General features: G+C 37.5%; 214 protein-coding genes and 1 riboswitch (2 of these 215 only partly in view). Of the genes, 104 read left to right on the top strand and 110 right to left on the bottom strand.

Annotation, left to right across the window (positions count from 1 at the left end; genetic code table 11):
- The 8 genes from G7Y56_RS02060 to G7Y56_RS02025 form a co-directional block, all read right to left on the bottom strand.
- Positions 1 to 1,333 carry the 5' portion of an SUMF1/EgtB/PvdO family nonheme iron enzyme gene (locus tag G7Y56_RS02060; RefSeq protein ID WP_165040617.1) on the bottom strand. The gene continues 92 nt to the left of window position 1, outside the view, so the window shows 1,333 of its 1,425 coding nt (coding positions 1-1,333); the start codon lies at positions 1,331 to 1,333; the stop codon falls past the left edge of the window.
- A gap of 77 nt (positions 1,334 to 1,410) precedes the next feature.
- Entirely contained in the window at positions 1,411 to 2,358 is a 948-nt protein-coding gene (locus tag G7Y56_RS02055; RefSeq protein WP_165020658.1) for a type IX secretion system membrane protein PorP/SprF, read from the bottom strand.
- Between the two features lie 91 nt (positions 2,359 to 2,449).
- Entirely contained in the window at positions 2,450 to 3,010 is a 561-nt protein-coding gene (locus G7Y56_RS02050) for a hypothetical protein (RefSeq protein ID WP_165040615.1), read from the bottom strand.
- Positions 3,011 to 3,026: 16 nt separating this feature from the next.
- Positions 3,027 to 5,075, bottom strand: coding sequence for a WG repeat-containing protein (locus G7Y56_RS02045; protein WP_165040613.1), 2,049 nt, complete (start codon positions 5,073 to 5,075; stop codon positions 3,027 to 3,029).
- A 42-nt stretch (positions 5,076 to 5,117) separates the two neighbouring features.
- Entirely contained in the window at positions 5,118 to 6,323 is a 1,206-nt protein-coding gene (locus tag G7Y56_RS02040) for a DUF763 domain-containing protein (RefSeq protein WP_165040611.1), read from the bottom strand.
- Between the two features lie 67 nt (positions 6,324 to 6,390).
- Complete coding sequence (locus tag G7Y56_RS02035) at positions 6,391 to 6,900, bottom strand: hypothetical protein (protein ID WP_165040609.1); 510 nt, start codon at positions 6,898 to 6,900, stop codon at positions 6,391 to 6,393.
- A gap of 147 nt (positions 6,901 to 7,047) precedes the next feature.
- Positions 7,048 to 7,953, bottom strand: coding sequence for a tRNA (adenosine(37)-N6)-dimethylallyltransferase MiaA (miaA, locus tag G7Y56_RS02030; RefSeq protein WP_165040607.1), 906 nt, complete (start codon positions 7,951 to 7,953; stop codon positions 7,048 to 7,050).
- Positions 7,950 to 8,513 carry a plasmid pRiA4b ORF-3 family protein gene (locus G7Y56_RS02025; RefSeq protein WP_165020876.1) on the bottom strand — a complete coding sequence of 188 codons (564 nt, stop codon included), beginning with the start codon at positions 8,511 to 8,513 and terminating at the stop codon, positions 7,950 to 7,952. Before G7Y56_RS02025 ends, miaA begins: the two co-directional genes overlap by 4 nt.
- A gap of 246 nt (positions 8,514 to 8,759) precedes the next feature.
- On the opposite strand from G7Y56_RS02025, the gene G7Y56_RS02020 reads away from it, so the two are divergent.
- Both G7Y56_RS02020 and pncB read left to right on the top strand, forming a co-directional pair.
- Positions 8,760 to 9,005: a hypothetical protein gene (locus tag G7Y56_RS02020; RefSeq protein WP_165020652.1), complete on the top strand. Its 246-nt coding sequence runs from the start codon at positions 8,760 to 8,762 to the stop codon at positions 9,003 to 9,005.
- 262 nt (positions 9,006 to 9,267) lie between these two features.
- A complete protein-coding gene (gene pncB, locus G7Y56_RS02015; protein WP_165040605.1) occupies positions 9,268 to 10,428 on the top strand; it encodes a nicotinate phosphoribosyltransferase in 1,161 nt (386 codons plus the stop codon).
- 83 nt (positions 10,429 to 10,511) lie between these two features.
- Here the strand turns inward: pncB and tatC are convergent, their stop codons facing one another.
- Complete coding sequence (gene tatC, locus G7Y56_RS02010; RefSeq protein WP_165020650.1) at positions 10,512 to 11,384, bottom strand: twin-arginine translocase subunit TatC; 873 nt, start codon at positions 11,382 to 11,384, stop codon at positions 10,512 to 10,514.
- A gap of 20 nt (positions 11,385 to 11,404) precedes the next feature.
- Positions 11,405 to 11,599 carry a twin-arginine translocase TatA/TatE family subunit gene (locus G7Y56_RS02005; RefSeq protein ID WP_165020649.1) on the bottom strand — a complete coding sequence of 65 codons (195 nt, stop codon included), beginning with the start codon at positions 11,597 to 11,599 and terminating at the stop codon, positions 11,405 to 11,407.
- Positions 11,600 to 12,162: 563 nt separating this feature from the next.
- On the opposite strand from G7Y56_RS02005, the gene G7Y56_RS02000 reads away from it, so the two are divergent.
- The 8 genes from G7Y56_RS02000 (at position 12,163) to G7Y56_RS01965 (ending at position 23,834) form a co-directional block, all read left to right on the top strand.
- Positions 12,163 to 12,651, top strand: coding sequence for a DoxX family membrane protein (locus G7Y56_RS02000; RefSeq protein WP_165040603.1), 489 nt, complete (start codon positions 12,163 to 12,165; stop codon positions 12,649 to 12,651).
- A 24-nt stretch (positions 12,652 to 12,675) separates the two neighbouring features.
- Complete coding sequence (locus tag G7Y56_RS01995; protein WP_165040601.1) at positions 12,676 to 14,385, top strand: Gfo/Idh/MocA family protein; 1,710 nt, start codon at positions 12,676 to 12,678, stop codon at positions 14,383 to 14,385.
- A gap of 68 nt (positions 14,386 to 14,453) precedes the next feature.
- Entirely contained in the window at positions 14,454 to 15,923 is a 1,470-nt protein-coding gene (locus G7Y56_RS01990; protein ID WP_165020646.1) for a Gfo/Idh/MocA family protein, read from the top strand.
- A gap of 35 nt (positions 15,924 to 15,958) precedes the next feature.
- Positions 15,959 to 16,843, top strand: coding sequence for a DUF1080 domain-containing protein (locus tag G7Y56_RS01985; RefSeq protein WP_165040599.1), 885 nt, complete (start codon positions 15,959 to 15,961; stop codon positions 16,841 to 16,843).
- A gap of 103 nt (positions 16,844 to 16,946) precedes the next feature.
- Positions 16,947 to 17,840 carry a sugar phosphate isomerase/epimerase gene (locus tag G7Y56_RS01980; RefSeq protein ID WP_165040597.1) on the top strand — a complete coding sequence of 298 codons (894 nt, stop codon included), beginning with the start codon at positions 16,947 to 16,949 and terminating at the stop codon, positions 17,838 to 17,840.
- A 156-nt stretch (positions 17,841 to 17,996) separates the two neighbouring features.
- A complete protein-coding gene (locus tag G7Y56_RS01975) occupies positions 17,997 to 18,953 on the top strand; it encodes an FAD:protein FMN transferase (protein WP_165040595.1) in 957 nt (318 codons plus the stop codon).
- A gap of 85 nt (positions 18,954 to 19,038) precedes the next feature.
- The gene (locus tag G7Y56_RS01970; RefSeq protein ID WP_165040593.1) at positions 19,039 to 20,295 is read left to right on the top strand and encodes a Gfo/Idh/MocA family oxidoreductase; all 1,257 of its coding nucleotides are present in this window, start codon (positions 19,039 to 19,041) and stop codon (positions 20,293 to 20,295) included.
- Between the two features lie 113 nt (positions 20,296 to 20,408).
- Positions 20,409 to 23,834 carry a DUF1080 domain-containing protein gene (locus G7Y56_RS01965; protein WP_165040591.1) on the top strand — a complete coding sequence of 1,142 codons (3,426 nt, stop codon included), beginning with the start codon at positions 20,409 to 20,411 and terminating at the stop codon, positions 23,832 to 23,834.
- Positions 23,835 to 23,907: 73 nt separating this feature from the next.
- On the opposite strand, the gene G7Y56_RS01960 is transcribed toward G7Y56_RS01965, so the two are convergent.
- From G7Y56_RS01960 to rfbB, 5 genes are read right to left on the bottom strand one after another with little or no spacing between them, the layout of a single operon-like run.
- Positions 23,908 to 24,549: a hypothetical protein gene (locus G7Y56_RS01960; protein WP_165020640.1), complete on the bottom strand. Its 642-nt coding sequence runs from the start codon at positions 24,547 to 24,549 to the stop codon at positions 23,908 to 23,910.
- A gap of 55 nt (positions 24,550 to 24,604) precedes the next feature.
- Complete coding sequence (gene murA, locus G7Y56_RS01955; protein WP_165040589.1) at positions 24,605 to 25,909, bottom strand: UDP-N-acetylglucosamine 1-carboxyvinyltransferase; 1,305 nt, start codon at positions 25,907 to 25,909, stop codon at positions 24,605 to 24,607.
- A gap of 22 nt (positions 25,910 to 25,931) precedes the next feature.
- Positions 25,932 to 26,939 carry a UDP-N-acetylmuramate dehydrogenase gene (gene murB / locus G7Y56_RS01950; protein WP_165020638.1) on the bottom strand — a complete coding sequence of 336 codons (1,008 nt, stop codon included), beginning with the start codon at positions 26,937 to 26,939 and terminating at the stop codon, positions 25,932 to 25,934.
- An 8-nt stretch (positions 26,940 to 26,947) separates the two neighbouring features.
- Positions 26,948 to 27,784 carry a DUF3784 domain-containing protein gene (locus tag G7Y56_RS01945; protein WP_165040587.1) on the bottom strand — a complete coding sequence of 279 codons (837 nt, stop codon included), beginning with the start codon at positions 27,782 to 27,784 and terminating at the stop codon, positions 26,948 to 26,950.
- Between the two features lie 27 nt (positions 27,785 to 27,811).
- Positions 27,812 to 28,948, bottom strand: coding sequence for a dTDP-glucose 4,6-dehydratase (gene rfbB / locus G7Y56_RS01940; protein ID WP_165040585.1), 1,137 nt, complete (start codon positions 28,946 to 28,948; stop codon positions 27,812 to 27,814).
- A gap of 202 nt (positions 28,949 to 29,150) precedes the next feature.
- On the opposite strand from rfbB, the gene G7Y56_RS01935 reads away from it, so the two are divergent.
- Complete coding sequence (locus G7Y56_RS01935) at positions 29,151 to 30,485, top strand: NADP-specific glutamate dehydrogenase (protein ID WP_165020635.1); 1,335 nt, start codon at positions 29,151 to 29,153, stop codon at positions 30,483 to 30,485.
- 53 nt (positions 30,486 to 30,538) lie between these two features.
- On the opposite strand, the gene G7Y56_RS01930 is transcribed toward G7Y56_RS01935, so the two are convergent.
- The 4 genes from G7Y56_RS01930 to G7Y56_RS01915 form a co-directional block, all read right to left on the bottom strand.
- Positions 30,539 to 31,138 carry a YigZ family protein gene (locus tag G7Y56_RS01930; protein ID WP_165040583.1) on the bottom strand — a complete coding sequence of 200 codons (600 nt, stop codon included), beginning with the start codon at positions 31,136 to 31,138 and terminating at the stop codon, positions 30,539 to 30,541.
- 36 nt (positions 31,139 to 31,174) lie between these two features.
- Entirely contained in the window at positions 31,175 to 31,510 is a 336-nt protein-coding gene (locus G7Y56_RS01925) for a YnfA family protein (RefSeq protein WP_165040581.1), read from the bottom strand.
- Between the two features lie 121 nt (positions 31,511 to 31,631).
- On the bottom strand, positions 31,632 to 32,636 hold the full coding sequence (locus tag G7Y56_RS01920) for a hypothetical protein (RefSeq protein WP_165040579.1): 1,005 nt from the start codon (positions 32,634 to 32,636) through the stop codon (positions 31,632 to 31,634).
- 310 nt (positions 32,637 to 32,946) lie between these two features.
- Positions 32,947 to 33,609, bottom strand: a complete 663-nt coding sequence (locus tag G7Y56_RS01915) for a hypothetical protein (protein ID WP_165040577.1) — start codon at positions 33,607 to 33,609, stop codon at positions 32,947 to 32,949.
- 737 nt (positions 33,610 to 34,346) lie between these two features.
- On the opposite strand from G7Y56_RS01915, the gene G7Y56_RS01910 reads away from it, so the two are divergent.
- Positions 34,347 to 36,857: an ATP-dependent Clp protease ATP-binding subunit gene (locus G7Y56_RS01910; RefSeq protein ID WP_165040575.1), complete on the top strand. Its 2,511-nt coding sequence runs from the start codon at positions 34,347 to 34,349 to the stop codon at positions 36,855 to 36,857.
- 147 nt (positions 36,858 to 37,004) lie between these two features.
- Here the strand turns inward: G7Y56_RS01910 and G7Y56_RS01905 are convergent, their stop codons facing one another.
- Entirely contained in the window at positions 37,005 to 37,604 is a 600-nt protein-coding gene (locus tag G7Y56_RS01905; protein WP_165040573.1) for a hypothetical protein, read from the bottom strand.
- Between the two features lie 68 nt (positions 37,605 to 37,672).
- Here G7Y56_RS01905 and G7Y56_RS01900 point away from each other — a divergent pair, with 68 nt between their 5' ends.
- On the top strand, positions 37,673 to 38,425 hold the full coding sequence (locus G7Y56_RS01900; RefSeq protein WP_165040571.1) for a creatininase family protein: 753 nt from the start codon (positions 37,673 to 37,675) through the stop codon (positions 38,423 to 38,425).
- A 167-nt stretch (positions 38,426 to 38,592) separates the two neighbouring features.
- Here the strand turns inward: G7Y56_RS01900 and G7Y56_RS01895 are convergent, their stop codons facing one another.
- The gene (locus G7Y56_RS01895; RefSeq protein ID WP_165040569.1) at positions 38,593 to 39,837 is read right to left on the bottom strand and encodes a DUF1015 domain-containing protein; all 1,245 of its coding nucleotides are present in this window, start codon (positions 39,835 to 39,837) and stop codon (positions 38,593 to 38,595) included.
- Between the two features lie 332 nt (positions 39,838 to 40,169).
- Here G7Y56_RS01895 and serC point away from each other — a divergent pair, with 332 nt between their 5' ends.
- Together serC and G7Y56_RS01885 are read left to right on the top strand one after the other, a co-directional pair.
- The gene (serC, locus tag G7Y56_RS01890) at positions 40,170 to 41,243 is read left to right on the top strand and encodes a 3-phosphoserine/phosphohydroxythreonine transaminase (RefSeq protein WP_165040567.1); all 1,074 of its coding nucleotides are present in this window, start codon (positions 40,170 to 40,172) and stop codon (positions 41,241 to 41,243) included.
- Between the two features lie 62 nt (positions 41,244 to 41,305).
- Positions 41,306 to 42,229, top strand: a complete 924-nt coding sequence (locus G7Y56_RS01885; protein WP_165040565.1) for a 3-phosphoglycerate dehydrogenase — start codon at positions 41,306 to 41,308, stop codon at positions 42,227 to 42,229.
- A gap of 88 nt (positions 42,230 to 42,317) precedes the next feature.
- Here G7Y56_RS01885 and G7Y56_RS01880 read toward each other — a convergent pair whose 3' ends face one another.
- From G7Y56_RS01880 to G7Y56_RS01855, 6 genes are all read right to left on the bottom strand, one after another.
- Positions 42,318 to 43,928, bottom strand: coding sequence for an MFS transporter (locus tag G7Y56_RS01880; protein ID WP_165040563.1), 1,611 nt, complete (start codon positions 43,926 to 43,928; stop codon positions 42,318 to 42,320).
- Positions 43,929 to 43,932: 4 nt separating this feature from the next.
- Positions 43,933 to 45,027: an HlyD family secretion protein gene (locus tag G7Y56_RS01875; RefSeq protein WP_165040561.1), complete on the bottom strand. Its 1,095-nt coding sequence runs from the start codon at positions 45,025 to 45,027 to the stop codon at positions 43,933 to 43,935.
- A 2-nt stretch (positions 45,028 to 45,029) separates the two neighbouring features.
- Positions 45,030 to 46,340 (bottom strand): TolC family protein, encoded by a 1,311-nt coding sequence (locus tag G7Y56_RS01870; protein WP_255498612.1) that lies wholly within the window; start codon positions 46,338 to 46,340, stop codon positions 45,030 to 45,032.
- On the bottom strand, positions 46,341 to 46,766 hold the full coding sequence (locus G7Y56_RS01865; protein WP_165040559.1) for a MarR family winged helix-turn-helix transcriptional regulator: 426 nt from the start codon (positions 46,764 to 46,766) through the stop codon (positions 46,341 to 46,343).
- A gap of 223 nt (positions 46,767 to 46,989) precedes the next feature.
- Complete coding sequence (locus tag G7Y56_RS01860; protein ID WP_165040557.1) at positions 46,990 to 50,352, bottom strand: DEAD/DEAH box helicase; 3,363 nt, start codon at positions 50,350 to 50,352, stop codon at positions 46,990 to 46,992.
- A gap of 10 nt (positions 50,353 to 50,362) precedes the next feature.
- Positions 50,363 to 50,884: a hypothetical protein gene (locus G7Y56_RS01855; RefSeq protein WP_165040555.1), complete on the bottom strand. Its 522-nt coding sequence runs from the start codon at positions 50,882 to 50,884 to the stop codon at positions 50,363 to 50,365.
- A gap of 177 nt (positions 50,885 to 51,061) precedes the next feature.
- Positions 51,062 to 51,159: riboswitch (TPP riboswitch) on the top strand.
- Between the two features lie 113 nt (positions 51,160 to 51,272).
- Between G7Y56_RS01855 and G7Y56_RS01850 the strand changes: the two genes are divergently transcribed.
- The 19 genes from G7Y56_RS01850 (at position 51,273) to G7Y56_RS01760 (ending at position 70,385) form a co-directional block, all read left to right on the top strand.
- On the top strand, positions 51,273 to 53,498 hold the full coding sequence (locus G7Y56_RS01850) for a TonB-dependent receptor (RefSeq protein ID WP_165040554.1): 2,226 nt from the start codon (positions 51,273 to 51,275) through the stop codon (positions 53,496 to 53,498).
- 175 nt (positions 53,499 to 53,673) lie between these two features.
- Positions 53,674 to 54,276 carry a nicotinamide riboside transporter PnuC gene (pnuC, locus tag G7Y56_RS01845; RefSeq protein WP_165040553.1) on the top strand — a complete coding sequence of 201 codons (603 nt, stop codon included), beginning with the start codon at positions 53,674 to 53,676 and terminating at the stop codon, positions 54,274 to 54,276.
- Between the two features lie 97 nt (positions 54,277 to 54,373).
- Positions 54,374 to 55,438 carry a glycosyltransferase gene (locus tag G7Y56_RS01840; RefSeq protein ID WP_165040552.1) on the top strand — a complete coding sequence of 355 codons (1,065 nt, stop codon included), beginning with the start codon at positions 54,374 to 54,376 and terminating at the stop codon, positions 55,436 to 55,438.
- Positions 55,435 to 56,499, top strand: coding sequence for a glycosyltransferase family 2 protein (locus tag G7Y56_RS01835; RefSeq protein ID WP_165040551.1), 1,065 nt, complete (start codon positions 55,435 to 55,437; stop codon positions 56,497 to 56,499). Before G7Y56_RS01840 ends, G7Y56_RS01835 begins: the two co-directional genes overlap by 4 nt.
- Positions 56,500 to 56,506: 7 nt before the next feature.
- Complete coding sequence (locus G7Y56_RS01830; RefSeq protein WP_165040550.1) at positions 56,507 to 57,778, top strand: hypothetical protein; 1,272 nt, start codon at positions 56,507 to 56,509, stop codon at positions 57,776 to 57,778.
- 6 nt (positions 57,779 to 57,784) lie between these two features.
- Complete coding sequence (locus tag G7Y56_RS01825) at positions 57,785 to 58,483, top strand: nucleotidyltransferase family protein (RefSeq protein WP_165040549.1); 699 nt, start codon at positions 57,785 to 57,787, stop codon at positions 58,481 to 58,483.
- Positions 58,484 to 58,492: 9 nt separating this feature from the next.
- Positions 58,493 to 59,317 (top strand): glycosyltransferase family 2 protein, encoded by an 825-nt coding sequence (locus tag G7Y56_RS01820; RefSeq protein ID WP_165040548.1) that lies wholly within the window; start codon positions 58,493 to 58,495, stop codon positions 59,315 to 59,317.
- The gene (locus G7Y56_RS01815) at positions 59,301 to 59,852 is read left to right on the top strand and encodes an HAD-IIIA family hydrolase (protein WP_165040546.1); all 552 of its coding nucleotides are present in this window, start codon (positions 59,301 to 59,303) and stop codon (positions 59,850 to 59,852) included. The genes G7Y56_RS01820 and G7Y56_RS01815 overlap by 17 nt, the downstream gene beginning before the upstream one ends.
- Before the next feature lie 10 nt (positions 59,853 to 59,862).
- The gene (locus G7Y56_RS01810; RefSeq protein ID WP_165040544.1) at positions 59,863 to 60,447 is read left to right on the top strand and encodes an SIS domain-containing protein; all 585 of its coding nucleotides are present in this window, start codon (positions 59,863 to 59,865) and stop codon (positions 60,445 to 60,447) included.
- Between the two features lie 2 nt (positions 60,448 to 60,449).
- Positions 60,450 to 61,478 carry a dehydrogenase gene (locus G7Y56_RS01805; RefSeq protein ID WP_165020606.1) on the top strand — a complete coding sequence of 343 codons (1,029 nt, stop codon included), beginning with the start codon at positions 60,450 to 60,452 and terminating at the stop codon, positions 61,476 to 61,478.
- 5 nt (positions 61,479 to 61,483) lie between these two features.
- Positions 61,484 to 62,323 carry a hypothetical protein gene (locus tag G7Y56_RS01800; RefSeq protein WP_165040542.1) on the top strand — a complete coding sequence of 280 codons (840 nt, stop codon included), beginning with the start codon at positions 61,484 to 61,486 and terminating at the stop codon, positions 62,321 to 62,323.
- Between the two features lie 3 nt (positions 62,324 to 62,326).
- Positions 62,327 to 63,388, top strand: coding sequence for a glycosyltransferase family 1 protein (locus tag G7Y56_RS01795; protein WP_165040540.1), 1,062 nt, complete (start codon positions 62,327 to 62,329; stop codon positions 63,386 to 63,388).
- A gap of 207 nt (positions 63,389 to 63,595) precedes the next feature.
- Entirely contained in the window at positions 63,596 to 64,294 is a 699-nt protein-coding gene (locus G7Y56_RS01790; protein WP_165020603.1) for a succinate dehydrogenase cytochrome b subunit, read from the top strand.
- A gap of 44 nt (positions 64,295 to 64,338) precedes the next feature.
- Positions 64,339 to 66,297, top strand: coding sequence for a fumarate reductase/succinate dehydrogenase flavoprotein subunit (locus G7Y56_RS01785; RefSeq protein ID WP_165040538.1), 1,959 nt, complete (start codon positions 64,339 to 64,341; stop codon positions 66,295 to 66,297).
- Positions 66,298 to 66,378: 81 nt separating this feature from the next.
- Positions 66,379 to 66,744 carry a four helix bundle protein gene (locus tag G7Y56_RS01780; protein ID WP_165020874.1) on the top strand — a complete coding sequence of 122 codons (366 nt, stop codon included), beginning with the start codon at positions 66,379 to 66,381 and terminating at the stop codon, positions 66,742 to 66,744.
- Between the two features lie 75 nt (positions 66,745 to 66,819).
- Positions 66,820 to 67,575 (top strand): succinate dehydrogenase/fumarate reductase iron-sulfur subunit, encoded by a 756-nt coding sequence (locus G7Y56_RS01775; RefSeq protein ID WP_165020601.1) that lies wholly within the window; start codon positions 66,820 to 66,822, stop codon positions 67,573 to 67,575.
- 90 nt (positions 67,576 to 67,665) lie between these two features.
- On the top strand, positions 67,666 to 68,583 hold the full coding sequence (locus G7Y56_RS01770) for a putative 2-dehydropantoate 2-reductase (protein ID WP_165040536.1): 918 nt from the start codon (positions 67,666 to 67,668) through the stop codon (positions 68,581 to 68,583).
- 420 nt (positions 68,584 to 69,003) lie between these two features.
- Positions 69,004 to 69,612: a GNAT family N-acetyltransferase gene (locus G7Y56_RS01765; RefSeq protein WP_165040534.1), complete on the top strand. Its 609-nt coding sequence runs from the start codon at positions 69,004 to 69,006 to the stop codon at positions 69,610 to 69,612.
- A gap of 257 nt (positions 69,613 to 69,869) precedes the next feature.
- Positions 69,870 to 70,385, top strand: coding sequence for a hypothetical protein (locus G7Y56_RS01760; protein ID WP_165020598.1), 516 nt, complete (start codon positions 69,870 to 69,872; stop codon positions 70,383 to 70,385).
- Between the two features lie 119 nt (positions 70,386 to 70,504).
- Here G7Y56_RS01760 and G7Y56_RS01755 read toward each other — a convergent pair whose 3' ends face one another.
- The gene (locus G7Y56_RS01755; protein ID WP_165020597.1) at positions 70,505 to 71,140 is read right to left on the bottom strand and encodes an HAD family phosphatase; all 636 of its coding nucleotides are present in this window, start codon (positions 71,138 to 71,140) and stop codon (positions 70,505 to 70,507) included.
- A gap of 220 nt (positions 71,141 to 71,360) precedes the next feature.
- On the opposite strand from G7Y56_RS01755, the gene G7Y56_RS01750 reads away from it, so the two are divergent.
- Complete coding sequence (locus G7Y56_RS01750) at positions 71,361 to 72,818, top strand: ATP-binding cassette domain-containing protein (RefSeq protein WP_165040531.1); 1,458 nt, start codon at positions 71,361 to 71,363, stop codon at positions 72,816 to 72,818.
- An 83-nt stretch (positions 72,819 to 72,901) separates the two neighbouring features.
- Positions 72,902 to 73,408 (top strand): hypothetical protein, encoded by a 507-nt coding sequence (locus G7Y56_RS01745; protein ID WP_165040529.1) that lies wholly within the window; start codon positions 72,902 to 72,904, stop codon positions 73,406 to 73,408.
- 55 nt (positions 73,409 to 73,463) lie between these two features.
- On the opposite strand, the gene G7Y56_RS01740 is transcribed toward G7Y56_RS01745, so the two are convergent.
- The 9 genes from G7Y56_RS01740 to asnB all read right to left on the bottom strand — a co-directional run bounded on the left by G7Y56_RS01740 (position 73,464) and on the right by asnB (position 88,235).
- Positions 73,464 to 73,943 carry a methylglyoxal synthase gene (locus G7Y56_RS01740; protein ID WP_165020594.1) on the bottom strand — a complete coding sequence of 160 codons (480 nt, stop codon included), beginning with the start codon at positions 73,941 to 73,943 and terminating at the stop codon, positions 73,464 to 73,466.
- A gap of 206 nt (positions 73,944 to 74,149) precedes the next feature.
- The gene (locus G7Y56_RS01735; protein ID WP_165020593.1) at positions 74,150 to 74,914 is read right to left on the bottom strand and encodes a C40 family peptidase; all 765 of its coding nucleotides are present in this window, start codon (positions 74,912 to 74,914) and stop codon (positions 74,150 to 74,152) included.
- 104 nt (positions 74,915 to 75,018) lie between these two features.
- Positions 75,019 to 75,567, bottom strand: a complete 549-nt coding sequence (locus G7Y56_RS01730; protein WP_165040527.1) for a C40 family peptidase — start codon at positions 75,565 to 75,567, stop codon at positions 75,019 to 75,021.
- 96 nt (positions 75,568 to 75,663) lie between these two features.
- Positions 75,664 to 77,088, bottom strand: coding sequence for a glutamate synthase subunit beta (locus G7Y56_RS01725; RefSeq protein ID WP_165020591.1), 1,425 nt, complete (start codon positions 77,086 to 77,088; stop codon positions 75,664 to 75,666).
- 16 nt (positions 77,089 to 77,104) lie between these two features.
- Entirely contained in the window at positions 77,105 to 81,622 is a 4,518-nt protein-coding gene (gene gltB, locus G7Y56_RS01720; RefSeq protein ID WP_165040525.1) for a glutamate synthase large subunit, read from the bottom strand.
- Between the two features lie 273 nt (positions 81,623 to 81,895).
- Positions 81,896 to 84,073 carry a glutamine synthetase III gene (locus G7Y56_RS01715; RefSeq protein WP_165040523.1) on the bottom strand — a complete coding sequence of 726 codons (2,178 nt, stop codon included), beginning with the start codon at positions 84,071 to 84,073 and terminating at the stop codon, positions 81,896 to 81,898.
- 31 nt (positions 84,074 to 84,104) lie between these two features.
- Positions 84,105 to 85,337, bottom strand: coding sequence for an LL-diaminopimelate aminotransferase (locus G7Y56_RS01710; protein WP_165040521.1), 1,233 nt, complete (start codon positions 85,335 to 85,337; stop codon positions 84,105 to 84,107).
- 50 nt (positions 85,338 to 85,387) lie between these two features.
- Complete coding sequence (gene dapF / locus G7Y56_RS01705) at positions 85,388 to 86,227, bottom strand: diaminopimelate epimerase (RefSeq protein WP_165040519.1); 840 nt, start codon at positions 86,225 to 86,227, stop codon at positions 85,388 to 85,390.
- A 337-nt stretch (positions 86,228 to 86,564) separates the two neighbouring features.
- Entirely contained in the window at positions 86,565 to 88,235 is a 1,671-nt protein-coding gene (gene asnB, locus G7Y56_RS01700; RefSeq protein ID WP_165020586.1) for an asparagine synthase B, read from the bottom strand.
- 271 nt (positions 88,236 to 88,506) lie between these two features.
- Between asnB and G7Y56_RS01695 the strand changes: the two genes are divergently transcribed.
- The 6 genes from G7Y56_RS01695 (at position 88,507) to pdxH (ending at position 91,568) form a co-directional block, all read left to right on the top strand.
- Positions 88,507 to 88,986, top strand: a complete 480-nt coding sequence (locus G7Y56_RS01695) for a hypothetical protein (protein WP_165020585.1) — start codon at positions 88,507 to 88,509, stop codon at positions 88,984 to 88,986.
- Between the two features lie 131 nt (positions 88,987 to 89,117).
- Positions 89,118 to 89,432 carry a 50S ribosomal protein L21 gene (rplU, locus tag G7Y56_RS01690; RefSeq protein WP_165020584.1) on the top strand — a complete coding sequence of 105 codons (315 nt, stop codon included), beginning with the start codon at positions 89,118 to 89,120 and terminating at the stop codon, positions 89,430 to 89,432.
- Between the two features lie 20 nt (positions 89,433 to 89,452).
- Entirely contained in the window at positions 89,453 to 89,719 is a 267-nt protein-coding gene (gene rpmA, locus G7Y56_RS01685) for a 50S ribosomal protein L27 (RefSeq protein ID WP_165020583.1), read from the top strand.
- 200 nt (positions 89,720 to 89,919) lie between these two features.
- Positions 89,920 to 90,420, top strand: a complete 501-nt coding sequence (locus tag G7Y56_RS01680) for a flavodoxin (RefSeq protein ID WP_165040517.1) — start codon at positions 89,920 to 89,922, stop codon at positions 90,418 to 90,420.
- Between the two features lie 21 nt (positions 90,421 to 90,441).
- On the top strand, positions 90,442 to 90,795 hold the full coding sequence (locus G7Y56_RS01675) for a DUF2023 family protein (protein WP_165020581.1): 354 nt from the start codon (positions 90,442 to 90,444) through the stop codon (positions 90,793 to 90,795).
- 134 nt (positions 90,796 to 90,929) lie between these two features.
- The gene (pdxH, locus tag G7Y56_RS01670) at positions 90,930 to 91,568 is read left to right on the top strand and encodes a pyridoxamine 5'-phosphate oxidase (protein WP_165040515.1); all 639 of its coding nucleotides are present in this window, start codon (positions 90,930 to 90,932) and stop codon (positions 91,566 to 91,568) included.
- A gap of 40 nt (positions 91,569 to 91,608) precedes the next feature.
- On the opposite strand, the gene G7Y56_RS01665 is transcribed toward pdxH, so the two are convergent.
- Positions 91,609 to 92,598, bottom strand: a complete 990-nt coding sequence (locus tag G7Y56_RS01665) for a DUF4349 domain-containing protein (RefSeq protein ID WP_165040514.1) — start codon at positions 92,596 to 92,598, stop codon at positions 91,609 to 91,611.
- 112 nt (positions 92,599 to 92,710) lie between these two features.
- Here G7Y56_RS01665 and ybaK point away from each other — a divergent pair, with 112 nt between their 5' ends.
- From ybaK to G7Y56_RS01640, 5 genes are all read left to right on the top strand, one after another.
- Positions 92,711 to 93,184 carry a Cys-tRNA(Pro) deacylase gene (gene ybaK / locus G7Y56_RS01660; RefSeq protein ID WP_165040513.1) on the top strand — a complete coding sequence of 158 codons (474 nt, stop codon included), beginning with the start codon at positions 92,711 to 92,713 and terminating at the stop codon, positions 93,182 to 93,184.
- 207 nt (positions 93,185 to 93,391) lie between these two features.
- Positions 93,392 to 93,628, top strand: coding sequence for a 4Fe-4S dicluster domain-containing protein (locus G7Y56_RS01655; protein ID WP_165020577.1), 237 nt, complete (start codon positions 93,392 to 93,394; stop codon positions 93,626 to 93,628).
- A 74-nt stretch (positions 93,629 to 93,702) separates the two neighbouring features.
- Positions 93,703 to 94,785 carry a 3-methyl-2-oxobutanoate dehydrogenase subunit VorB gene (locus tag G7Y56_RS01650; protein WP_165040512.1) on the top strand — a complete coding sequence of 361 codons (1,083 nt, stop codon included), beginning with the start codon at positions 93,703 to 93,705 and terminating at the stop codon, positions 94,783 to 94,785.
- 41 nt (positions 94,786 to 94,826) lie between these two features.
- Positions 94,827 to 95,585 (top strand): thiamine pyrophosphate-dependent enzyme, encoded by a 759-nt coding sequence (locus G7Y56_RS01645; RefSeq protein WP_165040511.1) that lies wholly within the window; start codon positions 94,827 to 94,829, stop codon positions 95,583 to 95,585.
- Between the two features lie 16 nt (positions 95,586 to 95,601).
- The gene (locus tag G7Y56_RS01640) at positions 95,602 to 96,156 is read left to right on the top strand and encodes a 2-oxoacid:acceptor oxidoreductase family protein (protein WP_165040510.1); all 555 of its coding nucleotides are present in this window, start codon (positions 95,602 to 95,604) and stop codon (positions 96,154 to 96,156) included.
- A 71-nt stretch (positions 96,157 to 96,227) separates the two neighbouring features.
- Here the strand turns inward: G7Y56_RS01640 and G7Y56_RS01635 are convergent, their stop codons facing one another.
- The 22 genes from G7Y56_RS01635 to G7Y56_RS01530 all read right to left on the bottom strand — a co-directional run bounded on the left by G7Y56_RS01635 (position 96,228) and on the right by G7Y56_RS01530 (position 123,836).
- On the bottom strand, positions 96,228 to 98,228 hold the full coding sequence (locus G7Y56_RS01635; protein ID WP_165040509.1) for a glycoside hydrolase family 97 protein: 2,001 nt from the start codon (positions 98,226 to 98,228) through the stop codon (positions 96,228 to 96,230).
- 136 nt (positions 98,229 to 98,364) lie between these two features.
- Positions 98,365 to 100,668, bottom strand: a complete 2,304-nt coding sequence (locus G7Y56_RS01630; protein WP_165040508.1) for a GH92 family glycosyl hydrolase — start codon at positions 100,666 to 100,668, stop codon at positions 98,365 to 98,367.
- A 208-nt stretch (positions 100,669 to 100,876) separates the two neighbouring features.
- Positions 100,877 to 101,740 carry a gliding motility protein GldN gene (gene gldN / locus G7Y56_RS01625; RefSeq protein ID WP_165040507.1) on the bottom strand — a complete coding sequence of 288 codons (864 nt, stop codon included), beginning with the start codon at positions 101,738 to 101,740 and terminating at the stop codon, positions 100,877 to 100,879.
- Between the two features lie 29 nt (positions 101,741 to 101,769).
- Positions 101,770 to 103,323, bottom strand: coding sequence for a gliding motility protein GldM (gene gldM / locus G7Y56_RS01620; RefSeq protein ID WP_165040506.1), 1,554 nt, complete (start codon positions 103,321 to 103,323; stop codon positions 101,770 to 101,772).
- Between the two features lie 71 nt (positions 103,324 to 103,394).
- Positions 103,395 to 104,099, bottom strand: coding sequence for a gliding motility protein GldL (gldL, locus tag G7Y56_RS01615; protein ID WP_165040505.1), 705 nt, complete (start codon positions 104,097 to 104,099; stop codon positions 103,395 to 103,397).
- A 39-nt stretch (positions 104,100 to 104,138) separates the two neighbouring features.
- Positions 104,139 to 106,298 (bottom strand): SUMF1/EgtB/PvdO family nonheme iron enzyme, encoded by a 2,160-nt coding sequence (locus G7Y56_RS01610; RefSeq protein WP_165040504.1) that lies wholly within the window; start codon positions 106,296 to 106,298, stop codon positions 104,139 to 104,141.
- 173 nt (positions 106,299 to 106,471) lie between these two features.
- Positions 106,472 to 110,041 carry a pyruvate:ferredoxin (flavodoxin) oxidoreductase gene (gene nifJ, locus G7Y56_RS01605; protein WP_165040503.1) on the bottom strand — a complete coding sequence of 1,190 codons (3,570 nt, stop codon included), beginning with the start codon at positions 110,039 to 110,041 and terminating at the stop codon, positions 106,472 to 106,474.
- 99 nt (positions 110,042 to 110,140) lie between these two features.
- Positions 110,141 to 111,331 carry an AAA family ATPase gene (locus tag G7Y56_RS01600; protein WP_185153968.1) on the bottom strand — a complete coding sequence of 397 codons (1,191 nt, stop codon included), beginning with the start codon at positions 111,329 to 111,331 and terminating at the stop codon, positions 110,141 to 110,143.
- Between the two features lie 229 nt (positions 111,332 to 111,560).
- The gene (locus tag G7Y56_RS01595) at positions 111,561 to 112,382 is read right to left on the bottom strand and encodes a transporter substrate-binding domain-containing protein (protein WP_255498606.1); all 822 of its coding nucleotides are present in this window, start codon (positions 112,380 to 112,382) and stop codon (positions 111,561 to 111,563) included.
- A 10-nt stretch (positions 112,383 to 112,392) separates the two neighbouring features.
- On the bottom strand, positions 112,393 to 114,420 hold the full coding sequence (locus G7Y56_RS01590; RefSeq protein WP_165040502.1) for a putative porin: 2,028 nt from the start codon (positions 114,418 to 114,420) through the stop codon (positions 112,393 to 112,395).
- Positions 114,421 to 114,550: 130 nt separating this feature from the next.
- Positions 114,551 to 115,666 carry a bifunctional histidinol-phosphatase/imidazoleglycerol-phosphate dehydratase HisB gene (gene hisB / locus G7Y56_RS01585; protein WP_165040501.1) on the bottom strand — a complete coding sequence of 372 codons (1,116 nt, stop codon included), beginning with the start codon at positions 115,664 to 115,666 and terminating at the stop codon, positions 114,551 to 114,553.
- A 21-nt stretch (positions 115,667 to 115,687) separates the two neighbouring features.
- Positions 115,688 to 116,716 carry a histidinol-phosphate transaminase gene (gene hisC, locus G7Y56_RS01580; RefSeq protein ID WP_165020564.1) on the bottom strand — a complete coding sequence of 343 codons (1,029 nt, stop codon included), beginning with the start codon at positions 116,714 to 116,716 and terminating at the stop codon, positions 115,688 to 115,690.
- A 12-nt stretch (positions 116,717 to 116,728) separates the two neighbouring features.
- On the bottom strand, positions 116,729 to 117,187 hold the full coding sequence (locus G7Y56_RS01575; protein WP_165020563.1) for a cupin domain-containing protein: 459 nt from the start codon (positions 117,185 to 117,187) through the stop codon (positions 116,729 to 116,731).
- Positions 117,188 to 117,291: 104 nt separating this feature from the next.
- Positions 117,292 to 117,732 carry a GNAT family N-acetyltransferase gene (locus tag G7Y56_RS01570; protein ID WP_165040499.1) on the bottom strand — a complete coding sequence of 147 codons (441 nt, stop codon included), beginning with the start codon at positions 117,730 to 117,732 and terminating at the stop codon, positions 117,292 to 117,294.
- Positions 117,729 to 119,006 (bottom strand): histidinol dehydrogenase, encoded by a 1,278-nt coding sequence (gene hisD / locus G7Y56_RS01565; protein ID WP_165040497.1) that lies wholly within the window; start codon positions 119,004 to 119,006, stop codon positions 117,729 to 117,731. The genes G7Y56_RS01570 and hisD overlap by 4 nt, the downstream gene beginning before the upstream one ends.
- A gap of 24 nt (positions 119,007 to 119,030) precedes the next feature.
- A complete protein-coding gene (locus G7Y56_RS01560) occupies positions 119,031 to 119,687 on the bottom strand; it encodes a hypothetical protein (RefSeq protein WP_165040495.1) in 657 nt (218 codons plus the stop codon).
- Positions 119,687 to 120,214, bottom strand: coding sequence for a GNAT family N-acetyltransferase (locus G7Y56_RS01555; protein ID WP_165040493.1), 528 nt, complete (start codon positions 120,212 to 120,214; stop codon positions 119,687 to 119,689). The genes G7Y56_RS01560 and G7Y56_RS01555 overlap by 1 nt, the downstream gene beginning before the upstream one ends.
- A complete protein-coding gene (gene hisG / locus G7Y56_RS01550) occupies positions 120,211 to 121,065 on the bottom strand; it encodes an ATP phosphoribosyltransferase (RefSeq protein WP_165040491.1) in 855 nt (284 codons plus the stop codon). The genes G7Y56_RS01555 and hisG overlap by 4 nt, the downstream gene beginning before the upstream one ends.
- Before the next feature lie 214 nt (positions 121,066 to 121,279).
- The gene (locus G7Y56_RS01545; protein WP_165020557.1) at positions 121,280 to 121,747 is read right to left on the bottom strand and encodes a hypothetical protein; all 468 of its coding nucleotides are present in this window, start codon (positions 121,745 to 121,747) and stop codon (positions 121,280 to 121,282) included.
- Positions 121,748 to 121,762: 15 nt separating this feature from the next.
- Positions 121,763 to 122,125, bottom strand: coding sequence for a hypothetical protein (locus G7Y56_RS01540; protein WP_165020556.1), 363 nt, complete (start codon positions 122,123 to 122,125; stop codon positions 121,763 to 121,765).
- A gap of 76 nt (positions 122,126 to 122,201) precedes the next feature.
- Positions 122,202 to 122,753: an RNA polymerase sigma factor gene (locus G7Y56_RS01535; RefSeq protein WP_165040489.1), complete on the bottom strand. Its 552-nt coding sequence runs from the start codon at positions 122,751 to 122,753 to the stop codon at positions 122,202 to 122,204.
- A 30-nt stretch (positions 122,754 to 122,783) separates the two neighbouring features.
- Positions 122,784 to 123,836, bottom strand: coding sequence for a tetratricopeptide repeat protein (locus G7Y56_RS01530; RefSeq protein ID WP_165020554.1), 1,053 nt, complete (start codon positions 123,834 to 123,836; stop codon positions 122,784 to 122,786).
- Positions 123,837 to 124,191: 355 nt separating this feature from the next.
- On the opposite strand from G7Y56_RS01530, the gene G7Y56_RS01525 reads away from it, so the two are divergent.
- The 6 genes from G7Y56_RS01525 (at position 124,192) to G7Y56_RS01500 (ending at position 130,079) form a co-directional block, all read left to right on the top strand.
- Entirely contained in the window at positions 124,192 to 126,462 is a 2,271-nt protein-coding gene (locus G7Y56_RS01525) for an aconitate hydratase (RefSeq protein WP_165040487.1), read from the top strand.
- 6 nt (positions 126,463 to 126,468) lie between these two features.
- A complete protein-coding gene (locus G7Y56_RS01520) occupies positions 126,469 to 126,909 on the top strand; it encodes a GNAT family N-acetyltransferase (RefSeq protein ID WP_165040485.1) in 441 nt (146 codons plus the stop codon).
- Positions 126,910 to 126,919: 10 nt separating this feature from the next.
- Positions 126,920 to 127,510 carry a DJ-1/PfpI family protein gene (locus G7Y56_RS01515; RefSeq protein WP_165040483.1) on the top strand — a complete coding sequence of 197 codons (591 nt, stop codon included), beginning with the start codon at positions 126,920 to 126,922 and terminating at the stop codon, positions 127,508 to 127,510.
- 34 nt (positions 127,511 to 127,544) lie between these two features.
- Complete coding sequence (locus G7Y56_RS01510) at positions 127,545 to 128,888, top strand: citrate synthase (RefSeq protein WP_165040481.1); 1,344 nt, start codon at positions 127,545 to 127,547, stop codon at positions 128,886 to 128,888.
- Complete coding sequence (locus G7Y56_RS01505) at positions 128,888 to 129,277, top strand: DUF423 domain-containing protein (protein ID WP_165020549.1); 390 nt, start codon at positions 128,888 to 128,890, stop codon at positions 129,275 to 129,277. Before G7Y56_RS01510 ends, G7Y56_RS01505 begins: the two co-directional genes overlap by 1 nt.
- 79 nt (positions 129,278 to 129,356) lie before the next feature.
- Positions 129,357 to 130,079, top strand: coding sequence for a head GIN domain-containing protein (locus G7Y56_RS01500; RefSeq protein ID WP_255498605.1), 723 nt, complete (start codon positions 129,357 to 129,359; stop codon positions 130,077 to 130,079).
- A gap of 88 nt (positions 130,080 to 130,167) precedes the next feature.
- Here the strand turns inward: G7Y56_RS01500 and G7Y56_RS01495 are convergent, their stop codons facing one another.
- Entirely contained in the window at positions 130,168 to 130,695 is a 528-nt protein-coding gene (locus tag G7Y56_RS01495) for a DJ-1/PfpI family protein (protein WP_165040479.1), read from the bottom strand.
- A gap of 162 nt (positions 130,696 to 130,857) precedes the next feature.
- Between G7Y56_RS01495 and G7Y56_RS01490 the strand changes: the two genes are divergently transcribed.
- Positions 130,858 to 131,223 carry a helix-turn-helix domain-containing protein gene (locus tag G7Y56_RS01490; RefSeq protein WP_165040477.1) on the top strand — a complete coding sequence of 122 codons (366 nt, stop codon included), beginning with the start codon at positions 130,858 to 130,860 and terminating at the stop codon, positions 131,221 to 131,223.
- Positions 131,224 to 131,240: 17 nt separating this feature from the next.
- On the opposite strand, the gene G7Y56_RS01485 is transcribed toward G7Y56_RS01490, so the two are convergent.
- Positions 131,241 to 132,743 carry a helicase HerA-like domain-containing protein gene (locus G7Y56_RS01485; RefSeq protein WP_165040474.1) on the bottom strand — a complete coding sequence of 501 codons (1,503 nt, stop codon included), beginning with the start codon at positions 132,741 to 132,743 and terminating at the stop codon, positions 131,241 to 131,243.
- 152 nt (positions 132,744 to 132,895) lie between these two features.
- Between G7Y56_RS01485 and G7Y56_RS01480 the strand changes: the two genes are divergently transcribed.
- Positions 132,896 to 134,215, top strand: a complete 1,320-nt coding sequence (locus G7Y56_RS01480) for a glycosyltransferase family 39 protein (RefSeq protein ID WP_165040472.1) — start codon at positions 132,896 to 132,898, stop codon at positions 134,213 to 134,215.
- A 22-nt stretch (positions 134,216 to 134,237) separates the two neighbouring features.
- Here G7Y56_RS01480 and dnaA read toward each other — a convergent pair whose 3' ends face one another.
- The 8 genes from dnaA to G7Y56_RS01440 form a co-directional block, all read right to left on the bottom strand.
- Positions 134,238 to 135,638, bottom strand: coding sequence for a chromosomal replication initiator protein DnaA (gene dnaA, locus G7Y56_RS01475; RefSeq protein WP_165020544.1), 1,401 nt, complete (start codon positions 135,636 to 135,638; stop codon positions 134,238 to 134,240).
- A 321-nt stretch (positions 135,639 to 135,959) separates the two neighbouring features.
- On the bottom strand, positions 135,960 to 136,847 hold the full coding sequence (locus G7Y56_RS01470) for an MlaD family protein (RefSeq protein WP_165020543.1): 888 nt from the start codon (positions 136,845 to 136,847) through the stop codon (positions 135,960 to 135,962).
- A gap of 30 nt (positions 136,848 to 136,877) precedes the next feature.
- Positions 136,878 to 138,056 carry an N-acetylmuramoyl-L-alanine amidase gene (locus G7Y56_RS01465; RefSeq protein WP_165040470.1) on the bottom strand — a complete coding sequence of 393 codons (1,179 nt, stop codon included), beginning with the start codon at positions 138,054 to 138,056 and terminating at the stop codon, positions 136,878 to 136,880.
- A gap of 35 nt (positions 138,057 to 138,091) precedes the next feature.
- On the bottom strand, positions 138,092 to 139,096 hold the full coding sequence (locus tag G7Y56_RS01460; RefSeq protein WP_165020541.1) for a 2-hydroxyacid dehydrogenase: 1,005 nt from the start codon (positions 139,094 to 139,096) through the stop codon (positions 138,092 to 138,094).
- Between the two features lie 171 nt (positions 139,097 to 139,267).
- Positions 139,268 to 140,797, bottom strand: a complete 1,530-nt coding sequence (gene rny, locus G7Y56_RS01455; protein ID WP_165020540.1) for a ribonuclease Y — start codon at positions 140,795 to 140,797, stop codon at positions 139,268 to 139,270.
- A gap of 144 nt (positions 140,798 to 140,941) precedes the next feature.
- Entirely contained in the window at positions 140,942 to 141,241 is a 300-nt protein-coding gene (locus tag G7Y56_RS01450) for a cell division protein ZapA (protein WP_165020539.1), read from the bottom strand.
- Positions 141,242 to 141,254: 13 nt separating this feature from the next.
- Complete coding sequence (locus G7Y56_RS01445) at positions 141,255 to 141,551, bottom strand: hypothetical protein (protein ID WP_165040468.1); 297 nt, start codon at positions 141,549 to 141,551, stop codon at positions 141,255 to 141,257.
- Between the two features lie 156 nt (positions 141,552 to 141,707).
- On the bottom strand, positions 141,708 to 141,905 hold the full coding sequence (locus G7Y56_RS01440) for a winged helix-turn-helix domain-containing protein (protein WP_165020537.1): 198 nt from the start codon (positions 141,903 to 141,905) through the stop codon (positions 141,708 to 141,710).
- Positions 141,906 to 142,208: 303 nt separating this feature from the next.
- Here G7Y56_RS01440 and G7Y56_RS01435 point away from each other — a divergent pair, with 303 nt between their 5' ends.
- A complete protein-coding gene (locus G7Y56_RS01435) occupies positions 142,209 to 142,760 on the top strand; it encodes an RNA polymerase sigma factor (RefSeq protein WP_165040730.1) in 552 nt (183 codons plus the stop codon).
- Positions 142,757 to 143,875, top strand: a complete 1,119-nt coding sequence (locus G7Y56_RS01430) for an energy transducer TonB (protein ID WP_165040466.1) — start codon at positions 142,757 to 142,759, stop codon at positions 143,873 to 143,875. The genes G7Y56_RS01435 and G7Y56_RS01430 overlap by 4 nt, the downstream gene beginning before the upstream one ends.
- Before the next feature lie 2 nt (positions 143,876 to 143,877).
- Here the strand turns inward: G7Y56_RS01430 and trmD are convergent, their stop codons facing one another.
- The 4 genes from trmD to G7Y56_RS01410 form a co-directional block, all read right to left on the bottom strand.
- Positions 143,878 to 144,561: a tRNA (guanosine(37)-N1)-methyltransferase TrmD gene (trmD, locus tag G7Y56_RS01425; RefSeq protein WP_165040464.1), complete on the bottom strand. Its 684-nt coding sequence runs from the start codon at positions 144,559 to 144,561 to the stop codon at positions 143,878 to 143,880.
- 335 nt (positions 144,562 to 144,896) lie between these two features.
- A complete protein-coding gene (locus G7Y56_RS01420; RefSeq protein ID WP_165040462.1) occupies positions 144,897 to 145,658 on the bottom strand; it encodes an SDR family oxidoreductase in 762 nt (253 codons plus the stop codon).
- Between the two features lie 88 nt (positions 145,659 to 145,746).
- Positions 145,747 to 146,661: a DUF3078 domain-containing protein gene (locus G7Y56_RS01415; protein ID WP_165040460.1), complete on the bottom strand. Its 915-nt coding sequence runs from the start codon at positions 146,659 to 146,661 to the stop codon at positions 145,747 to 145,749.
- A gap of 26 nt (positions 146,662 to 146,687) precedes the next feature.
- Complete coding sequence (locus G7Y56_RS01410; RefSeq protein ID WP_165020531.1) at positions 146,688 to 147,617, bottom strand: glucosaminidase domain-containing protein; 930 nt, start codon at positions 147,615 to 147,617, stop codon at positions 146,688 to 146,690.
- 113 nt (positions 147,618 to 147,730) lie between these two features.
- Between G7Y56_RS01410 and cdd the strand changes: the two genes are divergently transcribed.
- Positions 147,731 to 148,210 carry a cytidine deaminase gene (cdd, locus tag G7Y56_RS01405; protein ID WP_165020530.1) on the top strand — a complete coding sequence of 160 codons (480 nt, stop codon included), beginning with the start codon at positions 147,731 to 147,733 and terminating at the stop codon, positions 148,208 to 148,210.
- A gap of 4 nt (positions 148,211 to 148,214) precedes the next feature.
- Here cdd and G7Y56_RS01400 read toward each other — a convergent pair whose 3' ends face one another.
- From G7Y56_RS01400 to G7Y56_RS01350, 11 genes are all read right to left on the bottom strand, one after another.
- The gene (locus tag G7Y56_RS01400; protein ID WP_165040458.1) at positions 148,215 to 148,910 is read right to left on the bottom strand and encodes a M48 family metallopeptidase; all 696 of its coding nucleotides are present in this window, start codon (positions 148,908 to 148,910) and stop codon (positions 148,215 to 148,217) included.
- A gap of 65 nt (positions 148,911 to 148,975) precedes the next feature.
- Complete coding sequence (locus tag G7Y56_RS01395; protein WP_165020528.1) at positions 148,976 to 149,734, bottom strand: uroporphyrinogen-III synthase; 759 nt, start codon at positions 149,732 to 149,734, stop codon at positions 148,976 to 148,978.
- Positions 149,719 to 150,639, bottom strand: a complete 921-nt coding sequence (locus tag G7Y56_RS01390; protein WP_255498604.1) for a DUF4271 domain-containing protein — start codon at positions 150,637 to 150,639, stop codon at positions 149,719 to 149,721. Before G7Y56_RS01390 ends, G7Y56_RS01395 begins: the two co-directional genes overlap by 16 nt.
- Before the next feature lie 45 nt (positions 150,640 to 150,684).
- Positions 150,685 to 151,953 carry a methionine adenosyltransferase gene (gene metK / locus G7Y56_RS01385; RefSeq protein WP_165040455.1) on the bottom strand — a complete coding sequence of 423 codons (1,269 nt, stop codon included), beginning with the start codon at positions 151,951 to 151,953 and terminating at the stop codon, positions 150,685 to 150,687.
- 213 nt (positions 151,954 to 152,166) lie between these two features.
- Positions 152,167 to 153,786, bottom strand: coding sequence for a lipopolysaccharide assembly protein LapB (locus G7Y56_RS01380; RefSeq protein ID WP_255498603.1), 1,620 nt, complete (start codon positions 153,784 to 153,786; stop codon positions 152,167 to 152,169).
- Between the two features lie 46 nt (positions 153,787 to 153,832).
- Positions 153,833 to 154,822, bottom strand: a complete 990-nt coding sequence (locus G7Y56_RS01375) for a PstS family phosphate ABC transporter substrate-binding protein (RefSeq protein WP_165020525.1) — start codon at positions 154,820 to 154,822, stop codon at positions 153,833 to 153,835.
- 328 nt (positions 154,823 to 155,150) lie between these two features.
- Complete coding sequence (locus G7Y56_RS01370; protein ID WP_165020524.1) at positions 155,151 to 155,990, bottom strand: energy transducer TonB; 840 nt, start codon at positions 155,988 to 155,990, stop codon at positions 155,151 to 155,153.
- Between the two features lie 24 nt (positions 155,991 to 156,014).
- Positions 156,015 to 156,671: a biopolymer transporter ExbD gene (locus G7Y56_RS01365; protein WP_165020523.1), complete on the bottom strand. Its 657-nt coding sequence runs from the start codon at positions 156,669 to 156,671 to the stop codon at positions 156,015 to 156,017.
- Between the two features lie 25 nt (positions 156,672 to 156,696).
- Entirely contained in the window at positions 156,697 to 157,305 is a 609-nt protein-coding gene (locus tag G7Y56_RS01360) for a biopolymer transporter ExbD (protein ID WP_165020522.1), read from the bottom strand.
- Positions 157,306 to 157,374: 69 nt separating this feature from the next.
- Entirely contained in the window at positions 157,375 to 158,196 is an 822-nt protein-coding gene (locus tag G7Y56_RS01355) for a MotA/TolQ/ExbB proton channel family protein (protein WP_165020521.1), read from the bottom strand.
- 420 nt (positions 158,197 to 158,616) lie between these two features.
- Positions 158,617 to 160,002: an aspartate kinase gene (locus G7Y56_RS01350; protein ID WP_165040451.1), complete on the bottom strand. Its 1,386-nt coding sequence runs from the start codon at positions 160,000 to 160,002 to the stop codon at positions 158,617 to 158,619.
- Positions 160,003 to 160,189: 187 nt separating this feature from the next.
- Between G7Y56_RS01350 and G7Y56_RS01345 the strand changes: the two genes are divergently transcribed.
- The 8 genes from G7Y56_RS01345 to secG all read left to right on the top strand — a co-directional run bounded on the left by G7Y56_RS01345 (position 160,190) and on the right by secG (position 168,182).
- The gene (locus tag G7Y56_RS01345) at positions 160,190 to 162,637 is read left to right on the top strand and encodes a DUF5686 and carboxypeptidase regulatory-like domain-containing protein (RefSeq protein WP_165040448.1); all 2,448 of its coding nucleotides are present in this window, start codon (positions 160,190 to 160,192) and stop codon (positions 162,635 to 162,637) included.
- A gap of 5 nt (positions 162,638 to 162,642) precedes the next feature.
- Complete coding sequence (gene menA, locus G7Y56_RS01340) at positions 162,643 to 163,548, top strand: 1,4-dihydroxy-2-naphthoate octaprenyltransferase (protein ID WP_165040446.1); 906 nt, start codon at positions 162,643 to 162,645, stop codon at positions 163,546 to 163,548.
- 6 nt (positions 163,549 to 163,554) lie between these two features.
- Positions 163,555 to 164,046: a metallophosphoesterase gene (locus tag G7Y56_RS01335; protein ID WP_165040444.1), complete on the top strand. Its 492-nt coding sequence runs from the start codon at positions 163,555 to 163,557 to the stop codon at positions 164,044 to 164,046.
- A gap of 77 nt (positions 164,047 to 164,123) precedes the next feature.
- Positions 164,124 to 164,960, top strand: coding sequence for a lysophospholipid acyltransferase family protein (locus G7Y56_RS01330; RefSeq protein WP_165040442.1), 837 nt, complete (start codon positions 164,124 to 164,126; stop codon positions 164,958 to 164,960).
- A gap of 267 nt (positions 164,961 to 165,227) precedes the next feature.
- Positions 165,228 to 166,496, top strand: coding sequence for a sigma-54-dependent Fis family transcriptional regulator (locus G7Y56_RS01325; RefSeq protein WP_165040440.1), 1,269 nt, complete (start codon positions 165,228 to 165,230; stop codon positions 166,494 to 166,496).
- Complete coding sequence (gene lptE, locus G7Y56_RS01320) at positions 166,493 to 166,999, top strand: LptE family protein (protein WP_165020514.1); 507 nt, start codon at positions 166,493 to 166,495, stop codon at positions 166,997 to 166,999. The genes G7Y56_RS01325 and lptE overlap by 4 nt, the downstream gene beginning before the upstream one ends.
- 23 nt (positions 167,000 to 167,022) lie before the next feature.
- A complete protein-coding gene (locus tag G7Y56_RS01315) occupies positions 167,023 to 167,802 on the top strand; it encodes a hypothetical protein (RefSeq protein WP_165040438.1) in 780 nt (259 codons plus the stop codon).
- Complete coding sequence (secG, locus tag G7Y56_RS01310; RefSeq protein ID WP_165020512.1) at positions 167,799 to 168,182, top strand: preprotein translocase subunit SecG; 384 nt, start codon at positions 167,799 to 167,801, stop codon at positions 168,180 to 168,182. The genes G7Y56_RS01315 and secG overlap by 4 nt, the downstream gene beginning before the upstream one ends.
- Positions 168,183 to 168,464: 282 nt before the next feature.
- On the opposite strand, the gene G7Y56_RS01305 is transcribed toward secG, so the two are convergent.
- Positions 168,465 to 168,914 (bottom strand): type I restriction enzyme HsdR N-terminal domain-containing protein, encoded by a 450-nt coding sequence (locus G7Y56_RS01305; RefSeq protein WP_165020511.1) that lies wholly within the window; start codon positions 168,912 to 168,914, stop codon positions 168,465 to 168,467.
- Between the two features lie 95 nt (positions 168,915 to 169,009).
- Here G7Y56_RS01305 and G7Y56_RS01300 point away from each other — a divergent pair, with 95 nt between their 5' ends.
- From G7Y56_RS01300 to G7Y56_RS01290, 3 genes are read left to right on the top strand one after another with little or no spacing between them, the layout of a single operon-like run.
- Entirely contained in the window at positions 169,010 to 169,780 is a 771-nt protein-coding gene (locus G7Y56_RS01300; protein ID WP_165020510.1) for an AMP nucleosidase, read from the top strand.
- Positions 169,781 to 169,808: 28 nt separating this feature from the next.
- Positions 169,809 to 170,813 carry a DNA polymerase III subunit delta gene (gene holA, locus G7Y56_RS01295; protein WP_165020509.1) on the top strand — a complete coding sequence of 335 codons (1,005 nt, stop codon included), beginning with the start codon at positions 169,809 to 169,811 and terminating at the stop codon, positions 170,811 to 170,813.
- A 2-nt stretch (positions 170,814 to 170,815) separates the two neighbouring features.
- Positions 170,816 to 171,826 carry an alpha/beta hydrolase gene (locus G7Y56_RS01290; RefSeq protein ID WP_165040436.1) on the top strand — a complete coding sequence of 337 codons (1,011 nt, stop codon included), beginning with the start codon at positions 170,816 to 170,818 and terminating at the stop codon, positions 171,824 to 171,826.
- On the opposite strand, the gene G7Y56_RS01285 is transcribed toward G7Y56_RS01290, so the two are convergent.
- Positions 171,821 to 173,233 (bottom strand): ATP-dependent RecD-like DNA helicase, encoded by a 1,413-nt coding sequence (locus tag G7Y56_RS01285; protein ID WP_165040435.1) that lies wholly within the window; start codon positions 173,231 to 173,233, stop codon positions 171,821 to 171,823. The genes G7Y56_RS01290 and G7Y56_RS01285 overlap by 6 nt on opposite strands.
- An 83-nt stretch (positions 173,234 to 173,316) precedes the next feature.
- Here G7Y56_RS01285 and G7Y56_RS01280 point away from each other — a divergent pair, with 83 nt between their 5' ends.
- The 4 genes from G7Y56_RS01280 (at position 173,317) to G7Y56_RS01265 (ending at position 176,031) form a co-directional block, all read left to right on the top strand.
- The gene (locus tag G7Y56_RS01280; RefSeq protein WP_165040433.1) at positions 173,317 to 174,126 is read left to right on the top strand and encodes a DUF3822 family protein; all 810 of its coding nucleotides are present in this window, start codon (positions 173,317 to 173,319) and stop codon (positions 174,124 to 174,126) included.
- Positions 174,123 to 174,668, top strand: coding sequence for an RsmD family RNA methyltransferase (locus G7Y56_RS01275; protein WP_165040431.1), 546 nt, complete (start codon positions 174,123 to 174,125; stop codon positions 174,666 to 174,668). The genes G7Y56_RS01280 and G7Y56_RS01275 overlap by 4 nt, the downstream gene beginning before the upstream one ends.
- 33 nt (positions 174,669 to 174,701) lie before the next feature.
- A complete protein-coding gene (locus G7Y56_RS01270) occupies positions 174,702 to 175,568 on the top strand; it encodes a family 16 glycosylhydrolase (protein WP_255498602.1) in 867 nt (288 codons plus the stop codon).
- Positions 175,569 to 175,662: 94 nt separating this feature from the next.
- Positions 175,663 to 176,031, top strand: a complete 369-nt coding sequence (locus G7Y56_RS01265) for an MmcQ/YjbR family DNA-binding protein (RefSeq protein ID WP_165040429.1) — start codon at positions 175,663 to 175,665, stop codon at positions 176,029 to 176,031.
- A 17-nt stretch (positions 176,032 to 176,048) separates the two neighbouring features.
- Here the strand turns inward: G7Y56_RS01265 and G7Y56_RS01260 are convergent, their stop codons facing one another.
- Positions 176,049 to 176,777: a DUF3667 domain-containing protein gene (locus tag G7Y56_RS01260; RefSeq protein WP_165040427.1), complete on the bottom strand. Its 729-nt coding sequence runs from the start codon at positions 176,775 to 176,777 to the stop codon at positions 176,049 to 176,051.
- Between the two features lie 146 nt (positions 176,778 to 176,923).
- Between G7Y56_RS01260 and G7Y56_RS01255 the strand changes: the two genes are divergently transcribed.
- Complete coding sequence (locus tag G7Y56_RS01255) at positions 176,924 to 177,415, top strand: phBC6A51 family helix-turn-helix protein (RefSeq protein WP_165040425.1); 492 nt, start codon at positions 176,924 to 176,926, stop codon at positions 177,413 to 177,415.
- A 294-nt stretch (positions 177,416 to 177,709) separates the two neighbouring features.
- On the opposite strand, the gene rmuC is transcribed toward G7Y56_RS01255, so the two are convergent.
- Positions 177,710 to 178,969: a DNA recombination protein RmuC gene (gene rmuC / locus G7Y56_RS01250; protein ID WP_165040423.1), complete on the bottom strand. Its 1,260-nt coding sequence runs from the start codon at positions 178,967 to 178,969 to the stop codon at positions 177,710 to 177,712.
- Positions 178,970 to 179,207: 238 nt separating this feature from the next.
- On the opposite strand from rmuC, the gene G7Y56_RS01245 reads away from it, so the two are divergent.
- Both G7Y56_RS01245 and G7Y56_RS01240 read left to right on the top strand, forming a co-directional pair.
- The gene (locus G7Y56_RS01245) at positions 179,208 to 180,044 is read left to right on the top strand and encodes a bifunctional methionine sulfoxide reductase B/A protein (protein ID WP_255498601.1); all 837 of its coding nucleotides are present in this window, start codon (positions 179,208 to 179,210) and stop codon (positions 180,042 to 180,044) included.
- Between the two features lie 158 nt (positions 180,045 to 180,202).
- Positions 180,203 to 180,631: a DUF5606 domain-containing protein gene (locus tag G7Y56_RS01240; RefSeq protein WP_165040419.1), complete on the top strand. Its 429-nt coding sequence runs from the start codon at positions 180,203 to 180,205 to the stop codon at positions 180,629 to 180,631.
- Positions 180,632 to 180,898: 267 nt separating this feature from the next.
- Here the strand turns inward: G7Y56_RS01240 and G7Y56_RS01235 are convergent, their stop codons facing one another.
- The 10 genes from G7Y56_RS01235 to pyrH form a co-directional block, all read right to left on the bottom strand.
- Positions 180,899 to 182,068 carry an OmpA family protein gene (locus tag G7Y56_RS01235; protein WP_165040417.1) on the bottom strand — a complete coding sequence of 390 codons (1,170 nt, stop codon included), beginning with the start codon at positions 182,066 to 182,068 and terminating at the stop codon, positions 180,899 to 180,901.
- Positions 182,069 to 182,107: 39 nt separating this feature from the next.
- On the bottom strand, positions 182,108 to 183,208 hold the full coding sequence (locus G7Y56_RS01230) for a GDP-L-fucose synthase (protein ID WP_304487058.1): 1,101 nt from the start codon (positions 183,206 to 183,208) through the stop codon (positions 182,108 to 182,110).
- A 10-nt stretch (positions 183,209 to 183,218) separates the two neighbouring features.
- Positions 183,219 to 184,370, bottom strand: a complete 1,152-nt coding sequence (gene gmd, locus G7Y56_RS01225; protein WP_165040413.1) for a GDP-mannose 4,6-dehydratase — start codon at positions 184,368 to 184,370, stop codon at positions 183,219 to 183,221.
- A 172-nt stretch (positions 184,371 to 184,542) separates the two neighbouring features.
- Entirely contained in the window at positions 184,543 to 185,709 is a 1,167-nt protein-coding gene (locus tag G7Y56_RS01220) for a thioredoxin family protein (RefSeq protein ID WP_165040411.1), read from the bottom strand.
- Between the two features lie 69 nt (positions 185,710 to 185,778).
- Positions 185,779 to 187,203, bottom strand: a complete 1,425-nt coding sequence (gene cls, locus G7Y56_RS01215; RefSeq protein WP_165040408.1) for a cardiolipin synthase — start codon at positions 187,201 to 187,203, stop codon at positions 185,779 to 185,781.
- 60 nt (positions 187,204 to 187,263) lie between these two features.
- Positions 187,264 to 187,656 (bottom strand): hypothetical protein, encoded by a 393-nt coding sequence (locus G7Y56_RS01210; protein ID WP_165040406.1) that lies wholly within the window; start codon positions 187,654 to 187,656, stop codon positions 187,264 to 187,266.
- Between the two features lie 4 nt (positions 187,657 to 187,660).
- A complete protein-coding gene (locus tag G7Y56_RS01205) occupies positions 187,661 to 188,059 on the bottom strand; it encodes a DUF2809 domain-containing protein (RefSeq protein WP_185153967.1) in 399 nt (132 codons plus the stop codon).
- Positions 188,040 to 188,969: a ribosome small subunit-dependent GTPase A gene (gene rsgA, locus G7Y56_RS01200; protein ID WP_165040404.1), complete on the bottom strand. Its 930-nt coding sequence runs from the start codon at positions 188,967 to 188,969 to the stop codon at positions 188,040 to 188,042. The genes G7Y56_RS01205 and rsgA overlap by 20 nt, the downstream gene beginning before the upstream one ends.
- An 83-nt stretch (positions 188,970 to 189,052) precedes the next feature.
- Positions 189,053 to 189,616 carry a ribosome recycling factor gene (gene frr / locus G7Y56_RS01195; RefSeq protein WP_165040402.1) on the bottom strand — a complete coding sequence of 188 codons (564 nt, stop codon included), beginning with the start codon at positions 189,614 to 189,616 and terminating at the stop codon, positions 189,053 to 189,055.
- Positions 189,617 to 189,676: 60 nt separating this feature from the next.
- Complete coding sequence (gene pyrH, locus G7Y56_RS01190) at positions 189,677 to 190,387, bottom strand: UMP kinase (protein ID WP_165040400.1); 711 nt, start codon at positions 190,385 to 190,387, stop codon at positions 189,677 to 189,679.
- Positions 190,388 to 190,652: 265 nt separating this feature from the next.
- Here pyrH and G7Y56_RS01185 point away from each other — a divergent pair, with 265 nt between their 5' ends.
- From G7Y56_RS01185 to G7Y56_RS01155, 7 genes are all read left to right on the top strand, one after another.
- On the top strand, positions 190,653 to 191,462 hold the full coding sequence (locus tag G7Y56_RS01185; protein ID WP_165040398.1) for a peptidylprolyl isomerase: 810 nt from the start codon (positions 190,653 to 190,655) through the stop codon (positions 191,460 to 191,462).
- Positions 191,463 to 191,477: 15 nt separating this feature from the next.
- Positions 191,478 to 192,293, top strand: a complete 816-nt coding sequence (locus tag G7Y56_RS01180) for a peptidylprolyl isomerase (RefSeq protein WP_370457656.1) — start codon at positions 191,478 to 191,480, stop codon at positions 192,291 to 192,293.
- 18 nt (positions 192,294 to 192,311) lie between these two features.
- On the top strand, positions 192,312 to 193,697 hold the full coding sequence (locus G7Y56_RS01175; protein WP_165040396.1) for an FAD-dependent oxidoreductase: 1,386 nt from the start codon (positions 192,312 to 192,314) through the stop codon (positions 193,695 to 193,697).
- A gap of 47 nt (positions 193,698 to 193,744) precedes the next feature.
- Positions 193,745 to 194,317, top strand: a complete 573-nt coding sequence (locus G7Y56_RS01170) for a pentapeptide repeat-containing protein (RefSeq protein WP_165040394.1) — start codon at positions 193,745 to 193,747, stop codon at positions 194,315 to 194,317.
- 100 nt (positions 194,318 to 194,417) lie between these two features.
- Positions 194,418 to 196,367: an ABC-F family ATP-binding cassette domain-containing protein gene (locus G7Y56_RS01165; protein ID WP_165040392.1), complete on the top strand. Its 1,950-nt coding sequence runs from the start codon at positions 194,418 to 194,420 to the stop codon at positions 196,365 to 196,367.
- An 11-nt stretch (positions 196,368 to 196,378) separates the two neighbouring features.
- Positions 196,379 to 197,050 (top strand): GDSL-type esterase/lipase family protein, encoded by a 672-nt coding sequence (locus tag G7Y56_RS01160; protein ID WP_165040390.1) that lies wholly within the window; start codon positions 196,379 to 196,381, stop codon positions 197,048 to 197,050.
- Positions 197,051 to 197,062: 12 nt separating this feature from the next.
- Complete coding sequence (locus G7Y56_RS01155; protein WP_165040388.1) at positions 197,063 to 199,108, top strand: M13 family metallopeptidase; 2,046 nt, start codon at positions 197,063 to 197,065, stop codon at positions 199,106 to 199,108.
- Between the two features lie 71 nt (positions 199,109 to 199,179).
- Here the strand turns inward: G7Y56_RS01155 and G7Y56_RS01150 are convergent, their stop codons facing one another.
- Both G7Y56_RS01150 and G7Y56_RS01145 read right to left on the bottom strand, forming a co-directional pair.
- The gene (locus G7Y56_RS01150; protein ID WP_165040386.1) at positions 199,180 to 199,917 is read right to left on the bottom strand and encodes a porin family protein; all 738 of its coding nucleotides are present in this window, start codon (positions 199,915 to 199,917) and stop codon (positions 199,180 to 199,182) included.
- Positions 199,918 to 200,095: 178 nt separating this feature from the next.
- Positions 200,096 to 201,427 (bottom strand): PhoH family protein, encoded by a 1,332-nt coding sequence (locus G7Y56_RS01145; protein WP_165020481.1) that lies wholly within the window; start codon positions 201,425 to 201,427, stop codon positions 200,096 to 200,098.
- A gap of 287 nt (positions 201,428 to 201,714) precedes the next feature.
- Here G7Y56_RS01145 and kdsA point away from each other — a divergent pair, with 287 nt between their 5' ends.
- From kdsA to G7Y56_RS01045, 20 genes are all read left to right on the top strand, one after another.
- Complete coding sequence (kdsA, locus tag G7Y56_RS01140; protein ID WP_165040384.1) at positions 201,715 to 202,509, top strand: 3-deoxy-8-phosphooctulonate synthase; 795 nt, start codon at positions 201,715 to 201,717, stop codon at positions 202,507 to 202,509.
- A 1-nt stretch (position 202,510) separates the two neighbouring features.
- Positions 202,511 to 203,227: a 2-phosphosulfolactate phosphatase gene (locus tag G7Y56_RS01135; protein WP_165040381.1), complete on the top strand. Its 717-nt coding sequence runs from the start codon at positions 202,511 to 202,513 to the stop codon at positions 203,225 to 203,227.
- Positions 203,228 to 203,231: 4 nt separating this feature from the next.
- Positions 203,232 to 203,597, top strand: a complete 366-nt coding sequence (locus tag G7Y56_RS01130) for a YraN family protein (protein ID WP_165020478.1) — start codon at positions 203,232 to 203,234, stop codon at positions 203,595 to 203,597.
- A 6-nt stretch (positions 203,598 to 203,603) separates the two neighbouring features.
- Positions 203,604 to 203,966, top strand: coding sequence for an MmcQ/YjbR family DNA-binding protein (locus G7Y56_RS01125; protein ID WP_165020477.1), 363 nt, complete (start codon positions 203,604 to 203,606; stop codon positions 203,964 to 203,966).
- Between the two features lie 11 nt (positions 203,967 to 203,977).
- Positions 203,978 to 204,709, top strand: coding sequence for a biotin--[acetyl-CoA-carboxylase] ligase (locus G7Y56_RS01120; protein WP_165040379.1), 732 nt, complete (start codon positions 203,978 to 203,980; stop codon positions 204,707 to 204,709).
- Positions 204,710 to 204,768: 59 nt separating this feature from the next.
- The gene (locus tag G7Y56_RS01115) at positions 204,769 to 207,075 is read left to right on the top strand and encodes a glycoside hydrolase family 3 N-terminal domain-containing protein (RefSeq protein WP_255498616.1); all 2,307 of its coding nucleotides are present in this window, start codon (positions 204,769 to 204,771) and stop codon (positions 207,073 to 207,075) included.
- 151 nt (positions 207,076 to 207,226) lie between these two features.
- The gene (locus tag G7Y56_RS01110; RefSeq protein ID WP_165040375.1) at positions 207,227 to 207,685 is read left to right on the top strand and encodes an arginine repressor; all 459 of its coding nucleotides are present in this window, start codon (positions 207,227 to 207,229) and stop codon (positions 207,683 to 207,685) included.
- A 52-nt stretch (positions 207,686 to 207,737) separates the two neighbouring features.
- The gene (locus G7Y56_RS01105) at positions 207,738 to 208,334 is read left to right on the top strand and encodes a GNAT family N-acetyltransferase (protein ID WP_165020473.1); all 597 of its coding nucleotides are present in this window, start codon (positions 207,738 to 207,740) and stop codon (positions 208,332 to 208,334) included.
- Positions 208,331 to 209,530 carry an argininosuccinate synthase gene (locus G7Y56_RS01100; RefSeq protein ID WP_165020472.1) on the top strand — a complete coding sequence of 400 codons (1,200 nt, stop codon included), beginning with the start codon at positions 208,331 to 208,333 and terminating at the stop codon, positions 209,528 to 209,530. Before G7Y56_RS01105 ends, G7Y56_RS01100 begins: the two co-directional genes overlap by 4 nt.
- Positions 209,531 to 209,623: 93 nt before the next feature.
- Positions 209,624 to 210,592, top strand: coding sequence for an N-acetyl-gamma-glutamyl-phosphate reductase (gene argC / locus G7Y56_RS01095; RefSeq protein WP_165040372.1), 969 nt, complete (start codon positions 209,624 to 209,626; stop codon positions 210,590 to 210,592).
- A gap of 13 nt (positions 210,593 to 210,605) precedes the next feature.
- Positions 210,606 to 211,277, top strand: a complete 672-nt coding sequence (locus tag G7Y56_RS01090) for a hypothetical protein (protein ID WP_165040370.1) — start codon at positions 210,606 to 210,608, stop codon at positions 211,275 to 211,277.
- Positions 211,278 to 212,627 (top strand): hypothetical protein, encoded by a 1,350-nt coding sequence (locus G7Y56_RS01085; RefSeq protein WP_165040368.1) that lies wholly within the window; start codon positions 211,278 to 211,280, stop codon positions 212,625 to 212,627.
- Entirely contained in the window at positions 212,624 to 213,031 is a 408-nt protein-coding gene (locus G7Y56_RS01080; protein ID WP_165040366.1) for a GNAT family N-acetyltransferase, read from the top strand. Before G7Y56_RS01085 ends, G7Y56_RS01080 begins: the two co-directional genes overlap by 4 nt.
- Before the next feature lie 21 nt (positions 213,032 to 213,052).
- Complete coding sequence (locus tag G7Y56_RS01075) at positions 213,053 to 214,177, top strand: aspartate aminotransferase family protein (protein WP_165040364.1); 1,125 nt, start codon at positions 213,053 to 213,055, stop codon at positions 214,175 to 214,177.
- Between the two features lie 13 nt (positions 214,178 to 214,190).
- Positions 214,191 to 214,949: a GH25 family lysozyme gene (locus G7Y56_RS01070; RefSeq protein ID WP_165040362.1), complete on the top strand. Its 759-nt coding sequence runs from the start codon at positions 214,191 to 214,193 to the stop codon at positions 214,947 to 214,949.
- Between the two features lie 322 nt (positions 214,950 to 215,271).
- Positions 215,272 to 216,114, top strand: coding sequence for a prephenate dehydratase (locus tag G7Y56_RS01065; RefSeq protein WP_165040360.1), 843 nt, complete (start codon positions 215,272 to 215,274; stop codon positions 216,112 to 216,114).
- A gap of 21 nt (positions 216,115 to 216,135) precedes the next feature.
- Positions 216,136 to 217,302: a pyridoxal phosphate-dependent aminotransferase gene (locus G7Y56_RS01060; RefSeq protein ID WP_165040357.1), complete on the top strand. Its 1,167-nt coding sequence runs from the start codon at positions 216,136 to 216,138 to the stop codon at positions 217,300 to 217,302.
- 19 nt (positions 217,303 to 217,321) lie between these two features.
- A complete protein-coding gene (locus G7Y56_RS01055) occupies positions 217,322 to 217,873 on the top strand; it encodes a GNAT family N-acetyltransferase (RefSeq protein WP_165040355.1) in 552 nt (183 codons plus the stop codon).
- 21 nt (positions 217,874 to 217,894) lie between these two features.
- On the top strand, positions 217,895 to 218,956 hold the full coding sequence (locus G7Y56_RS01050) for a bifunctional 3-deoxy-7-phosphoheptulonate synthase/chorismate mutase type II (protein ID WP_165020462.1): 1,062 nt from the start codon (positions 217,895 to 217,897) through the stop codon (positions 218,954 to 218,956).
- 81 nt (positions 218,957 to 219,037) lie between these two features.
- Complete coding sequence (locus G7Y56_RS01045) at positions 219,038 to 219,814, top strand: prephenate dehydrogenase/arogenate dehydrogenase family protein (RefSeq protein WP_165040353.1); 777 nt, start codon at positions 219,038 to 219,040, stop codon at positions 219,812 to 219,814.
- Positions 219,815 to 219,819: 5 nt separating this feature from the next.
- Here G7Y56_RS01045 and G7Y56_RS01040 read toward each other — a convergent pair whose 3' ends face one another.
- The 6 genes from G7Y56_RS01040 to G7Y56_RS01015 all read right to left on the bottom strand — a co-directional run bounded on the left by G7Y56_RS01040 (position 219,820) and on the right by G7Y56_RS01015 (position 227,149).
- A complete protein-coding gene (locus G7Y56_RS01040) occupies positions 219,820 to 220,323 on the bottom strand; it encodes a pyridoxamine 5'-phosphate oxidase family protein (RefSeq protein WP_165040351.1) in 504 nt (167 codons plus the stop codon).
- Between the two features lie 94 nt (positions 220,324 to 220,417).
- Positions 220,418 to 222,967 carry an adenosylcobalamin-dependent ribonucleoside-diphosphate reductase gene (locus tag G7Y56_RS01035; RefSeq protein ID WP_165040349.1) on the bottom strand — a complete coding sequence of 850 codons (2,550 nt, stop codon included), beginning with the start codon at positions 222,965 to 222,967 and terminating at the stop codon, positions 220,418 to 220,420.
- 324 nt (positions 222,968 to 223,291) lie between these two features.
- Positions 223,292 to 224,047 (bottom strand): zinc ribbon domain-containing protein, encoded by a 756-nt coding sequence (locus tag G7Y56_RS01030; RefSeq protein ID WP_165020457.1) that lies wholly within the window; start codon positions 224,045 to 224,047, stop codon positions 223,292 to 223,294.
- Positions 224,048 to 224,155: 108 nt separating this feature from the next.
- Complete coding sequence (locus G7Y56_RS01025) at positions 224,156 to 225,250, bottom strand: Nif3-like dinuclear metal center hexameric protein (RefSeq protein WP_165040346.1); 1,095 nt, start codon at positions 225,248 to 225,250, stop codon at positions 224,156 to 224,158.
- Positions 225,251 to 225,438: 188 nt separating this feature from the next.
- Positions 225,439 to 226,578: a molecular chaperone DnaJ gene (gene dnaJ / locus G7Y56_RS01020; protein WP_165020455.1), complete on the bottom strand. Its 1,140-nt coding sequence runs from the start codon at positions 226,576 to 226,578 to the stop codon at positions 225,439 to 225,441.
- Positions 226,579 to 226,594: 16 nt separating this feature from the next.
- A complete protein-coding gene (locus G7Y56_RS01015; protein ID WP_165020454.1) occupies positions 226,595 to 227,149 on the bottom strand; it encodes a nucleotide exchange factor GrpE in 555 nt (184 codons plus the stop codon).
- A 313-nt stretch (positions 227,150 to 227,462) separates the two neighbouring features.
- On the opposite strand from G7Y56_RS01015, the gene G7Y56_RS01010 reads away from it, so the two are divergent.
- Positions 227,463 to 229,295 carry an SLC13 family permease gene (locus tag G7Y56_RS01010; protein ID WP_165020866.1) on the top strand — a complete coding sequence of 611 codons (1,833 nt, stop codon included), beginning with the start codon at positions 227,463 to 227,465 and terminating at the stop codon, positions 229,293 to 229,295.
- Positions 229,296 to 229,316: 21 nt separating this feature from the next.
- Here the strand turns inward: G7Y56_RS01010 and G7Y56_RS01005 are convergent, their stop codons facing one another.
- The 3 genes in view from G7Y56_RS01005 to G7Y56_RS00995 are tightly spaced (at most 12 nt apart) and all read right to left on the bottom strand, a layout consistent with a single transcriptional unit that may run on beyond the window.
- Entirely contained in the window at positions 229,317 to 229,808 is a 492-nt protein-coding gene (locus tag G7Y56_RS01005) for a GAF domain-containing protein (RefSeq protein ID WP_165040344.1), read from the bottom strand.
- A gap of 12 nt (positions 229,809 to 229,820) precedes the next feature.
- Positions 229,821 to 230,534 carry a WecB/TagA/CpsF family glycosyltransferase gene (locus tag G7Y56_RS01000; protein WP_165040342.1) on the bottom strand — a complete coding sequence of 238 codons (714 nt, stop codon included), beginning with the start codon at positions 230,532 to 230,534 and terminating at the stop codon, positions 229,821 to 229,823.
- A gap of 10 nt (positions 230,535 to 230,544) precedes the next feature.
- Positions 230,545 to 230,686: the end of a glycosyltransferase family 4 protein gene (locus G7Y56_RS00995; RefSeq protein WP_165040340.1), read on the bottom strand. It continues 941 nt past the right edge of the window; 142 of the gene's 1,083 nt are visible here — the last part of the coding sequence; its start codon lies off the right edge, out of view; it ends in the stop codon at positions 230,545 to 230,547.

The raw sequence follows: 230,686 nt of genomic DNA, 5'->3' as shown, positions 1-230,686 counted from the left end.
TATCACCACGAATATTACGACCGATATCTTTCCATGAACCACCCTTTACTACTTTTTTCTTAATAGCATAAGGATCTTCTTTAGCCGCATCGTATCGATACTGAGGGTTTATATCATCCATCATAGCCGGTCCCGATTCGGCATAAGCAGTCGACGTCCACTCGGCAACATTACCAGCCAGATCGTACACACCAAAACGATTGGGAGCGTACGAAGCTACACGCGCCGGAATAAGATTTCCGTCTTTTGTATAATTACCTTCGCCCGGTTTGAAGTTGGCCATAAAACAATCCTTTTCGTTCATAGTACCATCTATATCCCAAGGATATTTATTTTCGGTACGCCCGTTACGAGCTGTAAACTCCCATTCACCTTCGGTTGGCAGACGGTATTGTTCGATAGGACGTGCGTTGTTAGGCTGACCCATGCGATAGAACTTTGTTCTCCATTCGCAGAAAGCCGTTGCTTGTTCCCAAGTAACACCTACCACCGGATAATCGTTGTAACCTGCATGCGAGAAATACATCCGCATGTAAGGTTCGTTATATGCATTATTGAAGTCGTTCACCCAAACCGTAGTATCGGGATATACATTCACAATTTTAGTATGAAGGAAATCGAACAGAGACGTCAACGGACGAACAACCGTTTCATTCACAGGCAAACCATCTTCACTCATATAAGCGGTATCTTTCGATATCATTACAACTTGCGACGGATTTACTGTAATATCGGTATTCAACACCCGATCTTGCGGATTCAGACGGTTACCGCGCTTCGCAGCCTCTGTATAATCGTACCATTCGTAGATAAAGTTTAATTGACTCGGATCGATATGTCTTTCACCTGTTATAGGATGGATAAATGTAACACTGTTTATTGCACGCTCCTCGTCTTCTAATGGTCTTTTAGGAATAGCTTTTCTCCAATTCAAATATGGTTTGATCGGATCGCCATATCTGTCTTCGGTGATTTTGTAAGTCTCATCTCCTCCATAAGCCGGATCAGCTAAGCGTTCGCGAATAATAGAATCGCGCACCCAATATACAAACTGACGATATTTGGAGTTAGTTACCTCTGTTTCATCCATCCAGAAATTATCGACTGACACACCTTTAGGGTTAGCTTTTATATCCCACAGCGAATCACTTTCGGCCGGTCCCATTTCGATGGAACCTCTCGAAACTAATACCATACCGAAGGGTGAAGGCTCTGCCCATGATGAAGATTTCTCTCCAACAACTTCGCCACCTATACTACCTGTTCCTATCGACTTGCCGCAGGATGTTAATAGTACCAAAGATGCTATGATTGCAAATAATAAATGTTTCATAGTTGTTCTTTAATATCTCAAGGTTTAGATATTATATACTAAAACCTTTTATTTCTTTTTTTGTTCAAAAATTCAAATTATAATATTCTCACACTTTTTTGTGCACCCATCGGTTTTTTCTTTTCGAGGGGTATGATATAACGCAAAAATAACTCATGACTTCCATTACTAACCGTCGAAATATCGGAGGTTGTTAAGTCATAAGAATAACCTGCATCTATGTTTCTAATTCTAACACCGAGCAAAAATACAACACCATCGTCTTTTCTCCAAGATATTCCACCATTGAACATCTTATTATATTCTATTTTAGCTGTCACATCTACTTGTGTAACGACTGCATCGGACTTAATAAAAGCAGACGGCTGAAATTCTATCAACGGATTGCGTAGCTTTATATTGTATCCACCCATCAGATAAAAGGCGCGCCCCATATAGGACGAATGATTCTCATCAAGATCAAAAGCCGGCTCCCACAAATGACTAGCCGAAAACCCAATATAATAATTAGGCGTTACCCACGATACCCCGAGAGAAGCATCAATAGTTTTATCACTTCCACCACCCGGTATAGCAGGATCGGCAGGATCATGATAATCGCTCTCAGGAATACGAATCTGACCGGCATCAAAATTGATGTTAGCTAAAGCTCCCTGAATACCAACGTTCAACGATCTGTTTTTTTTAAATTTGAACTTATACGCATATTGTAAAGCGGTTGTTGTATTAGAAAACAATCCTATATCCTCATTTACTACCAAAAATCCAAAGCCATGCTTCTTACCGAAAAATTCGAAAGGCATATTGAACGAAGCCATCGATGTATTTGGCGCCTTGGGCATACCTACCCACTGACGGCGATGTAACAAAACATTCTCGATACTCTCAGTTTCTCCGATGAATGATGGATTATAGTAGTTTTTTATTTTCCAGTACTGACTCACCTGGGCATCCCATTGTCCATATATGGAATTGACACCAACACTTAAAAATATGATGAGTAATACTAATAATCTAATCTTCATTCACAAAACTGCAATATCAGACTGCAAAATAACGACAATTTATTAATAATAAACGATTAAACAGTCGATAAATTGTATTGCAGACTACTTTTCACTTCATTCTTACAAAAAAACAGTACTCCGGAATTCGAAATCGTTGCACACCATATCCATTAGTGGAAGGGAAAGATGAATATAATTCCATTGTATTATTTTCGATATCAATGCTTTTCAAAATACCGCAATGACCCCATGTTGATGTCCAAAATTGAACAAAATCGCCGGGTAATACATCTTCCTTTTTATCAATAGACTCCCCTATTCCTTTTTCTACCAGAGCATAATACACTCCTTTCGGTATAGGTGAATTTCCCTTGAGTAAAGTTTGGATATTCTGATTCGTAATAATCCTTATACGATTCTTATCTATCTTATCCAATTTATGAAACTTGGCTATTATAGGAATAATCAATTCGGTACAAACAGCTTTCTTATATGTCGACGAGATGAAAGGACCATACTTAATTACACTATCTATAATCTGCTGATTACGTTCTGGAATTAATCCCTTTTCGTCCAGCTCCGGAGAACAGTCTTTCTGACCCGGACCTACTCCCAATATAGTCGAAGTTGTCAGGCAAAAATACAATAGTATTATAAACTTAATTCTCATTTAATTCAGGAGTATGTTATTCGATTACAGGATCTGTAAACTCCAATCCTATCCTATCTCCGTTTATATCGTACGATTCCCCATCTACAAGAATATATATGGTGTCTTCTATTGGGTCAGAGTAGTAATCAATATCACTCCATAGCCGCGACGAAAACTCTCTATGAATATTATTATCAGCATCGATAAGCATTACCTTTTCGTCTTTTTCGACATACGCATATCTCCCTCTGAATGGCATAGCATTCTCATAGATCGCAGGAATCACCAGTTGCCCTTTTATATTTACATAGCCATAGATATTTTCATTTTCATCTCCAATATCTTTTTTAGAGACACGTACTAGTTGCCCGAAAAACTCTTCATCTACAAATTCATAACCATCAAGTGCCGGTATTACGATTGTACCTTGCATATTTTCATAATTATAATTTCCCAAATCAAAATCATAGCGTTTGTAAAGGTATCTCGATCTTCCATATTCAGCTTCGTCAAACCATTCGTTCTTTAACTCGCTTCTCGTTTCTCTATCATAAATTGCAAGATGAATCTTGCCTCCCGATGTAGAGACGGCCTCTATTCTATCACCGCTTATTTCGATCATATCATATTTGCCGGGTAAAACTTTCTGTCCTTTGAAATCGTAAAGCTCCATTGTTTGCGAAAGACTATCGATATAATTTACACCAATAAAAAGCGAACCATATTCATAATCTTTTATTTGTGCATATCGCGGTGGTATTACAACGTTGCCATCTGTATCAGCTATACCAAAAAGCTCGTTTTCATTTTGTATACGTAAGAAAGAATCGAATACACGATCGATCAAAAACCCATAAGGGTTTAATTTTTTTCCTATTGAATCTAACTTATATGATGTCTGAAGATATTCCTCTTCAAGAGAACCACTGTAAAATACCCCCGAAACATGAACTAAAGAAGTATATTGCGGCTCTACGATCCAATTTCCCGATTTATCAACAATTCCCCTCTTTTCTTTTTCGGTATCTGTTGCAATAGAAAAATTAACCCGTTCATATGAGTCCAATTGAACATTTCTTATAATGGTTGAATACTTGAACGTATCGTATATGGGAAAATAAAGATTTATTTCATCAATCTTTTTGGGGAAATAATATGACAATGTAATATCTTGCTTTTCTGACTGAACAGAAATATCCTGCGGTACATTTAATTTTACGTATTCTTCCAAATCCTCTATTGTCTGATATTTTCCGGCATCAATATTAGCGATTATTTCATTTATAAAAACCTTAAGTTTTTCGACATAATCAAACATTTCGGGCGAAGGTGCAGAATTATAAGAACTCCTTCTCGTTGCTTCGGTCTTGCCGTCTTTTGTAGTTCCATCTTGTTTACTGATTTTCTTATACAAATCCCTACTACAAACCAATTCGACTTCCTTACCTCCTATCGACTGCAATTGGATAAAACTTTCACCTTCCTCGTATCTCTGATTGCGTTCTGACATAGATATTTTAGTAAAATCAATCGGATAATTAAAACTCAGATCAACCAAAGCACTATCTACAGTCTTCATATTGGGAAGATTAAGCCCTGATATATTATCTTGCGCCAAGATATCGGTTGTCCCATCCTTATAGAACAACTTTCTCAAAACAAAAGACGCTGTATCAGAATCATTCAATTCGAGGCGAATAATATCTTCCAGTGAATATAAACTATAACTCGGATTTATCTTAGACTGAGGATACTTCAATTCCTGATAGAATTCAACAGTATTAAAAAAAGCAGTGAGCTGCTTTTTCAGTTCCTTTTTAGAGAGAAGCTTTGGCTTAATGCTACTCAAATTGACTACATCGTCCTCCTCTTCTTCAGTTTCATCCACATCACCCGGACTAATCTTCAGTCCGGCAATAGCTCTAAGTTCCAGAAAATCGTCTATATGCTGCAACTCTTTTTCCAGCATTTCTCTAGCATCCTGAATGGTTGTTCCCTCCGGTAATTTGTACTCGTTTTGGGATTTTACTGTTAAAAGTGTGAAAAGGAGTAATATATTGACTAGTACGATCTTTTTTTTCATTCTGAGTTTGTAATTATTGTGTTATATAAATATGTCAGGAAATTAATCCCACAACTTCAGTTGTTGCCCTTTATCTTTTGGCTTCTTTGCATTACCAAATACTGTTTTGCCATCGTAAAGATAAGATGTATCACGTTCTTTTTGCACCAAATCATCAAAATAATTGTTCGGAACAAAACCTTTTTCCATCTCCTGCGAGATACGCGAAAGATTTTTTAGGGCATCCGATTTGTCTTTATCCCCCAATTTAGACTGATGGATTGCCTTATCGAATATGTCGATCGTTTCATCATAAATATTTAAAGGTACGGGGAAAGGGTGCCCATCTTTTCCTCCATGAGCAAAAGCAAATCGTGCAGGATCGGAGAATCGTGATGGTGTACCGTGTATCACCTCGCTTACCAATGTCAACGATTGTACTGTGCGAGGACCAACACCTTCGAGTAACAATAACGACTCAAAATCTTTGATATTAGTCTCATGCGCTAGAATAAGAGCAGCACCAAGACGCTTGAGATTAACATCTTTAGCCTCCACTTCGTGATGACGGGGTAAGATTAGCGATACTTCACGCATTAATTTATCGGGTAATTCGTGAGTAAGTTCAAGTATTCCCCCTTTGGTCGGAGCTGCTAGTTTATCAGTAAGATTAAGAATAAGCCCTTGGTTTTTGCCGCAAACCGATGTGTGAGGATTTTCGATGAACGAATCGATGGCCGACGATAGCCAATGATAGCGTCTTGCCATCCGTTCGTTCGGATTCATTCCCTGCTGAATAACAGCCCATTCACCTTCGACCGTTACAATAAACGAATGAAGATAGAGCTGAAAACCATCTTGTACGGCTGTATTATCTACTTTAGCCGATAATTTGCTATTACGAACGAGTTCATCACCGTTCAATCCGGTTTTATTTGCTATCTGAATGAGTTCGGCAGGCGTCTGACGAGACGATTTACCCCGCCCACCACAAACATAAACTCCTAATTCTTCGGAGCGTTTATTGATAGCTTTTTTCAGGGCATTCATTACCGAAGTAGTAATTCCTGACGAATGCCAGTCCATACCTAAAACACACCCTAATGATTGAAACCAAAAAGGATCGCTCAACCGTTGAAGCAAAGCCGTGCGCCCATACTCCAACACTATTGCTTCAACAATAGCACCGCCCAGCAGACTCATCCGCTGAGCCAGCCACGGGGGTACTGTTCCATAATGAAGCGGTAAATCGGCGTGTCCTCTTTTCATATATGCGAAGGTAAATAAAAAAGGCACAATTTAAATTGTGCCTTTTTTATTTTTATATATAAGTTCATTATAATCCGCTATCCCAAATAAGCGCCATTTTAAAATGATAATCCATTAAAAAAGGACTTGTACTGGTCAAATCTGACGTTTGAATATAAAATGTCACAGAACTTGGATTACCCAAATATATATCACTACTTACCTTTTCTGTATATATTGGCAATATATCATCAAAAGTCCGAACAATTGGCAGTTCTGTTTGCACTTCAAACACAGTGGAATTACCATTTGAATCAATAAACTCTTCGTTTATAAAGGCAGTACTTACAATTGTTCCAAACTCATAGAGATCATGATCAATTTCAGGGAAATCAATTGTAACTTCGTACCGTTTAGCATGCGGATTCCATACCCAATCTGCTTTTTCAACATCAAAATTACGTGTAATAACTTTTGATCCAACAATAGAGTTATCGTTAAAAACATCATAATACTCTTTCGTACAACCCGAAGAGCCGCCTAAGACAAGCAATGCTACCAGCGATAATTTAATCAATGAAGAGATTCTTTTTTTCATATATCCTATTTGTGTTTATTTAAATTTTCTACAATTAAATACAAAAATAATAAAAAATATTGGAACCACTTTTACACATTAAAATATAAATAGTTAATGGTAAGTTTATTATCAAAAGCGCCACTCTCCAATCATTAATATCTTAACTTAACAAACAAGATGGCATATTTGTTCCATAGCCTCCTCTTCATTTATCTCCGAAAGATTTATCCAATGTATCTCTTGATCTCGCTTGAACCATGTCATTTGTTTGCGAGAATAAATTCGGGTGCTTTGTTTTATTTTTTCGATTGCAAAGTCCAGTGTCCATTCACCATCCAAATATTTAAAGAGTTCTTTGTATCCTACTGTGTTTAGCGAATTAAGCTGTCGCTGTGGATAAAACCGTTTCGCCTCATCAAGCAATCCCTGTTTCATCATATCATCCACACGGTGGTTGATACGCTCGTAAAGTTGTTCCCGATTGCGCATTAAGCCAATCTTTATAATATTAAACGGGCGGTGTTTTTTTGTTTTAGTTCGAAAGAAAGAATAAGGCTTGCCTGTCATTAAACAAACCTCCAAAGCATGAATTACACGCTTGTAGTTTTTCAAATCCACTTGATCATAAAAAACAGGATCGAGCACTTTCAGTTGAGCAAGAATGGGATTCAACCCCTCTTTTTCAAATAAATCGTAAACCTCGCTACGCAAATTTTCGTCGATAGTGGGCACTTCATCAATACCATTGCATAGGGTATCGATATAGAGCATAGAACCACCCGATGCAATTATTACATCATGTAATTTATGTTGTTCCGATATTATTGAGAGAGCATCATTCTCGAATTCGCTGGCACTATAATAATCTGTAACATCTAAGTTACCAACAAGAAAATGTTCGACTTGCTCTATTTGTTCTGCGGTAGGAGCGGCTGTTCCGATTTCTAATCCACGGTAAAATTGCCGTGAGTCTGCCGAGATAATAGGACTTTTAAAATGCTCTGCTAAACGAAGGCTAAGTGCCGTCTTACCTACTCCGGTAGGTCCCAGCAGAACAATTAATTGTTTCATATAAATTCTTCTTCACTCGGGGCAGCACCATCTGTGCCATCATCCAAACCATCGAAACCTTCGGCATCAAGTTCATCAAGGTCATAACCCTCATCACCATAAAAGTTTTCGCCGGTATCTATTGTAACAGCTTCAGTTTCGAGTGTATCGAAATCTACAAACTGGGCAGGAGGCTCACCTTCTGATCTCGTACAAACAGCTTTTTCGAGAGATTTACCGGTAATGATTTCACGCAGTTCCATGAAAAATGCACGTTCGGTCATATAATCGAACACATACATCATTTTCTGTTTTTCATCTTCTAAGAAATAATCTAAAACAGATGTTTTCATCGTGAAGGAATCTTCGTCGGAACTAGTATTCATTTCTACGAGTGTAATCTCTCTTTCTTTTTCCCAAGTATCACTGCAAATAAAGAAGGAACTCATCTCGCCCTCCTTATAACCTACAGATTTTATAATCGCCTCATGCAAATCATAAAATGTTGCATCTGCATCTATCTGAATTTCACGTCTGAAGTCTTCAACTTCATCTGACAAAAGTAAAAAACGGAATACCATTGCTGTTTGTTCTTTTTTAGTTCTATAAGCCAAAAGTAATATTTTTTTTGAAAAGCAAAAAATGGATATCTCATAAATTAATTATTAAGGTAAATCACTTTATCAAATATTTTGAATTTATCTCTATTAAAATCAGTCAGGATCAGAAAGAATATCTTTGCATTAGATCATCTCTTTGCATTAAAAGATAAGGTAATATTTCATTTTCTGTTATATCTTTGTTTACATATCTACATTTAAACATCTATGAGAAAGTATCTAAGCGATTTCACCTTAACTTTTGCAATCCTTGCCCTTATTCTTTTTATGGTGACAACACCACCCCATTTTTTTCGTAACAGAAGAGGTCGACCAAACTTATCATTAATAACAGAATTATCACCTCTTTGCATGGGTTCGGCCATTACTAGCGGAGTATTATTTTATGTGTCATATAAAATTAAAGGAGGAAGTTTATTTGGTAGAGATGATGAAGATACTGAAGATGAATAAAAAGAGCCAATTAATATTCTAAAATTAAGCGATTTATCTTCAGAATACGATTTATTCCTATACTTAAATCTAGAAAGCACTTTGAAACTCCTTTTACTACGTAACTAAAATAAAAGTCGAGGCAATTTCAAAATTAATAGTGTCACGCTTGTTACTTTTAAACAATTAATTGTCGTGAAAAAGAAAGTCCGATAGGATCTTTTTGACTTTTCTTTTTGTTTAATATGTATATTTGTTATTCTAACAATAAAAACATTCCGATATGATTATAAAACATTTTACAGACAACGATCTCTATAAGTTCTCTGTAATGCATGCCATTCAAAGACTATATCCGTGGTCGTACGTAAAATATAAATTCACCAACAGAGGTAATACTCAATTTCCACTGGGCTTCGCCGAAAAGATGAAAGAAGAAGTGGAAGCAATGGTAAATCTCAAACTCAGTAAAGATGAAAAAAAGTTTATTGAGAAAAGGTGTTACTTTTTCGATCCTGTCTTTATTGATTTTCTCGAAGGATATAAATACAACCCCGAAGAGGTATTAATTGTACAAGATGGTGGCGAATTAGAAATCACCATAGAAGGATTCTGGTATCGTACCGTGCTATGGGAAGTTCCTCTGATGGCTATTATATCAGAACTCTATTTCGACATGACCGGTGTGAAACCACAAGATGTGGAAGAAAAAGCATTAGCTAAGGCTAAAGAGCTAAAAAATATACAAGCCGACTTTTCCGAATTCGGCACACGCCGACGCTTTTCTTTCGATGTACAAGACAAAGTGATAGGAATACTAAAAGAAAATTCGGGAGCATACTTCAAAGGCACAAGCAATGTCTATTTCGCAATGAAATACAATACTATCCCGATTGGCACTATGCCCCATGAATGGTTTATGTATCACGGCGCATTATTTGGCTATCGGGCAGCAAACATAAAAGCCCTCGAAGCGTGGGTAGCAGTATTTCAGGGTAGTCTGGGAATAACATTGACCGATACATATACCACAGACTCATTTTTCAAGTCATTTAGTTTAAAGCAAGCTAAACTGTTCGACGGCGTTCGTTGCGACAGTGGAGACCCTTTGGATTTTGCAGACAAAACAATTCAGTTTTATACTGAAAACCGAATAGACCCTACATCGAAGACCATCGTATTCAGCGATTCTCTTAATGTAGAACGTGTAAGAGAGATAAAGAAATATGTGAACGGGCGATTGCACGACACATACGGCATTGGCACATTCCTAACTAACGACGTAGGTGCCAAAGCTCTAAATATGGTTATAAAACTGACAGATATCAAGGCAACACCTAAGGGAGAATACCTACAAGCGGTAAAACTTTCGGATGCACTACGTAAAAACACCGGTGATCTGAAAGAAATTGAAATATGCAAGTTAACGCTGGGAGTAGAATAAAATAAAAAGTCTAATTGTAACCTACAAAAAGAACGACTGTCTGTTAATGACAGTCGTTCTTTTTATTTAAGTCTAATGATGATTTATTTATCTTTTGAGTCCCCGAACTGAAACAAGTTGATTCCATCCTCGGTATCTTCGTCGCCATCTTCCTTGGGTGGTGCTGGTTTCACAAAGAAGGCGCTCAACTCGAAAAGGAAGTAGAGAGGGAAGAATACTACCGAAAGTGTAAATGGATCGCTCGATGGTGTTATAAAAGCAGCTCCAACCAATAACCCTACTATTGCATGACGGCGGTATTTCTTGAAGAAGGAACGGTTCAACAAGCCAAACTGAGACAACAACCACGATAATAGAGGCAACTCAAATACAATACCCATAATAAAAACGAGCATCAAAAAGTTATCCATATAAGAATCCAGGGATGTCTGATTGATAATATCCTCACTTAACTGGTAAGTGGATAAAAAACGCAGCGTCATCGGAAACACGAGAGAATATCCCACTGTGCAACCCAAGAAAAACATAAGTGTTCCAAATACAAATACCCATCGGATATTCTTCTTCTCATGCGCATACAATGCAGGACGGATAAAACGCCATATTTCAAAAACCAGATAAGGGAAAGCCAGAATAAGAGCTAACCAAAAAGAGGTACTCATGTGCCTGAAGAATTGCGACGCCAACTTATAATTAATAATGGTAACATGGAATGTATCATCACAAAAATCGGGAAGGAAAGATACCGAAGAAGTAATACTACAGAGGTATCTGTACAGAAAAAAGTCAGCTTTTGCCGGTGCCATTATTACATTATCATACAGATAAGGCATAAAAGCAAAACCTACAATTGCAAATATAAATAAAGCTGCTATCGATCTTAAAAGTGTCCACCTGAATGACTCTAAATGATCCCAAAAAGACATGCCGGTTCCTAGTTCTTCTTCCTCTTCCATATTATTATAAGGTGCTATTCTCAGTCTTTATTTGCTACTTTACCATTCACATCTTCTTCAAGGCCATTTATACCCTCCTTAAAACCCTTGATGCCTTTGCCGACACCCTTCATAAGTTCAGGAATTCTTTTTGCCCCGAATAGCAGTATTATAACAATAGCAATAATTATGATCTCACCTGTACCGAGATTCCCTAAGAACAATAATGTATTCATTTAATTTAAATTTAATGGCAACTATTTTTCAGATGCCTGTTAACAATATCATTAAGAACTCACAAATATAGTAAAAAATGATTCGTTATTAAATCCCGAATAAATAAATTTCCCTAAAAAAACAGAAGCTCAAAGATTGGTATTACAGAAATTAATTATTAAATAATTTTAACAATGAAGCTTTTACAAAATGCGTCACGAAAAACATCGAAATGCCATCAAAAAAGCACCAATAAAGAGAAGTAAATATACATAATTATTACAGATTAACTTGTTTTAAGAAATTTACTATAATATTATTCTTTTTATGTTTCAGTAATAATTAAAAAAAAATTACTTTTGAACTCGAAGAACTGTTTCGAGAAATAGTCTTTACAAATACAATAAAGTACGATTCAAAAAGAATTTTCAGAAGATACCATGAAACTAGCGAGTTTCCTTAATTTAAAGCACTAGAATGCAAGCTATTTTAACACTTGGTGATAAACAGAGCTTACATTAAGAATAGAATTAGTATCACTATGTGGTTCTTTTTTAATTAAATATTAATCTTAATATCAATAATGAGTAAACAAACATCTTATACTCGTCCCCAAACTTTCTGGCTGGTAGCTTTAAGAATGCTAATTGGTTGGCATTTTCTTTACGAGGGACTTGTGAAACTTCTCAATTCCAATTGGACTGCTTATCCTTATTTAATGGATTCTAAAGGATTGCTAGCAAGTTATTACCAAGACATTGCGAACAACCCAACGATATTATCAATTAGCAACTGCATTAATGTATACGCATTAATCCTGGTTGGTCTGGGTCTCATTTTAGGCTGCTTATCACGCTACGCTTCTATTGGGGGAGTTATTTTATTAGTTCTCTATTATATATCACACGTACCCTTTATCGGAGCAGAATATATGATGCCCTCAGAAGGTTCTTACTTATGGATAGACAAAAATATTATTGAGATATGTGCTCTGATGGTATTAGTGTTTTTTCCGACATCACAGATTATTGGAATTGACCGATATATCTGTAAAGCTCTTAATAAAAAATAAAAGAATAAAACGATTACATAAATTATGATACCTGAAGATAGAAATACATCTGAAGAAGAATTCATACCCAACGATAATACTTCGCCCGAAAAAAAAGATTCGGTCGAAAAGCAAGAACAAACACCATCTAAAGGCAGACGTGATGCTTTAAAAGCATTAGCTGGCGTACCCATTGTAGGAGCTATGGCCTACGGCTTGTTCAAAAAGAAAGGTCTGGAAGACGATAAAAAGAAACAAATAAGAGATATATTCAATACCAGCGGCGAAAATCCTATTGCTACAGCCACACAAGTAGATGGTCCTCAAATCAGAGTAGGTATAATTGGATTTGGTATTAGAGGTAAGCAATTATTAAGAGCAGCAGGATTTGCACTTCCCGAGCATATAGATAAATTAAAAGAAGGTGCGAAAAAAGATTCTCGCGATACACGTTATAAAGACTATCTCGAACAAGATAACCTGAATATTGTAATCACAGGAGTCTGCGATATTTTCGATACTTACGGCGAAGAGGCTGTTTTGGCCGGAGCTAATATCAATAGAGAAGGCACAAACGGAAAGATGGGAACACCACCAAAACGTTACCTTAATTATAAAGAGTTATTGGCAGCAGACGATATAGATGCAGTAATTATAGCATCGCCCGATCACTGGCATTCCACCATGACCATAGATGCGGCTAAAGCCGGAAAACATGTTTATGTTGAAAAACCTCTATCGTGGACTGTACCTGAAACATACGACGTTGTAACCGCTGTAAAAGAAACCGGAATTGTATTCCAATTGGGACATCAAGGTCGTCAAGTAGACAGTTATCGTAAAGCAAAAGAAATAATAGACAACGGACTATTAGGAAGCATTTCTCTTATAGAAGTATGTACTAATAGAAACGATCCGAATGGAGCCTGGGTATATCCTATCCATGAAAAAGCCAATCCGAAGACTATCGACTGGAAACAATTCGAAGGTCCTCAAAACAGGATTGATGAATATATGTCCTATATGGGCAAAAATGGTCTGATGAAATATGTTGGATCCGAAGACAGAGTACAATTCAGTCTTGAACGCTTCTTCCGCTGGCGTTGTTGGTGGGATTATAGCACAGGATTGAGTGGCGACTTATTAACGCATGAGTACGACGCTGTAAATCAAATATTAGGAACAGGAATACCACATTCGGCAGCATCGTCGGGAGGTGTGTATTTCTTCAAAGACGGACGTACAGTTCCGGATGTTTTACAAACAGTATTCGAATTTCCTGACTTTAACTTTTCAATGCTTTATAGTGCTACACTTGCGAGCAACCGTCCTCGTGGAAAAGTTATAATGGGACATGACGCATGCATGGAGGTTGCCGATACGCTAACAGTGAAAGTAGATCCGGGTTCAACCAGATATAAAGATAAAATAGAATCAGGCCTTATCAAACCTGATGTTCCATTATATACTTACGTTCCGGGAAATAGCAGCGTCGATGCCATCACATCGGCTACAGAACTGTATTTCGCTCAACGTGGACTATTATATTCATATATAGGTGGAAAACGTTACGATACAACATTCCTTCACATCCGTGAATGGTTAGAGTGTATTCGCGACAGAAATAAAAAACCGTCATGCGGTATCAAGGAGGCTTTTGAGGAAGCTATTACTGCACATATGGGTACCAGAGCTTATCTTGAAGGCCGTACCATGTATTGGGATAAAGACAATCAAGAGATAGTAAGGGGTTAAAATTAAAAACTAATCATAATCCTTATAAATCTAAGAAACACATTTATTAATTAAAAAACAGCGAACTTATGTCATCAGAAATTTCAAGAAGAAAGTTTCTCCGCACAGGAGCAAAAGCTGCGTTAGGACTAGCAATAGTGCCTAATACGGTTCTAGGAAAGAATTTTGGACACGTTTCCCCGAGTGACAAACTTAACATTTTAGGTATTGGAGTCGGCGGCCGTGGTAACGGAGTTCTAAAAGGTCTGGAAAGCCAAAATATCATTGGTCTTGCAGACGTAGACTGGAAGTACAGTGCAGGTACATTTAAACATTTCCCTAATGCTAAAACCTTCTACGATTACAGAAAAATGTATGACGAGTTAGGCAAATCGGCAGATGCAGTTATGGTAGCTACAGCTGACCATACTCATGCGCTTATAGCTAGTGAAGCCATCACTATGGGAAAACACGTTTATTGTGAAAAACCACTTACTCACAGTGTATACGAATCTCGTCTATTAACAAAATTGGCTGACAAACACAAGGTTGCTACTCAAATGGGTAACCAAGGGTCGTCAGGCGAAGGTGTTCGTAAAGCTTGCGAATGGATATGGAACGGCGAAATAGGTGAAATAACTAAAGTAGAAGCTTTCACTGACCGTCCAATCTGGCCTCAAGGATTAAATGTTCCTGAAAGAAGTGAAAAACCAGCTAAGACTTTAGACTGGAATCTATTCTTAGGACCTGCTAAATATCGTGAATACAATCCAATCTATACTCCTTGGAACTGGCGTGGATGGTGGGACTTCGGAACAGGTGCACTAGGCGATATGGCTTGTCATATCCTTCACCCTGTATTCAAAGGTCTTAAATTAGGATATCCTACCAAAGTACAAGGTAGCTCAACTCTATTATTGACAGATTGTGCTCCTTCGGCACAAATGGTGAAATTAACTTTCCCTGCTCGCGAAAACATGCCTAAGGTAGCCATGCCTGAAGTAGAAGTTTTCTGGTATGACGGAGGTTTAATGCCAATGCGTCCGGAAGGAATGCCTGCTAACAAAAGCTTAAATGATGATGGTGGTGGCGTTATTTTCCACGGAACAAAAGATACTCTTATCTGCGGATGCTACGGTAAAGACCCTTGGTTATTATCTGGCCGCACTCCTTCAGCTCCTAAAGTATTGAGAGAAGTGAAAGAATCTCATCAAATGGACTGGGTACGTGCTTGTAAGGAAGATGCATCGAGCCGTGTACAAACCGCTTCTCCTTTCAGCGAAGCAGGTCCATTCAACGAAATGGTTGTAATGGGAGTTCTTGCTATCAGACTACAAGGTCTTAACCAAGAATTACATTGGGATGGTCCGAACATGAGGTTTACAAATATTCCTGATAATGCTATGATCAGAACTGTTATTAAAGATGGTTTTGAAATCAAAGACGGTCACCCGACATTTAATAAAACTTGGACTGATCCTGTTAATGCACAAGCATTTGCTCAAGAATTGATTAAGCACACATATCGTGATGGTTGGAAACTTCCTGACATGCCATAATAAATTAAACAGTTAATAATAAATTAAATAAAAAAATGAAGAAAATTGTATATTCTTTGAGCTGTCTGCTAGCTGTAGGTGCTTTATCTAGCTGTAGTGGATCAGCAAATAAAGCTGCAACAGATGCTGCCGCAAGTGATAGTTTAAAAACAGAAAAAATGGGACCTGAATACACAGTTGTTGAAAACGCAACAGTAGACATTTCCGCTTATCCAAAAGACAAAGATGGCTTTATCACTATCTTTGATGGTAAAACATTTAACGGATGGCGTGGTTACGGAAAAGATCATGTGCCTAACAAATGGGCTATAGACAATGGCGCTATCAAGTTTAGCGGTTCAGGCGGTGGAGAAGCTCAAGACAAAGAAGGTGGAGATATTATCTTCGCTCACAAATTCAAAAACTTCGAACTTGAATTAGAGTGGAAAGTATCTAAAGGAGGAAACTCTGGTATCTTCTATCTAGCTCAAGAAATCCAAGCTAAAGATCCTAAAACAGGTGAGTTAAGAATGGAGCCTATTTATATTTCTTCTCCTGAATTCCAAGTATTGGATAATGCAAATCATCCGGATGCTAAACTAGGAAAAGACAATAACAGAATGTCAGCTTCATTATACGACATGATTCCTGCTGTACCTCAAAACCAAAAACCTTTTGGCGAGTGGAACAAAGCTAAGATCATGGTTTATAAAGGAACTGTTGTTCATGGTCAAAATGGCGTGAATGTTGTTGAATACCATTTGTGGACTCCACAATGGACAGAAATGCTTCAAGCTAGCAAATTCAGCGAAGAAAAATGGCCATTGGCATTCGAATTGCTGAATAACTGTGGTGGTCCTGACAGACAAGGATATATCGGATTCCAAGATCATGGTGATGATGTATGGTTCCGTAACATCAAAGTTAAAGTTCTAGACTAAATTTCTCTAACGAGATATATTTAAAATAAAATCAAATCTATGGAGATTCCATAGATTTGATTTTTATAATTACAATGAAGTTTTCATTAAGATCTTCAATATCATGAAAAAAAGTTTATTATACATTGCTGCACTATTACTTATATCGTCAGCATGTTCTTCCAAACAAGATGCATCTGCATCTACTGAGCAAGCTAAAGAAAAAAAGGAAATAGCATTGCAACTTTATTCTTTGCGTGATGACATACAGAAAGATTATGCAGGAACAATAAAAAAAGCCGGCGAAATGGGATTCACTGCTGTAGAAGCAGCAGGATACGGCGACGGCAAGTTCTATGGCAAAACACCTCAAGAATTTAAAGCTGACATAGAAAATGCAGGAATGAAAGTTTTATCTTCTCATACAACAAAGTCATTGACCGAAAAAGAATTAGCGACTAAAGACTTTTCAGAATCGCTAAAATGGTGGGATACTTGTATAGAAGCTCATAAAGCAGCAGGCATGGAATACATTGTAGCTCCATGGATGGAAGTACCTAAAACAATTAAAGATCTACAAACATATTGTGAGTTTTACAATGAAATCGGTAAAAGATGTAAAGCACAGGGTATGAAATTCGGTTATCACAACCACGACCATGAGTTCAAGAAAGTAGAAGACCAAGTTATGTATGATTACATGATTGAGAATACTGATCCTGAGCTTGTATTTTTCGAAATGGATGTATACTGGGTAGTAAGAGGTGCTCAAAGCCCTGTTGACTATTTCAACAAATATCCGGGACGTTTCAAATTACTTCATATAAAAGACAATAAAGAACTTGGCCAAAGTGGAATGGTTGGTTTCGATGCTATCTTCAAAAATACTGATGCTGCAGGCACAGAGTATTTAGTAGTAGAAGTAGAGAAATACAACTTCACTCCGGCAGAAAGTGTAAAACTTAGTTTAGATTATCTACTAAACTGCCCACTTGTAAAAACAAGTTACAGAAAATAAAACTCGCGAAATAGCAAAGATAGCAGATTATATCTGCTTCTTGATTTTTCATTTATCTTTTCAAATCTCCTCTTGTGGTTAACAAGGGGAGATTTTTATTATACCAATTACATTTTTTCTTATCTTGTTATTCTTTTCCAATAAGCTATTCCCATTATGGATCTTATATTATCATATAACGGAAAATTCTATTCTAATATACGTGGCAAAGCCGAAGGCACTAGTTACAATATCATCTATCAAGATGACAGCGAACGCGATTTTCAGCCTGATATAGAAAACTTGCTGAGTGACTTCGAAAAATCATTATCGGTATATGACGAAACATCTATCATATCCTGTGTAAACAGAAATGAGGATATAGAAGTAGACAATTATTTCTCTACCGTTTTTAACAGGGCTAAAGAAATAAGTAAGCTGACAGACGGAACTTTCGACATTTCCGCTGAACCTCTGTTTCGTATATGGGGATTCAGTTTTAAAGAAAGAGCTCCTATCAACACTGACGAACTTATCGATGTGCAACAATATATAGGAATGGATAAAATTCGCATGGAAAATAAACGAATTATAAAGTCACATCCCAATATAGTTTTAAATGCAAACGCAATAGCAAAAGGATATTCAGCAGATATAGTAGCCGACTTTATAGAGGAAAGAGGTGTAAGTAATTATCTTATCGAGATAGGTGGCGAAATACGAGTGAGTGGCCTAAATACCAGTGGTGAAGCCTGGCGCATAGGGGTGGACAAACCATCTGACAATAATCTTATACCCGGCCAAGATTTACAACTAATTCTACAAATTTCGGATAGAGGAATTGCAACATCGGGCAATTACAGACAATTTTATATAGAAAACGGACAGAAAATACCACATACGATTGATCCTCGAACAGGTTATCCGGTGAAACATAACCTATTATCTACAACTGTGGTTGCCTGCGATGCTTTAACAGCAGACGCTTTTGCTACGGCTTTTTTGGTGGTGGGAATTGATGTAGCTAAACAATGGGTAGATACATTCCCTTTCCTTGATGCACTCTTTATCTATGACGAAGATGGAAAGTATAAAGTACACTATACTACAGGCATGGAAAAATACATTTTATAACATTTCAATAAGGGAAAAAATTTATTAATTTAAAATATTTTATTAACTTTACTCCTAACTAGTTAATCATTAAAATATCATACTTATGGAAACTAATCGAAGAGACTTCCTCAAATTAGTTGGAGGAATTGCAGTCTTCAGTATCGTACCACGTCATGTGCTTGGGAAAGGTTTTATAGCACCAAGCGATCAATTAACAAAAGGCATTATCGGCACCGGAGGCATGGGTCGAGGTCATGTAGATTACGCCGGCACTCGCCTAGTTGCAGTTTGCGATGTAGATAAAAAGCATCTGGAATTGGGTAAACAATTGGTGAAAGATAATATTGCCGCCTACCATGATTTTCGTGATCTCATTCTAGATAAAAACGTAGATATTGTTCATATTGCAACTCCGCCACACTGGCACGGAATTATGTCTGTCGAAGCAGCTAAAGCAGGTAAAGATATTTGGTGCGAGAAACCCATGACACGTACTATCGGAGAAGGTAAACGTGTGATGGAAGCTATGAAACAATACGGACGTATATTCCGACTAAATACATGGTTCCGGTTCGAAGATCAGTTTTATGGTCTTGGTACCCCTGTCAAACCATTAAAGAAATTAGTACAAAGTGGCATGCTCGGCTGGCCATTGAAAGTTACCATAAGTAAACATACAGGTTTCGACTGGAAATTCTATTGGGTAGGAAAAGACTATCTTGAGCCTCAACCTGTGCCCGAAGAACTCGACTACAATATGTGGTTAGGACCAGCTCCTTATAAGCCATACAATGCTCACCGTGTACACCAAACATTCCGGGGATATTGGGATTATGATGGAGGTGGCCTAGGTGATATGGGACAACATTACATAGACCCCGTACAATACCTCTTAGGCAAAGATAATACCAGCCCTGTAAAAATAGAAGTAGATGCCCCTCAACAAGATCCCGATGCTGTCGGAACTTGGCGATCCATAACATATACCTATGAAGATGGATGCCAGATAGTACTATGGGGTGGAGATTACGGAGATCCCGATACTCCTTACATTGCAGGACCTGATGGCAATGTCTACAAGAATTTTGTATGTGATATTCCCAATTGGGAGCGAAAACTGGCTGACTTCCCTGAGCCTGATCCGCAAGAAACAGATTTTATAAAATGTGTGCATACCCGCCAACCGTTTGCCCTCAACGAGCAAAATGGATTCCGTTCGTGTACTGTAGTTAATCTGGGAGCAGTAGCTTTACGATTGAATCGGACGCTACATTTCGACCCTGTGAAACTGGAATTTATAAATGACGAAGCCGCTAATCGTTTACTCGATCAACCAATGCGCGCGCCTTGGAGTATTTAAGGTCACAGACCTATTTATTGCCCATCCAAGTATAACTATGATTGGTAGATATTACTTTAATATGAGACAATAAATACATCCTTTTACTTAATATCATACAAAAGAAATACAACATGAAAAAAATATATTCATTTATAGGAACTCTTTTGCTTTGTGGCACTATGGCATTGGCTCAATCGCCGACTAACCGAACATCCAAAACTATTGTTGCAGATGTTTTAGCTCAAATGCCAGCCGAAGAACAAGCAAATTATAACAAATTAATTAAAGACCTTAGTACTACCGGAGAACCGGGAGTATTACAATTAGTCAGCATGATGCATGCTCCCGGAAAAGGCAGTAATGCACAAGTAGAGTATGCCCTCAGCGGTTTGTCCCACTTTGTAATGGCTACAGGAGAAGACAACTCTCGATTAATTGTAGCCAATGCTTATCTAAAAGCCTTGGATCAGGTAAGCGAGCGTAAAACAAAAGCATTTATCATTCGTCAACTAGATGTAGTAGGCAAAGACGAAAGTATAGATAAACTTGCATCTTATCTTAGCGATGAATCGCTAAGTGCTCCTGCGGCTCAAGTTCTTGCTACCATAAACAGCGAGAAATCGAAACAAGCGTTATTCGCGGCTCTGAATACCAGCAATGGAAAACCGCAGATCGATATTGTAAATGCTTTAGGGTTCACCCAATCCACTCAAGCAGAACCAAAATTACTGACATTATTAGGTACAACTGATATTGACCTGAAAAAGGCAGTTTTGTATGCACTGGGCAGAACCGGAACGAAAGTTTCGTTGAAAGCATTAGCTGACGAAGCTTTAAAAGCAGGATATACTATGGATAAAGGCAATGGTAACGATGCCTATATCGCACTTATCAAAAGAGTTCTATCACAAGGTGATGTAAAAGATGCAGAAAAGGCAGCAACTAATCTATTGAAAGATGCAACTAAAGCTGACAAAACCCAAACTCGTGATGCAGCTTTGTACATATTGCTATCTATTCAAAAAGAGAATGGAATAAAATTAGTTTTATCCGCACTGAAAGACCAAGATAAAGCTTATCGCAATGCCGCTCTCATATATACTTCCGATTTTGCAAATCAGTCAACATACAATGAAATTGTAAAAGCAATAGCCAAAGTTAAAAATGATAATAAAATCGATATCATCAATTGGTTAGGACGTGAGAGCAGATGCCCTGTTAAAAATGAAATGATCCGAAAGGCAAATGCAGTAGAGGTACTTCAAGGAGAATTATACAACAGTGATTTTCAAGTACAGGAAGCAGCTGCATGGTCATTAGTTAGAATCGGGAATAAATCATCAATACCCAGCTTGGCGAAACTATTAACAAGTAGCAGTAAAGATGCTGTACTCTTGGGTCAAGGAGCATTAGCAAGTTTCGATGGAGATATAAGTCCTACTGTAGCTAGCGTAATCCCCACAGCACAAGATGCAGGAAAAATTGCAGCATTAGAGTTACTCGCTCTTCGCAACTCAACTCCAAATATGAGTATTGTACTCGAACAAACCAAATCAGAATCACCGGAAGTAAAAGCAGCAGCTTACAGCGCATTGAAATATGTTGTAACTGAAAAAGACCTTACAGGCTTATACACAATGCTTGAATCTGCTGATGCATCGGCTATTGCACCTCTTCAAGAAGCGGTAGTAAGTGCGGTTTCATTCAAGCCTAAATCTCAACAACAAGCAGAAGTCATCCGACAAATGCAAAAAGCAGGGGATAATAAAAAGCATCTTTATTATTCGGTTCTTGCTACTATCGGCGATGACTCTGTGTTAGATATACTTACAACAGGATTTAATAGCGGTAGGGGTGCAGCTAAAGATGCTGCGTTCGAAGCGCTTCTTCTTCGTAAGAATATAGAAACAGCCGATGTATTATATGCTATCTGTAAAGATACTGCATCCTCTGCATATTTCGACCGCGCTCTCGAAGCTTATATCAAACTGGTATCTAATCCTGCATATACAGGAGAGAACCGTTTATTAAGCTTAAAGAAAGCAATGGAAATAGCAAAAACAGATGCACAAAAGAATGCTATCCTTGCACAGGTTGGACGCACCAATACATTTTTAGGTTTGATCTTTGCAGGCGAATATCTAGATCAAAAACCGGTACAACAACGAGCAGCTCATGCTGTAATGAATATTGCATTAGAAAATAAAGACTTCACAGGAAAAAATGTAGAAGCATTATTGAATAAAGTAATTGAAGTTCTTGACAATCCTGATGCACAATATCAAAGAGAAGCTATCCGCAAACATCTGGCAGAAATGTCCAAAGAAGAAGGATATGTATCTTTGTTTAATGGAAAAGATCTGACGGGATGGAAAGGGTTGGTCGAAAATCCGATCGCACGTGCGAAAATGAAACCCGCACAATTAGCCAAAGCACAAGAAAAGGCTGACGAGCAAATGCGTAAAGACTGGAAAGTAGAAAATGGTCTATTGATATTTGACGGAAAAGGATATGACAACATTTGTTCTCAAAAGCAATACGGAGATATTGAAATGTATATAGACTGGATGCTCGACCCTGCTGGACCCGAAGCTGATGCAGGTATCTACCTGCGTGGCACACCTCAAGTACAGATGTGGGATATAGCACGCACAAACGTTGGTGCAGAAGTAGGATCAGGAGGCTTATACAACAACCAAAAGAACCCAAGCAAACCATTGAAGGTGGCAGACAACAAACTGGGTGAATGGAATACATTATACATTAAAATGGTAGGCGATCGTGTAACAGTTAAACTAAATGGAGAACTTGTTACAGATAATATTATCCTCGAAAACTTCTGGGATCGTTCCCAACCGCTTCCTGCCATAGAACAACTTGAACTACAGGCACACGGCAGCAAGGTTTATTACAGAGATATCTATGTGAAGGAATTGGAACGTACCGAACCATTCAAACTATCGGCAGAAGAGCAGAAAGATGGCTATAAGATACTATTCGATGGAACTAATATGCATGAATGGACCGGCAACACAGTAGATTATACAATGGAAGATGGAACTATCTCATTAGACCCAAGTAAAACTTATGGTGGAAATTTATTCACAAAAGATGAATATGGAAACTTTATATTCCGCTTTGAGTTTCAACTAACACCGGGAGCTAATAATGGATTAGGCATCCGAACTCCTATGACAGGAGATGCAGCTTATGTAGGCATGGAATTACAAATACTGGATAATGATGCTCCTATCTACAGTGATCTTGAAGAATATCAATATCATGGTTCCGTATATGGCATTATGCCTGCTAAAAGAGGGTATTTGAAACCTGTTGGAGAATGGAACTATCAGGAAGTGATAGCTAATGGCGATCAAATCAAAATAACATTAAACGGAACGGTAATTCTAGATGGTAATTTGAAAGAAGCAACTAAAAATGGAACAGTCGATAAGAAAGAACATCCGGGTTTATTCAATAAGAAGGGGCACATCGGATTTCTGGGACATGGTTCGCCTGTTAAATTCAAAAATATTCGCATCAAAGAATTGAAATAAAGAAAAATACCAAATAAATAAAAAAGAGGATTTTTAGTAGAAATCCTCTTTTTTATTTGAAATATCTTTAGTTTTAATTGACCATCAAATCTAAAACTCTTTCATATCCCCATTTCTCTTCAACCTCTTCATCAGAAGTAAAGTTATTTTGCCAATTAAAATCTTGTATAGCAATTCTTCGGGAAGCGGCACCATTCCATTCTACATTAAATCCGGCAGCTTTGAAAGCAGCAACGACTTTATTTCCAATGATAATGGCTTCTTTATCATTATTCTCTTTGGCACCATAAAAACCAATATTGAGAATACCTTCTTCTATTACCCGTTCTAGATCTTGTCCATGATAATAGCAATAACCGATTGGCTTAGTACCCGCATCTTCAATATCTTTCCATATATCTTGAGCATCATATACAGCATCAGCCGTATCATAACCTGCATTGTGCAATGCAACTATTTTTTCGCGACAAAGATTGTCGAATACTTCATGTAAACGTTCAGTATCTGTAGGGTGTTGCCACGATTTGCTAGCAACAACATTCTTTTCATACTCACGTTTAACGTTTTCATTCACCCATTCTTCTGAGATCTCACTCCCCCACCCTTCGTCTTCAACGGCTTCGAGTGTTTCAGCAATTATATCTTCCAGGGATAGAAATCCTGATTTTATACTAACTAGGAAATGATCGCGAAGATATTTCTCATTTTCTGTCATAGTCTAAAAATTTGAAAATGTTTATATGTTATAATAAATACAATAATTTTTAATCTTAATCTAAACGCATAATATTAGCACCAAGCTGATTGAGACGAACATCGATATTCTGATATCCTCTGTCTATTTGCTCCACATTATGAATAGTACTCTTACCATCGGCACACATAGCTGCTATAAGCAATGCTATACCGGCACGAATGTCCGGCGATGTCATCATAGTAGCACGCATGGCACGTTTTCCCATACCAATAACTGTTGCACGATGCGGATCGCAAAGAATAATCTGAGCACCCATATCTATCAGTTTATCTACAAAAAACAAGCGACTTTCAAACATCTTCTGATGTATCAGCACACTACCTCTTGCTTGTGTAGCTACTACCAGCAACACACTGATAAGGTCGGGAGTAAGCCCCGGCCATGGAGCATCTGCTATTGTAAGAATAGAGCCATCGATAAATGTATCTATTACGTACTCATCTTGTGCCGGAATGAAGATATCATCGCCACGTCTTTCCAATTGAATACCAAGTCGGCGGAAAGTATCGGGAATAATACCCAATTCGTCGTAAGCAGCATCTTTTATAGTCAGCTCAGAGCCTGTCATTGCAGCCATTCCGATAAAACTACCTATCTCAATCATATCAGGCAGAATACGGTGTTTCGCACCGGATAGTGTTTTTACTCCTTCGATACGCAATAAATTAGAGCCAACACCTGTAATCTTCGCCCCCATTTGATTCAACAACTTACTTAGTTGCTGAATATAGGGTTCACAAGCTGCATTGTAGATCGTAGTTTCACCTTCTGCAAGAACAGAAGCCATCAATATATTTGCAGTACCTGTTACCGAAGCCTCATCAAGAAGCATATAGGTACCGACTAATCTATCAGCTGAAATATTATATATCTGCGTTGCATCGTCATAATCGAAATTTGCTCCAAGCTTTTGGATACCGATAAAGTGAGTATCCAATCGGCGGCGACCTATTTTGTCACCACCCGGCTTAGGAAGCAAAGCACGACCAAACCGAGCTACAAGAGGGCCTATTATCATTACCGAACCACGTAAAGAAGCGCTCTTCTTCATAAACTCAGGACTCTGTAAATAGTCTATATCCACATTTTCTGCTTTGAACGACCAAGCCCCTTCATTTAGCCTTTTTGTTTCCACACCCATGTCGCTTAATAAAGCAATCAGGTTATTAACATCTAATATGTCAGGAATGTTTTCGATCACCACCTCTTCGGGTGTAAGTAAAACGGCACAGATAACCTGTAACGCTTCATTTTTTGCTCCCTGCGGGATTATTTCTCCATTGAGGCGACAACCTCCTTCTATAATAAACGATGCCATAATCTTTTATAAAATTTATTGATTAGAATATTCTTACTTCGGGTTCCAAGTGAATATCAAATGTATCTTTCACTGCACCTTGAACCTCGCGCATAAAACGAAGAATTTCGTTTCCATCCGATGAACCGTAATTAACGATTATCAGTGGTTGATTAGGATATGTACCTATATTACCCACTCGCTTACCTTTATATCCCGACTGATCTATCAAGAATGCGGCAGAAGTTTTTACCGTACCATCTTTCTGCGGAAATGCAGGCAAAGCCGGGTAATCAGCTAATATTTCGTTTGCCTGTTCCGAAGTTATACATGGATTTTTAAAGAAGCTTCCACAATTGGGCAATACTTTTTCATCGGGTAATTTACGTTGGCGAACACGTATTACAGCCTCCCGAACATCTTTAATCGTTGGCTGTTCTATAGCTTCGAGTTCTTTATTCAGATCGAAATATTTCGGTAAATAATTGAATGTACGTTTCAAATGGAATACAACTGAAACAATAATATATTTATTTGTTCTCTTAAAAACACTGTCTCTATAAGCAAATTCACACTCTGCGTTAGAGAAAGAAAGAACCTCCCCTGTGTTAATATCTACTGCAATAACCTCGTGAATACAATCTTTCACTTCTGCACCATAAGCTCCTATATTTTGTACAGGAGATGCCCCCACTGTTCCGGGGATATAGGACAGATTCTCGAGTCCGGCAAAACCGCCATCAACACAATAAGCAACAAAGGTGTCCCAATCTTCGGAGGCCATAACCTCTATAAAAACGTCTTCATCTTCTTCCTCCTCATCAGACACTTCGCGGAGTCCTTTTATATCGAGACATACAGCCAGTCCGTCAAAATCTTTTGTAAAGAAAAGGTTGCAACCTCCTCCTATTATCAATTTTTGCTCGTTAGGATAATCTGATAAACACTGGCGAAGTTCGTCTACACTTTGTGGACGACAAAAAATCTTAGCTACAGCTTCTGTTTTAAACGAATTATAATCTTTCAGCTGGGTTTGCCTATAATATTCCATAATGGGGATTAACTTTTCTTTTTCTTTATAAACCAAACAATCATGGCTATAACAGCCAGTCCACCTATTACAGACAGAATAACCAGCCAATGTTTGAGTATGAATTTTATTACTATAATCAATATAACAACAGCGAGGACTATACCTATTATTTGTATAACCTTACGAATTGTCGCTTTTCTTTTAATCGAAGCGAGTTCCTCTTCACTAAGAGTTGCTATTTCGGGTTCAGCATTTACATTTATGAATGTGGTCGACACCGTTTCGGTTTCAGTCGGCGTTTGGGTTTCTATTATTTCCTCTTCAATCTCGGGGATTTCAGTATTGAACGAATTTTCTTCCGTTTCTTCGTAAGCAACATATCCTTCATTCGTTTCTTCTTCGGGCAGCAATAAAGGTTTAACCTCCTCGTAGTCTACATCCTCAGGCAAATAATTTTCGGGCGCCTTTTCTACAATAACTTCAATTATACGATTTTCGACCTTCGGCAAATCCAATTCCCGATTATCTTCAATTATTGGCTCCTTAGGGGAATCAACAACCGGCTCCGATACTTTTTCTTCTATAGTCTGAATCGGCTCGCTTTTAATATGCTCATTGCCATTATAAGCTAACCGAATTACGGAATCGACCCGTGATGAAGCGACCTTTGTATCAAAATCGCCGTCATTTACCATTTTGATTAGCTCATCCTCTATCAAAGGATATTTGGTCATTAATGTTTGACACGCATTGGCGAAATCACGAAAGCGCTGTATTTTTTCAACTTTTGCTTTTACATCATCACCACTTAGAGATGTAACATCTAATATTTTATCTGCTAGAATAGCCTTTAGTCGTTCCATAAATTTAGAGGAAAGATAATATTTTGGTTATCGGTTTAAATACATTTGTTCGTAATATTTCATATAATCTCCGGACGTAACCTCTTCTACCCATGTCTGATTGTCAAGATACCAATAAATAGTCTTTACAATACCTTTGTCGAAAGTAGTTTCGGGGAGCCATCCTAATTCTTTAGAAATCTTAGCCGGATCGATAGCATAACGGTGATCATGACCTTGACGATCTTTCACAAACGAAATTAAATCATTATTTATCCAACTGATATCAATAGTTCCGTCTGCAGCTATTTCTTTTTTCTTAAGCACCTCTCTGTATTTTGGTTCTTTTTCTAAAATATCGTGTATGGTAGATATAACAAGTTTTACTATATCAATGTTCTTCTTTTCGTTATGCCCACCTATATTATAAACCTCATCGACACGCCCCCGATGGAGAACTGCATCTATCGCTTTACAGTGATCTTCAACATACAGCCAATCTCTGACATTACTGCCATCACCATATACAGGCAGTTGTTTACCTTCCAAAATATTACGAATAATAAGAGGAATCAGTTTTTCCGGAAAATGATACGGCCCGTAGTTATTCGAACAGCGAGTTATATTTATCGGCATCTTGTAAGTTTCGGCATAAGCCTTAACAATCAGATCACCACCTGTTTTTCCTGCACTATAGGGCGAACGCGGATCGAGAGGCGTAGTTTCAGTAAAATAACCCTCATCACCCAACGAACCATAAACCTCATCTGTAGAAACTTGGAGATACTTTACGCCTTCGCGCCAGAGAGGATAGTTATTATCATCTTTACCTACTGTCCAATATTTTTTTGCTGTATCTAACAGATTTTGAGTTCCCAGAACATTTACCTGAAGAAACAATTGCGGGTTTTCGATACTACGATCGACATGACTTTCCGCTGCAAAATTTACAACATAGTCAATCTCGTAATCTGAAAACACCTTCTCGGTAGCTGCTCTATCACAAATGTCACCTTTTACAAAAACGACACGAGGATCTTTAAGTTCTTCGGAAAGTGTACCCAAATTACCCGCATATGTAAGTGAATCAAAAATGATAAGTTTTGCATCAGGATGTGCAGCCAGCATATGCTTAACAAAATTCGAGCCGATAAAACCGGCACCACCCGTTATAAGATAAGTCATGTATTTTAATCTGTTATATTTCTACATTTTAATTAGTAAATACAAAAATAAGAAAAAAACTATATCAAGAGTCCTTTACGATGTATTTATCACGTAAATCTTATTAAAAGTGAAAAATTACAAAAATAGGAGACATCAAACTGACAAAAAGACAAAAAAAACACTATATTTGCATCAAATATAAACCATAACAAGATATTTAATGAAATCAGAAGAAGTATTAGCGCAATTAAAACGCAGATTTCCAAACGAGCCGGAATATCATCAAGCGGTACACGAAGTATTAGAATCTATCGAAGAAGTCTATAACCAACACCCGGAGTTCGAAAAAGCAAACCTTATCGAGAGACTATGTATTCCCGATCGCATGTTTTCTTTCCGTGTTACATGGGTAGACGACAAAGGACAAGTCCACACCAATATGGGTTACAGAGTGCAACACTGCAACGTGATAGGACCATACAAAGGTGGCATCCGTTTTCATGCATCCCTAACTCCTTCTATTCTTAAATTCTTAGCTTTCGAACAAACATTCAAAAATTCACTTACTACTTTGCCTATGGGTGGTGGTAAAGGCGGATCGGACTTTAGCCCTAAAGGCAAATCTTCTGCTGAAATCATGCGATTCTGCCAAGCGTTTGTAACTGAATTATGGAGACACATCGGCCCTGATACCGACGTTCCTGCAGGAGACATAGGCGTGGGTGGTCGCGAAATTGGTTATATGTTCGGTATGTACCGCAAATTAACCCGCGAATTTACAGGAACCTTTACTGGTAAAGGTTTAACATTTGGTGGCTCGTTGATTCGCCCTGAAGCAACCGGCTATGGCAATGTTTACTTCCTTCTTGAAATGCTAAAAACAAGCAATATCGACATTAAAGGTAAAAAATGTCTAGTTTCGGGATCAGGTAATGTTGCTCAATACACTTGTGAAAAATTAATAGAACTAGGAGCAATACCTGTAAGTTTATCAGACTCCGACGGATATATATATGACGAGAATGGTATTACAATGGAAAAATTGGAATACGTAAAAGAGCTGAAAGAACTTTACAGAGGCCGTATCAAAGAATATGCTGATACTTACGGCTGTAAATATGTACCAAATGCTCGTCCTTGGGCAGAAAAAGCAGATATCGCTTTACCTTCGGCCACTCAAAACGAACTGAATGGCGAAGATGCTAAGAAACTAGTCGCTAATGGAGTTATAGCTGTATCGGAAGGTGCAAACATGCCATCTACTCCGGAAGCTATTGAGGTATTCCAAAGTGCAAAAATACTTTATGCACCGGGCAAAGCTGCCAATGCAGGAGGTGTTTCTGTTTCGGGATTAGAAATGACTCAAAACTCTGAAAGAATCAGCTGGTCGACTGAAGAAGTAGACAATAGATTGAAGTCTATCATGAAGAATATCCACGAGAACTGTGTTAAATATGGCACACAACCCGATGGATATGTAAACTACGTGAAAGGTGCAAATATTGCCGGATTTATGAAGGTAGCTAAAGCTATGATGGCTCAGGGTATCGTATAAATTATATTTAGTTAATGAATAAAAAGTTGCTTGTGGTTCACAGGCAACTTTTTTTATTCTTCGATAAATCGCAGACTCTCTACGTTTTCGAGCTTACTTACCAACTCTTTATATTTACCTTTTCGGATAGACAGAATCATTAAGCAATCCATATCATATTCCTGTTTCACTATTGTTGGTTCTAAATCCTTTACGATCTTCATCACATCATTCATAAAAGGATATTCGAAACCAAAAGCGACAGTACAATCGACAGTCTTTTCTATTATTTCAGCCGAAGCAATCGCTTCCGCAGCAGCTTCGCGATAAGCAACAATCAAGCCGCTTGTACCAAGTTTTATACCACCAAAATAGCGTATTACAACAACAAGAATATCTGTCAGATCATTCGAATTGATTTGCCCCAAAATCGGCTTACCAGCAGTACCCGAAGGTTCGCCATCATCGTTCGACCTGAAATTATCACGATCTGCACCAAGCATATACGCCCAACAGACGTGGCGTGAATCATAATATTCTTTCCGATACTTGTCAACAGTCATTTTCACCTCTTCCACTGTAGATACAGGTATGGCATAAGCAATAAACTTGCTCCGCTTTTCTGTATAAATAGCCTTCGATATATCGCTGATTGTTTTAAAAGTATCTTCCATAAAGTACAAAGATAATAAGGAATTTGCAGAAACTCATCAGCTACTCGCCCTAGGTGCATAGAAGATAATGCAAACACCAACTAATGCGACTATCGCACCGATAATATCGTAACGGTCGGGTTTAAAACCATCGACAGACCATGCCCACAACAACGATAACACGATGAAAATCCCGCCGTAAGCTGCATATACACGTCCGAAGGTTGCCTCTTGAAAAGTTGCAACAACTCCATAGAGAGCAAGTATTAAGCCACCCAGCACGCCATACCACAAGGGTTTTTCTTCTTTAAGCCAAAGCCAGATAAGATAACCGCCACCTATTTCGCAAATACCAGCCAGAATAAAAAACAGTAATGATTCTAGAACTATCATTTATCTTGATTTTTAAAATGAAAACAAACTATTTATGTAGATTCAAAGACAAATGTACTAGATATTGAAGAATACCGTTCAGATAGTTGACAGGAAAATAGGAATTGATTTATTATGTTTTCTAATATTCAAAAGTCAGCTTAAGAGATATACCGTTGTATTTTTCGTCCAACGTGACAAACTTAGAGGGGTCTATTGTCGACCGTTCATCAAACTTTGCACATTGCAGTGTATAACCCAGCCCAATATTGAAAGCTACTTTATCATTTTTACTAAAACTTACTCCAAAGGAACTACTTACATAATAGCCCCTACCCCCAAAGAACGAATATCCGCCTTTCACATCCCAGAATGGTGTAGTGCCTTCATCCAAAAAATTAATACGGGGGTTGATAAATAGTGGTAAAGACGATTCTTTTTTATTAAGCGATAAATTATAACCGACACCTAAACCCAGAAAAAAGATCGGATTGAATTGGTATCCATGCGAAGAAATAATTTCAAAACGATTATTCTTAACATTACCAACTCCGTGAGTATATCCATAATCGATAAATCCCCGATAACCAGATATATCCCTATTCCATTCCCGTCTTCGGTGCTTGGGTCTCGGAGGAGTCCAAAAAGTAAGATCTCCCGTATCTTCTTGGCTTCGCATGCCGGATTGAACAGGAGTGGGAACACTCATTTCGGGAACACTGACCCTATCATTTTTCAAATTCTGATGCAAATTCTCATTGTTCAGCAAGTCAGAATAACTATCAGTTAGTGGGTTTAAGTCAGGCTGTGCTTGGCTATTTACACTATTTTGCAAACTAAGATTCTGTTTATTACTATTATATTCTTTATTATCAGCAGACTCATTACTACCAGAGGCAGGCGCAGAACCTCTAATTACTTTCTCTACTTCAAATTTCTGAAATGTTTGTACCGTTTCATTTTTTGTAGTTTCATCTATTACTTTTATCGTTAAAACACCAAGTTCATCTTTGATTATAGTCCCGCTTACAACTTCTTTATTTTTCAGATATATCACATCCTTCAATTTATTATTAACACCTTGTCCTTTTACAGGTAGAAGCTGAAGCAATACAACAGATAAAAGCAAAATAGATTTTCGTAGCATAGTATTAGAATGTAATGGTGTAAATATTATAATCTTCCCTATTAGGTTAAACGGAATTAATCCCACAAATATTACGAGAAAGTTTTTTTTACATGAAAATACCTTTATAAAAACGCTGTAAAATAGATATTTAAATAGAGACATGCAATCAATTCCTACAATTTAAGAGGTTATATAAACAAAAAATTGATTATCATTCCGACATTATTTTCAAAATCAAATAACTTTAAAGATTACGTCCTTTCACCTTGATCCAATTAGATTTTTCTAGTAATCTGCGCGATAATTGAAATTCCATAATAGCATATTGTTATCTGCCGATTTTCATATTTTTGATTATATCATTCAGTTCAAATTGAGTTTTCTTAATGTATATATCTCCTGATTCGAAAATCCAAAGAGTTTTTTCATCTCTGTTATCTATAAAAAGATAGCTTGTATTCTCATATCCAACTATCAGACAATTCATCAATTCATTAAATGGTATTTCGTCCTCAATCCATTCTTTCAATTCTTCTGGAACAGATTTTAGAAATCCTGCTATCGATTTTATTTGCAAATATGCCTCATTATTTATATTCACTTTCTCACATAATTCAGATAGAGTGTATAGCCTAAATTTATTTCGCCCCTCTATTATTGAAACTTCCAAGGTCGAATTTTTCTTAGAGAGAAAATCAATGTAACCAGTAATAAGTTTAATATTTTCATTTCTCAGAATATCAAGTGCTTCTTTTTTAGTTTTGATTTTTTTCGTAACCTCTTTTTCATTAGGATTATCATACATTGCAGTTTCTTCCCATTTAATAGGATTGAATTGAATTTGTGTTTTACATTTTGGACAATGAATAAACATAAATGCCATTCCTTTACTTATAGCATCATTTACAAAATCAGAATCATGCTTAGATAAATCTTTAACATTGAAAGTTTCTCCACAAAACCAGTAATAAGGACATTTTATATCTTTCATATGAGATCATGATAATTTAATTATTGGCGTTCATTATTAGCATTTATCTTTCAACTCTCATATAATGGATATTAATAATTAAGTGTCTATCTCTAATAATTTTGTAAGCCTGTATTCTTTACAACGGTATTAATCCGCAATGTCAAAATTAATTGTTTTTTCTTTTAAAATAACAACTTCCATCTCCTTTCGGCTTGAATATTGCTTTTATATAACAAATCCAATACATAATAGCTAATGTACGCCTAACAGTCCTGTTGAAGGATGCCAAATTTAGTTGTATGGATGTGAAGGGCAATCTAATTAAACACACCAACCAAATGATAGTCAATAAACTAAATACATTACAATGCATTACCGACATGTACAATAACAAAAAATTGGTTGTCATCCCGACAACCAATCTTCACTTCTAACCATAAATCTAATACCATGAAAAATACAGTACAAATATAAGCACACTTTTCAAAATACCAAAATCAAAAAGACATAAAAAATAATATTTTAACAGAAATATAACATCTGCAACAATATTATATATACATAATGATCATATAACATATTTTAATACAGATTATTTTCAAATTAATAACAATATCTTAACATACTCAAAAACTTTATGGCATCATTTTTGTTTGAATAATATAAAGATAATTAATAAGGCTAAATTCAAAAATTGAATTGGAAATTAATCTTATTTTTGTAGAACGATAACAGAAACACCAAATAAGACGGTTATGGAAAATAATTTTTCACAAAGAGTTCGCAAGATCATGACTTATAGTCGTGAAGAAGCGGGACGTCTTCAAACCAACTATCTTGCGCCCGAACATTTGATGCTAGGTATTCTCCGTAATGGAGAAGGACTTGCAATTCAGGCATTGAATGATTTTGGGATTAATCTGGTTGAATTGAAAGCTAATATAGATGCAAATATATTGAAACAACAAGAAGACGTGTATCCTAACAGTGAGGTTGTATTAAGCAAAAGCACCGAGAAGATACTAAAAATGAGTATACTGGAAGCCAGATTGACTAAAAGTCAGGAAACAGACTCTGAACATTTATTATTGGCGATATTGAAAGATCATGACAATATTGCTGCAATTTTATTAGAACATTATAACATGGATTACAACGGAACATATACATATATTAAAAGTGTAAGCGATATGCTGCACAAAAATCAGTCTCCCCGAATGGGTGCTGATTTTACAGAAGATGACGATGATGACGAACCAATGAACTCTGGCGGAAGCGGCAGCGTTGGTACGCAACAACCTCGTCAGGCTACTGATACCCCTGTGCTCGATAACTTTGGCATAGATATGACAAAGGCTGCATTGGAAGATAAACTAGACCCGATTGTCGGTCGCGAAAAAGAAATAGAACGTTTAGCGCAGATACTTAGCCGCCGCAAAAAGAATAACCCTATACTTATCGGTGAACCGGGAGTGGGTAAATCGGCTATAGTAGAAGGCTTAGCTTTGCGCATTACACAAAAGAAAGTTTCTCGTGTATTGTTCGACAAGCGTGTTATCGCCCTTGATATGGCATCTGTTGTAGCAGGTACAAAATATCGCGGACAATTCGAAGAACGTATCAAGGCTATACTGAACGAACTATCTAAGAATCCGAATATCATCTTATTTATAGATGAAATACATACCATTGTGGGTGCAGGTGGCGCAACAGGTTCGCTTGATGCCGCAAATATGCTGAAACCTGCTTTAGCACGTGGTGAGATACAATGTATCGGTGCGACTACTTTAGATGAATATCGCAAGAACATCGAAAAAGACGGTGCTTTGGAACGTCGTTTCCAAAAAATAATCGTAGAGCCTACAACTGCCGAAGAAACATTGCAAATACTCCATAACATAAAAGAACGTTATGAAGAACATCACAATGTAAAATATACAGAAGAGGCACTCGAAGCTTGTGTGAAACTGACTGACAGATATATTACAGACCGTAATTTCCCTGATAAGGCAATAGATGCTTTAGATGAGTCGGGTTCTCGTATGCATATTGCAAACATACTCGTTCCTAAAGTGATTGAAGATCTGGAAGCAGAACTGAAAGATGTTATAGAGCAAAAAACCGAAGCTGTAAAAGCTCAAAAATACGAATTGGCCGCCAGCTACCGAGACACTCAACGTCAATTAATGGCTAAGCTGGAAACTGAAGAAACTGCTTGGAAAAATCAGTTGAAGGAACAACCCGAAACAGTGGATGCAGAAAAAGTAGCGGAAGTCGTTTCTATGATGTCGGGTATTCCGGTGCAACGTATCGGTGAAGCCGAAGGCGTGAAACTGGTAGGCATGAAAGAAAGCCTGAAAGCGACTGTTGTCGGTCAGGACTCGGCTGTTGAAAAAATAGTGAAAGCTATTCAACGTAACCGAATTGGATTAAAAGACCCTAATCGCCCTATCGGAACATTTATGTTCCTTGGACCGACAGGTGTAGGTAAAACCCACTTGGCTAAGATGATTGCAGAACAATTGTTCGATTCGGCTGATTCTCTTATACGTATAGATATGAGTGAATACATGGAGAAATTCAATGTATCTCGCTTAGTCGGAGCACCTCCGGGATATGTAGGATATGAAGAAGGCGGATTGATGACCGAAAAAGTTCGTCGCAAACCGTATTCCGTAATCCTGCTGGATGAGATAGAAAAAGCGCATCCGGATGTTTTCAATCTATTACTTCAAGTAATGGATGAAGGCCACCTAACTGATAGTCAAGGTCGCAAGATCGATTTCAAAAACACGATTCTGATAATGACATCGAATGTAGGTACCCGCCAATTGAAAGATTTTGGTGGAGGTATCGGATTCAACAAAATGTCGACAGCAGACAAGGAATACTCGAGAAGTGTATTGCAAAAAGCATTGAATAAAACATTCTCTCCTGAGTTTCTGAACCGTGTGGATGATATCGTTACATTCGATCAATTAGACAAAACATCAATTGACAAGATTATCGATATCGAGCTTAGAACATTCTACAAGCGTATGGATGAACTGAACTACAAGATTGAGATCTCACAAGAGGTTAAAGACTTCCTTTCCGACAAGGGCTATGATGTTCAATTCGGCGCTCGTCCGTTGAAACGTGCAATTCAAAATTATGTAGAAGACGAAATTGCAGAATTGATACTTTCAGGCATTGTTAAAGAAGGTGGTACAATAACCTTTGCAATAGACAAAGAGAAAGATAGATTAATAGCAACTGCTAAATAAAAGCAAAAATTATATGTAAAAATTCCCCCGAAAATAGATTTCGGGGGAGTTTTTTTATGGGATATATTCTTTCGTGCTTTGCCGTTTCGAAACATAACAGATTCCTCCTCTCAGTTCGGAATGGCAGAAAGACCGGATTTGCTCTTTTTACAAATTTCTTAAGTGTCTTAGCACTTCTTCTTTCAAAACGATTACTTTCAATGGAATCGTAGAGTATGCTTTTTGGAAATCGGGATTATCATCCAATCGACTATGACGACGAACAAACTCCTCCAGTGGCATATCATCAGTGTATCCTTCAAAAATCGATCTTTTCGCTATTTTTGCCTTATCGACTAACGATGCAATATCTTTCAGTGTCGGAACAAGAGAAAGTGTTTCTACAACAGTCCCTATTTGCTGAAAATCAAGAGACACAGCAAAATCATCCGATTCGACAACCCCAAGCCATTGTAAAACAATGCGTAGATTCTCTTTTGTCAACCCCTCAATCACTTTATAATTTTCATCATAAAGAGCATCTCTGATACTCGACACAGTCCTATTAAAATCGAATTTTTCAGTCTCATAATATGCTGCCGCCATTTTAGAGTCACAACCTGTCAATTCACAAATCTCGCTTATCGATTTTGCTTTAAATAAAGCAGCACAGAGGGCAACATCACCATTATTTACCTTCAACAACTGCATAGCTTCCCCCATTGGCACAGGGACAATATTTCGTAATTCCTTTATTTTACCAGTCATATTTTATTCATTGATAATGCAAAGATAGAAAAGTAAAATTCATTATCTTTACAAGAAACGAGCTAATTATGGATAAATTCGACATTCAGTCAGTGTCTTATAACGACACTAAAGGCAAAAAGTTTGATTATGCAATCTTACCGTGGGGAGCCACCGAACCTCACAATTATCATCTGCCATTCCTTACCGATTGCTACCTCGCACACGATGTATCAGTAGATGCTGTAAGAAAAGTTTATGAGCAATCCGATTTGAAAGGGATGATACTGCCAACGATTCCGCTGGGCACGCAAAATACCGGTCAACGAGAATTACCTTTCTGTCTGCACACCCGTTATGAAACACAGAAAGCAATACTGACCGACATTGTGGCTTCTCTCGATTATCAGGGAATACATACTTTAATAATAGTAAACGGACATGGGGCAAATAATTTTCGGAATATGATTCGTGATCTGGCTGTCGATTTTCCGAATTTCTTTATTGTTGTAGCCGATTGGTTTAAGGTTATATCTCAAACAGGTTATTTTGAAGAAACTGACGATCATGCAGGAGAAATGGAAACATCGGTCTTAATGCATTATCGCCCCGACTTAGTAGATTTGTCTGTAGCCGGAGACGGCACCTACAAACCATTCAAAGCTCAGACTTTACGGGAAGGTATAGGATGGACACCTCGCAATTGGGCTAAAGTTTCGGAAGACACAGGAGTTGGCAACCCTCATAAATCAACAGCAGAAAAAGGGAAGAAATTTGCTGATGCTGTCAGTGATAAACTAGCACAGTTATTTATAGAAGTAGCTAAGGGTGATATATATTGAATTTTAATAAATAGTTAACCTGTCATCCCGAAACGAAGTGAGGGATCTTAACTCTCTTTGTTTTAGAGTAAACAGATCCCTCACTTCGTTTCGGGATGACAGAAGCGAGTATTATGCCCCTTCCTAGGGGAATAGCTTCAAGCTCATATTATTTATTAGCTTGAATATCAGCTCAATTTATGTATAACCAATCCCGAACGAAGTTTCGGTTCGAACCATGTTGTTTTAGGGGGCATAATATTTCCCGAATCGGCAATATCCATCAATTGTTTCATCGTAACAGGATATAAAGCCAACGCCAATTTCATTTCGCCACTATCTACGCGCTGTTTTAACTCATCGAGACCTCTTATTCCACCTACGAAATCAATCCGCTTGTCGGTTCGCAAATCTTTAATACCTAATATTTCATCAAGAATATATTTTGAAGAAATAGTAACATCCAGTACTCCGATCGGATCATTATCGTCGTATGTATCAGAGTTAGCTGTCAGCGTGTAACATTTACCATCCAGATAAATAGAAAAATGATGCAATCCCGCAGGAGGCACAATATCAGTACCCTTTTCTTCCACAATAAAATGTTCCCCTAATTTGTTCAGAAATTCGGAAACACCCAATCCATTAAGGTCTTTCACCAAACGATTGTAATCGATAATATTTAATTGACTATCAGGGAAACAAACAGCCATGAAGTAATTATATTCTTCTTTCCCCGTATGATTCGGATTTTGTCTTGCTTTTTCAGCACCAACCAAGGCAGCCGCAGCCGATCGGTGATGACCATCAGCTATATATAAAGAGGGTATCGAAGCAAATAGTTCTGTTATTCTAGCAACATCTTCCCGATCGTTTATAATCCAAAAATGATGTCCGACACCATCGGATGCCACAAAGTCATATTCGGTAGGAGTAGATATTATTCGCGTCATTATAGCTCCTAGTTCTTCGTTATCAGGATAAGCAAAGAATACCGGTTCTATATTCGCATCATTCACTCGGACATGCATCATTCTATCCTCTTCTTTATCCTTGCGAGTCAGCTCATGTTTTTTGATATTATCTGTCATATAGTCCTCGATATGTGAGCAAACAACCAAGCCATATTGGGTATTGCCATTCATTGTCTGGGCATAAACATAATAATTTTCGTCTTCATCCTGTACCAACCAACCGTTCTTTTGGAACTCGTTAAAATTCTGAACGGCACGATTGTAAACATCGGGATGATGTTCATCGATATACTGATCAAAATCTATTTCGGGTTTAATTATACGATACAATGATTTCTCATTTCCCTCTGCTTCCAAACGAGCCTCAAGAGAACTCAAAACATCATAGGGGCGGCAAACTACTTTCTCTACGATATTTTTGGGAGGACGTATTCCTCTGAATGGTTTTATAATAGCCATAATCTATGCGTGTTTTATATTGATTAACAGGTTATTTTCATTATACACAAATATATAAAAACAATTGAATTGATAAGGTTTTCCGACATCAAATATGCAAAATATTTAAAATGCAAATTTGATAAAATCATTAAAATGAAGAACATATTTATTCATAATGCAACGGCATTCGGATATAATTAGTAAATTTGAAACCTTATTACAACAGTGAATATTTATTTGCCATACTGTCAGATTATAAGACACTTTGTGCATGGCATTTATTTAAACAATAAAAGGTCTCCGACCCTAAAAAAACCAAATGAAGAATATTAATTTCTAATTTTTATCACATGAAGAAATATAATTTTAGTGCAGGTCCATCTATCTTACCACAACAAACTATTGAAGAAACAGCTAAAGCTATTCTTGACTTCAACGGCTCTTCTCTATCGTTAATGGAAGTAAGCCATCGAGGCAAAGATTTTCAATTAGTGATGGACGAAACTATTGAATTATTTAAAGAATTGTTAGAAATACCGGCAGGATATTCTGTTATCTTCCTTGGCGGAGGTGCAAGCCTTCAATTCTGCATGGTACCATTTAATTTACTGGAAAAGAAAGCTGCTTATTTAAATACAGGTACTTGGGCAAGCAAAGCTCTTAAAGAAGCTAAACTATTCGGCGAAGTAGTAGAAGTTGCTTCTTCTAAAGCCGATAATTTCAGCTATATCCCTAAAGATTATGTAATCCCTACAGATGCCGATTATTTTCACATCACAACTAACAATACAATCTTCGGAACTGAATTACATACCGATCTGGACTCTCCGGTGCCATTGGTAGCCGATATGTCTTCCGATATATTCTCTCGTCCGATAGATGTTTCTAAATATGCTTTGATCTACGGTGGCGCACAAAAAAATCTGGCTCCTGCAGGTCTTACTTTTGTTATCGTTAAAGACGAATTGCTAGGTAAAGTTACCCGCCCGATACCGACAATGTTGGATTATCGTGTTCATATCGAAAACGGGTCTATGTTCAACACTCCTCCGGTAGTGCCTATCTATGGTGCTATGCAAACACTAAGATGGCTGAAAGCTAACGGTGGTGTACCGGCTATGTACAAACGTAATATTGAAAAAGCAAACCTGATATATAACGAGATCGACAACAACCCTCTATTCCGTGGAACTTGCGCTGTAGAAGACCGTTCTATAATGAATGTTTGCTTCGTGATGAGCAACGAATACAAAGACCTTGAAGCCGATTTTGCTCAATTTGCCACAGAAAAAGGCATGAGCGGACTGAAAGGACACCGTTCGGTTGGTGGATTCCGTGCTTCTATCTACAATGCTATGCCACTAAGTGGTGTTCAAGCTCTTGTGGATTGCATGCAAGAATTTGCAAAGAAAAACGTAAAATAAAAAAGCTAACCAAATAAGGGCAAATTAAGTTTTGCTCTTATTTTTTTACATTATAATAAAACATGAAAGTATTAGTAGCAACAGACAAGCCTTTTGCAGCAGAAGCCGTAAAAGGAATAAAAGGAGCAATCGAAGATGCAGGTTTCGAACTTGTATTACTTGAAAAATATACAGAAAAGCAACAGTTATTAGATGCTGTGGCTAATGTAGATGCAGCTATTATCCGCAGCGACATTTTCGATAAAGCAGTATTAGATGCAGCTAAAAATCTGAAAATAGTTGTTCGTGCTGGAGCAGGATTCGACAACATCGATCTTGAGGCGGCAACTGCAAACAATATTTGTGTAATGAACACACCCGGACAAAATGCAAATGCTGTAGCTGAACTAGCTTTCGGACTGATAGTATATGCTGTTCGTAACTTTTACAATGGAACTTCAGGGACTGAACTTCTAGGAAAAAAACTTGGAATCCATGCTTATGGAAATGTAGGACGCAATGTGGCTCGTGTAGCTAAAGGATTCGGTATGGAGGTATATGCTTTCGATCCGTTCCTTACGGCTGAAGCTATCGAAGCAGAAGGTGTGAAAGCTGTAAAATCGGTAGAAGATCTTTACACTACATGTCAATATATTTCGCTACATATTCCGGCTACTGCCGAGACTAAAAATTCAATCAACTATGCTCTATTAAGCAAGATGCCTAAGAATGCGTTATTAATCAACACTGCGCGTAAAGAGGTTATCAACGAAGAAGAAATAGTGAAAGTGATGGCTGACCGCAAAGATTTCAAATATGTAACAGACATTATGCCCGGTAATCATGCTGAAATGGCAGAGAAATATGCTGACCGCTACTTCTCTACTCCTAAAAAAATGGGAGCACAAACAGCCGAAGCAAATACGAATGCAGGGATAGCTGCTGCTGATCAAATCGTTGATTTCATTAAAAACGGTAATGAGAAATTCAGAGTAAATAAAAAATAAGATTACTCGATAATATAGGAAAAGACCAATAGCTTCTTAAGTTATTGGTCTTTTTATTTTTAAGTTTTAAGGGATAAATTATAAGAATTCACCCTGACATATCATTGCCCATCCTCATCAACCTAACAGGCTTAAACTGGAAGAAATAAAGCAAGATTATAATCAGTAGGATTATCCCAAAAATCAACATCCATCCTAATATATTCTTAATACTTACCGTTGTAGCCTGTATCTGAACTTTAAGATAGAGAGCATTAGTTGCTATCTTGTGTGCATCTTCGATACTCCACCCTTGCGACAAGGCACTATTAACAGAGGTATTAAATTGACTTACAGCCATCGGGTTCTGAGTGTCTAAATTCTGCGACAGCACATTTACATTTTGTTGGGTCAGACGATAAAGCCAATTGGATAAAATAGAAGAACCTATTGCCGGTGCCAGTGCCGAACGGGCACTAATCATAAAGAAAGCATTGTATATTAATTGTTTTTGTGTTAACCCTTGAATACCATAAATGGCAAATGCCACAAACAGCGCTACCATCCCTACACCTCTAAGGAACATAGGCAGATAAAGATCCTCATACAATCCTGTCGGCATAACCTGAAAATATAAAAGGGCTAAAGATATGGTAAAACAAGCGAATCCGAGAAAAATTAACCATGCCATACGAATAGCTTTCAAAAACCAGTAATAGCAAATAACAGCACCAAGTACAAATCCGGGAATCATATACAAATACAACTCGTTTACTTTCGTACTATCGAGTCTCAATATGGAAGTAGTATAAGAAGATATTAATATGCTGAATGATGCGAAGAACATCAAAACGAAAGATAAAATATAGGTCACTAATGAGTTCCTATTTCTCAACACGCTCAAATCGATAAAAGGTGTATCGGAAAATTGACGACGAATAAACAACCAACCAGTAATCGGAATCAGTATAGTTACAAATACGATCTCTGGCGAGTTGAACCAGTCTTTTGTTTTACCATAAGTAGCAACGTAAATAACCGACATATAGCATGCCGAGACAAGAAAGAAACTTAGCCAATCAATGTCCTTGATCGGTATGCGAACCAGACGACGAGCATAAGACATACAAATTACTACTGCTATAATAGCAAATAGTAATAAAAGCACCATAAAATAGTACATATATTGCCAGTTGTACATGTAAGCCAGTTCTGCTGTAAGCACAAGTGACAGCTGACCGAAAGCGAGTGTTATCGGATAAAATTTAGCATAAAATTCATTACGTGTATTACTCGGACTGAGTGCCGGCATCAAAATATTAATCGTTTCTATCAACGAAAATGCCTTAAAATATCCGATAAAGAAACTAGTGATAATAATAATCTCAACATAAGCCGTTTCGGCACAAATAAGGCTCAAAACGACCTGAATCAAGAGGACAACCAGAATAATTGTCTTTGTTGTTGCAATAGGTTTTACCTTAGGAATAATCAGATAGGCTATTGCCATCCCTGCCGAAGAAGCATAATAAGCCATATTAATATCTTCGGATAGAACGCCTAAATAACTCGACACATCGATATTGCTTCCTGTGTAAGCTCCATTTATAAGCAGAACAGGAATTAATATTATAAAAGCTACAACCGTTTTGAGCCAAAAAGGCACCCAACCTCTAAAAGGATTAGGTGTAGTAGTTGGAGCTATAGGGATATTTGCCATTATATTATTTGATTGCTTCGGAAACTACCATCATTCCGGCTCGTAATTTTCGCATGTCCTCGTTCGAAATATCTTCAAAATCAATTCTTACAGGGATACGTTGCTGGATCTTCACAAAGTTACCGGCCGAGTTATCGGTGGGCAATAAGGAATATTTAGAACCGGTAGCTTCAGATATAGCGGTAATACGCCCCTTAAAGGTTTTTCCGCTGATAGCATCGACTTTGATTCTTACTTCCTGCCCTATATAAATATTCTCGATCTGCATTTCACGATAGTTGGCTATCACCCATTTGTTATCATTCTTGATCAGATAAGTGATCGTTTGCCCTGCTTGTACCAACTGTCCGACATCGAGCGTACGACGCCCTACATAACCGCTGTATGGTGCAACGATAACAGTATATGACAGATTGAGCTTAGCCATTTCCAAATCAGCTTCACGTCGTAAAATATTGGCATGAACACTACCCTGCTTGCTTGAAGCCTCGGTAGACACCGATTTCAACGATTCTTTTTGCTTAAGTAAGGAATTATAGCGGGCTTTTTGCGCTTCGTTATCGCTTTTTATCTGATCGTATTGCTGTTGCGAAACAGATTCGGAAGCCAAGAGGTTAGCATATCGGGTCAGGTCTTGTTCCGATTTCCAAAGGCGTGCTTTCGCTTCTTCTATATTGGCATCCGATACTGCGACATTTGTCGAAGTTGTCGTTATGTTCGAAGCCAGTACCGAAACCGAATTCTTTGCATCCATTAATGAGGCCTCAGCATCCATCAGTTTGATCTGAAACTCCCTGTCATCGATAATCAATAATGTATCACCTACATTCACCCACTTGTGCTCGGTGAAACGTATTTCCTTAATATAACCCGAAACACGGGAGTTAATCGGTGTAATATATTGCTCGATTGTAGCATCGTTTGTTATTTCGTAACGATAGTAACGAAGAAAGAAATTACAAGCCCAGATGATTCCACCTAAAGCCAGAAGAATACTAATCGTATTCAGAATAATATTTCTCGTACGCTTTTTTCTTAGTTTAAGATAAGCCTCTCTCTCCTCTCGCTTACTATCTACTTCTGATTTATCTATATCCATAGTTATAAACTTCCACTTACGTTTTGTAATTGATAATAGGTATATATCGCATTTGTTTTAGCCGCTGTAAGTTGCAACTCGGCATCCAGCTGAACACTGTTAGCATCCAGCAGGTCGGTCAAAATGGCTAATTGATTAAAATACCTATTTTTGACTATTCTATAATTTTCGTTTGCCTGTTTTACCGATTCATTGAAAGCTTTTATTCTATCCAATGCTTCTTTATGTTTTACTACTGCCGATTTTACATCTGCACGTATAGTCTGCATTTGTTGTTCTTCTGCCAGTTCTTGTAACTGAATCTCCCGTTTAGCTGAACTAACATTGCGTTTCCGATCGAACCATGCAGATATATGGTATGATAAATTGAGAGTTACTCCCCAACCGTTCAGATAGAAATCCTGTACAGGCGATGTATTCGGGATAGGTCGAGCCAATGTATTACTAGCCTGTAAGGATAAAGATGGCAAAAGATCAGCCTTTGTCAGTTTCAAGTTATTCTTTGCCAAAGCCATGTTTGTCCGTGTTATTTGTATATCGGGATATCGGCTATAAGCAAGACTTACGTAATCATTTTCGTTTCTGATATCCAGTTGACTTGTTAGTAACGACTCATCCGGCATCAAAATTAAGTTTTCATCCATTCCCAAAACAATAGTTAATTGCTGAGAAACCAGAGAAATATTATCATTTGTTTCATTGTATGCCAATTCGAAATCGGTGAGGAGCAGTTTACTACGCAGAACATCGTTAGTCGTTATCATTCCCTCTTCCTTCATTTTCTCTATATCATGCACACGAACCTTAGCCTCTTCGACATTCTTTCCGTAAACCTCACGCTTCTTGTAGAGATTAAACAAATCAAGATATTTAGTCATAAGCCAAAGTTTCAGATCGGCTTTATTCTTTTGCAAAGAAAGTTGAGCAACCTCCTGCTCTAGTTTAGCTTTCTCTATACTATTCGTAATACGTCCACCCTGATATATAGGTTGCACCGCTATCACCTGATAGTTTTGTCGCCAATCGGGTGAGGCCGGATGTCCCAGAAAAGTCAAATCTTTGTCTAATATGGTCGGAGTACCTACATAACCGAATACACCTGCAATAGCAAGATCGGGTAATTGTTTATTTTTAGCCAGACTCAGTTTATCGTCTGATAGTTGAGTCTTAACATAAGAAGCTTGTATTGCTATGCTATTTTGAACACCTCTATCGAAAAGCTCCTCCACACTTAATTTATAGGCATCCTGTGCCATAACAAAATGTATCGGGTTTAGTGTAAGGAATAATATTATATATGTAAAACGTTTCACTTAGTTTTCCTTTATAATTTCATTAAATTCATCCATGTAGTTTATGCACGATTTCATGTGATCGAGATTTACTTCTCTCTCAATAGACGAATATACGTCTTCGACAATTATTCGAACCTGCTCATACAATCGCTTGCCATCATTAGTAAGCATAACCAACTTGCTTCGCTTATCCCGATCGTCTTCTTCACGAATAACGAAGCCTCTCTTTTCCATATTCTTTATAAGATATGATAAGCTAGATTTATCCTTGAACGTTGTGTTGGCTAATTCTTGCTGATTTATCTTTTCGTTCTTAGCCAAAAACCGCATAATATGTAGCATTTCGAATGTCAGATTTATGCTATTCTCACGCATTCTACGCTGAATTATCTGACGATACGAGGACTGAGTTTTGAGTATTGCTTGTACAAAAGATTGCATCATTTTCTTTCTAATTAGTATAAGAACATATTTAATGTCACATTTTAAGATATAACCAACAAACATTGTTATACTCTGATGGACAACAAATAGGTTTGCGACCTTAATTTTCAGTTTGCAAAGGTATAACAAATAATTTAGTTGAATGTTCAACTAAATAAATATTTATCGATCTGAAATAAAAAAATTGAGATTGAATAGATATAATTACATGGAGGAGTACTTTTTACTCATTTAGAGATTCAAGCATCTTTCTATAAATAGGATTCTGCTGTAAGATATAATCGTTACCGACCATAAATAACTGCTCGCGGGCACGGGTTATAGCAACATTCAGCTTACGGTCGACCGAACTATCGTGATTCATGTTGCTAAAGTATTTCAACTGATAAGGCTTATTGAAACAGAACGAGAGAATAATAACATCGCGCTGGCTACCCTGATAACGCTCTACTGTATCGACCATTATATTGGCAAGTTCGGGAGAACCTGTCATTTCCAATTTGTGCTTGATTAATGCGATTTGATTGCGATAAGGAGCTATAACACCTAATGTTTTTTGCACATCAAAAATTTTATCATTCTCTTTGTAAAGATGCAATAAGGCTACGGCTAAAGACACAACCTCATCGGCCTCCGCTTCATTTATTTTATCAGATGGATTATTATAATCTATTTCCCGAACAGGAACGAAAGCGAAACGTTTCGTTGCAATTAGGGATTGATAAAAGTTCTTTTCATCATAAATGCTATAATAAAGATTAGCTGTTTGCCTTTCGGTTGCAACCTTCAGTACCTTATCATAGAAATGAGTATTTACAAAAGAGGCTATATCTTCGTGCATCCGCCCATGATAAGTCAGCGTATCATAAGCTTGCGCCCATCCATTGCTTTGACATATTCGGTATAATCGTTCGAAAAGAGACTCGCGGCAATCATATAACCCAATTGAATTTAAGGTTTCATCTTTTACCTTCGATTGATATTCGTTTTGTAATGTAATAGTGGATAATTGTTTATGATCGCCAATCATTATAAACTTATCGAACTGTGGGAGTAAACCCATTATCTGCGGCTCGAGTATCTGTGACGCTTCATCGATAATAGCAACATCGAATTTCTTTAAATCCAACAATTCAGGCTTACCGACGATAGAAGCCAATGTGCCAACGAAAATCCGTGTATTTTGCAACTTATCTGATAATTCCTTCCTCGACTTAGCACGAGTTGATACATTTTGCAATAAGCAATCACGATATGCTTCACCACACGACAACTCCGAACCAATACGAATATATTTATCACATGTTTTTTCATCTTCACCAAAGGCTTGACAAATAGCAGCACAAAGTTCATCCACAGCTCTATTGGTATAAGCTATTACCAATATATTTGCTTTTTCATTTGCATACAGTCGCTCTATTAACTGACGGGCAAAGATTGAAGTTTTACCTGTGCCGGGAGGACCTACAATCAAAAAATAGTCTTCGGCAGCTAATGCTTTCTCTATTACAGTATTTTGTTTCTTTTCTTTCGACAAATCCTCATCTGAAAGAATTTTTAACGATGAATGCGGTTCTTTTAGCCCGAGTAGTAATTCTTTTTTATCGATTGGTGCAGACAGAAAAGCAAACAAACCTTTGAACATCGCATTATAAGTATGGTCGAGCTTATCGTGCTCTACCGCCCAATATTTGTATTGAGAGAAAAACTGACGATTTCGTTGTTTATAACGGAATCTTAACAGTAGATGCCTACCTGATATTTCAACTACAGTACCTTTCAATATCTGATTGGTGAGGATAGTATCATTATCATCTTGTCGGGGATAGAGAATACAGATCTCCCCTTCACGAAAGTTCGTAAAATCGAAGGTTTCCTTTCGGCTAAAAAGAATTTTCATGTCACGCCCATCATCATCAATATTCTCAATCTCAAGATCAGCGATCAATTCCAGTGCATCTCTGCGTTCCTCGAAAGTCGTGTTCCACAATGCAGAAGTACTCATCATCGAATCCGCACCTTCATCGCCCATTTTTTGAATATATAATTCGCGGGAAATGAAATTTACATAACGATTGAAATAGCTTTTCTCCAAAAGAGATGCTTTATTTAATACGCTATTCAATTCAGCGAGTTTATCGACAAAAAACTGAGGGACACGACCGTAATTATTCAGGTCGAACAGTTCTCTGAATGTAGATTCCACTGTTTCACTATCGCCTACATACAAATCGTGTTCGGTAGCTACTATCAGATTACGTGTATTGATAATTTCTTTTTCTAATTGCTGATAAGGTGCTGCTAAACGAACATTCTCGCCTGCATTGTCAGCCGCGGAATAGAGTATTGTAGCATATATATGGCGAGCATCTTTATTGAATACACTTTGTATCATCAATCGATACACGACTGTTTGTGTCTCGTGATTGACTGCTATTTTCGTGACATCGCTTGCGGGAAAGGGCGGTTTTCCCGATTTTAATTCAATAATGCGATCTATTCCATTTTCATCATCCGACAACTGGAGCAAATCCAGTCGTCCCTGAAATCCATATTTCTCGCAAAAGAAAGAGGGTTCGAGTACACAATCCTGCACTTTAAAACCATTCGCAGGCATATCATTCAACACAACCCGCTTGATATTATTAAAATGGCGCTGAGCCTTCGCCATAAACTCTCTGAAATCGCTATTCTCTTTTATATCCCTACATGTAGAATACTCGAAAGGCATCTGTAAAAAAGATTTTGTAAAAACCTCTCCAAATTTTAAATCCTGAGGATTCGGGGCATAAATCAATTCGTCGAGAAAATAGTTCGCCAAATTTCCCAATAAGATATAATGGGTATTTGCCGGCTGTTCAAATTTCCGTCGGAAGTAATGCAAATGAGAACTGCCATAATTTTGAAAGCATTCTGCCATTGCAGAAGCATCTATCAGATAATCGGGTTCTAAAACAAACACTTTCGGTATGTAATAGCCCGAATCGTCAATCTTAACATCAATTAAATTAAGTTGGACACCTATCCATAAACGATCGATTGTCTCGTTGAATAGGTGATTTATAGGAGATATATTATATCTGACTTTTAATTCTACATCGGCTAAACTATCGGCACAGCAAATCAGGTATTCATTCTCTCTGTCAATAGATAATAGTTGTACCCTGATTTTATCGAGTCGTAAAGGCGGTTTAATTTCTGTTTCGGCAAGTAGTTCTTCCGTATCTTCTACAATCTTTTCACCTGACACTATATTGAAGAACTGTTCGATAGTATTTTTTGCGTAATGATACTGCACTGTCGATACCAGATTATCGTCACTGCGAAGAAGAAAAGAAGCTTTTACACGAATATTCTGTAATTGCCATTCAATACTTTTTGGCAAATCATATTTCTGTGCAATGAAAACGAGACGAGCGAATAAAGAAGGAAACTGCAAAGATTCACTCATAGTGAGTTCTTTGCAGCTTCGCTCTAACACCTGCTTCAAATGCAAGTATTTATTTCTTAATGATAAATCAGATTGATCTAATTCCTGTATTTCAGAGAGAAAATCGGAAAATAATTTAAGTGAATTATCTGACATAACATTCGTCTTAATCTCTAATTAAGATATCAATATTATTGGAAAAATTAAACTCAATAGGACCACCATCGCCGATATTAGAATTACCGACTATCGTTATATCAACATAGCCTTTATATCTTATCCTATTCATAACTTCCGTCATTAATGAATAGTAAACATCATTATTTATAATAAATTCGCCTTGTATGTCTCCCGATACACCATTTTGCTCATAAAAGACCCTTGTATCTCCATCCAATACAATTCTAAAAGATATCCTGTCCAAACGTGTTAGATTAGACAACAACAACCAAGAATCAATATTACGAATATCTATCATATCTTCACGAGAAGGGCTATATCCCTGAATATCGACATTTCTAATTCTTATTGTTTGCTCAAAATACCCATCTTGTCGAGCGACAGGAACAACTGCGCTAAAATCCAAAGTTGCAGCTTTCCAATAATCATTCCTCTTATCACACGATGAAAACGAAAATCCGATAACTAAAGAGAATAATGTAATTAAAGTAAGTTTGTAAAAATTCATTGCCTAGATAATTTATTTTGGTTTGGCACAAAAGTAATACTTTTCCATTTCATTATAGATCATTCAGCTTATAATGTTTCTTTCTACTAACGATAGATTTATAAGGAAGAATAGTTAATAGATTTTTTTTATATAAGTGTTTATTCTTCAATTCAAATTAATCGTATATCTTTACATCCGAAATCTTAGGGGTGCCTTAATAAAACGGGCTGAGATCACACCCATATAAACCTGATCCGGGTAATGCCGGCGGAGGGAATGGATTATGTGTTTTGCGCACACGCATATTCTTAAAATTCGGGAAACCATCTTATCAAACCCCTTTTTTGTTTAACATCTGTAATGAAGATAACAATACTTGTCCTCTTACAACTAATTAGGTATTTAAATGAAAAAGGTACTTTTTATAACAACTACTCTTATACTGGGTAGCATAGGACTATATGCACAACAGAGAGCTGATAACTTAAAACTGGTTCAGCTCGAAGAAGTTGTAGTATCGGCTACACGAGCAGGAAAAAATGCTCCGATAGCCCACTCCAACCTCAACGAAGCACAAATCAAGAATGACAATGCTGCGAGAAATATTCCATTTGTATTACAAACCTTACCATCCGTAGTAGCCTATTCTGAAGACGGAACGGGAGTGGGTAACACATCGTACCGCATAAGGGGTACAGATGCCAACCGCATTAATGTCACACTAAATGGTATGCCACTCAATAACCCTGAGAGTCAGGAAGTATATTGGGTAAATATCCCCGACTTGTCTAATTCCTTACAGAGTATACAGGTACAGCGAGGTGTAGGAACAGCAACCAATGGAGCTGCGTCTTTTGGCGGAAGTATTTCGCTACAAACCACAGGCTCGAAACCTGATGCATATGGGCTGGCATCGACAGCAATCGGCAGTTACAATACATTCGTATCGAGTATTGCAGCGGGAACTGGTATCATGAAAAACGGATTATCAATAGATGGACGTTATTCACGAGTAACCGGTGACGGTTATATCCGCAACGGAAAGGTCGATCATAAAACGGGTTATGCTACCGTTGCCCATTTTACCGATAAACAAATGCTTCGCTTTGTCTATATCAATGCCATACAACACACAGGCATAACATGGGAAGGAGTTGATCCCGAAATGATGGCTATAGACCGAAGATTCAATATAGCTGGGCAATATACCGATGAAGCAGGGAATATCCGTTACTACGATAATGAGACAGATAATTACTATTCTAACATTGCACAAGCAATTTATACACGCCAACTAAACAGCAATCTTACTCTCAATGGTAATTTTAGCTATAACAATGGATATGGTTATTACGAAAACTATAAAACCAAGCAAAATCTTGAAGAAAAATTCGGTTTACCACCTCAAGTTATAGATGGAGTTACATACAAGAAATCGGATGTAATACGCAGAAAATTATTATCGAATAATTTATATGTCGGAATCTTAAATCTTACATACCAAAAAGATAAATTATCGCTAAGCGGAGGTGGCATGTACAGTTATTTCGAGGGTTCCCATTATGGCAAATTACCTTGGGTAATGTTTAATGACAACATACCGATCAATTATGAATGGTATCGTGAAGAAGCAACCAAAAGAGATATGAATGCATTTGTCAAAGCGGAATATCGCCTGATCGACGGCGCTGAGAGATTGACACTCTTCGGCGAAGTGCAAAATCGTTATATAGACTATCGCATGAAAGGAACAGATGACGACATGGCTGATCTTAGCAAAAACTATTACTTCAATTTCTTCAATCCGAAAATTGGTTTATCATATAGTTTCGACGATTTCAACGAAGTATATGCCTCTCTGGGTATTTCGAATAGAGAGCCATTACGAGCAGACCTGAAAGAACTTCACAAAGGCAATCGCAATGTCGAATCTGAACGTCTCTTCGATTATGAGTTTGGATATAGGTATGCCAATACCACATTCTCCTTCGACGCTAATTTCTATTACATGGATTACAGGGATCAGTTGGTTCAGACAGGAAAACTGAGCGATACTGGCTATAAATTGCAGGAAAATGTACCCGACAGTTACCGCATGGGGGTAGAGCTATCAGCTGCTTATACTCCGGTGAAATGGTTACGTTTAGATGCAAACACAGCATTAAGCCGCAATAAAATCCAGAATTACACAGCTTATTTTAAAACCTATGATAATATGGAAGATTGGAACGTTGTGGAACAAAAATCGGAGTTTTTCAAATCGACTAACATATCTTTCTCACCGACTGTAGTAGGAAGCGGGATCATAACGGTTATCCCGATGAAAGATCTGAATTTCTCGCTGGTGAATAAATATGTTGGTAAGATGTATTATGACAATACTTCAAACAAAGACAATCAGTTAGATGACTACTTTGTTGCCAACTTTATAGCCGGATATTCTTTCCAAGCTAACAAAATAGGTAAGATCGAATTGCAATTCTTTATAAACAACGTGTTCAACAAAGAATATGTAGCTAATGCATGGGTAAGTACAGAGAAATTTGCCGATGGAAGCAAACCGTCTGTTTACAAAGGGTTATTTCCTCAAGCACCACGTAATATTATGGCACGAGTAGGTATTAGCTTTTAACACTTTCCTGTCATCCCGATACGTAGTGAGGGATCTATCCATTCTATAACGAGAGTATAATCAAGATCCCTCACTACGTATCGGGATGACAGAACAGAGGGAATATAGATCATAAAGAGTAAATCATACTTATATTAAACTCCCTTTAATTTATACACTATATAATTAAAATATTATGTTAGAATTTGTTCAAAATAACTGGGTTAGTATAGTAGGTGCCATTATAGGATTACTCTACTTATATTTAGAATACAAAGCTAACATTATGATGTGGGCTGCCAGTATTGTCATGGCTGCCTTTTATATATACATATTCTACGACACACAATTATATGCCAGCATGGCAATCTATGTGTATTTTTTTGCTGCATCAGCCTACGGGTGGATATTGTGGTTGACAAAATACAAACGAACAGAAACAGATAGTGGCGTAACAATCCATGCGCCAAAATCCTCAATTATCCCGATTATTGGGGGAATTATCGTAGTTTTTGTGATAATTTATCTGCTTCTTATCCATTACACCATAGACCAAGATTATCTGACTATAGGTGATGCTTTGACCACTTCGCTCAATATCGTAGCCTTATGGATGATTTCGCGCCGATGGGTAGAGCAATGGCTATTGCTTATCCCTGCTAATGCTATATCGAGCATATTATTGTTTGTTCAGCATGATATTATGTCGGGAAGTTTGTTTGTTATATTCTTCATTGTCTCCATTTTCGGATATTACAAATGGAAAAAACTCGCTATAACCCCGCCTAAACTCACTTAAATATATTGTCATTAGTGATAAATTAAGGCTTTGCCATCTCTAAATGTAGATAAAAGCTATTATATTTGTACTTTAGAGTAATTATATAAAGTCATTAATGAGAATCTTTCAAGTAATAACAGTCTCGGAGTATGGTGGTGCGCAAACAATTGTTGCCAACCTTATTAAGAGTTTGAGCCCTAAACACGAGGTCTTCGTTTTGTACGGAGGAAACGGTGAGGCTTGGAGCCAACTTGGGAGTAATTTCACAAGAATAAAACTCTGCAAACACCGTAAAGGAGTTTCTTGGAAAGATTTTTTTCTATTACTCAAATTATTTTATTACAGAATAAAATACAGACCGGATGTTGTTCATCTTCATTCGTCTAAAATGGGTGCTTTGGGGCGAATGGCATTCAATCCGAAAAAGATCGTATATACAGTACATGGTTTCGATTCGATACGAAAAGGGTATCGTAAGTTCTTGATAGTTGAACAAAAATTAAAAGACAGAGCATTCCGGATTGTAGGTGTAAGCAAATATGATGTAAACTGTCTTCGAGAAGAAGGAATTTCGGAAAATGTTGTTCGCATATATAATGCTGTAACTGACAATTACATAACGCATAGCAACGAGCAAGACAGTATAACACACGAACTTGAGCTTATAAAAATAAAATATCCTCAGATAGTGATGTGCATCTCCCGAATATCGAAACAAAAGAAACTCGATCTATTTCTTGACGTAGCCAAGAGAATGCCTAAATATGCCTTTGTCTGGATAGGAAATAAGGAAACAATACCGAACCTACCAGAGAATGTATTTTGCTTAGGTGAAGCTCATTCTGCTTCGATCTATCTTCGATATGCAGATGTATTTATGCTGCCATCCAACTACGAAGGCTTACCGATGTCGTTACTCGAAGCATTATCGTTCGGTGTTCCTATCGTTGCATCTGCCGTGGGAGGCATTACAGAAATTTTAGACGGGAAGAATGGCTTTTCGATAGTCAACAAATCATATCTTTTTGAAGAAAAGATTGAATATATACTATCAGATAACAACGTACACAATAAAATGTCAGAATATGCAAGAGAATATTATCTTGCCAACTTTACAATAGAAAAGATGGTAGACGCCTACACATCTATATTTAATTCGATAGCAGAAAAGAAAAAATGAGCCAACCATTAGTATCAGTATTAATGCCTTGTTACAACGTTGAAAAATATGTTGTAGAAGCTATGAGTTCGATACTAAACCAAACATATCGTAATATCGAAGTAATTGCAATTAATGATTGCTCGACAGATAACACGAGTGATATTCTGGCAAAAATGGCAAAAGAAGACTCTCGAATAAAGGTTATAAACAATGATGAGAACCTGAAGTTGATCAAAACTCTCAACAAAGGGATTACATTATGCTCGGGAGACTATATAGCCCGGATGGATGCGGATGATATTGCACTTCCTACCCGAATAGAAAAAGAAGTTGACTTTCTTGAAAGCAATAACGATCACGATGTTGTGAGCACTCAGTTTTACACCTTCAGATCAAACAAACCTGACAAGCTCTATTTGCACCACAATCCGCTACATGACTGCGAATTACGTGCCTACATACTGTTCAAATCCGGAATATGTCATCCTGCTGTAATGATTCGTCGACGCGTCTTTACTGAACTCGATCTTAATTTCGAAATGCAATACCTTCATGTAGAAGATTATGCATTATGGTCGAAAGCAATCTATAAAACCAAGATTGCAAATCTTAGCGAACCGCTATTACTTTACCGTGTCCATCAACAGCAAGTTTCTACGTTGAACGAGCAGCTTCAGATAGATAACAAAAAGAAAGTTTTCAAGATACATTGCGAACAGTTAGGACTACCTACCACAGATGAATATTTAGATATTTATGCTTCTGTAGCAGAATGTACACCAACACAATCGTCAATAGAATACCTAGACAAATGTGAAGATTTCATGCTTTCATTAATAAAACGCAATAAAGATAAACCTTTCTGCGAGGAAGCATATCTCAAATATATACTGTCGTTGCATTGGCTTCGTTTATGTGCAAATTCACAGTTAGGACTCAAAGTGATAAGACGACTAAAAAAATCTGCTTTGTATATAAATAAAAATTACGCATTCAGAGATTTTGTAATTTTATATACAAAATGCATATTTAGACTGAAATACAAGAAGTCCTTCATTTATAAAATAATGTTTAGATAATAGTAACATGAAAGATATCATTATAAATACTATTGCCAAAGCATTACTACTTATATTAGTCTTTTACCTAATATATCCTCAGGCTTTAGAGATACGAGGTTCATCATTTATTTCTATGTCCGGTATCGTTGGCATAATATTATACGGATTACATAAATTTCCTTTTAAAGAAGTAGTATCGGTATTGATAGTTTTTGGGATATTAATATTTATCTGCTATATATCGGCTTATGTCAATGGCTTTGTCGACGACTTTATGACAGGATATATCAGAAGCCAAATGGGATGGTTCTTCACCGCTTATATGATCATATATTTCATGTATCGGATACATGGGAACCCTACTATTTATACAGTTCTCGGATATATTATCGCTGCAATTGCTCTACAAAGTATAATAACTTTGATTATGTTCTTCAACGAAGCCGCCAACGATTTCTTCTTTTCTCTTCAATTAAAATCCATTGTTGATGAAGAAACAAAAGAGATAGCTGAGAAAGAACGGCTTATTGGGTATGGAATAGGTTTTTTCGGAGCCGGAATTGTAGCCGGTTATGCGCTTATATTCATAATGTACCTATTTCTGAAAATAAAAATGAACATTAAATCTTTTATTTTCCTGGCGCTGCTATATGCATTTATTTTCTACGTCGGCTTATTTTCAGCCAGAACTACTGTCATTGGGTTCACTGCCAGTTTCGTAGTTTTTGCTATACTATTCTTCATCGATATTAAGCCAGAGAGACGTCAAGGAATAAATTTCATTGGAATATTATTACTTCTTCTAGTGGTCGGATATGCCCTCTGCTATATATACTTTCCCGATTTTACAGAATGGGCTTTTGAACTATTTGACCGATTCAGAAAAGAGGGACGGATAGAGACTTCATCTTCAAACGGTATAATAGGGATGCTATATGCTCCCAATGATTTCAAAACGTTCATTATTGGCAATGGTAAGATGGACTTCTTTGGTAGTGATGTAGGCTATACAAGACTTATGTTTTACATCGGCGTTCCGGGAATGATTATGTATTTCTTCTATAGTACGTATGTGGGGATAAAATGTTTTACAAAAGACTGGACATTAAATTTTTTGATAATAGCATTACTCATTTACAACATGATTATGAACGTAAAAGGTTTTACGGATCTTAATATGATCCTGTATTTGTTTTTCTTTTACTTCTTATTTTATAAATATTATGTCTTTTTACCTAAGGTATATTCCAATCAACGAAGAGAAATTTCTAAAAAAGACCCGATAAGTCAAATATAAATTAATATGAAAGAATGTATAATCTTAGCCGGGGGGCTTGGAACCAGACTGCAATCGGTTGTGAAAGATGTTCCAAAATGTATGGCAGAAGTATCTGGCAAACCATTTCTTCATTATTTACTAGATTATCTGATAAAAGAGAATTTTGAACATATTATCCTATCATTAGGATACAAATCGGACATTGTCATCAACTGGCTTAACACATTAGACCTTTCTGTGAAAATCTCACATGTTATAGAGAGTGAGCCTCTGGGAACGGGAGGGGCTATAAAATTAGCTTTTCAGAAAGTTCAGACTCAGCAAGCGCTTGTTATAAACGGCGATACATTTTTCGATATTAATACAGATGCTTTAATAAATTTTCACGATAAAAAATCCGCTGATATATCTATTACACTAAAATCGATGACTGATTTTGATCGATATGGATCAGTTGAAACAAATACAGAAGGACGTATATTAAAGTTCAATGAAAAGCAATACTGTACTCAAGGGTTGATTAATGGGGGAGTATATTTGATAAACAAAAACATATTTAACAATCTCGATTTTCCCGAAAAATTTTCTTTTGAAAAAGATGTGATGGAAGAAAGACTAGACTCTCTTAAAATATATGGTTGTGAACAAAACTCTTATTTTATAGATATCGGAATTCCATCGGACTTTGAAAAGGCAAATTTAGATTTCAAAAACAGAATATAATACTACTATATGCAACAACGATGTGACATAATATCTGTAGTAACCGTTGTTTACAATGGAAAGAATTTCATTGAAAAAACTTTACAAAGTGTACTTAGTCAAGACTATCCCTATATCGAATATATCGTGATTGACGGAGGATCTACAGACGGCACAGTTGATATCATAAAAAAGTATAGCGATCAGATTACCTACTGGATCAGTGAGCCCGACAAAGGCATATACGATGCTATGAACAAAGCAATAGATCGTGCTACCGGAAAATGGATCAATTTCATGAATGCAGGAGATTATTTCTATTCCGATAATGCTATAAAAGATATTTTCTCTACTGACACCGATATTGATAAATATGCAATCATTTATGGTGATGCAGAATTCAGGCTAAAAAACATAGCTTATATCGTTCCTGCCGGAGATGAGTGCAATACAAATGAATACATGCCTTTTTCGCATCAGGCGGCATTTATAAAAAGCGATATAGCAAAAGCTACAAAGTTTGATACCTCTTACAGAATTGTCGCAGATACAGCCCTTTCCCTTAAGCTTCTAAGAGAAGGCTATCAATTTAAGCATATCCCCGTTGTTGTCTGTTCATACGATGCTCTGGAAGGTCTAAGTGTACAAAATAGCATAAGGCGCTCTAAAGAGTTGGTCGATATGCAAGTCAAACTGAATGGGGCCAATCCCAACTCTTCTTACTTTAAGAGATATATACGAAATGCTTATATCAAACAGTATTTTAAAAAACTGTTGCCGACATCTCTTTGGACAAGATTCAGAGAGTCTGACATAAAGAAAAACAATCCATATACCTATGTCAACACAAAATAAGCAATTTAAATATGTCTTTCTAGACAGAGATGGTGTGATCAATGAAGAAAGACCGGATGATTATGTAAAAAACATCTCGGAATTTATTTTTATAGAGGGAGCAATCGAAGCCATCGCCCTATTGACAAAGATATTCGAAGATATATTTATTATAACCAATCAGCGAGGTGTGGGTCGTGGCATTATGACTACCGAAGAATTGGATAGTATTCATTTTTATATGCTCTCACAAATTGAAAAAGCCGGGGGACGAATATCTAAAATCTATTTCTGCTCAGATATAGATTCAACATCAATTAATAGAAAGCCCAATATAGGTATGGCCTTTCAAACAAAAAGAGATTTCCCTCAGGTCGATTTCAAACGATCTATTATGATAGGTAATAGCCGTTCCGATATCGAATTCGGCAACAAAGCAGGTATGTATACAGTTTTGGTCGGTGATAAATACCCTAAAAATGATAAAATATTTAAAAACATAAATGCTTATTATGAAAATCTCTCTAAGTTTGTAATATCTTTACAAAACGACTAAAACAATAGCTATGAATATTATAAAACAACGTCTACAAGAATCTATTGATGTAAAGAAACAATTGATAGAAAATGAATCGATCCTTAAAGAGATAGAAAATGCAGCTATGCTGATCATTGATAGAATAAAAGCAGGAGGATCAGCCTATTTTGCCGGAAACGGGGGAAGTGCTGCTGATGCTCAACATCTAGCCGCCGAGCTATCAGGTAGATTTTACATTGACAGACAACCTCTTTCGGCCGACGCATTGCATTGCAACACTTCTTTTCTGACAGCTGTTGCCAATGATTATTCATACGATGTTGTATATGCTCGCTTGTTAAGTGGTATCGGACGTAGAGGCGATGTTCTTATTGGATTATCTACATCCGGAAACTCGAAAAATATAGTTAAAGCCTTTGAAAAAGCCAAACAAATGGGTATTTCCACTATTGCCCTTACAGGAGAAGGCGGTGGGCAAATGGGCAAATTAGCTGATATATGTATAAGTGTGCCTTCTAAAGACACTCCTCGTATCCAAGAATCACATATAACGATAGGTCATATTATCTGCGAAATAATCGAAAGCACATTGTTTGGAAATCCTAATAAGTAATTATGGTATATAGAAGTAAAGCTCCTTTCAGACTAGGTTTAGCCGGTGGAGGCACAGATGTTTCGCCTTACTCCGATCTCTTTGGTGGGTGCATTCTTAATGCAACTATCAGTTTATATGCGTATGCAAATATAGAGCCAAGAGAGGATAATAAAATTGTGTTTCGTATTCCACAAACAGGAGAAGAATATATATTCGATTCCGCTCTAGAATTAACTATATTAGGAGATAAAGCGGACTTGATGAAAGGGATATATAATCGCGTTGTCAAGGACTTCGTTGACGCTCCTTTATCCTTCACACTGACTTGCGCTTTAGAAGTGCCTTTTGGCTCAGGATTGGGGACTTCATCTACTCTTGCTATTGCCATATTAGGTGCTTATGCAGAATGGTTATCTTTGCCATTAGGCGAATACGATATGGCCTATTTGGCTTACCTTATAGAGCGTGTAGATTTGAAGCAAGCGGGAGGAAAACAAGATCAATATGCTGCAGCATTCGGAGGTTTCAACTTCATGGAATTTTATTCGGATGACAAGGTTATTGTCAATCCTTTAAGAATAAAGAATGAAACCATTAACGAATTGTCCAACAACCTGTTACTATACTACACCAATTCGAGCCGCAATTCGGGTGATATCATCGAAAAACAACAGAAGAACGTAACTGAGAATAAAGAAAAATCGATAGAGGCTATGCATGGTATCAAACAGCAAGCTTACGAAATAAAAGAAGCTATTCTAAAAAACAATCTCGACGAAATTGGGGATATTCTTCACCGAAGCTGGACTTTCAAAAAAGAAATGGCTGATGGCATTACAACTCCCTTATTTGAAGAATTATACGATACTGCAATAAACGCAGGTGCTTCAGGAGGCAAAATATCCGGAGCCGGTGGCGGTGGATATGTATTTTTTTACTGCCCGGGCAACACTAGATTCGAAGTAGCCAAGGCCTTAGAAAAACTGGGAGGTAAAGTACAGCCATACACTTTTACGAAAAAAGGTTTAGAGACCTGGCATACAAAATAATTCAGATGAAGATAGCTGTTCTTATACGTGTTTATGACAGAATTGAAGATCTGAAATATAATCTCCAAATCATATCCGACACATGGAAGGAAAATGAGTATTATATAATCGTTGTTAGTAATGGTAAGAACAAAGGCTATGAAATACCTTCTGAATCATTACCGCTTATAGATAAGCTCGTCATACTGGAAGAAAACGCAGGACATCGTAAAGGCAACTCTCAATTGTTAATGGAAGGCATTAAATATATTCCCCAAGAATATGATTACACATTAATATTGGAAGCCGACACATGGGTATATACGGATACTATTCATACCAAATACGCCCATTTACTCTCTCAATCACAATATGCCGTTTGGGCTAGTGCCGACTGGTACGACAAATCTTATGGGCTAGCGACAGACTTCGCTCTTATTAAATCTGATTATATAAGAAATAATCCAAAATTATTCGATTTCGAGCTATTCCCTGAATGTCATATATCTAATTTTCTGAGAGATAACAAAGGTAACTATATCTGGATTTCAGAAAATATGCCCGTACATGTACCCAGTTATATAAAATATAAATATCCCTACGTACCGAATATAAAAGAAGGACGTTTCTATGTTTTTCCTAAATCAAAAACAGCAACACATCACATTGAGTTCTTAAAAGGTGGAATGCAACAAAAGAAAGAGTACTTCAATATACTGGCCGATTGTGACTATTTCGCCGATGCTAAAGTATCGAATAAAGCATGGAAACGCTTCAAAATGAGATTCTGGATAGGGCTTACCAAATGTTTTATCAAGAAAAGCTGGTTCAGAAAAAAAATATATATAGAAATACCCAATCAATAAAATATGTTTGTAGTAAACGGTAGATATTTAACTCAGAAAGCAACAGGGGTGCATCGCTACGCCTTCGAGATATGCAATAAACTACACGAAATGGGTGTCGATTTTCATGTTGCTGTACCCAAAGAAATACATCCTGACTACAAATTCAGTTTTAAAACTGTGAAATGCGGTTCATTGAACACCCATCTTTGGGAACAAATATCACTGCCCCGTTACCTAAGGAGCATAGACAGTCCTCTTTTGATAAGCTTTACAGGCTGTGGCCCATTAAACTACAACAATCAGATTATGACCATTCACGACGTATCGCACGAGCGTTATCCTGAATGGTTTTCTAAAAATTACTATCGTTTCTACCATTACATGATGCCTCGTATCGGTCGCAAAGCACATGCTGTACTTACAGTCAGTGAGTTTTCGAAAAACGAAATTGTAGAAACATTAGGACTTGATCCCCAGAAAATACATGTAATACATAGCAATGTACCTTTTCATAATAAGCCATCCAAAGAGGATATATTAAATTACAAACTGGCCCCTGATAGCGAAAGATACATCCTTGCCGTTTCGTCGATGGATCCAAGAAAAAACTTTATCCGCCTTGTCAAAGCATTCAATCTGATTGAAGATAAATCGATCAAACTATATATCATAGGAATGCGCTTTAAGGCATTCAATACACCCGATTTAAAAGAACTGGTAGGAGAAAACATCCATTTACCCGGATATATTGACGACGAAGCACTTCAAACAATGTATCAAAATGCTCTTCTTTCAGTCTATCCTTCTCTCTATGAAGGATTCGGGCTGCCACCACTAGAATCGATGACTTTCGGCTGTCCGGCTATTAATTCAGATATACCCGCCTTGCGTGAAGTAAGTGAAGATGCCGCTTTATATGTCGACCCTTTCGATGTGAACGATATCACAAATAAAATAAACCTATTAGTTAGTGATGCGGATTTACGACAATCGCTTCGAATAAAAGGATTGGAGCAAATAAAAAAATATTCGTGGAAAAAATCAGCTGAACAAGTTTACAAGTTAGCGTGTAAGTTCATGTAATTTAGTCTTGCAACTCTTATTTTTTCGGCTTATTTAAAACAAAAACAGAAAAAGCATTTTGATAAAAAGGCTTGCATTTCCCTTTGATAATCCCTTTATTTAATCTACTTTTGTAAGGTAATAGAAAAAACCGATAGCTTATGTTTATTTTCTATATCGACAACTAAAAAATTAACTATTCTAAAATAACTAAAACAAATTTAATTTATGAGTTGGTTACTTAAATCTTCTATTGGCAAGAAGCTGATAATGAGTATTTCAGGCATCGTTCTTGTCTTATTTTTGTTGTTTCACGTCTCGATGAACGTGACAGCTGTGTTTTCGGAAGATGCTTACAATGCCATTTGTGCTTTATTAGGTGCTAATTGGTATGCCGTAGCAGCAACTGCAGGTTTGGGTGCAATCGTTGCAATCCACTTTATCTACGCGATTATCTTAACGCTTCAAAACCGTAAAGCACGTGGTAACGACCGCTACGCAGTAAACTCTCGTCCTAAAAACGTAGAGTGGGCTTCTCAAAACATGCTAGCGCTGGGCATAATCGTTGTCGGGTTCATGTTACTTCACTTTAGCCAGTTCTGGTACAAAATGATGTTTGCTGAAATAATGGGACATCACGAAGTAGAACTAGGCGGAAATATGGTTTCCCCTCAAGATGGAGCTGCATTTATTAAGTACTACTTCAGTCACCTATGGGTTGTAATAGCCTATTTGGTATGGTATGTGGCACTATGGTTCCATTTGTCTCACGGATTCTGGAGCTCTGTCCAAACTATCGGATGGAATAGCAAAATTTGGATGAATCGCTGGAAAGTGATCGGACAAGTACTTGCGACTGTTATTTGTCTGGGATTTGCTTTTGTAACCATCTATTTTTACGCAAAATCACTTTGCTTATTCGCTTGAGCAGACTGTGATTATTTTTGTTAAAGATTAAAAGAAAAACAGATATGAGTACTATACTAGATCCGAAGAAAGATTCAAAAATTCCAGAAGGTCAATTGGCCGAAAAATGGACTAACTATAAAGCTCACCAAAAACTGGTGAACCCTGCCAACAAACGTCGCTTAGATGTTATTATAGTAGGAACTGGTCTTGCAGGAGCATCGGCAGCAGCATCTCTTGGAGAGATGGGCTTCAATGTATTAAACTTCTGTATCCAAGACTCACCTCGTCGTGCTCACTCTATTGCAGCACAAGGGGGGATCAATGCAGCAAAAAATTATCAAAACGATGGTGACTCTGTTTACCGTCTGTTTTACGATACAATAAAAGGTGGTGACTACCGTGCTCGTGAAGCTAACGTACATCGCCTTGCCGAAGTAGCGAACAGCATTATCGACCAATGCGTAGCTCAAGGAGTTCCTTTTGCACGCGAATACGGTGGTCTTCTAGACAACCGTTCATTTGGTGGAGCTCAGGTTTCCCGTACGTTCTATGCTAAAGGACAAACAGGACAACAATTGCTATTAGGCGCATACTCTGCCCTAAGCCGTCAGGTAAACAAAGGCACAGTAAAACTTTATACCCGTTACGAAATGGTCGATGTTGTTATGATCGACGGTCGTGCACGAGGTATACTTGCCCGCAACCTTACAACAGGTAAGATAGAGCGTTTTGCAGCTCATGCAGTAGTAATCGCTACAGGTGGATACGGAAATACATTTTTCCTTTCTACAAATGCAATGGGATCGAACGGTTCGGCATTGATACAAGCATACAAAAAAGGTGCTTACTTTGCAAACCCTTGCTTCGCTCAAATCCATCCTACTTGTATTCCTGTTCACGGAGAATTCCAATCAAAACTTACTTTGATGTCGGAATCACTTCGTAACGATGGCCGTATCTGGGTTCCCAAAAAGAAAGAAGATGCAGAAGCTATTCGCGCAGGTAAATTAAAACCAACTCAACTTAAAGAAGAAGATAGAGATTACTACTTGGAAAGACGCTATCCTGCGTTTGGTAACCTTGTACCTCGTGACGTTGCTTCACGTGCTGCTAAAGAGAGATGTGATGCCGGATTCGGTGTCGGATCGACAGGACTAGCAGTTTATCTTGATTTCTCTGCAGCAATCGAACGTTTAGGACGTGCAGCAGTAGAAGCCAGATATGGTAACCTTTTCCAAATGTATGAAAAAATTGTAGATGATAATCCATACGAAACTCCGATGATGATTTATCCTGCTATCCATTACACAATGGGTGGTATCTGGGTTGATTATGAGTTGATGACTTCTGTAAAAGGGCTATATGCTCTTGGAGAAGCTAACTTCTCTGATCATGGAGCTAACCGCCTTGGAGCATCGGCTCTTATGCAAGGTTTGGCTGACGGATATTTCGTATTGCCTTATACTATTCAAAATTATTTAGCTGATCAGATTACTGTACCTCGTTTCAGTACTGATCTTCCTGAATTCCAAGAAGCAGAAAATGCAATCAAGGAAAAAGTCGCTAAATTAATGAACATAAAAGGAAAACGCTCAGTAGATTCTATCCACAAGCAACTTGGCCTTATCATGTGGGACAATGTTGGTATGGGACGTACAAAAGAATCTCTAGAGAAAGCTATCGTTGAACTGAAAGAAGTGAAAAAAGAATTTTGGTCTAATGTTCGCATCCCTGGTGAAGCCAGCGATTTGAATACAGAATTAGAGAAAGCGCTACGTCTTGACGACTTTATCGAAATAGGCCTGTTAATGGCTTACGACGGCTTGAACCGTAATGAGTCGTGCGGCGGACACTTCCGTGAAGAGTATCAAACACCGGAAGGTGAAGCATTGAGACAAGATGACCTGTATTCTTATGTTTCGTGCTGGAAATACACAGGCGAAGAAGCTGCTCCTGAACTTATCAAAGAGCCTCTTGATTATGAATTTGTTGTAAGACAACAACGTAACTATAAAGCGTAATTTTAGTTACGAGTTACAAGTTACGAGTTACCAATTGTGAGAGAACAATTAAATAATACGTAACTTCAAAAAGATGAAATGATGAAAACCCATAAAGACCTGATTGTTTGGCAAAAAGGAATCGAATTAGTAAAGTCGATTTATGAAATTACCGATTCTTATCCTAAATCCGAACAATTTGGTTTGGTTTCACAACTAAGAAGATGTTCTGTATCAATTCCATCGAATATAGCTGAAGGATGTGGCAGAAATTCAGATAAAGAGCTGATACAATTCTTATATATAGCACTAGGTTCTGCATCTGAATTAGAAACTCAAGTTATTATATCTGTAGAATTAGGTTTCTTAGAGAAAAATAAAGCAGAGTCTGTTGAAATCTTAGTGAATGAAATTATAAAAATGGTATCCTCATTAATAAAGTCTATAAAAACTCGTATAAAAGATTAATTTATTTATTAATAATAAGTTGCTGCCTTGCAGTTCTCGTAACTCGTAACCCGTAACTTGTAACTTTAAGAAACAATGGATAAAACAATAAATATAACATTAAAAGTTTGGCGTCAAAGAGGTCCTAAAGTAAAGGGAGCTTTTGAAACATATCCGCTTGATGGCATTTCTACCGAAAGCTCATTTCTTGAAATGCTCGATATATTGAATGAAGGTTTGATCAATGACGGAAAAGAACCAATTGTATTCGACCACGACTGTCGCGAAGGTATTTGCGGTATGTGTAGTCTTTACATAAATGGTCATCCTCACGGACCGGACGAGGATATCACGACTTGTCAGTTGCACATGCGTAAATTTAAAGATGGTGAAACTATTACGATTGAGCCTTGGCGTTCGGCAGGATTTCCTGTTATCCGCGACTTGATGGTTGATCGTACAGCTTTCGACCAAATTATGCAAGCAGGTGGTTACGTTAGTGTAAATACAGGTGGCATTCCTGATGCTAATGCAATTCCAATTGCGAAAGCAGATGCCGACGAAGCTATGGACTCTGCATCTTGTATTGGTTGTGGTGCATGTGTTGCTGCTTGTAAAAACGGATCGGCTATGCTATTCGTTTCTGCAAAAGTAAGCCAATTAGCACTACTTCCTCAAGGACGTGTTGAGGCTGCCCGCCGTGCGAAAGCAATGGTTGGTAAAATGGACGAACTAGGCTTTGGTAACTGTACTAACACACAAGCTTGTGAAGTAGAGTGCCCTAAGAATATTTCGATCAGCAATATTGCTCGCTTAAACCGTGAGTTCTTGAAAGCAAAATTCCAAGACTAAATAAGATAATATTATCTTACTATATTGAAAGCGACTATCTCTATCGAGATAGTCGCTTTTACTTTTTACTTATCTTTACAATAAAAAGTTATGTCATTAAAATATGGAGTAATAGGTTCGGGAGCAATAGGTGGATACTATGGTGGTATGCTTGCCCGATCGGGCGAAGAGGTACACTTTCTTTTCCATTCCGATTATGATTATGTGAAAGAGCATGGATTACAAATAGATTCGGTCAATGGAAATTTTAAACTACCATCAGTTTTAGCCTATAATAAAACGGCGAATATGCCGAAGTGTGATGTAGTATTCGTTTGCCTCAAATCGACAAACAACAAGCTTTTAAAAAATTTACTACCACCACTATTACATCAAGATACCGTAGTTATATTGATACAAAACGGATTCGGATTGGAAGCCGATTTACAGCAAGATTTCCCCAGTTTAAGTATCGCGGGTGGATTAGCCTTTATCTGCTCGAATAAGACTGGTGATGGACACATTACCCACCTAGACTACGGCAAGCTCAATATAGGCTCCTATTCATGCACTGATACGGATATATTAGAGAAAGTACACAGCGACTTTCGGCAGGCTGACATTGAAACGCATATCGTAGAATTGTATTCAGCACGCTGGATGAAGCTGGTTTGGAATATACCGTTCAATGGAATGACTGTTGTATTGAATACCACAACCGATAAACTGATGACTAACATCAATACCGATTTACTGATTAATCAAATGATGCTGGAGGTTATTCAGGCTGCCAATCGTGCAGGCTGCTCTATATCGGAATCGTATGCAGATGAAATGATGGATATGACACGGAAAATGACACCATATTCGCCAAGTATGAAACTGGATTTTGACTCGCATCGTCAATTGGAAATAGATTACATCTACTCCCGCCCGATCGAAGAAGCAGCGAAAAATGGATATGATATGAAATATGTTTCAATGCTGGAGAAACAACTTCGATTTATTGAGGCACAGTATTTAAAATAACGTGAGGCAGAGATAAGCATCGTTTATCATTTATAATTGATCTATCTTTCGTCTACCCTGTCATTCCGATACGCAGTGAGGAATCTGTTATTCTATAACAAGTTGCGGTCAAGATTCCTCACTGCGTATCGGAATGACAGGGTAAGTAAAAAAATATAGTTTCTTTCCTTATTACAAACTCACATTTGAATAATATGACTTCTCTTATTATTGACAAAAAACATATACCTTTGTCGCCTATGTTTACTACAAACGATTCTATATTGGTGCTGTAAATAATCTGTAATCTCTTTACAGGTTATCCCTCCGCTTTACTCTGGAATACATCCAGAGAATAATTTCGTATATTTATTTAACTTTTTTAGATTATCAGAGACATCTACATGTCGCATAATTTGAAGATAAACAGCATCAATAATCATGAACAAAAATTATAGAATAAGACAGGAAATCACACAAAATCAATTGAAAATCGAAATCAGGGAAACCAATATAAATGATTTTGAAAGTATAATGAGAGTAGAAAGATTAGGATTTGGCTACAATAAAGAAGCAAAACTGGTCGCTGATCTATTGAGTGACGAAACAGCTGAACCCATAATTTCGCTACTTGCTTTTCATAACGGCGAAGCCGTAGGACATATTTTATTTACGAAAGTAACGTTTGATAATAAAGAGAATTCACCTTTAATGCACATCTTAGCCCCATTGGCTGTTATACCAACCTATCAAAGACAAGGGATCGGAGGAATGCTAATAAAGGCGGGTATCGAAATATTACAAGAAAAAGGATCAAAATTGATTTTTGTTTTGGGACATAAAGAATATTATCCTAAATATGGTTTTACCCCTCATGCGAAAAAATTAGGATTTCCGGCTCCCTATCCTATTCCTGATGAATACGGTGAATACTGGATGGTGCAAGCGATTTCGGAAGATGGTTTAAATGTAGGTAAAGGAAAGATCAAATGTGGCGACACACTTGACAGACCGGAACACTGGAGAGACGATGAGTCTGATAAGATTTAAACGATATCTCTTATATCTGAAAGAGGCTGTCTCAAAATTTTAAATAGAACATAAATTACACTGAGATAACTATCCCTCTTAATCTCTGCAAAAAAAGAAGTAATTCTCTCATTATCCTCCCCCTTCTCAGTGAGCAGGAGGGGGCGTGGTGATTACAAATCCTTCAAATATAGGATTGAGAAAACTAAATGCTTCTAAAAAGTGTTCTTTTAAAAAGAACTATTCTATATTATTTTTAACTTACAGTAAATCAATTTATGACAAAGAAAATATTGTTCCTGCTAGTGTTTTGTATCAGTCTAGCTACTTATGCACAAAGTACATATAGCCAGACAGAAGTGGATCTGAAACTTGAACTTCAAAAAAAAGAGATGGATGAAAAGCTGACAGAGCTAAAAAACGAAAAAGATAAAGCAGATGACAAGATAATAGAACAAAATAATCGTCTTGCTGAAACACAAAGCCGTATGGCAAAAATTATAGATTTGTTTGGAATCATCATTGCGGCATTGACAATTTTGGTTACTATAGCAGGCTTTTTTATGGACAGGAATAATAAGAAGAAAAGGCAAGAGATAGAAGACGAGTTCGATAAATTAAAAGTCGAGAGTGAAAAGCAAATAGACTACATCAGACAACACGCCCAATTAGTTGCCGAAAAAGCACAGTTGATGGTAGAAAAAGCAGCACTCGAAATAGACCATATAAGAGATGAAGCTCATACTTCTTTAGCAGAAATAAATACATGGAAAAATACCAATGAAGAGCCTTGATTAGAAAATGAGAACGAAAGCTTAGAATTTGCTTCTTGGTATAGAAAAAAACGTCCTAACAAAAGGCGACTGTCTGAAATAGAGAGCCGCCTTTTGTTATTATTGATTTTATATTAAAACTATAAATAAGAAATCACTTTCGGTAGGTCAGAGAAATCGGGCATCACGTCATGCACCTTATCTTGCAATTCTTCTACCGAAAAAGATGTAGATAAACCTACAACCTTCATTCCTGCTGTTGTAGCCGCTTGTATCCCGAATAATGAATCTTCGAAGACAAGACATTCTTCGGGTAGTGATCCTAAATCTTTAGCGGCTAAAAGAAAGCACATAGGATCGGGTTTTCCTCGAGTTATGCGATTTGCCGTAACTTCCGTATCGAATACCCCGACTAGGTTTAACTTATCCAAAGCTATCTCCATTTTGAAATCGGGCGAACTGGTTACCAACCCCACTTTGTAGCCATTCTTTTTAAGATGTGCAATAAACTCAAATATTCCGGGAACCAATGGAAAATCCATTTTCAATTCGAATTCATCTGATTCTCTTACAATCTGAGCTTTCTCCTCATCAGTGAAATCAGAGAAATATTTTTCCAATACGTACGAAAAAGTGACACCTCTTGCACACGATGCAAAATCGGCTATCCCCAACTTATATTTCTCTGCTAACCAATCGGAAAAAATATCATATTGAGGTTCTGTATCAGCAATAACCCCGTCAAAATCGAAAAGAACTGTTGTAATTCGTGCCATAGTATTTTTGTTTTAAAATATAAAGATAGCCCTTTTTCTGTACCTTTGCAATACACTTTTTATTAGGTACGAAATCAAGAGATAGCATATTTTCAAGTTTATCTATATATAAAATAAATCGCTGAAAGTAACAGAAAAGGTTACATTCAATAACAGGGTGAAAGTGTTACTTTTGTTACTTTTTTGAAACAAACCTATAAGCAAACAACTATAATATAAGATGGAGCAAAGAACAATTATTGAGATAGCGGGTGCAGTCCCCCGATTCGAACAGCTGCTATTCGACAAACCAATAGACTGGAAAATAGAAGACGGACAGCATTGGGCAATTATAGGGCCAAACGGAGGTGGTAAGACACTGTTGACAGATATTCTACTCAGCAAATATGCTTTAAAAAGTGGTGAAATTATCTGTAAAGATGAGAAAGGTTACAATCTGCCTGTTTCTTCTGTCGTTAAAAGTGTGGCTTTCCGTGACATATATAGTATAGTTGATACACAAAACAGTTACTACCAGCAACGTTGGAATAAAGGCGACGAACAGGTAGTTCCTGTTGTAAAAGAACTTGTGAAAAATGCAGATCAGACATGGCTTGACACCTTGGTAGGATGGTTTGGAATATCCGAACTGATGGAAAAGGAAGTAAATATGTTGTCGAGTGGAGAATTACGCAAATTCCTTATTGTACGCTCCCTCCTATCCCGACCTCGAATAATGATACTGGACAATCCTTTTATAGGCTTAGACGCAGCTTCGCGTGTTGTTTTGAACGATTTGCTAACACGTCTATCCAACTTAGAACATTTGCAAATTGTACTGGTTCTTTCTAATCCGGCAGATATTCCCGATATGATAACGAATATCTTACCAATCGGCGACAAGCATATATATCCTGCAACAAGCAAAAATGAATTCTGTAACAACAAAGAATTTATTGAAAACCTGTTTAAAACAACTAAGACAGGCGATATAGAAAAACTAAAAGACAATTATAAAAACGATTGGCTAGCTTTCGAAAATGCTGCAACACTAAAAAACATACAAATAAGATATGGCGCACGTACCATACTTAAAGATTTAGACTGGCAAGTGAAACGAGGTGAGAAATGGGCTCTGCTCGGTGTCAATGGTTCAGGAAAATCGACATTACTAAGTCTTATCTGTGGCGACAATCCACAAGCATATGCAAACGACATTACACTTTTCGACCGCAAACGTGGAACGGGAGAAAGCATCTGGGATATAAAAAAACGTATTGGTTATGTCTCACCCGAAATGCATCTCTACTACCTCAAAAATGTGAGATGTCTGGATGTAGTCAGTTCCGGTTTTTTCGATACTATCGGGTTGTACAGAAAGTGCAATGAAGAACAAGAGAAAGTTGCTTTGGAATGGATGAAGATATTCAATATCGAGCACATCAAAGATGTCTCTTTCCTTAATATATCGTCGGGCGAACAACGTCTGATACTATTAGCGCGTGTGTTTGTCAAAAATCCGGATCTGCTTATTCTGGATGAGCCCCTACATGGGTTAGATATAGTAAATAAACAACGAGTAAAAAAGATAATAGAGGATTTTTGCGATGCAGATAAATCTCTTATCTATGTAACACATTACGAAGATGAAATTCCAAATACAGTTAGTGACCGTTTAGTGCTGGAAAAAAGGCAATAAATACGCTCAATTAAATGATTGAAAAAACTATATTTATTATTCAATTGTTAACTTCTAATAGTAACAAAAACAATAGATTAATTATGAATAAAATTCTATTCTTAGCAGTTATCTCGGCATTTATATTAAGTAGTTGTTCGTCAAAAACACCTCAACCGATAGACCAAGGAGAAAAGGCTTCTACTGAAAATACAATAGAAACAGAACCATCGATTCAACTATATCCGGTCGACGGTTATTTCTCAACGGTAAAACTAACTGAACCGAAAGTATATATTTTAGATCAGGCAACATTCGAAAAGAATTTCCAACCGGCAAAAACAATGGAAAACTCTCCGACCGAAATTAATTTCGACATGGAAAAGGTTGGTGCTATTGTTCTACCGGAAACTCCATTTGAAACAACAATAACAATAGATAGTACAAGTCTATACAACAAGACATTGCATATCTACTATTCGATTAATAAAGGGCAAGAAAAAAGGACATTCACAATAATACCAACAGAGATATTCACATTCGATGCCGAAGTCGATGCAGCATCTGTATCGTTCGACAACGAAGGGAGATCCATTAAGATCGACCTATAATCTTCTGTTAGACATAGATAAAAAGAAAGCCGATTAGAAATCTAACCGGCTCTTTTTATTCCATCACTTTACGATACAAAGCATCGAATTTTTTCCTGTCGAATTTTTCATATTTAGGTTTAGTCGGTAGGTAATCCGAATCATCCCATAAAGTGCTTGTAATCATCAGATCCGCGCTATATCGATTACATGCGATAGGCACATTATGAACACGACACTGACGAAGTAGCATCATAATATCGGCTTCATGAGGTTGCGGATTCAAGTCGTCGATCAAGAAGATAGCTAAATCTACTTCGTGACGTACTACCATCGCAGCAATTTCGGCATCTCCTCCTAAAGGACCCGAATTCATGCGAGTTATATCAGCTACAATACCTTTTTCTTTGAATGATTGAGCAACAAGACTACCTGTTGTCCCCGTACAAACAAGGTGATGTTTAGACAAGAACTCTGAGTTATAATAACACCATTCTACCATATCGGCTTTACGATGATCGTGTGCAACAAGTGCAATTGTAAGTTTTTTCTTCATATCTTTTATTCTAAGGTCTAAGACCTGTTAATATTTTCTGTAACAACTATGTGATATAGCTACAAATAAGAACTATACCTACTCAAAGATAAAACATTTTCATCTCAAATATGTTTCGTTTCGGTTAATAGTTTTACTCTTGCTATAAAAAGAAAAAAGAGATACACATATGCATCTCCTCTCTTATATTGTTTTACGGATCTAACTCAATCCAAGCGGCCGCCTTTACGCCAAGTCTTACTGTAATAACCTTCGATCAAAGAGCTTACAATAACACCTTTTTTGATGGATGCATGAGCAAACAACCCATCACCAAGATACACACCTACATGGTTAATATATTTTTTACCAAAAGTAGAGAAGAATACTAAATCTCCCGGCTCTAATTCATCTTTAGGAAGAGACTCTTTCACGTCTTTTGCTATCTGAGTACTTACACGTGAAATTTTCTTGTCGAAAACGGTATTATAAATAATATTCGTAAAGCCTGAACAGTCTACACCTTTACGGCTCATACTGCCTCTGCGATAACGTGTACCTAACCAATCTGCCACTTCACGGTATAAATCCAGATTCTTAGCATCTTTTATGCGTACACCCAATACTTCGGATAATTCCTTTATTTCTTGTTGTTCGATAAGTTTTGCCTGAAGAGCTACAGTACCAACAGACATTTCTTCATGAAAAGCGAGATTAGTTGGTGAAAGAGCTGAATTGGGTTGATCTACGAGAACTTTATCTATGCGGGGAAGGTATATTGAATTACCGTTTTGGGTAGTTAATTCTATATTTTGTGAGGATTGTATTAGTTCAAGGGATTTAGCTGTTAATGTTGTTGCGTCTGAAGTTGTCTTTTTCTTTTCTTTTGGTGCTTTCATCGTCTCATCTACTGCTGCGAATGATGATGCTGAACCTATGAGTAAGGCCAAAAGTAAGGAGAAGAATTTAGACGTATTGTTTGATAAGGACATGCGTAATATTTTTTTGAATTCGTGAATATACACATTATGACCAATAAATGAAAATTTGAGTTATAATAATGTTGTTTTTTTAGATAATTTAAGTTCTATAAGAATTACCTAACACGTCCGCCTTTTTTCCATGTTCGCTTATAATAATCCTCCTTAAGGCTGCTCACAATCACACCGTTAGATGTAGATGCGTGAATAAACCAGTCATCTTTAAGATAAATACCAACATGACTTATTTTCTTCTTGTTTCCCGTTGTAGCAAAGAAAACCAGATCACCTGTCCGCAAGCTCCCCTTCGAAACGTGGTGCATTTTCATATCCGCGAGATCGTTTGTAGAACGAGGCAGTTTTTTACCATATACCTTTTGAAAGATGATAGAAGCAAAACCCGAGCAATCTAACCCCTTGCGTGTTTGCCCACCATAGCGATAAGGAACACCTAACCAAAGAGAAGATTCTGCGTATAAACCCATATTTTTATCATCATCCTTATTGATGTTGCTAAGTTCAATTCCTAATTTTCTAGATAAGTCCGCCACTTCTTTAGGATCATATAAAGCACCCGGTTGCGAAGATCTTTGTACGCCACAAGAGCTCATCAGAATGACAAACAGAATGAGAACCGAGCAATTCGTTATTAGATATTTCGACATAGATAAAGTATTGTTTGACTGTAAAGATAGTCATTATAAGAAAAAAGACGAACCCTGATAACAAGATTCGTCTTTCAATTATACGATATGTAATGATTATCCTTTCAGGTAATCATTGATATGTTGTGCTGTTTTACGCCCCGAAGCTATACTTGTAACAACAAGCGATTGTCCGCTGACACAGTCGCCCGTAGCAAATACTTTAGCTACACTGGTAGCTCGGTTAGCATCCGTCACAACATTATGGCGAATATCATCGGTTTTCAATTTCATTTCGGCCAAGAGACCTTCTTGTATAGGGTGAACAAAGCCTAGAGCCAGAAACACGAGATCTACTTTATGAATCTCGGGAATACCGACTTCTTTCATAACGTGTTTACCTTGCTCATCCTTCTCCCATGCAACCTCAACAAGTTCAACTCCGGTTAATACACCATTCTCCCCGATAAATCGCTTTGTATTGAGCGACCAACGGCGATCACAACCTTCGAGATGGGATGAAGATGTTTTCAATACAGCAGGAAATGGCACAGGCCAAGGGTTTTCGATATCCTCTAATTTAGCAGGCTTAGGCATAATCTCTATTTGAAGAACATTAGCCGCCCCTTGTCGATTAGCTGTACCGATACAGTCTGAACCGGTATCTCCACCACCGATAACGAGTACATTCTTACCTTTGGCATCAATTATCTGAGCAGATGGAATCTCGTCTTTAGCCACTAACTTATTTTGCACGGTAAGATATTCCATTGCATAATAGACTCCTTTTAGTTCTCGCCCTTCGACAGGAAGATTACGTGGTACTTGCGAGCCGATAGCAACACAAACAACATCATTATCCTTTAACAGGTTCTTTCCCTTAATGTCTTTGCCAACCTCAACGTTAGTAACAAATTTCACGCCTTCGGCTTCCATCAGTTTTATACGCCTATCTATAACGTTCTTATTTAATTTAAAGTCAGGTATACCAAAACGAAGTAAGCCACCAACACGAGCACTCTTTTCATATACTGTCACTTCATGACCTTTACGGTTCAATTGATTGGCAACAGCCAAGCCCGATGGCCCTGAACCGATTATCGCTACTTTCTTTCCCGTACGATGAGTAGGTATTTGCGGCTGTATAAATCCATCATTAAAGGCATGTTCTAATGCAGCAGCCTCATTCTCACGGATTGTTACAGGAGCACGATGAATCGATAGCACACACGACCTCTCACATGGCGCAGGACAAATACGTCCTGTAAATTCGGGGAAATCGTTCGTCTGCATCAACACCTCTGCTGCCAACTTCCAATTTCCTTTATAAATATAATCCTGCCATTCGGGCATTTTATTACCCAATGGGCAGCCCCAATGACAAAACGGTATACCGCAGTCCATACAACGGGATGCTTGCTCGCGTCTGTCTTCCGTATTTAGAGTTTGTTCAACTTCACTAAAATCAAGGACACGATCTTGTACCGGACGGTATCCTGCGTCTTTTCTCTTTACTGTTAAAAATGCTTTTGGATTTCCCATAATTATCGTCCTCCTCTTAATAGTCAAATTCTACCTGAGCTATTTTCTTTTTGATAGCTTCTAATTTTTCGTCTTGTAACACTTTCTTATATTCTATCGGAGTTACCTTCATAAATTTCTCTACTTCGGTATTCCAATTGTCAAGAATATATTTTGCCCGAGGACTGTTTGTATAGTGATAATGATTGTTTATCAACTGACGAAGTTCTTTACTGTCGTAGTTATCTTCGATCAATGTCAATTCCACCATTTGCATATTACAATAATAATCGAAGTCGCCATCTATGTTATAGACATAGGCAACACCTCCACTCATTCCGGCGGCGAAGTTGCGTCCTGTTTTACCAAGGACAACCGTACGACCACCTGTCATATATTCACAGCAGTGATCTCCTGCTCCTTCTACTACGGCTATCGCTCCACTATTGCGAACACAGAAGCGCTCACCTACTCGTCCGTTGATATAAATTTCGCCCGACGTAGCACCATACAATAATGTATTACCTGCGATGATATTATCTTCGGGTTTGAAGGTAGACACAGCAGGCGGAACAATAATAATTTTACCACCCGATAAACCTTTACCTACATAGTCATTCGCATCACCTTCCAACCTGAATGTTACTCCATGAGCAAGGAACGCCCCAAAACTCTGACCGGCTGCTCCTTTGAACGAACATTGGATTGTATCGACAGGAAGACCGGCATTTCCATACTTCTTAGCTATTTCGCCCGAAAGCATTGCTCCAACTGTACGGTCTGTATTTCTGATTACCTTAGTCATCTGAACAGGCATCTTTTTATCGACAGCTATACGGGAAGTAGTTATTAAACTTCTGTCAAGCACATCGTCCAGTTTATGCTCCTGATCTTTTATATGATGTATAGCGTTTTCTTTAGCTTCAATAGGAAAATACATCAGACGTGAAAAATCAAGCTTCTTCACTTTCTCATTAGCATCGCTCTTCATATATTCCAATAAATCGGCTCTGCCGACTACCTCATCTAATGATTTGAATCCTAATCGAGCCAAGTGCTCACGCACTTCTTCCGCCAAAAAGTTAAAATAGCTGATCAAGTATTCGCTTTTTCCGATAAATTTATCTCTCAATTCTTTATTTTGAGTAGCCACTCCTACGGGGCAAGTATTCAAGTGACACTTACGCATCATTATACATCCTAACACGATAAGAGCGCTCGTAGCAAAACCAAATTCTTCAGCTCCGAGCATCGCAGCAACAATTATGTCGTGTCCTGTTTTTAACTGACCATCCGTTTGCAAACGAATCTGTCCACGAAGATTATTTAAAACAAGCGTTTGTTGAACCTCAGCCAATCCTATTTCGAGAGGAAGACCTGCATGCTTGATCGAACTTGCGGGACTAGCACCTGTACCCCCTTCGCATCCGCTGATAACAATACGATCGGCTTTTGCTTTTGCTACACCGGCAGCAATAGTACCTACTCCACTTTCAGAAACAAGTTTCACACTTATCTGCGCTTTTGGATTAACACTTTTAAGATCGAATATCAATTGAGCCAAATCTTCGATAGAATAAATATCGTGATGTGGCGGTGGTGATATCAATGATATGCCGGGAATAGAATGACGTGTTTTTGCAATCACATCATCTACTTTAAATCCGGGCAATTGTCCACCCTCTCCGGGTTTTGCGCCCTGAGCTATCTTAATCTGAATTTCATCTGCATTAACCAAATATTCAGTAGTGACACCAAAACGTCCCGAAGCCACTTGCTTAATAGACGAACGTGCGTTGGTTGCAAAGCGTTCTGGTAACTCGCCCCCCTCGCCTGTATTACTCTTTCCACCGATTGCATTCATGGCAATAGCCATTGCCTCATGTGCTTCCCGACTGATGGAACCGAAAGACATAGCGCCTGTTACAAATCGTTTTGTAATGGCTGATATAGGCTCTACTGCTTTTATATCTAATGGCTTCTTACTTGGTTCGAAATCTAAGAAATCACGTAAGAATATCTTTTCCGATTTAGTATCGATAAAATGCGTATATTCTTTGAACATCTTATAACTACCCAAGCGAGTGGCCAATTGCAGTTTAGAAATTGTTTCAGGATTCCAGGCATGCCTTTCTCCATCACGACGCCAAGAATATATTCCCTGGTTAATTAACGAAGGATCTTCAAAATCCTCTTCGAATGCTTCGAAGAAAGGATTGATAGCTTCGCGTGCAATATCGTCTAAGTCTATACCTCCAATCTTGGAGGTTGTACCTACGAAATATTTATCAATAACCTCTGTACTAATGCCTATTGCTTCAAACAACTGAGCACCTAAATAACTTTTCAGTGTAGAGATACCCATTTTAGACATTGTCTTGAGTAAGCCTTTATTGATAGACTTCACATAATTCTTCATCGCAGTATAGAAATCAAGATGAATATCACCTTTCTTTACTACATCTTCTATCACTGCCAGTGCTAAGTATGGGTTAACGGCATTGGCACCATAACCAAACAATAATGCAAAATGCATTACTTCGCGAGGTTCTGCCGATTCTACAACTATATCTATCTGCATACGCTTACGGCATGCTACCAAATAATGATGAACTGCCGATACTGCAAGCAATGACGGTATCGCGATATGATCTTTATCTACACCTCTATCGCTAATAACAATATAATTGCTACCGCTATCTACGGCCTCTTCTACTTTCTTACAAAGCTCGTCGATCGCTTGTTCTAAACCTTTAGTTCCTGCTTTAGGATCGAATAACATCGGTATAACTTCGGCTTTAAATCCTTTATATCCCAGATGAACCAACAAATCCAATTCTCTATTAGATAGAAATGGATTGGATAACCCCACCATTTTTGTATGTTCGGGGATAGGATCGAGCACATTTTTATGCAGTGAACCGATATAGCCTTCTAACGACATCACCAACTCTTCACGAATAGGATCGATAGGCGGATTGGTTACCTGCGCAAACTGCTGACGGAAGTAGTTAAACAATCGCTGCGGCTTCTCCGACAACACGGCTACCGGAGTATCATTACCCATCGATGCAGTAGGTTCTTTGCCATCGTTAGCCATCGGAATAAGTATATTCTCAATATCCTCTCTATAATATCCGAATGCTTTTAGCAGTTTGGTATAATTATCTACACTGTATTTTATAGTACGTCCCGAAGATATATCATCGAGCGATATTCTGTTTTTATTCAGCCACTCACGGTATGGATATGCTTTTGCTAAGTTTTCTTTCAACTCTGCATCGTATTGGATAGCACCTGTTTCGGTATCTATCATTAACATTTTACCGGGCTTCAAACGTCCTTTTTCTTTTATTTCAGATGGCTCGAACGGTAACACTCCCATTTCGGAAGCAACTACCATTATGTCATTGTGCGTCATCAGATAACGAGCAGGACGAAGTCCGTTTCTATCCAACAAACCTCCTGCATAACGACCATCGGTAAACAAGATCGTAGCCGGTCCGTCCCAAGGTTCCATAAACATACTATGATATTCGTAGAATGCTTTCAAGTCGCTTGATATAGGGTTCTTATCGTTCCACGATTCAGGTATCATCATCGCCATGGCATGGGGTAATGATTTACCAGACATAACCAAGAATTCAAGCACATTATCGAAAGATGCACTATCACTCATATAGGGCTGAACGATAGGCCAAAGTTCGTTTATATTACCTAATTGTTCTGATTTAAGAACACTTTCGCGAGCTTCCATCCACAGGCGGTTACCTTTTATGGTATTAATCTCACCATTGTGAGCCACCATACGGAAAGGATGAGCTAAATCCCATGTAGGAAATGTATTGGTACTGAAACGTGAATGTACCAGAGCAATCGCACTGGTCAGATACGGATTTAAAAGATCGGGGAAATAGTGTCGCAATTGTTCCGACGACAACATCCCTTTATATATTATACGTTTAGTTGACAAGCTAACAATATAAAACGCTCTTTTAGTTTCGTTCGAGAAGATTGTCGAATTAACTATCTCACGCTCTATTTTTTTACGTAAAAGATAAAGTTTATGTTCCAGTTCATCCGGAGACATTCCTTCATCGCCAACGACAAATATCTGTTTAATCATCGGCTCATTCTCCAATGCCATCTCTCCCAGAATATCACTATTCACAGGCACGTCACGCACTGCCGAAAGTATCAGTTTTTCTTTATCGATATATTGTTTGAGTGTAATCATACATGCCTCAGCTTCTTTTTCACCTTTAGGCAAGAAGACGAGACCTGTACCATAATGACCTTTCTCTGGGACAGCTATCCCTTGAAGTAATATAAACTCGTGCGGTATCTGCAACATAATACCTGCACCATCTCCAGTTTTATTATCGGCATTCTCAGCTCCACGATGGGTCATGTTCTCCAATACACGAAGTCCATTCTCAACTATAGTGTGAGACTTGGCCCCCTTCAGATGAAGTACCATTCCTACCCCGCAAGCGTCATGCTCATAAGCAGGGTCGTATAAACCGTACTGCGCTGCTGATCTTAAATTTTGCATATTTTTAGTTGATATAAAGGATGAAAGAGAAATAGACACTCTCCTAAACTAATTCTATTGACAAATATACTGTTTTTGAACATAAAAATATGATTTTTGCTTTAAAAAGTTTGTTATTCTTACCAAAATATACTTTTAACCACATTTATATAACAAAAGAACAAACAACAATGTTGTAAAATAAATCATTATATACCCAATATAAAACAAATACTCCCGACTTCTGTTTGAAACCGGGAGTATTTTATTTTATCATAAATTGATTATCGATCATTATCTGATAAACAGTAGTTCTCTGTATTTAGCCAAAGGCCACATTTCGTTATCTACAATTAATTCCAGCTTATCTACATGATAACGGATTTCATCTAAATAAGGAGCCACATTATCGTGGTATGCAATTGCTTTTTCACGTTCGCTCTCTATGTTGTTTGCAGCTTTACGGGCATCAACCATTTCATGAACCTTTGCATTGATAGAATTCACATGTGTAGAAATCTTTTCGATCAAACGCATTTGCTCTGCTCCCAATTGTTTGTAATCCAACGATACTTCTTTCAATTTAGCAACATTTGTCAACAATATCGATTGGTAGCTGATTGCAACCGGAATAATATGATTTAAAGCAAGATCACCTAATACACGAGACTCTATCTGTATCTTTTTCACATAAGTTTCCCATTTCACCTCGTTACGAGCATGAAGTTCAACTTCTGAAAGGATACCGTGGAATGTTTTCACACTTTGCTTAGATGTGTAGCTATCATAAATAACAGGAACACTTGTTTCACAATCAAGTTTACGTTTATTAGCTTCTGCTTTCCACTCATCGCTATATCCGTTACCATTAAAACGAATTGGACGAGACTCTTTAATATATTTCTTCAACACTTCATAAAGTGCTTCTTCTTTCGATTTTCCGCCTTTAATCAAAGTATCCACTTCTGATTTGAAAACAACTAATTGCTCTGCTACGGATGCATTAAGAGCAGTCATACCGGATGCACAGTTAGCCGATGACCCAACAGCACGGAACTCGAAACGATTTCCTGTAAATGCAAATGGAGATGTACGGTTACGGTCGGTATTATCCAGCAATATCTCAGGTATTTGCCCAACACCCAGACTGATTTGCTTTTTGTTATCTACAACAATCGCATCTTTTACCGAGCTTTTCTCAAATTTATCAAGAATATCACTCACTTGTGTACCTAAGAATACAGAAATAATAGCCGGAGGTGCTTCGTTAGCACCAAGACGATGCGCATTCGTTGCCGAAGATATTGAAGCTTTCAACAAACCGTTATTTTTATGCACAGCTGCAAGTATGTTAACAACGAAAGTAATAAAGCGAAGATTTTCCACCTTATCTTTTCCCGGTGATAACAAATTGATACCGGTATCTGTACATATCGACCAGTTGTTATGTTTTCCCGAACCATTGATTCCTCTGAATGGTTTTTCGTGGAATAATACGCGGAACGAATGTTTACGCGCTACCTGATCCATTATTGACATCAGTAGCAAGTTGTGGTCTACAGCCAAATTACATTCTTCGTAAATAGGAGCTAATTCGAACTGGTTAGGAGCAACCTCGTTGTGACGGGTTTTCACAGGGATACCCAGTGCATACGATTCATACTCTAATTCTTCCATAAATTTAAGAACACGTAGCGGAATCGATCCGAAATAATGATCTTCCAATTGTTGATTTTTCGCACTTTCGTGACTCATCAATGTTCTGCCTGTCAAAGCTAAATCGGGACGAGCCGAATAAAGATCTTGGTCTACCAAGAAATATTCTTGTTCCCAACCTAAATTAATAATCGCAGATTTAACATCTTTATTAAAGTAATGACACACATCGGCAGTTGCCTTACCTATTGCAGCCAAAGATTTTAATAATGGTGTCTTATAGTCGAGCGCCTCCCCCATATAAGATATAAAGATGGTAGGAATACAAAGTGTATCACCCATAATAAACGCAGGAGACGATGGATCCCATGCCGAATATCCACGTGCTTCGAATGTATTACGAAGTCCTCCCGATGGGAAACTCGATGCATCGGGCTCTTGTTGAGCCAATAATTTCCCACTAAATTCTTCGATCATACCACCTTGCCCATCGTGCTCAACGAAAGCATCATGCTTTTCAGCTGTACCGTCGGTTAAGGGATGAAACCAGTGTGTATAATGCGTTACTCCGTTTTCTAAAGCCCACATGCGCATACCTGCTGCCACGTGCTCAGCAAGACCACGATCTACTGTCGATCCTTTATCAATAGCATCAAAAAGAGCTTTGAATGTTGCTTTGGACAGATATTTAGCCATCGCATTACGATTAAATACCTTTTCTCCGTAATACTCCGATGTTTTACGAGTAGGAGCAACCACTTCGAGTGGTTTCCTATTTGAGGCTGCCGCTACTGCTTTGAAACGTAACTTTGACATAAAATTTATTATTTATTGGGTTATATATTTTTTAGATAGAAATATTTTTAAGTCTGCTCACGGCTTCTTTTGTATTTTCTAATGAGCCGAAAGCTGTCAATCGCAAATACCCTTCGCCACTAGGGCCAAAACCGACACCGGGGGTACCGACCACATTCAAGTCGTGTAGCAGATAATCGAAAAATTGCCATGAAGTCATATCATTTGGCGTTTTCACCCAAATATACGGAGAATTTATACCACCGTAAACTTTTAAGCCCTGAGCAGAAAGACCTTCTCTTATGATTTTCGCATTATTCAGATAATAATCGACAGTCGCCTTAACTTCCTTCTTACCTTCTAATGAATAACAAGCTTCTGCCGCGCGCTGTATAATATAAGGTACGCCATTGAACTTGGTAGTATGGCGTCTGTTCCATAATTTGTTGAACGAAACCTTTTCGCCCGATTGCGTATATCCCATTACAGTTTTAGGAATCACAGTATAGGCACAACGTGTACCTGTAAATCCTGCCGTTTTAGAGAAACTACGAAATTCAATAGCAACTTCTTTGGCTCCTTCTATTTCGTATATACTATGTGGAACATCACTTTCTGTAATATATGCTTCATAAGCACTATCGAAAAGGATAAGCACTTTATTTTGAATTGCGTAATCGACCCATACTTTCAACTGATCTCTGGTAAGAGTAGTTCCTGTCGGATTATTAGGATAGCATAGATATACAATATCAACTTTTTCGGTTGGTAATGATGGCACAAAATCATTTTCGGCTGTACATGGCAAATAAACAATCTTACTCCACTTACCATTAGCCTGCAAATCGCCTGCTCTACCAGCCATAACGTTTGTATCAACATACACCGGATAAACAGGATCAGTTATAGCTACGATATTATCCAATCCTAATATATCACCTATATTGCCGGTATCGCTTTTAGAACCATCGCTTACAAATATCTCATCTGTAGCAATATCTAATCCGTAAGCTTTATAATCGTTTTCGAGAATAGTGTTAACCAAAAAATCATATCCTTGTTCCGGACCATATCCTCTGAATGTCGAAGCATCAGCCATTTCATCAACGGCCTTATGCATTGCCTTTATAACAGATGGGGGAAGAGGCTTAGTTACGTCACCGATGCCCAAACGAATAATATCTGATTGTGGATTTGCTGTTTTAAACTCACTTACCTTACGAGCTATATCCGAAAAAAGATAGCTTCCGGGTAGTTTGGTGAAATTATCGTTTATTAATGCCATAAATTTATTATAAATACTTTTTTCTTCTATCGTTTTAGTCTTCTATTCTCTTATAGTATTACGCCCTCGAATACAGTGACAGCTTCGCCGGTCATATAAACATGGTTATTTACCGCATCCCATTCTATTTGAAGATCTCCACCTATTAAATGAATCGTAATGTTACGATCGCATAGACCATTAAGAACTGCGGCAACTGCTGCGGCACACGCACCTGTTCCACAAGCCAATGTTTCGCCTGCACCACGTTCCCATACACGCATATTCAGTGTATTTCGATCTACAACTTCTATAAATTCTGTATTTGTTTTTCGGGGGAAGACAGGATGTTTTTCAAACTTGGGTCCGATAAGAGGCAAATCTAGCTTATCGATTCCTGTTGTAAAAACTACTGCATGGGGATTGCCCATCGACACACATGTTATTTTCCAAGTTTTGCCATCTATATTTAACGGATAGCTAATTACAGGTTCTTCTGCAATGCTTACGGGGATCAATGTAGGTTCGAGAATTGGTTCGCCCATATCAACTCTCACCTTACGTGTTTTCTCGTCACCTTCGAGGAGGGACAGATACTTTACACCTGCCTTGGTTTCGAGAGTTATCTCTGTTTTAGTAGTAAGACCATTATCGAATACATATTTACCAACACATCGGGATGCATTTCCGCACATTTCCGCTTCTGAGCCGTCGGAGTTGAACATTTGCATTCTGAAATCGCAAGTTTCGGAAGGAAGTATAAAGACCAGACCGTCCGATCCTATTCCAAAATTACGATTACTTAATTTGATTGCCGCTTCAGATGGATTTTCTATGGATTGAGTAAAGCCATTAATATATATGTAATCGTTACCCGCACCCTGCATTTTGGTAAATTTCAATCCTTTCATCTTACTCTTTTCTTTATTTCTTTTAAAGCTGACACAAATTTCATACAAATTATTCTATTTCACAAGAAAAAACTATACATTTTTTCTATATTAACAAATTAAATATACTTTTTGTTTTTAGTTCAAAGAAAAACATATCATAAAGTCAAAACAACAAACAATTTAAATATCTAAAAGAAAGCATTATCAATCATATGCTATCCCTTTAATTAGTTTAAGGTTTTTTTGACAGCAATATATCTCTTACACCCTTTCTGTTATTTCAATTTTCTAAAAACACATTACATCTGATAACAGACAAAAAAATAAGGAAGCCTGGGCTTCCTTATTTTTCTATTTATTTTTCATACGCTTCCGTATGCACCGACTTAACGGCTCGACCGGATGGGTCTATTCTGTTTTTGAATGAGGCATCCCACTCCAATGCTACAGCTGTACTACAAGCTACCGACGGCACCGATGGCACACATTGGGCTGCAGAAGCTGAAGGAAAATGCTCTTCAAACATGGTACGATACCAATATTCTTCTTTCGACATAGGCGGATTGATAGGAAAACGCTCTGATGCATGTTCCATTTGCCTGTCGGTAATTTTCTTTTCAGCAACTTCACGAAGTGTATCGATCCAATTGTAACCAACACCATCAGAGAATTGCTCTTTCTGACGCCACACTACGCTTTCAGGTAGATAACTCTCGAATGCTTTACGAAGAATATGTTTCTCCATTTTACCGTTTCCACACATTTTATCTTGTGGATTAAGACGCATTGCAACGTCCATAAATTCTTTATCCAAGAATGGAACACGGCCTTCAACACCCCATGCTGCCAACGATTTATTAGCACGCAAGCAGTCATATAGATGAAGATTATCTAATTTACGAACATTCTCTTCGTGAAAAGCTTTCGCATTTGGCGCTTTGTGGAAATAAAGATAACCACCGAACAATTCGTCAGCACCTTCGCCCGAAAGCACCATCTTCACACCCATAGACTTAATAAAACGAGCCAAAAGATACATAGGTGTAGAAGCACGAACTGTAGTTACATCGTAAGTTTCGATATGATAAATCACATCACTCAACGCATCCAAAGCCTCCTCGACTGTGAAATGAATTTCATGATGAACTGTTCCAATATATTCTGCTACCTTTTTGGCAGCCTCTAAATCCGGCGCACCTTTCAGTCCCACTGCAAACGAGTGAAGCTGTGGCCACCAAGCCTCTGTTTCATTATTATCTTCCACACGACGCGCAGCATATCGCTTCGCAACCGCAGAAATAATAGAAGAATCTAATCCGCCTGACAATAATACACCATAAGGCACATCAGACATCAATTGACGATGCACTGAATTCTCAAGAGCCTCGCGAAGTTCATCGATATCCGATTTATTATCTTTTACTCCATCATACTCCATCCATTCACGTTTATACCACTGCTTCGGATTATTCCCATCCTTACTGTATAAACTATGACCCGGTAAGAACTCCTTAATATTAGGACACACACCCTCTAGCGCTTTCAACTCGCTAGCTACATAGAACTGACCGAAATCGTCATACCCCATATATAATGGTATAATCCCCATATGATCGCGACCTATCAGATAAACATCTTTTTCGCTATCATACAAAGCAAATGCATAGATACCATTCAAGTCTTCAAACAGATCCGCACCTTTATCTTCATATAAAGCTAAAATCACTTCACAATCCGAATGTGTTTGAAAATCATATTCAGGGTATCTGCTTCGAATTTCTTTATGATTATATATTTCGCCATTAACGGCCAATACAAGTTTTTTATCTTTACTATACAACGGTTGATTTCCCGAATCGATGCCTACAATAGACAGGCGTTCGTGGGCAAGAATAGTCTTATCACCACAGTATATACCCGACCAATCGGGACCACGGTGACGAACTTTCTTCGCCATTCTCAAGACTTGAGAACGTAATGTATCAATATCTTGTGTTAATTCAAATGCACCAACAAATCCACACATATTCTAATTTTATTTCGTTATATTTTCTATGTCAATTTTTATGCTAAAGTCTGGCAAATGTATATCATTTTATCTTTGAAACAAAACTAAAATAGAAAATAAACACAGTATTAACAGATATAACTTCAAATAGACAAAATAAAACCAATTAATCATAAAATTTGTTTCAATATTTACAATATATTTACGTTATGTGTTATATTTATATTGAGTTATACTTATTAATTTATAATTATCTTTGCAAAACAAATTAATTGAATACGACAGCCTTATGAAAAAGAATATATTATCATTTGCAATACTTGCAGTAATTTGCATTGTCGCCTCATCATGCAGTAGCGATAATAGTGAACCTATATCCATAGAAGGTACATGGTCTACTTTAGAGAGAACATTAGATACAAACTATCCCGAACTAGACAAAGAAATAAATCGAGATTTCAAAGAAGATAGTAAAATATACAATATAGAAAGAACCTTCAAAGATGGTAAAGCAACTACTATAGCCAAAAGAATAGAAGATGGATATGAAGTAAGAAGGAAAACGGAATCTTTCACCATAGCCGGCGACACACTTATCATCGACTTAACAACAAAAGCCGCATTCATGTTGAGCAGAACAAGACTTACAACAACCCGTAAGATTACAAGAGCAGACCTAATCCCCATATTATCTGAGATTGGAATATACGACCCCAATCTTCTACCAAGTGATATAGAAGGTGAATTGAGAATGATGGAAGTCCGATGATTTTTTGAAGAAAAAGCTTTCAAAAATTCAAACTATTTTATTATCTTTGCAACCCGATTGTCAATAGGCCAATAAGAAACAACTATAAAAAGTGTTCGCCTCAGACATATAACCTGTAAAATTAAAAGCAGATGTACGTAATCGTAGACATTCAAGGACAACAAATGAAGGTTGAAAAAGACCAAAAGATTTTTGTTCACAAGATCAATGCAGACCAAGGTTCTCAAGTTGAGTTCGAAAAGGTTTTATTAGTAGACAAAGATGGAACTGTAACAGTTGGTGCTCCTACAGTAGAAGGCGCTAAAGTTGTAGTAGAAATCGTTTCTGAATTAGTAAAAGGAGACAAAGTTCTTATTTTCCACAAGAAAAGAAGAAAAGGTCACCGTAAATTGAACGGTCACCGTCAACAATTTTCAGAAGTTATAGTTAAAGATATTATTGCTTAATCAATTAAAGACAGAAGAAAATGGCACATAAGAAAGGTGTAGGTAGTTCGAAAAACGGCCGTGAATCGGAAAGTAAACGATTAGGCGTTAAAAAATTTGGTGGAGAGATTGTTAAAGCAGGAAATATTATAGTTCGTCAAAGAGGAACAACTCATCATCCGGGCGAAAATGTAGGTATCGGTAAAGATCATACATTATTTGCATTAACTGATGGTGTAGTAGCATTTCGCAGAAAAAGAAATGACAGATCATTCGTTTCTGTACTTCCTGTAACGGAAGAGGCTTAAGTAAACAATTTACAAATAGCATAGAGGAGCAACTTGAATTATCAAGTTGCTCTTTTTTTGTGTATAACCTGATCGTAATACTTAGATATAAGTAGAAAAGCTCGAATATTTCATTATATCTGGGTATTGCACTACCGTCGACTATCCATTTACTTTGTATCCGTAATAATTAATTTATTAATCTATCTAAAATCACAAAAATGGCTAACATAGGAATATTTTATGGTTCAACCACAGGGAATACACAAGAAGTTGCAGAAGACATTGCAAAAAAGCTAGGTGTAGACAAAGCAAACCAACATGATGTATCAAAAGCTAAAGCTGATTTTTCGGCTTACGATGTCGTTTTGTTCGGATCATCGACTCTAGGGATGGGCGATCTGCAAGACGATTGGGAAGATTACATCGACAAATTAAAAGATGCTGATCTGGCAGGCAAAAAAGTAGCTTTATTTGGTTGCGGTGATTCATCTTCATATAGCGATACATTTTGTGATGCGCTGGGAACAATATACAGTGTGATAAAAAACAAAGGTTGTGAGATTATCGGAAGAGTTAGCCCCGAAGGATATACATACGATAGCTCGGAAGCGATAATAGACGGACAATTTATCGGACTTCCTATCGACAATGATAACGAATCTGATCAGACCGACCAACGTATTGCTTGCTGGGTAGAAGATCTGAAAAAAGCAATCTAACTTCTATAACACACTATAATTATGAGGCTTTTCGATCACCTTATTTATGAATTCAGAAAAGGAGTAAGAGATATGGTTCTTTTCACTTTTAAGAAACAGGAAGAAGAGTCTATCAAATCCAGGTTAGAAAGAAATGGTATTAGTTACATAATACAACCATTAAATAATGGAAATGTAAACATATTCTTCGGTAAAGAAGAATGTATGGTGGTAGTTGATAAGATATGTAAAAACAAGCCATTGAACCGACTCACCCCCGAAGAAGATTTTATTTTAGGTATATTATTAGGTTATAGCATCAAAGAGCAATGCAACAGATATTGCAAAAAGCATGAAAATGCAGCAACAAAGAATGTTGCACTTTGTCTAGCATAACTTTTCTATTGATAGTTTTTTTAGTTGATCTTGAATCCTCGTAGACGTGATGTCTATGAGGATTTATTTTTCAGATAAACAGATTCTTCTAAAAATCGATTTCGTATATTTGAGTCTTCTAAAAACATTATTATATGACAAATCTATTTAATATACGTAGAGATTTTACGCTCAAAACCCTTGATGAGTCGGAAGCTCTTCCTAACCCTATTGATATGTTCAAACTCTGGTTCGACGAAGCAATAAAGTCGGAGGTATTAGAGCCCAATGCGATGAATCTGGCAACGGCTACAATTGATGGTAAACCATCGTCCCGTATCGTTTTGCTAAAGCAAATAAAACCCGAAGGTTTTGTATTTTTCACTAACTACGACAGTAAAAAAGCAGACCAGATAGCTGCAAACAAATATTGCGCTTTAAACTTCGCTTGGCACGAACTCGAAAGACAAGTGCGGATAGAAGGGATAGTCGAAAAAATATCAGACGAAGAATCAGACTCATATTTTGATGTACGCCCCGAGAAAAGTAAACTGGGAGCTTGGGCTTCGCCACAAAGTCAAGTAATTCCAAACAGACAATATCTGGAAAAACTAAATGCAGATTTCGAACTTAGATTTACAGGCAAAACAATAACCCGCCCTCCCAATTGGGGCGGATATATCGTCAAGCCTTATCTGATCGAATTTTGGCAAGGGCGCAAGAGCAGACTTCACGACAGATTGCAATACAGGCTATTAAACAATGAATGGAAGATAGAGCGATTAGCCCCTTAAAATCTTCCATCCAAATATCTATATCCATAATAACAACAGATTACTTTCTGTTTTTCATCCAGTATCTTAAGTAGAGAAGTGCAACAACGTTAATTGATAACACAAAAATATATGGCCACAAACTGATTAAAACAAGCATCAATTCACTAAGGATAATCCACCCGTTATTCAAAGCATCTAAAAATTTTAGACCAAAACCAGGTTCGTATTCTTTTGCTTCAACATCAGACAAAACCATTTCGCTATACTGCGTTTGATCTTGATATAATATAATGCTGATTGTACTATAAGCCATTTGATCTGTCAGCCTAAAACTAGATAATTTTGCATCATCAGCCTGTGTAAGTAGATTGTCCATTCTGTCTTCTGCCTCTACAAGATCGTCCAGCTTACTCACTTTATTCGTAATAGCATTCGACAAACGCTTTTGCATTACGTTCTTACGCTCTTGCTCGAGACGATCGGACATCAAGTCGAATGTTACGTCATGAGCTTCTACTATCCTATAATCAATAGTAACTGCTAAAGGAGCAATCTCACTCAAGACTTTGCCTAGTTGATCGTAAGGAACACGCAATTCCATATCTGCAACTAAATTATTACAATATGTAACTCGCGATGAATCTTTAGATACCTTCACAGAAGCATGCAGTTGTTCGTTATTTATTGCTGATTTTACAATAAATCCTTTGTTATTTAAAACAGCATCTTCTATTTTATAAGTTGCATGAGGAACCTGCTTAACCTTAAATTTCAAACGAGCAGTCCGTATCAATTTATGCACTCCATCATCATTTTTTGTATTCGCTGCTGAAGTTGCTATAAAATTAGCCGTGCCAGCTTCAAGCGGAGCATATTGTTCTGCAACTGGTGCTACTTGAGTATTTCTTGATTCCTCTGCCGGCATTTGCATATCCATGACAGTAAAAGAATATGAATCAGACACGGACTCATCCTTGGCATTATTACCACAAGCTACTAAGACTCCAAGTCCCAATAGTACAATTACAGTTTTAATAGTGTTTATCATAATTTCTATTATTAATTTTGCAGTTTAGTTAATAGAGGGAGGTTAATCCATAATTCCATAAACTTCTTCGATGAAAGTTTGTTTTACTTAAAGGCAGGAGAATAAAGAGAAAATGAAAATAGAAAAAACCAATGCCGTCAGATTACTCGATAAGGAAAAAGTCAAATACGAACTCATACCTTACGAAGTAGATGAATCTGATCTTAGTGCTATACATGTAGCCGAACAATTAGGCGAAGATGTAAATCAGGTATTTAAAACACTTGTACTGAAAGGAGATAAAACAGGATATTTTGTTTGTATTATTCCCGGAGCTGAAGAACTAAATCTAAAAGCTGCAGCTAAGATTTCGGGGAATAAAAATTGCGAAATGATTCCAATGAAAGACCTATTAGGGATCACCGGATATATCAGAGGTGCGTGCTCGCCCATCGGTATGAAAAAGCTATTTCCAACTTATATAGATAAATCGTGTAAAAAGTTTAGCCTCATATACATAAGTGCAGGAAGAAGAGGTCTGCAAATACAGATAAACCCTGACGATTTAGTTAAAATAATTGGTATAAATATAGAAGATTTAATATAACACAAGGTTGTCGAGTCAACCATCAAAATCTCAATCCATCAGATTATTAAGACTTTATAAAACAGCATGTAAGTATATTTGTTTTTTTAACAACTTTCTATCAAAAAAAGTGGAGTATAAAAATAATAACCAATAACTTTGTACATAGTTCAACACTAAAATGCTCTTTACTTAGAGAATAACTATTAATAAAAAAGTACAGATATAATGGCCAAAATAATAGGAACTGTGGTTGTCAATACCGAACGTTGCAAGGGATGCGACCTATGTGTTGTTTCTTGCCCCTGCGATGTATTGGAATTACAACCTAGAGATGTAAACACCAAAGGCTACCATTACGTATATATGAAGAATCCGGATGCTTGTATCGGATGCGCCAATTGTGGATACGTATGCCCGGACGGATGTCTCACTATTTACAAGAAAAAAATCGATACAAAATAACGAATTATAGGAATTGTCGAAAAGTTTACAATATAGATTCCCGCAATTCGTTTTTTAATTTTAAAAAGAAGATCATGTCTGAAGAAATATTTTTAATGAAAGGTAACGAAGCTATCGCCCATGCTGCTATCAGATACGGGACAGATGGCTATTTCGGCTACCCGATAACCCCACAATCGGAAATACTGGAAACTCTGATGGATGAAGCACCTTGGGAAACAACCGGAATGGTAGTTCTTCAAGCCGAAAGCGAAACATCATCGATCAATATGGTATATGGTGGTGCTGCCTGTGGAAAAGCAGTATTCACTTCTTCATCGAGTACAGGTATCAGCCTCATGATGGAAGGATTTTCATTTTTAGCAGGCGGAGAGTTACCTTGCTTACTAATCAATGTAATGCGTGGCGGTCCGGGTCTAGGAACTATTCAGCCATCACAATCCGACTATTTCCAAGCAGTAAAAGGTGGAGGACATGGCGATTATAAATTAATAACCTTGGCTCCTGCAACAGTACAGGAAATGGCTGACTTCGTAGCGCTGGGTTTCGATTTGGCTTTCAAATACAATACTCCGGCAATGATACTTGCAGATGGAGCAATCGGGCAAATGATGGAGAAAGTGAAACTACCACCATTCAAAGCACGAAGAACCGAAGCTGAAATCCGCGAGCAATGCCCATGGGCTACACTCGGTAAACCAGCCGACAGAAAACCGAACGTTATTACAACTCTGGAATTGGATGCTCATAAGATGGAAGTTCACAATCTTAAATTGCAGGCCAAATACAAGAAGATAGAGAAAGAGCTTAACATGCATCAGGAAATAAATTGCGAAGATGCAGATTATATACTTGTAGCATTTGGCACAGCAGCCCGTATTTGCCAAAAGGCTATGGAGCTGGCACGTGCCGAAGGTATAAAAGTCGGACTTATACGCCCGATCACACTTTGGCCTTATCCATCGAAAGCAATAGATAAATATGCATCACAAATAAAAGGTATTCTGACCGTAGAAATGAATGCCGGACAAATGGTAGAGGATGTACGTCTGGCTGTAAATGGAAAAGTGAAAGTAGAACACTATGGTCGTATGGGAGGTATTGTACCGACACCACATGAGGTGTTAGATGCTTTAAAGAATAAGTTCGATTGCTAAAGACAGTCGACTAACTATTTACAATTAAAGTTACAAAGATTATGAGTATAAATATAATAGACCCAGCAAACTTAGTTTATGCGAAGCCTGAACTGATGAACGATGCCGACATGCATTATTGTCCGGGTTGTTCCCACGGCGTTGTACATAAACTGATTGCCGAAGTTATAGACGAACTGAATATAAGGGAAATAACAATAGGCATTGCTCCTGTGGGCTGTGCTGTGTTTGCATATAACTATCTTGATATCGACTGGCAGGAAGCAGCTCACGGACGGGCACCTGCACTGGCAACTGCTGCAAAACGCTTGAATCCGAACAAAATGGTATTCACTTATCAGGGCGATGGCGATTTAGCTGCTATTGGCACAGCCGAAACAATCCATGCAGCCAACAGAGGTGAAAATATTGCAATTATTTTTATCAACAATGGTATCTATGGTATGACAGGTGGTCAAATGGCTCCAACGACACTGCCTCAGATGAAAACATCGACTAGTCCTAATGGTCGTGACACATACGAAACAGGATATCCTTTAAAGATTCTTGATCTTTTAGCTCAACTTCAAGGTGTATGTCTGGCAACCCGACAAAGTGTGCATACAGCCGCCTCTGTAAAGAAAGCTAAGCGCATGATTAAGCTCGCTTTTGAGAACTCGATGGCTAACAAAGGAACATCTATAGTTGAAATCGTTTCGACTTGTAGCGCAGGCTGGAAAATGACTCCTGCCGGAGCTAACCACTGGATGGTAGAAAATATGTTCCCTGCATATCCACTTGGTGATATAAAGAATATCTAAAATCAAATAACGAAGAATGACACAAGAAATTATTATAGCAGGTTTTGGAGGACAAGGTGTTTTATCGATGGGTAAAATACTTGCTTACTCCGGTTTGATGGAAGACAAAGAAGTATCATGGTTCCCGTCTTACGGACCAGAGCAACGCGGAGGAACTGCGAATGTAACAGTTATACTGAGCGACCAACCAATAAGCTCACCTATTATAAATGAATTTGATATAGCCATTATATTGAATCAACCATCTATGGGTAAATTCGAACCGACTGTAAAGCCGGGAGGAATTCTGATTTATGACCCTAATGGCGTGCAACATCCGCCAACAAGAACAGATATTTTTATTTACAAGATAGCTGCATTGGATACAGCAACTATGATGCAAAACTCGAAAGCGTTCAACATGATCGTTCTTGGTGGATTATTAAAAATTTGCCCGATGGTCGATCTTGCGCATGTTATGCTCGGATTAAAAAAATCGCTGCCCGAACGTCATCACAAATTGCTTCCGATGAATGAGCAAGCCATCCAAAAAGGAATGGAAATAATAGAAGAAGTACAAAGACCTGCTTAAATAGCAATTATCATAAAAATAAAAAATCCGAAAGTCAGCCTTTCGGATTTTTTATTTTTAGATCTATATGATCAGTTTGCTTTATAAATTCGCATTACATAGCCTCCGGCAGGAGCCATTGCTATCTTCAATTTCTTATTTGCAGGAACATCTATTATTTCCTTGACATAATCACGAGCTGCACGATCGGCATTAATTCCATCACGGAATACTTCTGCTTTAAAGGCTCCGTCACCTAAAAACGATAAATCAATATCTAAATCGCGAGCATTCCAATCTGTCATTGAACCCACATACCAATCGTTGCCTTTTTTACGCGCTATGGTAACGTATTTCGCTATTTCGCCATTTATAGACACTGTTGCATCCCATACAGTAGGAACAGTAGCTATAAAGCGCGTACATTCGTCTTCCTGCATATAATTGGATGGACTGTCGCATAACATATTTAATGGTGATTCGAAAATAATATATTCTGCTAACTGACGACAACGTGTTCCCTGACTCATCCCTTCATTATTAACGGCACGATAATTCGATTTTGTAGCATTGCGCATAGCACCTTGTGTATAATCCATAGGACCTGCCAATTGTCGGATAAATGGAATAGTAACGTCGTACGTAACCTGATCTACATTCAGATTACCTTTCATATTCTCCAAACCATAAACACCTTCGAAGTTTATTACATTCGGATAAGTCCGTTGTAATCCGGTAGGTTTATAAGTTCCATGAAAATCCATCAAGAGCTTATACTTCATTCCCATCTGAGCTGCACGGTGATGAAAATCGACCATCTGCTGATCATCCCGATCCATAAAGTCTACCTTAAAGCCTTTAATACCCATCTCTGAATAATGCTTACACACGTTCTCCATATCCCTATTGAAGGCATAATAACCTGCCCAAAGAATAAGACCCACATTCTTACTTTTTGCATAATCAGCCAAGCCTTTCAGATCAATTTCAGGAATAACCTGTAACAAATCGGCTTGCAAGTTCACTGCCCAACCTTCGTCCAGTATCACATATTCGATACCATATTTCGAGGCGAAATCTATATAATATTTATAGGTTTCATTATTTATTCCCGCACGAAAATCGACGCCATATAAATTCCAGTCATTCCACCAGTCCCATGCAACCTTGCCGGGTTTTATCCACGAATAATCGGTAAATTGGGCAGGAGTAGCTAACTTATATACCATATCATTATCAGCTAATTCTTTATCATTTTCTGAGATTACAATTATGCGCCATGGAAAATTTGTCGCACCACTGCATTTTGCAATATAAGGTTCACGGGTTTCGACCAATTCTTGCAATTGGTTATGTCCTCCTTGTTTTACATCTTTAGGATATGCAGCAAATACGCCTGTCAGCACATTAGATCCATTGGAATTATAAAGATACATTCCCGGATAATCGAGCAGATCAGACTCGGCAAGGCAAACTTTCTTTCCATTTACTCCCTCCACAACTAAAGGTGAGAAAGCCAGACGCTTGTTATTCCATTCAGATAATGGGATATAAGCATACGGATTTTCAAACGAATTAAAGAACTGCTCTTCAATGCTATTCCGAGCATGTTTTACATAGGGGATATATGCATTTTGTTTATTAGCCGGAAAATTAAATGTAGCCTGTTCATTTTCTACAATGAATGGCTTCTTTGATGTTGAAACAAAGCGGTAAGCTATACCTTCATTATACGCCCTGAAGATAACATTATAGTCTTTAAACCTTAATGTAAGTTCATTGCAATTATCTGTAATTTTTGACTTTTTATAAATCGGAGCATCAATCACTTCATTAATGATTCTCGTTGACGACCCAATCAGTTTAGAATTAACGCCAAACGATTGTCCATTTGTAAGTGTCATCGAAATAGGCGATTTATTCAACATTATATCTCCATCATGAGCAACTGAATATTCTAGGGTTTTACCAATAATAATATCTACTTTCAGTTTTCCATTAGGCGCTTTCAGAACAAATTGTTTTTGTGCTGAAACAAATGTGGATAATAAAGAGAGTAACAAAAAAGAGAGTAGTGGCAATTTTTTTTTCATCGTATTTTTAGATCAATTAGAGTTTAAGTGAGATTAAAGATAAGGAATGTTTCTTTTACAGACGATTCCTGTACACAAAAAAGGGGAATAACTTATTAGTTATTCCCCTTTTGAAGTAAGAAACAAAAGTTTCCTATTATTGAATAGTTTTAGGTCTATCTTCCGGATTTACACCAAATGTTTTAGATGGCGTGTTACCCATTTCGAATACAAGGTCTCCACCAGATACTATATCTTTAAATTCGATATATGATTTAGTATAATCTTTTCCATTAAGCGTAATACTTTGGATGTAGATATTATCCTTGCTGTTGTTATTTGCTTTTATATTGAATGTCTTACCATTTCCAACATTGATAATAGCATCATTCACAATAGGACTACCAAATACAAATACGCCACCAGCCGGAGCTACCTGATAGAAGCCTAGAGCTGACAATACATACCATGCAGACATCTGACCAACATCTTCGTTTCCACAAAGTCCAGCAGGAGCGTCATGATAAAGAGTAGTCAATACTTCTCTTACCTTTTCGGCAGTTTTCCAAGGCTGTCCAACATACGGATACATATACAATACCTGATGGCTTGGCTCGTTACCATGCGCATATTGACCGATAAGACCACTAATATCAGGAGATGCATCAGCACCTAGATCACCTTGAACAATAAATAAAGAGTCCAGTTTTTGCGTAAATTTATCTTCGCTACCGAATAGGTCAACCAATCCTTGTACATTTTGAGGTACTAACCAAGTATATTGCCATGCATTACCTTCTGTATAATCATTTTCACGATGTACAGACTTGAAAGGATCTAAAGCTCCCGGTCTGAATTTACCATTAGAATCTATTCCTCTCATGAAATTGATATTCTTATCGAAATAATGAGTAAATGAATTACTTCTTTTCAAGAAATATTCATAGTCGGCAGTTTCGCCTCTTTGTTTTGCCACTTGTGCCACAGCCCAGTCTGCAATAGCATATTCCATACCTTTTGCTACTGACTCGTTTACTTTGTCATAAGGTACATACCCTAGTTCTTTATATTCTTTTAAACCTCTTTCATCAAGCATTGCTGATGTTTTCATTGCTTCATACGCAAGGTCTTTATCAAAGCCTTCATATCCTTTCAAATACGCGTCTGCAACAACAATTATGCCCGGATTACCAACCATACAGTCAGTTTCGTTAGCCATAAGATGCCATACAGGAAGTTTACCTTGTTGTTTGTAGATATGCAACATTGTATTCACCATATCCGACATTTTTTCAGGATGGATAAGGGTCATCAAAGGATGAGCCGCACGGTATGTATCCCAAAGAGAGAATGTAGTATAGTTTACAAAACCTTCATTTTTATGAATAGCAAGATCCGATCCAAGATAATCACCATTAACATCGTTAAGTAACGACGGTGCGATCATTGTATGATAAAGAGCAGTATAGAAATTGCGCATTACCGATGGCTCGTTAGATGTCACTTTTATTTTGTTCAGTTCTTGATTCCAAGCCAAGTCTGCATCTGTAATAGTTTTTTCAAAATCCCAGCCTGCAAGTTCTGCAACCATATTTGCTTTGGCTCCTTCGATACTAACCGGAGAGATCGCAACTTTCACATATACATCTTTTTTGCCTTCAGCAGGTGCAAAATATGCTTGTCCGAATGTTCTGCGAGATTTCAGAGTAGTACCTTCTTGCACAGCTGTTGAATCAGACACTGCGAATTTTGTAATTGGTTCAGAGAAGATTGCTGTAAAATAAATACGTTGATCTTTTGCCCATCCTTTAGAATAGCGGTATCCGGAGATTACGGAGTCGTTTTCTTGTGTAATATAACCTTCTACCGGAGTATCCCATCCAATACCAGCTTCGAGATTGATAACAATTCTAGGATCTGATACAGATTTATTTTGGAATGTATATTTATGAAAACCAACTCTTTTTGTTGCTGTCAATTCAACATCTACATCGTAACGATCTAAATGAACAGCATAATAGCCAGGTTTCACTTTTTCAGTATCTCTATTGAACAAAGAGTACATACCTGAAGCTTGATCTCCATGTACACCTCTTCTTAATGGCACATCACCTGTAAGAGGCATAAGAGAAATATCACCTAAATCACCGATTCCGGTTCCACTTAGATGAGTCATTGCAAATCCAAGTATAGTAGAATCTGTGATATGATATCCAGAGCACCAGTCCCAACCTTGTGTAATATTAGATGGTCCTAATTGAACAGCACCGAAAGGAACATTTGCCCCTACAAATACGTGTCCATGATCACCTGTACCAATATAAGGATCTACATATTGGGTTAGGTTCGCTAGATCATTCTGCGGTCTTTTATCTTCACATGAAGATAATACTCCTAAAGTAAGACCCAAACACAAACCTGTGCCAACGAGCTTACCCAGAAGATTTTTTTTTGATTTCATAAATTGCTGTTTTTAAAATTAATTTGGTATTATTTTATAGGTTCAGTCAATTTTCATTGCGCAAACAGATAAAAAATTCTTACTAACCTACAAAGATAGGTACATTTATATGATAGCACAATAATATTAAAGCACAAATACAGTATTTTACAACATAAAAAAGGTCTTATGACAGTAATCATAAGACCTTTTTGTATTATCTAATAACTTATTTAATCTTGCTAAATCTTGTTTGAATAGCGCCGAGTTCTTTTTCCAAACGGGCTTGCTCTTGCGATAACAATTCAGGTGTAGGGAAATACTTAACAAGAGTTCTATCTCCTATTTGATAAATTTCACCTTTATAATATCTCTTTCTTAAAATATCGAACATCGAAAGTTTATTACTAAGTTTAGTAATATCTGAAATAGATGTTGAGTTTTCTGCACGTAGCAAGTATGGTGTTATTTCGTCAAATGAAACCCAAAACAAAGGGCTTTTGAGTACATTAGAACCATTGTTACCATAACTTCCCTCACGGTGTAATACCGGACAAATTGCTGCTATGCGCACATCGCCTTTTCCAGTTTTAGAATCAAAAAACCACTTTTCTTTTACATAATAGCCTAATATTTCATCAGAAGGAATATCATAGCTATTGACAGATAAGGTATTATCGGCGTTAACAGCATAAGGTATAGAATATGCATCTAAAAAACCTCTAAAACCAACTGTTTCAAGATCATCGTTAACTCCTGAATTTTGAAGATTAAATCTATAAGCTTCAATAGCATTATCTTTTATCAAATTGAATAACAACGAAAACAGATTAGCCTGATTTGCATCCGATACCATAGGATAAAAGAATGCTGCATTGGCATCATCATTTATTGATATAACCCGATAAACATCTCTCATCCAAACTGTAGTCTCATAATCATTTAATGAACTGTTAACAACTACTCTTTCTCTGGCTGTAACTTCTTTTATTACATCTTCTGCCGATTCGGTGGACTGTGCCTGTAAGTTTTGTGTAAGGAGTGGACTTATCATAAAAAATCCACCAATCATCATTGATATTATAAATCTCATAAGATCTATTATTTTATATTAATTTATTACTAATTTATACGCACTTCCATTGGTGCAATCTCACGCTCTATACCATCGGGACCTTTTACTTTAACTCCGGAAATAAAGAAATATTTACCTCTGGCCATTCTTCTGATCTGATCTAATTGACGTGCAGAAAAATTTGCTCCATCCGATACTTCTGGCATTGCATTACCCATAGCATCAACAAAAATAGTGCGGAATGCAATAACTGTAAATGGAATATTTAAGATTCCATCATCTATTGCAGCTTTCACCCCATTTGTATTCAATATTATCGAACGAGCCAAAGCACCACGTTTAAACATCTTAGAATTTCCATTTTCATCTTTATACTCGATAAAAGGAGTGGGATCTGGCAACAACCTAACTCGAAACTCTTTACGAGCGACCGTCTGTTGTACACCATTCATGTTCGAAAAAACGGTTACTACAAAGTTTTGTCCGGCTCTTGCAGGCCTTGCAACCCAATTATTGCCACTCTTAGTCAAGGTACCACCTTCTGCTCGGGCTGTCACATCTCTGTCCACAACACCCGGAACCGATATACTTAAAGGGTTATCTATTCCGGCATAAACTACATCCATCAATAGCGGTGCAATAGTTGCCATAGGTTCCATTACCGTATATTCTTGAGTAAATGGTCTTCTCAAAGACACACCATCCCTAGAAGTCATTTCGACGTATCCACTAAACGAATGTAGCCCCGTAGCGCCAGCAGGTATTTGGTATATACCATTATTCTCTGAAGGTAATTCTTTGCCATCAATCACAATACGTGGGCGTTGAGTTGTATCAACTGCTGCCAATACAACATTTGCTTTGTATGATGTACCCCTCATTACTACATTGGACTGAGGAACAACAAATGCTTCAACATTATTAACCCGGAAATCGCTAAAGTCAATATTTTTCAAAAGACTATTCAGTGCTTCTCCTTCTGCTTGTTTTATGTTTGATTGCAAACTAGATAGATATGTCAGTACTGCAATACTCGGCATGCTCTCGAAAGATGCCTGCACCCATGTTCTGTTATCATCCGCCGACTTGGGTCTTGGTTCGGTAGACAAGGAATTTGCAATAATTTTCTGTTTGTTCTCATCTGTAATACGAGAAAGAATATCATTTCGATACTGATCTATCGCATCTTTAAGCTTATCTCCTTGTTTTCCAACAATCATTACTTCCGGCGAAGCGTCCAAGTTCTCTTTGTATTTAAGATTATCAGCATCTGCTTCTGGTCCATCGCTTTTTTTTGCAATTTCCAATTTCAGATATTGAATATAATTAAACAGAGAATCTGATTTCTGATTCACTTCTTGTGCTCGTTCAAACCAAACTTTTGTTTTCTCAGGATTCATTTTATATGAAGCCTCTATTTCAGCATATATTTGGTTGTTACGGGTCGTTGTATTATCAACATTTTCAAGCAGGCTATCATTGACCAAATCGAAACCATCAAGAATCTCTTCTGGGAAACTTAATGCTAGCATGGCAATAAATACCAAGTACATAAGATTTATCATCCTCTGCCTCGGTGATTGTCTTTTATCTGAAGCCATTAGTTATCTTTTTTGTTTAATAAAATGTCCTTAACCATCTCTCTTTCCTTACTACAGTATATCACTCCCAATCAGCTAGGTGTGTTATTAGCCGTCATAGCTTGTAATAATCGAGCATACACTTTATTTAAAGCTTCAATTTGCTTCGTCATTTTCTCTGTCTCATCCTTGAATAATGCACTATCTGTAATAGCACCATCATACAAACCTTTTATACGTTCGAGACTTTCATTTATATATTTAATTGTTGCAATCTGATCATTTATAGACTGAAATTGCGACTCATATACATTATTCAAGCCTAAAACATTTTGATTCAGCGATTTTATATTATCTGCAAATCCCTGACTGTTAGCAGATATCCCCTGAGAACTATCTGTAACTTGTTTATATGAAGCCAAAAGAGACAACGAAACCTCATTCAAAGAGTCCATAACTTTTGCAAAACCATCCATGTTTTTTGTAGCTAAAGACATTTTATCAATATACTCAGGAGACAAGTAAGCATTATCAGCTGAATTTACAGCGACATTCGATGCCTGTTGCTTAACTGATGTATCATCATCGGACGATGGATTATCAAATGCAGAGATGAAAAACACTAAGGCCTCGGTAAGCATACCGATCATAAGGATTTCATTCGCATAATTAAAATGTAATATTTTAAATAAAGCACCAATAATGACAACAGAAGCTCCAATACTATAGAAAATATTAAAGAAACGTCTTCCTGCATTACTAGATAGGAAAGCTTCTAAATTATTCTTTTTTCTCATTTTAGTATATTTTTATTTGTTGAGATTTAAATGTAAATCTTATTTTAAGATCATTTGTCCTTTTTTGTCAAGCCCCCAAGATCTCACACATCTAAATCCGATATATGAACGACCTTTATTTTGATATTCAACCGATCTGATATCTGCACGTACGAAAGAGTCTGTATCTTTCCAAGAACCACCTTTAACAATCTTACGTTTAAGAATATCAGGATCTGAATTTACAGCTCTATAGCTATAATCAGGATTTATTTCATCCGACATTAAGTCTACCGACTCCGAATATGTTGTAGTAGTCCATTCCGAAACATTACCTGACATATCATACAAACCAAAGCGATTAGGTAGAAATGAAGCAACTGGTGTCATCAGGTCCTTCAAATCATTAGAACCTCTGTTGTTCGAGTATGCTAGTCCATCACGTGTATGTGTATCGTCTGAGAACCACGGGTATTTAAGTTCCGAACGACCATTTCTTGCTGCAAATTCCCATTCAGCTTCTGTTGGTAGTCGATATGTTTCAAAACCAGCGGTTTTCGGATTTGCTGCATTAAAAATATCTGTACGCCATTTACAAAATGCATCAGCTTGTTCCCAAGAAACTCCTGCTACAGGAAAATCGTCGAAGGCCGGCACAATGAAATAGTTTTTCATATATTGCTCATTCTTTGCATTGGCAAAGTCTGTCATCCAAGAATACACATCAGGATATATATTTACGATATATGTATTGGTAAAATCGATAGGATCGCCATGAGATGTCCGACTCAACGTTTCACGAATAATATCTCCGCGAGAATTAACGTAAGCAGTATCTTTTGATATTGCAATTGATTCCGCATTATTTTTCCTCAACTCAATTTGTGCAGCATAATAGCTTTTTGTATCAAACCAATCATAAGTATAGTTCAAAGCATCTTCATTCAAACCAGCCAGACCTAACGCAGTCGGATGTCCTTTTACAACACTTGTAATAGCCATAGCTTCTCTATCGGTTGGATTACTCCATGGAATTTTCTTCTGCCAGTTCAATCGTTGACCTACAGCCTCGCTTCCAATTCCGTTTGGTCTTGTCAATACTTTATATGTTGGATCGCCACCATAAGCGGGATCAGCCAGACGTTCTCTAATTATTGAGTCGCGAACCCAATAAACAAACTCACGATATTGTCTATTAGTAACCTCTGTCTCATCCATCCAAAATGGACTAACAGAAACAGTTTTACGAGGGATTGAATCCCCCCATATCAAATCGACACCAGAACCTAATTCTATATTTCCGCCCGGAACCAAAACCATATTGTCTTTTGCTCGGGCAATATTATACGGCATATTCAAGCGAGTTTCAAGAGCTGGATCTATATATCGGGATGAACCCCAGCTATATGAGATACCTCCATTTAAACTAAGGATACCATCGCTTGGTAACTTATGCAAATCGGCAACTTGTCCATCAAATGAATCAGGAACAAGAACACCTCTCATTTCAACAAATGCACTGAAATTTTTATAGAAGCGATATGACGCATTCATACCCACAGTCGTAGCAAAGAAAGTATTAGCTTCCATTCCACGATTATTTGAGAATTTCTGAGCTATACCGAGTCCCAGAAAAGGAACAACTCTAACTCTGCGATTAGGTCTATAACCTTCAAATAAATTGAAAAGGTCTATTGTCAGATCTCCATAGAGAGCAACATACTGCATACTTTGCTGATAGAAATAATAATCCCTATGTAAAGAAGTATATCCATACGCATCATTTGCTCCCTGCAATAATGCATAATCGCGTCCCTCAATCCAACCCATATGAGCCCATTGAGGATCGATAGTTATTCTACTTGGATTGTAATTATCCCCGCCAGTCCATTTGGTATAAAATCCGGAATCACCGTCATTATACCCATGTAGCGATCCACCTGTAACAGCTAAGCGCAAACCAAACAAATTGTTCAGGCGTCGACTAAGCGTTATTGTCGGAGAAAAAGTCAAGCGCTTTTTGGTAGCAACCTTGTTATCATCCTCTCCAATATACATCTGTGCACCGGCCCCAATAGATAGGGTCCACAACGGATCTTTTATCAGATACTCATTCTTAGAAGGAGAACTCAGTGTTTCCTTCTTTTCATTTTGCGCATGCACAAAGATTGGCATGCTAATTAATAGTAGTAGTGAAGCTAGTAAAGTTTTCTTATTCATATGTCTTACAGCAGTTATATAACAACTTTTAAACGAATGCGGCAAAGGTAATATATTTTTCTCAATATTTTGCGCACTTCCTAGTAAATTAAGATTTTAGAGGGGAATTTCACAAAAAAAACAGGGAGGAAATCCAACAGATATCCCCCCTGTATATTAAGTATTTAGTCTAATCAGTTTTGCAACTCCGACTTTTCATCAAATTTATCATAAACCTCGGCCGCTAAGCGTTGGTAGCTCTTATAACGCCACATTGCGTTATTTTGAGCAGCGATATAAAGCTCTGAAGCCTCTGAAGGATTCGATTTTTGAAGTGAAGTATAACGAACTTCGCTACCCAAGAAGTCTTGGAATTTGTTCCAGTCCGGCTCTTTACTATCCATTGTAAACGGATTTTTACCTTCTTCTTCCAACATAGGATTGTAACGCCACAAGTGCCAGTATCCACAAGCAACAGCCGATTTCTCTTCATCCTGAGCGTGTCCCATACCTTTTCTCAATCCGTGGCTGATACATGGTGAATATGCAATAACCAAAGATGGTCCTTTATACTCCTCAGCTTCTTTGATCGCTTTCAAGCATTGGCCTTGGTTGGCACCCATCGATACTTGAGCAACGTATACATAACCATAAGTTGTAGCAATCATACCTAAATCCTTCTTACGGATTTTCTTACCTGCAGCAGCAAATTTTGCAACAGCAGCTACCGGTGTCGATTTAGAAGACTGCCCTCCTGTATTAGAATAAACCTCTGTATCAAGTACCAGAATATTTACATCTTCACCAGAAGCAATCACGTGATCCAAACCGCCGAAACCTATATCATAAGCCCAACCGTCTCCTCCGAATATCCAGATAGAACGTTTAACAATATATTGTTTCAATGAAAGAATCTCTTTGCAGAACTCACATTTCGGAGCTGCAGCTTCGATCATTGGTAACATTTGCTTATATAATTCTTTCGTCTTTTCTGCTTCTTGCTTGTTAGCAATCCAATCCAGGAACAATGGTTTCAATTCTGCCGGACAATCCGCACAGTCTTGCGCTTGTGTCATCAGTTTTTGAAGTCTGTCGCGCATAGTTATATTTGCCAATGCGTAACCTAAACCAAACTCTGCATTATCCTCGAACAACGAGTTTGCCCAAGCCGGACCTTTTCCTTCTTCATTCTTACGATATGGAGTAGAAGGTGCCGATCCACCATAAATAGATGTACATCCTGTAGCATTTGCAATCAACATACGGTCACCGTACAATTGAGTAACAAGTTTGATATATGGAGTTTCTCCACAACCCGAACATGCTCCTGAGAACTCGAATAATGGTGTTGCGAACTGAGAATTTTTCACATTCAATTTAGTATCTACAAGATGAGCCTTGCTTGTTACATTTTTGATCATGAAATCCCAATTGTCTTGTTCAGGGAACTGACCACCGATCTCAACCATTTTAAGTGCCGAATTTCCTTTTTTACCAGGACAGATATCTGCACAGTTACCACAACCAAGACAGTCAAGAACATCAACCTGAATACGGAATCCCATACCGTCGAATTGTTTTCCTTGTGCTTTTAGAAGAGTAACATCTTGCGGAGTTTTAGCTTGTTCTGCTGCATCCAATACAAACGGACGGATTGTAGCATGAGGACAAACATAAGCACATTGGTTACATTGAATACAGTTTTCGGCTTCCCATACAGGAACGAACGCAGCTACACCACGTTTTTCGTATTCGGTTGTACCATGATCCCATGTACCATCTTCGCGACCGTTAAATACCGACACAGGAAGATCGTATCCACGTTGAGCATTAACAGGACGTACTACGTCTTTGATAAATGCAGGAACATCATCCTCCACTACAGGTTCAACATTCAGATTAGCCCATTCAGCAGGTACGTCAACTTTTTCAATTTCGATACCACGGTCTACAGCTGCATTATTTTTATTAATAATATCTTCTCCTTTACGTCCGTATGATTTCACAATGAATTTCTTCATTTGCTCCACAGCCAGATCGAAAGGAATCACATTCGAGATTTTGAAGAATGCCGATTGAAGAATTGTATTTGTACGTCCACCTAAACCGATTTCAGTAGCAATCTTAGTAGCATTAATGATATAGAAATTAATCTCATTTTTTGCTAAATATTTCTTCACCTTGTCCGGTAAATTGTTGCCTACATCCTCTTTACTCCAAACAGAGTTCAACAAGAACGTGCCGCCTTTTTTCAGACCTTTAGTTACATCGTAAAGGTGAAGATATGCAGGTACGTGACATGCCACGAAGTTAGGTGTATTTACCAAATAAGTAGAACGGATAGGATTGTTCCCGAAGCGCAAATGCGATGCGGTAAAACCTCCCGATTTCTTAGAGTCATAAGCAAAATATGCCTGACAGTACTTATCGGTATTATCACCAATAATCTTAACTGTATTCTTATTAGCTCCTACTGTACCATCCGATCCTAATCCGTAGAATTTAGCCTCATAGTTCGAGTCATCTACCGAAACTTCATCTTTAAGAGGAAGCGATTTGAATGTTACATCATCAACGATACCGATTGTAAAGTCATTTTTAGGAAGTTTCATCGCAAGATTCTCATACACAGACATAATCTGAGAAGGAGTTGTATCTTTAGACGAAAGACCATAGATACCACCAACAATAGTCGGAGCATCTTCTTTTCCATAAAAACAGTCTTTCACATCAAGGTAAAGCGGTTGTCCGGGAGCTCCCGGCTCTTTAGTACGGTCTAACACAGCAATACGTTTCGCTGTTTTAGGTATTGCGTTCATGAATGCCTCTGCTTTGAACGGACGATATAAGTGAACTGAAACCAATCCCACTTTTTCGCCTTGTGCATTCAAGAAATCTATTGTTTCGCGAATAGCTTCTGTTACCGATCCCATAGCAATAATTACACGGTCAGCATCTTCTGCTCCGTAATAATCAAATAAGCCATATTTACGACCTGTGATTTTAGCTATTTCTGTCAGATATTTTTCTACGATATCAGGAACTGCATCATAAAATTTATTTGAAGCCTCACGAGACTGGAAGTAAATATCATCATTTTGCGCAGTACCACGTGTTACCGGATTTTCCGGATTCAGTGCTCTGTCACGGAATGCTTTAATACCTTCCTGATCGATAAGTGGAATTAAATCTTCCTGACTCATCAATTCTACTTTTTGGATTTCGTGAGAAGTACGGAAGCCGTCAAATATATTCATGAAAGGAATACGCGATTCCAAAGTAGCCAAGTGAGGAACAGCCGAAAGGTCCATAACCTCTTGTACCGATCCTGAGAAGAACATAGCGAAACCTGTTTGGCGTGCAGCCATCACATCTTGGTGGTCTCCAAAGATAGATAACGCCTGTGCAGCCAGTGCACGTGCCGAAACATGAAATACGCATGGAAGAAGTTCTCCGGCGATCTTGTACATGTTAGGTATCATCAGCAAAAGACCTTGAGAAGCTGTATATGTAGTAGTCAGAGCCCCTGCTTGCAATGATCCGTGAAGTGCACCGGCAGCACCAGCCTCCGATTGCATTTCTTGTACCTTAAGTATTTCACCGAATATATTTTTACGTCCGGCAGCAGCCCATTCATCAACATATTCTGCCATTGTTGATGATGGTGTGATTGGATAAATCGAAGCAACTTCGCTGAACATATACGAGATATGTGCCGCTGCCTGATTACCATCACATGTTAGGAATTTCTTTTGTTTAGCCATACTTTTTTTTGTAATAGATTGATTATTTTTTTAGCTTATTTATTTTGATAGTTATGTATCGATAGAGTATATAAATCTTTATCGATAGAATGTTATATTTCAATATAAAAAACCGAACAGCCAAAGAGGAATTATATTATTGTCGCCTATAGCTAGTCTGTCAACCGCATATATAAGATCCGACTTCTTTTTCCCCCGGCCTTTTTGTCCTTCTATTTTAAATTTATATTTATTATTATTCTTTTCAACAATGAACATACCTGTTTTCGACCCTTTCTTCAATTTGCAATCGCTATGATGAATTTGATTGTAAAAAAATGTCTCTTGCAACGACTGATCTTCTATCGGCGAAAGCCTTAATGGAAACATCAGGTTTGTATTGTGCATATATACCAGATCCGGTTTTTTAGGGAACTCTTCCCCTTCGCTATAAAGCATATTTATCAATCTGGCACTTCTCAGGTATTCCAAATAATTAGTCACTGTAGCTCTTGATATTTCGCAATCGATACTTAACTGGCTTATATTGGGCTTACCCGGTGAGGATAAAGACAACAAATACAATAATTTTCTCAATTTAGGCAAATATGAAAGCTCTATTTGTCGTATACATAAGACATCGACCTCCAGCATCATATTTACGGTTTTCAGCAAATTTTCGGAAAAGTTTCTTTTCTCAAGAAAAAACGGATAGTAACCGTGATGCAGATAATCCCAGAAAAGTTCTAAAGGGTCTATCTCCTTGCATATACTCTCTGCTATAGCTTTATGATTAGTTATAATTTCATTAAGAGAATAGGATAAGAAATTTTTGCCCAGCAAAATATTTAAAAACTCCCTGTAGGAGAAGCCGCGAAGATTATAGCTATTCACAATGGAAGAAAGCTCAACATCTTCATCCAACTTCATAACAGTAGAGCCCGCAAATACTATCTTCAATTGAGGAAACTGCTCATAACACTCTTTTAATTCTGCCGACCAATTTGGATATTTATATATCTGATCTAACAGCAAAGTCCGCCCCCCATTCTCTACAAACTCTTTTGCAAAGCTAGTGATCGTTCTTATTGTGAAATAGAAGTGATTTAAATTGATATACAAACAGTCCTTTTTTTCGATATCAAAAGACTCTTTCGCATACTGAATCAGGAATGTGGTCTTTCCAACACCTCTTGTCCCTTTTATACCAATCAAACGATGAGACCAATCTATTTGCTCCATCAATTGTCTGGGTATTACTCCGTCAAGGTGCTCTACTAAATATTTATGCGTTCTGAAGAAAGATTCCACTGATACTCTTTTAAACCCAACGAAGGTAATTTTTTTTTATCTCATTGCAAAGTCTAGATAGCAATTTTAATCATTTTTTATCAAAAATGTTGTTTATGACAAGATTAAGGAAAGTGAAACAACATCGCGAACAAAGATAATAAACTCTCTTGAAACAGGTTTACAAGAGTATTATTTAATTTGATTCTATATTACGGCATACACCTTAGGGCATATTATATCTGAATATTTATTCATAGTATTTTTTATATATGAGATCGTACTCAGGTGTATCTTTTACACGTCCGATCCATGCATTCAACGAATCGAGTAGGGCAGGTGAATTCTTTCTTACTATCCACGCTTCGAAATGAGTAAAACCTACAAGAGTTGAATAGTCTATTTCGGGGAGAGACTTCGAAAGTTTCTTCGCAACCTTCTCGTCACACACAGCGTAATCGATTTCGCCCGCTGCAACTTTCAATACCAGTTGTTCCGCACCATAAAGTTTATCCTCTACATAGTATATCGTATCACCTATTTCGCTCGACAGATTGCGTACCCGTAGTATAGCCGGAGAGTTATATGGCACATAGAGTGTCTTTTTTGCCAAATCGAGATGACTTCTGATCGGTTCAATATCATTATTAAACTCTTTCTTTCTCTGAATAAGAACCTGTTTATTTTGAGTTATCACATCTGTGAAACTTAAAGAATCTTTCAAATCTGATGTTACAGGTATATTGCGAGCCACAACATCATATTTACCTTTCCTTAGATCTTCTATACTTTTAGAAAGACTTGTTTCGAGCGAAAGCTCTATTTTAAGTGGTGTGTATGTCTGTAACAATTGAATAAGATCGTGATTGAATCCGGCAATAGTATCACCTGAAACGAAATAACCTACAGAATTGTAATCTGTAACAATGCGCAATATTCCCTCATCTGATATTTGAGGATAATCTTTTTCGGCATAATCAGCCTTATTCGTTTTCGAAAACAAGTATATAGCAAATATCACAAGTAAGATTGCAATACCGATGCCCAATATAGACTTTTTACTCATTTTCATAAAGATTGCTTTAATTATTGAAATTCCACGAAACACCCATCTTTAGCACACGAGGTGCAACAGCATAGCGATACAATGAGAAATAATTAGAATTACCCATACCTTGAGCCACATTGTACATCATAAGAAAGAAACGGGTATTTTTGAGATGCAAATTCACATACGCTGTAGAAATAGGGAAATTTCCTATTTCTTGATTTCGTTGATTAAAAAACTGCATAGTCAAAGGCTCATATCCGGGAGCATAATACTTAGTATGGAAACGCGCATCCGCTCCTAATTGCAAAGTTAATACTTTGGATATTCGGGTTTTCAAATAAACATTCGAATAAATACTAAGCGATGGAAGTGGAATTGCTTCGTCGTCAGTTGTTGTCTGGTATACAACCTGATTATCCCAATGGAAAATACCTTTTTCCAATTGTTGATCTATACGCAGTGCCACAACCTGTACACTACCTGTTCTCTGAGCCGGAAGGCCATTTGGTCCATAGTAGATATAGCCTGTAATGTTTTCGACCCCACCACTTATTTTCGTTTTGGTAAATGGCACTTCGATTTCACCCCCTATAAATACCCGTTTAGTATCGTTGAATTGAGTATCCCAATTCCATAATTTGGAAGAGAAGCGATTCTCGAAAAAACTCGGAGTTATATTTTTAATGTAAGCAGTTGCTTTTGCCGACATATCGCGACCCTTAAAGTTAAGCATAGTAGTCAATTCACCTTCCAACTTGAAGTCACTGTTCAACAGGTCTTTTTCCCCCACAGCTCTATATCTAAGATATTTGCCTTTTTCTTTGGATAGAACACCTCCAATAAAAACAGCATCTTCACTATATCGGTCATGTAATCCGGGAAGAGAACCTGGCACAGAGAATCTCCGCATATCGTATTCAATAAAGGCTGTCAGTCCAAATTTCATCCAACTGCGGAAACCTTCATTCATTGCCAAAGCAAGTGTATTTTTTAGCGAAAAGTACGACATATAGTCATCCATAGGTCCTACATATTTAGGCCCATCAGCAACATCGCCGTTTATGTTCTTGAAGTTCAAATAAAGATCGTCCATATCCGTATTATTGGCATGGAGGAGACGGCGCTGATCGTTATAATGAGTTGTAAGTATTACACTTGCAGGCGCTATATAATCTTTTTTCTTTCGCCATCTGTTTACACTGTCATTAACAGCATATTCTTCCATATCGTCACCTATATTGTAACGGTTGGTCAGGTAAACGTGCCGTCCGCGGAGTCTATTCCAAAGACCACCACCTTGTATCCTTACGGGAATATCTAAAGAACTGCCTCTGAACGTAGTCGATTTAATACTTTCTGCATTAGGGTTTGTTATATACATTGTATCACGTATACCTCCATTTTCAGAATTGTTGTAATTATTATTTGCAATGAACGCATGCATTTGATATTTGTCGCCAATATAGCTGGCGTTGAAATCGTAGCTGATCTGTCTATTATACAAATTGTTATAAAAACCTCTGGCATATAAGTAATCGAAATTGAAGCCAACGTTGAGCTTTTTACCAAAGTTCGAAGATAGTTCTGTTCTTAGGCGTTCTTCTTTACGTTCTCCTCCTCCACCACTTTGATAATAAATATTAGAATAAGGTATTTTTGTATTCAAAAATAACTGATCTTCCGGTCCTTTCCTCCAATAATCAAAGCCATTAAGAAATGTGAAACGGGAAGTTTCAGGCCTATTGAAAAATATTTTCGACTGAGCAGGCGAACCAATATTACCCAGATAGCCTACTGCAACATCTTTACCGTCAACCAATGAGCTTTGATGAAAATCAACGGCAGCAGAATCTCTCACTGTCATTTCGCGCTCGCCCAAACGAGGCGTTATTTTCCAAACGTATGCCGAAGCAATGCGGAGTGCTGTCGAATCAACCTTCTGTTTCAAAGAATCTTGCTTTGCGGGACTATCCAATGCCATCTCCAATTTCTTTTCCTGAGCATTCGCTCCGAAAGAGATAAAAAAGAATAAAAGGATAATAGATACATATTTTTTCATTGGTGCAAACTTACACAAAAAAGAGAAATGCTAAATCAATGTTTTTATTAAAAACAAAGAGGAATAGTATTTATTGCATTCTATCCCTCTTTTTAAGACTTTTATTTTGTCCTCATTATACAGTATTCAACTAAATAACCCCCTTGGTCGATGGCAGTTCGTAATTGAATATATCTCGTTTTTTTGCCATTTTAATAGCTCGTGCCAAAGCTTTGAATATGCCTTCTATTTTGTGATGCTCATTCGCTCCTTCTGCTTTTATATTAAGATTCATTTTGGCTGCATCGCTCAACGATTTAAAGAAATGTAAAAACATCTCGGTAGGCATATCCCCTACCTTTTCACGTTTGAATTCGGCGTCCCAAACAAGCCATGCCCTGCCTCCGAAATCGAGAGCTACCGAGCAAAGACAATCGTCCATAGGCAGACAATAGCCATAACGTTCTATTCCACGTTTATTGCCCAATGCCTGATAGAGAGCTTCGCCCAAAGCAATAGCCGTATCTTCGATGGTATGATGTTCATCGACATTCAAGTCACCTTTTACTTTTATAGTTAAGTCCAGACCCGAGTGTTTACCTATCTGGTCGAGCATGTGATCGAAGAAACTCAAGCCGGTCGAAATATCACAATACCCTTTCCCATCAAGGTTGAGTGCAATGTAAATATCTGTTTCTTTTGTAGTACGCTTAACCTCTGCCCTACGTTCTCCTGCAAAAAGATATTCGCTTACAACATCCCAATCGGTAGTTTGCAAAACACAGCATTCTTTCAAGTCGGACGGAAGTTCTACCTTATCACTAAGAAAAATAGCTTTGCTTCCCAAATTCTTAGCTAACTCCACATCGGTTAATCTATCGCCTATTACATACGAATTCTCAAGATCGTATTCTGCCGATAAGTATTTATTCAGCATACCTGTACGAGGTTTGCGTGTTGGGGCATTATCTTCGGGAAAACTACGATCGATCAATATATCATCGAAAGTAATGCCTTCACCTTCGAGTGTCGTCATCATTTTGTTATGCGCAGGCCAAAAAGTATCTTCGGGGAAAGAAGATGTACCCAGTCCATCCTGATTGGTAACCATAACAAATTCAAAATCGAGATTCTTTTGAATAAAATAAAGGTTACGTATTACTTTGGGATAGAACTCCAATTTTTCTAAACTATCCAATTGATAATCAATAGGTGGCTCGATAACTATCGTTCCATCACGATCTATAAAGAGTGCTTTCTTTTTCATTTATATTATTCGGTAATCTGATTAAATACTTTTCAAGGTTTCTATCAACGTCTTATTCTCTTCATCTGTCCCTACTGTTATTCGTAAGCAACCGAGACAAAGCGATACAGAATTTCGATTACGGACAATCACCCCTTTTTCGGCCAATTGTTTATATAATTTATTTGCATCACCTACATTAATAAGGATGAAATTAGCATCTGTAGGATATACCTTTTCTACAAAAGGAAGTTTCGCCAGTTCGATCTGCAAATAATCGCGTCCTTTCAGTAAAGTATTTACCCATTGTTTTTTCTGATCAGCCTTATCCAACTCTCCACTCACATAATTCTGAGTCAAGATATTCACATTGTAAGGATATTTCACCTTATTGAAAAATGAGATAACCTCAGCAGAAGCAAAAGCCATACCTAAACGGACTGCGGCTAAGCCCCACGCTTTTGAAAATGTTTGCAGAATAATAAGATTCGGATATTTGTCTAAATCGTTCAGCCAAGTGGCATCTAAAGCAAAATCGATATAGGCCTCGTCGAGTATCACCATACCCTTGAATGACGTGATAATTTTCTCTACTTCTACCCTATTCAGTAAATTACCTGAGGGATTATTGGGAGAACATAGAAATATTAATTTCGTATTTTCATCCACTCTATCCAATAAGCGTTGGGCATCGAGTGTATAGTCTTCATTCAGTAATACTTTTCTATACTCCACATTGTTTATATCGGCACACACCTGATACATACCATAAGTAGGATCTATCGCCACAATATTATCAATCTGCGGCTCGCAGAAAATGCGTATTACCAGATCGATAGGTTCGTCGCTCCCATTTCCTAAAAATATACTTGATATATTTACTCCTTTCTCCTTAGCAATCTTCTCTTTAAGAGACCATTGCAATGGATCTGGATAGCGGTTATATTTGTCGTTCAATGGATTCTCATTGGCATCTATATAAACAGATGCTTCGCCTTTAAACTCGTCTCTGGCAGATGAATAAGGTTTAAGATTCCAGATATTTTTGCGGACTAATTGTTGTAAATCCATACGTATTTTTTCTTATTTAGGTTGGTAAGTGGTTACTACAAATATGATCAGCGGTTCATCGCCTGTATTTATAATAGAATGATAGTTATCGTTTCCCTGAATAGAAGTAATATTCCCTTTTTTCAGGTTCAATTTACGTGTTTCGTTATCCAGCCCTAAACGCTCGATATATTCGCCCTGTCCGTTTACAATTACATATAGTTCTTGTTCATTTTTACTGCCATGCTCATGGAATCCGGCCTGATCGCCATTATTCAACAGCACCATATAAACCCCGATACGATTATTAACCAGCTCATCTGCTTCGAATAAAGAAAGCATGTAAACAACCCCGTTTCCTCCATACATCGGATCACGTTTTTCTATATCCAGCACAGTCCTTTGAGGCTTGCCAAAAGGTACAACCGTAAGATCAACGTATTTGGAAACAGCAGCTATTACTTGCTTTTTCTCATCATCCCAACTATTCATATCTATATTTTTTTCAATTAAGTTATTGTAACTATTTATTGATGTATTTTTACAGGTTTATTATCTGACAAGCAATCTTGTAACTCGTAACTAATTACTTGTAACTATTTATTATCTATCAATTTCACCATTTCGTAATGAGGAATACCCACTAGGGTAAACTCATCCCCTACTGTATCATAGCCGTTTTTTTCGTAAAAACCTTTCGCTACTTTTCGGGCATGCAATGTTATTCGTTTAAAGCCATGATTTTTTGCTGCCTTTTCTGCGAACTCTATTAATTGCGAACCTATACCTTCTCCCTGATATTGCTCAGCGATAGCCATCTGCCTGAATTTTACCGTTTCGGTATCTAATTTCGATAATATAACACAGCCTATTATATACTGGTTATCCTTACAAATACAAAAAATATCATCAGCCTCTTTTTTCAGATCAGCTTCTGTAAAAGACAGCCCTAGAGGTTCACGTAAGATGCGGTAACGCAAAGCGACCATTTCATGATACTCAGGCGTATCGTATTTTATTATATCAAATTCCATCATTCTAAAAGTCTTAAAGTTACAGCGTTTTTATGTGCGTGAAGATCTTCATTCTCAGCCATTACCTCTATGGTATGCCCTAAACGCAAGATACCTTCTTTTGTTATTTCCTGAAAGGTTATTTTTTTTACAAAGCTATCTAAATTTACTCCACTATAAGCTGTTGCATAACCATTGGTCGGCAAGGTATGATTTGTACCCGATGCATAATCGCCAGCACTCTCGGGTGTATAGTGACCAAGGAAAACTGAACCCGCATTTATTATCTGTCCGGCTATTTCCATATAATCGGCAGTTTCTATTATCAAATGCTCGGGAGCATACTGATTTGTCATATCTATTATCTCCTGTTCATCTTTGAGCAGAATCAATTTGCTATGAGCTAATGCCTTTTGAGCAATCTCGCAACGAGGAAGCTCAAGCGTTTGTTTTTCAACTTCGTGTAATACCTCTGATATCAATTTTTCAGAAGTGGTAGTTAATATAACCTGACTATCCGCTCCATGCTCTGCCTGCGATAACAAATCGGCAGCTACAAATCGAGGATTAGCCGTTTCGTCGGCGATTACCTGAACTTCCGATGGTCCGGCAGGCATATCAATAGCAACATCCTTAAGACTAACCAATTGTTTAGCCGCCATTACATATTGATTTCCGGGACCAAATATCTTATATACCTTGGGTACAGATTCTGTACCGTAAGCCATAGCCCCGATAGCCTGAATACCACCTATCTTGAATACTTTATTCACTCCGGCTTCTTTCGCTGCGAAAAGAATGGCAGGAGGTATTTTACCTTCTTTGTTCGGAGGTGAGCAAAGAACAATTTCTTTGCAACCGGCTATCTTAGCAGGAATAGCAAGCATTAATACAGTTGAAAAAAGTGGTGCTGTTCCACCGGGAACATACAAACCCACTTTTTCGATGCCTACCGCTTTTTGCCAGCAAGTTACTCCTTTGGTCGTTTCTATTTTTTTAGTTTCGAATATCTGGCTGCGGTGAAAAGTTTCTATATTTTGTATTGCCTGACAAATCGCCGATTTCAGCTCTTCGGACACAAGTGATGCAGACGCATTTATCTCCTCTTCCGAGACAGCCAATGTTTCAAGATTGACTTTGTCGAACTTAGCTTCGTACTCAAAAACGGCTTTATCGCCTCGTGATTTTATATCTGACAATACTGCACTAACAGTTTCGTTCAAACTGGATGTATCGAATGTAGGACGAGCAAGTATTGCTTTCCAATCGGCTCGTTGGGGGTATTTTATTATTTGCATAATTCTAATTTCTTTGATTACTATTCATTCTCCATAAATAAGCAACTTATCAATATCAGAAATATTCCATTGATTTGTTGCATTGATCGCCAATAATTGTACCGAAAAAATTTCCAACTGAAGTCTGGCCTCATCAATAGCCTTCTTTAGGCTATCTTCATTGACCTCAACTATAAATTTATTTGGCTTGGGAACATAATTTTCATTCACATTGCTATGTTCCAAATCAAACACAATACTATTTTCATTCTTTATTATACTCGGAGATGGATGCCCTATCCAAAAAGAAAGATCTTCATCACCAATCAATTCCTCCCAAGATTTAATATCATTCAAACTACCACAACATTGAGGATAAAGTATATCTTCGTCATCAACATTCAATATATACCCACCAGATAGTGATCCGACGCAATCCCTATCATTACCATCCTTATCTATATCTTTTATTTCGTCGAATACCAATTTTGTCAGATTTCGATTTGTTATTTTCGCTAATTCATACAAGGAACAACCCTTTGAATATGGATTCATTTCACCTTCAAAACCTGCCGCTTTAAGACATTTTTTATTGAATAGGCTCCATTCATCTGTATGCTCCCAATATGGCCCATTGGTTGGACTTACAATATTCTGATCGTAATATGTAATGTCTATTACAGGTATAAGCCGAATATTCATTATCCTCCAAATTCTTTTTTAAGCATACTGTAAATTGCAAGATCGGTGAAAGTATTATCGACAAGAAGCTCCCCATCCCTCTCAATTCCTTCAAAGCAAAATCCGAGTTTCTCGGGTATGTTCCGGCTTTTTGTATTAGCTACCGCTACCCGTATCTGTACTCTATTAAAATCAAGTTGACCAAATGCCAGATGGAGTAATTCGACCACTGCTTTGGTTACGATACCATTTCCTTGTGCCGCCTCTGCCAACCAATAACCAATTTCGGTTCGTTTATTAGCCGCATCAGTCCTAGTGAAACCGATCAACCCCACAAACTGCTCGTGATGATAGATAACAAATTGTTTCTCACCCGATTCGAGCGTAGAAGTTACAAAAGCTTCCGTATCTTCCACTTCTTGCGTAAAATCGACAAATGGCAACCATTCTCTCAAATACTCCCTATTCGCAATTATTTCATTAAAAATAAGAGGTGTATCTTCGGCCGATAACGGTCTTAGATAGGTATCACTTGATAATTGTATCATAATATCATTTTTTCGATGGGCAATACCAAAATGCCTTCTGCCCCTAAGGCCTTAAGTTTACTTATAACTTCCCAAAAGCGTTTATCATCCACTACCGATTGAACCGAACACCAGCCTTCTGTAGCCAATGGCGTAACAGTTGGGCTACGCATACCGGGCAAGATAGCAAATATTTCATCTACTTTATCTTCCGGCGCATTCAATACAACATATTTTTTATCTATTGCTGCCTGCACAGCCTCGATACGGAAAATAAGTTCATCCAAGATATCTTTTTTCTCTCGCTCAAGACCTTTATTAGTAATCAACAAAGCTTCCGATTGCATAACAACATCGACTTCTTTCAGTCGGTTGCTAACAAGCGTGCCGCCTGAACTTACAATATCGAAGATCGCATCTGCCAAACCGATACTAGGCGATATTTCTACTGATCCTGTAATCACATGGATGTCAGAAGAAATAGATTTCTCTTTCAAATATTTTTTCAGAATATGAGGATAAGAAGTTGCAATCTTTTTGCCTTCGAACCATTTTATATCTGCATATTCTGCATCTTTCGGAATAGCCAAAGACAAACGGCATTTACTGAAACCCAGACGCTTGATAATAGCTGCATCCTCGTCTTTTTCTACCAATTCATTTTCGCCAACAACACCTATGTCTGCAACACCTGTTGCTACTGCTTGAGGAATATCGTCATCGCGAAGAAAAAGGACTTCGAGAGGGAAATCTTTTGCAGGAATAAGCAAAGTACGTTTTTTGTTATTCAATTTAATACCTGCTTCTTGCAAAAGCTCCATTGTTTCTTCAAACAAGCGTCCTTTAGATTGGACTGCAATTCTTAATACCATATTATTTCGTTTTATATTATTTCGTTATGAAACAAAAAAAGCCTACCACGAGTGGTAAGCTTTTTCATATATTTTACACAATACATCATCATGTTACTTACCTTTGGTCAGCAATTCGCAATGATGATGAAATATTGTTTTTTTCATTTTAATTCTCTTCTATAAGACAAAAGTATACATTATTAAATAATAAACAAACTTTTTGTCAGTTATTTTATTTCTTACCAGTCCCCTCTCTTTTACCTCTGAAGTCTTCCAGAGCACGCTGCATAAACTTTTGTTCGGCTCTCTGATACTTAAATAATTTTTCAGCCGGTAATACAGCTTTAAATTTCTGATAGTATTCTTTTTCCAGAATTACCTCTTTCTCGCGAGTATCCAGATAATTTTCTATCGCTTTTTTATAATCGGCTTCTGTCTTATTGGTCGCTCTGCGCAACTGTCTGGATTCGTCACGTGTGGTTTTGTTTATTTCAAATTTTTTATCCATAAACTCATTCACCAACGGGATGAAACCTTTCATTTCTGCATCCGTCAAGTTTAATTCTTTTTTAAGAAACTCTGCTTTTTGTTCTTTAAACTTAGTAACATCAAACTCTTTTTTTTCGCCTGTTCGTTGAGCATTTATAGATGTCAAACTCAAAAAGAAAGCAAGTATCAATAATATATTTTTAGTTTTCATATCGTTTATTTTTTTTTAGTCTATAGAATAAACAGCATCATCGTATGCCGATGACATAGCTTCTTCTTGTAAGAATAGATAGAAATCTTCTTCATCTACAGATGATATTGAAGAGGCAGAAGATGTCATATCCTTGATATCTTTTGTACCCATATCATTAGGCATACTCTGATGATCTATAATTCCCGTAGAGAAGATTACCCCTGCAAACACTGCTGCAATTGCAGTCCAAGGGAGTACTTTCTTCCATAATGGAACAATTTTAGCCACCTTCCTTTCTTTCTCCGGCAGTTTGTCCATTATGCTCGCATTAAAGTTCTCAAAATAATTTTCTGGAACTCTAAACGGATTCGCTTTGTTCTTATCCTTTTCTAACATAACTGCTTATTTTTTTAATAATATCACTTGTACATATTAACCCACACTATTATAGACTATAGATATCCAAAAAGGTTTAATGCTCGGTTGATAAATATTCTTCTATTTTTTTTACGGCGTGATGATACGAGGCTTTTAGTGCACCAACAGAGGTATCGAGCACTGTTGACATTTCTTCATATTTCATTTCGTCGAAGTATTTCAAATTAAATACAATACGCTGCTTTTCGGGCAATGTCAATATCGCTTTTTGTAGTTTCAATTGAGCTTCGTCACCATCGAAATACTCATCGCCTTCGAGTTTAGAGACAAGATAGGTGTCCGTATCATCAATCGATACATTATTTTGAGCCCGCTGCTTATTCAAAAAAGTAATACTTTCGTTTACAGCTATCCTATACAGCCATGTAGATAATTTAGAATCACCTCTAAAACTATCTATGCTTGTCCATATCTTAATAAATGTATTTTGAAGGACATCATTCGCATCATCATGGCTCAATACGATTTTTCGTATTTGCCAATAAAGCAACTCGCTATACTCCTTCACCAATTCGGCAAAAGCGTCTCGCTGTGTGTCGCTGTTATGGAGCCTCTTTATAAGCTTTTCGTCTTGCTCTTGTGACATTTATATTATTTTTATTATATCTGAGCATTTTTACAAAGCTCCATCATCCAAATCAGAATCGTCGCCGAATTCAGCCTCCTCATCTACAATACCTCCTTGCCCATGTTCAAACCACTCAATAAAACTATCTACCTGTGTCTTATTATTATTCCACCATTCCAACGATTCGTTGAAATAGGCGACACTAACATAACGGCAATAGGTATCAAAATACCCCGAACCGAGTATTTCTTCATACGTAGGTACAAAGAAATCCCACAGCAATCCGCTTTGAGTATCGTTCTGCATTTGGCTCAATGCAAAGAAAATAGTTTTAGATGCTTCTTCAAAATATTTATATTGAGAAATAGCATCGTTGCCTTGTGGTTGTATCCTCACTAACGATTCGTATAATTTTTGTCTGTTTATTCCATCCTCGGGTGTCAACTGAGGTGCATTAGCGGGAAGCTTAGTGGCAATTATATCATACATTTCGGCAAAAGCATCTTTCGATCGCTGCGTATTAGGCTCTAACAAAAGAAAAAAATGAAATGAGTAAAAACTTTGTATCCACCTATCAGCATCACTCAATGCATAAGCATATAACAGAAATGCGCTCGAATGCGTAGCGTCTATTTCAATGGCTTTCCGCAAATGCTGAACAGCCATTTGATTATTTTTTGTATTGAAGTAGCATAATCCCAGGTTGAAATGCAGCAAATATTCATCTCCACAACGTACCAATGCTTCACTGAACAGCTTGATGGCATCATCGGTTTTATCCATATCGGCTAAAGCAGTTCCTTTTACAGTATAAGCGTCAACCAATAATGGTTGGAAATTGGCATTGATTACCTTCGTACTATATTTCAGAGCATTCGTATAGTCTTTCAGCTGAAGATAAGATAAAGACATTTCATATACCGCAGACATAGATGTTGGATTTATCTTTAATGCCTCCTCATAGCAAGCTATGGCATCCTTATAACGTCCCTTGTCATGCAAACTTACTCCTTGACGGATAAGTTTCTCGGATGATACCTGTGCATTCACAATTTGTGTCGAAAATAAAAGAAATATAATAATTGTAAAAAAGCTCTTCATAAATATAAATCGATTTGAATCTACAAAAGTAAGAAAATCTTCCAAACCTAGCGGTATTGTTAAAACTCTTAGACATTTTTAAGGGTAAAAAGGTTTAATGTCAGTCATCAGCAATCGCCCTGAACTTAAATTACTTTTATCCGAACAATTAACTCTATACAATTCAATAAGATAGACTCGAGCCCATCAAAAAACAAAAAGACAGACATAAACAAACACATCTTTCAAAATGCTATTGCATAAGACACAAATACGAGAAAATGAGATATAAAGAGCCATAATACAGAATATTTTTACTATTTTTGCTAGTTACTTTCATTCACTAAAAAGAGACAATAGAAAAAAGAATATCAATATGACACCAAGTACAACCTTCGATATAGACATGATTCGCAAGTTTTACGAATCTTTTCCAACGAAAGTAGATAATGCCAAAAAGGTTCTCAATAAACCTTTAACTCTTTGCGAGAAAATTTTATATGCCCATCTTTTTCCTAACGAAGGAGTGAAAGATTATGTACGTGCAATCGATTATGTCAACTTTGCCCCCGACCGTGTAGCAATGCAGGATGCAACAGCTCAAATGGCTTTGCTTCAATTGATGAATTCAGGAAGATCAACAGTCGCCGTTCCATCGACGGTACATTGTGATCACCTCATACAAGCATATAAATCAGCAAAAGAAGATTTATCGACTGCCGAGATAACAAATAAAGAAGTGTATGATTTCTTAAGTGTCGTTTCGAATAAGTTCGGGATCGGTTTTTGGAAACCGGGTGCCGGAATTATTCACCAGGTAGTTTTAGAGAACTATGCTTTCCCCGGAGGAATGATGATCGGTACAGACTCACATACTCCTAACGCCGGAGGACTTGGTATGATAGCCATTGGCGTCGGTGGTGCGGATGCTGTGGATGTCATGGCAGGTATGCCATGGGAATTGAAGATGCCTAAGATCATAGGCGTGAAGCTGACCGGAAAACTTTCGGGATGGGCTTCATCTAAAGATGTTATTTTGAAACTGGCTGGTATTCTTACCGTAAAAGGTGGAACAAATGCCATTATAGAATATTTCGGAGAAGGTACGGCGTCATTATCCGCTACCGGAAAAGCTACTATTTGTAATATGGGTGCAGAGGTTGGTGCAACTACTTCGATTTTCCCTTACGATAGCAAATCAGCAGATTATCTGAAAGCAACCGAACGTGAGGATGTAGCGAATGCAGCAAATAATATAATTTCATACCTACAACCGGATAGCGAGATAATCGCTAATCCTGAAAAATATTATGATCGTGTAATCGAAATTAACCTTTCGGAACTGGAGCCATATATCAATGGTCCGTTTACTCCCGATGCTGCACATCCGATTTCTGAATTTGCAAAAATAGTAAAAGAGAAAAACTATCCTCAAGCAATGGAGGTTGGTTTAATCGGTTCATGTACTAATTCGTCGTACGAAGATATGTCACGTGCGGTGTCAATCGTAGAAGATGCCAACAAAAAGAATGTAAAAGTAAAAGCCCAATTTATAATTAATCCCGGCTCGGAACAAGTACGTTATACCGCCGAAAGAGACGGAATACTTTCCGTATTCGAAGAGGCAGGGGCTACTATTATGGCAAATGCCTGCGGACCTTGTATCGGACAATGGAAACGTGAAACAGAGAACCCAGAGCGTCCGAATTCGATTATTACATCGTTCAACCGTAACTTTGCGAAACGTAACGATGGTAACCCGAATACACATGCCTTTGTTGCATCGCCCGAGATGGTAGCTGCATTGACTATCGCCGGAGACTTATGTTTCAATCCACTGAAAGATACCCTTACGAATGAAAAAGGCGAGCAAGTGAAACTGCAAGAACCTCACGGGTATGAACTTCCTCCAAAAGGATACGATACAGAAGATTTAGGATTTATCGCTCCTGCAAAAGACGGTGAGAATATTGTTGTGGAAATAGCTCCCGATTCTCAACGCTTGCAAGCATTACAGCCTTTCGCTGCATGGAATGGCAAAGACATTGTAGAGCAGCCATTATTGATAAAAGCAAAAGGAAAATGTACTACCGACCACATATCAATGGCAGGCCCATGGCTACGCTTCCGCGGACATTTGGATAATATATCCGATAATATGCTGATCGGCGCAGTAAATGCGTTTAACGACAAAACAAATGCTATACTCAATGTACAGACTGGAGAATATATACCTGTACCTCAATTAGCACGAAAATTCAAAGCCGAAGGTTTAGGCTCGATTGTAGTGGCAGAAGAAAATTACGGAGAAGGTTCTTCTCGTGAACATGCCGCCATGGAGCCCCGCTTTCTGAATGTGAAAGCAATTATTGTAAAATCGTTTGCACGTATTCACGAAACAAATCTGAAGAAGCAAGGTATGCTCGCACTAACTTTTATCAACAAAGACGATTACGACAAAGTGCGTGAGGATGATAAAATAAGCATATTAGGCTTAACCGATTTCAAACCGGGAACAAACCTGACGGTAGAGTTAACTCATAAAGATGGAACAAAAGAATCTTTCGAAGTGGCTCATACATATAACGAATTACAAATAGAGTGGTTCAAAGCAGGTAGTGCATTGAACTATATGAAAAAAAACTGATAGCGAATGGTATTTGTTATTGAGAAAATTCAGGAATCTCATTTCGAAGAATTGATTTCTTTATTTCATGAATTTGCCAACTTCGAGAAATTACCCGAAAAAATGACAAATTCGGCAGAGCAAATGATGCGAGAAAAAGATTTCCTGCTCGGTTTTGTTGCTAAAGACAAGAATAACAAGATAGCGGGGTATGTAACATTCTTTTTCGCATACTACACATGGATAGGAAAATCATTATATATGGACGACCTATACATCCGCCAGCAATACAGGGGGAAAGGATTGGGTACAATCCTTATCAATAAAGCAATTTCATTTGCCAAAGAAAGCGATTGTAATAAATTGCGCTGGCAGGTTTCTAATTGGAACAATCATGCTATAAAATTCTACGAAAGCCTTGGCGCTACTATCGATGACGTGGAAATGAATTGCGACTTAATATTGTAATAAATCATTTATGAATATCTGCATTATCCTATTCGATAAATTTGAAACATTAGACGTTTTTGGTCCTGTCGAGATTTTCGGAAAATTAGACAATTCGGTTATTCAATATTATTCATTGAACGGGGGACTTATTTCGAACAAGGATAATATATCGATCGTAACGAAAAGTATTCATGATTTGTATCAGGCAATTGATGTATTACTTATCCCCGGAGGGGAAGGTACGAGAATAGAAATCAAGAACGCCGATCTCATTAACCTGATAAAAAAGTTAGCCGGTCGAAGCCGATACGTTTTATCTGTTTGTACAGGAAGTATATTACTCGCAAAGGCAGGATTGCTTGATGGTAAGAGAGCCACTTCGAACAAACGTGCATTCGATTGGGCGAGAGAATCATCTAGCCAAGTGCAATGGATAAAACAAGCTCGATGGATAGTTGATGGAAAGTATTACACATCGTCGGGCGTAAGCGCAGGAATGGATATGGCTCTAGGCTTCATTTTTGATACTTACAGTTTAGAAAAAGCGGAAGAGATTGCATTCAGAATAGAATACAACTGGCAAAACGATGCAGACATAGATAGTTTCTGCAACCAATAAAAAAGAAACACTTTATAATATAATAGACTAAAATATGGAAAATATCATCAGTAAAATATCAGATACGATAAAAACCACGACAAGTATTGAAGACGATTTATTCAAGAAATTCAATGTAAAGCGCGGACTTCGTAACGAAGATCATACAGGGGTGATAGTCGGTCTTACGAAAGTAGGTGATGTTGTAGGATACGAACGTGACGAGGAGGGTAAACTAAAGCCTATTCCCGGCAAATTGATATACAGAGGTGTAAGTCTCGAAGATATAGTAAAAGGTGCACAAAGAGAAAACAGGCTGGGTTTTGAAGAAACAGTTTATTTGATACTTTCGGGTAACCTGCCTGAGAAAGATACTTTGAAAGAATTTTCCGATCTATTGAGCCGCACCATGGATCTGAATCCTAAGATTACAATGCATATTCTAGATCTCGAAGGACAGGATATCATGAACAATCTGGCAAGATGTGTACTCGAACTATATACTTTCGACGATAAGCCAGACGACACCTCAGCCGAAAATCTGATTAAACAATCGCTGAATCTCGTAGCAACTTTCCCTACGATTATAGCTTATGCCTATAATTCGCTAAGACACAATTGCGGTAAATCATTACATATCCGCCACCCGCAGGAAGGCTTATCTCTTGCCGAAAATTTCCTTTACATGATGAAGGGGCGCCATTATACCGAATTGGATGTAAAAACATTAGATTTGGCATTGATGGTTCACGCTGATCATGGTGGTGGTAATAACTCGACATTCACTGTACGTGTAACCAGTTCGACAGGAACTGATACCTATTCGGCTATTGCTTCGGGAATAGGCTCACTCAAAGGACGCCTGCACGGTGGCGCGAACCTGAAAGTGGTGGACATGATGAAAAACATCAAACGCAACATAAAAGACTGGACCGATGTAAAAGAAATAGATACCTATCTACAAAAGATGCTGAATAAACAGGCATACGACAAATCGGGTCTGATATATGGCATCGGACATGCTATCTATACCGTTTCCGATCCCAGAACGATGCTCCTTAAAGAAATGGCAAAAGATTTGGCTCTTGAAAAAGGACGCGATAAGGAATTTGAATTTTACAATCTACTCGAAGAACGCGCCATTAAGAACTTTATGGAGTTTAAAGGAACATCGGTAAATAAACAAGTATGTGCCAATGTCGATTTCTATTCGGGTTTTGTATACGATATGATAGGCTTGCCACAAGAGATATTCACACCGTTGTTTGCTATGGCTCGTATTGTAGGATGGTGCGCTCACCGAATTGAAGAACTGAATTTCAAACAAAAACGGATTATTCGCCCTGCTTACAAAAATGCAGGAGAAATAAAAGAATATATACCTTTGAATAATAGATAATGAAACAATTTGTATTAGTTGTTGCCTCCGTATATGGATTGCTAGGTATTATACTGGGGGCTTTTGGAGCCCATGCTTTCAAAAACATGCTATCTGCTGAGAAGCTGATCAGTTTCGAAACAGGTGTACGTTATCAGATATATCATGCTATAGTCTTGCTCGTTATTGGGTTTGCCTTTTCATATAGCACATCCATTGAACGATGGTCGGCAATTTGCCTTATGATTGGCGTATTTCTGTTCTCATTCAGCATTTATTTTCTCACATTCTCTGAATATTGGAATGTGAATCTACGATTCTTAGGTCCGGTTACACCTTTAGGTGGGGGATTTATGATAGCAGGATGGGTTTTACTTATTGTGTTTTTTATAAAAAATAAAGTTTTTTGAAAATAAATTACTTTTCTTGTAACCTAACATGTGATGAGGAAGTCATATATATAAATCACAATTTTTAATTTAATAATTTATGAAAATGAAATCACTTTTGTACATCTGTAGCATAGCCCTGATCTCTCTTGCCCTCCATTCGTGTTCTTTTAATTCCGTAAGAGGAAACGGCACAATCGTTACTCAGGAAGTTAACATAACCGATTATAGCGAGTTTAAATTCAGCGGTGGCAGCACTCTTGTTTATGAACAAAAACCCGACACTGCTCCATACCTTAGAATAGAAGTAGACGAAAATATTTTTCCTTTATTAGAAATAAAATCTGAAAATGGAGTATTATCGATAGGCAGTAAAGAAAATATAAGCCCTACTAAGTATACTATATATACCAACTCTACAAACTTATCTAAACTTGGTATCAGTGGCTCTTTAGATGCTCATCTGAAAGGTAGCATTCAAACAACAGATTTATCTATATCAAGCTCCGGCAGCAGTAGTATTATTGTAGATAACATAACATGTAATTCACTGAAAACCGATGTATCGGGATCAGGTGATATTACGCTGGCAGGTAAAGCTAACAAATTGAGCAGCTACATATCGGGCAGTGGTAAAGTGAAAGCTTCGGAATTGATTGCCGACACTGTATCATGCAATGTTTCGGGAAGTGGTGACTTTTTTGTGCATGCAAACAAATTACTTGATGTACATGTATCGGGCAGTGGCAGTGTTCAATACAAAGGTGAACCGCAAATTACACAATCAATTTCAGGTTCGGGAAGTGTATCAGCGATGAAATAATAACTGGATATACAAGTTTACAATATAAGGAAGGGCTGTCTAAAATTATTTTAGACAGCCCTTCCTCATTCTATGTATTTAGCAACAATTACTTCAAAGCAGCTAAGAGCTCTGGTAAAAGCGTCCATATATAGCTTTCAGTTTGTGCTGTATATAGATTATGATCCACAACCGATTTTTCGTCAGTAGGTATACCTTTCAATACTCCTGCTTTTCCGTAAGGATGAACAGCCATTTTCTTACCATCAGCTATTCCTGACTTATCGAAGATTACCGCAGCTGCACAATGTCCTGCGATAAGTTTACCTTGTTCGTTAAACTTTGCAACAACCTCGAACATATCTTTATTATATTGCTTATCGGCGTTCTCTGCTAATTTCATCATAGCATCTCCACAAGCAAAAACAAGAGCGTCATATTCGTTTTCTTTTCCTTTCAGATCTGCAATTGCATGATCTAATGAAATACTGATTCCCGAATTAGTCTTGATATCTTTCGATTCGGCTATTGCGAATATCTGATACGAAATACCGTTTTCGAAAAATGCTTCAAGATACTGAAACAATCCTGATCCGTTTACCGGATTCAATGCGATTACTGCTACTTTCTTTCCCATAATATAAATTATTTGATTATTATAGTTACTTTATGTAACTTTGTTCCTTTATAGATGCAAAGATACAATAGTTTGCTTCTGAAAACAAGAACGCACCATCCGAGAACAAACGAACAGGGAGGTAACTATTGTTGATAATGAGAACAATAAAAATTAAAATAAATGGAAAATATTTCAAAATATCAATTCTGCCCCATACGGGATGTTTTATCTCACTTGAGCGATAAATGGTCGTTGCTGGTAGTTATCGTATTAAGCCGAAACGGAACGATGAGATTCAACGAAATACAAAAAGATATAGAAGATATTTCCCAACGTATGCTTACAGTCACATTGCGCTCTCTGGAAGCTGACGGACTGATAAACCGCAAGATATATGCCGAAGTTCCTCCCCGTGTGGAATATGAGCTTACACCTCTGGGCGCTACGCTCTTAAATCCGCTAAGAGGGCTCGTAGAATGGGCACAGGAAAACACCATAACTATACACGAAAACAGAAAGAAATATACCGAAAACAAATCGTTGTAAGAACTAACTGATAACGGTTATCTCTTTTTTGCCCCTTTAAACAGCGCATTCACTACCTGCCGTGCCACAGGTACAAGAACAGCGGTAGCCAAAGTTCCCCAAAAACGTTTCTTTTGAGTTGCTTCCTGCCGCTCTATTTTGTCTTGAGCCTTCTGCACTTTTTCCTGTTCTTTTTGAGCCTTTTCATCTATTTTTGCCTGTGCTGCCTGATCTTTTTCAGCCTGAACCCCTGCCAGTTGTTCACTTAATATTTCGTAGGCAGAATTACGATCTTGCGTTTCGGCATAATGCCTGTAAAGTAATGAACCTTGAGTCATCTGTGTACGGACTGCCACATCCAAAGGCCCTATCTGACCTTGTGGCGGTAAGATAAATACACGTTCCACAGGTTGGGGTGTACCCTTTTCATCCAAGAAAGAAACTAAGGCTTCACCTGTACCCAATTCGGAAATAGCTGTCTCGGTATTAAAAGCCGGATTGGCTCGAAATGTCTGCGCAGCAACTTTCAACGCTTTTTGATCTTTAGGAGTATATGCCCTCAAAGCATGCTGAACCCGATTGCCTAATTGCCCTAGAACAGCATCCGGAATATCGGACGGCGTTTGAGATATGAAATAAACTCCGACACCTTTGGAACGGATTAGACGGACAACCTGTTCTATTTTATCAGTCAAGACTTTAGGTGCATCGTTAAATAATAAATGTGCTTCGTCAAAGAAAAAAACCAATTTCGGTTTGTCGACATCCCCTACTTCGGGTAAGACATCGAAAAGCTTGGTCATCAACCAGAGTAAAAAAGTAGAATATACCTTGGGCGAGTTCATCAACCTATCCGAAGCAAGTATATTGATAATGCCCTTCTCACCGTCGGTCTGTATCAGGTCGTCTATATTCAGATTGGGTTCTCCGAAAAACTTATCTACGCCATCATGCTCCAATGTAATCAGTCCACGCTGAATGGCTCCGACACTGGCAGCAGAGATATTACCATAGTTAGTGGTGAACTTATTCGTATCATTACCCACATATTCGAGTATTTTCTGTAAGTCTTTCAGGTCGATAAGCTCCCATTCTTTATCTTTTGCTATTTTGAATATAATAGTAAGCACTGCCGATTGAGTATCGTTCAACATCAACAAACGACTCAACAACAATGGCCCCATATCTGCGATCGTTGCACGCACAGGAACTCCCTGTTCGCCAAACACATCCCAAAATTGTACAGGGAAAGATTGAAATTTAAATCCTTTTTCGGCCAAATGATAAGATTCGACACGTTGCTTAACACTATCCTTATTACCTCCCACTCCGGCAACACCCGACAGGTCGCCTTTCACATCGGCTGCAAAAACAGGAACACCCATCTGGCTGAAAGTTTCGGCAAGTGTCTGTAAAGTGACGGTTTTACCTGTACCTGTTGCACCTGTTATCAATCCATGACGATTCGCCATTTTAGATACTAAACATATTTCTGATGTGTCTGAGATAGCAACAAAAGCCCTCTTATCATTATCAAGCATTTAAATTGTATTTATGTTATTATCAATCTATTCTACTTATATAAACAATTAAGAACAAAAAAGTTCTCAAAAGATTTACCGAAAACAACCATTTTCTGAATTCGTATTGAATAAGAAAGTGAGAAACCTTATCTTTAGCAAAAAATAACCGAGTGAAGAATATAGATCGAATACGTCTTTGGGCAATAGATAATCCGGTTAAAACAATCGTTATTATAGCTGCTTGCATTCGCATACTGGTAACTATTTTATATCAACATATAGCTATTTATCCCGACAGTGAGGATTATATTACCCTCGCAAACCGATTACTTAATTTCGATCTAAGCGGATATGAAGGGGAACGCTCGCCCGGCTATCCATTGCTATTGAGTCTTGCTCATAATTCGTTTGTAATTACAAGTATATTTCAATCGATTATTGGTATCATCACATTGGTATTGACCTACAAAACATTACTGATGACAGGAATAAGAAAAGAATCTTCTTTGATCATCACACTACTTGCAGCATGTTACCTACCTATCTTATTTTTTGAATTCGCTATTCTTAGCGAAACACTCACTCTATTTGTTATTATAATTATTTTTAATCTGTTTTTCAAAATTATATTAAAGAAAAGAAGCAAGGTGAATGATTACGCATTACTCGGTTTATCCTCCGGATACTTGGTACTGATAAAACCATTCTATATCTTCATTCCTGTCCTGATAGTAATATTCTTGCTCTGTTCCAATTTATTGATACAAAGGAAATTTGCTGCATACATATCTATTCTCATTCTACCTGCCTTTATATTCTTAGGATGGTCGTACATAAACAAAGTCAATACAGGCTATTTTACATCTACGACTTTCTACGGATTCAACCTAGCACAGAACTGTGTGAGTTTTGCAGAACACACATCGGATAAATACGCCGAGATAGGGCACATATATGCCCGATACAGAGATATTAACACAGCAATAGATAAAGATATAGCGATGAGCATTTGGGAGGCTTACCCCGAGCTTAAAGAAGAAACAGGATTATCATTCCCCGATTTATCAAAAAAGCTTTATGATTACAGTTTAACTACAATTTCGATGAATCCGATAGGCTATGTAAAGCAAGTAGGAATATCATGGTTAGATTTCTGGAAAACTTCATTATATTACGAATATGATCATATAAAGGTTTCTTCTACCGCCCCAATGATTAAATATGTCTCGCTTGCTGAAAGGCTTATATTTCAAGTGATAAAGATCCTGTTTGTCATACTTATTCCATACAATATTTCCTGCTATTTCAGAAGAAAAGATTTGACTCCGCAGTTTACTATTTCAGTAGTTGTTCTGACTGCGTCATTGCTGCAAGCCCTTATCACCTACGGTACGAACTCTAGGTTCAGTTTTCCATTCGAATTACTTATTCTTATTTCTGTGGTTCTGAATATAAAGCAATACAGGATGTACCTAAAAGAAAAAAGTTGAAAACTTTCGTTTCCAACTTTTCTTAATTCTTTAATTTCTTCTCTATCTCGACAATCTCTTCTCTGAAAACTTTGTCTACCTCCATTTGTTCCCGCACCATTTTGCAGGCATGTAACACCGTCGCATGGTTTTTCTTTCCAACCAACGAACCTATCTGTGCTAATGACATTTCGGTATACGTCTTCGACAAATACATTGTCACCTGACGAGCTTGTACAATCTGGCGTTTACGAGATGCAGAGTGTATAAGTTCACTCTTTATATTATAATATTCGCAAACAATGGCTTCGATAGCACTTATCGTAATCTTCTTGCTTTCTATTTTCTTTATAGCCTGCCCTATTACACGTTTAGCTAATGCCAAATCGATATCCTTGTTGTAAACAAGGGAGTGAGCCATGATAGAAACTATAATTCCTTCGAGATCACGTACATTATTAGTTACATTCTCTGCGATATAGTCTACAACATCTTCAGGGATAGATAATCCATCGTGAAGAATCTTATTTTGAAGAATCTTTAGTCGAAGGGCTTTATCGGGATGATCGACCTTAGTGGTCAGTCCCCATCTGAAACGGGTTAGTAAACGTTCTTCAACTCCATGCAATTCCGATGGCGCTTTATCCGAAGTAAGGATAAGTTGCTTATTATTCTGATGCAGGTGATTGAATATATGAAACAGAGTATTTTGTGTTTTTTCGATTCCGGCAAGTTCATGAATATCGTCGATAATCAGAACATCTATGCCTTGATAGAAATTGATAAAATCATTAGTTGTATTGTAACGTCCGGCATCGGCATATTGCACCTTGAATAAATGAGCCGAAACATACAGCACACGTTTCTCCGGGAACATTTCTTTTATCTGTGTACCGATAGCATGGCAAAGATGAGTTTTACCTACTCCCGATGCTCCGTGTACAAATAAAGGATTGAAAGCCGTTTTTCCGGGGTTCTTAGTAATAGCATCTCCCGCAGTACGAGCTAATTTATTACTTTCTCCTTCGAAAAAATTATCGAAGGTATACTTCGTATTCAACTGCGATTCGAAATCGTCTGCTACAACCTTTTGAAATGGATTAGGGATTTTATTTGCATTCTTAAGGACGATTTTATCTACCGCCATCGATTTTGCATCCCCTCTATAGTCTACAACTGTGTTAGTTGTATTTTCCATCAAGATACGATACTGAAGAATTGTATCCTGACCAATCTCTCTGTGCAAAGTCACCTTCAACAGATCAACAAACTTATCCTCTAAATATTCGTAAAAGAATTGGCTGGGTACCTGAATTGTAAACACCTTATTTTCGTAAGAAAGTGGCACAATAGGTAAGAACCAAGTTTTAAACGCTGCTTCAGGAACGTTATCCCGAATTACGTCCAAGCAATTCTTCCACAAATGTTGAGTACTGTTATTCATTAATCTTTAAATATTGAAAATTCTTAGCTAAATCTTAGCCGTTTGGTTATGTAAAATTCAGAAATAAAATCTATATAAAAAAGTCATCTTTAATTAGGATTTCCAGCAAAAGAAATATCTGATTTAGTTTCAGCAACTTAGAGTGTTTTATTCAAATCAGCCCTACACGAAAACACAAAAGTCTAATAATCAAACAAATAAATTCAGAAAAGTATTTGTTCAACCTTTTAATAATTATTCACAACCATTCAAAAGTGCTTAAGGCTATACCTTTTAAAAAAAGACACTTTTTGTATTATTTAGATCAGTTCTAAATAATCATCAAAATACTTTAATATTAATATAGCGTTGTGGATTTTCTTTGACATCTTTAAGTAACAAAGATGCATTGCCAATTGTCGAGTTTATACTATCGTATAATTCGCGGTCGTTAAGCAATAATCCTAATGAATTATCCTTCGCTGTAACTTTAGTCGATAGATAATGAATATTTTTCATAGTAGAGTCTACCGAATTAAAAGTAGACACAAAATCCATCTGATTAAACTGCTTTGTTGTTTTAGCCAAATCGCTCGACATTGCGTTTAGATTACCGGTAATAACCGGAACATCCTTATTCAAACTAACAGCCATAGCATTAAACTGCTTAGAGGTCTTAGCAAGGTCTTCGGTTATTTGGTTCACGTTAGTCAAAGACTGAGCTAAAGCGGGATTATTTACAAGCGCTTGTATTCCCAAAAGTATAGAATCTATTTTGGGCAGCAACAATTCAACCTGAGGGAGCATACCACCCGCAGCATCCATCAAACCTTTTTTACGAACACCAACAATTGTATCAGAGGATGAAATATATGCTTTTGTATATGGATTCATTTCAAGAGCAATGCTGGCACTCCCCAGTACAGATACATCTAAAGAGAATTTACTGCCCGTAGGTATTTTCAATCCCTTATCCATATTAAGGTATGTAATAACACGGCTCGGGTTGTTTGGGTCCAGCTCCATCGAATAAACCAGCCCAACTTGAAAACCATTCAGAGTTACCGGTGTCGATTGAGTAAGCCCTTCGACATTATCGAAAACCAGAATAAACGAATTCGACGGTTTAAATATATTGATTCCTTTCAGAAAATTAATTCCATAATACAATATAAAAATAGCTATTATAAAAGCTAAACCAATTTTAACCTCTTTCGAAATTTTGTCCATAATCTATAATTCTTAATTCCTAATTTGTTTCTACTTTAAGCGCTCTCCGTTTCTAAATTTAATGACAAAGGCATCTTTAAATTTAGTTCTGACCTGTCGTTGCAATTTTAAGACCTCATTGTAATCGGTAGTTGCCCCATACGTATATTTATACGAAGAACCATCACGATAATAATCCACAGGCGATAAACCTTTCAATGCCTTAGCATCACTAGCAAGTTTGGTCGGCGATACATAAAATTGAACTCTATATTCAATTTCGTTATTTTTATTTGTTGCCGTTTTAGTTTGAGTATTATTTTTTGTCGAAGATGAAGTATTAGCATTGCTTTCTCTTGCAGAAGCTACTACTATAGGAGATTCTTCTACGATATCAATTTCATCAACCACTATTACATCATCGTCATTATCATTCGACGAAGTAATTTTCTGATTACCCTGCATCTTATCGAAATTCCTCTTATACTTCTTAAAACCCGAATAAATTGCAGTAGCCATATTTTTTTGACCCACTGACGAAGCTAAATATCGGGACTCTTCAATATTATTAATAAAACCAAGTTCGATAAGTACACTTGGTGTACTTGTTTTTCTCAACACCAGAAAGCCTGCTTGTCGCACACCGCGATCATTACGCTTTGCGACATTTTTAAAGTCGGACTGAACAAACGAAGCAAATTGTAAACTTTGCTCCATGTATTTATTAGTCATAAACTCAAATATGATATTCGATTCGGGAGAATTAGGATCGAATCCTTCATATTTAGTAGTATAATCATCCTCTAATAATATCACCGAGTTTTCACGCTTGGCAACCTCTAAGTTTTCTTCGCTACGCGCCAAACCCAGAATATAAGTATCGGCCCCGGATGCTGAAGTGGTTTTTGCAGCCGTCGAATTTGTATGGATAGATATAAAAAGATTAGCCTTTGCTTTATTCGCAATTTCTGCTCTTCGATCCAAGTCTACAAATACATCACTCTTTCGGGTGTAAACAACCTTTACATCTTTGTAATTTTTCTCTATTAATTGACCAAGAGCCAAAGCAACTCCTAAATTTATACTCTTCTCTTTATAGCTTGCACGCACAGCGCCACCATCTTTACCTCCATGTCCGGCGTCGATTACGACAACAAACTTATTGTCTGCTGCAGAAACTACCCCGCAGAATGTCAGTAAACAAATAAATAGTGATAAAATAATCTTCATGCTTCTATATAAAAAGTAGTTTCAGCAGTTTTCCTTTAGGCCTTATAAGCAACTTCGTTCTTCAATTCCTTTCCTTCAAAGAAATCTTTAATATTATCCATTGTGGTATGCGCAATATTAGACATTGCCTCATCCGTAAAGAATGCCTGATGCGAAGTCAATATAACATTGTTAAATGATAACAAACGTGCCAGCACCTCATCCGTCATAATACTATCTGAATAGTCTTCGTAGAAATATGCACCTTCTTCTTCATAAACATCCAAACCTGCATAGCCTATTTTTCGGCTTACCAGCCCATCTATCAAATGTTTCGTATTTATAAGCTTCCCTCTACCGGTATTGATAATCATTACGCCGTCTTTCATTTTCGAGATCGACTCATCACAAATCAGATATTCCGTTTCTTTAGTCAGAGGGCAATGTAAAGTTATAACATCCGAATTGGTATAGAGTTCGTCAAGAGTCACATATTTTATATTCTCGCGTTCTGCAAATGCATTATCAGGGTATAAATCATAGGCAAGAACTTTCATTCCCAATCCCTTCAACACACCCACCACAGTCTTACCAATCTTTCCTGTACCAATAACACCTACAGTTTTTCCGTTCATATCGAATCCCTGAAATCCATTCAGAGAGAAGTTTCCATCACGTGTTCTCAGGAATGCACGATGTACTTTTCTATTTAAGCAAAGCATCAGCGCTAATGTATGTTCGGCAATAGCATGCGGAGAATATTCTGGAACCCGAACAACCTTAATACGGCCTGCCGCAGCAGCAATATCTACATTATTAAACCCGGCACATCTTAATGCAATAAGTTTTACACCATAAGCACATAACCTATCCACTACTTTGGCATCAACTACTGCGTTCACAAATATGCAAACAGCGTCGTATCCGCTAGCCAGAATTACGTTGTGTATATCTAAGTGTTCTTTGTAAAATGTCAATTCAAACCCATACTCTTCATTCACTTTGGTGAACATCGCCTGATCGTAAGGCTTCGCGTCAAAAACTGCTATTTTGTATGCCATAATCTTAATTTATTCGGTGAAATATGAATGATTATAAAGTTTTAGGTTATTGCAAAAGTAATCAAAATAACCTTTATACTCAAAACTATTATTCTGTTTTTAATTCTTATAAAAACAAAGAGGTTTCCATCGTGGAAACCTCTTTATATCTTTTATTATATTTTGCTCTACTTATTTAGCATAGCTTACCGAACGGGTTTCACGGATAACCGTAATTTTAACCTGACCCGGATAAGTCATTTCATCCTGAATGCGTTTTGCAATATCTGTCGATAATTTTTCTGTTTCGATATCGTCTACTTTATCAGCTCCGACAATAACTCTTAATTCACGTCCTGCCTGAATTGCGTATGTCTTCAAAACACCCGGATATGAAAGAGCCAATTGCTCCAGATCATTCAATCGCTTGATATAAGCCTCCACGATTTCGCGACGAGCACCCGGACGAGCACCGGATATAGCATCACATACCTGCACAATAGGAGCAAGAAGCGTAGTCATCTCTACTTCGTCATGATGGGCACCAATAGCATTACATACATCAGGTTTTTCTTTGTATTTCTCTGCCAGCTTCATACCCAATAAAGCATGAGGTAATTCCGGCTCATCATCAGGCACTTTACCTATATCATGCAATAGACCCGCGCGTTTTGCTTTCTTCACGTTCAACCCTAATTCTGCGGCCATAATAGCACACAGATTAGCCGTTTCACGAGCATGCTGCAACAAGTTTTGTCCGTAAGACGAACGATATTTCATTTTACCGACAAGACGAATCAACTCAGGATGCAAACCATGTATACCTAAATCGATCGTAGTGCGTTTTCCTGTTTCGATAATTTCTTCTTCGATTTGCTTCTTCACTTTAGACACAACCTCTTCGATACGGGCAGGATGGATACGACCATCTGCAACCAGTTGATGAAGAGCCAAACGGGCGATCTCGCGCCTTACAGGATCAAATCCTGAAAGCACAATTGCCTCAGGGGTATCATCTACTACTATCTCGATACCTGTAGCAGCTTCGAGCGCACGGATATTTCTACCCTCACGACCGATGATACGTCCTTTTATCTCGTCAGATTCTATGTGGAATACTGTGATTGCATTTTCGATAGCAGTTTCCGTAGCCACACGTTGGATAGATTGAACGACAATCTTTTTAGCTTCTTTATTCGCTGTCATTTTAGCCTCTTCCATTATATCGTTGATATAAGATTGGGCATGTGTTTGAGCTTCATCCTTCAAAGCCTCAACCAACTTCTCTTTCACTTCGTCAGCTGATAATCCAGATAATGCCTCCAGACGCTCAACTTCCTGCTTGTGAAGTTTATCTAGATCCAGTTTTCTTTTCTCCACAACTTCCAGCTGTGTTTCCAAGTTTGCCTTAATTGTGTCAGCTTCGTTCTTTTTACGCTGAAGCTCTTCTTGTCTTTGATTAAGACTTAGTTCTTTTTGCTTAATTTTATTTTCGGCAACTTGCAATCTCGAATTACGGCTGTTTACTTGTTTTTCGAACTCCGACTTCATATGCAAAGCCTGTTCTTTAACCTCCAACAGCTTATTTTTCTTAATCACCTCGGCTTCTTGTTCAGCTTCCTTTACCTGACGCTTAAACTTCGAATTTGCCATAAAATTCAAAGTTAGCCAGGTCAGTATTGCACCGACAAGAAAGGCTATAACAATAAATAATATATTCATAATTTTATACTTTTATTTATAAATCAATAGTTTCTAATTTGGTTTTCCATTTTCACTCAATAAAAAAACACCAACTGAAGCATAGGAATCAAGTCCTTTACTTACAATCAGTGCCATATAGCTGCCCAATATCCGGATTTATTCTTACAGATTCCTGAGATAACTATCCAATTCAAGTGTCAACTCTTTCAGTTTAGCCTCAAACAGCTCTACACGCATTTGATGCTCTGTTTTCTCTGTTACAGCCTGTATCGCTGTCATTGCCATATAATCGGCGCTACGCAAGGGTTGCGACGATTGGCCTGTAAAATAATTCTTATATTGACCTAGTTTATAATCTATTTCATCTGCAGCTCTCCGATACATTTCTTCTTCTTTCCTCTTCACTTTGAGAGGATACCTCATATCAGCTACTCGTAGATTAATTATTAAATGCTCGTCCATAATTCAACATTATTTAGCTTTTCAATATGGCGATGCACTTATCTACATCTCGCACTAATTTCGATAATCGTTTTTTAGCTATTTGCATTTCATCACTATCGGGTGACGAAAACGATTTTGCAAACTTCAGATTATCATATTTTATTTTTAGTTGTTCTGCTTCTTTCGTCAAAGATTCAATTACCGTATCCTTCTGTGTAATCTCATGCTTAAGACGAATGTTCTCCGACTTAAGAGAATCACAGAAAAACATAAGCTGCCTCATTCTTAATTCAAATTCAGCTAAGAGCTTTTCATCTTTTTCTGCCATAACACAACTAAATGTAACACAAAAATAAAAATTGCTCACAAATATACAAAATATTACTCTTCTAAATTCATGCTTAAGCGCAAGAATATAGATAATAATACAAAAAAGGCAGTTGCTAATACTGCAAACTGCCTTTTTCCTATGTTATTCTTTCAATTAAAGCAATACTACTTCAATATCGTCCTTCAACTCATTGAAAGCAATCTTACCTTCTCTTGCCAACCAACCCAAAGCTGCGTACATATCTTTTTCTGTTAGTTTACTAGCTTTTTTTATGTCTTTCAACGTTTTTTTACCTCCGGCATCTAAATGTGTCCAGATTACACCGGCATTTGTTCCTATCTTCTCCTTCATAACAAATTTGTTTAGAAATATGTGGTCATATATACCATTAACTAGTTCAAAAATACACAATTATTAAAACTTAAACAAACTTCATCCATACTTTTTTACTATTGTGGTTAAATTGTAATCAAAATTTAACATTATCAATCATTTTAACTATATTATAACAACACAATCTGGATATCTACGGACAAATTGTCAAAGCCACTCACTTAGTATCATTACAGAAAACAATTTGCATATTACATAAAATCATGTAGATTTGTGCTAAAAAGAAATTTATTGCGATTTTTCAGCTCACATAAAAATAAAATGCAGGAATATAGCGACGAAGAACTACTCGCTAATTTCAAACAAACGGGTAAGGCTGAGTATTTCCAACAGCTTTACGAACGTTATATTCCTCTTATATATGGTCTATGCCTCAAGTATCTGCAGCAGCCGGAAGGGTCGCAGGATGCTGTTATAGACATATATGAAAACCTGTCGACAAGAATTGCAGGATATGAAATCAAGATATTCAAAAATTGGCTATATAGCGTTGTCAAAAATCATTGTTTCCACATACTGAGAGAAAACAAAAAAGAAATTATCGTTAATTTTGATTCGCAGCTTATGGAATCCGATGACACTTTGGATCTATTTAGCGAAGATATAGATAATGATAAAGAAACTGCACTGAATCAGTGTTTAGAAAAACTTCCCGAACCTCAACGCATATCGGTGTCCAAATTTTTCTATGAGGATAAATCATATGTCGATATTGTTGATGAAACGGGATTTAATCTGAAAAGTGTAAAAAGCTATATTCAAAATGGAAAGCGGAATCTGAAAATCTGTATAGAAAAGAATCTTAAGGTATGAGTTTATTAGACTACATAAAAGGACAAAGAAAAGGTAAAGATGCTAATCGAATCGAAAAAGATGCGATGAAGGATTCTTTTTTGTCCGAAGCCATCGAAGGATTTGACAGTATAGACGATAATCATCTTGCCCGAATTAATAAAATGCAAAGCCTGATAGCTGCAAAATCAAAAAAGACGGGGCAGCGTCGCTCTATCTGGCAAAGTGCGGCCGCAAGTATTGTGCTTTTATTAGGACTTGGTGGTTACTTTCTTATAAATGGACACAAAAGTGATCTCCATGCACAGGAAGTTAATTCTGCGGGACTTATAGAAATATATGTACCTGAACAATTCTATGTGGAAAACATAGCAATAATTGCTCAAACAAATACTGTATTGGTAAGAAAACACAAGCCTAATATAAATCGTTTTACAATTGACGAAGATATAGACCCGAATATATCTCAATCTGAACTTGAAATGCTGGCCGGAACTTTACTTGCAGAGAATAGCCCTATTGACATATACGTGCCGAACGAGAATAATAAAGAGTACAAAAATGCAACCCGGCAATCAGCAAACCAGCCTGAACCCCTCCTTGCCCAAAATAGTCCGATGGCTGCCATAGCGGCAGATATAGATGAAAGTATTATTGCCGAACAAATAGCGATGGACAGTAGCAATAATCTTCTTGCTGAAATTGCAGTAACAGAAGCACCCGCTGTCGGATATGCAAGCAGTTCGGTTTCTAATAAAATAAAAAAAGAAGAGGAAGACCATTTTGTCAAAAAAAATAACAGCAATAAATTGGCTTCCAGAATGAAGGGCATTCAAGTAGACCAAGCAGTTCCGACTGTGGCCGCCAGCGCTCCAATCCCTCAACCGATAATTGGTTATGAGAAATACGATGCTTATTTAATATCTTCTTTAGTAAGACCTACCGACGAAGCATGTAAGGATGTGAAAGGCGAAGTCGTTGTAGAATTCTCTATTGACGAAAAAGGGCAGCCTTATCAATTAAATATAAAACAAAGCTTGTGCGAAACCTGCGATAAAGAAGCTATCCGCTTAATTTTATCCGGATCTAAATGGACTGTGACTTCGCAACGAGTAACAGTAAAAATTAAGTTTTAAGTTTAATATTTTTTATCCAATAGATCAGGGCGCAAACGCTCGGTACGCTCCATAGCCTGTTGCAACTTCCAATCATCTATTTTAGCCTGATGCCCCGATAGTAATATTTCGGGCACTTTCCATCCCTTATATTCTGCCGGACGAGTGTAAACAGGTGGTGCCAATAAATTATCCTGAAAAGAATCCGATAATGCGGATTGTTCATCTCCTATAGCTCCCGGTATCAGACGCACAATAGCATCAGCCATTACAGCCGCAGCCAATTCACCTCCGGTAAGAACAAAATCTCCGATAGACACCTCTTTCGTAATAAGATGCTCACGTATACGATAGTCGATGCCCTTATAATGTCCGCAAAGGATAATTATATTTTCGTACGAAGACATCTGGTTTGCCATCGGCTGATTAAAAACCTCTCCATCGGGAGAAGTATAGATTACTTCATCGTAAATACGTTGCTGCTTGAGGTGAGATATAGCATTGTCTATCGGTTCTATAAGCATTACCATACCCGCTTCGCCACCAAATGGATAATCGTCGACCTTACGGTGTTTATCGACTGTATAATCGCGTAAGTTATGGATTACAATCTCTGCCAAACCTTTTTCTTGTGCACGTTTGAGAATCGAGCAATCAATTAATCCGGTAAACATCTGGGGCAGTACGCTTATTATATCTATTCGCATAGGTTCTTTTTATTAAAATACAAAGGTAGGTAAAAAAGGAAAAAGAGTACAGAGTCTATTTTTTATATTTAACATGAGTTCGAAAAAAGGTAAGAAACAATAATTAATACAATTTTCCGAAGAACATGTCATCCCGAACTGAAAGCCCCACCTAACCTCCCCAAAGGGGAGGAATACAAAGAGAGTATACAGAAGAGCCCCTCCTTGGGAGGGGTTGGGGAGGCTAGACAGATCCCTCACTGCGTATCGGGATGACAAAGTCGACGAAAGATATATCCCAGCTAATGACACCTAATTATCTGATGTTTATATCGAACTGACGTTAAATCTCTATTTTACGCTTCTTTATGAAAAATCGTTCCCGTCGCCTGAGCAGTCGGCATCACCAACATATCTTGTATGTCCACATGAGTTGGTTGAGAAACAGCATAAAAAACAGCATTCGCTATATCATCGGCAAAAAGTGGAGTAAATCCTTTATAAACCTGATTCGCTCTTGACTCATCACCTTTGAAACGAACCAGTGAAAATTCGGTTTCCACTGCTCCGGGACAAATCTGAGTTACCTTTATATTATAAGGCAATAAATCGATTCGCATTCCTTTGCTCAAAGCATCTACTGCATGTTTGGTTGCACAATAAACATTGCCGTTTGCATAAGAGTCCTTTCCTGCGATAGAACAAAGATTGATTATATGACCCGATTTGCGTTCTACCATTCCCGGTGTCACGAGGCGTGTTACATAAAGCAAACCCTTCACATTGGTATCTATCATTCGCTCCCAATCGTCAACGACTCCCTGATGGATAGGATTGAGTCCGACTGCTAAGCCTGCGTTATTGACAAGAATATCGATATCCTTCCATTCCTTCGGTAAATTTGACAATGAATCCTCTACTTCTTTATATACTCTGACATCAAAATTGAGAGTCAGCACCTTTACTTCCGATTTATCTTGAATTTCTTTTTGCAATTCAGACAAACGATCTGCCCTTCGTCCTGTAATAATCAGATTACAACCCTCCTTGGCTAATTTAACGGCTATCGCCCTACCAATACCGGATGTCGCTCCTGTTATTAATGCTATTTTCTTCATTAGATTCTAATTTTTATACCAAAGTTAAATAAAAAATGACACTAACCATAGATTAGTGCCATTCATATATCAATCAGTTATTCTCTCCTTAAAAATTGTAGGCGAGCCCAACTCCTATTACCTCTTTAAACTGCACTCTTGGTCCTCTTGTACTTAATTGCCCTTGTTCGTCAAATGATTTGATCTTAACATCATCATCATATTTCAGACTGGTACTGATTGTTGCCGACAGGTATTTGTTTATTTTCATGTTGATCATCAAATCCCAGTTAATATCAATATTTCCGAAAGAACTGTCATAAGCAGTAAAAAAGTCGGCAGCAGTTATCGCACTTACATTTTCCATAAGGGGTCTTTGCGCTCTTATCTTGAAGAAAGCACCCATTTCGGCCATAAAACGATCTCCCGGATCAACGCCAAAAGCACCTATACCTGATAAGAAATCGTCTTCAACGAATGTCAACTTAGTGGCTATAGGCGACATATAAACAGAATATATCTTATTGGGTCTATACTCCAAGCCCACAGATATGTTGGAATAGGCCGGAGCCATAAATTTCGATATATAATTTGTTTTGTCAGGATAATTAAATCCTTTAGCGAATTGAGACCTGAAATCCCCCATCACTGTATAATACCATATATGATCGGTAGAGTATCCTAATTGAGACGAAAATTCGAGCCTGTCAACTGTTTTTTGAGTTCCGGCAGATGCTGTATTATTCAGTCCATATTCGAATGCGAATGTATTTGCGAAAAGCCAATTCCCGCTCTTTCGGTTTAATGATCCGTTAAGGTAAAGATTACCACCAAAAGCATTATCTCCTCCAGCCGCCCAGTTACTGAGGCTAGTTTGCGAGAAGTTTAAACCGCTTATACCTTTCAGATACCATTTGTTGTTTTCCATTTTATCCTTGTTCTCGTCTGCATCTTCCGTCTGCGCCTGCGCATATAGAGCCGACGTAGAAGCAGCAAGGATCAACGCTATTAATAAACGCTTCATCACTTCGATTTCTTTTAGTTCCTAATTTATCTTAATTTAAGGACATCTCCTTCCTCTGGAACGTATTCGAAGTCTTTTTTGTTCATTTTATATAAGTTCTTCACCTTAATTCCGTACAACTGGGATATGCTATGCATAGACTCTCCGACTTGTACTGTATGCTCATAATATGGCTTATCTGCTTTCGATTTCTTTTTCTCGAAATACACCAAGTCTCCTGCTTTCAACGGGAAACCTTCGGGTACTTCGTTGTGCTTATACAAGTCTTTCGGCTTGAAACCAAATTCTACCGCAATAGCTTCATAGGTATCACCATCTTGAGCAAGAACATAGACCAGATTATGTGTTTTGTATGGTGTGTGCTTATAGTTTTGTTGAATGAACCGTTCTTCTTCCTTTTTTATTTTAGAAGCGCTCTTACCTTGACGATCGTGTTGATACAATTCATAGTCTTCTATCAGCTTGATCAACTTATTAGCATAAGCCTTGTCGGTTGCATAACCAGCCTGTTGCAAACCTTTTGCCCAACCTCTATAGTCAGTTATCTCTAAGGCAAAAAGATTCTTATAACGAGGTTTTTCCGCCAAAAAGCGGGAGTGATCGTCGTATGATTCCTCTGCCTTCTTATATTTTCTGAAACAATCGTTAGGTGTATCGTCTGCTTTATAAACTTTTTCGCCTTTCCAATCGTTATGACATTTAATACCGAAGTGATTATTAGAACTTTGAGTCAAAGAGCTTTTACCTGCTCCCGATTCTAACAATCCCTGTGCGAGTGTGATACTGGCAGGTATTTTATATTTTTTCATATGATCGATCGCAATCCCTTTGTATGTATCAATATAGTCATCGTATGTTTTATAGCGTTTTGCCTGAGAAAAAGCAGATATGGTTGGCAATAAAATCAGAACCGATAAAACAATCAATTTGGATAAGGCAATCGAAGGATATTTCATATATTTGAGAATATTAAGGCCGAAGACCTATTTATTATTATTTTTAGTATAAATGCAGCAATCTCTTCGTCTTAGAAATACAACATTCAATATTTTAATATAGACAGTAAATTATGGAAAATTTAAATCTGACAACAAAGATACTAGTTTACAGCTTTGAAGAGTGTAACGAAAACATAAAAAAACTTATAGATAAGGCTAAACTAGCAGCAAAGGATGCTTATGCTCCCTATTCTGAGTTTCATGTAGGAGCGGCAATATTACTCGCGAACGGAAAAATAATAACAGGCAACAATCAGGAGAATGCCGCCTATCCTTCGGGGCTATGCGCCGAGCGAGTAGCCATATTTCATGCTAATTCTCAATATCCTGACATTGCAGTGGAAGCTATTGCCGTTGCAGCATATCATGATGGCGCATATACCGATAACCCTTGTACACCTTGCGGTTCGTGCAGACAGACACTTCTAGAAGTGGAGAATCGCTACAACCATCCGATAAAGATAGTAATGTATGGAAAAAGCAAGATATGTGAGGTGGATTCAATAAAGCGGCTACTACCTTTGAGCTTTGGCAAAAGTTCGCTTATTTGAGATATTACCAATTTAATTTGATCGACTTTAGTTCCTGCGTCAAGGCTTTTGCCCTACCTGCCGAAACCTTATCGAGCAGCTTCCAGAATCTGTCGCCATGATTCATTTCTATGGTATGACAAAGCTCATGTAAAATGACAAAGTCAGTCAAATGCTCGGGAATCATCATACAGAAATAAGATAGGTTTATGCTTTTCTTCGAAGAGCAACTTCCCCAGCGCGTACGACTTTTATTTATTTTGACATCAGAATACGTAAAACCATGAGCTTGGGCAAGCTCTTTTACCTTTTGTGGAAATAGTCGCTTTGCTTCGAATCGGAGTGCTTTTTCGATTGCGTTACGAATATTAGACTGCACTTCCGAATCTTCGAAATTACAGTTAGCAGGACACGTAATGGACAAAACGCCACTTTTTAATTTCATGTAATAGTTATCACATGTGTTTTCCCTTAAGTCGAGCTGAAAGCTAATAGCATTAAATTCAGTTTGTGGTGTAAAGATTAATTGAGGTGGTGATTTTTCTTTCAGTTTCAACAATCGCGGTTTCATTTCGCGAACTGCCGCTTCAATAGCCCCCAATCCTACGAAATGAGGGTGAGTCAATTGCAAAGCACCATTCTTAGCACGAACAGTAATTTGTTGAGCACGATTGCTCTTTATCAATTTAATTTCACCTAAATCTTCGTCCCAAATTTCCATAAATAAGCATATAAAAAAAGCCTAACCGTAAAGTTAAGCTTTCTCTATTATTATATGTAAATGTTTTATTTACTTTTATGATTTTCTTTTATAAAAGCCTCTAATGCAGCCGTCATCGATGGCATTCCTGGCAGAGGTGCTTCACAGTCGAGACGCAGACCTGCATCGCGTACAGCCTTAGCCGTTGCCGCTCCGAAACATCCGATAGCTATATCTCCCTGCTTGAAGTCTGGTGCATTTTTCTGCAATGATAAAATACCTGCCGGACTAAAAAATATCAACATATCGTAAGACAATATTTCATCCTGAGTAATATTATTACTCACCGTACGATACATGATTGCTTTTGTGTATTCAGCTTTTTTGTCATCCAACACATTAATGAGATCATCACTATGCACATCCGATACCGGAACTATAAACTTTTCTTTATTATGCTTGGTCAGCGCTGTTGCTAAACCATCCATTTTACCCGTAGCACTAAAGAAAATTTTACGTTTTCTATATACTATATATTTTTGTAAATACAAAGCTACCGACTCTGATATACAGAAGTATTTCATAGTCTCGGGCATTGGTATCCTTAGTTCCTCACATAGAGAGAAAAAGTGATCTATTGCCACTTTAGCTGTAAACACTACAGCAGAATAATCTTGTATATTGATACGCTGTTGCCTAAATTCTTTTGCATCCAAACCATCCACTCTTATGAATGGACGAAAATCCATTTGCAAATGATATTTTTCCGCGATGTCAAAATATGGCGATTTCTCTGTTTGAGGTGCCGGTTGCGACACCAATATTTTTTTTACTTTAAGAGCCATAGTACATTTAATACATCAAATCTATATAAATAAACCAACCCCAGCGCTAAAAACACATAAGGTAATATTTCGATAGTGCAAAGGTAGGCAATCAAATACAAAAAGTTAAATTTTTCGGATATAAAATAGATTATTATCCTATAAAAAAGTATTATTTGAGATATTAGAAATAAAATTAACATAAATCCGATAACAAAAAAGTGCCAATATTCCGAATAAATAAGCACCAATGTCGGCAGAAAGAACAGTATACCTAATAACTCAAATACAACAATATAGGTCCGAATCCAAGACAATGCGAGAGACTTGGCATCAAATACATATCCCATAAATTTATATAAGTGAATCTTCAATTGAAGGAAAAGGGATATTAACACTATAAAGGAAGCTATTGTTATAAAAGGTGTCTGCGATTCCCTGCCCAATGGACTATATTCCATAAATACATCGTACAAGCAAATGGAGACTAGCACTATTGCCTGAAAAATAAGAAAATAGGAATAAAAAATCTCTTTTACCGTAGTTTGACGGTGCACCCTATAGCTTTTTTCGGAAGAGAAAATTAAACGTATATTTTCTTTCAGAAAATTAAAACCTCCATTGTATAAGTGGGCAAAGAACAGAAAACACAACAGGAGAAGTCCGAAGACACCATCTGTCTGTTCCAATGCGAATGGCAGCAAGCTTCCCTCGTGACCTTTATTATTAGTCGAGTCGCCTTTACTTGTGTAATAATATGGCAATCCATCCTTCGACAGGCTTGCTGTATCACCCATACTCACTTGCCTAAGACGGTAAAAGTCTAAGTGAAGAGAATCCTGCATCGCAACACGAGTTCCATCACTAACATCAATATATGAGATCGAATCTTTAACCAATGTATTAGACGAGATAAGAAAAGGCACATACCTGTTAGAAATCTACAGGGATGTACCTTTTTATATTATTTATTATAAATTAAATTCTTTCTTAATAGCATCTACATAGTCTAACTTCTCCCATGTAAACAACTCCACTTCACGGATAATACCCTTAGGATTATAACGAGATTTGAATTCTTTGGTTACAATCTGGGGCTCTCGTCCCATATGACCATAAGCAGCTGTTTCCGAATAGATAGGATTACGAAGTTTTAAGCGCTCTTCGATTGCTTTTGGACGCATATCGAACATACGGTCTATTACTTTCGCAATTTCTCCATCTGCCATAGCGACATTACTCTTACCATAAGTATTTACATAAATATTCATAGGCTTAGCAACACCGATCGCATATGAAACTTGAACCAGCACTTCTGATGAAACACCTGCAGCCACTAAGTTTTTAGCAATATGACGAGCTGCGTAAGCAGCCGAACGGTCTACTTTAGATGGATCTTTACCTGAAAAAGCACCACCTCCATGAGCACCTTTTCCACCATAAGTATCCACAATAATCTTCCGCCCTGTCAAACCAGAATCACCGTGAGGTCCTCCTATTACAAAACGACCTGTAGGATTGACATGATATGTAATATCATCTGTAAACAGGCTTATCACATCTTCTCTGATCTTATATTTAGACTTTACACGTGGAACCAGAATATTTATTACATCATTCTTAATCTGACTTTGCATAGTAGCATCATCAGCAAAATCATCATGTTGTGTAGAAATAACGATAGTATCTATACGTAAGGGGGTTCCATTGTCATCATATTCGATCGTAACCTGCGATTTAGCATCAGGACGTAAGTAAGGCATCAAATGAAGCTCATTCTTGCGTATAGCTGCCAATTCGAAAAGCAATGCATGGGACAAATCCAATGCAAGAGGCATATAGTTATCAGTCTCGTTAGTTGCGTAGCCGAACATCATCCCCTGGTCTCCGGCCCCTTGATCCATTGGATCGATTCGTCCGTCAACTCCTCTGTTTATATCGTCCGATTGTTCATGTATAGCAGATAGTACACCACACGATTTAGCTTCGAACTGATACTCACTTTTGGTATAACCGATACGTTCTATTACTTTACGAGCTGTCTCTTGAATATCTATATATGCTTTTGACTTAACCTCTCCGGCTAATACGACCTGACCTGTTGTTACAAGGGTTTCGCAAGCTACTTTCGATTCGGCATCGTATGCCAGAAATTCGTCTAATAAAGAGTCTGATATTTGATCAGCTACTTTATCCGGGTGTCCCTCCGAAACGGATTCAGAAGTAAATAAATAACTCATTTTAATCAATTTATCTAATTAAAAAAAGGAAAGATAATATGCGCAGCTTGCATAAAATGGTTTAGCATTTTTTTTATGTGGTTGCAATCATACAAATCCCTCCACGAAATTTGATACAAAGATAGAACTTTTTATACAGATGGACACATATCTACAAAAAAAGAGTTCGCACAATGTTGTGCGAACTCTTAATATTTATAAATTTCAGTTCTTTTATTTTACAACTTCAAGCAACTGCAAACCAACAGAGTTTTCCGGATCTAGTTCCAGTAGCTTTTCACAATTAAGTTTTGTATTCGCTTTTGCTTCTGCGCTTCCTGTTGCATCAAACTGTACATAATAATAGTAAGCTAAATATCGGTAAGCTTCAATTAACTCTCTAGCGTTCTCACCATCATTTTTAGCTGTGATAATTCTTACAGTTTCATCATAATATGGTTTCGCCAAACCTTGTATAGTCTCAGGGTCAAGTGATGCATTCGTGCGGGCTCTCCACAGGTTACCCAAGTGGCTCTCAGGTATACGCTCTGCAACAATAGCAAAAGCAGCATCAGCGTCCTTAAACATAGCAGGAGCTTGGGCTGTTAGAGTAGAGTCTTTGGATGCAGCTGTTCCTGCCATATAATAATAACGACCTAGTTGGAAGAAATCAGATGCTTCTGCTTTCTCTCCCATAAGTTCGATATATTTTTTATAAAACTCTGCAGCTTCTGCATTCATTGATTCGTTTGCTAAGATAATAGCAATCTCTTTATTCAATTCTATTTTAGAAGGATCTAACTCTATTGCTTTTTTGTATTGAGCAATAGCATCTATTTTTTGACCAGCCTCACTTAGAATATTACCATAAGTCATATAATCCTGAACGATATATTTTGCTGTATCTCTTGGAATACTGAAGAACTTTTGACCAACAGCCATACCTTCGTCATATTCTTTCAATTCGTTATCGCTATACATCAATAGACGATTTAGTACGAAATTGTCAGCCTCACGACCAAGACCTTCATTGATAACAGTTACAGCATCGCCATAATTTTTGGAAAAATATTGAGCTGCTGCAAGATCAATAATATCAGCAACAGTATAATCACCAGCACTAAAGTATTCTTTATATGCAGCTATTGCTTCAGCATAAAAACCATTTGCATAATACAATTTCCCTAGATATCTGTAAGTAATTTTATAATCCGGACGGATTGCAGTTACTTTCTTAAGCATTCCTATTGCTGTAGTAGGGTTGATAGACTCATAAACCCTAGCCCCTTTAACATAAGCTAATACACAATTAGGATCAAAGTTGATCGCCTGATCGTATTGCATAGCTGCATCACCAGCTTTACCAGCTTTTGCTAAAAGATCTCCTTCAAAAATATAGATGTACGGAGATTTTTTATTTGCCTTACGGGCATCTTCTACTTTTGCAGTAGCTTTTTCAGTCATTCCATTATCTGAATATGCTTTAGCTATTGCAAGAATAACAGAAACGTCTTTTTTATTTTTCTTAAAAATTTCAGATAATTGATCTTCTGCTACTTTTGTATTAGATTTCAATTCTAATTTAGCCAAACCAATTGCATTGAAAGCAGATAGTGGATCAGCGGCCAAACCTTTTTCGAAGTTGGTTTTAGCTTCTGCCATATTACCTTCAAGAAAAGCTATTTCACCCAAATAATAATAGGACTCAGCGGGTGTTTGTCCAATATTCTTTGTAAAATACTCTTTCGCTAATTTTATCTCTCCCAACGCAAAGTAATCTGCACCCGGGCTATTTTGAGCAAATGCTGTCAAGCTAATTGCCAAACTTAATAATGAACTTAATAAATACTTCATCTTCATACTGTCTTATATATATTTAGATTAATTTGTTTATGCTAGATTACTTTACAAATCCCGGATTAGCACGTATCAATCGCATCGGACGAGTTGCGGGCAACAGTCCTGCTTTTGTAATCATACGTTGTCCTTGATCACCAGCTACAAAGGTAACAAAACCTGATGTTAAACCACCGCTAACATCCGAAATTATTACATAAATATCTCTGGTTAGTGGATACTTTCCTAATGCAAGTTGATACGGATAAGGCTTATAGCTATCCTTCACTGTCGCTTTTTCTTCTTTGCTAACAGACATTACCCTTACATTATTTATAAAGCTAAGATTAGTGGTATCCGACGGATTGCTAATCCAGTTCACACCAATTATACCGAGAGCATTCGGGGTCGATGCCACGTAGTCAATCACCATCTGATTAGGTGTGCGTTCCGAATTTATATCAATTGTTTGTTGCGCGTCTTCTGCTCGTGCCCGTAGGTTAGAACCTAAAGGTACGTCTCCGCAGATAGAATCTTTTATATATCGAACCATGCTCGAATTTGGACTATCGAAGGCAATGGCAATATCTCCTAATGAAGAACCGGGGCGGAGTTCATTCCATGTACGAACTTCTCCGGTGAATATTTTTTTCAAATCGGCTACAGAAACAAGTGTATCTGTATTAGCCTTGTTTACAATGATAGCAATACCATCTGTTGCTATTTTTTGAGACCGAGGTGTACGTTGCCGGTCTTTTATTACATTTATCTCGTTTTGCGTCAGTTCGCGTGCAGCGATAATCAACCGCAAGCTATCTTTCATAAATAAATCAAACATTCCTATTTCACTTGTATATAGAGGAATGATTGTAGCATCAGGATTCAGTGCTTCAAAAACATCTACCTGCTGTTGTATAATGGGTGCAAAACACTCATCTACGGCTATTTCGGCAATACCGCTGGTAAGCGTATCAGTCCGTGTTATTTTTCTTCTATCACCACAGGATGATAAGAGAATGATTATTGTGCAAAAAATAATACTTAGCTTTTTCATTATAATAAAATTATATTTATAAAATCTTAATCTGAAAAATTACAATGACTTCCACATTCTATATCCCCTAAACAATCCATAGACAAAGAACAGCACGCCCATTATAATACGAATAATCAAAGATACGTTCGCAAATATAGGAGTGAATACAAGTAGTACAGCGACACACAGGTAAAAGAATACCATTAGTAGACTCCATACGATTCTAAAGGAAAATTTGTTTTGTTTCATCTCTATTATTTAAAAAGAAGAGAAGAGGTTTTTAGTCCAACTTCTCTTCTTTACTAAGTTTTATGTTTTGCAATAAATACCTCAAGAAGAGTATTTATTATTGTCTTAACTTAAATACAATCGGAAGTGTAAAATACACTGGTACATTCAAACCATTTTGCTTTCCAGGAATCCAGTTTGGCATCGCTTTTACAACCCTTACTGCTTCTTTATCACAAGAAGGATCGATACCACGGATAACTGTTACATCCGAAATTGCACCTGTTTTAGTTACAACGAAACGAATAGTTACACGACCTTGAACACCTGTTTCTTGTGCAACAACAGGATATTTTAGGTTCTCGTTAATAAACTTATGCATTTCCATTTCGCCTCCAGGGAACGTTGGCATTTGTTCAACTGTAACAAATGGCTTGTCAGTGTCTACTTTTTGCTCAACAATTACTTTATGTTCCTTTAGTTCTGCAATATCAACACCATGCTTATCGTCAGTACCTTTCACGTCAGCCACAGAGATAGTGATCTTAGTTGTAGTCAAATCTTCTTGAGACTTCATCAACTTATCTTCATCAATCTTGTCATCTTCTGTGATAACAGGAGGTGTAAACTTCACTGTTGTTTTCAACGGTGGTGGCGGTGGTGCAGTCTCCTGCTTAATCAGGTTCTCTTGTTGTACTTGTTCTTCAACAGGTATATTCGACATTGCAAAAGTGTCTTCCATCGGACCAAGATCGTCTTTCGCTGTAAGATTTTTCACAACACCGATTAGCCCTGGCAACGCTGCGACAAACGTAGCGAACAGAAGCATTACAATAAATGCCGCGATGTGTCTTTTTGAAGAACTTTGACGAAGTCTATAAGCACCATACTGCTTGTTTTTTCCTTCAAAGACTACATCACACCATTCGCCTGAATTCAAATTTATGTCTTTTCCCATAATTTTCTTCTTTTAATAATGTGATTACTTCGGAGTTGCAGCTTGAGCGCCATAAGCACCTTTCGTTTTCAAGTTCTCAATTAAGAATTGATCGCCTTCGGCCATATCAACAATTGCATATTTGCCGATACTGCAAATTTGCATTTCGTCTAAAGCATCAACCAGATTCTCGTATGTTGCATCGCTTGTCGGCTTAATTACAACAATCATAGACTCTTTATCATTCTTAATTTCACTTGCTTGTTTCTTAAAGTCTTCATCGGACATTCTTTTATTTTCACGTTTTTCACGCTTCAGCTCAGTCATTTTTTGAACAGCTGCCGCATTACGTTCTAAAAGAATTCCACGAATACCTTCGGGAGAATAATCAGTCTCTTTCAACGATGTGTAATCTTCATATTTAGGTTTTCCAAAGTAATAATATACTTTATCATTTTCACCTAGCAAAAGAGTCACCGTCTTAGACTCAGGAACTTTATCTTTCTCTTCTTCTGTTAAATTCTCATCATTGGTAGGCATCGCAATATCCATGATCTGCGGTTTACTCAATGTTGTACAAAACATAAAGAAGGTTATCAATAACATATTCATATCAACCATCGGAGTAAAGTCTACTCGTAGGTTTAGCTTTTGGGGTTTGCCTTTTTTCTTTTCGCCGCCACCGGTTTGTACTTCTGACATAATCTTTCTTTTTAGTTTTTGATTATTATAGGCCTTCCGGCATTCCCCTAAGAGTGGTTATAAGACTATATCTGTTTTCTTTCAATTCGATCAAAGTTTTCATCACACCATCCACTAATGGATATGGAGTCGACTGATCTGCTTTGATAGCGATAGATGCGTCCTCATTTACTTCCCTAAAATGTTTTACCCAACGTGATAGTTGATTATTTGTACTATCTGTAGGCACCCCAAAATTTTTAATCTCAGCACTCTGCTCATCCATTGGTAAGTTCAACAAGCCAGACATTCTATTCATAGGAACCCCAACATGGGTCAATTCTACAAAAGATTTTATTTGTTTGTCGTCAAACGTAATACCATAATCCTGCCCCATCAACTTCAATACTGCAACCTTATTCTCAGGTCTGTCCATGTTTAAAAACACTTTGCCCTGCGGATCGATTAGTATTGTTAAAACGTCGTTTTCAGGAATCTTTACCTCAGACACGGATGCCGGAGTCAAAACCTGTACGGGTTCTTTTGGTAAAAATGTTGATGTAAGCATGAAGAATGTAAGCAGGAGCACAGTAACGTCACTCATCGCCGTCATGTCGATAAACGTATCCTGTTTTTTAACCTTTACTTTAGCCATATCTTCTCTTTGTTTTCTTATTAGAGTAGAATCTCATAGAAATTCCACAAATTAATCTAAAAATATTAATTATTTAGACAAACCTCCGTGAGTTTGAGTATAAGTTTGACCAACAGCGAAGCCTACTTCGTCTACTGCATTGGTCATTTCTTCTACTCTACCAGAGAAATAAGAATAAGAGATAATAGCTAACGCACCTGTACCGATACCCATTGCTGTATTCATTAGGGCCTCAGAAATACCTAGTGCCAGTGCTGTTGAATCTGGTGATCCCTCGCTACTCATAGCTTGGAAAGACTTGATCATACCTAGTACTGTTCCTAATAGTCCGAACAATGTACCCAATGAAGAGATTGTTGCAATGATCGATAGGTTTTGTTGTAGGTAAGGAAGCTCTAATGTAGTAGCTTCTTCTATTTCCTTTTGGATAATAGCAGCTTTTTCGTCGTTATGAAGATCTGTAAGTTTCTCTACATCTTCATATCTAACAAGACCTGCTTTTAGGATGTTAGCAACTGAACCTTTTTGCTCATCGCAAAGTTTTGCAGCTCCAGCGATGTCGCCAGCAGCTAATTTAGTTTTAGCATTTAAGATAAACTTAGACGTGCTTCCTTTACCGCTTGCTCTGTTCAATGCAAAGAATCTCTCAACAGAAAGAACAAGTACAGTAAGAAGCAATGTGATTACACAAGGTATCACATACCCCCCTTGGTATAAAATTCCGAAAACATTACCTGGAAGTGGATGCCCTTTTTCGTCGAAACCGCTAGGATTTCCACAAACAAAGATGAAAAAGCAGAATGCTACAATAGCACAGCCAACAATTACAATCGCAGCTGAAACGCCTTTTGATCTAGGCTTTTGTTTTGGTTGTTGTCTCTTAGTTTCCATAGTGATAATAAATAAATTAAGTTTAGTGAATTAATTTTTAATTTTCAAATTTATAATATTTGTTTATACAATATTTATTCTAAATCCAGTAAAAATGGCGTAAATAGTGTTTGTACAAGCGTACAAATATACAAATCCATTTTATCTTTCAAAGATTTTTATATATTAAAAATACACATCGATATACCTTTCTTTTAATCAGAACGCTCGGCATCTCGTTTTATTCGTCTAAAATAAAGAATTTTAGATAGAAAAACATCCTAATGAGACAAAAAGATTATATTTTGTTATGGAATGTCTAAAATGATTAGAAGTGTTCCACGATGGTATTAAAGTATCTATTTTGCTATATTCAGTTAGCAAAAATAGAATTTAAATTTATTATTTACAATAAAAAAAATATTAAAATACTATTTCGCCTTATTTATCGAGGCACAATTCGTCGTTTAGAGCTATAACAGCGCTTTTATAGTGTTCTCTCTTAATAACAAACTGCATATTTACCTGACGAAGTGATTGTGCAAAACTTTCGACATTGATACCTTGTTCGAACAGAGCTTTAGATGCTCTGTATAAGAATCCCGGCATTGCAATATTGGTACCCATAACACACACCAGTGCTACACGTTCCGAAATAACACGATAAAAAGCCTGTTCGAGGCTAGCTATCAACTCACGAGACTTATAATTGTCCCAGACTACCATTGTAATCGAGTTAGCATTGGTCGATTTTAGTATATAGCTTACTCCAAATTTAGAAAACATCTGCATGATACGTAAGTCGAAGCCAACCTCACCGACCATCATAGGATCATGTATCTCGATGGCTAATACTTTATCTGTACCAGATACTATTTCTATTTTTGGAATTTCAGAAACATATTCTTTCGTTATTATAGTCCCAGGGTGCTCCGATTCGAATGTGTTTTTTATACGAATATTGATATTCGCCAACTCGAGCGGCTTTGCAGCCTGAGGATGAATAGCTTCCATACCTATATCCGCCAACTGATCAGCAATAACATAATTGGTATAGCCCACCGGAACAACTTTATCTACCCCAACAATATTAGGATCGGCACTAGATAAGTGGTATTCTTTATGTATGATCGCTTCATTAGCGTGAACCTCTACCGCGATTTTACTGAATGTAACCTCAGTGTATCCTCTGTCGAAAGCACGCATAATACCTTCTGTTCCCTTTGTATAGCCTGTTGCAATACAAAGATCTTTACCGAAGTCTATATCTTTAAATGCACGATGAATACGTTCATCTATAGTAAGTGGCAACGAGTCGTTGAATCCACACAGGTCGATAAATCTTGCGGATATACCACTATTATTCAAAATATTAACTGAATTCCATGCCGAATGTGCTTCACCTACAGACGCCAATATTTCGCGCGCTGCCAAGCATATATCGTCAGCATTGACATAACCCGAAGCCAATACTTTACTTAAGCTATGCAACATCGTTTTAGCCTGCTTGATACGATAGGTAATAAACTCACGAGCCTCAGCCAGATCCAGACCGATACTTTCGAATCCGTCATTAATAAGGAGAAGGCGCTGACACAAGCTATCCAAACCTATACTGTAATCGGCATTTTCGAGAAATTGAACATAAACTCCCGGCTCACCCGTTTTTTTATGTTCGAGCAACCAATTGGTCACATTATTATATGCTGATACCACGAATATACGATTGTATAGTTCTTCCGGTTTTCTCTTTCCTACAATTACATTATCCAATACATCCTTGAACTGAGACATAGATGTCCCACCAATTTTTTCTACAGTTAGCATTTCTCTCGTTAGGTTTGACTTATATTGACTAGCAAAAATAATAAAATAATCTAAAACCGAATACCCTTATAAACATTTGTTAGCATAACCTGTCGAAAAAGCGTCACTTTTTCACATTCTTAATTTCCACGTATAATATTTCTAATATATTTGCAGTTTAAATGATATTACGCAAAACAGATAACACATGAAGTATTTCGGTATTTTATCCTTCTTCCTTTTTTTTACATTCAACCTTTCATCACAAAATTTCAAAGGACAAATTACAGATAAAGCAAACGAACCTTTACATGGAGGAACCGTGTATATAAAGGAGATTAATCACGGATTAGTCTGCAATGAAAATGGACAATACCAGACAGCCTTGCCCACCGGCAGTTATCTGGTCGAATTTAAATGCCTGGGCTTTGAACGAATCGAACGCCGAGTACAAATACTGCCTAATGAAACTACTATCGTAAATATTTCTTTGGAAGAAAAACCTTTTGATCTAAAAGAGGTAACCGTATCAAATACCGAAGACCCAGCCTATGAAATAATGCGAAAAGCAATCGCTAAAGCCCCCTATTATGCAAATACAGTAAAAGGATATATTGCCGATACATATATAAAGGTGAATATGGAATTATTCAAAATCTCAAAACTATTAGACAGAATGATTCAAAAGTCAGAAGGGATGAAGGCTTCGGAGCTTAGAAACCAAATGTTCGTTCAGGAAACATTCAACGAAATAGAATATAACGCCCCCGACAAATACAAGCAAACGGTAATAGCTTTTTCCAGCAGCATTCCCGACAACTTTGATTCGAAAGAAGCTATAAGTATTATGAATGGGTCACTATATACATCCAAACTCGGACAGTTTATATCACCGCTAAATGAAAATGCATTTTCTTACTACAAATTCAGATATGAAGGATACAGCGAAGAAGATGGAACGACAATAAACAAGATTAAAGTTAGCCCAAAGGTAAAAGACCCCATTTTATTCGAAGGCTATATTTATATTGTGGATGGTACATGGCATATAAATCTTGCCGAACTGAGCAGCCATGATTTAGGTGACAACCGAACATATACTATTACTTATCAGAAAATAGCAGAAGATGTTTATCTGCCTGTCAGCTATTTTGTCGCTTCCAATCTTGATTTTCTAGGTATAAGCGGAGCTCTCAACTATTATGCATCGCTTAAATACAAACATGTAGATGTAAATAAAGACGCGATGAAAACAATCGCCGAAAAGAAAAACACGAAGCGAAATTTTGAAATCAAAACAGATTCTTTATACACCACTTTATCGGACAGTTTGGCACAAAATAGGGACTCTTCGTATTGGAAGCAGATACGAGTTATCCCTTTGTACGAAAGGGAGGCTATAAGCTTTGTCAGAAAAGATTCAATACAACAACGCATCGATTCGGTTCGCGAAAAGCATAAACCATCCAGATTTTCGTTTGGAAACTTGCTGATGGGAGGACAAACAGGCTCGGACTCAAGTAAAGTGAGGGTGAGATATGACGGTCTGCTAAGAATACTACCTGAATATAATTTTGTCGACGGAGCTTGGATCGGGCAAAAATTTACGATTACAAACAAACTCAATGAGAAACAAAAATTAAGAATCAGCCCTTATCTGTATTACTCCACAGCCAGAGAACGTTTTATTGGTGGTACAAATATAGATCTGGATTATGCACCAATGAAACTTGGGAGTTTAAGCTTATCAGCCGGCTCTATGTCCGCCGACTTCAATCCACTAGGAGCTGCGCGTCTTGACAATATGTATTCGTCATTATCGAAAGGCAAAAACCTTAGTTATTTTTATCAAAAAGATTTCGTTGCCGTACAGAATTCTATCGATTTAGCGAACGGACTCAAATTGAATACAGGATTCGAGATTGCCAAACGACGAGGATTAAGCAATAATACTGATTTTGTGATCTGGGGAGCCAGACGCAATATTAGACCGAATATATATAGTGATGACAGTTTTGATAAAACGTCTTATAATGTCGGTTTCGAATATACACCATACGCTTATTATTCTATAAAAAAGGGAGTAAAGAGATATGAGAACTATGCGTCGCCAACATTTCTAATTGATTATGAAGAGGGGTTTTCTTCTTGGCAGACAAACAATTCTAAATTCAGAAAAATAAAGGCAGGAATAAATCAATCTTTAGCTTTAAGCTATTTCAGCCATATCAACTACTCGGCAGAAGCAGGAATATTTATCGGCAATAACGACAGGATACATTTTGCCGACTATCATCATTTCGATGCTGTAAATACATTTTTGACATGCAAAAATCCATTCGATTCGTACCTGATGCTAAACAGCTATGAATACTCTACTAACCGCCACTGGATAGATACACGCATAAATTATACCAGTAAATATATCCTGCTGAAACGTATCCCGTTTTTTCAGGGGCAGCCATTTATGGAAACACTTCATTTGAAAAGCCTGTATACCCCCGATAATAAATTCTATACCGAGGCCGGATACTCTATTAATCTCACCAGACTAATATCTTTTGGAGCATTCACTTCTTTTAATAACGTAAAATACACTAAATTTGACGTTCGATTAAGCATTGGCATAGATGCTTTCAGATCGATAATATATTAAAAAGAATGGCATCAATATTCTCTTGGGTTTCGGCATTGCGTCCCCGAACGCTTTTTCTTGCAGTAGCTACGGCTATCTGCGGTAGTAGCATGGCTTTCAGCACAGGCAAGTTCGATATCACAGTCTGCATTTTAACCATCCTTATCGCAACTATCTTGCAATTGTTATCCAATATGGCCAACGACCTTGGCGATTACCAGCAAGGGACAGATATTACAGGCGAAAGGGTCGGCCCCAAGCGTACGGTACAAAGCGGAGCCATAACACCTCAACAAATGAAAAGAGGCATCTATATAGTTATCGGACTGGCTGCAATAGTGGGTTCACTCCTTATATATATAGCATTGCAATTTATGGATATAAAGTATATTCTTATTTTTCTCGGCTTAGGCTTGGCAGCCATTGTAGCAGCTATAAAATATACAACAGGAAAAAACCCGTACGGATATAAAGGATTGGGCGATCTGTTTTCTTTCATCTTCTTCGGTCCTGTCCCTGTGGTCGGCACTTATTTTCTTCATACGCATGCCTTAGATTTCAGAGCGTGGCTACCTGCTATCGGGTTGGGATTCTTATCGGCTGCGGTACTCAATATTAATAATATGCGTGATCTTGAAAATGATAAGAAATCGGGGAAAGTTACAATACCTGTTCGTATAGGGCTCGATAAGGCAAAACTATATCATAGCATTCTGACTATTGGCTCACTTGCTTGTTTTGTAGGATATGGAATTTTATATCTATCGAACTGGTATCAGTATTTTTACGTTTTTGTATTTTTACTTTTTATAAAAATATTATCCAATATTATTCGCACAAAAGAAAATCGGCTCTTAGACCCCTACCTCAAATACACATCGATGGGAACATTCTTATTATCCGTTGTGTTTTCTATTTGTATAAATCTATAATCGCATATGAAAAAGATCGGACTATTATCGGATACACATAGCTGGTGGGACGACAAATACGAAAAATACTTTGCAGACTGCGATGAAATCTGGCATGCAGGAGACATTGGTTCTATGGATCTGGCTCTTCGTTTCGAAGCCCTAAAACCTTTCAGAGCAGTATATGGAAATATCGATGACAGTAAAGTGCGCACTGCCTATCCCGAATTTCTGCGCTTTACCGTAGAAGATGTAGATATACTGATAACTCATATCGGAGGTTATCCCGGAAAATATGAACCGCGAATTCGTACAATATTAAACACCAATCCGCCTAAACTATTTATAGACGGGCATTCGCACATACTGAAAGTAATGTTCGATAAAAAACATAATTGTTTGTTTATTAACCCCGGCGCTGCCGGCAAATACGGCTTTCATAAAGTCAGAACTCTTGTCAGATTTATTTTAGATAATGGAAACATCCGAGACTTAGAGGTTATCGAACTAAAGGATTAACAAATTAGCAGAAAAGAATATTTGCCTGTTTTCCTATTTTTAACCACCTTTGTCATTCATTTAATGCATTTTTTCGCATGAAAGAAAAACTTATAAGTAAAGACGAACTTCGCAAAATGAATCCTATTCTTCAAGGAACATTTGGCAATATAATAATCAGTTTTGCAATGTGGCTGACCGGACTAAACAAAGTCAACCGCATCTATGATACTTCTAAGCAATACGAAGGAGTCGCTTTCTGCGACAACCTATTGAAAGATGTAGGAGTAAATATCATTGTAGAAAATATAGAAGTCCTCGATCAATTTGAAGGAAAGGCGTTCATCACTGTATCCAATCATGCCTACGGACACATAGACGGAATAGCGGCCATCGACAAAGTAGGTTCGGTACGTGGCGACTATAAGATGATGGTGAACTACATTCTTGGCATGATCGATACAATGGCTATGCATTTCATTGTTGTCAATCCGTTTCAAAGCGGAAGGCTGGCTGCACGTTCGAGCCTCGAAGGCATAAAGCAATGTATAGATCATCTGAAAGAAGGGCATCCGCTTGGTTTTTTCCCTGCGGGAGCAGTATCCAAGACGAAACTAAAAGGCCTCAAAATGGAGGTCGAAGACCGTGAATGGCAAGAACCGGTAGTAAAACTGATAAAGAAAGCAAAAGTACCTGTAATCCCAATGTACTTCAGCGGGCACAACTCATGGTTTTTCAATTTTCTGGATTTAGTAAGCTGGAAATTACGTTCGTTGCGTCTCGGACACGAAGTATATAACAAGAGAGGTAAAACGATACATATTAGATTGGGGGAACCTATTATGCCAAAAGAACAGGCTGGATACACAGACATAAAAGAGTTTGGCGAATTCCTGAAAGCTAAGACTTATGCATTAGCTAAACCAACAGACTGAAAACCGATCTTCACAAATCTTTACTAAAAAGGCTGACAGAATATGAATAAAATATGTAATTTTGTCAGTATTAAGATCGCAAACACACTTAATAGTCCATCCAAGTATAACAATGATTGATAGTTATACTTTTGAAATGCGACATTAAATACATTCTTTTACTTAGTTTTTTTTGAAATTCTATAAATATCTGTTGCCAAGCATTCTTGCACATGACACTGATACAAATAATAAATAGGTCGATGACCTTTATAAGTCTTGCTCCTTATGGCGAAACCTGATATTCTACAAGTAAAGCAGCGATTTGGTATTATTGGAAATAATCCCGAACTGAACCGGGCTATCGATATAGCTCTTCAGGTAGCTCCTACCGATATGTCTGTACTTATTACAGGTGAAAGCGGTGTGGGTAAAGAAAGCTTCCCTCAAATAATACATAATTATAGCCACCGTAAGCATGGTAGCTATATTGCTGTCAACTGCGGTTCTATACCCGAAGGTACTATCGATTCGGAGCTATTCGGACACGAAAAAGGTTCGTTTACCGGTGCTACAGGCGAACGCAAAGGCTACTTTGAAGTTGCTAATGGAGGCACTTTATTTCTTGACGAAGTTGGTGAATTGCCGTTATCGACACAAGCTCGTCTGCTGCGTGTATTAGAAACAGGCGAATTCATTAAAGTAGGTTCTTCGAAAGTAGAAAAGACAGATGTTCGCGTAGTAGCTGCAACCAATCTGGATATGATCAGCGCAACAAAGCACGGACGATTCCGTGAAGACTTATACTATCGGTTGAACACTGTGCCTATCCGCATCCCATGCCTTAGGGACAGAAAAGAAGACATTCCACTTCTTTTCAGAAAGTTTGCCAGCGATTGTGCCGAAAAATATAACATGCCGCCAATTGTCCTTACAGAAGCCGCTAAGCAAACACTTAAAGATTATTACTGGCCGGGAAATATCCGCCAGCTAAAAAACATTACGGAACAAATATCTGTAATAGAGCAGGCACGTGATATTACCTCCGAAATATTGAAATTATACCTACCTGCCAACGAAGTAGGACTTATTCCGATAAGTACAAAAGATCATAACGACTCTAAAAGTTTTAATAATGAGCGTGAAATCTTATATCAGGTATTGTTCGATATGAAAAAGGATATGAACGACCTGAAGAAAATTGTTCATGATATTGTTGCCGGAAATATACAACCTTCCGACATTTCATCGTCGATAAAGCATAATTCGGAAAGCTCCCTCACTCCTATCATTGTTAGTAGCGAAAGGAATACATCGCTCTCTACAAAAGAGGATATGCCAGCCATAGTATCGTCATCCAAAGTGGATGATTCTGATATTGTGGAGGCACGGGATTACGAAGAAGAAACACTTTCGCTGCAAGATGTAGAGAAAGATATGATAATAAGAGCACTTGAACGTCATAATGGGAAACGCAAAAATGCGGCTCAGGATCTGAAAATATCAGAACGCACACTTTATCGGAAAATAAAAGAATACAACCTGGAAAATTTATGAAAAAAACGGCATTATTGCTTATAGTACTCCCATTCCTGATGTATGCTTGCAGCATATCTTATAAATTTAACGGAGCATCACTCGATTATTCAAAAACCAAAACAATCGAAATCAGAGATTTCCCGAATCAGGCACCTCTTGTATATCCACCATTGACACAGGTATTTAATGACAGGATAAGAGATGTATTCGATAGAAATACCAAACTGATTTTCACGACTGTCAGTCCCGATCTCGAAATAGAAGGAGAGGTCACTCAATACGACCTTATGCCTTTATCTGTTCAGGCAGATGCCTTTGCGGCTGAAACACGCTTGACAATGAGTGTCAGAATGCGTTTCAGAAATAACGTAGACCCATCGCAAGATAAGGAAGAGACATTTACTGCATTCCAGGATTTTGACAGCAGCAAGATGTTAACCGAAGTACAGGATGCATTGATTGAAGAATTGACAAAAGAAATTGTCGATCAGATATTTAACTCAACAATGTCTGATTGGTAATCCCTTTATCGACTTAAAATCATATGGATATTCAACTATTTAATCAATTGGTAGATAACAGCAAAGTTCCCTCGGATTCTGAAATAGCAGGCTTAAAGAACATTGTTGATGAATATCCCTATTTTCAAATTGGCATCTTTACTTATCTTAAATCATTATTTTTATACAATAATGACGAATATAAATCGGAGTTAACCCGCCTGGCAATCTTTGTTAATGATAGAAAGGCTCTTTTTTACTATATATTAAGTGAAGAATACGACCAGTTTTTCACACATACAGGGAAAAAGGAAATATCCGAAGATAAGACCAGTATCCTCTTAAATGCTTTCTTCGATACGCTGGATAACAACGATGACGATCCCGAATTTGAATACAATCTGATCAATTCGAGCCTTGCTTCGACCGATTATTTCACTTATCTGGAGATTCAGCCTAAAGAAAACATCCAAAAAGAGCCAGAGAAAGAGGCAATTCCGCTCAAACATCAGGTGATTATCGATTCTTTTATAGAGCGATCGAAAGAAGATGGCGGTATAAAAATACATATCGACAAAGAAGATATTAACGCACCCATTACAGCTGAAAGCAAGGAAGTAGATACAGATGACGAACTAAGTGACGACATGTTCTTTACTGAGACTTTGGCCAAAATATACATAAAACAGCGGAAGTACGAAAAAGCATATAAAATAATTAAACACTTAAGTTTGAATTATCCGAAAAAAAATATTTACTTTGCAGACCAATTGAGTTTTCTGGAAAAACTGATTATAAATTCGAAATTCAAAGATAAAAAATGAATACGCTAATTATTGTATTAATTGTTATAGCAGCTATTGTACTTATATTAATAGTTCTTGTTCAAAATTCTAAAGGTGGCGGTCTTTCATCGGGCTTCTCTTCTTCAAATGCAATTATGGGAGTTAGAAAAACTACTGACTTCTTAGAAAAAGCAACATGGGGATTAGCTAGCTTTATTATTGTTATGAGTATCCTTTATGTGGTGGTAACACCTAAACAAATTGCCGGACCAGCATCAGAAATCCAAACGATTCCTCTAGCTACTCCTGCTACAACTACTCCTGACATGTCTACAGGAATGCCGGGTGCTGCACCTCTAACTCCTGCGCCGAGTCAAACAACAACTCCAACACCGACAACTCCGGCAGAAAATCAATAATATTGGTATTCGATAAAACATAAAAAAAAGCATCTCAGTCCGAGGTGCTTTTTTCTTTTTAAGTATATTTTGACGTTTAGACTCATATCTGCCATCCTAATGGCTGTTTTATCATTCCGAACTGAAAGCCCCTCTTAACCTCCCCCAAGGGGAGGAACACAAAGAGAGTATACAAGAGCCCCTCCTTGGGAGGGATTGGGAGGCTGAGCAGATCCCTCACTACGTATCGGGATGACATAAAAATACTGTAGTTGGTTGGTGGTAATGCTAACGACTTATTTATTATAGTTCGTTGTAGGAAGGAATATCAGATAAGTATTCAAAAGACTGATTCACATAATCCATTTTGCAGCAATAATGGCTCAAACCGTTGGAGACAATCAGATACTGCACCTTAAGTACTATATTATATCGCACTATCTGATCAAACACATCTTGCGTAATAACCACCTCGGGAGCTTTATACTCTACGATTACCAAGGGAGATGGCTCACGGCTGTAAATCACTGTATCACACCTTTTTTTCTGCTGATTCAGATTAATCTGGATTTCGTTCGAGATTAGAGACTTGGGATAACCCTTTTCTGTAATCAGGTAATTTATAAAATGCTGCCTTACCCATTCCTCGGGTGTAAGCACAACATACTTGCGCCTCAATTCATCAAAAACAGATAACTTACCATCTATTTTTTTGACATTTATATTGAAAGGGGGTAAATTTAACTTCAACATTTGCTACCTTTGTTAAAAGCATCCTATGAAAACAAATCGGAGTAATCTTTGTTTTTGTATACAGTAGGATCGTTCTAAACAAAAGTAGAGTTTATATGAAAACAAAACAAGAGATTGTAGAAAATTGGCTACCTCGCTATACAAAGAGACCATTGGAACAATTTACCAAACATATACTTCTTACCAATTTTTCGAAATATGTAGAAGTTTTTGCCAATCATTTCAATGTGCCTATCGTGGGCTTAGACAGTAATATGCCTAATGCCAGTGCGGAAGGTATCACCATTATCAATTTTGGGATGGGTAGCGCCAACGCTGCAACTATCATGGATTTATTAAGCGCTGTACAACCACAAGCTGTCCTATTTCTCGGTAAATGCGGTGGAATAAAAAAACACAACGCCTTAGGTGACTATATACTTCCTATTGCAGCTATCAGAGGCGAAGGGACATCGAACGATTATTATCCGCCCGAAGTACCTTCCCTGCCAGCTTTCAGCCTATTGAGATCAGTATCGTCGACTATCCGTAATCATAATAAGGATTATTGGACGGGAACAGTTTATACAACCAACCGCCGTGTGTGGGAGCATGACGACACGTTCAAAGACTACCTGCGCAAGATTCGCGCTATGGCTGTCGATATGGAAACAGCTACACTCTTTACATGCGGGTTTGCCAATCAGATACCAACCGGCGCTTTACTTCTCGTATCGGATCAACCGATGGTAGCCGATGGGATAAAGACCGAAAAAAGTGACAATATTGTTACACAGAACTTCGTAGACGAACATGTGCTAATCGGTATAAAGTCGTTGAAAACATTGATTAATAACGGTGAAACGGTTAAACATCTACGCTTCTAAATAGTAAATCCAAGAGCAATATCCCAATATGAGTTTCGAGCAGATAAAAACAGACATACTAGCCAGACGATTCAAGCCTATCTACCTATTGATGGGTGATGAACCGTATTATATCGATGAATTGACAGATTTATTGATCAATACCGTTCTGCCCGAAGACGAGCGTGATTTCAATCAAACTATTGTTTATGGAATGGAGACCGATGTCCCTTCTGTAATTACATTAGCTCGTAGTTACCCAATGATGTCAGACTATCAGGTTGTAGTAGTCAAGGAAGCGCAAGGCTTAAGCAAGATAGACGAACTTGAGGTTTATGCAAAAAACCCTCTTTCGACTACAATACTTGTACTCAATTACAAAAACGGAACACTCGATAAGCGAAAAAAACTATCGGCTACAATAGAAAAGAATGGTGTTGTACTCGAATCTAAAAAGATACCCGATTATAAGATACCTGCTTTTATTACATCTTATCTTGGAACTAAAGGGCTGAGAATAGACCAGAAATCGGCACAGATGCTGACCGACTATCTGGGTAACGATCTTAGTAAACTAACGAATGAAATAGGGAAACTGCTGATTACACTACCGCAAGGTCAGGCACAGATAACAGCCGACCTGATAGAGCAAAATATAGGAATAAGCAAAGATTTCAACAACTTCGAGCTACTGAAAGCCATTATCGAGAAGAATACATTCAAGGTGAATCAGATAGCCGACTACTTCGAAAGTAACCCGAAAAATAATCCGCTGATAGTAACATTAGTCGTACTATTCAACTTTTTCAGCAATCTGATGATCTGCTATTGGGCAAAGGATAAATCGGAAAACGGCATCGCTGCCGAATTGGGGTTCAGAAACCCATATCAAGCGAAAGATTATGTAGCTGCACTTCGCAACTACAATGCTTTCAAATGCATGAATATACTTAGCTTGCTAAGAATATATGACGGGAAATGCAAAGGTGTGGATAATGTATCTACCCCCGACGGACAATTACTGAAAGAACTGTTATATAAAATAACTCATTAGTTATGAAAAACAAATTCATTTATACGCTATTCTTAGCACTGCTAGTCAGTATCTCATCGTTCGGTAGCGATTTCACAAAAGATGATGAGATAAAGAAGGAGACCTTTATTTTCTCAATAAAAGGTAATGACACGCTGCGACTCGACAAATATGATTTACCATCCATAACAGGGCAGAAGCCGTGCATTATATTCGTTTTCGGTGGCGGATTCACCAGCGGAGAACGCGATCAGAAAGCATATGTGGATTATTTCAATCAGCTGGTAGCTAAAGGATATGCCGTTGTTTCTATCGATTACCGTTTAGGTATCAAGATGGCTTTGGAAGCTGGCAAGAAGCAGGAAGCCCAAACAGGCAAAAAAGCTAAAATGGGTGGACGTGAAGCTGTCGGAGTTATGGATCATGCTATTACAATAGCAGTAGAAGACCTGTTTGACGCAACTAATTTCGTTCTGCAACATGCCCAAGAATGGAATATAGATAAAGACAAAATAATCAGTTGCGGCTCGAGTGCAGGAGCGATCACCGTTCTGCATGGCGAATACGAAATAAGCAATAATACAGAATTGGCTAAACGCCTGCCCGAAGATTTCAACTATGCAGGAGTTATTTCTTTTGCAGGAGCAATATTCAGCATAAAAGGAGATTTGAAATGGCAGGAGAAACCAGCTCCTATGCTTATGTTTCATGGCGATGCCGATAGTAATGTGCCCTATAATAAACTGACAATTATATTTACTAAATTCGGCTTTTATGGCTCGAAGCATATTGCTGAAAAGCTAAGCAAAGAAAAATATCCTTATTACTTCTACAGCGTTGAGAATGCTGCTCACGAGATAGCAAATACGCCTATGTCGGAAAACCTGAATGAGATCAATACCTTTATAGATAAGTTTGTGATCGGAAAACAAAATCTGATAATAAATACAGATGTAAAGGATTTGAACAAACAGGAGATGAGAAAGAAGTTCGGAATCAAAGATTATCTTAGAGCAAACGGACTCGGTTCATAAGAAATCGTCTGCCAAATTTATCAGATATAACTTATCGCTGGCTCGTGTAATCGCCGTATACAGCCAGCGATAAAAATTTACACCGAGATGTTCTTCTGCAATATAGCCTAAATCGAGAAAGACATTGTTCCACTCACCGCCCTGCGCTTTGTGGCAAGTGACGGCATAAGCAAACTTAACCTGCAAAGCATTAAAGAAAGGATCGACTTTCAGTTTCTTCATCTTGCCCGCCTTGGTCGATATATCGGAATAGTCTTCGAGTATATTCAGAAACAATTCTTGCGACCGCTCACGTGATAATGCCGCCGTATCGGAAGAAAGTGTATCCATCAGTATCTTTACTTCGATTTCCATATCGTAATCTAGACTTCTGACCAAAACATCACAGAAGCGAAAGCCGTATAGTTCCTGTTCGCGGCGAACACGTAATACTTCTACAATTTCGCCATTTGCAAGGAACTCTATACCCTCTACATTCTCTGTCCAGAAATAATTATTCTTGTTTATCATCAGCAGATCGCCAGATGAGATCTCTTCTTCACGGTATAAAATACGATTGCGCACCCCTTGATTATATATATTCGAGCGTTTGTTAGATCGGGAGATAATCATTGTGTTTTCTATTCCATCACGATCGTAAGCCGCCGATATTTCATCTATCAACTCTTCGCCCGATATACGGATAATATCCGAAAAGCCTTTAAGTTTTAATTTTGGAAACGCTTCGGTCTTACCCTTCCTCAATATATTCCTTATATTCGTTGCATTGTAGAGTATTCCCGAGCTTTCGGCTTGCCGCACGATCTGCGACAGCATCGAGTGCATAATCTCCAAACCATAGCCCTCTAATACGGCTAATTGCAAGGCTGGACTCTCCTCCTCCATTACTGGGGGTAACTGCGCCGAATCGCCGATCAAGAGCAAACGGCAGTTTTCGCCCGAATATACATAGTGAATAAGATCGTCCAAAAGTCGCCCTGTACCGAAAACGGACGAATCCAATCCGTTATTGCTTATCATAGAAGCCTCGTCAACAATAAATAGTGTATCTTTATGCAGGTTATCCATCAAGGCGAAATAGCCGGTTTCGGCCGAAAACTTCTTTTGTCTGTATATTTTTTTATGGATAGTAAACGCAGGATGGCTTGCGTAAGCCGAAAAAACTTTCGCCGCGCGGCCAGTGGGGGCTAATAAAACGGTTTTCTGTTTGAACTCGGTCATTGTTTTGACCAAAGCACCTAGTAACGAAGACTTACCTGTTCCGGCATAACCTTTAAGCAGGAATAAAGTTTCTTCCTTTTGCAAGAATAAGAACCCGACAATTTTCGTCAAAGCCTGTCCCTGCTCTTCGGTTGGCTCGAAAGGAAAATTATCTTTAATCTTGTCAAGGAAAAAATCGTTCAGCATACTAACATGGGATATTGAAATGAATATCAAAAGTAGCTTATAAAAATATCTTTTTCTACATTTGTAGATATAAAACAACAATTATGTTTATACCCGAAAATATAGACCTCGGACAATCAGAAAAATATATCTTATCTATCCGGATAGAACCGAACAGATTTATGTTCTCTATCTCGGAACCTAATTACGGAAAAAGCTTTTGTCTTCGGGATACTACATTTTCGACCGAAATAACACTGTTGAATAATATTCAGCGAATTATTTTCGACTTCAATTTTCTTACGCAGGAATTTCTGGAAACGAATGTTATCATTGTTTCTCCCGAATATGATTTTGTCCCGTCTGCCTACTTCGGCGAACACGAAAAAATCGATCTTTACAATCGTACTCATACGGATAAAGCTGAACGTATATTATCGAATAAAAATGAAAAATACAGTTGTGTAAATCAGTTCAAGATAGATGAAGATATCTATGAATTTCTGTCGCGTAGCTTATTCAATCCGAAATACACGCATCATACAAGCTTGTTAGTAGACTTGTTTGGAGATAAGGGCAAATCGGTAAGCCTCACTTCCAAGATGTTCCTGAATTTCCATAACAACCTGCTGGATATTATATGCTTTAAAAATTCAAAATTCACTCATTGCCTGACATACGAAAATGAACCTGCGAGCAATCTGGTTTATTTTATCCTTAAGCTGTGGGAACAGTGCGAATTCGACCAGCTAACCGACCAATTATATATTGCCGGATCTCCCGAAGAAGAAATAAAACATATGTTACAAGAGTACATCAAAAATATAAATCCTGTAGATACACCTCGCGAGGTTTATTTATGGAATGAGGATGCTCTGAAAGCGCCTCTCGACTTAATAACACTATCATTATGAGAATAATCAGCGGGAAATACAAAGGGCGCAGATTCAGCCCTCCTAAAAGCTTCAAGGCTCGTCCTACAACCGATTTTGCAAAAGAAAATCTGTTCAATGTACTCAATAACGAGATCGATTGGGAAGAAACCACAGCCTTAGATCTTTTCGGAGGTACGGGTGGTATCAGTTTCGAACTGGTTTCGAGGGGATGCCCTAAGGTGATATGTGTAGAAAAACTTCCTGCTCATTGCAGCTTTATCGAAAAGACAAAGGCTGAATTGAAAGCTACGGAACTCACCCTGTTTAAGATGGATGTATTCAAATACCTGCAACATGCTACTCAACAGTTCGATCTTATATTTGCCGATCCTCCCTACGATCTGAAAAACTTCGCAGATGTTCCTAAACTTATTTTCGAAAAAGACCTAATCAAAGCCGGAGGAATATTTATACTGGAACATTCGAAAGATTATAATTTCTCTGAATTGCCTTTATTCGATGATCAGCGAGTATACGGCAGTGTGAATTTCAGTATTTTCAGAAAAGAAGAGTTAACCTAAAAGAAATAATTGATAATTTAAAAAATCTTAACCATGATGAAAAATGCACAACTTATATTTCTAACCTTCCTTATCGGGGGCGGTCTGATAGCGCACAGTATGAAGGCGCAAGAAAATGTAAATAATAAATCTATAAGTGATTTATCGCCTTCCAACAGTGAAATGGAACTTATATGGAGTGATGAATTCGACTCGTCAGGAAAGAGCCTACCCAACTCCGACAAATGGAGTTACGAAGTCGGCGGACACGGATGGGGTAATAATGAAAAACAGTATTATTTACAAGAGTCTCTTGAAAATTCGTATGTAGAAGATGGAAAATTACATATCAGAGCCGTAAAGAAGCAGCACGAAGATTCGGATTACACATCGGCTAAACTAACGACATACAATAAGATCGGGATTCAATACGGAAGGGTCGAGGTTATGGCAAAACTACCTGCCGGCAAAGGTACATGGCCTGCTATCTGGATGCTTCCCGAAAGCATACAGGACGGTTCTGAAGACTGGCCTCTATGTGGCGAAATAGATATTATGGAGCAAGTGGGAAAAGATCCGAATATAGTCCATACATCATTGCATTCCGAGCTATACAATCATATAAAAGGAACTCAAGTTACTCATTTCGAAAAAGTAGATAATGTGGCCGATACTTTCCACAAATATGCTATTGATTGGACGGATCAATACATCAAGTTTTATATAGACGATAAGCTATTTTACGAATCATACAAAGGTGAGGACGGCAGGATTTCAACGAATGAAGGATGGCCTTTTGACAAACCGTATTACCTCATTCTAAATCTTGCTATCGGAGGAAATTGGGGCGGCGAAATAGACAATTCAGCTCTACCTTGCGAAATGCAGGTCGATTACGTAAGAATTTACAAAAAGAAATAAAATAAACGATAAGCTCGTCCCATAGCACCACTCTTTATTTTTAGAATTGCAAGAAAGCAAAAAGACAGCTGGAATTAATCTAATTTTTCAGATTATGAATATCGAAGAATTCAGCGATTATTGTTTGTCGATAAAAGGAGCATCCGGTAGTTTCCCTTTTTTCGATAAACGGATTCTTGTCTTCAAGGTGATGGAAAAAATGTTTGCCTATCTGAATATAGAACCCAAAGACGGTGAGTTTCGTGTCAGCATGAAGTGCGAACCGAGTAGATCAATGGAATTACGGGAACGCTACGAAGGTATTACACACGGTCAGCATGCAGGAAACAGTTTTACTTGGAATGCGGTCAACCTCCAAAGCGACGTACCCGATTCAGTGATTAAAGAACTGGTAGATATTTCGGTAAGTGAGGTAATAAAGAAATTACCTAAAATGAAACAGGCAGAATATAATAGTTTGTAATAAGGACACCGATATATTTAATGGGCAGATTTCAATATTTCCACAACAACAACCGCTACAAATGTGGCAAATATTAATGTAAGAGCAATACACCAAATAGCCTTAAACAGAGTTTTGAAAAAGGATGGATATCTGAATACCCGAATCAAGGCCCATAGAATATAGATGAATGTGAAAACATTCATCATATGATAAACGTATACTGAATGAGAATAATAGAACAAAGGATACAAAAGCAGCAGGATAAAAACCTTAGTACCACTAATGTAAGAATGAATCACTAGATGCTCAATATAATCATAACCTCTTTTTCTATATATAAGATAGGATGATACCGCATAGAAGGGAATTATCAGCAATAGGCTTATGGCATAATGACCGTAATACCAACTATATAAAGCATTACTATCGAACAACGAATTATTATTCGGATGCATTTCTGACTCAGGATATACATTAAAAAAATGTATAACAAGACTATAAATCGTTGCTAAAATAAACAGATAAGCGAATGGTTTAGAATAGTCGACCCTTCTTCCTCCCAAATACCCGTTTATAGTACTTCCTGGTCTTATGAGCAATTCTTTTATTGTGAAAACAATCCCCTTATTTATATGTAGAATGCTAAACTGTAATTCATCGAAAAGGCTTTTCCAGCCTATTTTTGTCTCATTAAGAGATTGTCCACAATTAGCACAATAATTTCCTTTTACTATGTTATTACAATTCAAACAATGCTTAGCCAACTTGCTTATATTTTAGATACATAAATATATATAACATAATACAAGATGGGTTTGTTTTGTATAACAGAACCCGAAATAACTATTTTTCTCTTATGAACAGACTTGAAACATATTTATCTATAATCAAAAAAGAAAACCGATTGATTATGGCAAAGTACAGCGAAAAACTAGCAGCAAAGATTATAACCCTTATCGAAGATAACAACTATACTATATCCGAAGTCTGCAAAATATTATCAATCAGCAGAAAATCGTTTTACGAATGGAAAAACTTCAAGCCTGAGTTCGCTCGTCAACTCGATGAGGCTATGGATCGTCGGGATGAGAAGCTGATGATGGGTGCACGAAAGGCATTGCAGCGAAAAATAGAAGGCTATACGCTGACCGAGAAAAAGACGACTTACATCCCTGATAAAGATGACCCGTCTCAGCTAATAGTAAAAAATGTAGTTGTCAAAGAAAAGGAATATGCGCCTGATACCCGATCTATCAAGCTTATTCTGAAACGATATGATGAGAAGATGGATAAAAAAGGAGAGACTAAAGAACAGCCTAAGCAATTAACTTTTGTCGCAAATAATGAAAAAACGGCTGAGAGTTTGAGAATATTTCGTGATCGGTTACAAAATGGAACTTGATGAACCTAAAGTAACATATAGAAACTGTGTAAAAGTGTTACTTTTGTTACTTTTTGAATTGAAAAATGCATTGATAGAGCTTATTCTAAGAATCATAAGGGAAGAACAAAGAAATTATCTAAGACCGAGATTATATGGGAACATATATAAAAAAGAAAAGGTTGTCATCACGACAACCAATCTTCATTGTTAACCTTAAATCTAATACCATGAAAAACACAGTACAAAGATAAGCTAATTTTTATGTTATACAACATGTTTCTACTTTTTTCATGCATTATTAACATAATTTAATTATGTATCACTATTTGGTAACTCTTTTTGAGCTTTTACACCTAATTCTTTGAGCATTTCCGCTTGACGAATAAGGTTTCCATTCCCATCCTTTAGCTGCCCAAAAGCCTTATCATAAGCCTTTTGAGAGCGTTCTATATTTTTACCGACATCTTGAAGCGTGTCTACAAAGCCAGCAAATTTGTCGTATAGTACCGCCCCCCTTTTAGCTATCTCCTGAGCATTACGGCTTTGGTACTCTCGCTTCCAAAGATCGGAGACAACTTTGAGAGATGCTATTAAGTTAGTCGGGCTAATCAACAGGATACGTTTACGATAGGCATAATCCCATAGATTGGAATCAAGCTGCATAGCTAGTATATATGCAGGTTCGGTAGGTACGAACATCATAACAAAGTCTAAAGACTCTGCATAATCCTGATACGACTTTTGGCTTAATTCATCTATATGTTGTTTGATAGATAAAATATGCTCTTTTTCGGCAATGAGCTTTTCATGATCAGTTTCGGACTCTACATATTTAACATAAGCATTTAACGAAACCTTGGAGTCTATAATTATTTTGCGTCCTCCCGGATAGACTACAACTATATCCGGCTGCATATATTTATGTTGATCATTTTGAACGCGAAGCCCATTGTCATCAGTCAGGAATTCCTGGGCGAAGTATTCTTCTCCTTTCTTCAATCCCGACTTTTCGAGGATTGATTCCAGAATCATTTCGCCCCAGTTGCCCTGTACCTTATTATTTCCTTTAAGAGCTTTGGTTAGGTTATTTGCATCTTCGCTGATCTGGTTATTAAGAACTACAAGCTCCCTTATACGCTCTTCTAACGAGAATCGCTGCTTTGACTCTTTATCGTAAGTTTCTTCTACTTTTGTTTTGAACTCGATCAGTTTCTCGTTCAGAGGTTTTAATATTGCCTCCATATTATCCCTATTGGCTATTGTAAAGCGCTGTGTCTTCTCCTCCAATATCTGATTGGCCAACACTTGGAAATCCTTATTGAGTTGATTACGGGTATTAAAAAGCTCTTCCTGTTGGGTTTGTAACAGTTCCTCTTTCGATTGCAGGTTTGCTTTCAGTTGAGCAATCTCCCGGATATAATCTAACTGGCTTTGTAGCAAAGCTTCTTTCTCAGAAATATGCTTAGCCATTTCATTCTTTAAATCCAGTTCCCTTTGTTTGCTATTCTTTTGCAACACAATAATGGCAACAATACTCAGTATTAATATTATTGCGGCGAAGATATATTCCATATAATTAATTTGATTAAGACCTACGACCTACTTTATAAATCTAATGGAAAGTTATTCAAAATATAATCCTTAACAAAATTTGCGAAACAAAAGTTGCTAACATCTGTTCATAAGGAATACATTTGCTTAACATTATAACAGTTGCATCATGAAAAGAGTACATGTTCTATTTTACATATATATGTTCATGATAGGTATATCATGCGCTCAAAATAAAAATAATACTAACTTAGACAATATGAAATACAATAAATTAACAGCAGAAGAAGAACGCGTAATTCTTCACAAAGGAACGGAACGACCTTTTACGGGAGAGTATGTAAACAACAAACGCAGTGGAATCTATGTTTGCAAAAGATGCGATGCCCCGCTCTATCGCTCGACAGATAAGTTCGATTCAGATTGCGGATGGCCTTCTTTCGATGACGAGATTACAGGAGCTGTAAAACGTATACCCGATGCAGATGGCATGCGAACCGAAATTGTATGTGCCAATTGTGGCGCTCATCTAGGTCATGTATTCTTACACGAAAGATTCACTCCTAAAGATACCCGCCATTGTGTAAACTCTATATCGTTGAAATTCATACCAGATCTGGATGTAGCGTATTTTGCATCAGGATGCTTCTGGGGTACCGAATACTATTTCATGAAAGCAAAAGGGGTAACGCATACTGCTGTTGGCTTTATGGGCGGACATGTTGATCATCCGACTTACGAGCAAGTATGCCAAAAGAATAGCGGACATTTGGAAACTACACAGGTAGACTACAATTCGACTCAGGCTTCTTATGAGGATTTAGTTAAGCTGTTCTTCGAGACACATGACTTTACCCAAACAAATGGGCAAGGCCCTGATATTGGTCCGCAGTATCTCTCTTGCATTTTCTATTCGGATGCAGAGCAGAAAGCAATAGCGGAGAAGTACATCAAAATATTAGAGAATAAAGGTTATAAAGTAGCTACAAAGCTAAAACCGGCTTCTACTTTCTGGAAAGCCGAGGACTATCATCAGCAATATTATGAACATAAAGGAAGTACTCCTTATTGCCACATATATAAGAAAATATTTTAATTCAGATCATCAGCTCATTAGGCGACAATTTAAATCTTTTAAGGAATTAAATTCAATTTATCTATGGTAAAATAGCATTATTTAGGTCAATCATGTTATTTTTGTCGTTTAACTGAAATAAGACTTAAATAGAATTTAAACAAAATTTGATTATTATCATGCTAAAGACAATCTTATCCGTATCGGGCAAACCAGGCTTATACAAACTAATTTCGAGTGGAAAGAATATGGTTATAGTAGAATCTTTGGTTGACAGCAAGAAGATACCGATTCATGCTCGCGACAAAGTTGTTTCATTAGGAGACATCTCTATTTATACAAACGAAGCTGAAGCCCCACTAAAAGATATATTGGTTACTATCAAACAAAAAGAAAACAATGCTAAGGCATCTATCAATACAAGTGCTAAGCCTGAAGAATTGAAAAAATATTTTGAAGAAGTACTTCCTAATTTTGACAGAGACCGTGTATATCCAACGGATATTAAGAAAATAATTGGCTGGTACAATATCCTAACTAATGCCAGTATAGATTTTGAAAAGGAAGATGAAGTTTCAGAAGAAGAAGAAGTAATAAGCGCTGAATAAATAAGGAATCCTTATACACACATAAAAAAAGCCCATAGTTATAACTATGGGCTTTTTTTATGTGTGATCACGAGGTTTATAAATACTTCAACAATATACCTTTACCCTGTAATTTCACGCTCAGATGCATTGTAAAACGACAAAGGCCTATACAGTATTTACCTTATGATATGGCTCAAACCGATCACACTCTAAGGATAGACCTCTAGTAAAAACAAAAAAGAGAGTGGATTATCCACTCTCTTTTCAATTATATCGCAATTGAAATTACTCAGCGAAGAAGATTGCAACACGGTTCCATGCGTTTTCAGCATATGGTTGCTCTGTATCACCTTTCCACTCAATAGTTACACGGTTGCTATCGATGTTGTATTTCTTGATCAACGCATTTGCTACGTTTTTAGCACGTTTTTCAGAAAGTTTTTCATTGATAGAAGGAGTACCAGTTTTCTTATCTGCATAACCTACGATCTTAACTTTAGCGCTAGGATTGTCTTGTAGATATTTAGCTGTATTGAAAATACTGATTTCTTGGTTTCTGTCGATAACTGCACTACCGATACGGAAGAATACCACGTTAGAAATAAATGCACCTGTACCCTTGTTAACTTCAACAACTTTAGTAACTGGATCTGGACATTTAGGACATTCTTTTGGAACAGATAGTTTAGCATTTTCTTGACGTAGTCTGTTGATTTGGCTGTTTAAGTCATCAATAAGACCTTGATCCATTAGTAGAGCTTCAGAGAAGTCAGTTTTAGAACCAAGTTTGTAAATCAAGTTAGCAGAAGCATTACCTAATAGGTCATAACTCCAATCACCACCAATTCTTCTATCGAAGTCATCTTTCAAAATTACAGCAGAAAGCTCAATAGCAAGAGATAGTTTGTCTGTAATTCTAAAGTTATTAATTAAACCACCATTGAAAGTTAAACTTTTTTGGTTATCATAAGGCTCTGCTGCAGTAGCACCTGGATTCATCAAACTATAACCACCACCATAAGCAGCACCAATACCCACATAAGGAATAAGGCTATATAGGCGTTTTTCGTTATATTTACCAAAATAGTTCATCAAATTAACCATTACATCAACTTCTCCTGTAAGAGCTTTTTGGGTATTCATAATTTTTGCATTGTTATCAAATGTATGAATCTTACCATAAGTACCTTTGGCACGTACTCCTAAATAAGGATTATACCATTTACCTAATTGAAGGTTAGCTGTAAGAGTTGGACGGTCAAAGAAACTTGCATCACCATCAGGCTTTGCAAAATACATGTTTGCTCCAGCACCAGCTCCTACGAACCAGTTGTCAAAGAAACCATTGCGTGCAAAAGTAGCCTTGCGTCCAGCTTTAGTACTGAATCCGCTATCTTGAGCAGAAACAGTAATAGCCGCAAAAACTAAAACTAAAAGTAAACTTACTTTTTTCATAATAATTGTTTTAAATTATAATTAAACATTCTTCTATTCTTATTCTCTAATATATTCATTATACCACATATACATTGTTGTCAAGCCTTCAGTCACGTTAACAGTATGTTTCCACCCCAAAGAATTTAACTTTGACACATCAGTCAACTTTCTCATAGTACCATCCGGTTTATCTGTATTAAAACACAAATTACCAGAGAACCCTACCAGTTTTTTGATAAGATTGGCAACATCCGCTATTGATATTTCAACTCCTGTACCCACATTCACATGTGTATTACGAATTTCTTTCCCTTTTATAACATTTGTTAAGTCTAAAAAGTTTACAGTCTCCATAATAAAAACGGTTGCATCAGCCATATCTTCGCTCCAAAGGAACTCGCGCATTGGTTTTCCTGTTCCCCAAAGCTCTATTTCAACAATATTATTAGCATCTCTCCCGATACCATATTTAGCTAAAATAGCTAAAATTTCCTCTTTTGACGATTTATCAGAAATACCTTCTATAGGTCTTAAAGATAAGTCTTTTAAAATTGTATTCCAATCATCTTGCTCAAGACACTTACCCAAATGAATTTTACGCAACATCGCTGGTAAAACATGGGAGGTCTCCAAGTTAAAATTATCATTTGGACCATACAAGTTTGTAGGCATTATTGCTATATAATTAGTCCCATATTGAAGATTATAGCTCTCGCACATCTTAATACCTGCAATTTTAGCAATAGCATAGGGTTCATTTGTATATTCCAACGGTGATGTCAACAAAGCATCTTCGCTCATCGGCTGCGGTGCTTCTTTGGGATAAATACAAGTACTCCCTAAAAACACTAACTTTTTTACACCATTTATATAAGACTGATGTATCACGTTATTCTGGATCATCATATTTTCATATATAAACTGCGCCCGATAAGTATTGTTTGCTACAATACCACCAACCTTAGCGGCGGCTAATATAACATATTCAGGTTTTTCCTTTTCAAAGAAATTAGTGACATCTGCCTGATTCGTCAAATCTAATTCTTGATGCGTTTTCAAAACAAAGTTCGTGTAGCCTTTCGTTTGTAAACTTTTAAGAATTGCTGAACCGACTAAGCCTCTATGACCCGCAATATATATTTTAGCATTCTTATCTATCATTGAATCTCTATTCAAAATAGTTCAAAATCTTATACCCACCGTTTTTCAAATATTCTTCCTTCTTCATCAAATCAATATCATGCAACATCATATCCTGACAAAGGGATTTAAGATCATATGTAGGTTCCCATCCTAATCTTGTGCGAGCTTTTGTATTATCTCCAATCAAAATATCAACTTCTGTTGGACGGAAATAAGCTGAATCAATACCAACTACAGACTCACCTATTCTCTTCTTAAATATATCTAAATGTTCTGCACCAACAACTTTCGAAAAAACGTCTTCATTAACTGCAGATATAAAACCTTCTTCTTTTTCCCCTTCACCTTTAAACTCAACAGTGATACCAGCCTCCGCAAATGACATTTTTATAAAATCACGTATGGTCGTAGTCACTCCTGTCGATATTACATAGTCATCGGGAGTATCTTGCTGAAGAATGAGATACATTGCTTTTACATAATCTTTAGCATGACCCCAATCCCTTTTACTGGATAAATTACCCATGAATACTTTTTTCTGAAGCCCCAACACGATACGAGATACAGCGCGCGTCACTTTTCTAGTTACAAAAGTTTCCCCTCGAAGAGGAGATTCATGATTAAATAGGATACCATTACTGGCATGCATCCCATATGCTTCACGATAATTCACTGTTATCCAATATGCGTACAACTTTGCGACAGCATATGGGCTACGAGGATAAAATGGCGTTGTTTCTTTTTGAGGAATTTCCTGAACCAGACCATACAACTCAGATGTTGAAGCCTGATATATCCTAGACTTTTCAGTTAAATTCAACAAACGAACAGCCTCCAGCAACCGCAAAGTACCTATACCATCAGCGTTAGCAGTATATTCCGGCGTATCAAAACTAACCTTAACATGGCTCATCGCCGCAAGATTATATATTTCGTCGGGCTGCACATCACCAATTATGCGAGTCAGATTCATACTATCAGTCATATCACCATAGTGAAGAATCATATTCCGATTCTCATCATGAGGATCCTGATACAAATGATCTATACGATCAGTATTAAGCATAGATGACCTACGCTTAATTCCATGAACAGTATAACCTTTCTTTATTAAATATTCTGAAAGATAAGCTCCATCTTGACCTGTAACGCCTGTGATGAGTGCAACTTTTCCCATTTTCTTTTTTTATATAAAAACAAACCTCTTAGGCTACCAAAGCCCTTTTTCGCTTGACACCTCTTCAAAAGAGAAACAAGTATAGAGAGTACAAAGATATATATTTTTTAACAAAGACAAACAAATATATCTTTATTTTAGCCCAAAACGCCCTATTTTTCTTATTTTTCCCTTAAAACAAGATATCATTTACACGAGCATAACGCCCTAAAACAACATAATTTTTATCTAATAAAAAAAACGTAGGAGTCCCTAATACACCATAGTTCAAATAATTAACCCCTGCAAATCCTCTGAAATCACATAATTTATCAGACCATGGAAATTTTTCACAATCTAATACAAAAGTCTCCTTATTATGATCAGAAGAAATTGATACAATTCTTATATTCTGTTCTTTAAACCGACTATAATCCTTAATTAACAACTCTAATTGTTCTTCGCAGTTATGACAATCTGGCTGATAAAAGACTAATAAGGTTTTATCAAATCCCTCACCATCGGCTAATTTTGCCAATCCAGCAACAGGTGGAGCAGACATCCCTTTACGAACCTTAGCCATTGTGAATGCTGCATACATTCTGTCTCGTGGTGTTTCGATGCGACCCGACTCTTGTACATAAGGTACAATAATATCGAAAGCGTCATCCCAGCCATATTGTTCTGTTATAGTCACCAAATTCTCGGCTAAATGTTCAAATACCTCATCAGATTTTATGCGCTTCAGTATTTGAACCATATCCTGACCTAAAATCTCCTGATCGGCTGTCAACCGAGTAATTCCATCAATAATATTATACCACAGGCCACTTGTATATAAGCGATCTACATCCAATTTATCTAAGGCATAAAGACGAACAGATGTTTTTTCCATAAGCCCGCCATGACCGGTCGTAACCTGATTAAGATCACGCATATAACGAATAAGTTTTATGAGATAATCTGCATACAGACTCGTATCCTCAGCCGGCTTTTCTTTATCTTGAATAAAAGAATAGAGATATTCGTTTTCTCTCGAGTTCTTAAAAATATATTTATTATCAGCATCCTGATGCACTGAAAAGCTTTCTTGGTCGACAATCATATTCAAGGCTGGAGTATCCTTTACAATAAGAGCTCCTGATCCTATATATCCTTTATCCTTTGGAGGTATATTTACAATTGCATTTCCTGCAAAATTCAATCGTCCTGATTGTATTGTATCCTGATTTATGCCTTTATTCAATATGAATACATATTCTTTATTAGCATCCTGCGGCAGCGTTATATTTACCTGTTGAGCTTTTATACCACATAGGGTAACAACAATAAGAAACCCAAAGACTATTATTTTTCTCATTTTATTTCTCTTACAACTGATTGAAATTAAAATCCATTTTGTCATACATCTTATTAAGACATATTATCCTCACAACAACGGCGAAAACATTCGAATTACCGATTCTTTAAATTTCTTTGCACGCGAACGGCTCTCCCATTCTTCTATCGATAGTAGTGTAGACTGCCTCATATCTTTATAAAAAATATCTTTTGCCATTTGGCACGTCTCTTCACTATATATAAAAGCATCTATTTCGAAATTATGCTCAAAGCTACGAACATCCATATTAGCCGACCCTGTTATGGTCAACGAATTATCTATAACCATTAACTTCGAATGTAAAAAGCCTGCTTCAAAGAAATAAACGCTCACCTTTGCGTCAAGCATCTCTTTCAGAAAAGACATTGTAGCTATCTGTACGAATGTAGTATCTGAGCGGCGGGGGAGCATCAAACGCACATCTACACCTCGCATGGCGGCCATCTGAATCGATAACATTAGCGAATCTGTAGGCACAAAATAGGGCGTCTGCATAAATATGCTGTCTTTAGCATTTGCTATTGCCTGAAGTATACCTAAGTGTATATCCTTAAATTGACCGACAGGCCCACTCGTGACAAGTTGGATAAGATTATCCCCTTTATTTTCCAGCGGTGGAAAATAATCTTTAGAGGAAAGAAGCTCCCTGCGCGACGAATACCAGTCTATAAGAAAGGATATCTGTAATCCGACAACCGCTTTGCCCTCTATCTTAATATGACTATCCCGCCATACGCCATAACTAACTCCATCGACATACCTATCCGCAACATTCATCCCCCCAACAAAGCCTACTCTACCATCTATAACCACAATCTTACGATGGTTCCGGTAATTAACACGGCTTGTCAGCAGTTTGAAAGCAACCTTCAAGAACGATTGCACCTCAACTCCTTGAGTCTGCATTTCCTTAAAGAATTTGCGCTTTGCTTTCCATGAACCTACGTCATCATATAAAAGACGTACCTTCACACCTTCTGCTGCTTTTCTTATCAAAAGATCTTTTACTTTGTGTCCAATATTGTCGTCCATGAAAATGTAATATTGGATATGAATATGATTCTGAGCCTTTTCCATCTCTTCGAAAAGGGCCTCGAATTTCTCGTTTCCATCCGAATAGAATGTAACCTCATTTCCTTCATATAATGGATCTTCACCTACCCGATCGAGCAGGTTAATCAATGGCTTATGTTCTTTTGGAGGAACTATCTTTTCATGAGAGTCTTGATGCTCAATTGCATTGCGACTGAGTTCATTATGTATTTTTCGCGAAATAAGGCGTTGTTTGCGGCTATCTTCACCAAAGAAGTAATATATAATAAGCCCGACTAATGGCAAAAGCAATAACACCAACACCCACGAAATCGTCTTCAGTGGGTTCCTGTTTTCTGAGATGACTACAATCATCGTCCCTAATGCTGTAACAACATATAGGATTTGAAAAACAAGGATCAGATTACTTGTTGCTTCCATAAAAAATATTTCTACAAAATACCCCTTGGATAGAGTGCAAAATCAAATCTTCGTTATTGATCAGTTTGTTTCTTCCAGCAAGCGCAGAACATCCTCACGCAGGACGGTGCGCTCCCATGAGTAGGTAGTATCTGTATTTTCTAACGTTTCTACAATCGAGAGAGCTTTCAACAATAGTGCTTTATCTTTATTATCTGTTATCTCATACTCGTTTAACAATAACTTAGCATATTGCTCAAACAACTCTACACTATCAATTTTTTCAGCCAATTCCTCAGCCGTGTCTATTTTTGTAACCTCAAAATTATCAGCGAAAAATTTATAACAACCCTCTAAGATAATCCTTCTTTCCGGGAGGCTTAATCTTTCTGTATTATTATCCATTTCTTGCAATTTTGCAAAAAACTCTTCAATAATGCGCTGTAGATAATCTTTTTTTCGTTGTTGAATCATTGTTCTATTTTAGATCAGTTTGTTTACGGTCTATAAAATAACAAATAGCAGCCCCTAAAGTATAAGAAAAAATATCACCCCACGTAAAAGTAGAGCCTATAACTACTCTCATTACTTTATTATTTTGCATGCCTAAAACTTCAACTAATCGAAAATATTGTCCTATCTCGACAGCATAGGCAAATAACAAAACGCCAATTACCAAATATAACGATTTGATCCGAATAAAAGACTTTACAAAGTAATATATTAATATAACAACTAATATATCCCCTCCATAAGGGCGTATGATTTTATCATCGACGAACAAAGCGATAACAATCTCTATGGCAAATATGATCAAGAAAACAACAAATGATCTGAAATCAAATCTTATTTGCAATTTATTTTCTGTATTTCCCATCAGCCTCTTCTTCCATCATGCTTAAATAAGACTTATAACGGCTTTCGCTGATATAATGTTTTTCCACAGCATTGCGAACAGCGCAACCGGGTTCATTCATATGAATACAGTTGTTGAACCGACAATCTGTCGAAAATTTAAATATATCAGGGAAATAATGTGAAATCTGCTCCTTTTCCATATCAACTGTTCCAAAACCCTTGATACCGGGAGTATCTATTATAAAACCACCCTGCGGTAGCTCTATCATTTCAGAAAATGTAGTTGTGTGCATTCCTGTGTTGTGATAATCTGAAATTGCTCCGGTTTTCAAGTTCATATCAGGAACCAATGCATTTATAAGTGTCGACTTCCCGACCCCCGAATGCCCGGAGAACAGTGTTATCTTTCCTTTTATTGTTTCTTGTAAATCTTCCAATCCGATATTTTCGAGCACAGATATTTTAGCACTCTGATAACCTATATACTGATACATATCAATAAGGGCATCCAAATATTCTATTTCTTCTTCTGTATATATATCGATCTTGTTAAATATAAGATTTACAGGCACACGGTATGCCTCGGCCGAAGCCAAAAAGCGATCGATGAAAACCGTAGATGTTACCGGATGATTAATTGTTACAATCAAGAAACACAAATCGAGATTTGCTGCGATTATATGTGATTGTTTCGAAAGATTCGATGATCGGCGGACGATATAATTCTTTCTGTCTTCAATTTCAGAGATAAGACCGGTACCCTCATTATTAAGTATAATAGTCACTCTATCTCCGATTGATATAGGATTTGTACTTCGTATGCTTTTGAGGCGGAAGTTTCCTTTTATTTTGCATTCGATATCCTGTCCGTCATCAGTACGAACCAGATACCAACTACCTGTATTTTTTATTACTAAGCCATTCTTCATAAATCAATGAACCAATATCCAAATATGCCGATCGATTGCAAAAACACACAATCAACATACTTGAATATTGGAACATACAGGTGTTATACAGTTAATATTTCTTTTTCTTTTGCTGCGAATACTTCATCGATCTTCTTAATATATCTGTCATGAAGTTTTTGCATTTCGTTCTCGCCATCTTTCGCTACATCTTCAGGAAGGCCGTCTTTAACCGATTTCTTGATTGCATCGATAGCATCACGGCGGGCATTACGCACGCTGATCTTCGCATCTTCTGCTTCTTGCTTCGATTGCTTTACTAACAATTTACGACGTTCTTCTGTCAACGGAGGAATACTTAAGCGAATAACTTCACCGTTATTATCGGGAGTAATACCAATATCCGAGTCCATGATTGCTTTTTCAATATCGCGCATCATATTCTTCTCCCATGGTTGAACAATAATTGTTCTCGCATCGGGTGTGCTGATAGAAGCAACACCACTAAGAGGCGTTAGGCTTCCATAATAATCCAGTTTAATACCATCAAGAATTCTGGGATTTGCCTTTCCCGCACGAATATGCGCCAAAGATTCATCCAAAAATTCTATCGAAGAAGCCATTTTAGCTTCCGCTTTCTTTTCTATTTCTTTTATATCTACTGCCATAAAAATAGCTTTATAATGTTTATTTATATTTGATTTCTGATTTATTCCCTAGTTATAAGATCAGGCATGTACATAAGTACCGATATTCTCACCTCGCATTACTTTTTCAAGATTGCCTTCTGTGTCCATATCAAAAACAACAATAGGCAGATTATTTTCTTTGCACATCACCGTTGCTGTTAAATCCATCACTTTCAATCCTCTGTTCAATACCTCATCATAAGATATTTTATCAAACTTGGTAGCTGTCGGATCTTTTTCAGGATCGGCTGTATAGATTCCATCTACACGGGTGCCTTTTAGCATAACATCGGCTTCTATTTCGATTCCTCTAAGTGAAGAACCTGTATCCGTTGTAAAAAAAGGATTCCCTGTTCCGCACGACAAGATAGCAATTTCTCCATTCTCCATCGCTTCTATTGCCTTCCATTTACTATATATTTCACCGATGGGTTCCATACGGATAGCAGTGAGTACACGAGATTTCTGCCCTATGGCATTGAATGCCGAACTTAGACCAAGACTATTGATCACCGTTGCCAGCATACCCATCTGGTCACCTTTTACACGATCATAACCTTTCGAGGCACCGCTTAGCCCTCTGAATATATTACCTCCTCCGATTACTATGCTTATCTGGATTCCCATATCAGCAATCGCTTTTATCTGAGTAGCGTAAGTATTTAACCGATTAACATCAATACCATATTGCTGTTCGCCCATTAACGACTCGCCACTTAGTTTGAGAAGTATTCTTTTATATTTTATCATTCCTCTATTTTAAAGTCTGCACTTTATTAAATTAGTATGTGAGATTAATAAATAAAGTTTATTCGGGTAATAAAATTTACTCATTCTTATAACAATGCAAATCTAATATATTTTTAAGATAATACAAAGCCAGATCATCAAGAACTACAACTTGTTATTATATATAGGGAAACAGTTCTTACCATCGCAAGAAAAAATTAAGGAGTAAGGGAAATGGAAGATACAAGTCTATTTCGTATCTTGCGACTCCGAAATTCGAGATATCATGAAACATAAATACATTAAAAATCTTTATTCTTTATTATTACTAATACTGATTATTACCTCTTGCAAGGGCACATCACAAGAAAAAGAAACGATTGTTTTAGTCAAGACTAACTATGGCAATATCAAAATTAAACTCTACAATGAAACACCACTCCATCGTGACAATTTTATAAAATTGATTAACGAAGGCAGTTACAATGATGTTCTTTTTCATAGGATAATCAAAGATTTTATGATACAAGGCGGAACAATAAAAACCGATTCTACTTTAGCCGGCATACCTTCCGAGATAGATAGTGTGTACCCTCGTTATTTCCATAAACGAGGAGCTTTGGGTGCAGCCCGTTGGGGCGATGATAAGAATCCTGAGAAGTTATCTGACGCTTATCAGTTTTACATTGTAACAGGTGCACACTTCAACGAGTCCGAAATAAAAGACATCGAAGACAAACGTCTTGAAAAGCTTAAGAAAGATATTTTCGATCAGCTGCAAGTTCAGAATATAGATAAGATTAAACTCCTCTATGACAAAAAAGATCAGGACGGTCTATACACATTAGGAGAAGAATTATCTGCACAAGCCGAAAAGGATGCAAAAGCCACAGAATCGAAAATACTATTTAACGACCAGCAAAAAGAAATCTATAAAACAATAGGTGGTGCACCTCATCTAGATGGAATGTACACTGTATTTGGAGAGGTGATTGAAGGAATAGATGTCGTAGATAAAATACAAAGTATAAAAGTAAATGACAATGATCGCCCTATGCAGGATATTAAAATGCAAATCAGTATCGTCAGTCAATAAAGTACATATATCAATATGAAAAAAATATTATTATTTATCATCGTTTTAGCAACAGCAATGAATATGAAATCGCAAGAAAAAGAACCGATTGTATTGATCGAAACCAATTATGGAAATATAAAGATCAAACTTTTTAACGAAACACCTAAACATAGGGATAACTTTTTAAAGCTGATCGATGAAGGTTTCTTCAAAGACTTGTTATTTCATCGGGTTATAAAAGACTTTATGATACAAGGTGGCGATCCCGATTCTCGTCTAGCATCAGATACCGCATTTCTTGGGAATGGAGATCTGGGCTATATGGTAGATGCTGAATTCAGAACACCTGAAATATTTCACAAACGCGGTGTTTTGGCGGCGGCTCGTACAGGAGATGATGTAAATCCCGAAAAAGGCTCATCGGCCTCTCAATTCTATATCGTGATGGGAAAGACTTATACCGACAATGAACTTGAAGCTTTGGAGAGACAGCGTTTCGAAAAACTGAAACAAGAAATATTAAAAGGACTTCAAGCCGCAAATACGGATACCGTCAAAGAATTATATCGGCAAGGCGACCGAAATGCGTTGACAGAGTTCAGAACTAAACTTCAGGCTCAAGCCGAAGAAGAGGCTAACGCAAGAAAATCGGAAGCATTATTTACCGCCGAACAAAAAGAAGCATACAAAACTGTTGGAGGAGTACCACGATTGGATGGAGGCTACACTGTATATGGAGAAGTGATAGAAGGTCTAGATGTTGTAGACAAAATTCAGAATGTAGAAACAAATCAGAGCGACAGACCATTCAAAAATGTAACAATGAATATCATCCTACTGGAAAAATAAATTTCAATATATCTAAGCATGGAAAACAACACATCAGATGAAAATCTGAACAAATTAAACAAATTAAGTAACAAAAAAATCAATCGTAGAAAATTCCTCAAAATTGCAGCTGCTGCCGGAGTGGTAACAGGCATTGGAGCTTATCAGCTCAATAAATTTTCGAGCAACGCCAAAGGCAAGATTGTAATAGTAGGCGGAGGCGCTGCCGGCATTAGTATGGCTGCGTTATTGAACAGGTGGCTCGACGAACCGAATATTACCCTGATCGACCCCAGCGACAAGCAGTACTATCAACCGGGCTTTACACTTGTAGCTTCGGGGGTTTATAAAGCAGATGATGTATGGAAATCGCAGGAAGATTGTGTACCTAGCGACATCACATGGCTGAAAGACACAGTAAAAGCAATAGACCCTGTAAAGAATACAATCACAACAGCTGAAAATGGAAACGTAGATTATGATTTTCTGGTTTTAACACCGGGATTACAAATAAATTGGGAGAAAGTAGAAGGTATTACCCAAGCCACATTGGGTGAAGGAAATGCCCATTGCATATATGACTTTGTAGGTGCTCAAAAAACATGGGTTGCCATGCAGGAATTTTCAAAAACCGGAGGTAAAGGTATTTTCACGGATACTTATACAAAGCACAAATGTGGTGGAGCGCCAAAAAAGATATGCCTATTAACGGAAGATTATATACAGAAGCAAGGTACACGTGACAATGTTACTTTAAATTATTACACAGCCGATCCCGAACTTTATGATGTAGCCTATTATACACCTCGTCTGCTGGAAATATACAACGAGCGTGATGTCAATATCAATCTGAATGTTCGTGTAAAGGGGATTGATACTGCTACCAAACAAGTATATTTTGAAAAAAGAGAAACTGTCGGAGAGGAGCTTATCACGACTCCATCCACCGAAGGATATGATTTTCTACACTTCACACCACCGATGTCTGCTCCCGACTTCGTCCGCGATTCAGGATTAGGCTGGACAGAAGGCAAACTTGCTGCGGAGAGTTGGGTGATGGTAGATAAAGAAACACTAGTCCACAAAACATACCCGAATATTGTATCCTTAGGAGACTGCGCTGGAATACCTACAAGTAAAACATCTGCTGCAATCAGAAAACAAGTGCCTATTGCAGCTAAAAATCTCGTTTCGCTTATGGAAGGCAAAACACCCGAAGAGAAATATAACGGATATGCCGCATGTCCTATTATCACTGGATATGGAAATGTACTTCTATGTGAATTTGATTACAATAAAGACCCTGACACATCGTTCCCATTCACGCTATTAGACACTTCCAAAGAACAGTATGCTGCATGGTTGCTGAAAGTTTATGGGCTAAAACCCCTTTATTTTTACAGCATGCTGAAAGGGTATTGCTAATTGACACTTATTTGTTTTACTTAAATTATAATTTTACCACACGTATTATGAGCAGAATTTTCACTGAGGACGAAGAATTTAAAGGAGTCGATTTTACTACCAATCTTTTAGAAGAAGGAGATTACGACGGTTGTAGCTTCATTAATTGTAATTTATTAAATGCAAATCTATTGGAGATCGCTTTTACGAATTGCACATTCGATAATTGCGATCTGAGTATGGCAAAACTTGGCAATACAGCTTTTCGGGGCGTGACATTCAAAAATTGTAAACTCATGGGCTTACGGTTCGATCATTGCAATCAATTTTCTTTAGCACTCAAATTCGATAATTGCATACTAAATTTCTCTTCGTTCTTTAAGCTCAAATTAAAAGATATCGTTTTCAAGAATTGCAATATGAAGGATGTCGATTTTGTAGAAACGAATCTGACAGGTACGACCTTCTATAAATGTGATCTTGAGGGAGCTACCTTTGAGCGGACAAATCTTGAAAAAGCAGACTTCAGTACATCTCATAATTACTCGATTCATCCGGAAAGCAACAAAATTAAAAAAGCACGATTTTCGGCGGATGGAATCAAAGGATTACTTACCAGATATGATATTATCATAGAATAAGCAACATAAGGAACAGACTGCTATTGAAGAAAATAACAAAACGTCACTGTATTTCAGTTAAATTCTCTACTTTTGTGCTGATTTTAAACATATTTTAATTGTGATTTCAGTAGAAGGTCTTACAGTCGAATTTGGAGGTTTTACCCTCTTTGATGGTGTTTCGTTTGTTGTAAACAAAAAAGATAGAATTGCCCTCGTTGGAAAAAACGGAGCAGGAAAATCTACCATGCTCAAAATATTTGCGGGATTGCAGCAACCTACAAACGGCAATGTCTCATCACCTAAGGATATAACTATCGGTTATCTGCCTCAGCACATGACATTGAACGAAGGTAATACAGTTCTGGAAGAAGCCGCTTTGGCCTTCGACCATATCCATAAGCTGGAAACCGAACTCGAGTATGTAAATAAACAACTGGCTGAAAGAACGGACTACGAATCACAAATATATCACGATTTTATAGACCGTTCTGCTCATCTGAACGAGCAGTTTCTAATGTCGGGCGGAAACAATTTTCAGGCTGAAATAGAAAAAGCTTTGCTCGGACTCGGCTTCACCCGTTCAGACTTTAATCGTGCTACGTCCGAATTCAGTGGAGGATGGCGTATGCGAATCGAATTGGCAAAACTATTGCTCCAACGTCCGGATGTATTATTACTCGATGAGCCTACCAATCACTTAGACATAGAATCTATACAATGGCTCGAAACATTCCTCTCTACACGGGCGAATGCCGTTTTACTCGTTTCGCATGACCGTGCTTTTCTAGATGCTGTGACACAACGCACCATCGAAATATCACTAGGACGGATATACGATTATAGAGTACCTTACTCCAGATACGTTGAACTTCGTAAAGAATATCGCGAACAACAAATGCGTGCTTTCGAAAATCAGCAAAAACAAATACAAAAAACCGAAGAGTTTATAGAGCGATTCCGCTACAAAGCGACCAAATCGGTACAAGTACAATCACGGATAAAACATCTTGATAAGATAGACCGCATAGAAGTCGACGACGAAGATACAGCCATGCTTAGTCTGAAATTCCCTCCTGCACCCCGTTCGGGCTCATATCCCGTAATAGCGGAGGATGTAGAAAAAAGCTATGGAGATCATCTTATCTTTAAGAACGTTACATTGACTATCAATCGCGGAGATAAAGTAGCTTTTGTCGGTAAAAACGGTGAAGGTAAATCTACCCTTGTCAAATGTATAATGGGTGAGATCGATTTCGAAGGTAAATTGGAATTGGGGCACAACGTAAAAATAGGCTATTTCGCTCAAAATCAGGCTCAACTATTAGATGAGAACAAAACCGTATTCGAAACGATTGATTATGTAGCAACAGGTGATATTCGTACTAAAATACGTGATATACTCGGAGCATTTATGTTCGGAGGAGAAGCTTCCGATAAGAAAGTAAAAGTCCTTTCGGGAGGAGAACGCAGCCGTTTGGCTATGATTCGTTTATTGTTGGAGCCTGTCAATCTACTTATTCTCGATGAGCCTACTAATCACCTCGACATGAGATCGAAGGATGTACTAAAAGAGGCATTGAAAGAATTTGACGGAACAGTAATTCTTGTATCCCATGATAGAGATTTTCTTAATGGCTTAGTAGATAAAGTGTACGAGTTTGGCAACCAGCAAGTGAAAGAACATTTGTATGGTATATATGAGTTTCTTGAAAAGAAGAAAATGGATTCTTTACAGGAATTAGAGACTCAGGTGAGCCGGAATGAGAGTAAAAGCGTTGAAACAGAAGAATCTGAGAAAACAGAACCGACAAATAAACTGTCCTACGAGGAGCGCAAAGAATTAAGCCGCCAAATAAAACGAGTTGAGAAACAAATAAAAGAGATGGAACACTCCATCGAAAAGAAAGAGAAAGAGATCGCCGACCTTGAAGTCAGACTGGCTACTCCTGAAGATTCAGCTAATACGTCCCTTTTTGAAAAACATGGACTGTTAAACAAAGAGCTTCAGCAGGATATGCTTAAATGGGAAGAATTGACTATGGAGTTAGAAAGTATCACTAACACTTAAATCCTGCGACTATGAGAATAAAATTTGCGACGTTGCTACTATTTTTCTCTGTGTACGTAATGGGACAAGAGATTCAGGAGAATATTCAGGAAAGTCAGACTTATATCGATCGAATGGCATATTTCAAACAACATCCCTTAACAGAGGGGCAAATTATATTTCTTGGCAATAGTCTTACTCAAGCCGGAAAATGGGATGAGTATTTCCCTAATCAACAACCTGTAAACAGAGGAATAGCAGGTGATAATACAGAAGGTATGTTAGCCAGAATAGACGAAATTATTGCGGCTAAACCAAAGAAGCTTTTTATAATGGCCGGTATTAATGACATATCGCTGAGCAGATCGAATAAAAAGATTATAAACAACATCAGTACAATGATTGTAATGATAAAGGAAGGTAGCCCCGACACTCAAATCTATCTTCAAAGCGTACTGCCTATCAATAATGAGGTTGGAATTTATTCGCGACTAAAAAAGAAAGAGAAGACAATAGAAAAACTAAATAAAGAACTCCATAAATTAAGTAAAAAAGAAAATCTGGTTTTCATTAACATCTACCCTTCATTCTTAATTAAAAAGAGACAATTAGATGCTCGATACACAACCGATGGCCTGCATCTGAATGAGGAAGGATATACTGTTTGGGTCAATCAGATCCAATATTTTGTAGAAGAAAATTAAAATAAAAGAACGATGAAAAAGATTTATTATTTCTTACCTATCGCTGCAATTGCGTTCACATCGTCAATGTGTAGTGATAAATCTAAAAATCAAGAGGTTGCCGAAAGTGCAAATTTCGACATGAGTAATCTGGACACAACAGTTGCTCCGGGTAACGATTTTTATATGTTTGCCACAGGCGGATGGTCTAAAGCAAATCCTATGCCTGCCGAATATTCTCGTTATGGCTCTTTCGATAAACTTGCAGAGCGAAATCAAGAACAAGTAAGGGGACTGATTGAGGAGTTGGGAAAGACTACACATGAACAAGGCTCTATTGGTCAAAAAATCGGTGATCTTTATGCTATGGGTATGGATAGCGTAAAACTGAATGCCGATGGTGCTAGTCCTATCAAAAGCCAATTGGAAGAAATAAATAAAGCAGCCAATACTACCGACATTATCAAATTAGTCGGAAAAATCAGACAATATGCAGAAACTCCATTCTTCGGAATGTATGTTGGTGCTGACGATAAGAATAGTTCCATGAATATTGTTCACTTATATCAAAGCGGACTAGGTCTGGGCGACCGCGAATACTACATTGAACAAGATTCTACATCTGTAGCACTTCGCAGCGGATACCACAATCTGATTAAGGTTCAATTTATGAATGCCGGTTGTGCAGAAGCCGATGCACTAAAAGCAGCCGATGCTGTTCTTAAAATTGAAACAGCTTTGGCAAAGGCGCACTTCAAGAAAGAAGACACCAGAAAACCTGAACTGAACTATCATAAAATGAAAGTAGAAGAACTGGATGCCAAAGTTGCTAAATTCGACTGGGCAACATTCTTCAATGCAGCAAATGCAAAAGGATTTGAAGATCTCAATGTGTCTCAGATTACCCCGGTAGCTTCTGCCGTTAAACTGATACAAACAAGCCCTATCGATGAGACAAAAGCATATCTTTCGTGGTGTGTGATCAATGCATCAGCAAACTATTTAAGTGATAATTTCGTAGATGCAAACTTTGAGTTCTTCGGAAAACAAATGAGTGGCCGTCAGGCGCAACAACCTCGCTGGAAACGTACTGTAAGAACCGTAGACGGATCGCTGAGTGAAGCTGTAGGACAAATGTATGTTGCAAAATACTTTCCGGCTGAAGCGAAAGAAAGAATGCTAAAACTAGTAGACAATCTTCAGGTTACTCTTGGAGAACGTATACAGAGCCTAGCCTGGATGAGTGATGTAACAAAGGAAAAAGCGAAAGAAAAGCTAAATGCATTTACTGTAAAAATCGGCTATCCTGACAAATGGAAAGATTATTCAACGCTTGAGATCAAGAAAGACAGCTATTGGGAAAATATTGTTCGTGCAAGCGAGTTCAGCTACAACGAACTGATTAACAAAATCAATAAACCGGTAGATAAATCAGAATGGCATATGCCTCCTCAAATGGTGAACGCATATTATAACCCTACTACAAATGAAATATGCTTTCCTGCTGGTATTCTTCAACCTCCGTTCTTCTATCTGGACGCTGATGATGCTGTTAATTACGGAGCTATCGGCGTAGTTATCGGTCACGAAATGTCGCATGGATTTGACGACCAAGGTGCTAAATACGATAAGAATGGTAATTTGCTAGATTGGTGGACAGCCGATGACTCAAAAGAATTTAAAAGTAGAGCAGAAGTGCTTGTCAATCATTTTAACCAAATAGAAGTTTTACCGGGTGTATTTGCTAATGGCGAGTTTACATTAGGAGAAAATATCGGAGACTTTGGTGGAATCCAAATATCATACAATGCTTTTTCTAAAACAGAACAAGCTCAAAAAGGAGAGGAAATAGACGGCTTTACACCTCAACAAAGATTCTTCCTTTCTTATGCAGGTGTTTGGGCTGGTAATATCCGCGATGAAGAAGCGCTTAGACTTACCAAAATGGATCCGCACTCGCTAGGAAAATGGCGTGTAAACGGAACATTGCCTCATATTAATGCTTGGTATGATGCATTCAATATAACAGACAAAGATGCATTGTATATTCCAAAAGAAAAACGTGCTGACATCTGGTAATCGGATGAATATGTAATATAAAAAAAGGGTCGCAAATGCGACCCTTTTTGTTTCATCTCTTACCCCATTTTTCAAAACTTATACCCTACTGAAAAACTTAAATTGCGAGTCTTCCATTTGTCATTATTCATAGTTCCTGTTGGACTTCCATATTGGTCATAAGTAACGACATACGATGTCGGACCTTTTTGTAGATTGCGAAGACCAAATTCATAATTCACATTAAGTACAATTTTCTTATATTGCAATCCAATCCCTCCAAGCAAACCAAAGTCCCAACGATCAAGACCTGTTTTGTCATAACCTGTCGATTTATATTCATTATGAGATGTATATAAATAACCATCAGTTTCAACTGGTGTAGTCAACGAAATTTTATTTCGTGATGTAATACCATAAGCAGCATAACCACCGGCATTCAGATTTAATGATAGAGATTTTGCCAGTGGAATCTTGTAACCGATAGTCAAAGGTACCTGAAGGTACATCAGATTGAAATTACTTTCTTTATCACCAATCACAATATTACTTGATTCTGATATTTCAGTAGCAAAATAACGCTCGCTAAACTTAGCTCCTTTAGTCGTAAATTCGAGTCCCGATGATAAGAAAAAGCCTTTTGACAATTCATAATCGACAGTTCCTCCGATGTTAAATCCGACTCTGGGATCAGCAATAGATAAACTCGAGTTGGATAGATTGACTCCGGTTTTCACTCCAAAAGTAAATCGTGAATCTTCCTGAGCATTCACAGACAGTATACAGCCAAAACCGATACTCATAATAACTACTAACAAGATTTTTTTCATAAGATGTGTTGTTTTAATTGGTTAAGGCTTTAACGCTATCTAGGATGCTTATATTGTCAAGAAAAAAGTATTAAATCCCCAAATGATGTTAACATTTTAAAATATAAACAAAATGGCTTAAACAAAAGAGAGATTGTACAAAAAGTACAACCTCTCCCCTATATTATTTTCTATACTTTTAAAGTAAAGTACTAGCCAGCTCGGACAATCGGCTTCGCTCTCCTTTCAGCAGATTGACGTGGGCAAATAAATCCTGCCCTGTCATTTTATCTATTACGTAAGCCAAACCATTCGACTGAGCATCAAGATAAGGCGAATCAATTTGTTGAAGGTCTCCTGCAAATATCATCTTTGTTCCCTCTCCTGCCCGTGTTATGATCGTCTTTATCTCGTGTGGAGTCAGATTCTGTGCCTCATCTATAATACAGACCATTTCCGAAAGGCTTCGTCCTCGTATATATGCCAAGGCCTCTATCTCTAGTTTTTTATTCTTTTGCATTTCTTCTATACTACGTGCCTCTGCACTTCCGTATGATAAGCTATTTCTTATGACCAACAAGTTATCAAACAACGGTTGCATATAAGGTGCTATCTTTTGCTTCTCGTCTCCGGGCAGAAAACCCAATTCCTTATTCCCCAATGCTACGATAGGGCGTGCCAGCAATATTTGTTCGTAATTCTCATGCTGTTTCAATGCCGCAGCCAAAGCAAGCAGGGTTTTTCCCGTACCGGCTTTCCCCGTAAGTGCCACCAACTTTACATTCGGGTCTAACAGAACCTCTAGAGCAAAAGCCTGTTCGGCATTACGTGGCTGAATACCATAAGCAACCTGCTTCTCTATCTTCTTTATTTTATTGGTAAATGGATTGAAACGAGCTAAGGCGCTCTTTTTGCCATTCTTCATAATAAAACATTCATTGGGATTCACAGGGCTATCCAGATCAAACTCCGAGATATCAATACCTTCTGCCTGCGTATAAAGTCTATCGATAACAGACGAATCCATATCTTTAAATGTTTTATGCTCTTTTTCGAACAGAAATACATCAGGAACCTTATCGTTAATGTAATCTTCGGTAAGCAATCCTATTGCACGTGCCTTCATTCGCAGATTAATATCCTTTGTTACAAGAATAGTCTTCGTTTTCGGGTCTCGTTCTGAAATATCCATCAGAGTTGCCAATATCCGGTGATCGGGTATCATTTCAGGGAATATGGCTGAAACTTTCGGCTGAGATTTCATTCCTGTCTCCACATAAAGTTTACCCATACCATTGCCCATTGCAGCACCTTTCGAAAAAAGGTCGTCGTCTGTTATAGCATCCAATTGACGAAGAAATTCGCGAGCATTATAATTTATCTGTTCGTTCCCCTTTTTAAATTTATCTAACTCTTCGAGTACAATGATAGGAATGTATATATCATTTTCCTCGAAATTATCCAAGCATCTGAAATCGTGAAGAATAACATTTGTATCTAAAACGAAGTTTTTCTTTTTACTTCTCCCCATAATATAATTTCATTAAGTTGTATTAATTATAACTCTCGCAATTTATCATATAACAATAAATACGGGCATTTTGATCTTGAAATGCAAACAAAAAATGATATTTAATCCAACTGTCAGAATATCAATGATTCCCTTATTTTAATTTTTTTCTATCCCACATCTAAGAGTTTTTTAGTATATTCGGGAATCTTTTTAAAGCAGGTTTCTTAAGATATTATCAACTAAGTTAGTTGTCACTTTAAAAAGAAATAATAATTTATTTACAGTACTTATTTACTCTATTTTACATGGATAATTCATATTTGAAAACAGATAACTTCTTTCTTCTTGCAGGGCCCTGTGTTATAGAAGGAGAAGAAATGGCATTACGTATTGCCGAAAAAATTATTTCAATCACATCAAAGCTAAATATTCCTTATGTTTTTAAAGGATCATATAAAAAAGCTAATCGTTCGCGCGTAGACTCATTTACCGGGATCGGTGATGAAAAAGCTTTGAAAATACTCCGCAAAGTAAACGAAACATTTGGCATACCTACGGTAACAGACATTCACGAAACACACGAAGCAGCTATGGCTGCCGAATATGTGGATGTGCTGCAAATCCCTGCATTCCTTTGTCGCCAGACTGATCTATTGATTGCTGCGGCAAAAACAGGTAAGATTGTAAACATAAAGAAAGGGCAGTTCCTTGCACCGGGTGGAATGAAATTTGCAGCTCAAAAAGTTGTGGATTCAGGTAATAACAATGTAGTCATAACAGATAGAGGTACGACCTTCGGATATTCGGATTTAGTTGTAGATTTCAGAGGAATACCCGAAATGAAAGAATTCGGATTTCCGGTAGTGTTGGATGCGACCCACTGTTTGCAAAAACCAAATCAATCGTCGGGTGTGACAGGTGGACAACCACAGTTGATAGAAACAATGTGTAAAGCCGGTATTGCAACGGGTATAGACGGCCTGTTTATAGAAACACATTTCGATACTGCTCATGCCCTATCTGATGGAGCAAATATGCTTCCTCTCGACCAATTAGAAGGTCTATTAATTAAACTATCAAGAATAAAAGCTGCATTATAAGATGAAAGTAGAAGTTTGTTTTTCGCCTGCACTCTATCCTTATTATGCTGAGAATAACGATAAGATAGTAATTGTAGTCGATATCTTTAGAGCCTCGACCACAATGTGTGCTGCATTCCAGAATGGAGTAAAAAGTATTATCCCTGTAGCCTCTATCGAAGAAGCACAAGCTTACAAAGCTAAAGGTTATCTGGTAGGAGCTGAACGGAATGTGAAGCGTTGCGGCTTTGCCGACTTTGGTAATTCTCCATTCGACTATACAGCGGAAAAGGTAAAAGATAAAGATGTTGTATTTACAACCACGAATGGCACGCAAGCTATAAATATAGCTGCTGATTGTTATTCGTTGGCAGTTGGTGCTTTTTCTAATATCAATGCAATTGTCGATTTTTGTATCGAAAAGCAGAAGGATGTGATAGTACTCTGTGCTGGATGGAATAACCGATTCAACTTGGAAGATAGTTTATATGGCGGTGCTTTAGCCGAACTCCTGATAAAGAAAGGAAGCTATCTGTCTGCATCAGATGCGACGCAAGTCGCTCTGTCTATGTGGAAAGAGGCTAAACCTGATATTCGTGCATACATAAATAAATCAGAACATATAAAGAGATTGGAGGCGAATAATCTACAAGACTCTGTTGATTACTGCCTTACTTTAGATACAGTGAATTTAGTACCCATTTACAATAAGGAAACTAAGAAACTTACACTTATCTGATACCATGGCTGAACATAACGAACTCGGTAAAAAAGGCGAAGATGCCGCCGTATATTATCTTCAGCAGAACGGTTATAAGATAATTAAGCGCAATTGGGCTTATGATAAGTATGAGATAGATATTATAGCTCAAAATGATGAGTTTATCGTTTTTGTAGAAGTGAAAACCCGAAGTTCGAATCAATGGGGTAATCCCGAAGATGCCGTTTCGAAAGGGAAAATAAAACGTATTGTAGAAGCAGCTGATTTTTATCTGAATGAATTTGACATCGATCTGCCTGCCCGATTCGATGTAATAGCAATTACTCCGACAGGGAAATCTTTTGAAATAGATCATATTGACGATGCTTTTTTATCACCTGTTAATTGATAAGATATGAATATTGAACAACTTAGAGAATATTGCCTCTCGATTAAAGGAGCTTCCGAATGTCTCCCTTTTGATGATACCACACTTGTTTTCAAGGTTATGGAGAAAATGTTTGCATGTTTGCCTCTCGAACCTAGGAATAATGATTTTAATATTATCTTGAAATGCGATCCGGAAAGGGCTGTAGATTTAAGGGAACATCACAGTGGAATCACCCCCGCTTTTCATTTCAATAAAAAATACTGGATATCTATTTTTTTAGATAGCGGTGTGCCTGATGAATTGACAAAAGAACTCATTCATCATTCTGTAGATGAAGTTATCAAAAAACTGCCTAAAAAGAAACAAGAAGAATACCATAACAGTTAATCCGATAATTTATGCCTCCTGTTATTCATTTAGAAGAGACTTTTTCGACTAATACTTATCTTAAAGATTTGTTATTGAAACAAAATGTAGAAGAGGGAACTATTATACACAGCGATTACCAGTCAGCCGGAAAAGGGCAGCGTGGTAATAACTGGGAATCTGAACATGGAAAAAATCTGCTTTTCAGTATTGTACTTTATCCGACAATGATAAATGCAAACGAGCAGTTTATCATATCGCAATTCATATCATTAGCTCTCAAAGATACATTAAGTAAATATGCTGATAATATTACGATTAAATGGCCGAATGATATCTATTGGAAAGAGAAGAAAATTTGCGGTATTCTGATAGGAAACGCCTTATTAGAAAACAAAATCAACCAGTCTGTTATCGGTATCGGCATAAATATAAATCAAGAGCGATTTATTACCGAAGTGCCAAATCCTGTATCCCTAAAAAAGATAACAGGCAACAGCTATGATTTAAAAGAAATACTGACAGAGTTAGCAAACCAGATTCAACTTCATTACAGGGATGTAAAAGAAGGCAATTTCAATCCGATAGTTCAACAATACAAGGACTCTCTCTTCCGAAGCAAAGGTTACCACTTATATCACGACGGCGTAATGGATTTCCTTGCGAAGATAAAAGACATAGAACCCTCCGGTATTCTTGTATTGGAAACGATGGAAGGCGTGGAACGTAAGTTCGCCTTCAAAGAAGTAAAATATATTATATAAACTGATTATAACTAAACATGAAACACATTTACTCCTATTGTTTTGCTATTATCATTTCAATGATAATTACTCAGTCAATTCAAGCACAAAAAAACGGATACAAAAATCCGAAATTAAGTGTCGAGGAACGTACACAAGACCTTCTCCGCCAAATGACATTGGAAGAGAAAGTCGGACAATTATTATGCCCTCTTGGTTGGGAAATGTATGAGAAACAAGGTAATAAAGTATCTCAATCGAAGAAATTTGAAAATATAGTAAAGGAGAGGCATATCGGTATGCTTTGGGCTACCCTTCGTGCCGATCCATGGACACAAAAAACGTTAGAGACAGGATTAAATCCTGCCTTATCGGCAGAAGCATGTAATGCGCTTCAGCGTTATATGATAGAAAACACACGCTTAGGTATCCCTATTTTCTTAGCAGAAGAATGTCCGCACGGACACATGGCGATAGGTACGACTGTATTTCCGACAGCCATAGGACAAGCAGCAACATGGAATCCTAAACTTATCGAACAAATGAGCGCAACCATATCGAAAGAAGCCCGCATGCAAGGAGCGCACATCGGTTATGGCCCTGTATTGGACTTAGCAAGAGAACCTCGTTGGTCGAGAACAGAGGAAGCTTATGGCGAGGACCCTATTTTGATTGCCAGCATGGGAGAGGCCTTTGTGAAAGGTTTGGGTAGTGGCGATCTGACAAAAGAGTTTAGCCTGATTTCGACCCTTAAGCATTTCGTTGCTTATGGTGTACCCGAAGGTGGACATAATGGCAGTAGCAATAGTGTGGGAATGAGAGATCTGAAAGAGAATTTCCTTCCCCCTTTCGAGAAAGCTGTTCGTACAGGAGCATTGTCCGTTATGACTGCTTACAATTCGGTAGATGGTATTCCTTGTTCGTCGAACGAATATTTATTAAATGATATTCTTCGCGACGAGTGGGGCTTTAGAGGTTTTGTAGTTTCCGATCTGGGAAGTATAGAAGGTCTTAAAGGTAGCCATCATGTTGCAGAATCAGTAGCTGATGCAGCTAAACAAACAGTTGTTGCGGGATTGGATTGCGACCTAGGAGGCAATGCTTATGTGAATCTGATAGATGCCGTAAAAAAAGGTGAGGTAAAGCAATCGGTGATTGACACTGCCGTATGCAGATTATTACGTTTGAAATTCAAAATGGGATTATTCGAAAATCCGTATGTAAGTGAAAAAACAGCAAAGGCAAATGTAAGAACAAAAGAAAATATTTCTTTGGCAAGGCAAGTTGCCCGCGAAGCTATTGTTCTACTGGAAAACAAGAATAATACTCTTCCTTTAAACAAGAACATAAAAAAAGTAGCTGTAATAGGGCCTAATGCCGATAACATTTACAATCAATTGGGAGATTATACAGCACCACAAGAAAGAAGTAATATCGTTACTGTTCTCGATGGTTTAAAGGCAAAACTTACATCTTCGCAAATAGAATATGTGAAAGGGTGTGCCATCAGAGACACTACCGATATAAATATAGATGTGGCTGTAACTGCTGCAAAAAAAGCCGATGTGGCAATAGTAGTAGTAGGCGGATCGAGTGCACGCGATTTCAAGACTAAGTATATCGATACCGGTGCAGCAGTAGCTGATAAGAATAGTGTGAGCGATATGGAAAGCGGCGAAGGCTATGATAGAGCGACTCTCGACCTCATGGGAAAACAACTGGAATTACTGAAAGCCGTTAAAGCAACAGGTACTCCTGTGGTTGTAGTTTATATACAAGGTCGTCCATTGAATATGAACTGGGCTAGCGAAAATGCCGATGCTTTACTAAGTGCTTGGTATCCGGGGCAAGATGGAGGAAACGCCATTGCTGATGTATTGGTTGGCGACTACAATCCGGCAGGTCGTCTACCTATCTCGGTTCCTCGTTCGGTGGGGCAATTACCTGTGTATTATAATATGCGCAATCCGGCAGGTCACGATTATGTGGAAATGTCGGCAAAACCGCTTTATTCATTCGGATATGGATTGAGTTATTCCACATTCGACTACAGTAGTTTAACGATTGAGAAAAATGGAAGTCTTGATTATCTAGTAAGCTTTACTGTGAAGAATACAGGTAAATACGATGGTGACGAGGTTGCTCAGTTATATCTACGTGACAAAGTGGCATCGACCGTACGCCCTGTGAAGCAACTAAGAAGTTTCGATCGTATGCACCTTAAAGCCGGAGAATCGAGAATAGTTACATTTAGACTAACTTCTAAAGATTTCGAACTGATTGGTAAAGATTTGAAACCGGTAGTAGAAAGCGGTATATTCAATATTATGATAGGCCCTGCATCCAATAATACTAAACTTCAAAACGATTTGGACGTGATCCTGTGACGGGAACAAAATAGATTTTACAATTTATCATTTATATAAAATAAGGTTATCTCATCAGGTAACCTTATTTTTTGTAAAAAAGCATCTTCTAAATGCTAGAATATACAATATTATGTATATTTTTGCATCATAATTGTATATTTATACATACATGACAAAACAATACAGACATAAAATAATAACGGAAGTAATTCGTAATAACGACATTATCAGCCAAGATATGCTTCTCAATATATTAACAGAGAAAGGATTTGAGTTAACTCAAGCCACACTTTCTCGCGATATTAAGGAACTTAAAATAATAAAAGTACCTACCCCGAAAGGAAGCTATGCCTATCGTTTTTCGGAAAGTATACCTTCGCTACAAGAAGAGATTGAAGTATCTTTCTCCTCCTTCAAATTTGTTAGTATCGAATTTTCGGGCTCTTTGGCAGTTGTAAAAACACGTCCCGGATATGCAATGGCAATTGCTGGCGAGATAGATAGAAAAGCCTCTGAATGCATAATAGGAACAATCGCGGGCGACGATACTATATTACTCGTACCACGTGAAGGCATCGAACGAGAAGAAGTAATTAAATCCTTATCACAATTTATACCTATCAAATAGGTAGCACAGTGTTTATAAACTTATAAAACAATTTATTTTTCAGAAACAAGAAATGGATACACCGGATATAAAAGTAATAATTGCTAATGAAAGCCATGTTGGGTATGTGCAAACCATACTCGACACAATAGAGGCTGCAGCAAAAGTGCGTGGAACAGGGATTGCTAAGCGTTCGCCGGAATATGTCGAATTGAAGATAAAAGAAGGTAAAGCGATAATAGCTTTAGCCGGAGACGAATTTGCAGGATTCTGTTACATCGAATCCTGGGGAAACAAACAATATGTTGCTAACTCGGGACTTATTGTTGTTGATAAATTCAGACAACACGGATTAGCTAAACGAATTAAGCGTCATGCTTTTTCGCTCGCTCGTGCTATGTATCCTCAGGCAAAAGTTTTCGGATTGACATCGGGAGCTGCCGTTATGAAAATAAATACAGAACTGGGCTATGTACCTGTCAGTTTCGCTCAGTTGACAGATGACGAGTCATTCTGGAGAGGATGTCAGGGTTGCATAAACTACGATGTGCTTACAAGAACAGAACGCAAATATTGCATTTGCACAGCTATGCTTTTCGACCCTGAAAAACAAAAAGATAAAAAAGAAATAAAAGATATAATCAAAGATTTAAAGAAGCAATTGAAATGAAAAAGAAAGTCGTTTTAGCATTTAGTGGAGGATTAGACACATCATTCTGTGCAAAATACTTATCAGAAGATTTAGGTTACGAAGTATATACTGCAATTGCCAACACTGGCGGATTCACACCCGAAGAGTTGAAAGTGGTAGAAGAAAAAGCGTATAGACTAGGTGCTGCCAAACATGTTGCATTAGATATTACACAAGAATATTATGAGAAAAGTATCAGATATATGATATTCGGTAATGTACTTCGTAATGGCACATATCCTATCTCGGTAAGTTCGGAACGTATTTTTCAAGCAATTGCGATTATCAATTATGCAAAAGAAATAGGCGCTGATGCTGTGGCACATGGCAGTACAGGTGCAGGTAACGATCAGGTTCGTTTCGATCTGACTTTCGACGTGCTTGCTCCGGGTATCGAAATAATCACACCTACTCGTGATATGATATTGACTCGTGAATATGAGATCAACTATCTGAAAGAACACGGCTACGAAGCCGATTTCACTAAAATGGAATATTCTATCAACAAAGGTCTTTGGGGAACAAGTATCGGTGGAAAAGAAACGTTGAAGTCTAACCAAACTCTTCCTGAAAGTGCTTACCCTTCTCAGTTGAAAAAGAATGGTTCGGAGTTCCTTACCATCGACTTCGAAAAAGGTGAGATAGATGCTGTAAATGGAGAAAAATATACAGACAAAGTAAAAGCCATTCAAAAGATCGAAGAGATCACGTCCGCTTATGCTATCGGTCGTGATATGCATATCGGCGATACGATCATCGGTATCAAAGGACGTGTTGGCTTCGAAGCTGCTGCTCCTATGGTGATTATCAATGCACACAAAATGCTTGAAAAACATACATTGAGCAAATGGCAACAATATTGGAAAGACCAAACAGCAAACTGGTATGGTATGTTCCTACACGAAGCTCAATATCTTGAGCCTGTGATGCGTGATATTGAAGCGATGATGGAAAGCTCTCAGGATAATGTTACAGGTCGTGTAATTATCGAATTGAAACCTTATCACTATACATTAGTTGGTGTGGAAAGCGATTTCGATTTGATGAAAGCTGATTTTGGCGAATATGGTGAAGTGAATAAGGCATGGACTGCTGACGACGCTAAAGGATTCACTAAAATATACGGCGTACCTACTAAGATTTTTCATAGTGTGCAGAAGAAAAACGGAAAGTAATTGATATTTTATAGACAGCAGAGATAAAAATATAGCTTTATGGAAAATCTGAAAAGGTTTACTCTATAAAAAGAAACACGATAATAAAATACAATGATAAAAGCAGGAATAATAGGCGGTGCGGGATATACGGCAGGCGAACTGATCCGTATATTACTCAATCATCCGCAAGTAGAACTAGTATTTGTGAACAGCACCAGCAATGCAGGAAATAAATTAACGGATGTACATGGCGGATTGTTAGGTGAAACCGATTTGACATTCACAGACCAATTGCCTTACGATAAAATAAATGTCTTATTTTCTTGTTCGGCACATGGCGACACAAAGAAATTTTTAGAGGCGAATGATATACCTCAAGATTTAAAAATTATCGATTTATCGACAGACTATCGCCATAAAGCAGAAGGTAATGATTTTGTTTATGGTCTTCCCGAACTAAATAAAGATGAAATAAAAAAAGCATCCCGCATTGCTAATCCGGGATGCTTTGCTACAGCTATTCAATTAGGTTTATTGCCCTTAGCAAAAGCAAAATTGCTTAATACCGAAATACATGTAAATGCTATAACAGGATCGACCGGGGCTGGAGTAAAACCTTCAGCAACATCCCATTTTAGCTGGAGAGAGAATAATATATCGGTCTACAAGGCTTTTGGGCATCAGCATCTGACTGAGATAAAAGATTCTTTGACTCAGTTACAAAATAGTTTTAGAGAAGATATTAGCTTTATACCTGTACGCGGCAATTTTACCCGTGGCATATTTGTTACTACCTATCTCAAGTTCGATGGAACATTGGAAGAAGCTGAAAAATTGTATCTGGATTTTTATAAAGATAGCCCTTTTGTGATTATTTCAGACAAAAATATAGATTTGAAGCAAGTAGTAAACACCAATAAGTGTGTATTGCATTTGGAAAAACATGGCAATAAACTACTGATCCTGTCATGTATCGATAACTTAATAAAAGGCGCTTCGGGACAAGCTGTACACAATATGAATCTAATTTTCGGATTGGACGAAACAGTAGGTCTAAAGTTGAAATCGGCAGCATTTTAGTACAACTCTTTAAATGAGCAATATAAAACCAACCAAACCCCCTAAAAATAGAATTATTGAAGAATTCGATAAACTAATCGTTTTGGATATTCTTCAAGAAGAAAAAGATAATAAAATTTATGAGTTCTATAATCGAAACTTCGATTTCTTTGAAAGGGTAGATAGCATTACCAGTAACTCCATGATAGCTAGCTTTATTAATATAAAAATTATATACATAAGGATTCTAGACGATAAAGAAATGTATAAAGATGCTTCTTATATTTGTAAACAATTACCCGGTTTATTGGCTAAACTGGATAAAGAATATTATAAATATCAAGAAATTAAAATACGAGTATTGCGTTGGGAAGGTGTAATATTAGGAAGGCTAAAACAATATAAGAAATCAAACGAGAAATTTAAATTACTTTTCAATATTGGAGAAGAAAAAAACTTTTATAAAAGATGGTTAACAAGTAATTATTACTGCATATATTACAAATATGTATTGGCTTTCTTAATATGCACTATCATTCTAACGATATTAAGATATATTCCTATTTATTTGGATTGTAATTTACCTGTTTTTCCTCTAAAGTTATCAAGTGCTATATCAATAATCTCTTTAATATTAATGATAGTATATTTCTCTCTGGAGAATATTATTACTTATTTTATAAATAAAAAATACAAAATCACATAAATGAAATTCAAAATTGATAATCAAACATTTAAAGATCTGGACATTTTCGACACTGCTCAGAATGGACAATCTGTGTTTGCTCTTTTCAATTTCACTCAATGCTTAGGAGGGAAAGAGAGACTTAGAAGCTTCTTGTCTTCTCCGGTTACTGACCTTACTGAACTCACAGAGAGGAAAGCCGCAATTGCATATTTTCAGAAATACCTCCCAATAGGATTAGAGGTTGATAAAAACAGTCTGGATTTCACAGAGTTTTATTTAAAAAATGGTTCATACCCCACACGAATTGTTTCTAAAGCTATTGCTATAGAAAGGAAGATAATGGATAAGATAAGTCCCAACAGCGAATATTATCTTATAGAAAAAGGGGTAAGTTCAACCGTTAATTTATTAAAATCCATCCATCAGTTTTCACTAGAACTATCAGCTAAATTTCAACGGTCAGAAAGTTACCCGACCCTTTTACAGAAAAACAATGAGAAGGTTCTGGAGATTTTTTCACAACCCGAATATGAGGAAATCATCAACTTAAAAAAAATAAAAGCTTATGATACATCAAGGTTAGACTATCTTTTTCGTTATAAAGACAGACATCACATACGTTTTTTCCTAAGCCTTATTTATGAATATGACGCTTTTCGATCAGTAGCTAAAGCAGCAGGCGAATATAAGTTATCATATCCCGAAATATTACCCGAAACAGAGAATCGCCTTAATATAGAAGGATTGTTCCACCCTTTTGTCGAAAATGCGATACCTAACGATATTCATTTCGACGGATCGTCGAACCTTCTATTCGTGTCGGGTCCTAATATGGCAGGTAAATCAACCTTCCTCAAAGCACTGGGTATTTGCGTGTATCTGGCACATGTAGGATTTCCTGTACCGGCAAGTCGAATGACTCTAAGCGTCTTATCGGGATTATGTACGACAATAAACATTGCCGATAATTTAAAATCGGGCTACAGCCACTTCTATGCAGAAGTAATGCGGATAAAAGATGTGACAGCAGAATTATCGTCTAATAAAAATATGCTTGTTATCTTTGATGAACTATTCAGAGGAACAAATGTAAAGGATGCTTACGATGGAACTTTAGCTATTGTATCAGCATTTTCCCGCATAAAAAGCTCTTTCTTTGTAGTATCGACCCATATTGTTGAAGTAGCAAAAGAACTCGACGACAATACTAAAATAAAGTTCTGTTATTTTGAAGTAGATCAACCAGATGGTGTACCAACCTATACTTATAAGCTAAAAGAAGGTGTATCTGATGTGAGACTTGGAATGTATATCATAAATAAAGAGAGGCTGATTGAGCAGATAAACAGTATAACAGACGATAAATGAAAATAGAATATTCAAATAAGATTCCCGAGATAAATTCTTTTTTCGCGTTATATGAATCCACAGGGTGGAATAATTCAGAAGGAAAAACAAAAGAAGAACTGTATAATGCTATCGAAAAGAGTTGGTATATTATTTCTGCTTTCGCAGATAATAATCTGATTGGTTTTGGCAGAGTTATTTCTGATGGATATTTGCACGCATTCATTGTAGATTTAATAATTTTACCTGAATATAAGCAACAAGGAATCGGAACAGAAATACTAAATCGCCTCGTAGATCAAATAAAGAGTGCAGGTATCAACGACATTCAACTCTTTTGTGCTAAAGAAAAGAAAGAGTTTTATTTGAAAAATAATTTTGAAGAACGCTCACCGGATGCACCTGGTATGCAATACAAAAATTGACAATAAAAAAATATAAAATATATGAAACTATTTGACGTATTCCCCCTATTCGATCTGAATATCGTAAAAGGAGAAGGTTGTTATGTATACGACGACAAAGGAAATAAATACTTGGATCTGTATGGTGGTCATGCCGTTATTTCGGTAGGACATACACATCCTTATTATGTAGAAAAACTGACCGATCAACTAAACAAGATAGGTTTTTATTCTAACTCTGTAATCAATAAATTACAGCAAGAAGTTGCTCAGAAATTAGGTGAACAATGTGGTTATCCTGACTACTTCTTATTCCTTATAAATTCGGGAGCAGAAGCTAATGAGAATGCAATTAAACTTGCATCCTTCCATAATGGACGTAAAAAAGTTCTGGCTTTTGCCAAAGCATTTCACGGACGCACCTCTGCAACTGTTATGGCAACGGACATACCGAGTTATCAGGCTCCGGTAAACGAAAGCAAGAACTTTGTATTTGCACCCTTCAACGATATCGAATTTGTAAAGAAAGAACTGGCTACAAAAGAATACTCATCAGTAATTATTGAAGGTATACAAGGTGTTGCAGGAATACAAATACCTGACGATAGCTTTTTGAAAGAACTCCGTCAAGTTTGTACCGAAACAGGAACAATCCTTATTATAGACGAAATACAATCGGGATATGGACGTTGTGGTAAATTTTTCGCGCACCAATATGCAGGTATTGAAGCCGATCTAATCACTGTCGCTAAAGGTATCGGTAATGGATTTCCTATGTCAGGTGTATTAATTCATCCGATGTTTAAGGCTGTATATGGTCAATTAGGTACTACCTTTGGAGGAAATCATCTGGCTTGTGCAGCAGCTATTGCCGTGCTGGATATTATGAAGGAGGAAAAATTAGTGGAAAACGCATATAACGTCGGTGAATACTTAATGCAGGAATTGAAGAAACTGCCACAAATAAAAGAAGTACGTGGTCGAGGCTTAATGATAGGTATGGAATTCGATAAACCGATCAAAGAAATGCGTACCAAACTACTATTTGAAGAAAAAGTATTTACAGGATCTACCGGAACCCATGTATTCCGTTTGCTGCCACCTCTTTGCCTGACAATGGAGCAAGCCAAAGAATTTATGGTACACTTCAAAAAAGTAATCGCATAAACTATAATATCGTTTGAAGAAAAAAAATATAATCTATTCTGTCATCGGAATTGCTTTGCTGATCTTAATCGCCGGAGGACTACGTTATGCCTTTTACCAAGGGTACATAAGAGCAAACTACCCTTCGTTGGAAGAATATCCGGTTCAAGGGATTGATGTTTCTCATCATCAGGGGATCATCAGATGGAAAGATTTAGACAGAAGGTTTGTTCAATTCGCCTTTATCAAAGCTACGGAAGGAGGAAATCACAAAGATTCACTCTTTCACGAGAATTGGAGAGAGGCTAAAAAGAATAATATACCTGCTGGTGCTTACCACTTCTTCACCTTTTGTAAAGAAGGCGACGAGCAAGCCCGTAATTACATCCATTATGTCCCGAAAGACAGTATAGACCTTCCTCCTATTATCGACCTTGAGTATGGTGGTAATTGTCAGGAAGCAAATCGCAAAGAGGATATTATTCAAGAGATAGCAAACTATCTGGAGATAATAGAAGATCACTATCAACAGAAAGCGATTATATATACAACAAACGAATTTTATAAGACATATCTTCTAAATAAGTTTATGGATAATCCTATATGGATACGCGATATTCTATCTGTTCCCAATTTACCCGATGGCCGGAAATGGTTATTCTGGCAGTATACTAACAGAGGGCGTATCGAGGGAATTGATTCATTTGTCGATTTAAACGCATTCGTTGGAAGCAAAGAAGAGTTTGAAGTACTACTTAAATCGAATAAGAAAGAAGTATTGCCTACAGAATAATTGCTGTTTATCAATTAAAGCAGACGATTTAAGGATGCTGTTTATTTTATAAATGACATCAAAAAGAGAATATGAATGATATAACTGATAAAAAAATAACATTTTTGTTTGCACTATTCAAAAAAGTATTACATTTGTAGTCATAAATAAAGCTAAGAATATTTTAGAATGAAGAACTTTTCTTATACATACTTTTTCTTTTTTTACTTTTACTTTAAAAAGTGAAATAGGATTTTGTATGAGAAATTTGAAATGAAATAACAAAATAGAAATATATAAAATCCTGTCCGAAACGACGGGATTTTTTTTTGAAAAAATTAAGATGAAGAAAGTTGCTATTCAGGGAGGTCTAGGTGCATATCATGGCATTGCGGCAGAGAATTTTTTCGAGGAAGAAGTTGAAATAGTGCCTTGTATTACATTCAGGGATATTTTTACTGTAATAAAGAAAGATCCCAACACAATAGGCATCATGGCTATAGAGAATACGATTGCCGGAAGTTTATTGCCAAACTATGAGCTACTTAAAATCAACAAATTACCTATTGCCGGAGAATACAAACAACGCATATCGCATTGTTTAGCAGCTTTACCCGGACAAACTATTCACGACATCAAAGAAGTACAGTCTCATCCGATTGCACTGATGCAATGTACCGAATTCTTAGATACTCTGCCCGATGTAAAGGTAGTAGAACACGAAGATACTGCTCTTGCTGCCCGCGATATAGCGGCAAATAAGACGCTGGGCTGTGCAGCAATATGTAGCACGAAAGCTGCAGAAATATATGGCTTGAATATATTGGCGAGGGGAATTGAGACGAATAAGCACAATTTTACTCGCTTTCTTATTTTCGGTAATCCATGGGTTGTCGAAGAAATACAGAAAGATGAAGTATTGAACAAGTCATCTATAGTATTTACAACTCCTCATAACGAAGGTAGCTTATCGAAAGTATTATCGGTATTCTCGTTCTACGATATTAATCTGACTAAGATACAATCATTGCCGATCATTGGTCGCGAGTGGGAATATCAGTTTTATGTAGATCTCAAATTTTCAGATTTGGCACGTTATAGACAATCGTTAGATGCTATCCGTCCGCTGATCAGTGAACTGAAAGTTTTGGGAGACTATCCCGAAGGAAGACAAAGCGAATCGTAAAACTATCAAATAAGAAAGATTATGAAAACTATTATACCGGCAGAACGCCTTAACTCGGTAAACGAATACTACTTCTCAATCAAATTGAAAGAAGTTGCTGAGATGAATGCAGCAGGCAAAAATGTGATCAGTTTAGGTATCGGAAGCCCCGATCTTCCACCATCGAAAGAAACGATTGATGCACTAAGTTCGTCAGCAGCTAAGAGCGACACACACGGATATCAGCCTCATGTAGGCATACCCGAGTTGAGAAAAGCATTTGCCGACTGGTATAAAGATTGCTATAATGTATCACTCAATCCCGCAAATGAAATTCAGCCATTAATCGGGTCGAAAGAAGGGATACTACATATCTCACTTGCATTTATAAATCCGGGCGACGGCGTTTTAATTCCCAATCCGGGTTATCCGACTTATACATCTATAAATAAGCTGATCGGAGCAAAAATCCATAGCTACGACCTCGATGAAAATAATAACTGGCAACCAGATTTCGATGCATTAGAAAAAATGGATTTATCCAATATTAAACTAATGTGGGTAAACTATCCGAATATGCCAACAGGCGCAAATGCGACGATTGAGCTATTTGAAAAACTTGTTGCCTTCGGAAAAAAACATGGAATTATAATAGTACATGATAATCCGTACAGTTTGATTCTAAATCAAAAACCACTTAGCATTTTGCAAGTAGATGGGGCTAAAGATATCTGTATAGAATTAAATTCGATGAGTAAATCTCATAATATGCCCGGTTGGCGTATGGGAATGCTAGCTTCGAATCCCCAATTTATACAATGGGTACTGAAAGTATTGAGCAATATCGACAGCGGACAATTCAAACCGATGCAAGAGGCTGCGGTAGCAGCTCTTCACAATTCGAAAGAATGGCATGAGACTATGAATATAGAATTATATAGTACTCGCCGCAAGTATGCCGAAGAGATAATGGATGCACTTGGCTGTACTTTTGATAAAAATCAAGTGGGAATGTTCCTATGGGGAAAAATACCGGCACAATATAAAGGAAGCGAAGAACTAGCCGATAAAATATTGTATGATGCGAAAGTATTCCTAACTCCCGGATTTATTTTCGGAGACAAAGGGGAAAGATATATACGCATATCATTATGTTGCAACGAAACAATGCTTAAAGAAGCGTTGAAACGAATAAAAGAGATCGTGTAATAAACATCCGATTTAAAATATGAAGTTTGAACCAATACATATAACACTCAAGAATGGCAAATCTGTAACAATACGGGAAGCTACGACAGAGGATGCGGAAGGATTAATTACTGCTGCAAAATCCTATCTTAGAGATAGCGACTATCTCCTTTCGTATGAAGAGGAGTTCAATCCGACTATTGAGGATGAAACGAATTGGATTAAATCTTATGATAACGACAATAGCCTGCTCCTTATAGCGACAGCAGATGATATAGTAATTGCAACTTTCGGTTTACTGGGTAAACAAATGAGAAAATTACGTCATACCAATGAGCTAGCTATTGCTATACGAAAAGAATGGCAGAATACAGGTTTAGGCACAGCCCTTTTTGAAAATGCAATTCGTTGGGCTAAAAGAAATCCCGAATTAGAGATTCTTTGTTTAGAAGTATTTGCCGAGAACGAAGCGGGTATTGCACTTTACAAAAAAATGGGTTTTGTAGAGGAAGGGAAGAGAAAGTACTACTACAAAACAAAATTGGGCGGATATATAGATAACATTATAATGACATTAAGAATAAAAGAATAATCAATTAAAAATAAAATAGACATGAAACTAGAATCAATTTTACTCCCCGGGGTTGACGCTAAGCGTCCGATGGTAATTGCAGGACCTTGTAGTGCTGAAACAGAAGAACAAGTAATGAGCGCGGCCAAAGCATTGGCTGCTGATGGTATAAAAATTATGCGTGCCGGTATATGGAAACCCCGTACTAAACCGGGTGGATTCGAAGGTATCGGTAGTCAGGGACTTGCTTGGCTAAAAAAAGTAAAGCAAGAAACAGGTCTTTATGTTTCTACAGAGGTAGCGACACAAAAACATGTTTATGAAGCATTGAAATACGGAGTGGATCTTCTTTGGATTGGTGCACGTACAACTGCAAACCCTTTTGCTGTACAAGAAATTGCCGATGCACTGGAAGGTGTCGATATTCCTGTCCTTGTAAAAAATCCTGTAAATCCTGATCTTGAATTGTGGATCGGTGCATTAGAGCGCCTTAGCAATGCAGGCTTAACTAAATTAGGTGCTATTCACCGTGGATTCAGTTCTTATGACAAAAAAATCTACCGTAATCTTCCTCAATGGCATATTCCTATCGAATTGAAACGCCGTTACCCTGATCTTCCAATCATTTGCGACCCTAGTCACATCGGTGGTAGACGCGATTTAATCCAACCACTGTCACAACAGGCTATGGACCTAAATTTCGATGGTCTGATTATCGAAACACATTGTGATCCTGATAACGCATGGAGTGATGCATCGCAACAAGTAACTCCTAGCAGACTGAAAGAAATACTTTCTGCACTGGTTATTCGTGATGGCAAACAATCAACAGAAGACCTTTCAGACCTTCGTCGACAAATAGACGAGATGGACGACCAACTATTGGAGCTTATGGCTAAACGCATGCGTATTTCTTGCGAAATAGGTACATTCAAGAAAGAGCATAACATGACTGTGGTTCAAACTGAACGTTATGATGAGATCTTGAACAAGCGTATTTCTCAGGCTAGCGGCATGGGTATGAATCCTGAATTCATGCGTGTTGTTTTGGAAGCTATCCACGAAGAGTCGGTAAGACAACAAGTAGATATTTTAAACAAATAATAGCTTTTCAAACCCCTCTTTAGGAGGGGTTATTTCTTCCCTGTTGTGGGAAGTGATATAATATCTCTAATTTAGAAGACAATGAGAATACTTATACTTGGTGCCGGAAAAATGGGTTCCTTCTTTGGTGATGTGCTTAGCTTCGATCACGAGTTGGCAGTCTTTGATACCGATCCTCAGCGATTGAGATTCATATACAATACCGTTCGGATGAGTGATCCGAAGGAGATCAAAGAATTTAACCCCGAATTGGTGATAAATGCAGCTACAGTAAAATATACGATTGATGCCTTTAAAGCAATACTGCCTTATATTAGCAAAGATTGTATTATATCCGATATAGCTTCGGTAAAAACAGGACTGAAAGAATTTTATGCAAGTGTCGAACAACCGTTTGCATCTTCCCATCCTATGTTTGGACCTACATTTGCCGATCTTCGCAACTTAAGTACACAAAGTGCAATCGTAATTTCGGAATCTAGTCGCAAAGGCAAGGAGTTTTTCCTAAACTTATACAGAGGGCTAAATCTTCGTGTATTTGAATACTCTTTCGAAGAGCATGACGAAACAATCGCTTATTCCCTATCCATCCCTTTTGCATCCACTCTTGTATTTGCATCGGTAATGAAACATCAGGAAGCCCCGGGAACGACATTCAAACGTCATATGGACATTGCTAAAGGCTTGTTGTCGGAAGATAATTACCTACTGACCGAGATCTTATTCAATCCATATACACCCTCACAAGTAGAGAATATTCGTGCGGAATTGAAAAGCTTGCTCAATATCATAGAAAATAAGGATAGTGAAGCTATGCTTGATTTTCTAACTAAAGTTAGAAAAAATATTGAAGAATAGAAGAATCAGAATACCGGACCTTCTTTATAATTACGCGAGTTGGGATGTGGAACACCAAATATTTTAGTTGATATTTTATCAACCTCTATTTTCCAAATGCGTACATTATTTACTGCCGGCACAGAATATGTAAAAGCTCTGTCTGTATATTGTTTCATTATTATATTCAGGGCTTTTACTTTTTCATCAAAGTTTTCTTCAAAAATGACTTTACCCTTACAGATTACACTACTCCCCTGCATACGGTAACTGCAAGCCACCTCTACATTCTGATAAGTGAGCTGGGCTCTTGAGCAAAATGTAATACATACATTCGGATTATTCTCCAACGCCTTTATACTTCCTCCATCCTGTCCGGAGTGCAGATATATAATATCGTCGGCATACCCGAAATTCATCGGTATCACATAAGGCATACCCTCCGTGTCTATCATACCGACATAGCAAGTATTATTCTTTGCTATTATTTCGTTTATTAAGGCTCTCTCTTCAATAGTAACTGTTATCATAAGCAGGATTATTCTTTTCGTTAACAACAAAGATAAAATAAAAGAAGGAACAATACAATTGCTCCTTCTTCTCTATTCTATATAATGATTACGATCATCCGCATTTAGATGCACCGCAGTTTGTACACTTCATACAACCTTCCTGATAGATCAACGTTTCCAATCCGCAAACAGGACATTTCTGACCTTTAGCTTCCGTTTCATTCGGGAGGTATTTCTTTAAGGCACGTTCTACACCATTCTTCCATGTATTAATGGTTTCGCTGTTTAGCTCTAGTGTTTGTACCAACTTAACAACCTGATCGATAGGCATACCGTAACGAAGAACTCCTGAAATTAATTTAGCATAGTTCCAATACTCAGGATTGAATTTATCATTAAGACCTTCGATAGTCGTTTTGTAACCTCTTTTATTTTTAAACTGGAAGTCATAAGAACGCTCACCCTCGTCGTTTGTTGTCTTAATAATAGCTCCTTGATTTACATTCTTAGGCAACATAAGACCTTCGTCATCATCGGCAAGACCGGTAAATATCTCATAAGGACGACCATCTAACAACCCGATGAATGCAATCCATTTTTCTTTATTATTTTGGAACTTGATAACCTCTGCACTCAATTCTCTAGGACGAGAAGGAACGATTAACGGACGCTCGTAGCAGTTGCAATCCTCTTCCGCTTTTTTCTTCTTTTCATCATCAGCAGCCAAAAGTACACCCGCACGTGAACCATCACGATATACGGTACAACCTTTACATCCGCTCTTCCAAGCCTCTACATAAAGTTGATTAACAAGATCTTCCGACACATCAGACGGTAAGTTAATAGTTACGCTGATAGAGTGATCGACCCATTTTTGAATACGTCCCTGCATCTTCACTTTTTGCAACCAGTCTACATCATTCGATGTGGCTTTGTAATAAGGAGATTCGGAAACCATCTTATCCACTTCTTCGTTTGTATAACGTTTTGTTGTAGAATAACCCTTACTTTCCATCCATGTAACAAACTTATGGTGGAATACAATGTATTCTTCCCACGAGTCACCATTTTCATCAATAAAGTCGACACGAACCTCTTTATCATTTGGATTCACCTTACGACGGCGTTTGTAAACCGGCATAAATACAGGCTCTATACCCGAAGATGATTGACTCATCAAACTTGTTGTTCCTGTTGGAGCTACAGTCAAACACGCAATATTACGGCGACCGTATTTCTCCATATCTTTATATAATTGTGGATCTGCTTCTGCCAAACGGTTGATAAACGGATTGTTTTTCTCACGTTTGATGTCAAATATTTCGAATGCTCCACGCTCTTTAGCCATGTCTACAGACGAGCGGTAAGCAGCAAGAGCCAATGTACGGTGTACTTCTTCAGCAAAAGCAGTAGCTTCTTCTGTTCCATAGCGAAGACCCATAGCAGCAATCATATCACCTTCGGCTGTTATACCAACTCCGGTACGGCGACCTTGAAGTGTTTTTTTGCGAATTTTTTCCCAAAGATGTCTCTCTGTAGATTTTACTTCTTCCAACTCAGGATCATCATTTATCTTTTTAAGGATAAGTTCGATCTTTTCAGTTTCAAGATCGATAATATCATCCATAATTCGCTGAGCTAATGCTACATGTTTTTTGAATAATTCAAAATCGAAATAGGCATCATCCTTGAACGGATTAACAACATATGAATATAAATTGATCGCCAACAAGCGGCAGCTATCGTAAGGACAAAGTGGAATCTCGCCACAAGGATTTGTAGATATGGTTTTAAACCCTAAATCAGCATAACAGTCAGGCACCGACTCTCTGATAATTGTATCCCAGAAAAGAACACCGGGTTCAGCCGATCTCCATGCGTTATGCACAATCTTTTTCCAAAGTTGAGATGCTTCTATATCTTTAACTGTTGTCGGATTTTTAGAATCGATTGGATATTGTTGTGTATATAATGTGTCATCAACAACAGCTTGCATAAAATCGTCATCAATTCTCACGGATACGTTCGCTCCTGTTACTTTACCCTGCTCCATTTTAGCATCGATAAAAGATTCAGAATCGGGATGTTTGATAGACACACTCAACATCAATGCCCCACGACGGCCATCTTGCGCCACCTCACGTGTAGAGTTCGAATATCTTTCCATAAATGGAACCAACCCTGTAGATGTCAATGCAGAGTTCTTCACAGGAGAACCTTTAGGTCGGATATGTGATAAATCGTGTCCTACTCCACCACGGCGTTTCATCAATTGAACTTGTTCTTCATCGACACGAATAATTGCACCGTATGAATCTGCCTGACCATCCAGCCCTATTACAAAACAGTTAGACAAAGATGCTATCTGGAAATTATTTCCGATACCTGTCATCGGACTTCCCTGAGGTATAATATATTTGAAGTGATCAAATAAATCGTATAATTCTTTGTTTGTTAAGCCATTTTCATATCTAGCTTCTACTCTAGCTATTTCATTAGCTAATCTCCAGTGCATATCTTCGGGCGATTGCTCGTAAATATTGCCGGCTGCATCTTTCAATGCATACTTATTTACCCACACTTTTGCTGCAAGTTCATCGCCATCAAAGTATGCCAGTGCGGCAGTACATGCCTCATCAAAAGTGTAAACCTTTTGTGCCATTTTTTTGTTATTATATATTTTGATTGTAATATAAAGTCTTATTTTTCTTTCGATGTACAATGTTAGAAATTAATCGAAAACGAAACAAATTTTACAAGATTAATTTATGAACAATTTAAAAAGTTTTCCATTTTATTTTTCAAATATCTATAAATCAATTGATTAAATTTTAAAGATATCCAAAAAGTTTTCCATTTTGTTTTTCGATGTCACATTATGATAAACAAAAACATAACACATATAGTTCACGTAAAAAGACACAAAAACGCCCGTCAGATTGTTAAAAAACAACCTAACGGGCGTTACTATATTAAAGAAATATATTTAGTCTGCCGGAGCTATTAATTCCGGGTCGATCATAATACGTCCACAGTATTCACAAACAATAATTTTCTTACCTAATTTTATATCCATTTGCTTTTGAGGTGGAATCTTATTGAAGCAACCACCACAAGCACCACGCTCGATACATACAACAGCCAGCCCGTTACGTGCACTTTTACGAATTCGCTTGAAGGCGTGGAGTAAACGAGGCTCAACTTGAGTTTCTACGTTTTTCACCTCTTCACGAAGTTCTTCTTCTTGTTGTTTCGTTTCAGATACGATACCCTCTAACTCATCTTTCTTTTGAGCAAGGTCTAATTTACGTTCCTCTAAGAATGCTTTGCTTTTTTCGATTTGTTCAGCAAGATTTTTAGATTCCTGACCAAATTCGCGCGTACGTTTTTCCGATAACTCAATCTCCAGAGTCTCGAATTCGATTTCTTTACTTAAATGATCGAACTCACGATTATTACGTACGTTATCTAACTGCTCTTTATATTTTTCGATCTTCAAAGCAGAATCCTTAGCTTTTTGTTTTTGTTGAGAAACAGTAGTTTCCGATTCTTTCAATTCTGCCTCATGTTTCTTGATACGAGTATCCAATCCGATAATCTCATCTTCCAAATCGGCTACCTCTAGTGGCAATTCACCACGAAGAATCTTAATAGAGTCTATCTCAGACAATTTTTGTTGTAGGGAGTATAGCGTTTTTAGCTTGTCCTCTACTGTAATTTCTTTTTCTTGCTTTTTAGCCATGATTATATATAAATTTAATAAATACGAATAAAAAATGCAGTAATTAAATAGCGCAAACTACTTATTTACTACATCATTTGCAATGGGTAGGAGTATATCGCTACTTAGTTACAAATAGTTGACAGGATTCACATCTGCTCCTGACATATAGACCACAAAGGTAGGGTATTTTTTCGAAATAATATCGAAAAATATATTCTTTGTGAAAATTTCAGATTCGTAGTGCCCTATCGTCGCTAACAATATTTTATCTTCAACATCGTAGAAATCATTATATTTAGCCTCACCAGTTATAAGTGCATCTGCTCCATACGAAATTGCTTTGGGTATCAGAAACGAACCGCTTCCGCTACAAATAGCCACATCACGTACCGGCTTTCTGTTATATGGAGAATATTGCAAGGTAGTCAGTTTGAAAGTATCCTTTAAGAAATACAAGAAATCTTCTTCTTCCATTTCCTCGGGTAGCGTCCCAACTATTCCACCGCCGGCTTGCGACCATGTATTCTCAAGTGCATAGAAATCATAGGCAGGCTCCTCATAAGGATGCACCGCTATCAAAGCGCGTGAAACCTCCGATTGCTTAAAAACAGGAAGTATCATTTCAATCCTTATTTCACCTTCGAAATGCAGTTCGCCAACTTCCCCTCTAAATGGGTTCGTACCTTCTCCTGCTCTGAATGTACCCTCACCTACCACACTATAGCTACATGAATCATAGTTACCGATATTTCCGGCGCCTGCATTAAACAATGCATTACGTACCGTTTCGGCATGAGATTGAGGCACGAAAGTAACGAGTTTGAGCAATTTACCTTTTTGAGGATCAAGTATTCTAACATTTTGCAGGTTAAGCATATCAGCCAAATAGTAATTTATGCCTCCCATCGCATTATCGAGATTGGTATGTGCCGCGTAGATCACAATGTCATGCTTACACGCTTTCATCATACAACGTTCTATATAATTTTTGCCTGTCAACGATTTAAATGCGCGAAATGCTAACGGATGATGTGAGATTATCAGGTTACATTCTAAAGCAACAGCCTCATCCAAAACTGCTTCAGTAATATCGATACAGACTATCGCACCTTTTGCTTCCTGATTGGTATCTCCCACCTGAACTCCACTATTATCGTAACTTTCCTGTAAAGAAAGGGGAGCCAACTGCTCTATAGCATGAAGTATCTCTTTTATTTTCATAATCTCTTCATTTTATAATACCAAAGATAAAATTTAAATTGAAAGATAGAAAATCATTCAGTTATATTGCAGACCTTATAATTGTTAAAGCCAACATAATTAGTTCGAGGAAGACAGCATATATGTAAATGATAGCGCATAAAAAAAGCAATCTAAAATTAGATTGCTTTTTCACTATTATATTTTGATCAGTCGAACATCTTTCTGAAATGACTGAATATTTTATCTTTTACAGACTTACTCGGTTGAAAATTCGGAGAATTCTCTAACCCTGTAAGTGTATCCTTCTCACTATCGCTTAGATTCTCTGGGATATAAACACTTATATTGATCAATAAATCACCAGTACCATATCTATTGATACTTGGCAATCCTTTATTTTTCAATCGAAGTACTTTTCCCGGTTGTGTACCCGGCTCAATAGTAACTTTTACTTTTCCGTCGATAGTAGGAACTACTACAGTACCACCTAAAGCAGCCGTAGAAACAGTCAACAGAAGATTATAAACAACATCGTTTTCATCTCTGAAAAGTTCTGCATGCGGCTCTTCTTCCACCAGAATCAACAAGTCTCCGTTAACACCTCCATGACGTGCAGCATTTCCCTTACCACTCATCGACAATTGCATACCTTCAGCAACACCTGCCGGTATATTTATTGTGATCACTTCGTCTTCGCGCACAATACCTTCGCCAGAGCAATGAACACATTTCTTTGTTATATTCTTACCCTCTCCATTACAGCTAGGACATGTGCTTTGTGTCTGCATTTGCCCCAACATCGTATTCATTATACGGGTAACAACACCCGAACCTTTACAGGTAGAACATGTCTCGTATGCTGTGCCATTATCTGCACCTGTACCACTACAATAAGAACAAGAAACGTATTTCTTTACTTTAATTTTTTTCTCTACTCCCGATGCAATCTCCTTTAGGGTCAGCTTCACTTTTACACGCAAATCCGAACCTCTGTTTGCACGAGGTCCTCGCTGTCCGCCAAAACCACCGAAGCCTCCACCAAAATGTCCACCGAATATATCTCCGAATTGAGAGAATATATCATCCATAGAAAAACCGCCATCGTGTCCGCCAAAGCCTCCGGGTGCAGAATGACCGTAACGATCATACTTCGCACGCTTTTGCTCGTCGCTCAATATCTCATAAGCTTCAGCAGCTTCTTTAAACTTTTCTTCGGCTTCCTTATTATCAGGATTTTTATCAGGATGAAATTGGATAGCCTTTTTCCTGTATGCTTTTTTTATTTCTTCTGAGGATGCAGTTTTAGTTACTTCCAGTATTTCGTAGTAATCTCTTTTCGTTGCCATTAGCTTTTTCTATTGTTTATTTTGCTACAATTACTTTTGGATAACGAATCACCTTATCATCAAGTGTATATCCTTTCTGTACACAGTCTACAATCTTATCTTTATCTTCTTCCTCCTGAGCAGGGATAGTGGTTATCGCTTCATGCTTATCCGTATCGAAAGGGTGTCCGATCGCATCTACTTCCTTTACACCATGCTTTGTTAAGAAATTCAGAAACTTTGCATAAATAAGATCTATTCCTTCTTTTACAGCATCTACATCTTCCGTCTTGGATACGTTTTCCAATGCGCGGTCAAAATCATCGACAACACTTATTACATCCAACAGCACACGTTCGCTACCCGATTTTATTAGCTCGGCTTTCTCTTTCAATGTACGTTTTCTGTAATTATCGAATTCAGCATTAAGACGCAGGTAAGAATCATTTAATTGATTATACTTAGCTTCCCAATCAGTCACATTGTCATTAATATTTTCATCAGAAACCTCTTCCGACTGATTTATTGTCATATTATCAGCAGCTAATTCTTCCTCTTTTTCTTGATTAAAATCGTTATTTTCTTCTTTCATATCTAATATCATTCTTGTTATCAACCAAATAGAACACACATGACAGACAATTGATATTTTCTGTCAATATTGGCATATCATTTAATGCAAAAGGCTTGCCAAAGTAGACAAAGGCATGTATTTCAAATACATTTTCACTAAGAACAATCAACAATAACTTTAAGACATTACTTCAAAACAATTTTGAGACTTTTATGTTGTTAATGTTAAATAAAAATGATTACAGTTTATACCTGTAATCGTTATCTTTGTACCGCAAATTAATAACATCACAATATAATTAGATATGTCACTACTATCGCTTTTAACGCCTATCAATATAACACTGACTATTCTTGCTATCGCTTCATTCTTTTTCATGCGAGGCAAAGTCCGCTCCGATCTTGTAGCATTATGCTCGTTACTTGCCCTTATTTTATTCGGCATATTACAACCATCTGAAGCATTAGCCGGATTCTCAAATCCTGTGGTTATAATGATGATCGGCCTATTTGTCGTAGGCGCAGGGATATTCAGGACGGGTTTGGCAAAAATGATAAGTAGTAAAATACTACAGCTTGCAGGTGGTAACGAGAATTTGTTATTTGTACTGGTTATGATTGTAACAGCAGGTATTGGAGCTTTTGTAAGTAATACCGGTACTGTGGCTGTGATGATGCCTATCATTGTGAGTCTAGCTAATAGTGCCAACATCAGCCCTCGCCGATATTTAATGCCCTTGGCTTTCGCAAGTAGCATGGGTATGTTTACATTGATTAGTACACCTCCCAATCTGGTTATACAAGATGCAATAATTAATGCCGGATTTGAGCCTTTAGGCTTTTTCTCTTTCGCCCCGATCGGCTTTATTGCCCTATCAGTAGGACTTGTCGTACTTTTCTTTCTTAGCAAATTACTTATATCTAAGAATGATGATTCAAAAACGAAAAAGAATCAGGGCAAATCATTAAAGGAACTGACTAGCGAATACAATCTGCTACAACAATCATATAAAGTAGAGGTTAATAACAATTCGCCGCTGCTCAACAAGAGCTTAGCCGAACTAAAGATTGCTACACATTATGATATTAGTATAAGTAAAATAATAAGAAAAGTAGGCTCATCGAAACTAAGAAAAAAATACATCGAGGAAATTGCAGGGCCAAACTCGATTATACAAAAAGACGACATACTGTACTGTCAAGGAGAGGCATCCAGCTTGGAGCGATTTGCATCTGAAAACAATCTTGACTTTGAGCGAAAACAGAATAAAGAAGCATTCTCTGATTTTCAAGAGTCAGGTATTGCCGAAATATTTATAATGCCCAATTCTAAACTGATAAATCGTACAATTTCTGAGATTCGTTTCAGAGAGGAATATAATGTAAATGTACTTGGCATACAACGCCAGAAAGAATATCAGATGTATGATATAAAGGGTGCAAAACTCCATTCGGGTGATGCTCTACTAATACAAGGCACATGGGCTGACATTGCAAATCTAGGCGATCGCCAAAATGACCTGGTACTTGTGGGTCAACCGTTACAAGAAGCTGCTAAAGTAACTCTCAATCAGAAAGCTCCTATCGCTGCTATTATTATGGCATTAATGGTTGTGGCCATGGTCTTCGACATAGTACCATCAGTCGTGGCGATACTTCTTGCCGCTGTTTTCATGGTAATAACAGGCTGCCTACGGAATGTAGAAGAGGCATACGGCAGTATCAACTGGGAAAGCATTGTTCTCATTGGAGCTATGTTGCCAATGGCTACCGCTTTTAAAAACACAGGAGTCGACACACTGATTTCAAACGGCTTGATTGATCAACTAGGAGACATGGGGCCCTACGCACTACTAGCGGGGATATACTTCTGTACATCACTCCTAACTATGTTTATAAGCAACACTGCAACTGCAGTATTATTTACACCAATTGCAATGCAGGCAGCTATCGGAATGGATGTGAGCCCATATCCATTTTTATTTGCAGTAGCTGTTGCAGCAAGCATGTGCTTCGCATCGCCATTCTCAACACCACCGAACGCACTGGTTATGAGCGCTGGTAGATATACATTTATGGATTATATAAAAGTAGGATTACCTTTACAGGTTGTAATGGGTATAGTAATGATACTTATGCTTCCAATATTATTCCCATTCAAGTAAAAATAAAATAAAAGAAAGGAATTAAGCTTCGGATAAACTCGCCTCTAACAAGTTAACTACTTGTTGGAGGTAAGTAGCATCTATCTGATCGAAGTGATCGAGTAATTCACTATCAACATCCAATACAGCAATAACCTCGTCTTTATAGAAAAGAGGAATAACAATTTCGGACTGAGACAATGCATCACATGCGATGTGTCCAGGAAATTCGTTTACATCAGGTACAATAACAACTCGTTTTTCTTTCCACGCCGTACCACAAACACCTTTACCATATTTAATCCGGGTACATGCAATAGTCCCTTGGAACGGACCTAGAACAAGCTCGTCTCTTTTTACGATATAGAATCCAACCCAAAAAAAATAGAATGCCTGTTTTAAAGCAGCAGATATATTGGCAAAATTGGCAATAACGTCTGTCTCTCCTCCTATTAAAGCCTTAAACTGCGGTAAGAGAGTTTTGTATTTTTCCTCCTTGGAGAAAGTAGTTGGGATAGTAAGGGATTCGGCCATAGATTAGTAGCATTAACTAAATTTCTCTACAAATATATAATATATGAATTTTGTATTCCCAATAATATATCTCCGCCACATTCTACGAGGCTCCTTAAACAATCTAAACAACCATTCCAGTCCTTTTTCCTGCATCCACTTCGGAGCTCGGTCAATATTCCCTATATAAAAATCAAACACTGCCCCTACTGAACAAATATGGCTGACGAATAATTTACTTTTATGCTCGTACACCCATTTTTCTTGTTTAGGAGCGGTCATCCCCACAAAAAGGACATCCGGCTGGAATTGATTAATTTCCTCAATCATTCTGCTGTTATCCTCCACTGAAAAAAGCGGTTTAAAAGGGGGAGAATAAAACTTTAACTGAACATTAGGATATTCGATAGAAGCTTTTTCCTTTATTCTTGTAAGTATCTCTAAGGAACTGCCTAGAAAAAAACATTTACCTGATATATTATTGAGTCTCTCCATTTCCCATCTGAATAAATCATCTCCTGCAATTCGAGACAATTTTTCTTTACATAGAATATTTTTCGCCCAAACAACGCTCTGGCCATCTGGTAGCAAAAAATCTGAATGAAGTAAAACCTCTGCAAAAGAAGTATCTTTCCGCGCAACATTATAGGAATGCGCATTAATCGTATTAATTTGTATATTAGCTTGATCAGAGGTTAATATATCATCTAGCGAACTAAGCAAACTTACCTTTTTTATTTCTAACATAATAATCCAATTAGTTTACTTTGACTTCAAAGATAGAAGCATATAATATATTTAAACGAATTATATAGGCAGATATATCATAATAATTAGTTACAGTTTCTGATGCTTTCTCCGAAATTGACTGGTAAAGAGAATCATCAGAGAAAAGCTGA

The sequence above is a fragment of the Dysgonomonas sp. ZJ709 genome (assembly GCF_011039195.1).
In the GTDB taxonomy this organism is placed as follows: Bacteria; Bacteroidota; Bacteroidia; order Bacteroidales; family Dysgonomonadaceae; genus Dysgonomonas.
This window is presented reverse-complemented; position numbering and strand designations above follow the sequence as displayed.

Bases quoted from the DNA above. Each gene is read 5' to 3' on its own strand.
- G7Y56_RS01490 (WP_165040477.1), top strand. From the start codon at position 130,858: ATGGAAAATATTTCAAAATATCAATTCTGCCCCATACGGGATGTTTTA.
- G7Y56_RS01460 (WP_165020541.1), bottom strand. From the start codon at position 139,096: ATGGCATACAAAATAGCAGTTTTTGACGCGAAGCCTTACGATCAGGCG.
- G7Y56_RS01780 (WP_165020874.1), top strand. From the start codon at position 66,379: ATGAAAACCCATAAAGACCTGATTGTTTGGCAAAAAGGAATCGAATTA.
- G7Y56_RS01350 (WP_165040451.1), bottom strand. From the start codon at position 160,002: ATGCTAACTGTAGAAAAAATTGGTGGGACATCTATGTCTCAGTTCAAG.
- G7Y56_RS01380 (WP_255498603.1), bottom strand. From the start codon at position 153,786: ATGAAGTATTTATTAAGTTCATTATTAAGTTTGGCAATTAGCTTGACA.
- G7Y56_RS01305 (WP_165020511.1), bottom strand. From the start codon at position 168,914: ATGTTGAAGTTAAATTTACCCCCTTTCAATATAAATGTCAAAAAAATA.
- cls (WP_165040408.1), bottom strand. From the start codon at position 187,203: ATGGAAGCAACAAGTAATCTGATCCTTGTTTTTCAAATCCTATATGTT.
- metK (WP_165040455.1), bottom strand. From the start codon at position 151,953: ATGAGTTATTTATTTACTTCTGAATCCGTTTCGGAGGGACACCCGGAT.
- G7Y56_RS01255 (WP_165040425.1), top strand. From the start codon at position 176,924: ATGGCAAAGTACAGCGAAAAACTAGCAGCAAAGATTATAACCCTTATC.
- G7Y56_RS01645 (WP_165040511.1), top strand. From the start codon at position 94,827: ATGAGTATAAATATAATAGACCCAGCAAACTTAGTTTATGCGAAGCCT.
- G7Y56_RS01285 (WP_165040435.1), bottom strand. From the start codon at position 173,233: ATGCTGAACGATTTTTTCCTTGACAAGATTAAAGATAATTTTCCTTTC.
- G7Y56_RS01075 (WP_165040364.1), top strand. From the start codon at position 213,053: ATGAAACTATTTGACGTATTCCCCCTATTCGATCTGAATATCGTAAAA.
- G7Y56_RS01990 (WP_165020646.1), top strand. From the start codon at position 14,454: ATGTCATCAGAAATTTCAAGAAGAAAGTTTCTCCGCACAGGAGCAAAA.
- G7Y56_RS01575 (WP_165020563.1), bottom strand. From the start codon at position 117,187: ATGAATAGTTGGGATGATGAGAAAAAGCAAGTAATAGCTGCTGTTTCC.
- G7Y56_RS01355 (WP_165020521.1), bottom strand. From the start codon at position 158,196: ATGGAAACTAAGAGACAACAACCAAAACAAAAGCCTAGATCAAAAGGC.
- G7Y56_RS01760 (WP_165020598.1), top strand. From the start codon at position 69,870: ATGACAAAGAAAATATTGTTCCTGCTAGTGTTTTGTATCAGTCTAGCT.
- G7Y56_RS01365 (WP_165020523.1), bottom strand. From the start codon at position 156,671: ATGTCAGAAGTACAAACCGGTGGCGGCGAAAAGAAAAAAGGCAAACCC.
- rfbB (WP_165040585.1), bottom strand. From the start codon at position 28,948: ATGACTTATCTTATAACGGGTGGTGCCGGTTTTATCGGCTCGAATTTT.
- G7Y56_RS01005 (WP_165040344.1), bottom strand. From the start codon at position 229,808: ATGGCCGAATCCCTTACTATCCCAACTACTTTCTCCAAGGAGGAAAAA.
- G7Y56_RS01980 (WP_165040597.1), top strand. From the start codon at position 16,947: ATGAAAAAAAGTTTATTATACATTGCTGCACTATTACTTATATCGTCA.
- G7Y56_RS01540 (WP_165020556.1), bottom strand. From the start codon at position 122,125: ATGTTAGAAAAGGATAAGAACAAAGCGAATCCGTTTAGAGTTCCAGAA.
- dapF (WP_165040519.1), bottom strand. From the start codon at position 86,227: ATGAAAGGATTGAAATTTACCAAAATGCAGGGTGCGGGTAACGATTAC.
- G7Y56_RS01960 (WP_165020640.1), bottom strand. From the start codon at position 24,549: ATGACAGAAAATGAGAAATATCTTCGCGATCATTTCCTAGTTAGTATA.
- G7Y56_RS01560 (WP_165040495.1), bottom strand. From the start codon at position 119,687: ATGAATATTCGGCTTATACCTGTAATAGACATTACATATTACGATCAG.
- G7Y56_RS02000 (WP_165040603.1), top strand. From the start codon at position 12,163: ATGAGTAAACAAACATCTTATACTCGTCCCCAAACTTTCTGGCTGGTA.
- G7Y56_RS01145 (WP_165020481.1), bottom strand. From the start codon at position 201,427: ATGGGGAGAAGTAAAAAGAAAAACTTCGTTTTAGATACAAATGTTATT.
- G7Y56_RS01415 (WP_165040460.1), bottom strand. From the start codon at position 146,661: ATGAAGCGTTTATTAATAGCGTTGATCCTTGCTGCTTCTACGTCGGCT.
- pnuC (WP_165040553.1), top strand. From the start codon at position 53,674: ATGTTAGAATTTGTTCAAAATAACTGGGTTAGTATAGTAGGTGCCATT.
- rplU (WP_165020584.1), top strand. From the start codon at position 89,118: ATGTACGTAATCGTAGACATTCAAGGACAACAAATGAAGGTTGAAAAA.
- G7Y56_RS01180 (WP_370457656.1), top strand. From the start codon at position 191,478: ATGAAAAAAATATTATTATTTATCATCGTTTTAGCAACAGCAATGAAT.
- G7Y56_RS01120 (WP_165040379.1), top strand. From the start codon at position 203,978: ATGCCTCCTGTTATTCATTTAGAAGAGACTTTTTCGACTAATACTTAT.
- G7Y56_RS01420 (WP_165040462.1), bottom strand. From the start codon at position 145,658: ATGAAGAAAATAGCATTAATAACAGGAGCGACATCCGGTATTGGTAGG.
- G7Y56_RS01965 (WP_165040591.1), top strand. From the start codon at position 20,409: ATGAAAAAAATATATTCATTTATAGGAACTCTTTTGCTTTGTGGCACT.
- G7Y56_RS01035 (WP_165040349.1), bottom strand. From the start codon at position 222,967: ATGGCACAAAAGGTTTACACTTTTGATGAGGCATGTACTGCCGCACTG.
- G7Y56_RS01595 (WP_255498606.1), bottom strand. From the start codon at position 112,382: ATGAAAATGAGTAAAAAGTCTATATTGGGCATCGGTATTGCAATCTTA.
- G7Y56_RS01850 (WP_165040554.1), top strand. From the start codon at position 51,273: ATGAAAAAGGTACTTTTTATAACAACTACTCTTATACTGGGTAGCATA.
- G7Y56_RS02050 (WP_165040615.1), bottom strand. From the start codon at position 3,010: ATGAGAATTAAGTTTATAATACTATTGTATTTTTGCCTGACAACTTCG.
- G7Y56_RS01395 (WP_165020528.1), bottom strand. From the start codon at position 149,734: ATGGCTCTTAAAGTAAAAAAAATATTGGTGTCGCAACCGGCACCTCAA.
- G7Y56_RS01915 (WP_165040577.1), bottom strand. From the start codon at position 33,609: ATGAAAGATATAAAATGTCCTTATTACTGGTTTTGTGGAGAAACTTTC.
- rny (WP_165020540.1), bottom strand. From the start codon at position 140,797: ATGAATATATTATTTATTGTTATAGCCTTTCTTGTCGGTGCAATACTG.
- G7Y56_RS01065 (WP_165040360.1), top strand. From the start codon at position 215,272: ATGAAGAAAGTTGCTATTCAGGGAGGTCTAGGTGCATATCATGGCATT.
- trmD (WP_165040464.1), bottom strand. From the start codon at position 144,561: ATGCGAATAGATATAATAAGCGTACTGCCCCAGATGTTTACCGGATTA.
- G7Y56_RS01505 (WP_165020549.1), top strand. From the start codon at position 128,888: ATGAAACAATTTGTATTAGTTGTTGCCTCCGTATATGGATTGCTAGGT.
- menA (WP_165040446.1), top strand. From the start codon at position 162,643: ATGGCATCAATATTCTCTTGGGTTTCGGCATTGCGTCCCCGAACGCTT.
- G7Y56_RS01815 (WP_165040546.1), top strand. From the start codon at position 59,301: ATGTCAACACAAAATAAGCAATTTAAATATGTCTTTCTAGACAGAGAT.
- G7Y56_RS01970 (WP_165040593.1), top strand. From the start codon at position 19,039: ATGGAAACTAATCGAAGAGACTTCCTCAAATTAGTTGGAGGAATTGCA.
- G7Y56_RS01680 (WP_165040517.1), top strand. From the start codon at position 89,920: ATGGCTAACATAGGAATATTTTATGGTTCAACCACAGGGAATACACAA.
- G7Y56_RS01445 (WP_165040468.1), bottom strand. From the start codon at position 141,551: ATGGCAGAAAAAGATGAAAAGCTCTTAGCTGAATTTGAATTAAGAATG.
- G7Y56_RS01995 (WP_165040601.1), top strand. From the start codon at position 12,676: ATGATACCTGAAGATAGAAATACATCTGAAGAAGAATTCATACCCAAC.
- rmuC (WP_165040423.1), bottom strand. From the start codon at position 178,969: ATGGAATATATCTTCGCCGCAATAATATTAATACTGAGTATTGTTGCC.
- G7Y56_RS01245 (WP_255498601.1), top strand. From the start codon at position 179,208: ATGAAATACAATAAATTAACAGCAGAAGAAGAACGCGTAATTCTTCAC.
- G7Y56_RS01080 (WP_165040366.1), top strand. From the start codon at position 212,624: ATGAAAATAGAATATTCAAATAAGATTCCCGAGATAAATTCTTTTTTC.
- gltB (WP_165040525.1), bottom strand. From the start codon at position 81,622: ATGCAAAATTTAAGATCAGCAGCGCAGTACGGTTTATACGACCCTGCT.
- G7Y56_RS01465 (WP_165040470.1), bottom strand. From the start codon at position 138,056: ATGAAGATTATTTTATCACTATTTATTTGTTTACTGACATTCTGCGGG.
- G7Y56_RS01485 (WP_165040474.1), bottom strand. From the start codon at position 132,743: ATGCTTGATAATGATAAGAGGGCTTTTGTTGCTATCTCAGACACATCA.
- G7Y56_RS01110 (WP_165040375.1), top strand. From the start codon at position 207,227: ATGACAAAACAATACAGACATAAAATAATAACGGAAGTAATTCGTAAT.
- G7Y56_RS01570 (WP_165040499.1), bottom strand. From the start codon at position 117,732: ATGATGGAATTTGATATAATAAAATACGATACGCCTGAGTATCATGAA.
- asnB (WP_165020586.1), bottom strand. From the start codon at position 88,235: ATGTGTGGATTTGTTGGTGCATTTGAATTAACACAAGATATTGATACA.
- G7Y56_RS01045 (WP_165040353.1), top strand. From the start codon at position 219,038: ATGAGAATACTTATACTTGGTGCCGGAAAAATGGGTTCCTTCTTTGGT.
- G7Y56_RS01835 (WP_165040551.1), top strand. From the start codon at position 55,435: ATGAGCCAACCATTAGTATCAGTATTAATGCCTTGTTACAACGTTGAA.
- G7Y56_RS02040 (WP_165040611.1), bottom strand. From the start codon at position 6,323: ATGAAAAGAGGACACGCCGATTTACCGCTTCATTATGGAACAGTACCC.
- G7Y56_RS01160 (WP_165040390.1), top strand. From the start codon at position 196,379: ATGAGAATAAAATTTGCGACGTTGCTACTATTTTTCTCTGTGTACGTA.
- G7Y56_RS01555 (WP_165040493.1), bottom strand. From the start codon at position 120,214: ATGATACAATTATCAAGTGATACCTATCTAAGACCGTTATCGGCCGAA.
- G7Y56_RS01805 (WP_165020606.1), top strand. From the start codon at position 60,450: ATGGTATATAGAAGTAAAGCTCCTTTCAGACTAGGTTTAGCCGGTGGA.
- G7Y56_RS01755 (WP_165020597.1), bottom strand. From the start codon at position 71,140: ATGGCACGAATTACAACAGTTCTTTTCGATTTTGACGGGGTTATTGCT.
- G7Y56_RS01220 (WP_165040411.1), bottom strand. From the start codon at position 185,709: ATGAGAAAAATAATAGTCTTTGGGTTTCTTATTGTTGTTACCCTATGT.
- G7Y56_RS01135 (WP_165040381.1), top strand. From the start codon at position 202,511: ATGAAAGTAGAAGTTTGTTTTTCGCCTGCACTCTATCCTTATTATGCT.
- G7Y56_RS01435 (WP_165040730.1), top strand. From the start codon at position 142,209: ATGCAGGAATATAGCGACGAAGAACTACTCGCTAATTTCAAACAAACG.
- G7Y56_RS01880 (WP_165040563.1), bottom strand. From the start codon at position 43,928: ATGGCAAATATCCCTATAGCTCCAACTACTACACCTAATCCTTTTAGA.
- rsgA (WP_165040404.1), bottom strand. From the start codon at position 188,969: ATGAAGAATGGCTTAGTAATAAAAAATACAGGTAGTTGGTATCTGGTT.
- G7Y56_RS01530 (WP_165020554.1), bottom strand. From the start codon at position 123,836: ATGAAGAGCTTTTTTACAATTATTATATTTCTTTTATTTTCGACACAA.
- miaA (WP_165040607.1), bottom strand. From the start codon at position 7,953: ATGAAACAATTAATTGTTCTGCTGGGACCTACCGGAGTAGGTAAGACG.
- G7Y56_RS02035 (WP_165040609.1), bottom strand. From the start codon at position 6,900: ATGAAAAAAAGAATCTCTTCATTGATTAAATTATCGCTGGTAGCATTG.
- pyrH (WP_165040400.1), bottom strand. From the start codon at position 190,387: ATGATAAAATATAAAAGAATACTTCTCAAACTAAGTGGCGAGTCGTTA.
- hisC (WP_165020564.1), bottom strand. From the start codon at position 116,716: ATGGATTTACAACAATTAGTCCGCAAAAATATCTGGAATCTTAAACCT.
- serC (WP_165040567.1), top strand. From the start codon at position 40,170: ATGAAGAAATATAATTTTAGTGCAGGTCCATCTATCTTACCACAACAA.
- G7Y56_RS01770 (WP_165040536.1), top strand. From the start codon at position 67,666: ATGTCATTAAAATATGGAGTAATAGGTTCGGGAGCAATAGGTGGATAC.
- ybaK (WP_165040513.1), top strand. From the start codon at position 92,711: ATGAAAATAGAAAAAACCAATGCCGTCAGATTACTCGATAAGGAAAAA.
- G7Y56_RS01270 (WP_255498602.1), top strand. From the start codon at position 174,702: ATGATGAAAAATGCACAACTTATATTTCTAACCTTCCTTATCGGGGGC.
- murB (WP_165020638.1), bottom strand. From the start codon at position 26,939: ATGGAATATTATAGGCAAACCCAGCTGAAAGATTATAATTCGTTTAAA.
- G7Y56_RS01935 (WP_165020635.1), top strand. From the start codon at position 29,151: ATGAAATCAGAAGAAGTATTAGCGCAATTAAAACGCAGATTTCCAAAC.
- G7Y56_RS02005 (WP_165020649.1), bottom strand. From the start codon at position 11,599: ATGAATACATTATTGTTCTTAGGGAATCTCGGTACAGGTGAGATCATA.
- dnaA (WP_165020544.1), bottom strand. From the start codon at position 135,638: ATGAATAACAGTACTCAACATTTGTGGAAGAATTGCTTGGACGTAATT.
- G7Y56_RS01900 (WP_165040571.1), top strand. From the start codon at position 37,673: ATGGATAAATTCGACATTCAGTCAGTGTCTTATAACGACACTAAAGGC.
- G7Y56_RS01800 (WP_165040542.1), top strand. From the start codon at position 61,484: ATGAAGATAGCTGTTCTTATACGTGTTTATGACAGAATTGAAGATCTG.
- G7Y56_RS02020 (WP_165020652.1), top strand. From the start codon at position 8,760: ATGAGAAAGTATCTAAGCGATTTCACCTTAACTTTTGCAATCCTTGCC.
- hisB (WP_165040501.1), bottom strand. From the start codon at position 115,666: ATGAAAAAGAAAGCACTCTTTATAGATCGTGATGGAACGATAGTTATC.
- hisG (WP_165040491.1), bottom strand. From the start codon at position 121,065: ATGGTATTAAGAATTGCAGTCCAATCTAAAGGACGCTTGTTTGAAGAA.
- hisD (WP_165040497.1), bottom strand. From the start codon at position 119,006: ATGCAAATAATAAAATACCCCCAACGAGCCGATTGGAAAGCAATACTT.
- G7Y56_RS01290 (WP_165040436.1), top strand. From the start codon at position 170,816: ATGAAAAACAAATTCATTTATACGCTATTCTTAGCACTGCTAGTCAGT.
- G7Y56_RS01510 (WP_165040481.1), top strand. From the start codon at position 127,545: ATGGAAAATATCATCAGTAAAATATCAGATACGATAAAAACCACGACA.
- G7Y56_RS01115 (WP_255498616.1), top strand. From the start codon at position 204,769: ATGATAATTACTCAGTCAATTCAAGCACAAAAAAACGGATACAAAAAT.
- G7Y56_RS01675 (WP_165020581.1), top strand. From the start codon at position 90,442: ATGAGGCTTTTCGATCACCTTATTTATGAATTCAGAAAAGGAGTAAGA.
- G7Y56_RS01665 (WP_165040514.1), bottom strand. From the start codon at position 92,598: ATGATAAACACTATTAAAACTGTAATTGTACTATTGGGACTTGGAGTC.
- G7Y56_RS01820 (WP_165040548.1), top strand. From the start codon at position 58,493: ATGCAACAACGATGTGACATAATATCTGTAGTAACCGTTGTTTACAAT.
- G7Y56_RS01920 (WP_165040579.1), bottom strand. From the start codon at position 32,636: ATGCTACGAAAATCTATTTTGCTTTTATCTGTTGTATTGCTTCAGCTT.
- G7Y56_RS01975 (WP_165040595.1), top strand. From the start codon at position 17,997: ATGGATCTTATATTATCATATAACGGAAAATTCTATTCTAATATACGT.
- G7Y56_RS01810 (WP_165040544.1), top strand. From the start codon at position 59,863: ATGAATATTATAAAACAACGTCTACAAGAATCTATTGATGTAAAGAAA.
- G7Y56_RS01715 (WP_165040523.1), bottom strand. From the start codon at position 84,073: ATGTCAAAGTTACGTTTCAAAGCAGTAGCGGCAGCCTCAAATAGGAAA.
- G7Y56_RS01085 (WP_165040368.1), top strand. From the start codon at position 211,278: ATGAAATTCAAAATTGATAATCAAACATTTAAAGATCTGGACATTTTC.
- frr (WP_165040402.1), bottom strand. From the start codon at position 189,616: ATGGCAGTAGATATAAAAGAAATAGAAAAGAAAGCGGAAGCTAAAATG.
- G7Y56_RS01925 (WP_165040581.1), bottom strand. From the start codon at position 31,510: ATGATAGTTCTAGAATCATTACTGTTTTTTATTCTGGCTGGTATTTGC.
- G7Y56_RS02055 (WP_165020658.1), bottom strand. From the start codon at position 2,358: ATGAAGATTAGATTATTAGTATTACTCATCATATTTTTAAGTGTTGGT.
- G7Y56_RS01400 (WP_165040458.1), bottom strand. From the start codon at position 148,910: ATGGAAATTTGGGACGAAGATTTAGGTGAAATTAAATTGATAAAGAGC.
- G7Y56_RS01865 (WP_165040559.1), bottom strand. From the start codon at position 46,766: ATGATGCAATCTTTTGTACAAGCAATACTCAAAACTCAGTCCTCGTAT.
- G7Y56_RS01450 (WP_165020539.1), bottom strand. From the start codon at position 141,241: ATGGACGAGCATTTAATAATTAATCTACGAGTAGCTGATATGAGGTAT.
- G7Y56_RS01545 (WP_165020557.1), bottom strand. From the start codon at position 121,747: ATGAAAACTAAAAATATATTATTGATACTTGCTTTCTTTTTGAGTTTG.
- G7Y56_RS01525 (WP_165040487.1), top strand. From the start codon at position 124,192: ATGACACCAAGTACAACCTTCGATATAGACATGATTCGCAAGTTTTAC.
- G7Y56_RS01630 (WP_165040508.1), bottom strand. From the start codon at position 100,668: ATGAAATCAAAAAAAAATCTTCTGGGTAAGCTCGTTGGCACAGGTTTG.
- G7Y56_RS01885 (WP_165040565.1), top strand. From the start codon at position 41,306: ATGAAAGTATTAGTAGCAACAGACAAGCCTTTTGCAGCAGAAGCCGTA.
- gldN (WP_165040507.1), bottom strand. From the start codon at position 101,740: ATGAGATTTATAATATCAATGATGATTGGTGGATTTTTTATGATAAGT.
- G7Y56_RS01520 (WP_165040485.1), top strand. From the start codon at position 126,469: ATGGTATTTGTTATTGAGAAAATTCAGGAATCTCATTTCGAAGAATTG.
- G7Y56_RS01235 (WP_165040417.1), bottom strand. From the start codon at position 182,068: ATGAAAAAAGTAAGTTTACTTTTAGTTTTAGTTTTTGCGGCTATTACT.
- G7Y56_RS01985 (WP_165040599.1), top strand. From the start codon at position 15,959: ATGAAGAAAATTGTATATTCTTTGAGCTGTCTGCTAGCTGTAGGTGCT.
- G7Y56_RS02045 (WP_165040613.1), bottom strand. From the start codon at position 5,075: ATGAAAAAAAAGATCGTACTAGTCAATATATTACTCCTTTTCACACTT.
- G7Y56_RS01130 (WP_165020478.1), top strand. From the start codon at position 203,232: ATGGCTGAACATAACGAACTCGGTAAAAAAGGCGAAGATGCCGCCGTA.
- rpmA (WP_165020583.1), top strand. From the start codon at position 89,453: ATGGCACATAAGAAAGGTGTAGGTAGTTCGAAAAACGGCCGTGAATCG.
- G7Y56_RS01500 (WP_255498605.1), top strand. From the start codon at position 129,357: ATGAAAATGAAATCACTTTTGTACATCTGTAGCATAGCCCTGATCTCT.
- kdsA (WP_165040384.1), top strand. From the start codon at position 201,715: ATGGATAATTCATATTTGAAAACAGATAACTTCTTTCTTCTTGCAGGG.
- G7Y56_RS01040 (WP_165040351.1), bottom strand. From the start codon at position 220,323: ATGATAACAGTTACTATTGAAGAGAGAGCCTTAATAAACGAAATAATA.
- G7Y56_RS01345 (WP_165040448.1), top strand. From the start codon at position 160,190: ATGAAGTATTTCGGTATTTTATCCTTCTTCCTTTTTTTTACATTCAAC.
- G7Y56_RS01105 (WP_165020473.1), top strand. From the start codon at position 207,738: ATGGATACACCGGATATAAAAGTAATAATTGCTAATGAAAGCCATGTT.
- lptE (WP_165020514.1), top strand. From the start codon at position 166,493: ATGAAAAAAACGGCATTATTGCTTATAGTACTCCCATTCCTGATGTAT.
- cdd (WP_165020530.1), top strand. From the start codon at position 147,731: ATGGAAAATTTAAATCTGACAACAAAGATACTAGTTTACAGCTTTGAA.
- G7Y56_RS01205 (WP_185153967.1), bottom strand. From the start codon at position 188,059: ATGGGAAATACAGAAAATAAATTGCAAATAAGATTTGATTTCAGATCA.
- G7Y56_RS01330 (WP_165040442.1), top strand. From the start codon at position 164,124: ATGAAAGAAAAACTTATAAGTAAAGACGAACTTCGCAAAATGAATCCT.
- G7Y56_RS01410 (WP_165020531.1), bottom strand. From the start codon at position 147,617: ATGAAATATCCTTCGATTGCCTTATCCAAATTGATTGTTTTATCGGTT.
- G7Y56_RS01740 (WP_165020594.1), bottom strand. From the start codon at position 73,943: ATGAAGAAAAAACTTACAATTGCACTTGTTGCACACGATCATCGTAAA.
- dnaJ (WP_165020455.1), bottom strand. From the start codon at position 226,578: ATGGCAACGAAAAGAGATTACTACGAAATACTGGAAGTAACTAAAACT.
- G7Y56_RS01125 (WP_165020477.1), top strand. From the start codon at position 203,604: ATGAATATTGAACAACTTAGAGAATATTGCCTCTCGATTAAAGGAGCT.
- secG (WP_165020512.1), top strand. From the start codon at position 167,799: ATGAATACGCTAATTATTGTATTAATTGTTATAGCAGCTATTGTACTT.
- G7Y56_RS01185 (WP_165040398.1), top strand. From the start codon at position 190,653: ATGAAACATAAATACATTAAAAATCTTTATTCTTTATTATTACTAATA.
- G7Y56_RS01930 (WP_165040583.1), bottom strand. From the start codon at position 31,138: ATGGAAGATACTTTTAAAACAATCAGCGATATATCGAAGGCTATTTAT.
- G7Y56_RS01265 (WP_165040429.1), top strand. From the start codon at position 175,663: ATGAATATCGAAGAATTCAGCGATTATTGTTTGTCGATAAAAGGAGCA.
- G7Y56_RS01325 (WP_165040440.1), top strand. From the start codon at position 165,228: ATGGCGAAACCTGATATTCTACAAGTAAAGCAGCGATTTGGTATTATT.
- G7Y56_RS01210 (WP_165040406.1), bottom strand. From the start codon at position 187,656: ATGATTCAACAACGAAAAAAAGATTATCTACAGCGCATTATTGAAGAG.
- G7Y56_RS01440 (WP_165020537.1), bottom strand. From the start codon at position 141,905: ATGAAGGAGAAGATAGGAACAAATGCCGGTGTAATCTGGACACATTTA.
- G7Y56_RS01610 (WP_165040504.1), bottom strand. From the start codon at position 106,298: ATGAATAAGAAAACTTTACTAGCTTCACTACTACTATTAATTAGCATG.
- G7Y56_RS01515 (WP_165040483.1), top strand. From the start codon at position 126,920: ATGAATATCTGCATTATCCTATTCGATAAATTTGAAACATTAGACGTT.
- gldM (WP_165040506.1), bottom strand. From the start codon at position 103,323: ATGGCTTCAGATAAAAGACAATCACCGAGGCAGAGGATGATAAATCTT.
- G7Y56_RS01945 (WP_165040587.1), bottom strand. From the start codon at position 27,784: ATGGAACGACTAAAGGCTATTCTAGCAGATAAAATATTAGATGTTACA.
- G7Y56_RS01050 (WP_165020462.1), top strand. From the start codon at position 217,895: ATGAAACTAGAATCAATTTTACTCCCCGGGGTTGACGCTAAGCGTCCG.
- G7Y56_RS01725 (WP_165020591.1), bottom strand. From the start codon at position 77,088: ATGGGAAATCCAAAAGCATTTTTAACAGTAAAGAGAAAAGACGCAGGA.
- G7Y56_RS01060 (WP_165040357.1), top strand. From the start codon at position 216,136: ATGAAAACTATTATACCGGCAGAACGCCTTAACTCGGTAAACGAATAC.
- G7Y56_RS01855 (WP_165040555.1), bottom strand. From the start codon at position 50,884: ATGAATTTTTACAAACTTACTTTAATTACATTATTCTCTTTAGTTATC.
- G7Y56_RS01650 (WP_165040512.1), top strand. From the start codon at position 93,703: ATGTCTGAAGAAATATTTTTAATGAAAGGTAACGAAGCTATCGCCCAT.
- G7Y56_RS01175 (WP_165040396.1), top strand. From the start codon at position 192,312: ATGGAAAACAACACATCAGATGAAAATCTGAACAAATTAAACAAATTA.
- G7Y56_RS01765 (WP_165040534.1), top strand. From the start codon at position 69,004: ATGAACAAAAATTATAGAATAAGACAGGAAATCACACAAAATCAATTG.
- G7Y56_RS01090 (WP_165040370.1), top strand. From the start codon at position 210,606: ATGAGCAATATAAAACCAACCAAACCCCCTAAAAATAGAATTATTGAA.
- G7Y56_RS01795 (WP_165040540.1), top strand. From the start codon at position 62,327: ATGTTTGTAGTAAACGGTAGATATTTAACTCAGAAAGCAACAGGGGTG.
- G7Y56_RS01015 (WP_165020454.1), bottom strand. From the start codon at position 227,149: ATGAAAGAAGAAAATAACGATTTTAATCAAGAAAAAGAGGAAGAATTA.
- gmd (WP_165040413.1), bottom strand. From the start codon at position 184,370: ATGGGAAAAGTTGCACTCATCACAGGCGTTACAGGTCAAGATGGAGCT.
- argC (WP_165040372.1), top strand. From the start codon at position 209,624: ATGATAAAAGCAGGAATAATAGGCGGTGCGGGATATACGGCAGGCGAA.
- G7Y56_RS01055 (WP_165040355.1), top strand. From the start codon at position 217,322: ATGAAGTTTGAACCAATACATATAACACTCAAGAATGGCAAATCTGTA.
- G7Y56_RS01495 (WP_165040479.1), bottom strand. From the start codon at position 130,695: ATGGGAAAGAAAGTAGCAGTAATCGCATTGAATCCGGTAAACGGATCA.
- G7Y56_RS01100 (WP_165020472.1), top strand. From the start codon at position 208,331: ATGAAAAAGAAAGTCGTTTTAGCATTTAGTGGAGGATTAGACACATCA.
- G7Y56_RS01655 (WP_165020577.1), top strand. From the start codon at position 93,392: ATGGCCAAAATAATAGGAACTGTGGTTGTCAATACCGAACGTTGCAAG.
- G7Y56_RS01370 (WP_165020524.1), bottom strand. From the start codon at position 155,990: ATGGGAAAAGACATAAATTTGAATTCAGGCGAATGGTGTGATGTAGTC.
- G7Y56_RS01280 (WP_165040433.1), top strand. From the start codon at position 173,317: ATGTTTATACCCGAAAATATAGACCTCGGACAATCAGAAAAATATATC.
- G7Y56_RS01155 (WP_165040388.1), top strand. From the start codon at position 197,063: ATGAAAAAGATTTATTATTTCTTACCTATCGCTGCAATTGCGTTCACA.
- G7Y56_RS01335 (WP_165040444.1), top strand. From the start codon at position 163,555: ATGAAAAAGATCGGACTATTATCGGATACACATAGCTGGTGGGACGAC.
- G7Y56_RS02025 (WP_165020876.1), bottom strand. From the start codon at position 8,513: ATGGTATTCCGTTTTTTACTTTTGTCAGATGAAGTTGAAGACTTCAGA.
- nifJ (WP_165040503.1), bottom strand. From the start codon at position 110,041: ATGGCTAAACAAAAGAAATTCCTAACATGTGATGGTAATCAGGCAGCG.
- G7Y56_RS01840 (WP_165040552.1), top strand. From the start codon at position 54,374: ATGAGAATCTTTCAAGTAATAACAGTCTCGGAGTATGGTGGTGCGCAA.
- G7Y56_RS01785 (WP_165040538.1), top strand. From the start codon at position 64,339: ATGAGTACTATACTAGATCCGAAGAAAGATTCAAAAATTCCAGAAGGT.
- gldL (WP_165040505.1), bottom strand. From the start codon at position 104,099: ATGAGAAAAAAGAATAATTTAGAAGCTTTCCTATCTAGTAATGCAGGA.
- G7Y56_RS01360 (WP_165020522.1), bottom strand. From the start codon at position 157,305: ATGGCTAAAGTAAAGGTTAAAAAACAGGATACGTTTATCGACATGACG.
- G7Y56_RS01000 (WP_165040342.1), bottom strand. From the start codon at position 230,534: ATGTTAGAAATAAAAAAGGTAAGTTTGCTTAGTTCGCTAGATGATATA.
- G7Y56_RS01635 (WP_165040509.1), bottom strand. From the start codon at position 98,228: ATGAAAAAAAAATTGCCACTACTCTCTTTTTTGTTACTCTCTTTATTA.
- G7Y56_RS01775 (WP_165020601.1), top strand. From the start codon at position 66,820: ATGGATAAAACAATAAATATAACATTAAAAGTTTGGCGTCAAAGAGGT.
- murA (WP_165040589.1), bottom strand. From the start codon at position 25,909: ATGGCATCGTTTATTATAGAAGGAGGTTGTCGCCTCAATGGAGAAATA.
- G7Y56_RS01275 (WP_165040431.1), top strand. From the start codon at position 174,123: ATGAGAATAATCAGCGGGAAATACAAAGGGCGCAGATTCAGCCCTCCT.
- G7Y56_RS01875 (WP_165040561.1), bottom strand. From the start codon at position 45,027: ATGGATATAGATAAATCAGAAGTAGATAGTAAGCGAGAGGAGAGAGAG.
- G7Y56_RS01750 (WP_165040531.1), top strand. From the start codon at position 71,361: ATGGAGCAAAGAACAATTATTGAGATAGCGGGTGCAGTCCCCCGATTC.
- G7Y56_RS01860 (WP_165040557.1), bottom strand. From the start codon at position 50,352: ATGTCAGATAATTCACTTAAATTATTTTCCGATTTTCTCTCTGAAATA.
- G7Y56_RS01910 (WP_165040575.1), top strand. From the start codon at position 34,347: ATGGAAAATAATTTTTCACAAAGAGTTCGCAAGATCATGACTTATAGT.
- G7Y56_RS01470 (WP_165020543.1), bottom strand. From the start codon at position 136,847: ATGGACAAAATTTCGAAAGAGGTTAAAATTGGTTTAGCTTTTATAATA.
- G7Y56_RS01430 (WP_165040466.1), top strand. From the start codon at position 142,757: ATGAGTTTATTAGACTACATAAAAGGACAAAGAAAAGGTAAAGATGCT.
- G7Y56_RS01830 (WP_165040550.1), top strand. From the start codon at position 56,507: ATGAAAGATATCATTATAAATACTATTGCCAAAGCATTACTACTTATA.
- G7Y56_RS01790 (WP_165020603.1), top strand. From the start codon at position 63,596: ATGAGTTGGTTACTTAAATCTTCTATTGGCAAGAAGCTGATAATGAGT.
- G7Y56_RS01735 (WP_165020593.1), bottom strand. From the start codon at position 74,914: ATGTCCTTATCAAACAATACGTCTAAATTCTTCTCCTTACTTTTGGCC.
- G7Y56_RS01240 (WP_165040419.1), top strand. From the start codon at position 180,203: ATGCTAAAGACAATCTTATCCGTATCGGGCAAACCAGGCTTATACAAA.
- G7Y56_RS01025 (WP_165040346.1), bottom strand. From the start codon at position 225,250: ATGAAAATAAAAGAGATACTTCATGCTATAGAGCAGTTGGCTCCCCTT.
- G7Y56_RS01590 (WP_165040502.1), bottom strand. From the start codon at position 114,420: ATGAAAAAATATGTATCTATTATCCTTTTATTCTTTTTTATCTCTTTC.
- G7Y56_RS01710 (WP_165040521.1), bottom strand. From the start codon at position 85,337: ATGGCATTAATAAACGATAATTTCACCAAACTACCCGGAAGCTATCTT.
- G7Y56_RS01300 (WP_165020510.1), top strand. From the start codon at position 169,010: ATGAAAACAAAACAAGAGATTGTAGAAAATTGGCTACCTCGCTATACA.
- G7Y56_RS01895 (WP_165040569.1), bottom strand. From the start codon at position 39,837: ATGGCTATTATAAAACCATTCAGAGGAATACGTCCTCCCAAAAATATC.
- G7Y56_RS01030 (WP_165020457.1), bottom strand. From the start codon at position 224,047: ATGGCTAAAAAGCAAGAAAAAGAAATTACAGTAGAGGACAAGCTAAAA.
- G7Y56_RS01375 (WP_165020525.1), bottom strand. From the start codon at position 154,822: ATGAAAAAGCTAAGTATTATTTTTTGCACAATAATCATTCTCTTATCA.
- G7Y56_RS01695 (WP_165020585.1), top strand. From the start codon at position 88,507: ATGAAAAAGAATATATTATCATTTGCAATACTTGCAGTAATTTGCATT.
- G7Y56_RS01905 (WP_165040573.1), bottom strand. From the start codon at position 37,604: ATGACTGGTAAAATAAAGGAATTACGAAATATTGTCCCTGTGCCAATG.
- G7Y56_RS01745 (WP_165040529.1), top strand. From the start codon at position 72,902: ATGAATAAAATTCTATTCTTAGCAGTTATCTCGGCATTTATATTAAGT.
- G7Y56_RS01825 (WP_165040549.1), top strand. From the start codon at position 57,785: ATGAAAGAATGTATAATCTTAGCCGGGGGGCTTGGAACCAGACTGCAA.
- G7Y56_RS01150 (WP_165040386.1), bottom strand. From the start codon at position 199,917: ATGAAAAAAATCTTGTTAGTAGTTATTATGAGTATCGGTTTTGGCTGT.
- pncB (WP_165040605.1), top strand. From the start codon at position 9,268: ATGATTATAAAACATTTTACAGACAACGATCTCTATAAGTTCTCTGTA.
- G7Y56_RS01535 (WP_165040489.1), bottom strand. From the start codon at position 122,753: ATGTCACAAGAGCAAGACGAAAAGCTTATAAAGAGGCTCCATAACAGC.
- G7Y56_RS01170 (WP_165040394.1), top strand. From the start codon at position 193,745: ATGAGCAGAATTTTCACTGAGGACGAAGAATTTAAAGGAGTCGATTTT.
- G7Y56_RS01640 (WP_165040510.1), top strand. From the start codon at position 95,602: ATGACACAAGAAATTATTATAGCAGGTTTTGGAGGACAAGGTGTTTTA.
- tatC (WP_165020650.1), bottom strand. From the start codon at position 11,384: ATGGAAGAGGAAGAAGAACTAGGAACCGGCATGTCTTTTTGGGATCAT.
- G7Y56_RS01315 (WP_165040438.1), top strand. From the start codon at position 167,023: ATGGATATTCAACTATTTAATCAATTGGTAGATAACAGCAAAGTTCCC.
- pdxH (WP_165040515.1), top strand. From the start codon at position 90,930: ATGACAAATCTATTTAATATACGTAGAGATTTTACGCTCAAAACCCTT.
- G7Y56_RS01730 (WP_165040527.1), bottom strand. From the start codon at position 75,567: ATGTCGAAATATCTAATAACGAATTGCTCGGTTCTCATTCTGTTTGTC.
- holA (WP_165020509.1), top strand. From the start codon at position 169,809: ATGAGTTTCGAGCAGATAAAAACAGACATACTAGCCAGACGATTCAAG.